Genomic DNA, 230686 nt, shown 5'->3' with positions numbered 1-230686 from the left:
AACGAATATCCATCTGATTCGCGATTGGCGCGATAATCCCGCCTAGATTGCGGATGCGCTGGACTTGCTCCGGTGTTTTATTCTGTTCGCCGGAGCATTTATGGATACTCTGGGTTTCATTCTGCCACTTCCAGGTCAGCTCTTGAAAGGATGAATGGCCGGAGACCACGGGATAGTTATATTGCTCTGCCAGCGTCAGGGTGTCTTCGGCTGCTTTGTAAGACATATGATCGATCTCGATGAGCATGCCCAGGTGCATCATACTGCGGATAAAGAAGCTGCCCAGGCTGTTCAGACCGACTGTATTCATATGGCCCTGGCTGAACTGCTGATATTCAGCGTCCGGTGGGTTATAGCCCATCGTTACCCGCGTGATGGCAATTGCCGGTCCCGGATCAACTTCGAGGCGGAACTGGAAACCCAGCGTGCTCCCGTCTTGCACCTGGAAATAGTCGTTGTGCAAGTAAAAGTTATCCACATTGAACAAGTCGTTGTAGATAGCGGCACCTCCAAACACATTGTTTGTCAGGTGAATGGGGAAAAGGTGCCGAACGCCCAGATCATTATAGAGGTGGTTGAGATAGGTCGTGATCGCGCTTGGCGTCAGCGTGCTCGGATCTTTCCAATTCCCGATAGAATCGACTTCCACGCCCAGCACAATGGCCAGCTTGTTCTGCTGGATAATGCTGCGGGCCTCGCTGGAGGAATAAGCGATTTGCATCCAGTCCGAGTGATTGGCTATCAGGGTCTTCATAGCCGCAATCTGCGTTTCCACCGCGCTCACGTCATCATATGGCACATTGCCATTATATTGGCTGGCCAGCAGTTCGTTATTGACGGCGTGAGCCACCAGGAGGCGCAGCCCGCCATCGAACGCACGGCGTATCCAGTCAATGTACATTTGCTGGTGAACTGTGGTCGTGAACTTAGGCCATCCATCGAACTGGGGGTAGCCTCCAACGAGGTGTCCTAAACCCGAACCATAGCCGGCTTGCTCAAATAAAGTCATGAGCACGTTGCCGTTTTGACCGCCGATGCCAGTACCCCCAGCGCCGTGTGCCGGCGTGCACCAGGGCAGGGCCGTATCGATGGGTCCATCTGGCTGGCCCCAGAAGATCACACCGCCATAGGCCAGATGCGCCATAGGGGGTGAGTGCAGATCGGCAAAGCCCCAGACCGGCGCATTAGCATCTACCGCGACCGCGCTGGCCTCAAGTGGAAGTGTTTGCGGAGGCGCATCGGAAAATTGGAAATCGTCAACATTGATATGGCCTGATGTAGCGTTGTCGGTGACACGGATACGCCCGTACTCTCCCACAAACTGGCTGGCATTGAACGAAACTCGGCGCATGATTTCATTCCCATGACCAGTTGCCTGAAAGATCTGATAGAAGTCTCCTACGTCGGCCAGACGCACGCGCGGATAGGCTCCAGCGAACTTTCTGGCGTTGGTGCGCGTGGCTTTGATAAGCAATGAGACGCTGTGTACACGCATGTCCTCGTTGCCACTCATGAGAAAGTTGAACCAGGGGGTATCTTGCTCAAGCAGAAATTCATCGGAAGTCAATGTACCTGTCAGGTGATTCTCGGTGCTGATCCAGTAGTCGCCCTTGTGACCTACGGGATGAGGGCCATCCCAATAATCACCGCCTACCGTAATCAGGCCGGGCCTGACCTGGCTGGTGGTAAATTTATGCCCGCGTATTGGTTGATTCAAAAAGGCCGCCCCTTCAGCATTCCAGAAAGATAAATCGCCTGACTCGAAGTCCAGGCGCAACGGAGCAGAGGGAGCGCTTAAAGCTGGCACGGCATTCGTATAAAAAAACGGAAGCGTCAGAACTGAGAACAGGAAGACCTGTGCTCAATTGAACAGGATCGTTCTCAGCGTTTAAGCAGCCAACATCCCTTGTAAGGCTACCCAACGCTGACAAAACATCATACGTTGGTGGGCAAGAGACACTGATTGGTTCATAGTGGTGCGAAAGCGAAAGAACTGACGGACCTCCTCAAAGGCACGACAAAAACGAGATGCCGACTCAACGTTTCCAAAGCCTCGCATTGGGTAGTAACGCTGTTTGATCCCGCGATGGTCTTGTTCCAGTCGATTGTTCAGATACGGATTGCAGCGATGGAGAACGTCGCTACCGAGTGTTTCGCGAATCGCTCGTGGATAGGAGCCATGCCCATCCGTCGTCACTTGCTCTGGTGCATGGCCAACTGTCTGGAGTGCTTGCTGAAAAAAGTGCTGAGCAGCCTCCATATCTCGTTTCTCGCTCAAGCGCGAATCCACCAAGTTGCCATCCGAATCAATGGCTCGATACAGATAACACCACTTCCCATGCACTTTGACGTAGGTTTCATCGACATACCAGGATCGACCTGCTTGTCCGTGTCGCTTGGTGCGCAGTCTCTCCGCTAGTAAAGGGGCAAAACGAGTTTCCCATTCTCGAACGGTCTCATGTGTGAACACAAAACCGCGTTCCAAAAATATTTCAGCGAGATCACGCAGGCTCAACTTGTAGCGAAGCCGCCACAGGACGACGAGGAGCACGATATCGGTCGGATATTCGAGATAATTGAAGGGAGTACCAGTTCGCTCGTTGAAGGTGCGGTGACATCTCATGCAGGAGAACGTGGAATAGCCGAGTGTCGTTTTCTTGCGCTGTTCTTTCGTGGTTGGGGATGCGCAGTGCGGGCAGTTCATGATGCTCTCCTTATAATGATGTCCTCTAGGACTATCAGTGTATCACAAGACTGATTTCCACTATCCTTGTTCTCAGTCCTGACGTATCCACCCAGGGTGAAAATGCCCCATCTGTCCCCTGAGCTCAGTGACTGTATTGCCAGAGCATTAGCCCAAAATTACTGGCAACGATTTGCTGATATTCAGTCGCTCGCCTCTGCGATCAAAACTGCAGTAGGGGGAAATCTCCTTTCTTCTCAGTCCAAGAACCTCAGCGTCTCTGGGCACTACGATTCTTCCGCCAGGAAGGATCGTAGTGCCAGGAAGAATCGTGTGTGGTAAAACATTGCGGGACAGCATGGTCGCAAGCAGAAGATGTGGCTTTTGTTCATGGAGGAGGATGTCATACCAGGCACCCGAAAAGATGTTTAGGTTGGTGTATGCCAGGCAAGCCATTCAATCCTGGCTTGCCTGGTGAATTCTGGCGCGTGGTGATGAATATTGTGGCCGACAACACCAGGAAATGTAATGAGCGTCCAATCACGGGCAATCCACTTCCAGGTATCGTTCAGTCCTGAGGCCAACAGGTATTTGTCCTCTAGCCCATGAAACTGAAGAACAGGTGCTTCAATGTGAGAGGGCGATTGTGGTTCCTGATAGGTATATGGTGGATAAGGGTAATTTTGCTGATAGTAGGCGAGCATTGACTTGAGGCTGGATCGACAGAGCGCTTCATGATACACCATTCGTGTTTGGGTATCCTCTCTCCAGGATACCGGCATTTCTGAGGCAATCAGGGCTTCTAGCATCTCAGCTTACTTCTTGCAGCACAACCCTATCTTATTATCTCCTCTCCTCCTTTTGGCTTCAATGGATGGGTTTGCAAAAATGAACCATACCCCCGTGAGAAGTGGCTTGACAATGCTGGGAAAGGATTTTATACTTTACACCCTAAGTTGAAAATATCAATTAAAGAGCGAGAAGAGACATGAACGCAAAACTCCGCAACCGGAGCTATGGAGGAACCAGTCTCAAAGGCTTACGCCGTAATAACCGTGGCTTAGTATATCGCGCCATCTGGGATCTCAAGAGCATTTCGCGGGCAGAGCTCGCAACAGTTACTGGCTTGCATCCCGCAACTATCACCCATATTGTTGATGATCTGCTGGATGATCAGATGATCCTTGAGATCGGTGCCACCGAAGCGCCTGTTGGCCGCCCTCGATCACAGCTCAAGATTAATGCCAAGGCCGCTTATATAGTAAGTGTCTCCCTGGCTCGCACGGCCGTTTCGGCAGCCCTGGTCGATCTGGGTGGCAATGTGGGGGAAAATATCCATTTTGGCGGACTGAATCTGCTCGACGAGCAAGAGTATACGATTGCCCGCCTGCAGCAGGCTGTTGAACTGCTTTTAGAACGAGCTCAGGTCATGAATCGGGAGGTGATCGGAATAGGCGTTGGCTTCCCTGGCCCGGTTGATCCCTCAACAGGTCAGACGTATTTACCCGAAGCACACGGTTTGCGGGAGCCTTTTTCCCCTTCCCTCAGGAGCGTTTTAACAGAACGCTTCAAACAACCGATCTTCATTGATAATGATGCGAATGCTATGGCCCTGGCTGAGAAATATTTTGGCGAGGGACAACATGCCAACGACTTTGTCTGTATTGATTGTTCCCTGGGGATTGGTGCGAGCATCGTGATCAATGGCGAAGTCTACTATGGGATGCGAGGAATGGCCGGCGAACTTTCCCATAATAGCGTTGACATTAAGGGCAAGTTATGCGAATGTGGCAGGCGTGGATGCCTGACCTGCTACGCATCTATCCCGGAAATTATTCAACAGGTGGCTGAGGCCGCCTCGCTCGCCCCAGAAACGGTGTCGGTGAATCAGATCGCAACGCTCTATACAGCTGGCCATAAAGAGATCATCGAGGTCATCCAACAAATCGCAACCTATCTGGGGCACGAGGTGATCGATATCGTCAACTTGATTGCACCAGAAATGGTCATTCTTACTGGCGACCTCGATCAGCTCGCACATATTATGGCAGCTCGTATCCAGCAGCAGGTACGTGATTTCCTGGCTGCTCCTCTATACAACTCCGTTCAAGTGGTAAGTTCGCACCTAAAGCAGGCTCCATTGCAAGGTGCAGCGATGCTGGTTATCCGCAAAATCTATGAGACAGGGACACTCTCGGGGTTCTCTCTGGGCTGAACTGGTCGAAGAAAGCATCTGCACGCAGGGGAAAATCCCAAATAACCAGACTTTTTCCGAACGTGAATAACTTGACATAGCCAGGTAAAGATTTTATACTATACTAAATTGAAAGTATCAATTAAATGGCTAGGAGGGAAAGAACACAAAATTCAACAAGTGAGGTCACGGAGACGCTCATCTTAGAGGCACATGCTGCAATAGCCACGGCCTGGCGTATCGCGCCAGTGGGAATCCCTGAAACACTTTGCGAGCAGAGCTTATGTATTGGGGCGGCAGGGGCGCCGATGCCGGGGCAGGTTCTTTGATAGGTTTTGGCACTATTCATCTCTCTCCTTTCGGACGACAGGAAAAACTGGCCGAATAAAAGGAAGGATGTGGACCTTTTTCAGGATGAAATCGACACGATGTCGTAATTATGTTATATCTTTTCGCGGGTAAATTCTATTTAAGATACTGATTCAGATTTTCTATAGTCAAATGGCTGATATGCGTCATATAAGACTTTTCTTTTTATCATTGCTCGTTGTACTGGCCGCAAACCGTCTGACCGAGCCGCTCTACACGGTATTCAATTTCTGTGTACATTCGTGAGAAAAAGGGATGTGATCATGGATAAGCGTTCCAGTGCCCGCGATAAGTGGGAGAAACAAGTCAGTCAGCGTATTGACGCGGGGACACTCAAAGAGTGGGAACCAATTGTAACCGAACTCCATCCTCCGAGCGATCTGCGAGCCGAAGCTGGATCAGGACAGGTTACGCTGCATTGGAGTAAGGTTGAAGGCGCGATTGGCTATTTGATTTATCGCAGCGAATCACCTGATGGTCCCTTTACCATTGTCGATCATAGAGGTGGTGATGTACTGGCTGTGCCTGATGCTCCGTACGCTGATACCACTGGCAAGCCTGGCGTTGTTTATTGGTACACTGTGGCTTCCCTTGCCGATACCAGTTCTTCTCCTAGCCAACTCTCCGCTGCCGTACAAGCATGCTCACATGCCAAGGTCGCTGAGACGATGCTGGCGACTGTTAAAACGCAAACGCCTGGTGGACATATTCAGCGTATCTGGCACACACTAGGATCAGAACATCTTTCGCTGCTCTTTCATACGGAAGGGCCTGGTGGTTCTCAAATCGGCTCAGAGTTTGCGGAAGCTCTTCGCCTAGCACGAACTGAATTAGGCACGCAATATATCCGGGCACACGCTATTTTGAACGATGACCTGGACGTTTACAAACAAACGAATGGCGAGATTATTTACAATTTCAAGATAATAGATGATGTTTATGATTGCCTGTTAAACCTGGGGCTACGCCCGATTATTGAACTCTCGTTTATGCCACGCGACCTGGCCTCTTCTACGACAGAAACCGTCTTTACCTATGGCTCACTTATCTCGCCGCCGCGTGACTGGCAGACCTGGGAAGAACTCATCTATCAATTTGCTTCGCACCTGGTTGCGCGCTACGGCATCGAGGAAGTGGCCAGTTGGGGCTTTGAGGTGTGGAACGAAGCCAATCTCAAGGTTTTCTGGACGGCCTCTCAGCAGGATTACTTTAAGCTCTATCATCTGGCTGCACGTGCCATCAAAGCCGTTGACCGCCGCCTGCTGGTTGGCGGCCCTGCTACGGCAGCGGCGGAGTGGTTAGGGGACTTCTTGCAGTTCGTTCGCCAGGTCCAGGCCCCCCTGGACTTTCTCTCAACCCATACCTACGGCAATCTGCCGCTCGATGTACGCCGCCTGCTCTATGCAGCTGGTTTCGAACATGTGCATGTCTGGTGGACCGAATGGGGAGTCAGCCCAACGCATTTCGCACCTGTGAACGACTCGGTCTTTGCCGCCACGTTTTTGCTCCACGGGATAAAACGAGCACAGGGCAAAGCCGATATGCTGGCTTACTGGGTAGTCAGCGACCACTTCGAGGAACTAGGACGGGCTCCGCGCCTCCTGCACGGCGGCTTTGGCTTGCTGACCATTGGCAATTTGCGCAAACCCAGGTACCTGGCTTTGGCTCTCGCGCAGGATCTAGGCACACAGCTTGTACAACTTGATCTCCAAGGAGACGGAGCCGGCTCGCTAGTAGACGCCTGGGCGAGCCGCAAACCTGATGGCTCGATCGACCTCCTGCTCTGGAATGGAACGCTGAACCAGGCCATGGTAACCGGCAATGACTTGCTGGATCGCCGCCTGCTGGTCCGCATCGAGCAGCTTGCAGCACCTCTCTACCGTGGCTCTCTTGCTCGCATCGATGCCACGCATTCGAACATTGCCGCCCACTGGTCGCCTGAACGAGACTGGCCCACGCCAGAAGAATGGGAGATGCTGCACAGGGCCGACACACTCGATGAGACGCCGCTGCCCACCCTCAGCCCCCTCGCGGGATGTGTGTCTTTGGCACTCGATCTACCCATGCCCGGGATTCTCAGGGTCCGGCTGGTTCCCGACCAGAGACCCATCGGGGATGACCGGTGACACACAAGGAAGAGCATAGTAATCGTTTGAAACAACAGTGAAAGGCACTGATCACCAATGATCACGATCAAAGACAAGCAAATTCTGATAGATGGCCAGGCTCGTGTCATTCTCGCAGGCGAGATCCACTACTTCCGTCTCAAACGTGCAGAGTGGCAGGATCGTATCACCAAGCTGAAGGAGGCGGGCTGCAATGCCGTGGCCTCCTACATACCCTGGCTGTGCCACGAACAGTACGAGGGACGGGTTGACCTGGAAGGCCGGACTCTCCCGGAACTCGATCTCGGCGCATTTATTGACTTATGCAAAGATAACGGTCTCTATTTCTTTGTTCGTCCTGGTCCTTTCATCATGGCCGAGATGAAAAACGAGGGCCTGCCTTTCTGGCTTTACACCAAGCATCCAGAGATCGTGCCGCTCAGCTGGGATGGCCAACCGGTGCCGACCCATACCGTTGACTACCTGGCGCCCACCTTTCTACAGGAGGTACGCCGCTGGTACAGTCATGTCATGGGAATCATAGCTCCTCGCTTATACACGAGAGGCGGCAACATCATTGCGGTTCAGCTCGACAACGAAGTGGGCATGCTCTCCTGGGTCAGCAATCGTCCCGACCTCACCACAAATGTGCTGGCTGACTTCACCGGTTGGTTGAAACACCACTACACGTCTGCCGCGCTCAAAACACGCTATCCGTTCGCGCTAGACAACACCCAGATTCGCGATGCCGAACTGCGCTCGCCCAAAGAGAATTTCGCGACCGCGCTGCGCCACGATCTCGGCTACTATATGAGGGACCGCTTCGCCCGCTATGTGTCCACCCTGCGCAGTTACGCCGAGGAGTTCGGGGTCACTGGTGTGCCGTTCATTATCAATGTCCACGGTACCGACGCGGGCCGAGGTCTCTCCTTCCCAATCGGTATCAGCCAGCTCTACGAAGCATACACCCGAGTACCGGGCTATATAGCTGGCTCAGATCACTATCTGGGCGAATTACAAATCAGCAACTTCCAGGACCTCTACCTGATGAACGCATTCATGGATGCCGTCAACCTGCCCGATCAGCCCTTGACTTCCGTAGAGTTCGAGAGTGGCGACGGTGACTACGGTGGGAGTAACAGTAGTCGCCATGATCCCTCGACAACCGATTTTAAAATTCGCATGTGCATGGCTCAGGGCAACAAGCTGCTCAGCTATTATCTCTTTAGCGGGGGGATTAACTATCTTCTCCCAGAGCTTGTCCATGACGGCAATGATCGCATCGCCTTTACTGGTGAGCGCCATGGCTTCGCGGCCCCGGTGAATCCCGAAGGAAAGATCAACTACTCATATTGGCCGCTGGCAAGGGCCAACAAAGCCATCTCCGCCGTCGCAGACAAACTCGCGACCATGTACGAGGAACACGATTCCCTGGCATTTGCGTTCATTCCCGACTACTACATGACTGAATACCGCTACCCATCGAGTACTGGGATGAATGAGATTGTAAGGAGCCTGGAAGCCAGCCGAGGCAGAGACGCCTGGGAAGCGGTCGCCAGGGCCATGCTGCTTGCCTGCTATCGCTTCGGCGCGCTGGACGTACAGAACGGGCGACTCGATCCGCAGAGCACTCCGGTGCTGGTGCTGCCTTCGGCACGATATATGGATCGTGCTTTGCAGGATAAGCTGGTGAACTACCTGCAGGCAGGGGGGAAGTTGCTACTCTATGGAGAAGTGCCGCTGTTCGATATGGAAGGCCAACCAGCAAACATGCTCGCCAGAACTCTGGGTTTGAAACCCGCCGGGGCGCGCGAAGCCACTCATCGCTACTTTCTCTCACTGCGGGCCGAGGGGTGGGCTGCTCCGCGTCCCGAGGTGCGTACCGATCGTGCTTGCTTTTACGAGCCAGCCAGGGGCGAGGTGCTTCTGAGGGCGTCGGGCACCGGGGAAGCCTGCGGTTTTGATATCCAGGTGGGCCAGGGACGCGCCGTGATCATCTCGGCAGCCTATCCATGCGACGTCTCCCTGTTTCGCACGATCCTGGAACGACTCGGCGCACAAGCCGCCCTGGACCATCACTGCGAGGACAACGGCATTTTCATGACTACCTCTGCTACGGCAACTGGAGAAAGGCTCCTGCACATCCTGAACCTTGATGGCTTCGACAAAGAAATTTACATCACCGAATATGGGCAGCCTCTCTTCGAAGGCCGCTCCCTACTACTACGACGTCGAGAGGGACTGATGCTGCCATTGAATCTGTCTATCGGCGATACGCGCATCGTCTACTCTACAGCCGAGATAGCAGGCAGGACAGAGGGAACCATCGAGTTCCGCCTGACTCAGGCCCAAGACACCATCGTCATAGTTAGTCCACAGGCGCTAGCTCCTGGTCAGGATTACGATGTGGAAAGACACGGAGATCGACAGTTTATCACTCCCCGCAAATCCGCGGCACTTGATGACCGGCTCATCCTCCGTTTGGAAGCATGAGCAAACAGTGGCACGCTCCTGGCTCCGGGGGGGGGCACCCGTCCGGGCCGGAATCAGAAAGGAGGGATACCCAAAAACGCATGGAGGCCAATCATGGGATAGCCGGCAAAACGAGAACAGCACAGCCGCTGCCTTGTTCTCCAGTTAATCCCAACTACTCGAAGGAGAAGCCATTGAGCACAACGGGAAGCTTTTATTCCGTGAAGGACATGATGTTCTTTGCAGACGAGCAAATCATACCCAGTATTTTGCGTGTTTTCTTAACTGATCCGGACGATGTTACATACGGCCCTTTGTCGAGAGGGCTACGAATTAGTTTCAGGTAAAAGGTAAAGTGATGGCTAAACAACGTCGTTTCATTCCTTTCACGTCTCTTCTCCTCCTGCTGATATTGATCCTCTCCGCATGCGGAGGTCAGCAGCCTAGCGGAACGCAACCCACCGGTGGGAATGGCATGATCGCGAACCTCGATGCCGCGGGATTCGGCGGCGGGGATAACCCACAGGTCAACTACAATCCCTTCTCGCCTAATGCCCTGATAAACGGACCCAGCTATCTTTACGAGCCGCTGATGGTTGAGAATACCTATTCCTGCCAGGTACAGCCCTGGCTGGCTACCAATTATAAGTGGCAAGACCCGGAAACACTTATCTTTACTCTACGCGATGGTGTGAAATGGAGTGACGGACAACCCTTTGGATCAGATGATGTGGTTTTCACCATGAATATGATGCAGAAGTATCCTGCCCTTGATACCAACGGCATCATGTCAAGCCTGAGCACCATCACGAAGTTGGGTACGAACCAGGTTGTCCTCAAGTTCAAGGTGCCGTCGGTACCAATATTCGAGCGCATTCTGAACCAGGCTATCGTTTCCAAGCATACCTGGGAGAAGGTTTCCAACCCGGTTACGTTCACCGATCCAACGCCCGTTGTAACCGGTCCATTTACAGTCCAGAGTTTCAACCAGGAAGAATTGGTACTCCAGCGCAACCCAAATTACTGGCAAGCCGATAATGTCAAGGTTGAGCACATCACCTTCCACAAGACCCCCCCCAACCAGGTCGAAGAACTCAAGCTGGCCCAAGGCGCGTATGATTGGAATGCCATGTTCGTGCCCAGCGTCCAGCAGACCTATGTTGACAGGGACCCGAAGCACAATCACTATTGGTTCCCAGCAGGTGGTGAAATCTCATTGGGCATGAACCTGACCAAAGCACCGTTCAACGATGTCGCTTTCCGTCATGCCATGGCCTATGCGATTAATCGACAGGAGATCTCTCAGAAAGCCGAGTTCAGCTACGTCCAGCCGGCCAGCCAGACCGGCCTGTCGGTACCCGGCCAGGCGAACTTCATTCCCTCCGATATACCGAACATGGGAATTTTTCCTTTCGATCAGCAAAAGGCACTTGACATTCTCACCCAGGCCGGTTACACAAAGAACGCCAGCGGTAAGATCCAGGGCAAAGACGGCAAGCCGATCAAAATCACCTTCCTGGTGCAGAATGGTTGGACCGACTGGATTCAAGCATCCCAGGTTATTCAGTCAAACCTCAATGCACTGGGCTTCACGGTGGATGTGCAAACGCCGGCGCCCGATATCATTGAGTCCCGCCGCAAAGCAGCTGACTATGATATGTTGTTCAGCGTACATGGAGGCTCCTGCAACATGTACGAGAACTACAACTACCTCAACAGCCGGGTAGACCCAAGCGTGAACTATATCCACTTCAAGAATCCGGCGGTCGATAAACTGCTTGACGATCTCCAACAGGCATTAACCAGCGATCAACAAAAAACAGCCGTGGCTCAACTGGCCGAGTACAGCTACCAGAATTTCCCGGATGTACCGCTCTGGTACGGCGCGAACTGGTTCGAGTTCAGTACCAAGAGGGCGGTGGGCTGGCCAGATGCCACCAATCCGTATGCCAAACCCGGCGATAGCCTACTCATCATTACTCATTTGAGGCAAAGCCCAGGCTAATAATCTGGCGGCCAGGAGCCTGGAGGGTGCGCGCTTCATCCCGCGCGCATCCTCCACTATTCCATTTGTCTATGACTAGATTGTAGATTATCTTGCCGGATAACAGTTCACCCAAACAATGACAAGCATTGCTCAGTTTGTGGGAGCACCCACTGGCCGGACTGCCACGGCCTCTATCCCATGCCCGCAAGCGGGAGTTTGGGATTACTTGAAAGCATTCGATACAGTCATCGTGTATCGCAAACACGGTACTGTTTTTACCCAAGGAACCGATTTACCTTGGAACCTGCAAGCAGTATTGAGTTGAAAAGGTGCTTTCACAGACCTATTCTAACAGAACGAACGAAAAGCGGAAAGAGGAGAGATATCATCTCTTGACAACATTTGGTAGCATTTTCTAAAAACGTTTATCACACGTAATTCCCGCATTGCTCTCCGAGGGGGAACCTGCTATGCTCTATTTCATTCGACGCATCCTGTTTTTTCTGCTGACGCTGTGGGCGGCAGTGACGCTGAATTTTATCATCCCACGACTGGAACCAGGTGATCCTGCCGAGGATATTGTGCGGAAACTGGTTGGCCAGAACAAAGCAATTGATCCGGCCCAGGTACACGCCATCCGCTTGATGCTGGGTATACCAGGTGGCAATATTTTTCAACAGTATATCGACTACCTGGGAACACTGGTCCACGGGCAATTCGGTATCTCCTATACCTACTTCCCTTACTCAGTGACCTCTTTGATCGGCCAGTCGATCTTGTGGACCCTGGGCCTCGTGCTGACTACCAATATCATTGGTTTCATCATCGGCAACATTCTGGGAGCCTTTGCGGCCTGGAAACGCAACGGCACCTTTGACTCGTTTGTCAGCGTTGGCCTGAACTTTGTCGGCACACTCCCCTATATGTGGATCGCCCTGATCCTGCTGTTCGTTTTCGCCTTCCAACTCCAGTGGCTGCCCATAAGCGGCGGCTTCAGTGAGACCTCGACGCGCCAGCTTAGCTGGGATTACGCGTGGGATATTGTCGTCCATGCTACGCTGCCAGCTCTCTCGCTGCTCATCACTGGGCCGATCGGTTGGATCATGGGTATGCGCAATAATATGGTTCAGACGCTGCGCGAGGACTATACCCGGCTGGCCATCGCCAAAGGGCTGAAACCCTGGAAGGTGGCCCTGCTCTATAGTGCCCGTAACGCCATCCTGCCCAATGTCACTGGCCTGGCTATGTCGCTTGGCGGCATCCTGGGCGGCGTTGTTCTGGTAGAGTCGGTATTCGACTACCCCGGCATGGGTCGCCTTTTCTTCGACGCAGTCGGCAATCGTGATTACCCGCTGATGCAGACCATCTTTCTTTTCTCTGTCGTAGCGGTGCTGCTGGCTAATTTGCTAGCGGACTTCGTGGTCGGCTTGCTCGATCCACGAGTGCGCAAAGGGGAACATTAAATGAGCACACAAGATCGCAAACTTCCAGAGCCCCCAGGGCAAGAAGGGGTCACATCCACACGGGGATCGAATGCTGCTGCGCCAGATGGAGTCGAGGAGCCGATACAAGACGAGGTTAAGCGGCAAACGACCGCGGCCCATCGCCGTATGCCAGAGTGGTTCGAGGTTCTCTGGAGCAATCGCAAAGCACGGGTGGGGCTGTTTATGCTCGCCTTCTTTATCCTGGTAGCGATCTTTGCCAACCAGATCGCGCCGTATAACCCCAGTGATATCAGCTTCAGGCCTTCTGAACTGCCGAGCTGGCAGCACTGGTTGGGCACGACGCAGGCAGGCCAGGATGTCCTTTCGCAGTTAATCCACGGTACTCGCACGTCGCTGATTGTGGGCGCACTTGGCGGGGGACTATCGACACTGATCGCCCTGGTCATTGGCATGGTGGCGGGCTATATGGGCGGCATCGTAGACGAAATCCTGTCCTTCTTCATCAATCTCGGTCTGGTCGTGCCAGTCCTCCCCCTGATGGTCACAATAGCCGCTTATTCTCCAGTAAAAGGTCCGACAATCATTATCCTGGTGATTGGCTTCACTAGTTGGGCCTGGGGAGCCCGCTTCAAACGTTCGCAGGTACTGACACTGCGTGTCCGTGACTATATCACCTCGGCTCAGTTCGCAGGTGACGGCCCTTTACGTATTATCTTCCGCGAAATCATGCCGAACATGCTGTCTCTGGTAGTACTCAGCTATATTGGTGCCGCGATGGGTGCAATCGGCGCAGAAGCAGGTCTGGAGTTTCTAGGCATCGGAGACCCAAGCACCATTAGTTGGGGCATGATGCTGTACTGGGCCGACAACGGCGGCGCGCTTTTCACCGGTCAGTGGGCCTGGTTGATTGCTCCCGGCCTGGCCCTGGCCGCCATTACCAGCTGCTTGATGCTGATTAATTTCGGTGTAGACGCGCTGAGCAATCCCCTACTGCGAGAGGAGTAGAATCATGGCTTTGCTTGAAGTCGAGAATCTCGACGTAACGTATGCTACCACAAAACGCCCGCCTCTGTTCGCCGTGCGCAATGTCAGTTTTGCCATCAAAGCCGGGGAGTTTACCGGGCTGGTTGGAGAATCAGGTAGCGGCAAATCTACACTGGGTAACGCTATCCTGCGACTCTTGCTGCCACCAGGCCGTATCACAGCAGGCAGCGTGCGCTTTGAGGACAGAGAGCTGACTACCATGCCAGACGAGAAGCTGCGTCAGATGCGCTGGCGCGACTTCTCCACGGTCTTTCAGAGTAGCATGAACGCGCTGAATCCCGTGACCAGAATCGAAGCGCAGTTCCGTGATGTCATGAAGGAAAAATCGAACCTCAGCAAAAAGCAAATCCATAATCGGATAGCCGAACTGCTGCAGATGGTCAAGATAGACCCTTCCTTCATGCGCTTTTACCCGCACGAATTGTCGGGCGGCATGAAGCAGCGGGTGGCCTTGGCCCTGGCCCTGGCCCTTGAACCCAAGTTCGTGCTCCTCGACGAGCCAACCACTGGCCTGGACGTGCTGGTCCAGAAGGAAATCATGCAAAACCTGCGTGTCTTGCAACGCCAGCTTGGCTTCGCCGTGCTACTCATCAGCCACGACCTGGGTACCGTGCTGGAAGTGTCTGACCGCGTACTGGTAATGTACGCGGGAGAAGTGGTCGAGGACGCGCCGAAGTCCAGCATGCTCAAGCATCCCATTCATCCATACACTCGCGGCTTGCTTGGCTCCTACGCCGACCCGGCGGCCGAGGAGGTAGAAATCAGTTCCATTCCCGGCAGACCCCCTGACTTGACCAGAATACCAAAAGCCTGTCCCTACGCGCCTCGCTGCCGCGAAGCGATCGATATCTGCCGGCAAGTGAAGCCTTCGCTGATACCAATGTGGGACGGCAAGACTGCTTGCCATGTCGCCCAGGATCAATGGGAGGCCAGATATAGTGTGCGCACCAGGAGCCCGCAAGAGGGACCGGTGCTGCTCGATGCCGCTTTCTCCGAGGCAACCTCGCACAAAGCCATGAAGCTAGAAGGCGAGGAGGTACTGCGCATCGAACGCGTATGCAAAACGTACCAGCGCCGCATAGGTCTGAAAAGGACCTCCGTAGTCGCGGTCAACGATGTGTCGTTCAACCTGCGAGCAGGCCGGGTGGTTGGCCTGGTGGGCCAGAGTGGCAGCGGCAAAACGACTATCGCACGCCTGATTACTGGCACCGAATCCCTTACCAACGGGTCTATCCTGTTCGGCCAGACGCGGGTGGAACGGCTGCATGGTCGGGAACTGCACCGCTACCGCAAGCATGTGCAGTACGTTTTCCAGGATCCCTTTTCAGCCCTGAACCCCGTACACTCTGTCCAGTATCTGCTCATGCGCCCCCTGATAAACTATGAACGGCTCAACGCGTCGCAGGCACGCCAACGGGTGAGCGAATTGTTGGAAACGGTCGGCCTTTCTCCCGCGGAGCAGTTCGAGCATAAGCTGCCGCATCAGCTATCGGGCGGACAACGCCAGCGTGTGGTAGTCGCTCGCGCCCTGGCCCCTGATCCTGACATTATCATAGCCGATGAGCCGATCTCAATGCTGGATGTGTCAATACGTGCCGAAATCTTACAACTGCTCGATAAACTGGTGCGGGAACGCCGTATCGCTATGCTCTATATCACACACGACTTACTGAGCGCCCGCCTCCTCTCTGACGAGATCCTGGTACTCAACCACGGCCAGGTGGTGGAACAAGGACCGGCCACGAAAGTCATACGCCAACCGTCTGACGAATACACGCGCATGCTCCTGGAAGCGATACCCAGGTTCAATATGGCCTCAGAAGATACTGCTGCTGGCGAATCCTCGAAAGAGAGGTGACAAAGCGAGGCGCAAGTTGGAACACCGATGTGATCGCTGGAAAGATCAATTTTCTTGCTCAAACGTTCTGGTGCAGGCGCGCTGTGGAGCGTGAGTTGTAGAGGGAAAAAGAAGCGTTGTCTTGCTTCCATAACGACAGTCTCCCCCTGCTCGTTGCCCATCCCTTGAGCAGGCTGCTTAGAGGGGTTCGCCAGCAGTATCTTCTGAGGTCGCGTATGCCTCATCGGGAGTGGTGCGTCCACGACGCATGACGTTTCAAAGTGGTCTGCACTAGTGAGCAAAAGTTGTTTTAACAGGTCGTCACGTGAAGAGATCTGTTATCATCCAGCGTCAACGGTGTGAGAGGAAACATGATGGAGCTGGTCAATGGCTTGCCTCAATTGAGAGAGGAGCTGTTCGACCTGTTCCACCCTGCCCCAATCTTCTGCCTCAAAGGTGTCGAGCATCAGGGAGGAAGGCATGTTTGAGAGCAGGATCCCTCCCCTCTGTACAAATTCCGTGGTGACCTCTCGCCAACGTGTACGGGCCTGCTGCTCGTGGCTCAAGGTATTGCGTTCCAGCATCTGTTGGCGCGCTTGCTCGCTCACGCTGGCAAGGTGTCGTGAGAGGGTCTCGCGCTGTGTGGTCAGCTCGCTCACGCGCTGCTCTAACGTCTGGATATGCTGCTCTACCTGTGCTGGAAGAACGGGATCCTCTTGTTCCTTGTGTTGGTAGTCGGCCACTTCCTGGAGCAAGCGTTGGCGTTCTTGTTCCAGGCGTGTGACCTGTCTGCGAAGCTGGAAGAGTTCGATCTCGTCTGGCCTCTGTTCCTCTGCCACTGGTGTGCTCTGTTCTACTGCTTCCTGGCGAGTCTGCTCTTTGGCCGCGCGTATCGCGGGGAGCGTTGGCGCAATCTGTTGCTCTTCAACCTGTTTGAGCACGTCTTCGGGAGCGTTGAGCAGTTCGTAGAGCACCGAGACGGGGAGAGTGCGGAAGTGCTGGATGTTTTCGCCAAAACGTTCAGCTACCCGCATAAAGTTCTGACAGCTTTGCCGCGTCAGTCCCAGTTCTGCTTTGACCCAGATCATTAATTGGCCATACGGCAGGCGCTCTTTGACGGCTTGCAGGTTGCGTCCAATCTGCACCACATCTTCAGCCGTTCGTTTCAGGTACCCCTGAGTTTCAACCGTCTTCTGGGAGACAAAGCGACGTGTATCCTCATCAAGGAGGGTATAGTCAAACGTCGATTGCTGAACGGGTTCACGCTGGTCTTGTTGGGGCGATTGCGTCATGTTTAAACCTCCTTTGTTGGCATTGGAGAGGGCATCTCTTTCATTTCTTTCAGCTCTCCGAGAAGAGGAAGAAGCGCCTGTGGCAGAGCAACTCCTGTGGGGAGTGGCGGCAGGGGCGGGAGCAGGTGGCGCAGATGCACGGGTTGCTCCAGCAGGCGTGTGGCCTGGATGTCAAAGAGATGCTCTATCATGTCTTTCGCTTGCTCAGGTTGCCGGACGATGTGATGGATGGCCTTGGCGATTTCCGTTGTCATCGCATTGAGTGACATGAGATGCCTCATCTCTAGCGCGCACCAGGTGTCTGCAAAGGCGCCCTCGTTGTGCTGGTAGGTCCAGGCATGGTGTTTGGCCTCCATCAGCTTGCGGAGAATTACCAGGGCGGTGACCTGTTCAAACCAGTGAATCTGCCCTGGAGTGTTGAGCCAGCGGTAACGTTGCGTATGTTTGGTGAGCAACCAGGTTCGATACAGTTTGGCGAGCGGTTCCGCACTCTGGGTCAGCGAAAGCAGGTTCATTGGATGCTGGAGGGAGGCAAGGAACTTCTTCCAGGTGCGCTCATCAGAGAGATCCTTGCCATGCATGAGATGCGGTCGCCCACCTGGATCGACCAGTTCAAGATCTGCCGCCAGATGATGGAGGGTCAGGCACTGGGTAAAGTTGGCGCCACGTACCGCTGAGAGCGCATGGCGTTCGGCGTATTGTTCGAGAATCTGTGCCTCTTCATGCTCTTGAGATGAGTAAGTGTGCAGGGAATTCATCGCTTCGATTTCCTTTCTATTCGGAGTGCTCTGGCACAGTCTGAAGTGGAGCCTGAAGAGGCGTGTCTTGTGACGACGCAGGCACTTCTATAAGCGGCTCCTTCTCAGCAGGTGCTTGTGTCACTGATGCCTTCGGGCGGCGGATACGGACGCGTTTTTCGCCCGAGGATGCATGAGGCTCGGCTGGTGGTGTCGTCGTCGTGTGTGCTTCCGGCGGTGTGTCCTCTGTCTCTTCCCCCCGAGCCATGGGGGGCATGACTGAGGGGGAAGGGATAGGGGCTGGTGCCAGATCGGGGGTGACTGCTTCCTGGGGAGGTAGTATGATGGACGCGGGTGACGTTGCTGTTTGTGTCTGTTCATGGCTCAAAAAACTCTCCTTTTTGCGTGGGCGCGCTCCATGACGTGCGTTCAGTTGATCGAGCAGGACATCAACCTCTCTGACCGGGCGACCATAACGCAGCGCATATTGCTCTCGCAGGTGCTCTGCCGCCTGAACATTCCCAGCCGGGGGAAGATCGAGGGTGAGGGAAAAGAAGGGAAGTCGTTGCCCGTTGAGCGACCAGCGCGCGTAGCAGGTGTAGTCGGGGAGGTTGGTGACATCTTCGGGACTTAGAAGATGTCCCAGTTCATGCCGTAGCAAGTAGGCATCTTCTCCTGCGAGCGTAAACACAAAGAGATGGTCTGCGTTGGCAAACACTGTTGGACGCAATGCCCGGTCGACCACATCGAGTTGGGCCAGTGATTGGGTGGCCAGGACCAGGAAGGCGCCTGCTTTTCGCAGTTCGCTCAAGATAGTGCCATAATTCACAGGGTAATTCTTGAATTCGTCGACGAGGAGCAAAAAGACGTTGCGCTCCGCCGGTGGGAGGGAGAGTTGCCGGGAGAGCGCCGCTGAGAAAAGCCCCAGGATGGAAGCCCCAATAAGGGAAGAGACATCCTGTCCTATCTGTCCACTTGCCGTATTGACGAGCAGGATCTGGTGCTGGTCCACGACGCGACGAAAATCAATGGTTGAAGTGGGTTGGCCAAGTAGACGCCGCGAGATGGGTGCGCTGGCATAGGCGGAGATCTTGGTCAGCACGGGTGTCGTGATCTCTTCCTGCATTCTGACATCGAGACGGTCATAATACTGGTACCACCAGTCAAGCACGTGGACGTCTTCCACCAGATCGAGCACGCGAGCGCGAAAACTCTGTTTGTTGAGTAAGACAGTCACATCAAGCAGCGTATATTGTTGCTCCGGACCCTGGTGGGGGTCCGTATGTACGAGTGTCCGGTTGGCCTCTAACAACGTCTTCAACGAAAAGCGCATCACATTCTCGACGCGTGGTCCCCAGGCTGTGCTCCAGATGCCTTTGAAGGTCGTCAAAAGATGGCTGACGATGAGGTCTGCTTCTTCCAGGGAGGTCACCTGGGTGGCATCAAGGGGATTGATCCCGGGCGGAAATCCTTGTTGATGCAGGTCAATAAGCACGACCTCCTCTTCTCGTTCTGATGGCAGCAAGCCCAGAAGATCCTCGATTAAGTCTCCGTGCGGCTCGATGACACAGAGGCCGGGGTGTGGCTGGAGACAGGTAGCCAGATGCGCTAGCGCCAGGTGATGAAAGAGCGTGCTCTTGCCTTTTCCGGTGCGCCCAATCACGAATTTGTGCTTGAGGAGTTCAGGGGGAGGAAAGCGTACCGGCACGCTTTTGCCAGCATGAGTGGATGTGCCAAGCTGCCATCCGTTTCCGGTCGTGAGCACATGGGGGGCGAGCAGGGGGCGTTCCTGCCGTTGTTCGACATTGGTCCCTTCACTCAGATGATCCCCAGGTGGCAGGTGCCAGAGCGTGGCGACTTCTTCCCCAGTGAGAAAGAGCGTGCCCCGTTGCAGATGTTTCCACCAGGTGTTTTCCTGCGTGAGGCGCTGGGCGTAATGTGCAGAGAGTCTATGGGAGGTAAAGTAGGCCGTTGAAGTGTGAGCATGCCTGTAGGCGGCAAGAAGTGTTTCATGGATCTGTTCATGGCGTCGTTGTTGTGCTCGCTTCTGCTGAAACTGCTGCCAGGAGGATGTGAGCCGTGCGCTGATAGTGAGGTGCTGCTGTTGCGTCTGTACGAGCGATTGCATCTGGGGAGCCTCTTCGATGAGATAGACACGCAGGCGCGCCCGATAGGCACTCTTGCCGATTTTCTCGGCCACCCGTTTCATGTCATAGTACCGTGTGCCGCCAAAGAGACGCTCTCCTAGCCAGCGTATGCTTCTTATTGTTCCCGCGATGAGTATGATTCCTCCCACCAGGCCTATTCCGAGGATGGCCTCTTGGGAAGAGGAGAGGTGGGGGAGTGAGCCATGCAGGAGACTGAGCACATCCTGCTGGAGCCACGCAGGGAAGAGATGATGCGCCTGACCATAATTCCATAATATCAGGAGTCCTACCACGATGCCCAGGAGCACAAGCTGTTCCCAACCTGGAGCGCCTCGGCGCAGGCGTGCTTGCGTCTCTCGACGTTGCTCTCGCTCTTCTTCCAAAGGGTGCTCGACGGAGAGGCGTTGATACTTGCGCGCCCAGGTCGGTGGTAGTGGAGTGAGTGCCAGTTGGGTCACTGCGCGCATCCCGGTAGGAAGGTGTTCAAGCGTGGTCAAAAGCCCGAGTAAGGGATCGATCCCTTGCTCATGGGCCTTTCCGGGGGACCAGGAACGCAGCGTCTCGTAGGCTTCGCCCCCGGCTCGTAATTCCATTGCACTGACCAGTTCATATTCTTGTACCTGTAATGGGTCTTCTTCAGGGGAAGCATAGCGCACGATGGCCTGGGGATAGCGCATCTGGATCTGCCGTGTCGTGGCCCGTAAGGCCTCTTCAGACGGTGAGCGCAGGAGAAACTGCACGCTTCGTGCCTGATGCGTGTCTGTTGGGGTGCTTGCGATTTCCAGGGCGAGCACGCTTCCTTGCAGCACCAGTGACTGCATGGTACCCTCCAGCGCATCGCGTTCAACCAGCGTCATCCCCCGCGCGGGGATGATGCGGGCGAGAGAGGACCTGTGTGGTGTAGGTGAGAAGGGCCAGATGCTCGTCATGCGTTGCCTTCTTTCTTGTGTGTGTGCTGGCGTCGTTGAACTGTCAGTTCTTGTGGGTCGGTCGTGATCAGAGTATGCTCTTCCGGTGAGGCGTTCATTTCGACCAGCATGCGTTTGGAGCCAACGGAGAGCAAGGCCCGGTTTTGCTGTATGGAGAGGAGCAACTGCTCTTCTTCTTGGGTCAACCCGAAGGCCTCACGAGCAGCCTGAGCACCAACGCTATCCAGGCGTTTTAAGACTTTGATGAGCGCGTTCTGCGCAATGATGTTGCCATAGGGATTGAGGATGAATTGTTCCGGGTTCTGGGTGATGGTGATCAGGCTCAGGTAGTGCTTGCGTGCCTCACGCGCCAACCGTTCCAGAAAGCGCCCCCCTTCCTCGTGCGCGATGAGGGACCAGGCCTCATCGATGTAGCAGCGCCTGGGACGTGGATGAAAGAGGGCCTGGGACCAGATGAGTTCCGCGATCAAGAACATGCCAATGGGACGCAGTTCTCGACTGCCGCGCAGTTCGCTGACATCAAAGCTGATGAGCGCGGTCTCAAGGGTGACACTGGTCTGGCGATTGAAGAGGCCAGACAGGCTTCCATGGACGTAACGCTCCAGCCGGTCAGCGAGGCCATAGTCATCCTGACCAACGACCCCGCTTTTGAGCACATCGTAGAGGTCTCGTAGTAGGGGCGCCTGCCGATCATGGGTGCGCGGGTCTATGGTAATGCCCACCCGCCGATAACACTCGTAGAAGGCCCGATCCAGGAAGGCCTTCTCCCGTGCTGAGAGCGTGGTGGGATGAGGGATGTATTCCGCGAGCAGCAGATCCAGGAAGGCGTGCAGCTGCGTCATCTTTTCCGCGAGTCGGTCCCCTCGTCTCTGGGTGGTCACATACCAGTCCATGTCCACCCCACGCGGGAGGACATCAAAGGGGTTAATAGCGTGCTCTGAGCCTGGGGAGAGGCGAAGGATCGTTCCACCAAACACGTCGACCAGGCGCTCATATTCACGGGAAGGATCGAGAATGAGCACCTGGGTATCGGGATGGCGGAAGCGTTGATGCAACAGCCACAGCTTGGCGGTATAGGACTTCCCACTGCCGGTGACCCCGCCCCAAAATTCGTGTGGGCTCTCCAGTGCCCAGGGATTGAGAAGCACTGGTTCGCCACTCGTGGTCACGCCCACAAAGGTACCGTCCTGCATGGCGAACGACTCGCTCATGAAAGGGAAGGTGCAGGCTGCAATTGTACTGGTAGTCGTGAAGGTGCGCCCCAGGGTATCGGTACAGGTGGGCTGACATGTACGGAAGGTCTCAGCATGTTCCAGGGTCGTTGGATGAGCCACGAAGAGGTGCTGGTGCAGGATCTGGCGCAGGCGGTCGGTGCGCGCGTTGAGCGTGGCGAGGTCGGGTGCGCGGACCAGGAGATAGAACCCCATCTCCAGCATGCTCTCTTCTCCGGCTGCCAGCGGCCCAATGAGTGCCGTCACATCGGCTTCAGCGACCTGGAGGGTCGGGTCCTGCTGCCTGCCTCGATGCAGGTTCATCCGCTGGGTGGAGGCGTACTGCTCTTTGCGGAAGAGCAGTCGCTTGACGAATTCCGCCGTGTTTTGTGGCGAGAAATGGAAACACAGATCAAAAATCTCATCACAGGCGAGGAGCGGCGAGAGACACCCCTCCACAATCTCGCGTGGGAAGCCAACGACCGCGAGCCCACGTACGTATTCCTCACCGATCTGTACATAGCGTGAGGTCACGCGAACACTTTCCGGGGCCAGCAGGTCTTTGAGAGCCATGAGGTCGGCTGGTGCCAGCAAACGGTCACGGGCCGAGGGTAAGAGTAAGGCCTCCTCCATTTGCATAGTGTACGGATCGAACGATGCCTCTTCCTCCTGGGAGGAGGGCGTGAACACGTCAATGGCTGGACGCGCAAAGGGTTTGTCGGAGAGCGCAAAGATGCTCTCAGGCAGCGGAAAGCGTGCTGCCTGCTCTCCCTGAAGCGCACCGTGGGCCAGATCAGCCAGTTCTTTGCCTGCCAAGCGGTGGCTGAGTAACCCCATGGCGGCCAGTTGATGTTGTATCGTCTGAACACGTGTGGCGAGGATCTGTTGGGCTTCATCCAGACGTGCCTTCTGCGCACGCGTTCTGGCACGACGGCTGAGCAGGCGCCAGAGGGAGCTGTTCCAGGTGCTCTGGACCCTCTCTTGATCAGCGGTGAGCAGGAGGTAAAAACGGCGATCAATGAGTGTGCGTTGTGCTCCAAGCAGACGCATCGCGCGTTAGTGCGCGATGGCAATATCGAAGGCTTCTCCTTGCCAGCGGTCCTCATGGGTCTGAAGCTGTTCCACATAGGAGGAGAGATCCATCCTCTGGGAACGAATGAGTATCTGGAGTGGAAAACGGAGCGAACGCAGAAGGGCGCGAAAGGCCAGCATTATCGTCGCGCGCTCCTGGGGAGATTTGAGGGTATAGTTGGTGGCCCGAATTTCAAGAGCTGCCAGATACTCACGTTCCTGCGGTCTCTCTGCCAGAGGCGCACGATTGACCTGCACATCCTGAACAATGTGATCGAGCAAGACAAAGTGGCGCTGCACGCTCCCATGTTTTCGGCTCCGTCGATGCTGGCGACGAGCACGAGGTGGACGCTGGCGTTCTGAACGCATCGTTCCCGTCTGGGAACGCTCCTGATGTGCTGTGAGGAGCGATGGGTCGTTGGTAGGCTGATCCTCTTGCATGATCATGACCATCCCTCCTGTTCGTGCTCACTCTGGTCCTGTTCCTCCTGTCGTGTGTGGGCTCTTGTTCGTGCGTGAAGACGACGCTGCTTGGCCTCATCCCATTTGGCGCTGCGCCATACATAGGTGACTGGTGCGACATGCGCACGCATCCACACCACGACCCAGAGTTCGAGGGGGCGATCTGCTATCGTGAGAAAGGTGCCGGCCAGCGTCATCATCACCAGTGGAAGTATGGCCAGAAATGCGAGTCCCCGGCTCCAGAGAAGCCCGATTCCCCAGGCCATGGCCCAGGTCAGGGCCTGGAGCCAGGTCGCATAGGCCAGACTTGCGCCCGTGATGAGCAGAAGCAGTTGGCGTGCTGTCAGCCCAAAGAGCAGCTTATCAGGCTTGTTGATGTGCGTGGGCACGGTGTAGGTCTGGCGCCTTGTGGACGCATCGGTCGTGTTGGTCAGTGTCATCGCAAAAAACTCCTTTCGTTCGGGAAGAGAGACATGTCTGGACGTGTCTCTTCAGACCATCAGGGGGCCGCGTTATTGATAATGGAAGAGATGGCGGTTGCTAAGAGGACGAGTGCCAGCCCTCCCATTGCGCGGTAGAGCGCGGCCTTGGCCTGATCCTGGGAGCGCTCATGAGGAAACATCAGACCGATTGCTCCCCACGCAAAGAAGAAGAGGGCGACGGCGTAGGCTACCTGTTTGATACCGTTGTCGTAGAGATTTTTGAAAAACTGGGTGATCGTAGAGGCATCGCCTCCTCCAGTGGCTGCTACTACGAGCGGGAAGAGGGGATTGAGAATGGGAGCGTCAGCCAGCGAGACCAAAAGGTGATGCGCGGGCAGGTTTCCCAGGACCCGCATCACGGCGGAAACGAGCGCCGGGTGCCAGTAAAGCAGGGGAATCATCGTGTTCTCTCCTTTTTCGTTCTTTGTTAGGAAAGGATGAGGGGATGGAGATAGCCCACCACCTCAAACGCATTCCAGTAACCGTTCTGTGTATTGATTGATCCATCATGATTGAGAGGAAGGGTTTGAACTGGGAACTCGCCATTGGCCTGGGCAAAGGTGATGGCGGTATGGCGAGGGTCAACGCCAAGGACAATACTCACATGCCCATAGGCTCCTCCATTCCAGGCCATGATATCGCCGGGTTGAGGTACATTCCCATGCACAGGCAGGCGCTGCCAGCCGGGTTGGGAGACAAAGTGCTCCCAATACTGATTGGCATTCTGCCCCTGAACGGGGAGAGGCTGGACATACGCGTAGGCGGCAATGACAAACACGACGCACTGAAAGGTGTCTGCCTGCCAGGCCGCACACCCAGGGCAGCGCGTGTTTGCCCACTGAATGATCTCAGGCGGGAAGCCTGCGTCATAGTAGTGGTCAGCGCCACTGCCCTGGCAATCCGTAACGAGGCGCGCAGGTGTGCAATGCAAGTGGGCCGCCATCTTGAGCGCCCATTGCACCACTTCTGTCCGCCGTCCAGTGCCTGATGTATCAATGGTTTGTGTGCCAGGACTCATCATGAGAGGCGGCCCCTGGGCCTGCGCGTCCATGGTGACCGTCATGCTCGTGGCGAACATCATGAGCACCATGAAGAGGCTTCCACTAACCAGGAGTACCTTGAGCATCCGTTCTCTTCCTCCTTCTGCTAGAGCGTCGCAATGGCTCGGATCGCCATCTGTTCGACCTGTGTACTGATGTGAGATTGAACATGGTCTGCTTGTTGTTGCGCCTGCAAGATCGGGCGCAAGGCGTAGTCCTGGATCATGGAAGGCAGGCGTGGGACCAGAAAGAACACGGCTCCACTCAACAGTAGCGACACGATTTGCTGGATAATCGTTTCCAGTCCTGCAATCGGGCCGGTGGTCACCTGAATGCTTGTGCTATAGCTCACCAGGAGTCCGCCTAAACTCAGCGCCGTGATCTGGACAAACTGGATCATGACCGTTGAGACAAAGGCGGAGAACCAGATCTGTCCCCAGCGCTGGGTTTGTGGCAGCGCCAGGCAGAGAAACCCGAGCGGTGAGAGCGCGGTGAGCAGGGCGACGACTGCCAGGCGGACCAGCATCTGCCAGGCCAGCCAGAGCATGTTCCAGAAGAGAAAGATCACAAACCAGACCCGAAGCAAGAAACCAAGGGCCACCTGGTCGGGTGTCTGACCCACAAAGTTGATCATCAAGGAGAGGGTGTCCTTGAGAAAGGAGTGGAGAAATAACTCGTCGACGCCCAGACAGAGGGCATTATTAAAGTCAATGAGAAGCCGGCACACGTACAGGCTGATGTGGGCGGCAAGAAAAGCCACGCAGAGCCGCGGAAGGGCCTCATGCAAGGAGGGCATAGGGACCCCGATACTTCGCCCAATGAGCACGTTGTAAGCCAGGAAGCCGACCAGGACCACCACCCCGTATCCAGAAAGCCCAGCTCCCAGCTCACCATTTTTTGAATCTGGCTGTTGTCATAGGTGGCCAGCGCTGGCGTCTGGGACAGGAAATTAAAGGGGTTTTGCATAAAGAGCTCGATGATAGGGTGCACGATATTCCAGATCTGTTCGGTGATGTAGGCCAGGAACTCATTGCTATAGCAGGCCACGTCCCCAATTCCGCAGGCAAACGCTTGCTGATGAGAGGAAGGGCTGAGAAGCAAGCCTGTGTGGTCACCTCCACCTGCCAGCGTGACAGGCGTGGCGGACAACGAAGCGCGAGACGGAGAGGGCGCGGGAGTGGTAAGCAGCACACCCGAGAGCACAAGCAGGGCAATACCTCCCCAACGGAAGGACATGACATACGGTCGTTTGGTCATTATAGAAAGAAGAGTACCAGTAAGCAGGCGAGGCATCCAATCGCTCCTTCTTCTTTATCGATCTACATGTATCAGGGGTAAGTGTACTCAAAGAGGGCGTTGAAAGGGAAGAGGAAAACCACCCAATAGTGGGCGAAGTTCTTCCCAGTTTTGGGCGAAGTCGGAGAAGTGAGCGTGCCATTCATGCCTATGTTCTCATTGAAGAGGGGCATTCTTCAACAGCCAAGGGCCTCTGGAAGCGCCTTCGTGACTGTTGAGGAAAAATCTTTATATGTTTTTAATGTGTTGAAGCAGGTGAAGATGTTACAGTATTCCAAGAAAGCAAACATACAGATAAGGCAGGATGCTCACATGTCTTTCCTCAAGATATTTTCACGAAAGAAGTTATCACCGGACAGAAGGGGGAGGGTCCCCTCAATGGCTCAGAGGCAGTCAGGATCACAACCGTTCGGGGAGCAGGAGAATGCTCCCTATCTCTTACCCCGAAATGATGAAGAAATAAATCGATTGGATTTTCAACATTATATTTTGCGTGCCACGCTCAAAGGCAATGCCCTGGCTCCGTTGCAGAATCCGACCAGTATTTTAGATGTTGGATGTGGAACCGGACGCTGGTGTCAGGAAATAGCTGTCACGTATCCTCAAGCAACCATTGTAGGTTTTGATCTCGTTTCTCCCCTCTCCTTGCCACGAAGTCCGGAGTTCCCGGACACGTGTCGCTTTGTGCAAGGCAATGTTCTTGAGGGGCTTCCCTTTGCGCCACAGAGCTTTGATTATGTGCATCAACGGCTCCTGGTCTTTGCGCTTCCCACCCAGCGCTGGCCAGGCGAGGTCCAGGAACTGGTGAAGGTGACCCGCCCCGGTGGTTGGGTTGAACTCGTGGAAGTAGATATCGCCTTTGAGCAGATGGGGCCAGCCAGTACGCAACTTGCGACCTGGATCACGGAGGCGAGCCGCCGAAAAGGCATTGATCCTTCGATGACCCGTCGTACCCAGACGCTCCTCGAAGCCGCGGGCCTGACCAATATTATGCATCGACAGGTTCCCAATCCTGTTGGTAGTTGGGGAGGGCGTATCGGGACCATGGCGGCAACAGGGGTTCAGGCCGTCAATAAAGCCATGCGCCAGCAAGTGCTGTCTCAGTTAGGGGTATCGCCAGCACAATACGATCAGGCCCTGGCTACCTCTCTGGAAGAATATGATCGCTACAAAAGTTATTCCAACACCTTTATTTCTTGCGGGCAACGATCTCTCTAGTTTCTTACAAGGATCTCTTCTTCAGAAAGAAGAGATCCTCATGTATAAGAGTGGATGCTCAATGATGTTTTGAGTGCTGAGCATGAGATGACGAGAGAAAAGGTCTTGTGAAAGGAGGAGCAGTGGATGGCTATTCGTGCTGTTATCTTTGATCTAGGTGGTGTCCTTATCGATATTGATTGGGAGCGATTCAGAAAAGATAACCCGCTTCGTGGACAAGAAAATGATGTTTACCCGTATGATTATGAGCAGGTAAATACAGGCCTTGCTCAGTTTGTGCGTGACCTGCGTTCTCACTACAAAATAGCCACGATTTGCAATGGTGGGTCACGTGAGGCTGCGAACCGAAAATTTGGATTGGAGAAACTGGTGGATCTGATGATATTTGATGGTGAAGAGGGGGTATCCAAACCAGATGCGCGTATCTATCAGCTTGCTCTCGTGCGGTTAGGTATGCAGCCTCATGAGGTGGTATTTGTAGACGACAAGGAAAGAAATGTTGAGGCTGCTCAAAGGCTTGGGATATATGCCGTTCTCTTCAAGAATACGGTGCAGGCTATTTCGGAAGTTCAAAAGTATCTTGAGAGGGAACAAATTTTTTAGACAGCCACTATGAGATGAAACCGTTTGTTAAGTCGCAACTACATATGGTGGTAAGTATGGTCTGGTGTTCGTTGTAATACCTCCTGATACGCTACAGGTTTTAAGCATCTGGTAACTGTCTTGAAAGAACAGGAGGAAGATGATGAAACCAAAGAGGTCTACAAGATCACCAGACCATTTGGGTTTACAGCCTTCTAAAAGGGAATGATGGAGAAGTCATTTTCAACGCTTTTTCTGTGTTTCCCTCATCAGCATTCTTCATCATTCAACACCTGCAACGCGCGCGAGGTTGGTTGGCCAATATGTTGTGTGCAGTATGCCTCAAAAAAGCGGAGTTCCTGTTGCATAGGCTGGCAAATGCCTTCTCGAATCAAGGTGTCTAAGCGGGGAAGGGCTTCCTGGGCGCTGCTCACATGCGCAAACAAAGGCTGAACTGCATCAGTATCATCCGCACTTATAGCCCAACACCCTAACCCAAGCAATGCAGAACGACACTGCTCTACATCCTCAAGGAGATCGTCAACATGCTTCACCACTTCGCCAATATCTTCGAGGAGGTTGTGGAGTGGAATCCCTGGCAAAGAAGGAGGAAAGGGGCCAGGAACGGGAGTCGTACGCGTGTCTATCGTGTTTTCTTTCTTTTCTTTCTCATGGACCAGAATAAATTGGTGCTGTGTCACCTTATACCCTTCCACAGTTTATGACTTCTGAAATCCTCTGTCAGTATGACTTCTAGAGAATGTGTTCATTATTGATGCTCTCCCTCAACTCGCGGGAGAGTGTCTTGTGTGCTTACCATCTTCTCATCAGGAGGTATGTCTTCTTGTCGAAAGCGATAACCAATCCCCACAATCGTTTCAAGATACGAGGGATGAGACGGATCGTCTTCGAGCTTGTGGCGTAGATGGAGTACATGGACGCGGAGAAGTTCCATCTCCCCCTGATACGTCTCGCCCCACACGATGCGCAAGAGCGTTGTATGATCCAACACTTTTCCAGCGTGTGACAGAAAGAGCCAGAGCAACGCATACTCGATGGGCGTCAGCGATACCTCATTTTCACGTACGATGGCTCTTCGCTGCTGCCTATCAAGGCGGATCTGATGATCCAGGCTTTCAAGCGCGTGTCCTGTTCCTGAGTAAGAGGGTGCCTGCCTGGCTCTTCTCATATGAGCACGCAGACGAGCACACAACTCCTCTTGCCCACAAGAGGCCAGAATGTAGTCATCTGCTCCCTGGTCGAGCGCTTGCGCAATAGATTGCTGGTCAGCGTCGTCTGACCAGATAACCAGGGGAAGCGAAGGGAAGAGGTCCCGCAACCGTGTGACCTTCTCTCGCAGTTCTCCAGCAAGCAGAAGAAGATCGGGTTGTGAGAGCAAGAGCGCAACGAGCGTTGGGTCGCGAACATGGAGCGCGTGAAACATCCCCTTTGGCAGGTAGCATTTGAGCACGCGATACTGTTCCCGAGCACAGACACAGGCCACACGCAGGGTCACATCCCAGATGAAGGCCCATTTATATTTATTGATGCGTACACGGTCGGTCAGCCAATCTTTATAGCGACGGAGCCAGGGGAGCATGGTCGCCAGGTCGGAGTTGCCACGCTTGGCGTTGGAGACCTTGTTGATGGCGAACTGCTGCATCTGGCTGTCGGCCTCAAACCACTCGCCCTCCGTCTCACGCTCGCCCAGCCGGAAGACCAGCTTTAAGCCGCCAGTCGTCGAGGATGGAGCGCTGGCGCTCTCGCCCACCGGGCGGCGATGGAAGCGGAGTGGTGTCTCGATATCCTCGGGATCGGTCTCGATCTGGTCGATAAGCGAGGGGTCGGTCAGGCGCACCTTGACGCTGCCATCGAAGCGATTGACGAAGTAGCGCACAAAGATCTCACCATACAAGGCTAGCTCATTGCAGATGGTGTAGACACGCTCATCCATACTATTGGCCTGCCAGAACTCGTCGAGGACCTTCTTGACACGCTTATTGCTGGCATCCAGCTTGACGCCGCGCCCCAGGACAAAGCTGGTCGTCATCTCAATGATGGCGAAGGCCAGAGGATTGGCGTGATAGGCCTCATAGACCTGGTTGTGCATCTCCAGGTAGGCCGAGGGCACAAGATCCTTCAGGTAGAAGTTGTCCGAGAGGCGTCGCCAGTAGTAGTCCTCCTCCGTGCCGCTGGCATAGCCCCAGCGCCGCTCCTCCTCCACGCCCGCCGTCGAGGAGAAAAAAACGGGATTCATCTGCTCACTGATACGCGCATCCCGCGCGCCGCCACTCACTGCCTGGCGTATACGTCCAAACCACGATCCCTGCTGCTTCTGTTCCACACGTCACCCATCCCTTCCAACACGCGCACGTACAGAGAACACCTTACGAGGATATACCAGGGGATTCTTTTGAGGAAAAACTATGGGGATGTAATTATAACATAAACAGGTAAAAAAGCAAATAAGTGGTAGTCGATATTGATGAGGTATGCGTGAGAAGGACCGTTGACGCCGATGGTGATAATGCTCGCGGCATCTTGTTTTTCTCAAATGCAGGAAAGTTTTCCTTGTTGGGGTCATTGTCTGCTTGCAAATTTTGGTGATTACGCTGTTTTTTTCGTTTTTGCTGGGAAACACGCTTGACTTTATGGTGCAGATTAGGTATTCTTCGATTCGAGGGGTTATATATTTCCATTTATGAGTGAAAAGTTTCCTCATAGTATGTATGCAGTTCAAGGAAAATAGCTAGATGGTGTCTGAACCGGACAAACAATTCTTTGATCTATCACCACAGCCAAGGCAGAACGTTACCTTGCGTGATGTTGCAGATGCCGCAGGCGTGACATTAGGGACAGCCTCTAAAGCAATAAATGGGAGGGGGAGATTAAGCCCGGAAACGCGAGAACGTGTGCGTTCTGAAGCCAGGCGTCTGGGTTTTCGTTTTTTTAGCCTCCAAGAGGATGTTCCAGCAAGTCAGGGTGTCATGGTTGGCGTATTAACAACCGACAACTATGGACGTTTTAGTCTTCCCCTCTTGATGGGGATTGAAGACGCCTTTGGGACACGTCCGGTTTCAGCGATGCTCTGTAATTCACGCGATCAGAGTCGCGAGCAACAGCATTTGCAGCATTTACTGGCGCGCAAAGTTGATGGGATCGTGGTATCTGCCCGGCGTGAAGACTCGCGCCCGCCAATAAACATAGGGAGGACAGTAATACCTGTTGTCTATGCCTTTACCTATGTCGAAGATCCCAACGCTCTGTGCGTCTTACCCGATGATGCTCAAGGTGCGAGACTAGCAACTGAACATCTTGTAAGCCTGGGACGGCGTCAGTTTGCCCATATTACCGGCCCCAGTTATTTTGAAGCGGTCCGTTTACGCGAAGGAGCCATGCGCCAGGTGCTTGCTGAGCATGATATTGCGCTGCCTCACAATCGTGTCCTATCGGGTCCCTGGCAGGAAAGCTGGGGATATACCGCAACGAATTTTCTCTTTGATCAAGATCCTTCGATTGATGCGCTTTTTTGTGGTAGTGACCAGTTGGCAAGAGGCGCTATGGAGGCATTACAAGCGCGCGGTCTACGTGTTCCAACCGATGTTTCCGTCGTAGGTTTTGACAATTGGGAACCCATGGCATGTGCAACTCGACCGCCGTTGACAACTGTAGATATGAACCTCGCACAGGTGGGACGTTATGTGGGTGAAAGCTTGCTAGCGTTGTTTGCTGGTGAGCAACGCTCTGGTATTGTGCGTCTTCCCTGTAGCTTGATTTTACGCGGTTCAAGTGACCCCTCACAATCGGGGTAGTGAGCAAGAATGGAGGTAATCAGCACAGGAAGGAGTTCATGGAGGCATCTTTCGTTGTATGATCGGTTGATTGGCAACGAATTTCGTATGGAAGTGGTCAGACGTTCTCTCGTTATGGTTGGTTTGTCTGAATGATGACAATGTTCCTCAATGGAAGAGGATGATGTATCTCTGAGAGAGTTTCAGTATTTTCATCATTTATAAGGAGGTCATAGATGACCCACAAACAACAAGAACCCTGGAAAGACATGATGACCGAAGTTCGTACCGGACGAATGAGCCGTCGAGCTTTTATTGCAAAAACGGCGGCCCTGGGTATCAGCACTGGCGCCGCAATTACGCTTCTTGAGGCATGTGGTGGCGCTGGTGGTAGTGCCGGTTCCGGACCCGTGACGTTGACCATCTGGGATTATTCAAACCCTCCCGGTGCTGGATATCTAAAGCTCCTGGCCGATTACCCCAAAGTCAAGTTAAATGTGAAGATTCAGCGCACGGCCATCCCTTTCGCTGACCTCAAACAGAAAATTATCCAGGGTGCAGCCGCCCGCCAGCTTCCTGACATCTTGATTATTGATAATCCGGATCACCAGGCATTTTCTTCCATGGGTATTCTGGCGGATTTAACCTCACAAATCTCCTCGTGGGGGCAGGGAAAAGAATATATTACCGGTCCCTGGACATCAACAACCTGGAAAAATAAAAACTACGGCATTCCTAATAATAGTAATTGCCTGGCGCTCTATTATAACGTGGATATGCTGAAGAAGGCCGGTGTCAACCCGCCTAAAAATTGGGATGAATTGCATGATGCGGCGAAGAAGTTGACCACCAAGGGTGTCTATGGGCTATCGATGTCTCTAGTCCAAAGTGAAGAGGGGGCATTCCAGTTCTTGCCGTTCCTGTGGGAAGCAGGTGCGGACCTGAACTCGCTGGATAGTCCTGAGGCCACGACCGCCTTGCAATACCTGGTCGATCTGACCAAAGAGAGACTGCTCTCGATGGATTCTTTGAACTGGACACAGCAGGATGCGATGACGCAGTGGACCGCTGGCAAATCTGCACTGTGTATTAATGGTCCCTGGAACCTTCCTGCTGCTCGCTCGAATGCCAAGTTTAACTGGGACGTTGTTCCTCTGCCACAAGGCAAGCAAGCAGCATCTATTCTGGGTGGTGAGAACTGGGCTATCACTGCAACCAGCCAGCACCAGGCCGAAGCATGGGAGTTTATCAAGTGGACACAGGAACAGTCTGTTCTCAAGAATTACCTGCTGGGCAACGGAACACTACCGAGTCGTATAGATCTGGGCAAGGACTCCGCATTCATCCAGGACCCCAAACAAGCTGTATTTGTCAATGCGCTTACGACAGCCAGGCCTCGTGCGTATGGTCCGAACTATCCAAAGATCTCGAATTACGTGCAGCAAGCGTTTCAGGCAGCGATTAGTGGGCAGCAGTCCCCCTCAGCAGCTCTTCAAGCGGCCAGTCAATCTGTAAAGCCTTTACTACCGTCCTAGTGATCACGCGTTGTAGAAGGAAGAGTAGACGTATTTCTCTTCGCACGAGAGTACGTTTACTCGTTCTCCTGGGCCTTGCAGGTCACAGTAAGGAGGAAGTTTCCCGTGTCTACACTTGTCAATACCTCTCCGCAAGAGGCGAAGACAGTGACTCAGCGTTCAGTGAGGTGGCGGAGAATAAGCAAAACGCTGGGCCCTTATCTCTTCTTATTGCCAGCGACCCTGTTCCTACTTCTCTTTCTGGTGTATCCGGTTATCACCATGATTGTCTATAGCTTTGAGCAGGTGAACGTTGGTAGCCTATTGACTGGTATTACGCCATTTGTTGGCCTGGATAATTATCATACAGTGATCTCTGACCCAAATTTTCGCTCTTCTCTGGTCGTCTCACTGATCTTTACCATTGCCTCACTGGTTTTTCAATATATTATCGGCTTCGCGATGGCGTTGTTATTTAATCGGCGTATCCCCCTGGTTGGCGTGATGCGTGGTTCAGTGATGATTGCCTGGATGTTGCCGGTGATTGTAAGTGCCACGATCTTCAAATGGATGTTTCAGAGTGATTCGGGCATTGTGAACTACGTCTTGCAAAGTTTGCATGTGGTCTCCTCACCTATTGACTGGCTTACGAACCCAAACCTGGCCCTATGGGCCGTGATCATTGCGAATATCTGGATTGGTATTCCCTTTAACATGTCGTTGCTTTTAGCTGGTTTGCAGGGAATTTCGGCGACCCTGTATGAGGCGGCGGTTGTTGATGGCGCAAATGGATTGGGGCGTTTCTTGCATATTACGATGCCATTAATGCGTTCAACCAGCCTGACAGTTTTGATGCTCGGGTTCATCTATACATTGAATGTGTTTGACCTGATTTATGTCATTACTGGCGGCGGCCCGGTCAATACGACTGAAGCAATGCCATTGTATGCCTATCGTATTGCCTTCGGCCAGTTTGATCTTGGTTCAGGAGCGGCTGTTGCTACGTTGATGTTCCTGCTCTTACTGGGCGTAAGCGCTATCTATCTGTTCCTGCTGAGACGAGAGGAGACTGCTTGATGACGACTACACAAAAAGCTTATCGTGCTGCGAATAAATCTCCTCTCAATCGCAAATCCTGGAATACAATTATGCTGACAGTGTTAGGGATTTTCTTTACGGTCGTAATGATCTTCCCTTTATACTGGGTAATTGTCAGTTCACTCAAAAATACGACAGAGCTGTTCAGCACGCCACCGACGTTTTTTCCCCACCAGGTTGATTGGAGCCCTTATATCTCCAACTTTATCCAGAACACGGATATATGGCGTTATATGGGCAATAGTCTTCAGATTGCGCTTGGCACAATGCTATTGAGTTTGGTGCTAGGAGCACCAATGGCCTATGGATTGGCCCGGCTCCCAGTAAAGGGAAAACAGGGGATGTTACTGGCCTTTCTGGTTGTACAGATGTTTCCCAGTATCATGCTGGCTCTACCGTTGTTTGTGATCTTTTCGCAAATCGGCCTGGTGAACTCTATTCCGGCGGTAATCCTGGCAGTCACGACGCGTACCTTACCGTTTGCAACGCTCGTGATGCGTCCCTATTTTTTAAGCTTGCCGCGTGATCTAGAAGATGCAGCCTTTATTGATGGGTGTAGTTTATGGGGGGCGTTCTACCGAATAATTATGCCGCTCTCGCGACCTGGCATATTGACGGTTGGTGCTCTCACCTTTTTGATGGGCTGGAGCGACTTTCTTTTCCCGCTGACATTGATCTCTGATGATAACAAGCGCCCTTTAACATTGGGCATTTATAAGTTCATCGGAGAATATGGGGTACGTTGGAATGATCTGATGGCGGTTTCGGTCGTTGCGGCATTGCCAATTATCCTGGTTTTTATCTTCGGACAGCGTTATATTACCTCTGGCCTGGTAGCTGGCGCAGTGAAAGAATAATGGGATAGGGCAAGGCTGACCTGTATACTACACAAACCCCCTGTGGCTGGTACGATACGTATTGTGAAAGGAATAGGCAATGACATCATCTTCTCCAACATCAACTCAGCAAGCAGATGCAAGGCGGGGTTCCAATGCTGTCGCGCATACAACGGTAACGATTGAGGATACATTCTGGGCACCACGTTTGCAGAGAGTGCGTGAAAACACCTTGCCAATGATGTATGAGCAAATGAAGCTGAATAACTATTTTGATTCAGAGAAGCGGGGTTGGAAGAGGGGAATGCATCCCATCCCCTATGTTTTCTGGGAGACAGATATTACAAAGTGGGTTGAGGCAGCGAGTTTAAGTCTGGCGGCCCATCCAGATGCTCAACTGGATGCGTTGCTTGATACGACTATTGAGTTTATACGCTCGATCCAACAGCCAGATGGCTACCTCAACATCTGGTTTACAGAAGTCGAGCCGGAGAAGCGCTGGTCAAATATGCGGGACCTGCATGAGCTCTATTGTGCGGGACACCTGATAGAGGCTGGTGTAGCTCATTTCCAGGGAACGGGTAAGCGCTCATTACTGGATATTGTGAGTCGTTACGCTGATTACCTTGATAGGACCTTCGGGCTTGAAGAAGGCAAGAAGCGGGGATACAGCGGGCATCCAGAGATCGAGCTGGCATTAGTCAAACTCTATCGTGTTACCGGAGAGAAGCGGTATCTGAATTTGAGCCAGTACTTTGTTGATGAGCGTGGCAAACAGCCGCATTATTTTGATGAAGAAGCACATTTGCGCGGGGATGATCCGCGCGATTTCTGGGCGCAGACATATGAATACAACCAATCCCATGTGCCGATACGAGAGCAGAGAGAGGTTGTTGGACATGCTGTGCGTGCAATGTATCTCTATAGTGCTGTTGCTGACCTGGTCAAGGAGAGGTACGATGAGTCGTTATTTCAGACAGGTGAGCGTCTCTGGCATCACCTTGTGAGCAAGCGGCTCTATATCACTGGAGGTATAGGTTCGACAGCGAAGAACGAGGGTTTCACGGAAGATTACGACCTGCCGAATCTGACTGCGTATGCCGAATCTTGCGCCTCAATTGGTCTGGTCATGTGGAACCACCGCTTGCTCCAACTAGATGCGGATAGCCGCTATGCTGATCTGCTTGAACGAGCATTATATAACGGGATGTTAAGTGGTATCTCGCTTGATGGGAGCAAATATTTTTATGTTAATCCCCTGGAGAGCAAAGGTGATCATCACCGTGTAGGATGGTTCAAGTGTGCCTGTTGTCCACCAAATATAGCACGTACATTGATGTCGTTGGGTCAGTATGTCTACACGGTGAGCGATACAGACATTTTTACGCATTTATATATTCAAGGAACAGGTGAGCTTTCTGTTGGTGGGCATAACGTGAAAGTGGAGCAGGAAACGAAGTATCCCTGGGATGGTGCGATCAGCCTGAAGATGGAGCTTGATGAGCCTGCCGATTTTGGCCTGAACTTGCGTATTCCTGGTTGGTGTCAGGCTGCACAACTTTCTCTAAATGGTGAAGCTATTGCGCTTGATGACCATTTGCAAAAGGGGTATGTACGAATTGAACGCCGCTGGCAGAGTGGTGACCAGATAGTACTTAATCTGGCGATGCCGGTGATGCGAGTCTATGCACATCCAGATATACGTGAGAATAGTGATCGAGTCGCCTTGCAACGTGGTCCCCTGGTATATTGTCTGGAAGGTGCGGATAATGCGGTGCCGCTACATCATATCCGTCTACCTGAAACGGCTACACTGGAGAGCCACTTTGAGCCTGAGCTTTTAGGTGGGGTCACCGTTATTGAGGGTCCGGCGACCGTTGTAGAGAGCGAGGATTGGTCAGATACATTGTATAAAACGACCCCTCCACAATCTCATGCGCATACGCTCACTGCTATACCCTATTACGCCTGGGATCATCGCCAGGCTGGTGAGATGAGCGTCTGGATCTCCACAAAGTGACGACTCCCCACGGCTAAAGCCGGGGGCTTCTCAGCAAGCCGAAGCTTCCTGAAGGCTCCGTCCGAGCCTATACGTGTTTGCTCTCTTGTATGGCAAGGTGGCTTGTAGGCTCTTAGAAAACCCTTGCCGAGAGGTACAGAGACACATGTACGCAAGCATTTTTACGCAAGGACACGAATTTACCTTGCAACGCCCAAAACACTTTTTTGTTGTGTATGTACAAAAACACCTGTTCTAGTATAGCGGAGAGGTGTAAATATGTCAATGCTGGTATATCCTACACCACCCTATCCATCATAAAAGGACTCGCTTGTATCCCCATGCCTGAAGGCTGGAGTCTTACGCTCGCTTATGATAATTCTATTCAATCCTGTAACAGCAGAGAAGAATCTCTAGCTAGAGATTCTTCTCTGCCGTCTAAAGGTACAGTTGAAGGCTATAATTTGTTGAAGCACGTCTTCCTCCTGGGAAGATGACGACGTGCATTCTTTCTCTGCCTGGAACTGGCTTGTTGGTCTGTGAAGGTGTCATCCCTTGAGCGCGCCCTGGAGGAAGGCGAGCAAGGTGTCGATTTCGCTCACGTAACTCGTGGACGTGCTGTCTTTACTTTCCATTACCAGGAGTGATACGTAGAGGGTTCCCACATAACGACCAAGTTTGTCGTCTGAGATATCAGTACGGATCTCGCCCCGTTGCTGCCCTTGTTGAACAATCGTGACAAGTGTCTTGAAAAAGCCATGACCGTGGCTGAGCTTCATCATCGCGGGCTGTGGCTGAAAGAGTTCGGCTCGCAGACCTCGCTCCATCTCAGGGAGTGTGAGTACTTGCTCGTAGATGCTCATGAACAGAAACCGTAACACATCACGTGTGGCTGGTTGCTCCTTCAGATAGGAAAGTATCTGTGGCTGAATGTTCTTCTCGTAGAGGTCATTTGCGAAAGGAAGCAGCAGGGCTCGCTTGGTGGAGAAATAATTAAATAATGTGGCCCGGCTGACCTCTGCCTTGTCTGCGATGTTGTCCATCGTCGTCTGGTCGTAGCCAGCGGTGGAGAATAATTCGATCGCTGCCTCAATAATACGCCGCATCGTACGTTGTCGATTTCGTTCACGCAGGGGTAAACGGTCAATCTCTTGCTTCACGCATGTCCACTCCCTTTCAAGAAAATTGGCGCGTTTGCTTTCCATAGCGGAGAGGACTGATTGATTGTAGTACACCCGCACTGCAATCAATCAGTATCTGACGCTTTCGGCTAAAATGCGACGGGAAGGCTGGTCAGACCACGCAGATTTAAGGAGCCTCGCCAGGTAACCGATTCGCGTGGTACATTGAGTCTCAGGTCGGGCATACGCCGTAGCAGCGTCGTGAAGGCAATATCTCCTTCCAGACGAGCGAGAGGGGCACCCAGGCAGATATGAATGCCCTGCCCAAAGGCGATATGCCGATTCAAGTCACGTGCGATATCCAGTTCATCGGACTGTGAGAACTGTGTTTCATCACGATTCGCAGACGCCAGTGCCGTAATAATGATATCACCTTTGCCAATGTGCTGGCCGCCTAGCTCTGTGTCTTCTGTGACAAAGCGTGGCGCGGGCATGAGCACCGGTCCGTTAATGCGCAAAAGCTCTTCGACTGCTGATGGAATAAGGCTCATGTCGGCCTTCAACTTTGCCAACTGTTCTGGATTATCAAGCAGGACGAGCGTCCCGATGCCAATCAGGTTAGATGTCGTCTCATGTCCCGCGAAAATGAGCAGGCCCACCATCGAGAGCAGTTCTGGTTCACTGAGATAGTCGCCTTCGGTTTCGGCCTGGATAAGCTGGCTGATCAAATCATCCTGTGGGTTCTTGCGCTTCTCGGCGACCAGTTCCACAATGTAGTTGGAGAAGGCTTGAATGCGTTTGCGACGTTGCTCATCGCCGGGCCCTCCAGTGGTCAGAGCCTCTGACCACTGGCGAATTTGCTCCCGGTTCTTCTTTGGGACTCCGAGCATATCGGAGATGACATTGATGGGGAGCGGATAGCCATAGTCATGCACAAGGTCCATATGCCCCTGGTCCTGTACACGGTCAAGCAATTCATCGGCAATATGTTGAATGGAAGGTCGCAAGCTCTGGATATATTTGGGCGTAAAGGCTTTGGAAACCAGGCCTCGAAGACGACGATGGTCTGGCTCGTCAACCGAAATCATGGATTGTCCGAGTAGACCAGGAGCGTCAGCGAACTCACGTTCCCGTTGACGAAAGAAACCTTTCGAGTCGGCTGCCCTTCTATCAACAGTGAAGCGTTTGCTGTCCTTGAGGACCTGTACTGCTTCCTCCATCCGTGTAATCATCCAGGCTTTTTGTCCTTCACTGTATGGAAGAGGAACCGGGACAACAGCTCCCATTGAGCGTGCCATGGCAAGCAGTGGAAACGGATTCTCAGAAGATTGGTTGCTGAAGAAGTTGAAAGCGGCTCCTCCGCTGGTCATATCAGGTTGCTTATTCACATCGCTTCTCCTCTCATGAGTTCGCTATATTGAATATAAGCATACATCGGGGGCAAACTTATACTCAGTATAAGTTTTTGGAGGAGCAGGTGTCAATGATATAAGCCATAAATATCGCTAAAACATTGCACTCTCACGTGACTATTCCAACCATTTTACCTGTCGCTTCCGCGAGATGCAGCTTCTTGCAGCATGTGAGCGGCTTCTTCGACAACGGCTTCCCACAATCTCTTTCCCAGCTCAGCACTCGCGTACGTCGGATCGCCGATCACACCGGTAGAGGAATAGCGAGCAAAATCCAGGTTGGGATCATTCCAGTCAACCTCTGTGGAATGGGGATTGGTGATCCACTCTTGTCGAACCGTTTCCGGTCGGAGATAGAGCGAAATAGATGTGGTAAAGCTATCCGCGTGCCCGACAGGAATCACGGGGTCAGCTAATCGGCACCAGATCTCATGAAAGGGATGAGGTGGTAAGAATGCTTGCGCCTTGCCCTGGTACCTCTGATTGAAGCGCTCAACGACCCCGTTTAGAGCATGACCGCCACAGCCTCGCCAGATGACCATTCTCTTAAACCCCTGTGTCACCAACGAGGTCAAGGTCGCTTCGACCAATGCATCATGCAAGCTGACGGGAACATCAATAAATCCGCTGCCAAAGTTGCGATGTTCCGGCGTTGGCCCAAAGGGCATCGCCGGTAACACGACAGCCTGGACTGCAGAATCTTGCGCCGCTTTTTCAGCAGCTGCAACCATGAGCGCTTCAGCAAACCAGGTATCAAAGTCGACCGGAAGGTGAGGGCCTTGCTGCTCGGTACAACCAGTCGGAATGATCGCTAACCAGCCCTGTTGAGCACGTTTGCCAATCTCTTGGTAGGTCAAATCACCGAAGCGCTTGCTCTTTTCTTCTATTGAGGACATATTTTCTTTCTCCCAGATTTTCCATTGCTTCTGAAGAGAGAATATCCCTTCAGTTTATTTCCGTCAAGCACAGAAAGCTGGCAAAGATTTTTCTCCGTCGAATGGTCAAAAAGCAAGGGTAGGGAGCAGCATTGCCCCTCGACCTTCTCGTCGAGATTGAAGTAGACGTTACAATCAAAAGGAGCGGCATGAGCCACAACGTTGAGGGGATAACACGTCCGGTGAAACCTCCCAGCACCAGACGAACGTGCACCCCGGCGGCTGCTGGCGATTCGTCCAGCCCAATGCCAGCAGCAACGGGAACGTGTTCGCGAGCCTGGCCCTCAACGGGGGCCAGGGAGAAACAGAAGAAAGGCAGAGAGATGATGGGTGAACGAGATCCCAACACGCGCATGCGAGCGCGCGAGGCGGGAATTATCCTGGGGACACTGCCTCCGGGAACAACCAATAGCATCGCCGATGTAGCAGGCGTACGTGTTGGCCATACGACGCTCATACGCGGGAATGGCGCACTGGTCCGCGGAGTGGGGCCGGTACGCACCGGTGTCACTGCAATCCTGCCGCACGACGACGATCTTTTCCGCTTGAAAGTGCCGGCTGCAGCTTCGGTGTTCAATGGTTTCGGCAAAACCATCGGCCTGGTGCAGCTTGCAGAGCTTGGGCAACTCGAAACGCCTATTCTGTTGACAAACACGCTCAACGTGGGTCGGGTCGCTGATGCGCTCGTGGCCTTTATGGTTGAGCGCAACCCGGCGATCGGCGTCACGACGGGCACGGTCAATCCCGTCGTGTGTGAATGCAACGATGGCTTTCTTAACGATATCGGGGGCCGGCATGTCGGGGAGCAAGAGGTACGCGCGGCGCTCACTGTTGCTCCTGGCACGCCGGTCCTGGAGGGCACCGTTGGAGCAGGAACGGGGATGACAACTTATTGCTTTGCTGGCGGGATTGGAACAGCTTCGCGGTGTCTCTCGCCCGCTCAGGGCGGATACACGCTCGGTGCGCTCGTACAGTCGAATTTTGGGCGCTGCGGCGATTTGATTATCGGTGGGGTTCCGGTCGGTCGCGAACTGGAGGAGCAGCGCCAGAAGCGTGTGGCGCTGCACGTGGGACAGGAGCCGAGACGGGAGCAGGGGTCAATTATTGTGATATTAGCAACCGATGCGCCCCTTGATGCGCGCCAGCTTGGTCGCCTTGCCCGGCGGGTGCCGCTTGGTCTCGCACGCACCGGGACCTCTGGCGGACATGGCAGTGGCGATCTGGCTATCGCCTTTTCGACGGCTGATCGCATTCCACATGATGCAGGTCCTCTCGTCCGCAGCGCGCAGGTGCTCAACGAACAGAACCCCGCCATAGATGGGCTCTTTGCAGCGGTGGTCGAGGCAACTGAAGAAGCTGTGATCAATGCGTTGTGTACCGCGCACTCCATGGATGGGCGAGATAACCATTGGGCACAAGCTCTTTCACTCGTCGAGACCCTGGCCATTTTGAAGCGGTATGGGCGTATCCAGTGAGGATTATTGGTCGTTGGGAATAGGATGCGGCAGGCTTTCACCACGCGCTGTGCCTCCCGCAATTCCTCATCCAGATCCGCCGTCAACTGGAGGTGATGGTGATTATGTTGGCGTAGCTGGTGATTTCGATGTCGTAGTATGGAGCAGTCGCATCAAAACCAGGACTTTGTAATTGCGAGATGTTGCCCGCAACGCTGAAGGTTTGATTGTCGAAGGCCAACTCGGCGGCCCTGCCCTTGAAGTTGATGCGGGTGGCGACGCCTGCGGGGCGGCGCACTATAATCTCTGACGCTCCTCCGGCGAGCCGTATAGGAACCATGCTAGAGGGCGTGGGGAGATCCAGACGGATCGTGTTAAATCCCCCTTTGACTTCCAGCCCGGCGAGATTGAGCCCGCCCAGTTCGGCGACAGCCTCTGCTACTCCGCCCTGGATCGCGATCCGCCACGGGATGTCGACGCTGAGCGCGACCACAGCTTGGCCCTGCTTCTCGCCCAGGTCCAGCAGGCGCCGTGGATAGCGGATGGTAACCACCCCATCTTTCGCTTTCACACCCGGTATCGGTCCCTCGAAGTGGGCCTGATAAAGTCTCCCCATTTCCTCGTCCGCGCGCACAGTCAGCTGGGAGATTCCGCAGGAGACGACAAGCCGTCCACTCTCCTGGCCTTCCAGCGGCGCGGAGAAGCTCTCCCCTTCGCCCGCTGGCGCCTCCTGTTGCAACTGAGCAAGTTCTTTCCTGGATCGCGTGTTGCTATATTTGAGAAACTCCAGGAGGAAAGCGATCTGCTCATCGTCATAGCGCGACGCCACCTCATCCCACGTCTTCTCAACGGAATCCAGGATCGAGCGAACCTTGCTCATTTCATCCTTGCCCCTTTCGAGGCGGACGATGACCTTACGGCCATCGTTGGGATCGCGCTCCCGGCGCACAAGCCCGGCTTTCTCCAAGCGGTCGAGTATTCTGGTGATCGCTCCGGTCGTCAGTCCCGTGAGATCGGCGAGCTGCCCAGCAGCAGCCGGGCCGATGAGATCAAGGATATCGAGCACCTGCATATCCGTAACAGCTATCCCGATTCGAGTTGCCGCCACCCGAAAGAAGGAGGCGTTGATTCCAGTGAATTGCCGGATCTCCCGCGAAAACTCCTCACGGGTGTTCGCGCGTTCATCCTGAGAAAAGCTTGACAAGGCTCGTCCCTCCATCCTACAATATATTTACCTTACATTATCAGGTAAATTCATCATATTTACCTGATAATGTAAGAATAGATCCTAAACATTCGCTGATATGAGCAGCGAATATAGTATAGCATGGCGAGGGTCAGGTGTCACGATGAGGAGAAGCTGGGCGAGCGTGCCTGCTCCTTCAGCGACATGTCGTGTCCGGCGACATCAGACTATTCCACTTTTTATTAGAGGAGGACAAAGGATGCATGTAATGGCTGTTTCCACGATCTCTGACAACGACAAGTTCTGGAGTTCCCTGAAGAAGGCGTACGGCCAACTGCCCAAGGGGGCCAGGTGGACCCTGGCAGTGGGGAGCACCGACGGGACTAAGGCGGTGAACGTCATTGTTCATGACTCGATCGATAGCGTCAAGAGCTTCTTCGAGGAGTACGCCGCCGCCTTTGGCACGACGGAGTACTTCGAGGCCGACGCCGCTAACGCAGTCGGCCTCCCGAAGAAGTAGCCGCCGACACTAGCACAAGTCAGAGGAAGCAGAACTGAGATAAGGAGAGGCCCTCAATGACAAAAGAGATAGATCCAACGCAGATTCAAGCTCGGGTTTCCGAGCTCCTTTCGGAATACTGGATCCCGAGCGCTGCGATCGGTATTCTTCATGACGGAGAGATCACCAACTTCGCCGTTGGTGTCAAAAACCTGTCAACGGAGGAACCCGTGACGACCAACACCATCTACCAGTGCGGCTCCATGACCAAGACATGGACTGCCCTCGCCTTCATGCAACTCGTCGACGAAGGGAAAGTCGACCTGGACGAGCCGGTGCGGACCTACCTTCCCGGTTTCAAGGTCGCCGACCCCGAGGTCAGCGCCAAAGTCACGCCCCGTCATCTCCTGAACCACACGAACGGTATCGAGGAGGACTACGGTAATCCCGGCGAAGACGACGATGTCTATGAGCGTATGGTCAACAACATCGCCAGTGCACCGCAAGTTCAGCCTTTGGGCTACACTCATGGTTACAGCGCAGCCCTGGGCTACGCGATCCTCGCACTCATCATGGAAGTGATTGACGGCAAGCGATGGGACGACATTATGAAGGATCGTCTCTTCGACCCCCTGGGATTGACCGACACGAGCAGCTGGCGTGAGCAAGTGGACCCGGACCGGGCTGCGACGGGGCATTTGATCCGATCCCTTGAAGAGGGACCCATTGTTTCGCCACTGGCTTACCTACCACGCGCTTTTGGCCCTGGAGGCAACGTCAATTCGACAGCTCGGGAAGTGCTCACGCTGGCGCACGTCTTCCTCAACGGGGGCAAAGCGCCAAACGGGACGCGAATTGTCTCGGCCAGGATCATGCGCGGGATGATGGAGTCGCGGGTTCCCATACCCGATCCATACATGTTTGGGCCGGAGTGGGCCCTCGGTCTCATCGTGTGCAATTGGCATGGCGAGATAGTCTACGCGACCGACGGCAGCACTATCGGTCAGAACGCTCGCCTGCGGATTCTGCCAGATTCGAACATCGCTATCTCGATGTTGACCAACGGAGGACCACGAGAGAGCTTCTACAAGAAAGTATTCAATGAAATCCTGGGGGACCTTGGAGCAGTCACGATCCCAGACTTGCCGAAACCCGATCCGACGCTTTCGCTCGACTTGTCCAGGTATGAAGGTGCTTACGAGCGGCCCGGTGCCCGTTACGAAGTAGAAGCCGAAGGCAAGAAGCTCTACCTGACATTCATCCTCAATTCTCTGCAGGCACAAATTCTCGGTAAACCAGAACGCATCAAATACGAGCTGCTTCCGATAAGCGAGACGCACTTCTTAATGCCTTCGGACGATCCGCTCGAGGACACACAGACTGTCGCGATCTGCGACTTCAAGAACGGAGTCGCGCAGTACCTTCACACCAATTGTCGTCTAAATCCAAGAGTCCTGAGATACTAAGAGCTTCGCTAAGAGCTTCAAACAGTGGACCTGACCCTCGATCTGGCCTTGACTCCGTACCAATGTGAGGCCAGATTTCCCCGCATCCAGCTCCTCAATGATCGGGTCTTTGACAGAGATACTATTAACACATATCGAACGTTTTTGAAGCAATGAGATCTTGAAGGGAAGGAATGTCCCGTGAAAGCAAGTCTGGAAAGTAAATTGTTGTTGACCTGTTTTGGTAGTTCCTCTTGAGCATGGAAGTATTGTCTATGCACCTCTAATATGAGCTACTATACTTGAGCAACAAGTGTCATAAAAAGTTCGTAAATTGAATTACCTCTTGTTGAAGCGATAGCCGCTCAGTGTCGCGTCCCATTTGCCTTTTTTGGGCATAGCATGGGCGCCTTTCTGGGCTTTGAGGTTGCGAATTATTTACGTCTGCACTATCAATGTGAACCAGTTCATTTATTTGTATCGGCGCAACGTGCTCTCCATCTCCCACCGAAGATTTCCTATCCCTCCTCCACACTGTCGGATGCCGATCTCATTGATGTGTTGCGGCAAGTGGGTGGAATACCAGCGTCTCTCTTCTCAAATGCATTGCTTATGCGTTTTGTGCTTCCTTCTATACGCGCTGATCTTGCTGTCTGCTCTGATTACCAATATAAGGAATGTTTGCCATTGAACTGCCTTATTTCAGTATTTGGTGGGGGAGATGATCCTCAGGCAAACTTCTCAGACCTGGAGGCGTGGAAGAGATATACCCTGGGTCCGTTTAGTATGCAGATGTGGAAGGGAGGACATTTCTTTTTGCAGCAAGAGCAGGAAAGGCTCGTCGTGACCATACGGAAGGCTATCTTGCATAGCCTTCCACGCACAACGTGATGATACCAGTAATGCCTAAAGCAGGACAAAATCCACTAATAGCGCCTGAGATTTTGAAGTATGAACGCTTTGTTTGCATGTGCTTTTGTATTGTGAGGATTGAGCTGTAGTGCCTGCTCGCAGGCATGAAGGGCTTCCTGGTATCTACCCATCTTCATGAGAGCCACACTTGCATTGTTGTGTGCCCATGCATCCTGAGCATCATGTTGAAGTGCCTGATTACAAGCAACCAGGGCTTCCTGATATCGTCCCAATTCAATGAGAGCCCAACCTTTGGTAACATAGGGCAAGCCTGAAGAGGGATCAAGCCGGATGGCTTGCTCACAAGCTTCAAGAGCTTGCTGGTATCTGCCCAAATTTGCGAGAGCCACACCTGCATTGTTGTGTAGCAAGGCGTTATGAGCATCATACACAAGCCCTTGATTACAGGTATCAAGGGCTTGTTGGTATCTGCCCAATTCAATGAGAACTCGACTTTTATTGATATAGGTTTTGGGGAAGGAAGGGTCAAACTGAAGTGCCCGTTCGCAGGCTTCAAGGGCTTGCTGGTGTCTGCCTAACTGCATGAGGGCTTCGCTTGCATTATAGTGAGCCAGGGAAATACGAGAATTGCGCTGAAGCGCTTGATCGCAGGCTTCAAGGGCCTCCTGATATCTTTTCAATCCACAGAGAGCACTGGCTCGGTTCACATAAAGCAAAGCAGAGGAGGGGTCAAATCGCAACGCCTGCTCACACATAGCCAATGCTTCCTGATATTGCTTCACTTCAATGAGAGCCTTGCTTTTGTTAAGATAATAATCCGTGGTTTGCTGAAGTGGCTGTGATACCATTGGTGGTATGGGATCGCTGCTTTTCACAGAAGTGTAAGCTCTTCCAGGAAGTGTGTTTGAAATTTCTTGATTCGCAAGCTGCGTTCCTAGCTGTTTCACATTTTTTATCGCTTTTTCGCACATATATGCGAATTCCTGGATCTGTCCGTAGCGGTCTTTGGGGTCTTTCGCTAGCGCTTTCAAGATAACCTGTTCCAGTTCGACTGGCAGGTCAGATACTTTGTTGCGCAGGGGAGGCGCTGGTATTGCCAGGTGTTGCGCGATCATTTCCATGGAAGAGCCCTGGAAGGGGAGTTCTCCCGTTAGCCACTGATAGATTGTTACAGCTAAGGCATACTGATCGCTCTCTATGCGTGGCTTCCCTTTGATCTGCTCTGGTGGCATGTAGGCCAGGGTGCCCATTAATGTTTGCGCACTCATGGAGGAGGTGGAGTGGGCAATCGTGGCAATGCCAAAATCACTGAGCAGAATATCTCCCCAACTCCCAATGAGCATATTCTCTGGCTTGATGTCGCGATGGATGATCTTACGATCATGGGCAAATTGCAGTGCGCTGGCGATCTGAGTTATATAATCAACAGCCAGCGATGGAGCCAATCGGGTACCTCTGGGATGCTTGTGTCTCAGTGTACCGTTGGGGGCGTAATCCAGCACGAGAAATGGGATACCTGCTTGTACCTCAAAATCCAATACCCGGATGATATGTGGATGCGAGAGAGTAGCAATGGTCTGTGCCTCCTGCTGGAAGGCGCGAGTCTCATCTTCCGAAAGGCTGGTATGTAAGATCTTTACAGCCGCTTTCATTCCTAACCGCACATGCTCTCCCAAATACACTTCGGCAAAGCCTCCTTTTCCAAGCAACTGCGTTAATCGATAATTGCCTAATTGCTGTCCAATGTAGTCCGCCATCCGTCAATGTCCTACTTTCTCTTTTATTGCGGTCGGAGTGAAAACCACGAAGCTAAAGACTTCATGAATAAAACAGTGCCTTTACTCTTAGCTCCCAATATACTGTCGTATCGTTTCATGACTTGCGTTACCAAGAATACGCATGGCCCTGTAGGAGAAATCGCTGTCAGGTATCTGCCAAAAATATGCCGATTTGAAGATTTTGAGGGAGCGGTTAAGGAGCAATAAGGGTTAGTATTCAAATATTGCAAGACAAACTATCCCTTTCTGGTTTGCTTCTTTCGCTGTCTATTTTACCAGGTACGGGATAGCCCCCTTGCGGGAATACAGAGGTTAAGAAGGCGCACTTTTGCTTAGTGTGTTTTTGTATGATTAATAGCTTATGAGCGAGTTCTAAATAGTCGGAAGAAGACAATGGCTATTCCTCTGGGGCGAAGGGAAGGTGAGAGAAACGCGGGAAGCAAAGGGGCGTTACCATACGGTAACGCCCCCCCGACAAGGCTCCCAAGGTAGTGGAAGTACCTATTTATGCTGCGTTGCCTGCTCCATTTGTACGCGCAAGCTAAGAGGACGCATATCTACCCAGACATCTTGAATATAGCGTCAAATGGGCTGACAGGTATCATTGCTGAGCGGGCTCTTGAAGAATGTGGCATTGTGGTAAATAAGAATCGCATTCCGGGCGATACGCGATCTGCACTGATAACAAGCGGTTTGCGGTTGGGAACGAACAGTGTTGCGATGCGAGGAATGGAGTGATAAACGTTTCCAAGGAATCATGCCAGATATTGACAACTGGAGACGTCTCTGGTAGAGTTTTGTTAGAAAGAATGTTCTTGCATAAAACGCCAAGAGAGAGGTTCACCGACACGAAGGACGTGTTGTTGGAAAGGGAGAAGGCACCAGATGCAGTTGGTCGAACGACATCTCATTCGTCATCAGGATGCACGCTTTGCCATCATTGATCGGGCAGCTTTTGCCTCCAAAAACCTCTATAATCAGGCCAATTACCACGTCCGGCAAGCCTTCATTCACGAGGGAACCTACCTGCCCTACGCTGCCATCTTCCATCGCTTGAAACAGCATGAGGCCTATTGTGCCCTGCCTCGCAAAGTCAGTAATGCCATCCTCATTCAGCTCCACCACAACTGGGTCAGCTTTTTTGCGCGTGATGGAGACCTATCGCGAAGATCCCTCCGCCTTCACGGGACGCCCCAAGGTCCCTGGCTATCAAGACAAGACCAAGGGCCGTTTCCTGCTCATCTACGAGAAAAAAGCCCTGGGCAAGAGGGTATTCAAGCGCACGGGCAAGCTGGTCCCATCAGGGCTTCCCATTGAGATAGCAACTCAGATCACCTGGGAAGCCATCCGGCAGGTTCGCATCGTTCCACGCGCTGATGGCTACATGCTGGAGGTCGTCTATGAGCAGGAGATTCAACCGGCTGCGGTCAACCCACAGCTTCGGGCAGCCGTGGATGTGGGCGTCAACGTGCTCGCAGCCATCACCAGCGACAAATCTGGTTTTGTGCCTCGTCTGGTGAGTGGCAAACCCCTCAAAAGCCTCAATCAGTCCTACAACAAAGAGCGCGCCAAGCAGCAGCAACGCCTCGCGCATGAGAACCGATACACTTCACGCCAGCTGGATCGTGTGACGACGAAGCGCAATCGCCGTGTGGATGCGTATGTGCACACGGCCAGCCGTCGGATTATTGATCTGCTGGTGGGCGAAGGCATCGGAACGCTGGTGATTGGCAAGAATCCCTTGTGGAAACAAGAGGTGAGTATGGGACGCAGGAACAACCAGCAGTTTGTGCAGCTTCCCCATGCTCGTTTCATTGAGCAGTTGACCTACAAAGCGCACCTGGTTGGGATCAGGGTCATCCTTCAAGAAGAAAGCTACACCAGCAAGGCCAGTTTTCTGGACGGTGACCCCATCCCAACCTATGAAGCCAACACGGCTGAGAAGCCAGTGTTTTCAGGCAAGCGTGTGGCTCGCAGTTAGTATCGCGCCAGGGATGGACGCCTCATTCATGCCGATATCAACGGATCCTACAACATCTTACGCAAAAGTAGCTCCGACCCTTTGCAAGTGGGGCGAGGAGTAGCGGGAGCCGCAGTTCTCCCCAGACGGCTGGCCGTCTGAACGGATGACTTCTAGGCATAGTGGTCATCATTTTAAGATACTGTAAAAGAAATGAGGATGTGTGCCGAACTAGTTGATCGTGTCCTTTTATCGATCTCTGTGCATAAAGAAAGGCAATATATATTATCTGAAGATGTAAAATTGGAAGTCAGAGAAAAGGTGGAAGAGCTATGTTCGTCATTTGCTATACCAGGATATGAAGAATGAATATCAGCCTCTAGTATTTTGACGGCTCGCTTCCAGTGAGTGTTTTTGTCATGATGTTCTCCTCATACATCTTCATTGGTGGGCAATCACCACGTTGTCTCCTGACCGCGCAAAGCGCGAGTGAACTTCCTCACGCGGTGTTGCCCGTCGTAATGGGGTACCTATCAGTTTCGGAAGGCAGAAGCGTGCTCGGCTGCCCATTGGGCGAAGGTGAGCGAGGGACGGCCCAGAATCTGCTCCACGGCGTCCGAAGACGGTCCCGGCTGCTGAACGCGGTCGGCCCAGTAGCCAATCACCCTGTCGGGGACATCCTCAGGCAGGCCCTGGGCAAGCATGGCCTGGCGGAACTGCTCGGGGACGACTTCCACCCAGGGCACCTCTTTGCCAATTGCCGCGCTGACCAGGCGGAGTTTGGCCCGTTGGGTGAGCGACTGCGGGCCGGTGAGCACATAGGAGCGCCCCGCGTACGCGGCATCCACCAGCACACGAGCGCTGACGGCAGCAATATCTCGTTCGTGGATGGTCGCCGTTGCTCCATCGCCGTAGACGCCCCGCACGACACCGGCCTGGCGGATCTGTGGCGCCCAGGCCAGGGCGTTCGAGGCGAAGTCAGCGCAGCGCAGGATGGTCCACTGCAAGCCAGAAGCTCTGGCCGCATCCTCAACAGCCCTGAAGGCGTCAGAGAAGCGCTGATACCCGCCGCCATACTCCACGGTGACAGCCGACAGCACGACCACTCGTCGTGCGCCCTGCTCGCTTGCCTGCTTGAGTAGTTCAACGGTCGCGGCCCCGGCTGTGGCATCTCCCAGAGCACGTGGACTGATGAAGACTGTTTCAATGCCGCGCAGTGCCGCTGCCAGGGTATGTGGGTGGGAGGGATCGCCGCCGACCACGTGCGCCCCATCGGGCAAGGCGGCAGTGGCGGGGTTGCGAGTGACTGCCACCACGTTATTTCCGCCAGAGAGCAGCAGGTTCACGACCTCGCGTCCGACGTTTCCCGTTGCTCCAGTAACCAGAATCATAGCTAGTTCCTTTCTTCTATTGTTGGGCTAGGGGTTCTCATAGTGAAAGACCTCGCAGGAGAGGGAGTTTGGATGCCCGCCGCCACCAGCGCTCGTGCCTGGAACGCGATCGTCAGGGCAAGGGCAAAGAGCACGAGCGCCAGGACAGGGTGCAAGGCACCCAGCAGCGGAACAGTCGAGCTAAGCAGTGTCAAGAGGTCTGCCTGGATAAAGTAGACGCCTAACAAGGTCCAGGCGAGACGTTTCGCTGGAGGCTGGAGCCGTCCCAGGTACGTCAGTAAGACCAGGAGCAGAGGGAGAAAACCGATGATATGACCGAAGGGGTCATGCACGCCCCAGTAGCTCTGCCGAGTGAAGAGACTGAGGCCAGCGAAGAAGACCTGAACAAGAATGGCCGCTGGGAACAGCCAGGCGTCGATCATATACAATACCCGTATCCCCTTATACATGTAATTCCTTCCTTTTATCGGGAGAAGTAACTCTCCGATGGGTGAATATCAACCTGTTTCATGCCCCTTCCTCGAAGAGAGGCATGGTTGAAATGACCATCGCATGGTCGTCACCCATAAAGAAGGTTGAGGTATCCTTTTTGGGACAGCTTTCCGGTCTGATTTTGCCCATACCAGACCTATTGAGCTTGAACCACTTTTGTAGAGAGTACAAATAGGGGGGCCAGGTCATCGCTTCTTCATACCCAGTCGTTTTTGAACAACAGATGGAGTAATCCTTACCTTTTAGGTCTTCACCAAAGCGGGTCAAAGTCAATCTTCACCAGACGTTGCTTGCTGTAATGACTCGCCCGTGGTTCCGTATTACCTGGGAGCAATGGGTGCAGCAAAAATATTCTGTTTGGAACAAGTGTGCTCATAAGCATAGTTGGAAAGTATAGAAGAAAGTGACTCGGATAACATCGCCACTATGCAGCCAGGAGTATGGAAACTTCACACCTGGATGTGAAGTTTCCACCGCGACTTCTTATTCCGCCCACACGCGAAATTCAGCAATCGCCATATCAAAATAGGGATTGGCCTCTGTCGTCAGCTTGACAACGCGAATGTATTGCGCAGAGACAGGGGTATCAAACGCGAGGGTCAGGGTCCCTGCTATAGGGAGGCTGTGGACGCTATCAACCCTTCCAAGTACGCGATAATGACTCATATTCTGCTTATCTTCAGAAGCCTGGATTTCGAAGTTGTAGCGGCTCAGCGGATAGTCACGATCACTGAGAGTAGTGAGGTCGAGTTCCCAGATCCGATGGAGGCGACCAAGGTCCACCTGCCACCACGTCAGTTCATCTACAGGTAACACATTGCGATTTTTGGGAGCCCAGGCATGTCTATCCCCTCCCTCTCGGTGTCCGTCAAGAGCGAACTCCGCTTTCCATGCATCGTTCCATTCGGAGGAGGCGGTTGCGGTCTTCTTGAAAGCAACATTGGTGAGTTGCGTGCGTACGGGTCGCTGTAACGTAGTAGTCATGCGTTTTCCCTTTCTTGCTCGGCGGTCACGATGGATAGCTAACGTACCACCGGTAAACTTTGATAGAAAAACAAAACAGTGTTGCTGATACACCACTGCTTTTTTAGTATAAATACAACCACAACTTTCCTCTCAACTTGATGTGGACCTAGAAAAGGTCGAACACCTGCCTGGTTGGGTGGAATCAGAGACCTTAGAGGAAGGTTAAGGGGAGAATTAAATAGCCCTGGCTCTATTCTACGAAGCGGTAGCCAACGCTCCAGACGGTGACAATCTTTTCTCCTACGCCGCCGAGTTTCTTGCGCAGGCGTGTGACGTGTGTATCGACGGTGCGATCAAAGCCATCGTAGTCGTATCCCCAGAGCTGTTGCAGTAGGAACTCGCGGCTAAAGGCGCGCCCAGGATGTGAAGCCAGTAAAATCAGCAGTTCGTATTCCCTGGGCGTAAGTAAGATGCTTTCACCATGAAGTTTGGCAATGCGAGCATTGGGATCGATTTCCAGTGGTCCGCGTATGATAGGGGGCTGGACTGGTGTGGGTGTTATCGTGGGTGATATTTGCGCCACTGGGGGTTCTGTTCGGGCCTGCTGGAGGGTCTGGGCCAGGCGCTGGTCCAGGTCGACGCGGCGTAGTATGGCGCGCACCCGGGCCATAAGCTCACGCATACTGAAAGGCTTGCTAATATAATCGTCGGCCCCCACCTCCAGACCTAGAATCCTATCGATCTCTTCATTGCGCGCGGTGAGCATAAGAATAGGCATGAGGTAGTTCAGGCGCACACGGCGGCAAACGGAGAGGCCATCCAGGCCGGGCAACATCCAGTCGAGGATGATAAGCTGCGGCTGGTGCTGCTCAACCAGGGTCAGCGCTTGCAGGCCGTCATTGGCTTGGTAGACAGTATGCCCCTCGGCGCTCAGTTCAGCGCAAATCAGGTTACAAATAGCGACTTCATCCTCAACAACAAGCACGCGAGCCATGTGCCAACTTCTCCTTCGCAACAACATGTGAATGTACATGGGAATTGGTCCCAAGCCCATGCTTAGTGTACACGCTGCTTGAGCTGGCGTCCAGGCCTTATTGATGCGGCATTGTTTGTTTTCTTTAGTCTTGTTATTGCCAGGTTGTTATTGCTAGTTTGTTATCGCCTGGGCGAGCCGCAAATGAATATGGAAGCAGCTTCCCTCGCCCTCCTGGCTCTCAACCGTTATTTTTCCTCCCATGGCGTCTACCAGGTCTTTGACAATCGAGAGGCCCAGGCCAAAGCCGCCGGAGGAGCGTGAGCGTGATGCATCCGTACGGTAGAAACGCTCGAAAATCTGCGCCAGTTGATCGGCAGGAATGCCCATCCCCGTATCCGCGACCGAGATAACCAGGTAGTCACTGTGCTCCTGTCGCGTCGAGATCGAGATAATGCCCCCATTGGGTGTATAGGTGATGGCATTGCGTACCAGGTTCATCAGGACCTGAGTGAGACGCTGGTGATCGGCCTGTACGCGTGGCAATCTCTCAGGCAGAGAGTGGACTAGCGTAATCATACGCTCCTTGCGCGCCAGGGGGAGCAGCGCCTGGTAGACTTCTTCAATTACTTCGCCGGGTGGAACCGAAGCCATATTCAGGCGCAACTTATCGGCTTCTGTGCGCGAGAGCGAGAGCAGGTCCTCAACCAGAGAGCTGAGGCGTACAGTTTCTCGATGCGCGATGCCCAGGTAATTACTCAACTCCTGGGGCTGAAGCACGAGGCCGTCATCGTGCGCGCAGGCTTTGAGCAGTACCTCCAGATGGGCGCGTATGCTGGCGACCGGAGTCCGTAGCTCATGCGAGACATTGACGATAAGTTGTTGGCGGCTCAGCTCGGCGCGCTCGGCTTTGGCCTGTTCACGTCTCACCTGTTCCTCTGCCTGGGCGACACGGAGGTCCTGGTTGTTCATGCCCAGCAAGGCGCGCCCCAATTGCTGCCAGATCCAGGCCATCCCCAGGAGAATGTACCTGGGCAGGAGCACCAGGCCAAAGCCTGTAAACACGTAACGTATGAGATCCTTCATGCCGTTAAGGTAGATCGGTCTCCGTCCAGGCCAGCGTATCACAAGCGGCGCGTTGCGGGCCACGAGTATCAGATAGAGTATGGGCGTGCAGACGAAGCCCAGGATGAACGTGATCAAGGCCAGTACCAGCATCAAGATCGGAACCTGGATAGCGAAGACAAAGCTGAGTATCCCCAGGGGAAATTTGAGCAAGAGAAACGCCAGCGTCTTCCAGGTCATCTTATTGGTGAGATGCGCGCGGAGATACTGGAGCCAGTTCTGTCTGGGTTGCCGGGAGAGCGCAAGCGGCGAGATGTAGCAATTGAGCCAGTGCATAGCGAGGTAGCGCTCGAAGATGGCGAATTGCCAGCTTAGATACAGCCCCAGAATGAGCATGGGAATACCAATCCAGACAATGAGTAAGCCCACACTCAGGCCCAGGAAGATGACCAGGACCACAAAATACAGTATTCCTGACGGAAATGAGAGTAAAAGATAGGCAGCAGTGGACCATATTTTTGCCTGGCCTCTATTGCTGCTTGAAAGGGTTTCCTGCGCTTGCATTGGACGACCTCGCTATACAGTGTGAAATTACGAGAATGTGTATAGCATAAGGCAAAGATGTTACAGAAGTATGTCTACTGCCCCTTCTTACCCCATACATAATTGACACACCTTGGCCACAAATTTACTCCAGTTTGGCGATAACCCGTTCACATTTAACCTCTATTATTCCTCTCAACGCACACATCTCCAAAGTGGGGAGTGAAGAGGGGCGTCAGCCCCTCTGCGACCCTTTCCCCTGCCGCCGCAGGTGGCATGAATACCTTTCAACCTAATACCTGCGAAGTGGGGAGTGAAGAGGGGCGTCAGCCCCTCTGCGACCCTTTCCCCTGCCGCCGCAGGTGGCATGAATACCTTTCAACCTGATACCTGCGAAGTGGGGAGTGAAGAGGGGCGTCAGCCCCTCTGCGACCCTTTCCCCTGCCGCCGCAGGCGGCATGAATACCTTTCAATGAAACTGAACAGAGCAGTAGTTGCAAAGGAAGATGCAATATCATGAATACTGTATATAAAGAAGCACAGAAAACGCAAAGACTATACTATTTTGACTGGCTTAGAACGCTTGCATTCATGTTCGTCGTCTTGATCCACTGTGTAGAGATGTTTCATGATCTCTACCAGGCCCGTAACGCTCCAGGATTACAGAGCGACGCGCTCGCGGCCTTCCTGCCCGCACTCGCGCAATGGTGTATGGCCCTCTACTTTCTCCTGGCAGGGGCCAGTACCTGGTTCGCGTTAAAACGTAAATCGCCAGCCGAGTTCGTCAGGGAGCGCTTCTCTCGCCTCTTCATGCCACTTGCACTTGGTTTCGTCCTGCTCTTCCCACTTCAGGCCTATGTGACGATGGTAAGCAATAATAGTTATCAAGGTTCTCTCTTTGCCTTCTATCCCTACTTCTTAAGCGAGATCCTGCTCAGAGGGAAACTGTACCTGATTATTCTCTATATTCACCATCTCTGGTTCCTGGCGTACCTCTTCGGCTTCTCGCTACTGACGCTTCCCTTGTGCCTCCTGCTGCGGAGTGCTAGAGGGTGGGCGTGGACCGCGCGCCTGGGCAACTTTCCCGGCGGGCTGTTAACTCTGGCCTTCCCTCTCCTGCTCACGCGTCTCACCCTGCTTCCGGCCTTCCCTGAGTATTGTAGCCTCGCGGACGCCTCCTGCTGGCTGCTCATCTATATGTATGGTTACGTGCTCTTCGCCAATTCCACTATCCAGCAGATGCTGCGCCAGCAGGGACGTCAGGCGCTCGCACTGAGCGTGCTCTGCTCCGGAACCCTCCTGACCCTCTGGTGTATGGGACTCCTACGCGGCGAACTGCTGATACCTCGCTATACCCTGAACTCTACGCTCTACCAGGCGACCCAATGCATCGCCCTCTGGTCCAGCCTCATCGCCCTGTTGATGCTGGGAAGCACACATATGAACCGGACATGCCCTCTGCTCAAATACAGCAGCAGCGCCTCATTCCACTGGTACCTGCTCCATTTCCCCATCGTCGTGATCAGCGCCTACTACATCCTACGTCTCCCCCTGCCAGCCTGGTGTGCCTTCAGCTTGATAGGAGCCAGCTCGTTCCTCGCCACCTTCCTCCTGACGGACCTCATGGCTCTCCACCGGCAGGGCCTACGGCAGGTATACAGCTCTTTGAGCTCGTTTCAGCTTGCAATCTCGCCCTCTGAGTAGAAGAGAAAAGGGATGCGCGCCATGACCGAACCAGTCCAACCACATCTACCAGAGACCTGAGGCGAAGAATGAGAAGAGAAGGGCAAAAAAAAAGGGCCACAGAGATGTGGCCCTTCGCAAATTCTATATACAAGTATACCTGAAAATGTGTGGAAAGTCAAGGTCAATCGCAGCCCAAAAATTATACTGATCAAAGCAGCGAGTTTTTGAACTGGTGCCAGAGCCGATTTGTGAGTTCGGTGGAGTCCCTTTGCAAGCCATAGCGTGTCATATACTTGCAAATGTTGCCGATATCACGCAGTAGCAGGTTGTAGGCGTGTGAGTTGAAGCGGGGGTCGACCGCCTGGGGAAAGTCGATGATGGTCGCCTTGCCCTGCCAGTACAAGATGTTATAGCCCGAGAGGTCGCCATGTACAACGTTATGCTTGAGCAAGAGCTGGATGTTGTCCATCAGGTTGGCGAAGATGGGATATACCTCGTCAGGCGCCAGTTGTACACCCTGGAGGGCGGGCGCAGGCCGCTGGGGCTCGCCCAGGTATTCCATCAGGATAGCGTTGCTGTTATGGGCGATGGGCCTGGGAATGGTGGCACCTGCCTTATAAAGCCCGTTGAGCATTGTGAACTCGTGTGCGATCCACATGCTGAATTGGGCCTCGCGGCCCACGCCCGACTTATTCTTCATGGCGCGCTTGATGCGCTGGTCGCCGACGTAGCGCCCCTCCTGGTAGACAGAGTCGTTCTTGAAGCCGCGATTATTGCGCGGGCGGTAGACCTTGGCTGCGATATAGGGAACATCCTGCGAGGGATGAGCGCGACAGCAATAGACGGTCGCCTCCTTGCCACTTTTCACAACATGTAGGATCTCGCTAATCAGGCCGTCTGCGAAGAAAGAATCTAGCGATGTCTGAATGGGGTCCGCCGCCTCCTGGGCCTGCTCTTGTAAGGCTTCTAGTTCTTCCTGCTCTTCGAGTGCGCGTAACAATTTTCGCTTAGACAATGCTTGCTCCTTATGCTTATATATGTAGACAAAGGCTGTTTGTTGTGGTTGTTGTGGTTGTTTAGAAAGTTGTGCATGTGTCACCTCTTATTTCAGAGTGCCTATGCTGGTCCACCCAATCAGGTGTAGGGTCCAAGCTTGCTTGGACTCTGTTCCCCAGACAAAGCGCTCACAACGAAAAGAGGCCATGAGCATCACGCTCATGGCCTCTTTTCACACAATAAAAAAGACCAACCTTCACGAGGTGGCCTGTCAGTTTATGGTCTTATCTCGACGCTGGCTTATAGACGCCAGCTAGCAGCAATGGCCCTCTCGGAGACGCGATGCAGTTGATACGACATGATTTCTTTGCGCATCATGGCACGCTCCTTTCAATCTTTGAGCCATCTGGGCTCAAGGGCCTTTTTCTTATCTACTAGAGCCTAGAATACCAGATACTCAGCCTTCTTGTCAAGCGAAATTTCGCGCCAGGGCGTGATTCACATTTTTGCGCTCCATCCCATCGTGCTCTATCAAGCTTCATTTGATGCAAAACTCTGGCTCAATTTGGCTTTTCGCCTCTCGCCAAAATCCGTCAATCGAAGTTTGATGGAGCACTATGATACGTGGGGCGATGCAGCGCAGTCGGATTTTTTGTTGCCTGAGCCATATTTGTGCTATGCTAAAAGCCAGAAGGCCGTTAGAAGGAAAGTGAGGAACAACCTATGAGCGAGGAGCACGGACGCGTAGGCTTTGCCACGCTGAATGGCACACGTTTCTCCTATGAGATCGCAGGCACGGGCCAGCCAGTCGTCTTCCTGCACGACGGCATCACCGATAAAAGCATGTGGAGCGAGCAGTTTGCTAGCTTTGCCGCCACCTACCAGGCCGTGCGCTATGACCTGCGCGGCTTTGGCGAGACCCCACTGGTGGAAGGCACGTATGCACACTACCAGGACCTCCATGCTTTGTTGGACTACCTGCATATTGAGTCCGCGCACCTGGTAGGCTGCTCCATGGGAGGGTGCGCCATCCTGGATTTTGCCCTGGCCTATCCCCAGCGTGTGCGCTCCCTGACCGTGGTAGCCAGTACCCCCAATGGCTATGAATATCATATAGAGGATGCCTCCGCGCAAACCCTATTGGAGGAGCACGTGGCCGCAGTACGCGCCGGAAATATCAAGCGCGCCGCCGATCTTGAGACGCGCTACTGGCTCATTGGTGTGCAGCGCCGGATCGATCACTTCCCACCTGCCCTTATCCAGCGCGTCGAAGCCATGAACCGTGTCGCCATGGCTAATAAAGTCGCCTTCTTCAACCGCGTATCCGAGCAGGAGCTACAACCGCCCGCCGTGGAACGCCTGGAAGAGATCCATGTCCCAACCCTGATTATTGTAGGAGATCTCGATGACCGCAACATTCTCGCCGGCTCCCACTATATGACGACCCATATCAAGCGTGCGCGCAAAGCCACGATCAGCGGCACCGCCCACTTCCCCAACCTGGAACAACCTGCCGAGTTCAACCGTCTCGTCCTGGCCTTCCTCCGCGCCCAGGTCTGACAACATATACATCATTTTGCCTCCCAAAAAGAGGACATGGTGGCATCTTAAGTAGTGGGATCGTTGGGGGAATTTCATGGATCTGACGCGCATGATGCTCCAAATCTGTGCCAGGCCCATGAAATTCCCAAATGGACAAAAGCGTGACTTCCAAAGCTCCCTTGTTATTTCAACGCTGGAGAGCTTTCCCTGGCGGCTGTTTTGCCTGATCCTGTTTCAACTGATGTGAAAGTCACAGCGGCTGACCTTTGAAGCAGTTTCACGGTTGATAAAGCTGCCACGAAGATCATCGTAAAGATGCTGACAGTAGCTTCCGCCTCAGCAATGCTTCTGGTATGCCAGACCACCCCCATCGCGTCAGTGACCAGCGTATCGCCGCTGCCTGACAGATAGACCACAACATATGCCAACCCAACCACAGCAAACATGATGATCGCCTGAGCGTAGTACGACTTGGGAAAGGCCGACGCCTCCTCTTTGCTGTCAGTCCTACGAAAACGCAGGAAGAGGGCAAACAATTGGAAGAGCACATACGCCGTGAAGAGCCACCCCACGTAGTTGGTGAATGGCACCCCGAAGTAGCCACCGCCTTGCTCCCAGATGAAGACATGATTGATCGTCGAGACTGTTGATCCAAGCCCAGATCATTGGCGACCATGCCGAAGGCAGCAATAAACGGAACAGCGATCGTGGTGAACGCACTGGACTTGCGGTTAATATCACCAATCAGCACCGTGGCAAGCACCCAGGCGAGGTAGCCGGGGAAGTAGGCAAAGCCGACCAACAGAGGCACCTGAAAGAGCTTGGGGCCATACGCATCGGTGTAATAATAGTGACCAAACGGAAAGCCAGTCAGAATACTGGTGTTTTCCATAAGATTACTGACGACCAGACAAAGGACAAGAAAGGTGAGAATGCTGCTCCATTTGTAGCGCAAGGCTCCATGAAGCAGCCCAAAAATGATCGGGAACAAAATCCCGATCGCCGTGGGAATATGGAGTGGAAACACTGGATTCACCCAAAACGCCGCAGGATGCCCCTGCCCTTTCAGGCATGGGGAGGAATGCGGCGTTCCTTTGTCGGTGGCTTGGGTGGAATACGCCGTAGACATGCTCTCATCTGCTCATGTATTGTTGACAGTCAGATGAAAACTATGGTATAATTTAGCGTATGCAAACGGTAGTAACAGCGAAACTCAAATTAAATACAACGCCCGAGCAATTCAAGGCATTACGTACAACGCAACTGGCGTATCGGGATTCTCTCAACTATGTGAGCCAGTACGCCTTTGCGCATGGCAAGATGAGCAATGCTGTTCGTTTGCAAGATGCCACCTACGAAGAGATCCGCCTCCGTTTTCATCTGCCTTCGCAAATGGCCTGTTCTGTTCCTCGCCAAGTTGGTGCCTCGTATAAAACCCTCTGGACAAAGGTCAAGAACAATGCTGTTCATCGTAAGGAAGGGAAGACCAAGAAACGCTACAAAGGGCTTGATAAGGCTCCCAAGTTCATCTCCCCCACGTTGACCTATCAGTACAAGAAAGACTACACCTTCAAGAAAGAGCAGCAGGTGAGCATCCTGACCCTTGAGGGACGTGTTATCGTGCCCTATACTGGCTACAATAAGCATGTGGCATTGATCCAGCGTGGAGCGGAGATTGGTGCATCGAAACTCTGGTATGACAAGCCCAAGAAACAATTTTACCTCCTTGTCTCTCTTGAAATTGAGACGGCTGATCCTACACCTGAAACACACAAGCAGGTCGCCGGAGTGGATGTGGGGATGCGATACCTTGCCGTCACGGCGACGATGCAAGGGGATTGCACCTTCCATTCAGGCAAACAGATTGTCCCCAAGGCAAACCACTCCGCACGACTGAGAAAACGTCTGCAAAAGAAAGGCACTCGTTCAGCGACAAGAAGGCTCGTTGCCATCAGTGGACGAGAGAGACGGTTGAAGCAGAATACCAATCATGTCGTGAGTAAGCGGATTGTCCTACAGCACCCTCAAAGCTTGATTGGACTGGAGCATCTGACAGACATTCGAGAGCGTACCAAACGACGCAAAGGCAAAAATGCAAAACAGCGAAAAGCCAATCGTACCTTCTCCAAATGGTCCTTCGCTGAGTTGCATAGCATGATTGCCTATAAAGCGCTCTTGCATCGAAGTATGGCGATCAAGGTCGATGCCAACTCTACCTCGCAAGCGTGCCCCAAATGTGGGCACACCTGCAAAGAGAATAGACCCAACAAGGGCCTGCTCTTCGTCTGTCAGAATTGTCAGTACACGCTCCATGCCGATCTGGTTGGTGCAAGAAACATTGCGATGCGAACGCTTCTTATCCGGCAAGACTGGATAGGAACGGGCCTCTTGTCAGTACGCGCCTTCTGTGTCGGACGATGAAGCCAAAGCCGCACGCCTGAAACGGTATGCTGAATTGCGGTGGAGTTCAGACACAACTCCAAGCCCTCGGCTTTAGCCGTAGGGTACTGACTAGTTTAACCACTGCATAAACCACAACCAGAATCCAAAGAACGTAGGTCGATACGTTTCTCACGATAGAGCGATTGTTGACAGTCAAGGGAGGGTATCCTTTCTGTTTGACGTACACAACTGAACGATAGGTCCTGGAACGAATAGGGGGGAACCACATCTTTTTCGTCCCCTGTGCTCTCCGCTTCGCCGAAAGAAGGGCTTTCTTCTTGGAGAGACCCTTGCCTCGGATGCATGATCCATTTAATCCAACTCCATTTGAAGCAAATATATTTAATAGAACTATAGCACGTCTCCTCAAAAAAAGGCAAGGTCAGAGAACAGCTGGTGACTGTCCCGTGTGTTGTGGGAGGGCTGCGTATGAGTTCTCACGAGATCTGATCCCTTCCCGAACGCGCGGCCGCGAGATCATCAGTGGTTACAAGCATGGGCGGCTGGCTCACGCGAGACCCCACCATGAGGCCGTCTCCTCCAGAGCCACAGACCTTCTCTCTTGACTTTTCAATCCCACTGGGGTATATTTACCTTAAATTGGATTGCTTCAAATGAGATTGGAGGAAAATGATGCAGACGATGGAACAGCCAGCGCCGTCGGTGCTGAAACTGCTGGCGCATGATCTGCGGTGGACGTTACTCCAACAGCTCACACAGAGTGATTACCGTGTGGCCGAACTCGTTGCGCAGGTAAAGCAGCCACTCAATTTGGTGTCCTACCACTTACGCCAGCTTCGCCAGGCGGGTCTGGTTCATGAGCGACGCAGCACTGCTGATGAACGCTCGTTTTACTACAGCCTGGATCTGCAACGCCTACACACGCTCTACCTGCAAGCGTCCTCAAGCCTCCATCCGAGCCTTGGGGAAGAGATCCCCCCCGCGCAGCGCACACAATGGCACTTTGACGGTTCTCCACCGCGTCTCCTGTTTCTCTGTACAAGCAACAGCGCCCGCTCTCAGATGGCCGAGGCGCTGGTGGGTCACCTGAGCCAGGGACAGGTCCAGGCGTTGAGTGCCGGTAGTCATCCTGCCCAAGCAGTTAATCCGTTGGCGATCCGCACGCTTGCCCGATGGGGCGTCCAGATGAGCCAGTCCGTGCCCAAATCCTTAGAGATGTTTGTGGGCCAGCCGTTTGATCGCGTGATCACGCTCTGTGATCGGGTTCGCGAGCGGTGTCCCACCTGGCTAGACTCGTCGCCGATTCATTGGAGTTTGCCCGACCCTACGAAAGCAGAAGGATCGGAAGCGGAGCGACAACAGGTCTTCGATCAGTTGGCTAGCCAGCTAGACGTGCGCATTCGACTGTTGCTCACCTTGCTGGAGCGAGAGCGCCAGGAGACGGTTCCGGGACAGAAGACCGCAAGCTGAGCGCCTCTCAACTCGGCTCGGGGCTGGAAACGAGAAGGACCTTTGCGACACCAAGTCGAGGAAAGGGTCCCTGTAAAGGACTCATCGAAGGAACATGGTTCTTGAAGAAAAGGAGAAAGATATGGCACGCATTCGCTATATGATTGAGGATGTAGATCAAGCGATCACCTTCTACACGCGCCATTTGGGATTTACATTGGAACACAACGCCAGTCCGGCGATGGCCTTAGTGACGCGAGGAGATCTCCATCTCCTGCTCAGCGGCCCGCAAAGCTCTGGGGCCCGCTCTCTGCCTGACGGGCAGCGCCCCTCCCCAGGCGGCTGGAACCGCCTGGTCATCGAGGTGGAGCATCTGCCAGCCGTGATGGAGACGCTCAAACAGGCAGGGGTATCCTTCCGTCGAGATGACATTGTCAAGGGGCCAGGAGGGCAGCAAATCTGGATTGAAGATCCTTCAGGCAACCTCATCGAAGTGTTTGAGCCAGCGGGATTCCCACCTCGCCCCTAACGATTTGGTGACCATGAAAGATCCGGTAGCCTTGCTCAACCCACAGGGGGCGCCATGAGATTCATGTGCCCCCGAAAAGGGTTTTGACGAGGCATCAAAGGAGTCGAATGTCGCATGAAATATTTTGTGACGGGCGCCACCGGCTTTATCGGCGGGCGCGTGGTACGGCAACTGCTTGCGGCAGGGCATGAGGTCATCACGTTGGCGCGCACGCCAGCGGCACGACATATTGCTGGACACATGTGGATGATACGGCGCACGAGCATCTGCTGGCCATGGAACGAGGGAAAGTTGGCGAGAGCTATATCATTGCCGGGCCGAAGTACAGCGTGATTGAAGCATTCGCCCTGGAAGAACAGATCAGCGACGTGCGAGCCCCGCGTCTGCATCCAGCACCCCGGATGATGAAGGCACTAGCCTCGATGATCGGACTCCTTGATGCCATGTTCCCGCTGCCAGAACCCTACAGCGCGGAGAGCATCCGCAGCAGCGCGGGTGTCAGCTACCTGGGCAGCAACGAGAAGGCCCAGCGAGAACTGGGCTATGCGCCGCGCACGTTGGAGCAGGGTCTGCCAGAGACACTGGAATATGAGATGCAACAATTGGGAATGAAGGTGCAAAAGAGGTAGCATTGCTATTTACAAGTTTTTGGTGAAAGAAGCCAGATGAAGAGCGGTTTTCCCAGGAAACGTGTGTCTCGGTGCTCAACATTCGGGGCAATGTTCCACGTTTGATGGCCAGACCTGCTCACTTGGTAAGGCATTTACTACTTGCTCTCCAAATATTGAGCGGCTGCTTCTCAGGAGGCTATACAGGCATTGTTGTATACTATTGCTATGTATAAATATATCTAGAATAAAGCCTCAAGTGTGAAGGAGTTGTACATGTACCACCTGGCCCAGGTCAATGTTGCGCGTATGCGCGCCCCCCTGAGCGATCCCCTGATGGCGGAATTTGTTGCCCAGCTTGATCCAATTAATGCCCTGGCAGATCATAGCCCTGGTTTTATCTGGCGTTTGCAGTCTGAGGAGGACGACGCCACCGCCATTCGCCCCTTTGATGATAATGCAATCCTGGTCAATCTCTCGGTCTGGGCGTCGCTTCCGGCGCTTGCGGATTATGTCTATACCAGCGCGCATCGCCAGGTCTTGCAGCAGCGCCGGCAGTGGTTTGAGCGCTTCGAAGGCGTATACACCACGCTCTGGTGGGTGCTAGAAGGGCATATACCGTCAGTCACAGAGGCGAAGGCGCGCCTGGAGCATCTGCAAGCTCACGGCCCCTCAGCCTTTGCCTTTACCTTCAAACAGCCCTTTCCCGCCCCCGAAGGAACGCAGGTTACTCCAGATCCCGTCCTCGATGAGTGTCCTGCTTAGACGTTTGCTTTTTTAATCAGTAAGAGCACGGATGATGCTTTCTGTATCACCCGCGCTCTGCCAGTGAAAGTGAGAAGCGATTTTGAGCGAAACCATCAGGAATGCTAGCGCTGACGATGTGTCACGTATGCTTGATCTCGCGGAGCAGAGGCGCCAGGAGTATGCAGACTATCAGCCTGTCTTTTGGAAACCTGCTACGGATGCGCGCGAGAAGCAGAGCGCCTGGTTCGCGCAGCTAGTTCAGCGTGAAAATATCGTTACACTGGTTTATGAGCGAGACGGAGAGGTCATTGGCTTCGGAATCGCGAATTTTGTACCCTCGCCGCCTGTCTATGACGTACCCGGCCTGACGTGTAGTGTCGATGATTTTTGTGTCGCAGCGCACGAGGACTGGCTGCATTACGGGCGAAAATTATTGGAGGCCGTTATGGAGGAGGCAAAACAGCGAGGCGCGGCCCAGATCGTCGTTGTCTGCGCCCACCTTGACCACGACAAACGCTCCATGCTAAGCGACGCAGGCCTGACTATCGCCTCCGAGTGGTATACCATCCCTCTATAGGGTCTATGCTGGCATGGGCTCAATCGCCTTGCTGAATTATGGGCAGCGTGAACCAGAAGGTCGAGCCTGTGCCACGCTGGCTTGTGACTCCAACCTTCCCATTATGCTTGCTGATGATGGTCTGGCAGATGTAGAGGCCCAGGCCCAGGCCGGGGCGTTGCCCATGCTGGATCTTCTTGTCTGGAGTCTGATAGAAGCGCTCCCAGATACGCTGCTGCTCATAGGGCGTCAGGCCTGGCCCCTCGTCCTGAACCGAGATACGCACAAACTCACGCTCTATCTCCAGGCGCACCTCGATAGGTTTATTATCATCTGAGTATTTGTGTGCGTTAGTGAGATAGTTATTGAGTACCTGCCCTATCCGGTCTGCGTCGGCAATGACTGGCAGCGTGTCGGCCTCGGGTAGCTTAAGATTAAAGGGTCGGTTGATGTTGACAGCTTGTTGATCGGTGACTACCTCTCGTACGACCTTGACCAGGTCGCAGACATCAAAATGCAACTCTAAATTATTGGCAGTGATGCGCGAGACATCGAGCAGGTCGCTTATCAGGCGCGTCTGAACCTGCACCTGGTGCTCTATCCGCTCAAGCAGGTCATCGATTCGGGTTATGTTCTCCGTCTCGCTAAAGTTTGGATCGGCCAGGCGTTGCAAGCCGCGTCGCGCAAGCTGTACATATGCTTTGACTGAGGTAAGAGGCGTCAGTAACTCATGACCCGCCATGCCAATGAAATCATCTTTCTGCTGCTCAGCCTCTTTACGCTGGGTGATATCCTGGACTGCGCCGTAGACGCGCACGACCTCACCCGTTTCCGGATCGAGTATAGGGCGGCAGTAGTCGCGTAGCCAGAGTATCTCACCCTGCTTGGTTGTGGTGCGCCACTCGCGCACATCGGATAAGCCCGCAAGCACGGTTCGCAGGCGCTCCTCAACCTGTTCTTTATCATCTGGATGGATGAACTGCTCCCAGCCGCGTTCGTCGAACTCCTCGGGTTCAAAACCCGTCAAAGCCATAAAGGCGCTGGTAGTCCACTCTCGCTTAATCGTCCCATCGGGGCGGAAGTGGTAGGCATAGGCGTAGTCTGAAGTCAGTTCGGCAGTTGTACGAGCCTGTGCCTCGCGCTCGCGCAACATATCCTGCTCGATAACCAGTTTTTGTACAAAATCTTGTAATTGCAGGCGTGCCTCTTCTGTCTGTATCTGCTGTATTTGTGCTAGTACATACCCCCTTTCTTGTAGCCTGGTTTCTCGCTCTAGCTCAGCCTGTTTTTGCTCAGTAATATCGCGCAATGTAGCAACAATGGCTGCCAGGTCCGGTACATTGAGCCTGTTGACGTAGGTTTCTTCTAGCCAGCGCGTGGTTCCATCGGCCTGAGTGATGCTATACTGCGCCTTTGCCGATAGGCCTGGAGCAGTAGTAGCCCGTTCAAAAGCCTTAGCTACTGCTTGCTTATCAATGTGAGAGAGGACATCATAGAGGCTAATAGATAGCGTGTTGGAGGAGGACTGGTTGAGTAGTTGTGCGGCGGTGGTATTCGTGTAAAGGACCTGCCCATGGAGATCGAGAAGCCTGATGCCCTCTGAACTAAATTCGACAAGCGTACGAAAGCGTTGTTCTACGCTACGCATTTTTTCAGAGTGCGCTTCCCTGCTTTTCCCCGTAAATGTGCGGCGAATGAACATCTGACTTTTCCTTTCTCCTTTCTGAATGATATGCCCGACGTATCCCTTTAAAAGCACAGCCTTTTATCTATAATACTGTATTTTGCTCTGCTGTGGCTAGCACGATATCCATATTTCCCGGATTTTTCAGTTCTAGATAGCATTGGTATTGTCAACTTGCTTGTAGGAATGCAGTGTATTATTGAGCTATAAAGGAGAAAAAGACGGCAAGGCAGTGAAATACTGGGGAAGATAGATCGTTATGCAATCTGCTTGACTCCAGCCACCTCATTCCATTGCTGGAAGCGGTCCTGGAAAATGGTACGGTATTCTCCGGCACGCAAACGGTGCCGTCGCGGTTGAAAATGCCCAGCAATGGGGCGCGATCAGCGGAGAGAAAGCGTTGGGCCTGTCTGGTTGATTTGAAGCGCCTCATCTTCCTTTCGCGCAGTCGGGTGGGTTGGTGTGAGTTTTCTGCTCGATTGTTCAAGCGTTTGTGCTGACGATGCTCCACACCAGGCAGGATCTCGCGTTTCGCCGCCCCGTAACTTCTGAGCTTATCAGTGATGATGACACAAGGGACGTATTGGAGTCCTTTCAGCAGTTTACGAAAGAAGCGTTTCGCCGCTTTTTTGTTGCGTCGGCTTTGGACAAGAATATCGAGCACATTGCCGTCCTGATCCACTGCTCGCCAGAGGGAGTGCTTCTTGCCACGAATGGTGAGAAGCATCTCATCCATATACCACTTGTCGCCACAACGGGGGCGACGACGACGCAACTCGTTAGCATACGTTTGACCAAATGTGAGGCACCATTGTCGCACGGTTTCATAGGTGACGACAATCCCACGTTGCATCAGAAGCTCTTCCACATCACGAAAACTGAGCGAAAAGCAAAATAGAGCCAGACGCCATGACTGATAATTTCAGGTGGAAAGCGAAAACCTTTGTAAAGGGAAGCAGATGGAGCAGGTGTTGATGTATTCATGAAATTCAGTATGCCAGCTTTTCAGCAAGTTGACAATACCCTTATTCGAGAAAGCGCATTCCCTCGCCTTTAAAGAGCGCAACCGCCAAAGTTGTGTTGCAAAAAGGCTTACTCTTCCTGGGAAAGGAGACCAAGAGCCCGCGCTCGTGCAGCCGCCTGGGTGCGATTGGTGACTTCGAGTTTGCTGAGGATATTACTGACATAATGCTTAATGGTGTCGATGGCAAGCACCAATGTTTCCGCGATCTCCTGGTTCGAGGCACCGCGTGCGAGCAGGTGTAACACGTCCTGTTCGCGCTCGCTCAACGGGTCCAGCAACGTCGGGGATGGCTCGCTTTTCAGGCGGGGTGGTTGGGCTACCGGTTGCTGGCTGAACGCACGCAACAGCGTCTCCAGATACGGGAAATCTTTCTCCTGGGACTCCTGTTCTCTGAGTTGGGAGAGTAATGCAGCTATACGTGTTCCTTCGTCCACAAAGCGACGGATGTAGCCTTCGGATGCGCCTAAATGCACCGCTTGCGAAAGCCGTGCCAATGCCTCTCGCTGCCGATGGAGCATCTGATACGCCTGCGCCTGCAAAAGCCACATTTCCAGCACCTGGTACCACCGCTGCGTGGCTGTGGCCCGTTCTACCAGGGGGGTAAGCAGGCCCAAGGCCTGCTCCGGTTGAGATTCGGCAAGCAGCAGGCGGACGAACGCAACGCTTTGCCGCTCCAGAGCCAGAGGAGAAACCAGCGGCGCTTCCCGCTGGAGATCTCTTACCCAGCGTCGTGCCCGTTCCAGGTCGCCACATGCCAGCCAGAAACGCATCTGATCGACGTAGCCCCAGACAACTACGCGATACGGCGATGCCATGATTCTCCCGACGTATTCGAGTTGTTGCGAGACCTTTCTGGCTTCCTCCCATCTCCCTTGCGAGAGAGCAAGTCGCAACAATATGGTATATCCGACAGGTAAAAACGCCAGCGTTTCGGTCTGTTCGCCCAGCTGGATCGCCTGTTCAGCCAGGGTCCTCTAAGCGGTTCCAGTCATGCAAGATCCTGGCTTGATAGGTATAGGGCCAACATACCTGAGCTGGGAGATACCCCTCAAGGGTTTGGAGCGCGTGGATCGCCTGCTGGCTCCATTGCCATGCCAGGTGCAATTTCCCCGCCAGCATTTTTTCCCAGACTGCCTCGCACAAGTAGATACTCTCGAGTACTCGATCCCCCTCCGCTTTGATCCGGCTCAATCCGGCTTGCAGTTGCTGCGTCGCACGCTCGATATCTCCCTGAGCTATGTTCGCCCGAGCCTGGGCAAACGTCATCTGGAGCCGTGTTCTCCACTGCTGCTCCTCAAGATGGGTGAGCGCCTCCTGGCAGAAAGCTCGCGTTGCTCCTGCATCCCCATGATGGAAGCTGGCAATTGTGGCCTGCAAGGCGGCGATTTCTCCCAGCAGAGATGTGGGTGCCTCTGGTTCGTATCTGCCTCGCACACTACCGGTCTGTTCTTCCCGCTGATGGACTCGTGTCCAGGCGCTTCTGGCATCGCGCACCCAGCTTTCGATGACCTCAGGAGGCGCGATCCAGAACAGGCTCTGGGCAGAGGCCAGGCATAAACGAGGTCGCTCGCGCACGACCTCGCGGGGAAGTTGCTCAATCCAGGAACGGAGCAACGCGTCCTTGAACCGACCCCAGATGTCCTGACTAGGGATCTGTTCCAGAAGCCACGCTGCCCAGGACCACTCGTGCGCCTGCAGCGCGTGCTGGATCGCTTCGCTGCGTATCTGATGTGCGGCATACCACTGACTGGCCCGCAGATGCAGTAGCAGCGCCTCGGTGGGAGCAGTTTGCTCCAACTGAGCACGTAGGACCGAGGCCCAGAGGGGGTGGTAGGCATACCACTGGCGCTGGTCATCCAAGGGACTCAAAAAGAGATTGGCCCGTTCTATTTCCTCCAGGAAAAGCTGGCTGTCCTGCTGCTCCAGGACCGCATTACACAGGGAGTTGCACAGGCGAGGGAGGATGGACGTTCGCAGGAGGAAAGTCTGCACCTGCTCGGGCTGGCGGTTCAGCACCTCCTGCACCAGATACTCGAAAAGATCGGGCTGGTTTCCCTGGCACACTTGCAGCAGATCGTGAGGGGGCGCCTTCCCCTTAACGGCGAGCGCCGCCATTTGCATGCCCGCCCACCAGCCCTGCAGGCGTGCGTCCACGTCCTGGATGTTCTGCTCGGGAAGCCGAAGATCCATTACATCGTGCAGAAAGGCAGTCATCTCCTCGCTGGTTGCACGCAACTGCTCGTTGCGTAATTCCAGGATCTGTGCCCGAGCACGCAGCCGAGCAAGGGAAAAAGGGGGATCCGTCCGTGTTGCCAGCACCACACAGAGAGTAGGTGGCAGGTGCGTGAGCAGCGAGGAAAGCAGGGCGTGGATCGCTGGCTCTGTAATCTCCTCATAATTGTCCAGCACCAGCACCAGGGATTCGCGCAGCTTCGCAAGGCCATTGATTAGTTCCGTGATCATCGTTTGCCAGGAGGGTTGCGGGGTATCGTGCAGGGCCGCAAAAGGCAGCAGCGAGAGCCCGGGCTGACAGTGTTCCAGCGCCGTCAGCACATAGGTCCAAAACCGAAAGGGGGCGTTGTCGCCTGCGTCAAGCGACACCCAGGCCACTGGCGGGTGACCGGGGGGAAGCGAACGAATCCAGCTAGCAAGCAGTGTGGTCTTCCCAAAGCCAGCGGCGGCGGCGATGAGAATGAGGCGTTGACGAAGGCCAGCATTGAGCAGGGCCAGGAGATGGGGGCGAGCAATGATCTTATGAGAGGAGGTCGGGGGAAGGAACTTGGTTGCAAGCAGCGGATCAAGAAACGAGTGTGGGATGGGCTCAGGCGTGTTGCTGTGGGACCCATTGTTCTTGCGGTCCATGAGAGTTCTTCCTTTCTTGCATCTCCTTTGCTTTTTGGAGCAAGCAGGTTCATCTTTGCGCAAACGCTTTGACCCAACACCGGGAGGAGGCCTCTGCGCCTTGTCGCGCGGGCATCGTTCTCCTGATGAGCTGTACCCCTGCGCATGCGCTTCAGTGGACAACACTTTCGTGCCTGTCACTGCTTCCTGATCATGCCTCTTTCTAGCCCTGATTTTCTCCTCTTTTTTCCAGTATACTTCGATGGTCAGAGGTCATTCTCCTGCAGAAACGCTGGCGAGACGTGATGGATGATGCCCTTGCCCAATCGGGGCAGGAGAGATTCTTCGTCAGGGATGAGGTACGTGAAAGGGAAAATGACAGTATGGTGTCCACAATCAAAGAAACAAAGTATAAGGTAATGGAAGAGTGGCATGCGGCGATTGATGCTCTTCCCCAATGTGTCTGGCTCATCCGACCTGATGGTTCGGTTGCTTACACGAACAAACGCTGGCGCGACTATACCGGCACGAGCACCGAACAGGAGCAGGGAGATGGGTGGTTGCAGTATACACATCCCGATGACCGGCAACGCGTCCTGTTGGTGTGGCAGAACGCCGTCCAAACTGGCGAGCCGTATGAAGCGGAACTGCGCCTGCGCCAGGGCACGACGGGAGCCTATCGCTGGTTCCTTCTGCAAGCAACATCGCACAAAGACAGTCAGGGCACCATCCTCAACTATGTTGGCACCTGTGCCGACATCGAGGGCCAGAAACGGGCGGAGCAGCAGCTCAAAGAAAGCCGGGAGAACTGGCGCGTGTTGGCCGAAACGGTGCCACAACTCGTGTGGACGACGTCGTCAGATGGCCTGGTTGAGTACTGGAATCGCCAGTGGTATGACTATACTGGCTCCTCCCCAGAACAGGCATTGGGCGATGGATGGAGTCAGTTTTTGCATCCTGACGAGTATCAGCACACCCTGATGGTCTGGCATCAGGCGCTCGAAACAGGTGAGCCCTATGAGCGTCTCAAGGAGGGCCAAACGGGGGGATATCGCTGGTTCTTAGTCCGCGCCATGCCGGTGCGCGATGACACCCGCCAGATCGTCAAGTGGTTTGGCACCTGCACGGATATCGATGACCAGAAACGGACGGAAGAGGCCTTGCGCCTGAGCCAGGAACGCGTGAACCTCCTGATGAACTCTAGCATCATCGGGATCTTTCTCGCCGAAGACGATGCGATTGTGGATGCGAATGCCACGTTTCTCCAGATGACCGGCTATCGTCGAGAAGACCTGCAGCAGCGGAATGTGCGCTGGGCAACCATGACTCGCCCACCCGCTGCCTCCTTTTCCCACCAGGTCTACCAGGATGTGGTCGCGCAACACTGCACGACCCCTTTTGAAACCGAACTGGTGTGTAAAGACGGCAGTCACCTTCCCGTCTTACTGGGAGGCGTCGCCTTTCATGATCAGGTGCTGCAAGGGGTTGGCTTTGTGCTGGATAATTCTGCTCGCCAGGAGTTGGATCAGCGCAAAGATGCCTTCTTGGGCATGGCCAGCCATGAACTGAAGACCCCCCTTGCCTCCTTGAAGCTGCAAACCCAGCTTTTGTGCAAGAAGCTCGGGAAACAAGATCTGTCCAATGTGGAGGTGGTGTGTGCTCGCATGGAAGGACAACTCAATGCCATCACCCGCCTGGTCGACGAGTTACTCGACCTCTCGCGCATCCAGGCCGGGAAGCTGGAATATGCTCACGAGATGGTCGATCTGGATGCGATGCTAAAGGAAGTCATGGACGTTCTTCAGCACATACAAACGACCCATACCATTGTGGTCCAGCATGCCGCACCACCCGTTTTTGTGGTCGGAGATCGAGATCGGCTCGCACAAGTGTTTCTGAATGTGCTCAGCAATGCGATCAAATATGCTCCAGACGCTCCGCAGATCGAAGTGACACTCACCACCTCGGCTGAGGCGGTCACGATCAGTATACGCGATCAGGGGATTGGGATCCCACGAGAGCTGCAAGGGAGGATTTTTGAACGATTCTACCGGGCGGTACCTCTCCAGCAGCGTGCCTTTCCAGGACTCGGAATGGGTTTGTATATTGTTTCGGAGATTGTCAAGCACCATGGGGGAACGATTCGGGTCGAAAGCGAGAGGGGAAAAGGATCCACCTTTCACATCACGTTCCCCCTTGCCGCTTCGCGGGAAAAGCGTCTCAGAAACACGAAGGAGGAAAGAAATGTGTAAGAGCCCGCAGGCAGGTCGTGAACGGACTCGCCGCAAGCGTATTCTCATTGTCGAAGATGATCCCATCCTGGGCGATCTCCTGCTGGAAGCACTCCAGGAGGAGGAGGAGGAAGCCTATGAGGCGTCCCATGTCCTCAGTGGAGAGATGGCGCAAAGTATCCTGCAAACGGATGCCCCCGCGTTAGTGCTCCTGGATTACCATCTCCCCGGAATGAACGGTCTGGAACTGGCGGACTGGCTGAGGAGCCGAGAAAAGCTTGAGCACATCCCTATTCTTCTGATGAGTGCGGATACGCCACAGGAAGTCAGCGGCAAAAAGCACCTCAGAACGCTGCAGAAACCTTTTGAACTGGAAACGCTGCTGCAAGTGGTCGCTGAACTGCTCGTCTCAGGGGCAAAGGATGATCCCGGCTCTGAAAAAGCGTTCTCCTACGGCGATGGTGCTCGATAGAACCATCGTTTTGTCTGCCTGTGCTCCTATTGACCTGGAAGATCACGAAGGATGGGCAGGCCCGGCATGGATGTCTGGCTGCCCCTGTGACAATTCCGATCTCGTATAAAATGGCGCGTATCTCTTAGAGAACGCTTCTGGAGCAACACGACTTTATGCAAGCATAATTTGGCGCTAAGCGGATTTTGAGGTCGGGCTAAGATCCTGACCAAAGTGTGCATTCATGACACTTTGACGCTTAGACATAGCAAACTACCCCACTTGTAGGACAAGCGGGGTGGTGGAATGATCACCCCATAGGCATTAAGTTAAGAGCCAATCGAGACCATCGAGAAGCAACTGAGCCAAGCAGGGTTCAGTCGAGCGAGGATTGACCCGACAGCCCGACTGCATCATTCGAGAGAGTTGGTCGACCAGCAGGCGCAAACGGCAGAAGCCACCGAGCACTTCCAATCCCTGTAAGGCCAGAGATCGCACCACCGCGGAGGCTTTCACCAAACTGCGCCAAGGATCCTGCCAACACCCAAACAAGAGGAGCCAATGTTGGACCACAACTGCCATCAGTTTGGCATACAGCTCACACAACGCTCGCCAGGGATGTTGCGATCGCCACTCATCAATGTGCCCCTGACTTTTCCAAAGCTTGAAGAGCAGCTCGATCACCCAGCGTTCACGCATGATCACCAAGGCTTGTGCTGGTCCCACATGTTTGGCTGCAGCGTTGGTTACAATGAGTGTCCACGCAGCCAATTCCCATTGCTTAGGACTCACTGCCTGGCCTTTATCAGTCGCCTCTTGCGCCAAGCGCTCGCGTCGTTGTGCTACCACCTCTTCTGGAACGCGTACCATCAGCAGGCGAACGGGCAAGGGGTTCTGTGCTCCTAAGTAGACATGCTTCACCTTGATCTGCCCAATCATGCGAGGCAAGATGCTCTCCAGTTCAATCCGCTTGCCCTCTCGATCCCAAAAGACCGTGTTGGCCTTTGGATGCTGGCAGAAGCGCACCTTCTGCTCGTGAAGTTGACGCAAGTGAGCCAGGCTCCAGTAGCCACGGTCTGCCACGTACAAACTGCCAGGGCGAACCGGCTCTTGACTCAAAGGACCATGTAATTCATGTACTCGTCCTGCCGACAAGCGTGGTCCCATGAGTTGCCCGTGTTTGATATCCCAACGCACATGTAGTTTGAGCGCTGCCTGAGTGCGTTCACTGCTTTCTTGACCCCCTCCACCACATCCAGGCCACAGCTCTTTGAGAGCGGCTGGCAGAATGATGGTTGAACTGTCCTCAACGATCACCTGCTTGAACGACTTGAAGAGCGCAATGGGAGCCGCTTGCACGCTCACGACCTGTTCCACCAATTCCGAAAGCACCGCTTGCAAAAATCTTGCCGCCTCTTGTGTGCAACGCTGATGCAGACCCGAACTGCTGATCTGCACCTGACGAAGCTGAGCTGCCTGGGTCAACTGATCCAGGCTTGCTTGTGGGGTGTGCAAGTGCCCAAAGAGCAAAATTTGGGCAAAATCGGCCCCTGTGAGCTTGCGCTCTCGTTTCACGAAGCCAGTTTCTTTTGCCAATGCATTGGCTCGCTCTTCCAAGACGTGTTTCAATATGCGCTCAAGTTGTGATACACTGGTCATCTGATAGCTCCTTGCTTGATGTATGATGTTTTGATCAATCTTCATCATCTTTCAAGGAGCTTTTTGTTGTCATCTTTTCTTAACTTAATGCCTATGGGGTGGTGGAATGATCACCCTCTATCAGCTTCCTGCCGAGGCCCGCGACCATGAATCCTCTTATGGGACGACTGGCAAGGTAAACCAGAAGGTGGAGCCTTCCCCTAATGTACTTTCCACACCGACTTGTCCCTGGTGTTCGGCGATGAGCATCTGGCAGATATATAAGCCCAGACCCAACCCTTTCCCCGAACCATTCTGGACGGGTACGCCTTTCACCTGGTGAAAACGCTGCCAGATTTCTTTCTGTGCTTCCGCCGAGAGGCCCGGCCCCCGATCGCGCACCCAGACACGAGCAACACCCTTCTCGGCGGTGAGACCAATATGCACCGGCTGGTCGGGGGGTGAATAGCGCAGCGCATTGGTCACATAATTGGTCACCACCTGACTGATGCGATCCCGATCAGCGAGCACGTGGACCAGCGTATCCTCTGGCACTTCAAGTAGGAGCGAGCGTTCGGGCTCGGTGACCCGCAAATCCTCGACCGTTTCACGCACCAGGCTGCCAAGTTCACAGCGCTGCGGCGAGAGCTTCAGGGTATTGGATGTGATGCGCGAGATGTCCAGCAGGTCATTGATCAAGCGCGTTTGTGCATCGACCTGTCGTGCACAATCCTCCAGATTTTTCGTGAGTCCCTGGACGAAGGTGCTCCATTCTGGGGAGAAGTTATCCGCCGTCGTGGCTACCCGTTTCAAGCGCCGTTGGACTAATTGAAGCGTCCCTCTGAGGGCAGTTAACGGTGTTTTTAATTCGTGGCTGGTTATGCCAAGGAAGAGGTCTTTTTGCCGTTCCACTTCTTTGCGGGCCGTCAAATCTAAGACAAACGTGATGGCCAGCGGAGAAGAGCCTCTCCGGCGCAGAAGCGTCGCCCCGTTCAAGACCGGCACGCGCGTGCCGTCTTTGGCCACATACTCTTTTTCAAACGGCTGAGCCACTCCGGTTGTCTGCAGTTCTTCGATCACCCGAGCGTCTTGGGCCCGATATTCCGGGGGAGTCATCGCCGTCCACTGCATCCGTCCCGCTGTCAGGTCTTCCCGGGTATAACCCACAAGCTTGAGCAAGGCATCGTTGGCCTCATGAACGGTTCCCTCCAGGTCAACGAGCGCCATTGCGATGATATTGGAATCCATGAAATGACGAAACCGGGCCTCGCTCTCCCGCAGGGCCTCCTCCGCCTGTTTCAGCTCCGTCACATCCAAGGCAACTCCTATCAGATGGATCGGCTGGCCGCGGAGATCATAGATGCCTCGTCCTCTGGCTATCAGCCAATGCAGGCTCCCATCAGGCCAGATCGTGCGGTGCTCGATACCAAATTCCGCCTTCTCAGCCAGGGCACGCCGATGCGCGCGCTCTATTTGGTCGCGGTCATCCGGATGCACGCACGCCAGGAACTGTTCCTCACTCCCTGAAGTAACAGGAGAGATGCCAAGATGGACCGCCATCTGATCCGTGCAGACAAATTGCCAGGTCGGGAGATTCCAATCCCACAGGCCCACACCGGACGCTTTCACGGCGAGCTGCATCTCTGCTTCACTCATCTGTTTCGCCAGTTCCTGCTCGGTGACATCGATGCCATAGGCCACCAGCTCAGAAACAACCCCCGAAGGCTTGCGCACGGGGATCAGACGCCAGTGTATCAGGCGGTAGCTTCCATCATATCGGCGCACCCGGCGTGTGTGTTCACTGCTCCGCCCGGAGATGACCGTTTGGATCAGCGCTTCTTCGACTTGCGGCTGATCAGCCGGATGGAACGCCTCCAGCCAGCCCTTCCCTCGATACTCGTTCTCCTCTTGCCCGGTAAAGTTGTGCCAACTGGGGGAAATTTCTTGCACCTCGCCTCTGAGCGTGAGAATGCAAAAAATATCCGTGCTTCCCTCTATCATCGCGCGAAAACGATCGACAAACTCGGCCTCTTCAGGGGGACGTTGGGTGGTGTTTTCTTGCTGAGGGTTGTCGTTAAAGAAAGCCATAGAATAAGAGCCTCTCCTCTCTTGGACCAGGACACAGACAAACGCACCTTCGATCTTCGGGGCAACAGATCCTTGGTCCTCGGTTTTTCATTTGAAGGTGTGAGCAAAGGCTAGCCTCCGATCCTCCTCGCATGAGGCAATCATGACGGGAATAATTGCCTCTTCATCTTAGAATTCCATCGCTACACATGCAAGCACAAGAAGCGGTGTCAGAGGCGTAGGTCGGAGAAACTGGTGCCGACCCGGTCTCTATGGTAAAGGTCAAAATGAGCCAGAAAAGCGACCGTTTTCAGGCATTTCCTGGCGCATTTCCCATATATCTTGGCGAATGAGTTGCGAGATCAGACAGAGGAGCGAGACAGAAAATGGGAAAAGGAGTTCTTAGAAGGTGTGCAGAAAGCCGAAAACTAGCCGATAGAAAAGAGAAAGGAGAGAAAAAAGCCGAGCAAAGCTATCGAAAGGAGCGGGATGATGGGAAAGTACTCACTCTCTGCGGATGCCGTATCCATCAGATGTAACAGACGAAGAATGGGAGATTCTGGAGCCGTTGATTCCAGGAGAGAAGCCAGGCGGACGTCCGCAGGAAATTGCGCGGCGGGAAATCCTCAATGGCATCTTGTATGTGCTGCGGAGTGCGTGTGCCTGGCGCATGATGCCCCATGATTTGCCGCATTGGAGCACGGTGTATCTCTCTTTCCGCCTGTGGAAACAGGCAGGCGTCTGGGAACACGTGAATGCAGCCCTGCGACGTGATCTGCGCGTAAGCCTTGGGCGCGATCCTGAACCGAGTGCCGCCATTCTCGATAGTCAATCGATCAAAACGAGTTCGGTGCGCGGTGATGAGCGCGGGTTTGATGGCGGGAAAAAAAATCCACGGCAGAAAACGGTTTGTGCTGGTTGACACCCAGGGGCTGGTGATCGCGGTGAAAGTGCTGAACGCTCACATCGATGAGCGGGAAGGAGGCAAGGTTCTGCTTCTGCCTCTGAAAGGAGCGCTGCCTCGTCTCCAGCTGATCTGGGTCGATAGCGGGTATGCAGGCCACCACGCGAGAGCAGTGGGTCAAAGAGCACCTGGGGGTACGTGTGGAGGTGGTGAATCATCCCTGGACCGGCATTCGCGCCGTCTGGGTGAAAGAAGGGGAGGAAGTCGACTGGAATGCGATCATTCCCCCAGGTTTCCACCTCCTTCCCCACCGATGGGTAGTGGAACGCACCAATGCCTGGATCACCCAGAACCGTCGGCTCTCCCGCGATTATGAGGGCACCTATTCGAGTAGCGAGGCATTGATCTCTCTCGCGATGAGTAAACTGATGGTGGCCAGGCTGGCTCGCGCCGCTCCCTAACTGGTGTCATTCTGCACACCTTCTTACAGCAGTAATCAAAAGGCTTGAGCCTCAAACTGTTGTGCTTCCGTAAAGAGAACTTCTCTCTCGCGGGCGAGATACCCACAGTGAGCAAACCAGCCCGTACCACTCGTTCTCGTAAGTCGGTTGAATAGGCTTTCATCTCTCTAGCCTACTCTTTGGTTCAAAGCTTATGCGTACCGCTCTAAATAAAATTTTTGTCTTGAAACTTCAAACGCTATTGCCAAGATGACCCTTGATAGAGTTCTGGTCTATGGGATGGATTGAAAACTTCCCTCGGACCTTCGAGAGGACCGCATGGCTGGCACCATCAGCCATTTCTACAGAACCCGGCGGTAAGAAACTCAATCGATGAAAGTAGTCGGAGAGGTGTGGATTAGCTACAAGCATTTCACCTAAGGTGAATGCTACTCATTCGCTTCTTGCATGCATTTTTCCTTGATAATGTTGCCAGCAACCCTCTCAGAGATGCTCTTTTCATGCTCTCATTCTAGCAGCCATTCCTCTCTTTACACAAGAGATTTTTTGAACCTGCACTAGCCAGTGATGACGAACTCTGTGTACTCTGGAGCCTTTGTCTTACATTGCTATTTGACAGGATACTCAGCAATCGTGTACAAATAAAAAGCGTGATAAACGTAATTGTGCTATTGTTCTTTGAACGCCCGTACATGCAATGAAGCAAGTGAGTAGGTAACTTATGAATGTAAGAGATTTCATTCGTCGTGGAGCAAACGCTTATCCTCATCGTATCGCAGTGATATATGGTGAGCAGCGCCTTACCTTTGCCGAAGTCTATCACCATGCGAACGCTCTGTCCAATGGACTGATAGCATTAGGGCTGCGCAAAGGGGATCGTGTGGCTTTCCTGCTCGCGAACTCGGTACAGAGTATCGAGATCGACTTTGCTATTTTACAAGCCGGATTGGTGCGTGTCCCTCTGAACACGCGTCTCTCCGAAACTGAACATCGCCACATGCTCCAAGAAACGGAGACGAAGGCTCTCCTGTTCAGTGAGGAGTTTGCCGAGCGGGTGGAAGCGCTCCGCCCACAAGTAACGACCGTCCAATATTTTTGTCAGATGAATGGACACCCGCATTCTTCCTGGATCCAGTCCGTAGCAGATGTTGTTACTGGTGCCAGCATTGATGAGCCACCAGTGTTGTTGCGCGAAGAGGACTATGCCACCATTCAATACACCTCGGGCACGACAGGAACGTTGAAGGCTGCCATTCATAGCCAGGGGACCTGGGTTGCCATCGCAACCAATATCTTGACATCGTTACCCATTGAGCAGGATGACATAATGCTGCATGCAGCTCCCCTGACGCATGCTTCGGGGACGCTAGTGTTGCCACACTGGCTCAGAGGTGCTGCCAATGCGATCCTTCCTGGTTTTCAGCCAGAAGAATATCTGGCGACAGTTGAGCGCTTGCGTGCAACCACATTGAACCTTGTACCAACAATGATCGTGATGTTGCTCTCCCATGCGCGCGTCGTGCAATACAGCTTGAACTCCGTGAAGCGTATTATTTATGGTGCATCTCCCATGCCACGTGAAGTCTTGCGCCGTGGTCTGGAGCTTTGGGGTCCCAAGTTTATCCAATACTACGGCCAGACAGAAGCTCCGCTTATCCTGACACTCCTCGAAGCTCAGGACCACCTGGGCGATGATCCTCTGAGACAGGAACGCCTGTTTTCCTGTGGGCGTCCGGTACCAGGTGTCGCATTGCGCATTGTCGATGAAGATGGGCAAGAGGTGCCTCAGGGAACGATCGGAGAAATCACTGTCTCCACGAATCAAGCGATGGTGGGTTACTGGAAATCACCCGAACTTACGAACGCGACGCTACGCAATGGCTGGGTACATACCAGGGATATGGGTTATATTGATGAGCAAGGCTATGTCTTCCTTGTTGATCGTAAAGCGGACATGATTATTAGTGGTGGTTTCAATATTTATCCGCGTGAGGTCGAGGAGGTTCTCTATCAACATCCTGCGGTCCAGGAGGCCGCAGTGATTGGTATTCCCGATGAGATTTGGGGTGAGTCGGTCAAGGCGTTTGTTGTGTGCAAGCCTGATTACCCCTCTTCTGAGGAGGAACTCATCGACTTTTGTAAAGAGCGCCTAGCCTCATATAAGAAGCCGCGTACTATAGAATTTATGGAAACGCTACCGAAAAATGCTACTGGCAAGGTTGTGAGGCGCGTGTTGCGCGAACCATACTGGAGAGATCGCAAGCGCTCAATTTAAATATGGTCAGGGGTTCTGTCAGAACTGAGAGCACAGAAGCTCATCAAGGACCAGTACATATGGAGATTGCTGTATTGTGTTAGGAAATGACCCGCATGGCTTCTTTCAAAGCGATAAGCCGATCAAGGAAAGCTCGCCGCTGCTCGGAGAGTGTGGCTGGTTCTCCCATGATGGAGTGAGGGAGAAGGATAGTTCCGCAATTCATCAAAAGCAGAACAGAAACGGGCAGCCGAATCGAAGTTTCCGAAGCCATGCATGGGGTAATACCGTTGCTTGACTCCCCGATGGTCTTGCTCCAGGCGATTATTGAGATATTTATTGTTTCGATCAACCGATGAGCCTGAGGTAGTTCTGGCCCCCGCCAACTAAAACCACTGCTTGTTGGCATACGTTTTCGCGCCTGTGGCTTTCGGTATAAGAGGTGTGGGTGGAAAACGGCTCTGCCGTTTTCCACCCACACCTCTTTACCCCAGAGATGAATGTAGCGAGTCAGGGGACATGAAGCTACATGACCAAAAGTTGACGACTATCCCCCAGCGTTCTCTCACCTCCACGCTTTTTTCCAATAACGCTCCCCGCATCATCATAGCCGTTATTTCATAATTTTCTTGTAACTATCCAGGTCCGCTCCTTCCCTTGGCTCCTCAGCGCCTGCGGCGCTTCGCGAGATTTGGATACTGAAGAGTTACAAAAAACTTGCACACTGGTCCAGTTACTTTTGGTACTTCTACTTCTATTTGAGAATATCATTTTTGATTCTGAGTAAATTAGAAACAAAAGGAGGTACATTACGAATATCTTCATTAATAAGGGCAATTGATGTGGATATTAGCAAAATCACCATCGACGGCAATTCGAAAAAAGAGGAAAAATGAGCAAAACATACATTAATAGCAAAGTGCCAACAGCCACCATTGGCTTCTGGCTGATCAAAATCTTGGCTACTACATTTGGTGAGGTTGGCGGCAATCTGGTCAGTATGGATATGGGGTTGGGTTATCTCAAGGCAACAACAATCCTAGCTGGTTTATTTGTCCTGCTGGCTTTCGTGCAGATTATGACGAAGCGATTTCATCCTTTCCTGTACTGGGGAACGATAGTCGCATCCACGACTGCTGGAACAACGCTTGCGGATTATGTGACCCGCTCTCTTGGGATTGGCTACACTGGCGGTTCGCTGCTCCTATTAAGCCTTGTTATCGTATCTCTGATTACGTGGCGCAAAGTTTTAGGGCGAATTTCCGCTGATGATATTTTAGACCGACGTGCTGAATGCTTCTATTGGCTCACCATAACATTTTCGCAAACGCTAGGAACTGCATTGGGTGATTGGTTTGCCGATACTGCTGGGCTTGGTTACGTCGGTTCCTCATTCGTATTTGGCTTGGCGCTGCTAAGTATCGTTTTCCTTCACCATCGCCGCGTAATAAATGGAGCGATTCTGTTCTGGGTAGCCTTCATCCTTACCAGACCATTTGGCGCTGTAGTCGGCAATTTCTTTGACAAGCCAATCGACCACGGCGGACTTGCTGTTAGCAGAGCGATGCTTACCTGTACTTTGTTTGCCCTTATGGCGCTTGGTGTGTTGCTCTTTCCTCAGCGTGCTAAGAAGATTAACAACAAGAATTGTGCTTTGTCAAAAACCTCTGCCACGATTGACGCATAGGTTCGCCGCACATTGAGCTGGAATGGTGTAAATAGGGAAATTCCATGAGGTACTTTTTTGAGAATTATCTAAGGAACCAAGCGCGTTATTTCTTCTCGCGATTACCTCGGATAATTGCCAAAATTACCTCATGGAATTTCCCTATTTACACCTCACAAGATCATTCGCCGGGAAGAGCGTTTCTCTACTTTCATTGTTGGGCTTACCACTAACTTTGCGTCAGAACCGTATTCCGGTCTGTTCATACTCAAGGGCCATAGGGTAAAAGTCCCTTTGACTCCTTGGCGCTTGCGCTAGCATGACTGCTTCACGTATAGTTCAGGCAACATATGCTCATTATGCAAGGGGGGGATTGGCATCGATGAAACGATCCTGGGATATCGAAGAACTCATTGAGCATTTTATCCTGCTTCCTGCCGAGTTGGAAGTGCTTGGAAATAAAACGGGTGCGACCCGTCTTGGTTTTGCTCTGTTGCTGAAATGTTTTCAACTTGAAGGGCGTTTTCCTGCTGCCAAACACGACATACCCAAAGCCGTTGTTGACTATATGGCTCATCAGCTTTCGCTTGCTCCAGCGTTGTATGCTCAGTTGACGAAGATGCCTTGTTCCACGTTCTTCAACAGTACAAGCGACAGGAAGAATGAGCTCGCTGGAACATAATTAAGGACATGATCTCTCAGAGACGCTCTGCCTCTTTTCCTAGCAAGCAGACACACTTAAAATGTCCAAGAGCCGATATTCGCTAGTCAAACCGAATTTTTATTTGTCAATTAACAACATTTGACAGAGGAACTCACCAGGGCCAAAGAACGGCTCCAACACCACAACGCTCTCCTTTGCCAATGTACTGCGCACGCTGGATTGCGTCTTTCGTTCTTACTCGCGAGATCAATAGCCGTTTACTTTGTGCTGTTCAAGGAAGTTTTGAAGCGCGTGAAAGAAGATCTCAGGACACTCTAGCCAGCCGAAGTGCCCGCAATCCGGGATCATCTGAAAATCGATCATCGCGCTGGAAAAAGCTGCCCGTGTCTCATCTGCCCACGCTCTTCCAAATGGGTCATCCTCCCCATAGAAGATGTGTAGTGGGAGCTTCAAGGTTGCCGTTTGCGCACTCAGGTCAAAGTCGCCCATGGCTTTCCAGGTTTGGTCTCCTACTGTTGGGGTATGATCAAAGGTATCAGCAAAACTGGGAAGATCGAACGGAGGGTTGGTCTTGGATAAATAGACGGGAAGAATCTGTTTGAGACGTTCTAAATGATCTGCAGACAACTCTGTTGGTATGATGCCTTTCTGTTGGAAATCTTTGAGACGTGCCTCAAAGCGTTCAAACCCTGCATAGAGTCCAGCCACTGTTGGAGGAACACTATTGAGCAGCAGTAATGAACGAACATGCTCTGGATACTGAATAGCATAGTGCATTGCTACCAATCCTCCCCACGAATGGCCGAGGATATGGACCTTTTTCTCCTGGGCGATCGCCGAACGGACTGCTTCCAGGTCCTGTGCATAGGTTATCGACGTAAAGTTCTCAGCCTGTGCTTCTTCTCCCTGCACTCCCAGAATGGGAGAACGACCGGTTCCTCTCTGATCGTAGTTTACAACGGTGAGTTGAGGACTGACCAATTGCTCTAAGCCAAGCAGGTAACGATAGGATAAACCAGGGCCACCATGGATCATAATAAGCACTTCGTCTACATCTAATCTGCCTGCTGTCCGTATAAAGATTCTTGTGGACTCAACAGGGTGCTCGATTTCACGAATGCCGAAACTGTTGTCTCTATTTAAATCAATAGACATTGATATGTATACCTCTCTTATTTTGATATACCCTTGTGGGTATATACAGTAAAAGGCTGTTTGTCGGCCTGTGTCAACTCGATAGTCTCGTAACTTCTTCTGGTGATTTACTCGCTTTTATGCTTTTACTGCATTCGCCCAATTTTTAACGTCAAAAAGCATTCTGGACATAATTGTGTCATGGCTTTTCGAAGAAAGGTAACAAACTGCGAGACGCAGCAGGACAAGAACGCAAAGCCTGGAAGACAGCTCGGAGCAAGCGAGCACGAGAAAAAGCCAAAGACGTGTGGGATACCTATAGTCGTGTCTATCGCAGCCACGGGTCCTGGCTTTTCCTGTGATCCATCCCGAGTATCGTGGTCGTCTCTGGCTCGTCGTGGTGCGACAGGGTCAGGAGCGCGAACCCTGGTCCTTGTTTGACCAATGAATGTGTCGAATCGGCAGAAACAAGGGAAGAATAGAAACGTCACGGCCATTGGACTTGACTTGCTGGCTGTGCTCACGAATCCAGACCTTACTGGAGTGCTAGGGGCAGGGATAAAATCTCCCCCTGGCTCCCAGATCACGAAGGCATCACCAGATTCGAAGAACTGCCAGGGCCTCGTTTACCCCCTTGCGGTCAAATTGAACGCCGGTCACTTGCTCCAGGCCAATTACCCGTCAAACTACAAGATTTCTTCGCAGATACAGATGCTTTGGCCTGGTCAGATTACCCGTTGTTTACCGTTGCCAGAAGTGAATGCGACATACTTCATGAAAACCAAGACGACTATAGATTCTTTCACCCTTTTCTGTTGCTTGCAAAATGGCAACACGATATCCCATGTCGCGTGCATCAAGCAAAGGCAGGTGGGATATGGCTCGACCAATGCCTCGGCCTCGTGCGCTGGGAACCGTGGCCACACAGTAAAGACCGGCGACTCCGCTGGCGAGATACAAAATTGATGTCGCCACTGGTTGACCATTGAGCCGAGCAAGGTAGTAGCGCACGCTTGGATGAGCGACAAACCCATGTTTACGAACCACATCCATGATATAATCGCGACCAGCATCAGGCCACGGCATGCCAGCAGCAATGGTCTGGACCCCAAGTTGTAAGGATTCCGTGGCGTCTATCCGCTCAAGAGTCACTCCTGTAGGCAGGTCAATGTGCTCATCGAGGTCCTGGAGATCCCTGGCCATGCCAGCGGTGGGAAAGATGGACCATCCACGAGCTTTGACACGATCTTCTATTGTTGGATGTTGGAGAGAGGGTCCAACAGGCCAGGAGAGAGGTACGTTATGAGCTTCGATCTTTGATAACATTTCGTCGATCTTTTCTCTGGGCGTATCCGGTGTCAGGCAAGCCTGTATCCCCATGTTTAAACGCAGAAATTGCCCACCAGTGATAAACCATGAAGCACCTGCTTCATGATAAAACGTGGCTCCCAGCGCGCGCCCCCAGAGCGAAACAAATGCTTCTGTGTTCGTTTCCATTGCTTCGATAAGAGCTGGATGGGAGAGGCTCTCAATCATCTGTTGCATATATGTTGGACTTTCTATGGAAAATAGTTATACTGTACAGGTTATGAGAATCCTTCTCAGAGGAAGAACAGTCAATAATCCTGCTGTGTGTTTGTATGAAAGGAAAGCTTACAAAGAGAGGACATGTATTGGAGAAGCACATAGCCGGTTTATTGTGTGTCTCAGAATTGTGATCACTGCCCACGATCAATGCACGGCAACTCTCGACCTATCTGGTTCACTTCTCTATCACGACAGAGCCGTGTTACTCCTTTGATGGTTCTGACAAGAGATAAAAGTTGAGGTTTTCGTACTCTTTGAAGCCAAGGGCACGATAGACTGGTGCTCCCATCTCAGAGGCCTGCAACGTGGCAATATGGTAGCCCATGGCACGAGTATCAAGCAGACACTGCAGAACTACGGAGGTAGCTACTTTCCGCCGGCGCGCGTGTGGAAGCGTAGCGGTACAATAAATGCCCGAGACACCTCCACCAAGAAATAGTAAGGTGGTGCTCACTGGCTCGCCATTGAGTCGGCCAAGGTAGTAATACACCCCAGGAGTCGCCACAAAGCCGTGTTGCTGGACTAACTCAGCACTACGATCATACACGGGCATCGGTATACCTCCATAGCCAGTCACAAAGGTATGTGCCCATTCCTGAAGACCGTTGGCCGTGGTCACTCGTTCCACAGTGACGCCCTCTGGAAAGGTATAGTGATCGGCCAGTGTGTGTACATCCAGGGCCCAGACGGTCGTTTTTCCTCCTTGCCATCCATGCTGTTTGATGCGCTCAAGAAAGCTATCCGAACTGGAGGCATCCACGACCCAGAATGTCTCGTGCTGCTGAGTCGTCCGCAAGCGTTCGAGCACAGCATCCATTCTCTCTGGTGAGGTCTCAGCTGTAAAATGAGTTCTGGTTACCCAGTTGCCGCTCCAATGGGGTATATTGGTGGTGAACCAACTGGCCTCGGCTTCGTGATAAAATTTGGCTCCCAGGGCGTGACCCCAGAGAGTAACGAGTTCCTGTATGTTGAATTCCACCGCGTCGGTCAACGCGGGTTCTGAAATGGTTCTCAGTTTTTTTTGCACGTATGACGTCCTCTTTTACTAATAAGATGGTTTCTTTAAGAATCTATTGAAAATGCATATGGTGCTGCTCTTGCACGGTGAAAACCACTGTGTTTCCTTTTCTCGGCCATTATCCCACCCCTGGCAGCAGACCTAGCTGTTGCATGATACTAAGGTTATCGGTCTGAGACCAGTCTTCGACAATGTTGCCTTCCACTACGCGAAAGATCACCACACCTGGCACAGTGATTGGTTTTCCTGTTGCAGGTATTGGCGTGAGCAAGCCGAAAGGGCCTGAAGGAGCTTTTGCTGGAAGAGTGTATGGTACCCCTTGCACCCACCACGGAGGTAGGAGCAGAACTTGAAAGAAGTCTATAACACTCCAGTCGTGCTGACATCGCAAAAAACTACTACACTCTTTCGAAAGAGGAAACAGGAGGAGACAGAACAGGAAGTAGTAAGAAACTACTAGCAAGGCTGGTACACTCTCGTTATTCAACCAGCTTGTGACGAATGGCGAATGCTGTGGCACCAGCACGGTTACTGACCCCCGTTTTGTTGAAGATGCTGGCAATATGATTGATGACGGTTCTCTCGCTAATGACTAGTATTTCGCCAATCTGGCGGTTACTTTTACCGGTGGCAACCAGACGCAGTACTTCAACTTCGCGCTCGCTGAGATCTAAGGGCAAACGTGACCTGGCGGGCTTTCGTGCACGACGGCGCACCTGGTTACGCAGGCGTTGCGCCTGGATCTGATCTCCCAGTTGCGTGAATAGCTTCAGAGCTGCTTCCAACTGGCTACGCCCAGCTTCACTGTTCTTGAATCCACCCCTGGCTAAAGCAAGATTGCCGCTGGCTTCTAAAGTCCAGGCCAGTTCAACGTTGAAAGCAAAGCGACGAGCCACCACTTCGGCGGCTTTCAGATAATCCTGCGCAGCCGTGAAATCCTTCAGGAGAATTGCCAGGCTTCCCAGCAAACGATCGATTAATATAGCGTGATACTGGCCGTGATACGGCAGGAGAAGCGTATAGAGGCGTTCAGCCCGTTCCTTATCACCAAGATAGACAACGATCATGGCCATATGGGAGAGCGCATGGACCACCGCCATCGACCCGGCTGGCAGAGGAAGAATCAGCGTTTCTAGCTCCTCAAGCACAGCCAGGGCTTCCTTTCGTTTGCCCTGTAGTGCCTGGACTATTCCCAGCCAGCCAAGCCACCAGACCAGCGATTGAGGTTCCAGCACACGAAAGCGAGCAATGGACTCTTGTATCAATTCGAAAGCTGTGTCAAGTTTTCCCTGAAAAGCATATATAACGCCACGTGTCCACTGAAACATCGCTAATGGCTCTGGAAGCCCCTGCTGCTCTGTCAGCATCTGCCCCTGCAAGAGATATTCTTCAGTCAGGGTCCAATCGCCGCGCTGGGCGTGAAAAGTCGCCAGATGCGAGTAGATATGCCTCAACTGATAGGGATCGTGACAGAGCTGCGCATATTGGAGCCAGCGGAAGAGTAAGTCCTCCCACCCATCGAGCTGACCAGCCCAGCACCTTGCCAGAAAGAGACATCCGCAGCACTCCGCGGCTTCCATCACATCCATCGCCTCGTCAGGGAGTGCAAGAGCCTCTTCTAGCAAACGAATGCCCTCCTCCATCTTGCCGGCCCGCATAAGTGAGTTACCAAATGCCCGGCTGGCAGACGCCTTCAAACGCGTCTCACCAAACTGGCGCGCAAGATCAAGCGCACGTTCCAGGTGGCGTTGTGCCTCCGGGTAGTTATGCTGACTGACAAGCAACAGCGAACCCAGTTCCACCAGGGCCCATACCGTATCCACTGTAGGAGTGCTAGAGAGGAGAGATACAGCCTGTTCAAAGGTAGCTCGCGCTCGATTAATCTCTTCCAGGCGCCAGTAGGCTCGCCCCAGGGCAAGACCTACCTTTCCCATCGCGATCCTGTCGCCCGAGCTTTTCCACCAGGCCAGAGCAGTCTGAAATGCTTCAACAGCTTCCTGAACGGCTCCAATCTGCAATGACGCTTCGCCCAAGCGCAGAAGACTTTCTGCTCTCCGAGGATCGTGGTCGGAAAGATTCTGAAGCGCCGTCCGATAATGGCCTATCGCAGCCTCAGATGCATAGGTACGCATTGCCTCTTCCGCAGCCAGCAAGGAATAGACAGCGCTCTGCTCTTGATCACCACTGCGGGTACAATGGAAAGCCAGTTCCGCGAGTTGGTGAGTTGCGAGTTGATCAGAGCGAAGCCGGAGAGCAAGCCTGTGTGCGATCAATGTATGCAGGCGAGTTCGCTGAAATAAGGGCAATCCATCATACAGGCCCGCGCGAATGAGATCGTGGCAAAAAGTAAAGACGCCTGGATTACTCCTCCGAATCAGATGCGCTTCAAGTGCTTTCTGCAGGCACTCTTCCACGACTTCCACATTCCGACCAGCTACGCCAGCAAGGAGATCTACCGCGAAGGTACGACCAATAACTTAGGCGACCTGGAGCAAAGAAACAATCTGGGTATCTAATCTGCCAACCCGGCTTCGTACCGCTCCCACGATGCTAGAAGGAAGGCGCCTCTCGAGAACGCCCTCCGGCAGGCTTCCCTGGGCATCCTTTGCAAGGAAGCCTGTCTCTAACCAATCTCTCAAAAGCTCCTCAGCAAAGAAAGGATTTCCCTCGCTCTGGAGCACAAGCCGATGAAGCAAGAGCGGGTCCACAGAAAAGTGTAAGAGATTGAGCGCGAGCAGACCCATGTCCGCTTCGGAGAGTGCCCTAAGGGTGATCGGAGTGAGCAGTCGGAGGCGATGAAGCTCAGTCAGCGTACGTTCAAAGGCTGGATGATGCGTAATCTCGCTATCGCGGTAAGCCCCCAATATCAGCAAACGCGCTCTCGGCTGAGTCCGGGCAACATAACAGAGCAGGTCCAACGTATAGGTATCGGTCCATTGCAGATCATCGAGCACCAATACCAGACCAGATTTCCTGGCAATCGCTGCGAGAAACAGGCCTACTGCCTCATAGAGACGCAAACGGGCTTGCTCGGGAGGCAGGCTATAGCTGTCTGGAAGCTCTCGCAGGCGAAATGAGAGCTCAGGAAGAATCGTCACCAGCACAGGAGCCATGGCTCCTGTCTGCTCTTGTAGCTCCTCAACTGGAGCAGAGCGAATATACTGGCCAAGCGCCTCCAGCAAAGGTAGATAGGGTGGCATGCCTTCAGCTTCTGAGGCGCTGCCAGATAATACAACGGTGCCCGCCTGTTCTGCATACTGGGCAGCTTCCCGTAGAAAGCGTGTCTTGCCGATGCCAGGCTCACCGGCCACAAGCGTTACTAGTAATTGACCTGCAATACCTGCCTCAAACTGCTGCTGAAATAGACGTAACTCACTCTGTCTTCCTACCAGTACTGGCTCAAATAGAGACCATCCCCCCCTCATGGTTTTGCTCCTTACCATCTGCTCACTGGTCATTATTGAAATAAGCTTCTTCTCGTATTCAAGTACTCGCACCCCTTTATTAAGAGGCGCCAGTACTTCTCCTTGCTGTTTCTTTCTTTATTATAGAAGATATGGTGGTACTGTTTGTCTAAGGTTCATAACAACCTGGCTCTTCCCCTGCTGAAAATTGCTGAGAATTTCCAGCCAGGTTGTTATGAACCTTGCACAACAGCTTGATTCAGATTTGCAGCCTGTATAGCTTGCATCTCCTGAGACGCCCCCCTCCACCCCCGCCTCAAGCTTTTCTGGAAGCTTGAGGCTTCCCTACCCCCTTTCCCTCGTGGCTGGAGGAAGCAAACGAGGAGGCTCCTCTTGAGAGGGCACTACGACTTGCTTGGAAGTTGAAGAATCTTTCTGGGCAGCGTATTGGGCTTGAGCGAGCGATAGGAGCCTTCTTGATGTTTGCGATGGACCTCTTCTGGGTCATAGGTCATAGAGCAGCGGAGGAGGAGGGGGGTCTCCTGGAGGCACCTGGCTCAGTGTTTCCTGATCCGTTTTGAGCAAGGCATAAATCATTGAAGCCATCTGCCCTGCTATTCTTCCGAGCACCTTTTTCTTTCCTCGATACTCCCTCGTCTTCTCGTCGTAGGTGCACAAACAAGGGAGCAAGCGCTGATAGATCCTGGCCCATTTACAATCAAGGGCGTTGCCCGCGGAGCCATCAGAAAGAGCATTTGTTTCATGGGACGGACCCCTCGCGTTGAGAGATTGGTTCGATCCATGGTGACCCCAGTCTTTTTTTTCTCGGAGCCCAGCCAAAGTAGGATTTGAGTTCACATGCCTTCGCAAAATTGGCAATGTTACCGACAGTGGCAATGATGGTTGCAGCTTGTACCGGCCCGATCGGAGGGATGGAAAGTAAGATCTGACCTTCTCGACAGTTTTGGACAATATCCATGATAGTCGTCTGGAGGTCCTCCGGGTGCTGCTGAATAAGCTGAAGTTCTTTGATCAGCAATCCTTGTTCAAGCACAAGACCCCGTTGTCGATCAAGATCAGTGACTCCAATGGTTTTGTCGGCCAACCGCTGAAGCTCGAGCAGTTGGGCATCGGAAGAAAAAGTTCTCTGACGAGCCGCACGTAAGTCGTCCAGAGAAGCCACGGCAATAGCATGTGGGGTCGGGAACGCAGAGCGAAAGGCGAGGGCTGTTGGGAGATTCGGATCGTGGAAGACTTGGACCAGCTCCGGGAAGAGTTGATCGCAAATCGCTGTTAACTTATTGCGATATTGGGTACTCATATGGCTCAGTTCATACCGATGGCGCATCACACCTTGGAGTTGAGCAGCAGCACTGGTTGGAGGCACAATCCGGCGCACTAATTGCATTTTGTCCTGAACCTGGGCCCCTAGTTCAAGCTGGGTGTAAAGCGCATTGGCGAGGCTCAGTGCATCCCGTTTATCCGTTTTGAGCATGCCCTCCGCTCGCTTTTGGACATGCACGCGGTACACGGTAATATCCAGAACGAGCAGGTATTGTTCTAAAAGCCGGTGGTAATGACCAGTGTGTTCCAACAAAACAGTGACCTGTTCGAGCGGCACATACTCCTGAAGGTGATCGACAAAAGAGCGGAAGCCTTCACGTGAATGTTCAAAGACACAGGTGGGGCAGCCTTCAAAGCGTTCATGGCGCACAAGCAACGTTCGTGAGAGGAACCGGCAACATGTCGAAATTTCCCGATATCTACCCCAACATAGAGATTTTCTTGCGGAAGCAGAGGCAGCGCCCCATTCGTCAGCATAGGTCGCAGGGGTAGCCCGATGGCCCTTTCGGCTAGACCCATCCGGTACATTGTCAGCGGGCTTCCCACCACCAACAGTGCCACTGCTGGACGCAGGCCGCTTACCCCTCGTACCACTACTTAAGTACGACTCTTTGAGCAACTCCTCGATAAGCAAACAGGCGCACTCCTAGCCCTACCCCCTCCCCAGCCCCTATCGGTAACAGCGCAAGAATCTGGTGCTCTCGCGCAAGAATTTGGGCACCTCTCTCCTTGCGCGCGTGCTAGAGTAAGCAGAGAACCATTCGTTCCTGCTCCTCTTTCAGCGAACTTTTGAGGAGAGGGCGGCAATCGCAGGCTCACGAAAGTAAACCAGACACACAAGTCTCTTTCGCTGCCGTTCCAGGCGCGTCTGCCCAGGAACCGATATGGCGGGTGAGGAACGCTGATTGTGGCATCAGATGGTGCTTCACGCGTCACCTTCTGGCCACTTTCCCGAGGAGTGGAACGAAAAACAATGCGAAGGAAGCGAAGCTCTGAAAAGGAGAATTCTATGAACACCCCTGTATCATCTCACACCGTGCAGGCTGGCGCAGAACAGCGGTTGCATGACCACAACATGCAGCTTCCCCCAGTTCCCACACCGTTGGGCGCGTATGTGGAGGTCGTGCAAACCGGCAACCTGCTCTTTCTCAGCGGGATGTTGCCGGTAGCGGGCGGCAAGCCCGCCTATCTTGGGCGGCTTGGCGCGGAACTGACCGTAGAGGACGGTCGTAAAGCCGCCGCCATCGCCTGCCTGAATGTGCTATCGGCGGCGCGCGGCCACTTAGGCTCACTCGACAAGGTGAGCCGTGTGGTCAGGCTTGGCGTGTCGATTGCCACGGATGGCGATTTCCGGGAGCATCCGAAAGTTGCCGATGCGGCCTCGGAAATGCTGGTACAAGTTTTCGGAGAAGCGAAAATATCGACCCGGATCGTGCTAGGAGTTGCAAGTCTGCCACTCGGGATGCCGATAGAATTAGAAGTGATTTTTGAAGTCACTCCTTAAATGCGAAGGATCATTCACACGCATGGCAATCTGGAAAGAGCCATCCTCTCGTCGCCGCAGCGCAAGGAAGGAAAAGCACTGCTGGCCTCGGGTCGGGTTCTGACTCACGAACATCAAAAGGAGCATCCGATGAAATACCCTGTGTCTTATCGCACTGTGCAGGTCGATGGCCTGTCCATTTTCTACCGGGAGGCCGGGCCCAATGACGCCCCTGCCTTGCTTTTGCTTCACGGCATACCATCCTCTTCGCGGATGTTTGAACCGCTGTTGCAACGCCTGTCCGACCGCTATCACCTGATCGCTCCGGATTATCCGGGTTTCGGCCATAGCGATTGGCCTGATCATACACAATTTGCCTACACATTCGACCACATTACGACGGTGATGGAGCATTTCACCGAGGCGCTCGGCCTGACGCAGTACAGCCTCTATATGCAAGACTACGGAGGTCCTGTTGGCTTTCGCATGGTGCTTGCTCACCCGGAGCGCGTGCAAGCGCTGATCGTTCAGGATGCCGTGGCACATGATAGCGGTCTTGGGGAAAACTGGAACCCCCGCCGCGCTTTTTGGGCCGACCGCGCCAGATATGAGGAAACGTTGCGCTCGAATCTGCTCTCACTAGCCACCACGCGTACGCGGCATGTGGGCAACGACCCCCAGGTCGAGCGCTACGATCCTGATCTGTGGATCGATGAATTCCGTTTCCTTTCCCAGCAGGGTCAGGCGGACATCCAGAGCGATTTGTTTTACGATTACCAATCCAACGTCGCTTCCTACCCCAAATGGCAGGAATGGATGCGCAAAACTCAGCCGCGCCTGCTCGTGATCTGGGGAACGTACGAACTCTCGTTTGATGATTCCGAACCGGAAGCGTTCCGCCGCGATGTGCCTAATGCAGAAGTCCATATCGTCGATGGTGGCCACTTCGCGTTGGATACGGCCGCCGATGAAATTGCCGATCTGGTTGACGGCTTCCTGACTGGTTCGAGGTAAATCCCAATTTGAAACTGGCCCAGTGTCACGCAAGCTGTTATGTTAGGAACACACGTTGTAGCCAGTGCTCCTGACTACAAGAGAATGGAGAGATTCCCTATGCTCGATTTTAGCTCGGTGAAGAACGGCTCCAAAACATTCGCGGAGCTGGCGGCAGGCCTGACCAAAGCTGATCTCTATCGGCAGACCGACGAAATGGTTGATACCATGCAAGAGAGTATCGCCGGCGCGGTGGACGCGGATGTGGTATTTGTGCCCGATGACCCGCAGGCCAATGATGCCTTTGGCAAGCCTGAAGAGGTTCATCTGCCATGGACGCTCGGCCACGTCATCGTACACGCCGCGGCTTCCTCAGAGGAAGCCGCGGCGCTGGCCCTGGTGCTAGCTCGCGGTCTGCCGGTCGAAGGTCGCTCGCGCTACGAGGTCTATTGGGAGACCGTCAAGAGCGTCGAGCAGATTCGCCAGCGCCTGGAAGAAAGTCGGCGCATGTGCAAAGCCATGCTCGACGCCTGGCCCGACGAGCCGCACCTTGATGTCACCTTCACGCATTTCCGCGTTGGCGAACTCAACGCCATCGGGCGCTTCCTCTTCGGACTCTCCCACAATGCCGATCACCTCGGCCAGCTCCGTGAAATCATGCGCCAGAGTCGTGAACTCCATCCCCGCGCCTGAAGCTTTTTCAGAGAAGACATGAGTCGTCCCAGACTTTTGGGATGGGCTTGTGAAGGAAGCGGGCATTTCTGTGCAAGAAATGGAAGAATGCCCGCTTCGGTGATGTGTGGGAAAAGCAAGCAAAGCGGTGAAGCGATCACAGGTTGCGAGGAGAACGTTTTCCGGGGAAAGAGAGAACAGAAGGAAGACAGAAGCCAAGCACCTTGAGATTTGAATCGATTTGTGGCAACGTCGAAATCGATATGGGCTCCCGACATTTTCTTCCCTCGATTTCCTCTCTTGCTGAGGTAGGGCTAGGATCTCTGCAAAAATCTATCACAAGGCTGCCTTGTGATAGATTTTTGCAGAGATCCTAGCCCTACCTCTAAACTGAGGCTCGTTGCAGACGAGCATCAGCTAGATTCTGGGTTCCAACCGCTTGATGTCTTGAGCAAGCAGAGGCAACCCTTCTGTGAAAGAATGTTCCTTCCCATCGAGCACTCGAACTGTTGCCTGGGGCAGTTTTTCTTGATAGCGTCTAAGAGAAGAAAACGGGACTTCTTCATCAGAACGACTGTGATACAGGAAGAGTTGTTGGATCGGGAGGAGGCGTGAAGCAAAATCATCTGGCACAGCGTACTCAAGCTCCCAATCCTGCTTGCCCCAGTAGGGCACAGCCACCAGAAACAGCCCGGCAATCGGTTTCTGGTAGGTTCCTTCTGCCAGGTATTTGAGCAACATTGAACCCCCTAAAGAGTGTCCAATGAGCAAGGCATCAGCATCGAGCCTGCCTAGCTCTTGCTCAATCTGATCCCTCCAGGCAAGGTATCTAGGATGGTCAGGATCAGGCATATCTGGAGCCAGGACTTGGTAATCGCTGCCAAGCTGTTGCCGCAGGGATGCAACCAATTTCCCGCTGCCTAAAGGTTTGTGCTGATTGCCTGCACCCTGAATGAGAAGTATGTGTTTTCTCACTCGTTTCCTCCTTTTCACATGATTTCTTTCGTCTTCATGTACTGCTTCTCGACAAGGGTGCATCTTCCACGCATGACTGCTCTCGCAAAACGGGCCGCTTCTCCTCAACGAGATGCTTGCAAAATGCAAGAAGACACAGTTGCTTCTTCCAAAACAAGAAGGTAAAATCGGAAACACGAGAAGAATCGGATGACCAAATCTTTTATGGTTCTTAGACACATTCAGTGTGTCTGCTTGCTATGATAAGCAACTAACGATATACTCCTCCTCCTTGCTTTTCCTGATCGGGAAGTGAAAGAGTTATGGAGGAATACCATATGACCTCTACCTCCAACAGAAGTGTAGGCAACATGTCATGAGGATCGCAGTGGCCTCGACCGCTGCGATCTCTGTTTGAGAGTCAGGTGCTCACATCTGTGCTTCCCACTCCTCAATGGTTTGCATGAGGGCATGGATTGTTGTCTGAATGGTTGTCGTATCAAAAGCAAAGGTCGCTCCAGCAGCCGCAAAGAGCTCTGGAAGGTTTTTGTGGCTCCAAGCGCGAGCGCGGAGCGATACTGCTGCAGCGCTGTACGTGGATCCTGCCGATAGTTGTTCCAGATTTGCAGCGCCCCAAGGGCCGCAATAGCATACTCGATATAGTAAAAGGGAAAGCAGTAGATATGCTGAACCTGCTGCCATCCCGTCCTGAGCGCCTCATCCAGGCCGCTCCAATCGACCCAGGGAAGAAAGCGCCTCGATAACTCGGCCCAGGTGTGATCACAGGCACGTGGGTCCATCGCCTGTTGGGGGTGGTCGTAGACCCAGTGTTGAAACGCATCAATCCGAGCACTGACCGGAAGCCAGTGCATAGCGGTTCTCTCCAATCGTCGCATGCAGAGTTGCACTTGTTGCCTCTGGCTACACAATCCTGCCTGGTGCAGGTGCATAGGTCCAATGAGTTCCATACTGGTTGAGGCCACCTCGGCAAATTCGAGTGGAAGGAAGCCCTCTTTGCGTTGGTGAAGATAGGGAAGCTGACCCATCTCGAACTCGTGAAAAGCATGCTCTGCCTCGTGCAAGAGTACAAACACATCGCGCACCGATCCCTGTAGATTCGCGAAGAGGAAAGGTCGTTGGCGCGCTGGGAGGGAAAAAGTACAGTTCATGGTCGCTTTGCCAGGGCGCGCGTCCAGATCCAGGAGATGTTCTTGGATCATCGTCTCAACATAGGACGCCAGCTGCGGATCAATACAGCCAAAGAGGGTGGTCAACTGCTGCTCTCGCGTCCTGCCATCGGAGGAGAGCAGTGGTGAGGTATTGCCCCGCGGATCTACCTCAGTATCCCAGGGACGCAGGGTGTCCACCCCCAGCAGTGTGCAGCGCTTTTCCCACAGTGGGTGCGTTTCTGGCACAAGGAGGTGCGAAACCGCGGTGTGAAAGGCCTAGCAATCCGCCGGCGTGTAGTCAAAGCGAAACAATTGCTGCCAGCGATAGTCTCGATAGGTGTCGTATCCGGCATTGTGTGCGATCTGCAGACGCACCTGGAGTGCCTTTACCCACAGTGCGTCCAGCGCTTCGCGATCCGCGCGTTGGCGTTCGCTGATCAGGTACCAGGCGCGCTCACGAAGTTTTCGATCCGCTTGCTCAAGGAGGGCAGACAGGGAGGATAGAGAGACCGTTTGCCCTTCCCATACCACAGTTTGGGCCGCACGTAGCTGCTCGTAGGCTGTGCAGAGGCGCTGCTCCTCCTCAGCAGTGGCAGGTTTGCTTCACGGAACAGAGCGGCCTGGGCACGCAGATTGCGCAAGGGAATGGCAAATCCCTCAGGCTCTAAGCCACTCGCCAGGAACTTTTGTGTGATCTGCTGATCAAAGGACTGCACCTGTGGCGCGATGGTCTCCTGGAAGCGCTGGTGGCCCCGGGCTGCGGCTCGATCCGCAGTATTCTGGGACCAGGCAATCTCCAACCGCATCATCGTCTCATCCATCAGTTCGCTTAGGTGCGACCAGTGGGTCAGCCAGGCAAGGAGGGTTGCCTCAGAGAGAGGAGTAACGGTGAGTTCGCGATACCATGGCTCAATAGCTAACCAACTGAATTGTTCAAACGCTTCGCTAGACGGCGGCAGAGGAGTGTACATTGACAATACCTTCCTTCAACTTTTCTAAGCCAAACGGAGACCTGTGAGCAGGATGAAGCAGGACACGGCGTTGGAGCAACGGAAAGCCAGCCTGTCCATAGGAACTGTGCTTGATCCATTTCACTTTATTGATGAATCCTTCCACCATGCCATTGCTCCAGGTTAGGCTACATCCATTAACCACAGCCTCCGCATCATCGGCCAGCCCATCAACAAACTCAATCAGTTCAGCAATCCCACTGGCCCGCGCCCGCACAGCGGATTGCCATTGCTCCAAACGAAGCTTCCCTTCACGCTGGCGCACCAACTGCCCAAAATCCTGCGCCAGCGCGATGGCCTTGGCGACCGTGGAGTCGCTCTGGATGAGTTGCGCAAGATAGGCCGTTTGCTCTTTGGTGCGGTTTTGTGCAGGCCGAACGATCATCAGAGCAGTGCCTCGGGCGGAAGGGGCTTTCCCTAAGGTGATAACGTGTTTTGTGACCACGTGCGTTCCATGAGGGCGAAACGCGTGAAGCTGCCTCTCAAGCGTTCGCCTCGAACCGGGATATCCCTGAGCACGGATTTCCTCATACAGCTGACCCCCAGAGTGGCATCCCTGGTTCCATCGCTCCGTGAGGTAAGAAAGATACGGATCAACGACGGAATGGGAACGAGACCGTCGGCGTGGGGGCGGCGCGTCTTGCTGTTGCAGGATACGATAGACGCTGCGACCACTAATCCCAGCCAACTGCGCTAATCCGCTCTTTGTGGTATCCCTCTCGAAACAGCTTCCAGACGCGCTTGTGGACAGCGACACGTTGGCGATGACGCCTGCGACGCTCCTGTTCCGCTTTTTGGGGAACCCTAGTCCTGGGAGAGAGGTGGGCTGTTCCTGCCAAGCTTCGCGCCGCCGTTTTGAGCACACGCGTTTTGTGACGAAAGAACTGCTCCAAAGCTTCTGCAAAGTTCTTCTGTAAATGAAAACGATCGACGACCTGTTGGGCTTGAGGAGCACCACCCGTCGCTGCTTCGCGGAAGAGCTTTCCACGATCGCGTGAGATGATCTCGATCTCGGGGTGCATGCGTAGCCAGGCTTTGATTGTTTCTACCGAGCGATCCGACAGCAACTGCACCACGCGTCGTTGTTCGAGGTCCACCAAGATGGTTGCGTAACGGTGACCTTTCTTCCACGCCCATTCGTCTATCCCAATCTTGCGGACGGAACCTTCACTGGGCAGGGAAAGTTGCAGAATGCGACGAATGATGGTCTTGGCGGTCGTAGGCATACCAAGCCTCGACAAGATCCGTGCAGCGTCGGCGCCATTGGTCGTCACTCCGACCGATTGGAGTGCCTCATTCAGCCGCTCCGTCATGCGTGCGTAACGCTGGACCAATCCGGGGAAGCGCTCAGCAAAGATATGTTGGGGACACGAAGATACCCGACATACCCATTTGCGCACGAGGAGCTTGAGCATCAGGTGCCTTCCACCAAAGGCGACATCAGCAACGGTGCGCTGATAGCGGCTGTGGACACGAGAGCCAGACATTCCGCAACGCGGGCAAGGAGACGTTGGCGAGGTGGCATGAAGATGGACAATCACTGTCTGCTCATGTAGTTCGATGGTATCAATGCCTAGCGTTGACGGAAAGGCAAAAACAGAGGAAAAGGATGGATCTATGGAAATGCCTCCAGATGGCTCAAAAGTATTTTACAACTGTTATTCTATCACAAAGCGTTCTTCTATCAAGCAAGTAGACACACTTAATGTGTCCAAGAGCCAAAAGGTTCTGTCATACCTTGGGCATTCGCCCAAGGTTCGCGGCGAGCGGAGGGAGCAGTGTGGGAGGACTCGTTTGCCGTATGGAGGAGCAGTAGGAGTCGGAGGCATTGGTGGGGAAGGAAGAGCTGGTGCTCTTGATAGGTGGCAATCTCGTCTTCCTGAAGTTCAGACGCACAGGCCCAGGCAAGATACAAGTGGGCTTGATGGAGCGAGCGAGCATGAGTGATCTGCGTGAGCAAGTGCGGCAGAAGAGAGGGGCGCCTCTTAGAGAAGCGTGTTTCCTCTTCACTGAACTGCTCGACAAGGGTCGTTTCAATGGCTGTCTTCTCAAGATGCAGGAGACAGGACTTGCAGGAGATATGTTGCGGCTTGCCATGAAGGGAGAGACGCCAGCCACGGGAGGAGATGATTCCTTGTGGATCTGCATCCGGTTTCCCATTGCGACAAAGGGTGCGACCATGCCTGGCGATATGGGTGGTGAAGTGCGTGGGTGACCAGGTCTTGTGCGTGGTGTCCCAGTGATGTTTGATGAGGAGATGCATATGCGTGTATGCCTTTGTTTTATTGTGTAGCTCTGAATGTGAAACAGGTATATTTCTCAATAGTATACCATACACATTTCAAGAGCGAATGGAGAGAATGACGTTTTAGCAGGGGTTCAAGAAGGGAGCGGATGATCCTCGATGTTCAGGAACGTCCACCTCCTTCCAACTCGAATGCTCTCCCGCGTTTTTGTTAGAACCTATCTCAACGTGGTTTAAATTAGGAACGATTCTTTCAACTATTGAGATATTTATTGTTTCGATGAAGCACACAGTCGCCTAGCGTTTCACGTACTGCTCGTGGATAGGAGGTATGCCCATCTGTTGTGACCTGCTCGGGAACATGGCCAACAACGGCAAGAGCTTGCTTGAAAAACTGTTTGGCTGCGTCCATGTCTCGCTTCTCACTCAACCGCGAATCCACGAGATTGCCATCGGCATCGATAGCGCGATACAGATAACACCATTTCCCCTTGACCCTAACGTAGGTTTCATCTATGTACCACGACTGCCCTGCTTGTCCGCGTCGCCTGATGCGGAGTTGCTCTGCAAGAAGTGGAGCAAACCGCGTTTCCCACTCCCGAACAGTCTCATGGGTGAACTCCCATCCTCGCTCAAGAAACATCTCGGCGAGGTCTCGCAGACTCAATTTGTACCGGAGCCGTCACAAGACGACCAGGAGAACCATATCGGTGGGGTATTCCAGAAAGTTGAACGGTGTTCCTGTCCGCTCATTGAAGGTTTGCTTGCAAGCTGAGCAGCGAAACGTCCGATAGCCAAGCGATGTCTTCTTGGTCTGTTCTTTGGTGGTAGCTGATGCACAGTGTGGACCGTTCATGAAGCACTCCTCGTCAGATGGTCGTTGCTCTTAGCATACCTCATCAACGATTTCCGGGCCAAACCTTCTTCTAAATTCTGACAGAACCCTTCGAGACTGCATGGTGTTATTGACCTGGTTTAGTGGGACAATTACACTCTGGTGAGGGAGGGGAGTGCTGCCAAGAGCGCGAACTGCTTGTCGTGCGGCTGCATTTTCTGTGGTCATAGAAGAGGATGGGAGAGGAGAGGGGGAGGGAATGGAGTAATATATGAGGAAACCAGGCGTACATCGCTCGTATTGATGGTGTGGAGGGAGTCGCGATTGGATGTGCGTTTTGTCGCACCGGAAAGTAAACCTACAGCAAAGAACGGAAAGAACAGGAGAAAAATATGAACCGATCTCTTGAAGAGGACCTGGAGCGCTATCCCCGGATTTCTCTGACGCGTTTGCCCACGCCACTGCAAGCATTACCATCGCTAAGTGCAAAGCTTGGTCCGCGTCTCTTCATCAAACGGGATGATTTGACCGATCTCACGTTTGGGGGAGACAAGCCACGCAAATTGGAATATGAAGTGGCACGTGCACTAGCGCAAGGCGCTGACACCCTTGTGACCTGTGGCAGCTCACAAAGCAACCATGCGCGGTTAACGACCGCGGCAGCACGCAAGGTCGGAATGGACTGTGTAGTGATTTTGAGCCGTGATCAGTACCAACAGTTGCAGGGCAATCTCCTGACAGTCTACTTGATGGGAGCCCAGGTCCATCTCGTTGAGACATCCAGTCACTGGGATCTGAAGCCACATGTTCAGAACGTCTACCAGTCATTGCTTGCCCAGGGGAGAAAGCCATATGTAATCCCTGTCAGTGGGACAACCCCACAAAGCAGTCTGGGCTATGTCCGTTGTGGACTAGAGATCGCTCGCCAGATGAGAGAACAAGATCTCCAGGTAGATGCAATCTATACGCCATTTGGAACGGGTGGAATCTTTACTGCCTTACTTCTGTCTCTGCGGGAACAAGGAATCACCTGTCCTCTCATTGGCATCAGCGTCAATCAAAAGCGGGCATCCTGTTATGAACAGCTAGAAACGTGGTGGAAGGCTCTTTGCTCTTTGCTTGATCGTGATCCAGGGGGCCCACGTGGTGTGTTCGAGATTCACGATGAATTCATCGGTCGCGAATATGGCGATCCTACGGAAGACTGCTTAGATGCTATTATGCTGATGGGGCGAACAGAGGGCATTCTCCTTGATCCAGTCTACTCAGGTAAAATGATGACAGGTTTTCTGGCTCATCAAGCCGCTGGACGCTGGTCAGCTGAGCATACCATTCTTTTGCTCCATTCGGGTGGAGGTCCCGCTCTCTTTGCCTATGCCGAGGAACTAGGTATGCATCTCAAGAAACGTGGAGTGGATATTCTCTCCTGATGGAGCTGAGGAAGTGACAAGGCTGCCTGGAGAGCATCCAAACGTTCTTCGATGAGAGCGTCGTCTTCGCAATTGGAGCCAGGAGGATTTGGCTAAGCAGGTTGGGGCAGCGCGAGGAAGTATCAGTCGTTGGGAGCAGGGGCATGTTTTGCCCAGGTGTAGAGGGGATAGCTCTGGTAGAAGACCATTTTGCGCCCCAGGTAGTCGGTGACCACCCTCAGTTTCCCGGGAAGTTTGGTGGTAGAGGTCGGTGTGCCTGTCCCTGTATAGAGCAGGGGATGGCGCATGCGCCATCACAGCTAAAGCCACTCGTCCACCACCACGTGCTCCTGAACAGGGGGCGCTGAAATGATGCGCGGACGGAGCCTTGCGCAGCTTCTTCATCTGCCAGCCATCGCCTCGCTCTCGACGATGGCCGTCAATCAACACATCCTTCACCAAATACTCGTATCCACTCGCGAGAACGTCAGCCAAACGCCAATGCAGGAATATGAGTATCTTCGACGATGTTTGTTATTGCTTGCCATCCTGTACAAGCGCTATCACGTCAAACCGCCTCAAAACCTCTTGACGGTATTTCACAACTACGGAGATCTGACACTTGTCTATACGTCCAGGGAATTTCAACTTGACGCCGACTCCTTCGACGAACGTCATTTTAAATTTGTTGGCCCTCTCATCGCATCACGTTCTCAGGCTCCTGCATTTCCTTTCACCAGTGCCTTGATGCCCAAATCAATGCCGATCACGGGACCCGCGGCCTTGATGAGATCGGCAACTTCTTCTTCCACCTGGAGACTGACGAACCAGCGGCCCGCCTGCTCGCAGGCCGTCGCCGACAAGACTTTTGGCTGTCTTGGGAAGGTAGCCATGCTCATGCATACGAGCTCAAGAAAGAGCTACTTAGAGGATGACTTTATTTTTCTTCCACAACAATTTAGTTTTCGAGAGCCCCATAATGATACTGACACCTTCCTTCCTTCCCAAATGTGTTATAAGCGTAAAGATATTTCCGAGAAAAGATCACAACGAGTACAGTGAGGGACCACAAGAAAAGGAGTTCCATGAAGCTGGTGAGAGAAGCCATCCAGTATTTTTGGTCTGGTAGAAGTGCTCTTTCAACTCCTGTCTCCCGATGGCAACACCCTGTCGTCGGGTATATAGCGGCTTGCTTGTGTATCGCCGCTGGTGTCGGGGCGATACTACTGAGCCATTGGCTTGTTCCGTCTTTCTATTTTCCTGTTTCCTCTTTACTGCTCGCCATCCTTCTGGCGTCCCTTTTCTGGGGAATTGGCCCCGGTTTGTTGGCCTGGCTGCTGGGCTGTGTGGCTTTCAGCTACTTTGTATCCAGGTCACCCCATGAGCCGAGCGTTCCACCGCTCAGTTGGACGATTCTCTTCAGACTGCTTCCTTTTGCTCTTGCTGGCCTCCTTATAGCTGTCATCACGGGACAGCACCAAAGCGCACATCGGCTCGTACAAAAGCGTGCTGATGAACTGAGCATCATGAACCAGGAACTTGAGCGAGCCAACCAGCTCAAGGACTATTTTATGATCCGCGCAGCGCACGAATTGCGAACGCCTCTGACGACTATTCTTGGGGAGACACAACTCGCCTTACGTCGCCTGCATAAGGCGGGAAGTACTACGACCGATTGCCAGAGAAGTTTCGAAAAGGTGGAAGCGCGAGCGATGTATCTGCGCGCCTTCGTTGAGGATTTGCTTGAACTCAGTCGTTTGCGTTCTGGCGAGATTCCCCTGCGGCCTACCTCGTGTGATTTCGAGAAGCTCTGCCGTGAAGTGGTCGAGGATCAGCAGGCGTTGTCGGGACGGCAGATAGAGTATCAGTTTTCTGAGCAGCCGCTCATCCTTCAGGCGGATTGCGAACGGCTTTCCCAGGCCATTATCAATCTCGTGGAGAACGCCGTTCACTATTCTCTAGAGCATACGGTCATTCGCGTCCGTGTCAGTGCAGATCAGACAAGCGTATTGTTTCAGGTTCACAATGAAGGGCCTGAACTTTCTCATGAGCAACAGGAGAGGATTTTTGAGCCATTTTATCGTACGTCTTTCGCGGAAAATGCCTTTCGAACAGGACGGGGGATTGGCCTTACTATGAGCCAAGAAATTGTTGAGAAGCATCATGGACACATCTGGGTAGAGTCTGTGGAAGGGAAGGGCACAACTTTTTTTGTGCGTATTCCTTTTCATGCAGAGGAATCTGTAGGTATGCCGTAAAGCTTTTATTTTTTGACACTGTTCTCCCCAAATAGAACCATTTCTCGCGAAATTCCTGCGGGTATGCTCTATTTCATTGGTTAAAGTTGTCAAGGTACACAAAAAGGAGATACATACTAGGGAGACACTACAATACCGCCTGGCGGGGCACGCATAGTTTATCGGGCAGATCAACGCACTCACTTTTTTTCCTATACGGCCCAGAGCGAAAGCACGTTGCGAGGAGGAAAACACCCAGAGTGAGTATCCATTACAACTGTTCAGCGAGGATATTCTCTCTGCCGATCAAGAAACGCTGGCGATCGTGGTAGAGCAACGGCCACCATGCTCGATACCCTGCGTCAAGGCGTGCTAGCATTCCTCCCTCGCTCGCTTGTACAGCCCAAAGGAGAAACGGAGTAGCGTTCATTTCTCCGCTGCCGAGTTCGGCAACCAAAGAGACCGTAAACAGAGTTCAAGCTAACGAGTGCATCACGCCTCGCCACCACAGGAAGGCACAAGAATGGACGCACAAAAAGAAAAGACCATTTCCTATGACAACCTGACAGACAGCGCTCAAAACCAGATTGATGCCTATTCGGGGTAGCGCTACATAAGCTGTCACCAAATGGTATGATAGCAAATGACAAATTCTGTATGAGCCGTCATACTCAGCTTCATCTTTCTCATTGGCGCTTGGCACATCACCCATGATAGAACGTTCTTTGTTCCCTCCTCGTATCTTCTCAACAGAGAAAGAAATCATTGGTTAGCGTCGTGGAGGGGACTGATGAAGCAACGCCACTGGAAGTGCCGTCGGCAAGGAGTTGAGCATATTCATGCCCTCTCCCGCTGGGATCAGGCCTACCAATGCCTTCTGCGATGGACGAATGCCCCGCAACAGGGGCCAGTCAGTCAGGAGGAAATCGATGAACATCGCAGCATATGTTCGTGTCTCGGGTCAGCGTCAAGTTCAGACACAGACCATCGAGCAGCAATTGGAACGATTACAGATATACTGCCAGTGTAAGAACTGGTTCTGGGAAGACGTCCAGATTTTTCGGGATGATGGCTACAGTGGAGCCAGTCTCAAACGACCAGGGTTAGATCGGTTACGAGATCAGGTGGGAAGAGCAATTTTTGATCGGGTTCTCATCACAGCGCCCGATCGTCTCGCCCGCAAATATGTGCATCAAGTCCTCCTCGTTGAGGAATTGGAGCGAGGAGGCTGTCAGGTGGAATTTGTGGAGCATCCCATGAGTCAGGATCCTCATGATCAGTTATTGTTGCAAATCCGAGGAGCGGTAGCCGAATATGAACGTACCCTCATTGCTGAACGGATGCGTCGAGGTCGTCTGCAAAAATTTCGAGCAGGGACGATGCTTCCCTGGAGTCGCCCCCCTTATGGGTATCGCTTAGATCCTGATCATCCACGGGATCCATCAGGAGTCCGCCTTCAAGAACCTGAAGCGATCCATGTGGCAGAAATCTTCGCGTATTATCTGGAAGAAGGGCATGGCTTGGAGCAACTCGCCAAGCACTTACATCAGCTAGGGATTCCAACCCCCAATGGAAAGTCGTATTGGAGCCTGACGACCTTACGTGACATGTTGAGGAATCCGGTCTACGCCGGAACCGTGTATGCTGGTCGAGAACGTGTTGTCGCGAAACATCGTCGTTTTTCCCCTTTGCAACCTATTGGGCGTCGATCCAGTACACAAGAGACGCCCTCTCAGGAGTGGATTGTGGTGGGACAAGTGCCAGCTATCGTTTCACAGGAGCAATTTGATTGGGTCCAGGCAAAACTGGCAGACAATTTGCACTTTGCCCGTCGGAACAATACCTCTCATCAGTACCTGTTGCGTGCCTTGGTCAGTTGTGGTCTGTGTCACCTTTCCTGTTTGGCTCGGACGAGTTCTGGACATGCCTACTATGTCTGCCGAGGAAAGCAGGGGCCCATCCGTTCTCGACGAGAGGAATGCTGTCATGCACGTTTCATTCCAGTTGAGCAGTTGGATACACTTGTCTGGCAGGACCTCTGTGAGGTGCTGCAACATCCAGTAGTTATTGAGCAGGCGTTGCAGCGAGCACAAGCGGGCGCTTGGCTTCCGCAAGAACTTCAAGCTCGCCGGACACAGGTCCGCAAAGCACGTAACACGCTGTGCGGGCAATTGGAACGACTGACTGAGGCCTATCTTGCCGATGCATTTCCTCTAGGAGAATACAAACGGCGGCGGCAGGACGTAGAACAGCGACTGGTGGCAGTGGAGATGCAGGCGAGCCAGATTGAAGCGAGTGTCCAGCAGCACATGGAATTAGCCAGCATCACTGGTTCGATCAACGAATTTTGTCAACGTATGAATCGCGGCCTCTCTCAGGCCACCTTTGAGCAGAAACGGCAGTTGGTAGAATTGCTCGTCGACCGTGTGGTCGTCACAATGGATGAGGTGGAGATCCGCTATGTGATCCCCACCTCACCGCGCAATGAACAGGTTCGTTTTTGTCATTTGCTTACGGACTATTCAGGGGCAGAGTAGCGGGCAAGGCAAGCATCTATCCCTCTTTCTGCTCAAAAATGAGCTGCTGTTTCTCTCTCCAAGATGGGTCATGCTTCATGATCAGCGATGATGAGCCAGAGCGTCCCAGCGTCATGGGAACCAAGGCTCCCGTGACGGAGGTCTTGCCAGAACCGGAAGCCGCAAAGTGGCGCTCGTTTTCCCAACCGGTCTTTGGCCTTGTCCTCTCCCATACGAATCCAGGGAGGTCAAATACAGAACAGAGAGCTTATTTATCAAGCAAAGTATCATCATTGGGATAGTACCTTGACAAACATTGTACTATGATGTATATTCCCAATACGAGGTGATGAGATGAGTGAAAGCAAACTGACCTCCGATCTGCTGCGCGGACATACCGATACGATGATGTTACGGCTCGTATCGGAAGCTGACCGCTACGGCTACGAGATTGTCAAGCTGCTTGCTGAGCGCTCGGGTGGTGACTATGAATTAAAGGAAGCCACCATGTACTCCAGCGTCCGGCGGCTTGAAGTGGACGGGGATATCGAATGGTATTGGGGCGATGAATCGCAAGGCGGCAGGCGGAAATACTTTAGGATGACTGAAAAAGGGAAAGCTACGTACGATCGCAACAAACGCAACTGGGAGTACGCGAAGCGCGTACTGGATAACCTCTTGTAAAGGAAAGGTGATGTTATGACTGAGAAATTGACCAACTATGTCAACGGCGTTTTTGCTCCCTACGATGGTGGAAAAAGCGCGACCGAATTAAAGGCTGATCTGCTCTCCGATGTGCAGGAGCGGTTCCGTGAACTCAAAGCCGAGGGCAAGGATGATGAAACCGCCTTGACCATGACCATTGAGAGTATCGGCGACATTGAGCAAACCGTCCAGGAGGTTGCCAACCTCTCTCACTCGCTGGAGCGGCAGGTGTCAATAAACCTGAGTGCGAGCAACCTGCCACAGAGCGACTTTGCGGGCGTGATCGCGCAGAAAGGGAATTTTAAAGGGAGTGTGTTGCGCGGCTCTGACTTTACGGGCGCAGACGTAACCGGGAGCTCGTTTCGGGGCAGTGATGTCCGTGAAGCCAATTTTGCTGGCGCCAATCTGACCGATTGTGACTTCTCCACTCTTGACCTTGTGGACGCGAACTTCCGTGAATCCATCCTTGTGCGCACCAACTTCAGCAAGTCGGGGCTGGTTGGAGCACAATTTATCGGCGTCACGCTGACTGATGTCAACTTAACGAAGACCGACCTGCGAAAAACGACCTTTGAACGCTGTACCTTTCTCGGCGTGGACTTCCACTATTCCGACCTGAGCGGACAGCGATTTGATGGGCAGACCTTTCTCGGTGTCACGTTTGACCAGGCGGCACCCAATGACGTTTCGTTTCAGGGCGCGACACTCAAAAATGTGTCTTTCCGTTCGGGGTCTCTCTGGTCTAACCCCATTAAATCCATTCACTTTGATGGCGCGATGATGGATAAGTTAACGTATGCTGCGCTCAAAGGCATGGAAGCTGATTTGTCGAAGGTTACTGTTCTATCATAAGGAGGAGATTGTACAAACCATTTCAATTCAGGTAGCAGATCTCCAAAAAGCATACAAGAAGCTCACTGTCTTGGCAAATGAACTGAAGGCTAGATCGATTTTGCACCGAGGAGTGGAAATTCGCACTGAAGGGTGGAATTAGACACTGCGATGTCTGGAAAAATCGCTTCCTATCGGGTGGGACTGCTCTTGGAAGTTGTAAATAACTGGATTTGAGCTGGTTGCGCTATCCGGGTGCTGAGAAGACAATGCTGCCTCATATCCCTTTGAAAGGTAACTTAACGAGTAAAGGAAGGATAAGGATAAAAAGAGGTATGTAGTGAATCCAAAAAGGCTTGACATAAAAAATCTTTCAGTGTTAGACTGCATGAGCAAAATGCCGGCCAAAAATGATCGCTTTTTGTAATCGGCAGAGATGTTGACACAAGATATTCCGCATGCGTGCGGAATATCTTGTGTCTGGTCGCCGTGAGTTGGTGCCGTGGCGTTGTGGAGGGCAGATTAGCAAGTGTTCGCTGCCGTTACCACTTTGCGGAAAGAGTAGCGGGGCTAGTTGGGGGTGTGATAACGATGAAAGTTACCACGGAAACTGTAACCGTCGGGTTGGTATTAATGGGCAAAAAGCTGACTCGAAGAAAATCGGCGTGGTGTTCGAGCTTCGCCACGAGATGCTATACTGAGAGAAAAGGTTCGAGGTCGGAATGGAAGGAGTCGCGAACGGCATGAAGCGTTCTTTTCGTATGAGCCAGGTTGTGTCTCATCCCTCGACGCTGGCTGTTTTCTCTGGTTTGTTTGCTGCCGTCATAGCCTTCCTCATCAATCTGATAAGCGGGGGGAATACATCTAGTCAAATTATCATCGCGCTGGTCTTCGCCATTTTGTTCAGTCTGGGTCTGGCTTCCTGGCAAATGTACACGCAGGATCAGAGCGGGAAGCAATGGATGGCGATGATGCAGGAGCTGGTCTTCCAGACCTACTTCCTCACGCTACTCACCGACAATCCAGAGATCTCGCAGATCGCACAGCAACGGCTGGGCCAGGTGCTGAAGACCTTAAATGGCGATCAGCAGCTGAGCATGTTGAAGTTTTTCGTCCACAACGGCCTCCCCGCTACCCTGATTGGCGATGCTCTGCAAGGAAGCAAGGCCCTGGTCGGGGCTGATCTCCAGAAGATAGTGCTGCCGCAGATCAATTTAGCCCAGATGGATCTGAGGCGTGTGAACTTCAGGGAGGCGAATTTGCAAGGGGCCGACCTCAGCGGCGTGAACCTCTATCGCGCCGACCTCTCCGGGGCTAACCTCTCGCACGCGACGCTGAAGGGCGCCGACCTGAGGGGGGCCGATTTGCGCGGTACCGATCTCACGGGTGCTGATCTAAGTGATTCGAGCTTCGGGGAGGCGAAGGGAGGCCATGACGCTCTTGGCTCTCAAGGCGAGAGAGGGAGCGCCCGCCATCCCGATCTGCAAGCACATCTCTCACATGCGCAACTCGCTGGCGCAAAGATGCGAGGATCCTATCTCAGCGGCGTTGACCTCAGCCAAGCAAATCTGCGCGGCGCGGACCTCTCGAAGGCGTATTTCTATGGAGCGAATTTGCAAGGGGCCGACCTCAGCGGCGCGAACCTCACGGAGACGACTCTCACGGAGGCGAATATAGAGGGAGCCAACCTGACAGAGGCAAATCTTAGCAAGGCGACCCTCATTGGCGCGAACTTGCGCCAGGCTGACCTCAGCGGGGCGAGGCTCACCTTGGCAATCTTCGAGATGGCCGATCTGCGCGAGGCAAAGGTAACAGACGAACAATTGTGCACAATAGGCTCTGGTGAGGCGCTCAAACGCGAGCCTTGAGCGGAGCAGGACGCCTGCGAGCCTGGAGTTCCGCCCAGAGCGCCCGCAGCGTTGCTTGCCACTGGCGTCGGGACGGGATGAGCAGGGTGTAGATCCCAAAATTCAGCAGGAAAAATTGGATAATGAAGAGGGCGGCTCGGCAGTTTCAAAATCGCTCGTTTGCTGAGACGACCTCATCATATGAAATAACTATCTGCCTAAGCCCTTTTCGGACAACATATGAGTCAATTTCATGAGTGGTACAGAATGACAGGATAGGGCTTTAGCCCGCCGCAAGCCACGGTTCTTTAGACCGTGGTGAGGCGTGTTATTGGGCTTGAGCCCTTATCAAACCTAGTACTCATAGAACACATGTTTGACAATTTCACATCAGCAGAGTATTCTCTACGAGAGATACCATCTATTTTGTGAGAGGAGGTCCTGAAAATGGCAAAAGCCACGAAAACCATCAGGCAGGCGTTGCACTATCCGCCGCAGTATGCTGCCTACTTCGCGGCAAATCAGGCCCTCTTCAATCGCGTCGTGGCCTTTTATTTCGACTGTATTCAGGCGCACGAGGGTCTCCTTTCCCTCAAAAACAAGCAGGCCCTCACGGCCCTGGAGAAACTTACGCATGCAACGGAGTCTAGCCCCCATCCGATCATGCCGCTCACCGATCTCGCGCCAGATATCCCGGCGATGTTCAGACGCGCCGCCATCAATGCGGCCCTTGGTTCGGCCCGCGCATTTTTCTCCTCCCTCAAAACATGGCGAGCACGGAAGCAGAAACACGAAGCCAAACACACGAAAAAGCGCAAGAAGAGGCCGTTTCGGGAGCGGCCACCAGTCCCACCCCGATCATGGAACAAGTCGGTTCCCTTCTACGCAAGCCTTTGGCATGAGCGTCATAGGCATGGTATCGTGCTCAAGGTCTGGACCGGCTCGTGCTGGTCCTGGCTCAAAGTCCACATCCTCGGTCGCGAGCTCCCCGATGGGTACGCGATGGGCAGTCCACAGCTTGTTCGCAAGGGGGATCGCTGGTGGCTGCATACTCCCATTGAGAAGACCTTCGAGACTCCCGCAAAGAGCGGAGAGCAACTCACCATCGCCCAGACACGTCTCTGTGCGGTGGATCTCAATCTCGACAAGCATCTCGCTGTGTGCAGTGTCCAGACAGTTGACGGCACCATCCTGGCTACGTCCTTCATCGGAAATGGCACAGCGGTATCGGGCTGTAGGAAACAACTGCTTGGACGCATTGCACGCAACCGATCACAGACTGGTCTCATCGCCGAGAACGAACAGGACAATGCCGACCTCTGGGCGAAGATCAGGCACGTGGACGAGCAGATCGCGCATCTGGTGAGCGCTCGCATTGTCCAGTTCGCCAGCGAGCACAAGGCGAGCATCCTGGTTTTTGAACATCTGGGCAACCTGCAACCGGAGAAGGGCACGTATTCGCGCCGGAGCAATAGCAAACGCGCCTACTGGATGAAGGGGCGCATGTTCCGCTATGCAACGTACAAAGCCTGGCATGCAGGCGGCATCATCACCTGCCGTGTGAATCCGCGCAATACGAGCAGAGAATGCCATCGCTGTCACGCTGCTGTCATTCGCTATAACCAGGGACACCCTGTGGAAGGCTACACCTCCGGTGCCGCACTCTGTCTGTGCCCACAATGCCAGATGCGCGATCATGCCGACCGCAATGCCAGTATCCGTGTCGGACAGCGCTTGATCGAGCGGACGCAAGAACCGTTGAAGGAAAAGCCTCATGCTCGTTCGCAACGTGCGAAGAGGGAGTCGAAAGACTCAGGTGTTGGGATCTCCCAGGATGCCAAACGCCAGATGGGACCATCCATCCCTGCGGCCAGGCGTGGAGATCATGCCAACGGGCATGGCACCGCCCAGGGGAGAAGGCGCCGGATGGGCGCGTCTTTCCCAGATATTGCGTCCCAACTACGGGTTCACTTTGAGTAGTGGCTACGCCACCTGTCTCACGAACCCGACTACGGCACAGTGTCAGAAGCTGCTCGGCTTTAGCCGATGCGGAGTGTCACAGAACTGAATGCTGGGATTTACGGTTTATCGAGTCAAAGGACATGCGTGTACGCGGGCAAATCATTGCTTCTCTCGTCGCTGGGATAATTGTCATTTCTCAGGTAAATTGGATCTTCCGCGAATATGGTGAAAGCTCTTCACTAGGACAAGAGCAAGGTTTCTGTTCTCTGCTCAAAGAGCACATAGTTTTTGTTCAATAAGCTCATCATTCACCAAAGGAGCGGAAGACCCATGAAATGGAGGAATCTACATAATTCTGTGGGTTCTGATGACCTCAAAAAGCCAGAGAGCGGCCCACGTAGAGGGAGGCCCAGGATACGTGAAAAATCTCTCACTTTGAGTGGTTTTCACACGCATTCTGAGCTTCCCTTAGGTAGCGACCACTCCAAAACGGAGGCTCTCCGCTTCTTTGTTTGCCTGATAACTCAGCGTCCGCGCATCACAAAGGCGAGAACGTTAGTGCTCAGAACATGCGCTCTAGCCTTCGAGATATGGCCACCCCCCCGGGGCGTATGCCGTCGTATCCAGGACAGCGAACCAATCGAAATCGGCGAAGCTTTGGGCGCCTAGTAGTTCCATATAACTCCTGTTCTTCTTACTGCCAGAGCGAATCGGAAGGGCCGCAATTTCCTCTACAGGAAGCCCTTGCCCTTGATGGGTGGGAATAAACCGCACCGGTCCGGGAGCGGATGTAAACCGCGCCTCAAGCGTCCCGGCTTCTGGCTGGCCGACCCCGTTGGCTGGCGAGGAGCCTATGGCTGAGCCGATGACGGCATAGCGGCGACCGAACAGTTCATGAAGATGAGATCCAACGGGCCACCAACTCACCGTCTCATTCCCCCATTGCCATTGCACCTTTTCACGCTTGAGATGGTTATTGTGGGCAAAAACCAGGACGTTGCCTCGCCCCTGTTCACGGGAGACGATGTACGCTAGATTCTCTGCCATCATGGCGTCACGTATGTTGAGCAGTCTCTCCTGGCGTTTCTCGGACGTTTGCGCTAACACTGCATGATAGTGTAAGAGCTGCCGAGCCACCACAGCATAATGGACGGCTTCTCGATAGCGGCGCTCATCGCTCCTTGCGACCAGTTCGGGACGACGCACGCGCAGCTCTGAAATCAGCTCCTCTGTCTCGATCCGCAGTGCAGTTGCCTCCGGTGATCGACCTATCGCTTGCGTCGGGTCGAGCGCGGCAGCCGGATCTTCCCAGGCAGAGTCCTGTCCTAGCAGCGGGTCGATGCGATTTCGATACTCCTGGGAACTTCCACTATCAACTAAGCTGAGGTAATCAAGCGCAACGTGGAGTGTCTGGCGAGGACTATCTGCGGCCATATCGGTCGGGCTATCGAAACCATAGAACTGGAGTTTCGTCTGGTGTGCTGGATCAGCATTGTAGTGCCTCATCCACTCGACAAGCTCTCGATTGGCTTCGAATTTTCCGAAACCGTGGCTAAATCCAGTATCCTGCAATGCCTCATAGGATACCGGACCTCGGCCAAGCACGTATTCGTTGATGATGGGTCCCCGAGGAAAACTGCTCTCAATGGCAATGGCACTGTAGCCATGGGCTTCGACAAGACGTTGGAAGAGTTGGTTGCGAAGAACAAGCAGCTCTTCTCCTCCATGGAGTGCTTCTCCAAAGCCAAGCAATGCTACCGAATCACAAAGTGAGTCGATCACCGTATCAACGGCGGCATTGAAGTTCAGGCGAGAATCGAGCGAGAATGGGATCGCCTCGTGTGCAATCCAGTCATCGAGTGTTGCATATACTGCTGTTGTGTGCGTCATTGGTCTACCCTCCGTTGTTTTCACTGTACCATTCATCTATTGAGAAATCTTCTCCTTCTGCTGCTTCTCTCTCTCCTGCTCTCGCGAGCAGGGAGCCTGGACAAGTGAGAATACTCTCCAGGCTTCGGCAGATCTCGCATCCGGTCGCATGCATGCATCTTCGATCCAAGCTGGCCAGGCTTGTTCTGGATCACGCCTCTACGATACAACACAGATGCAAGAATAGAGGGTAGAAAGAGAGCCAGGAGAGTGTGTATAGGCAGAAATGGATCAGAGCAGGCTCAGTATGCTTGGATTTCTGTGAGAGAACGAGGAGCGTATCGCAAAAAGCCTCAACCTCGAGATTGAGAGTTTTACATGAAGCTTGGCAACACGTTACGCACTCTCGCGTCTTCCCAAGGCTGCTGGAATGAGCGTCGAGCCAGGTGCGAGAGCGTTGAAGCCTTTCGGTGTCAGAGGAGAACAATGCGGATGAACAGAGAGTCTGCTCCACCATATTCTCCTTTCTCCCCACCGTGAGATGCATGGACGTGGCATCGTCGATTCGCTCGCGGAGGCGTTGCGTCATGGGAGCAAGCAAGACATGTGGCGCTTTATCCAGGAGCACATCAAGCGTGTCACGTGCGAGTCGAATGCTGACCCAGATGACAATGCCGGAGACGGCAAGCGCTGCAACCGCATCAGCCTGGGTGAGCCAGGATGGCAAATGCAAGAGATTCGTCAAAAGGACGATCAAAAGGCCCACAATCACCACCGCCGAACTCCAGATATCAGTACTAAAGTGTAATGCATCTGCTTCGAGTGCCTGACTGCCCACCTTGCGCGCGACGCGCAAGAGCACGCGCGAACGCGTCACATCGACGACAATGGAGATGCCCATGACTACAAATGCCCAGATACTGATCTCGACATGCCCTTCATGATACAGCAGACGCCGCACTGCCTCATAGATCACCCAGGCTGCTGTCAACAACAGCAGTAACGCCTCCAGGAACGCGGAGAGATTTTCAATCTTTTCATGCCCATAATGATGGGTCTGATCAGCAGGGCGCGATGCAAGGCGGACGGCAAAAAAAGTCATGAGGGCAGCAATCAGATCAAAGCCAGAATGGGCGGCCTCCGCCAGAATGCCCAGGCTTCCGGTCAATAATCCAACGATGAGTTTGAGCGTCGTGAGGCCAATAGCGGCCCCAACAGAGGAGAGAGCCACCAGCATTTTCTCACGCTGCATGTCTTGCCGATGGTGATAGTGATCGTCGTGTGTTGGCACAGCAGTTCCTCGTCATATATTCATATCGCAAGCAGGTGTCACGTAGAGGGTAATTCATACAAAAGATGAAAAGGCGTGCTATCCAGCGCTCCAGCAACGCAGGCTGCTGGAAAAGAAAAACGGCACTTCCCACAGTCATCATTGTACCTGATTAGAGGATTGCATGTCTATAGAAAGTGTAAAAATATATATTTAAAGCATATAAAAATTAACTTTATGATGTATGAAAATTAAAAGAACATGAAAAATCGCGAGAAATTGCGTGTTTATGCCGCTTTTACCCTCGCCAAACCGAGCCATACGCTGTATCCTTTATGGAACGAGCCTTTGTCTTGAGCATCGCTCTCTCGCAGGCCATAAAGCGCTCCGGATAAATAAGAGGAGTGCTTTATGGCTCGATGAACCGTTCTAGACCTCTTGCATCTGTTTGGCTTCAGAAAGGATATGCATGGATAGCGTATTAGTCGATATCTTGAAATTTACGGCCTTCCCTGTTGCCGCCATGATTCTTGGTGGCTGCATCGCGCTCTTTCGGATGCCTGGTCCGCGTAGGAAGTAGCATCCAACATTTTGCCGCAGGCATGGTCTTCGCAGCAGCGGCTGTTGAACTGCTCCCTGAACTGGTCAATAAGCATGATCCTGTCGCAACCGTTGTGGGTTTTGCGATCGGTATCGTGCTCATGCTCCTGATTCGAACGGTGACGGAACGTGTGGAAAAGCACAGTACCAACCCTACCAGTCGGTCTCTTGGCCTGATTGCTATTATTGGTGTGGATGGATATCCTCATCGATGGCCTGCTCATGGGTATCAGCTTCCTTGCGGGCGCAAAACAGGGCATCCTACTGACTATTGCCCTCACCCTCGAACTGCTCTCCCTTGGTCTGGCAACGCTTGTCGCGCTCCGCTCCAATGGGAGTACCTCGGGAAAGAGTATCATGATGATTCTCGGCCTGGCGTGTTTGTCGTTCCTGGGGGCGACTGTGGGTGGAACGGTGCTTGCCGGACTGACCGGTGGTGTCAAGGCTCCCGACGGCCCGTGGATTACCTCTCTGTTCTTTAAGGATATCACGCCGGAAGCCATCCCTTTCTTTCTCGTTGGGTTTGCAAGCGCCTTCTTGTGCTCACTGGTCGTCATTCACTTTTTCCTGAAACTCATTCAGAAAGTAAAGTTGATCCCTTTTGCTCTCTACAGGATAGTTCTCTCAATACTTATTTACTTTATCGTCTTTGGCTAAGAGCACCAACATTTTGCGCTCGAATATCTCAGTTCGCGGGCCTATGAACAGCAGAGCAGGAAGGAGCCATGAAAAACGCAGGGCTTTCCAATTCTAAAAAAAGAGGTGAAAAAGAAGAGTTTTTCTTGTAGAATACAAAAACCAAACGAGCTACGAAGGGAAACGCTGCATGGTATCCCCAAAGGAACGATAAGTGCTGGTACAGTACAGGCCCTGGAACAGCTTTTTGATCAAGTTTGCAACCTTAGGGAGGGAAGCGTTCTCTGATGAGAGTCTACCCCTGGTGTCTACTCGTCAAGCATCTCACTCTGTTTCATCCGTGCTGGTGCTTGCCAGGGCATCATGCGTCTTGGGAAGATGAAAATAGAGCGGATGTGCCGGCCGGCACATCCGCTCTATTTTCATCATTACTCTAAACTCTACTTTACCTGTACAAAAATGGGATTGCAGTAGAACCACAGATCATCCCAGGGGGATTCGCCTGCACCGGTTTGGCCACGCATATCGGGGTCCATTTTGGGGGTTGGGCGACGGTCATCGGTATTGGTTCCACGTAGGCGAATATAGAAATCATGATCGACGCGACGGAAGACATGCTCCATCGTCAGCACCAGTCCACCCTGCTCCCACTTCTCGTGCCAATCATGTTTGCCAAACGTGCGCACGACATGGGTACTAGGGTTGTTCTGATTATCCAGCCCCGCCTGTTTACTCAGGTAATTAATGTCGCCAGCGATCAGGTCGACATGGTCCACGTTCGGACGCGCTTTGTTCCAGTTGGGGGCAGAAGGCACACGCACCTTAATCGTCACGGTGACATCATCGCCCTTCTTTGCGTTCAACGTATCACCCAGGCTGACTTCAACCCCCTGGTGGCTGCGCCCTGCTGCGGCAGTAAATTTAAGGCGGTCAATCAAGTCACCCTGCACGACGAAGCTCTTTCCACCACGCAGAGCGCCCATGATCGCGCCGTAGCTCTGCTCTTTGACGATTGCATAGGTGCGGCTATACTCGCCGGGGCGGAAGTCGCCATAGGTGGGACGCTGGAAGTAGCGGTCAGCCTCGGAAACGTAGCCGACGGTATTATAATTGGTGTTATCGACATCCTGCAGGTCATTATAGTATTTATGCGAGTCGCTATTGGCAGTAATCCACCAGCGCAGGCCATCTCCCAGCAGGGAATCCCACAGGCCACCCAGCTTCGCCGTCATCCAGTCAAAACCGCCATAGGTGAAGTAGCTCTCCGGGGGATAGCCAGGGAATGCACCTGCCTCCGCCGTATTCCCATAAAAACCACGGTAGGCAATGAACTTGCCGTCCTTGTCGCGGATCAGGCCCGCCGCCTGGTGACCGGGCGCGCCCTCGAAGCCATAAGCTACGTCGGGGGCCGCTGACTTCCAGTTGCGGATCTCATGGGGCGAGTCGAGGCCGCGACGCGCGGGATGGTTGGCGAAGAATAGCGGCTTGGGCGAGAGGCCATCCAGGTAGCGCAGACCTGCCAGGGCCGTCTCTTCGCTATTGAGGACAATCGCGCCATCATACATAAGCTCAAACTGCTTGATCTGGTCCCGCTCCTGAGTGGTTGGCTCAACCATCACCGTGCCATGCTCGCCACCGGGGATATTCATCTCCAGGCCGGTGAAGACCAGCATATTCGGGAAGGCTTCGCGAGCCCGCACGACGTCGGGATAGGTCAGATCGACGCTGAGCTTGTTATGGGCCGCGCCACCATGATCGGTAATCACCATCCAGCCAAGGCCGTGATAGTTCGCCTCGGCCACCTGGCGCTGCACGGCGTATTTCGCATCTGGACTATAGCGCGTATGAATATGGTGGTCGCCAGAAATATAGAAGAAGCCATCAAAATCGTCGCTGCCCTGCGGCTGATAGTTCTGAAAGGTCTGTGTGGTAGCGGCAAAGGCCGGGCCCGCTGATATAGCGCCACCCGCGATAAGCAATCCAGAAGCTCCAAGAGCTGTTAGCGCCTGGCGGCGTGTCAAGCCTTGCTTGCGCTGCTCCTCAATATTGAGCTCATAATCTTCGCCAAGGCTACAACAGTGCGAGTGATCTAAGTCGTGGTGGTGGTGCGAGTGATCTGAGTCGTGGTGGTGACTGCTCATGTTACCTTCTCCTAATACAACAAAATTACTCGTTATGGCAAAGGGAATATCGACGCGGTATCAAACGCCCTTTACCTTTACTACATTTGATTGACTACAATCTATGCCATACCAATATATGTTACATAGCAAATATTATGAAAGTATTAAACTCGCTTTAACAAATCAAGCAAGTAAAGCCGCTATAACTCTTTGCATAGGTGTGAGGAGGGATCGTCCTACAAGAGGAAGAGATAAGTCCCCCCAAATTTTTGGGAAAGAATGAGGAACGTTTTTGCCATGCCACTCAGGACTGGAAAGCGCTGCCTAAGTACACTCAAGTAACTTTTTTGGGAAATAAGGTTGTTCACCAGGAGAGCACAATACCAAGAAAGTAATGTGAGTGTGCTTTTAGGTAAGTAAGCAGAGCAGGTGGAGCGGGCAGAGCGCTCTGTCGCCTGATTGGCTATGCTGATGCCCCAAATATTCTTCAGGGTGGAGCCTATATGGCTTTCTTGTTGATTTTTGGTGGCATCTTCCTGAGGATAACGCGGAAAGAGACAACAAAACCGACCGTGATGCGCAACGCTCCTTCTGTACGCTAACTCATCGTCTGACGACTTGATAAGAAGCTGAGAAGAGATTTATCCTCTCAGCTTCAGCTTACACAACTCATAGGACCTTCTCAGAGAAGGAGGATATACTTTGAATGCTGAATAAATGGAGCGTCTCTCGTGAAGAGAAAGGACCCGAACATGTATCCGTTCGATCAGAATAGACAACAAATGTATGGACAACATGCATAGCTACAGGTACAGAGGTGATTACTGGGATAACCCTGACAGGGGTTATCATAATCGTCGTCACCACGATGACGATGATTATTACAGAGGCCACCGAAAACATCGCCGTCATGACGATGACGATGATGACTAATCCACGAGCAAAACTAAGCATGGGTAACATCGACTTTTGACATGCACCCCATACGTGAACTTATCTGAAGCTCATGGTAAAAAGCACGAAGATCCTTGCAGGTTTTAAGGTGTAGAGTGAGCAATCGGCACGAATGTTGAGCAACTCAACCATTGACAACAAGAGAAACCGCGCCAGAGGCGGATGATTGCGTGCAGAAGTTGTAAATTCGGATGCGAAGTCGGCTGCTTTTCCTTGTTGTGCTCCTTCTGCCAACCTAGAAACATGGTTGAAGTAGTAAATAGGCTGAAGATTCGGATAGATCAGACTCAATGATAACAAATTGGGCTGAAAGTTCGGACGCAAATGCTGGATGGAGTGCCCCTTGTCCGAACTTTCAGCCTCTTTCCTCTCTGGAGAGGGATGAATGGCTCTTTTGGCCCTCCCTGTCTGCATTTTCCGCTTTCAAAAGCGTCATTTGGAAGAGGATACTAACATCGATTGCAAATTGCAAGGACCATGAAGATACGAAATGATGAAGGAGTAAGATCATGAGAAAACTGAAAATGACGATGTGGGTCACCCTCGATGGCTATATTGCCGGGCCAAAGGGCGAAATGGACTGGATCGGAGCCATCTACGATGCCGCAATGGGCAAATACGAAGACGATTTTGTTAGCGCAGCCGACACCCTTCTCCTGGGCCACACCACCTACGACAGCTTCGCCGGTTCCTGGCCTTACGTCCCTGACCGACCAGGAGCCGATCCCAACGAGGTCGCCTACGCAAAGAAACTGAACGCCATGCGCAAAATTGTCTTTTCAAAGACGCTGGAGAAGGCCGACTGGAACAACTCGACGGTTGAGAGAGAGATCTCGCCAGCAGAGATCGAGAAGCTGAAGCAGGAGCCGGGCAAGGACATCATCATCTACGGCAGCGCCAGTATCGTCCAGGCGCTCACCAATCTGGGCCTGATCGACGAATACCATCTCCTCGTTCATCCGTTTGTGCTTGGCGCCGGCAAGCCCCTCTTCGCCAACATCGAGCAGCGTGTCAACCTGAAGTTGGTGGACAGCAAGACGCACCCCTCCGGTGTCGTTGTGTTGTATTACCAACCTGCCTAGGGGTCAGGCGCCTTTGCCTTGAAGGCGATGGCGTGTATCTTTTTGTTCATCTCAAACAGAGAGGCATCAGCTAGTTCATCTGAGTTGTGGTTAGGGGTCGGTCGCCCGTTACCGGATCGCCCGTACCCTCCTCTCCGAACCAGTACTTGCCGTTTGTAGCGGCATACGGCTCTCCACTTCACCTGGATACTTGCTGACGAGTTATCGGGACAGCATCTCGTCCCTCTTCCCTCGTAGAGAGGGTCTGCCAGAAGAGTTGGATAGAGGGGTAGAGATGCAATACCACCCTATCTTCTGGTCCAGCGTTTCAGCCATCTTTCGCTGGCGTCCGCAAGTAGGCCAGAGGGGCTGGAATTTAACCAGTAGAGGCTTAACCATACACGCTTTGCACTGACAACTCAGAGGATCGATGACTTCTTCAAGTGAAGTTGAGGGCTGCGAAAATGGGTTTCGATGTGTCGAGGATTGTTCACTGCCTCGATGGATCGGTGGAGAAAACGGGAATGATGTTCACGCATCATGGTGGTCTCGTGGAGGCGTCACAGAGATCTCCACACCCGCCAGGAGAAATCCTCCGGCACACAGCCAGAAGGCGAGGTCATTGCACCCGAGAAGGTCATAGCGCCAGGCGTCCTCTTCTCTAACGGTCGCAGATACGTATCCAATGCTCCATCATCGGATCAGGGCTGATTCTCCAAAGGAGAGAATGATGCCACTGGCATTCTCAGCCCTTCTCTGACTGGTGCACACTATGACGATGAACGTGTGGTGCTAGCACTTCCTCACATGGGAGATCTCAGGCACGCTCACGATCTCACCTGCACATAGGTTAGAGTAGGTGAGGTTCTCGATCAAGCTCGATATCTTCAAACGACACCGGATCTTCCTTGGGTTCTAAATGGGTAAAGACTGTACTCTCTGGTAAGGCTTCGCGTATGGCCCGCTCAATCTCTTCACAAACTTTATGCCCCTTGAGCACCGTCCATTGTCCTGGCACGATCACGTGGAAGGAGACAAAGCGGCGCCTTCCTGCCATTCGACTGCGTAGAGCATGAAACTTGATGCCTTGTTGTTGATAGGTGGCTAAAATCTCTTTGATCTGTTCCTGATCTTCTGGTGGAAGGGCCGTGTCAAGTAATCCTAAACCAGTTTGTCGTAAAAGTTTGATTCCCGTCCATATGATATTGGCAGCGACCACAAGCGCAACGATGGGGTCAAGAATGTACCACTTCGTCAATGCAACCAGAAGCACACCCACCAGGACCCCTGCGGTCGTGAAGACATCAGCGAACAAGTGATGGGCATCAGCTTGAAGGGTGACCGAACGTTGCGCCTTGCCTTCTCGCAACATAAACCAGCCTAACACGCCGTTAATGAGCGCTCCGAGCACGGAGAAACTGAGTCCCAGGTAGGCCTGTTCGATAGGTTCGGGGTGAAGCAGGCGTGGTATGGCTTCATAGGCAATGACCAGCGCTGCAATGAGAATTAGTGCGCCCTCAGCACCGCTGGAAAAATATTCCGACTTGCTATGACCATAGGTATGCTCTTCATCGGCAGGCCGTGCTGCCAGAGTGACTGCCCACAATCCCACCAGGGCTGCCACGAGATTGACCACGGACTCAGCAGCATCAGAAAACAGTCCAACTGAACCAGTAAGAAGATACCCAGTAAATTTGACGGCCATCGTTACCAGCGCGGCGGCAATCGATAAAAACATATACAGACGCAATGAGTGCTGTTTCATGTCATCCTTTCGTCATACAGGCTTGAACCAAGCCTCCATTTCCATCCTTGAAAGACGAAGCGTCGCCAGGAGAGCAGCAAGACCACAAGACGTAGGCTCAGAATACATTTTCCGTTGGAGCGACCCGAATATGATGTGTCACAAGGGGGCGCCATGTCTTGCCGTTGCTCATTGCATAAATAATACAACCTTTTCCCTGGCTTGGCGAGGGTAAAAGGAGCAGAAAAGCGCACTTTTTCCGAGTTTTTCATCTTGTTTTAATTTTTAAGCACTGCAAAAAAAAGTTTTATCGACTAGAAATATAATTTTCCCGCCTCCTCTAAACAAGAAGGCAGCACATCGGGTACAATGCACTCCCGGGAGTGCCTATGCATCTCGTTCCACAGAAATAGTCTTTGTGGTCAGGAAGAGGCAACCTCCTGGTAGCGTGTCGAAATACATCTCTCTTCACCCTACGTTGCCCAGACCACACGATCCACAAAGGACGTATCATGACGACACAACAGAGACTTCATACCCATCAAGAGCACGATCCTCATCGAGAGAAACAGCTGGTCGCGCTCTCCTCTGTGGGAGCGGCCCTTGGGCTGACCTCTATAAAATTGCTGGCTGGAATCTTGACTGGCAGCCTGGGCATTCTGGCTGAAGCGGCCCATTCAGGTCTCAACTTGATCGCTGCCTTGATGACTCTTTTTGCGGTTCGGGTTTCCTCCCGTCCAGCCGATGAAACGCACCACAATAGGCATGAAAAATTTGAGAACCTGTCTGCATTTCTAGAGGCCCTGCTCCTGCTCGCGACGGCGGGTTGGGTCATTGGTGAAGCCATACGACGCTTGCTCACGCATAAAGGACATGTTGAGATCAGTCTCTGGGCCTTCCTCGTAATGGGAGTCTCCATTCTCGTGGATATTGATTCCGTATCTGATTGCTACAAAGGAAATTGCTCAAGAAAAATAACCGGAGAGAGGATATGAGGACAGATCCCATTGTGCTGTTCGTTGCTCACTGGTCGTGTCGTTCCAAAAACGATTCCCGTTTTGCGTGAGCACTACTGACGCTCTTCGCTGTGGATTTGGGAGTGCCCGTTCATGAGACGCTCACGTAGGCCGATAGAAATAAGCAAGAAGCCTTTAAACAGGAGTTGCCAGAGCAGGTGAAACAGATCCAGCAGGCGTATCCGCAACCACAAATCGAACCCTGGTGCATGGATGAACACCGCATCGGACTCAACCTCCGGCGTATCAGGGCTAGGCGCGGGCAACGGCCCTCTTGTACGTGTTCAACACCGCTCCAAAAGGTTCTACGTGTAAATCGGCTCGGCCTGTTTCGATGAAGAGGGGCGGCTTGTCCTGCGCATTGGGACGCAGACCCTGCATACCAGGCGTAAGTGGCAGCGGCTCTCGCGCTCCCGCCTGAACAGGTGCGGATCATCTGTCCATTATCGCAGTTCGCAGGTCTATCTCCATGCTCTCATATCGGCCACTGGGCCGTCCTTTGTACCCAATGCCACGCTTGATACGCAAGCGATACACGCCACAACATGTATCTTACTCATGTGTATTCCAGTAGCTAGCAGGCTTGTCGGGCGCAGCTCCTTGCCTGACAAGAGACACGCCCGATAGATAGAGCCGGGCCAAACGATAAATTTCAGGGAGGTCAGGGGATGAAAAGGAAAGTCGCGTGGAAAGCACTCAGTATATGTGTTGTCTTATCCTGTATTAATATGCTTCTATTGTATAGTCTCTGGAGCTATCTGAGCACATCGGCGGCGTTTCAGTCATTCTCTAGGGAGCTCATCTTGCAGCACCAGACCCAGCCACCATCCTCTGGCGTGTCAGCAACCTCGTACCTGGGATATACGGCGCATGTCTTTACCTCGCAAGGAGACGCTCTTGTGTATTATCTTTACATCCCTGCACACTATAACCCTGAACACAAATATCCACTAGTATTGCTTTTACATGGAGGAGGCGAGAGAAGCCAACTAGGGAATACGCTGGCACAGAATGAGAAACTCCTTGTAAATGATCCCTATGCGAGCGTCTGGAGCGCCATTTACAACGCACCAGGCAATCCGCATATCCAGCAGAACTGGCCCTGTTTCGTGGTCATTCCGCAGATGGAGTCATCTCAGCAGTGGGTCAATGTGGATGTGCATCAAGGCTCCTACGTTCAACCCTCACAACCTAGTACTCCTCTTCTCTTGACCAAAGAATTACTCGATGCCCTCCAGCATATGTACACCGGTGTAGACTCCAATCGTCTCTACATTACCGGGCTTTCCAACGGGGGCCTGGGCACCTGGGATGCCATTGAACGTTGGCCCACGTACTTTGCTGCCGCCGCTCCCATCGCGGGCGCGGGTGATCCATCGAAGGCGGCGGTTCTGAAAAACTCGCCCATCTGGGCCTTCCACGGCTCTATGGATCCCACTATACCCGTTTCAGGATCACGCGAGATGATCGCGGCCATTCAAGCAGCGGGAGGCCATCCTCACTATACCGAATTTGCCGGGCAGGGACATGGAGTCTGGCCTTACGTATATTCGCTTGACACCAGCCCTTTGCGCGTGACGGGCTTTTTCTCATGGCTTTTTTCACAACACAAATGACTCTCCTGAAGCTCCCCGCGCGAAAGCAGCGGGGTTCCAGGTGAATCGACACCAGAGCCAGCCTTCCGTTGGAGAAAATCTACCTTTCTTTGGATCCCCTACATGCGCGAGCGCATGGATGCGCTGGGGATCTCCATGCGCCCCTGGAAGGCCGATCGATTGGTCGTGTTGTGGACTCCCAGGACTCTCTTCTGGCGGTCGGAGACCTGGTTTTCCACCGCAATGGTTGGCGTATGCATGCCCTCGTTCGCCCCGAGGTGTTCGAGTCCTGCTACAGGTGCTGGGGATCAAGAAATTTTTAGGTGTAATTCAGGGAACGGATGTATTTCTTTGGAGTGAAGTGAATTACTTCTCTGTATCGACAGTCCCTGTATTCAACGCTTAAAGATCTGTGCTTCTGGAGGATACATTTTATGAGCTTACGAAAGTATACTCTTCTCTATAGTATGGCGTTTGTGTTGTTGCTCTTCCTGGCAGCATGTGGTGGTACAGCCAGCGGCGATAATAGTTCCAGCTCATCTACAACAACTCCTCAATCGAACGCTGTGACACCCACATCTACAAGTGGGGGATATGGCAACGGCAGTGGAGGGAATAGTGGCGGAACAAGCGGCGCAGTGATCAAGACGGCTTCGGCTACGGTTGAGAGTAAGACCGTAACGATCCTGACAGACGCGAAAGGGATGCGCTGTATTATTTCACCTCTTCTTGCTCTTCAACGCCTTTCTTCTTTCTACCTCATCAATATAAGTTATTCCTACGAACAAGTTGACAATACCTCTACCAGGCCGCCCGAGGCTAAGGTAATATCGATGGACATGGCAAACGTTCAGTTCAGTAATCGTACACAAAATAGCCCATGAAAGTAACTATAGCTCCTACGACCACGTGCAGGATATGGTCTGCCGCATTGGCATGGATGGCCCCCAAGAATAAGTCATGAACATAGAGTCCTGGATATATAATCCCTGCGAGTCCCATCAGAAGGTATATGAAGCCGAAGATTCGATTGAAGAGGCGTGGCCAGCCAGTAAAAAAAACAGCCAGAGCGACAATTCCCGTTAACAAGTGAACACAATTATGCACAAAATCAATATCGAAGCCCATCATATTGCCCATTGCCCTATCCGGAGTATAAAAAAAGCCAATGGCACCGATGAGGATAAACGCGATTCCAATGATCAATGTAACGAAGCGATTGCTTGTCCAATATAGGCGTTGGATAGTTTGGTGTCTCATATATGCCCCCTTCTCTCCAAAGAGAATTGCCTTGTTGGTTCTGTTGCCAAAAAATAGGAGTGGAAACGCATGTCGAAAAGGAACCCATCTTCTGCATCTTTTATCCGTAGCATTGCTTGAAGTGTTTCCCTTGGGACGAGCGCAACAATGTTCGCAACAGAACCTGAAATGACAGCTTTTTAAAGCGAGAAAGCAATGATCATTTTTTGCTTCAATGGCACATCAATCCTCTGAGCACGCTTTTCACGCGGCGTCAAGGGAAAGCGGAGCGGCCTTGACGCCGCGTGAAAAGCGTGCTAAACGCGCACAGCCATTGAAGCAACTCTCCCTTCACTCGGCTCGGAATTTCATCGGCGCTGACAGCTCTTCCTTGCTGGAAAGAGGCACAAGCTGTGTAGCGGTATGGATCACGTCTAAATAGCTATGCGACAAGCTTATGGTAACTGGCCGTATAGGACCACCAGGAAGTTCCTCTATATCCCATATCTTGCAAGCCTACGTTGATAGCGAGCTTTCGAGGAGTTTTCGGAAGGCGGAAGTCAGGATCACAGAGTTGTTCAGTCACCGCCAACGTTCCGCCTGGTTTGAGCACTCGTGCACATTCACTGAAAAGGGCTGGCATATCCGGTACTTCACCAATGACCGTCGCAAGAAAGACCATATCGAAGCTTGCTGATAGCAATGGGAGCTGCTGAGCATCGCCTTGCACGATCTCTACATTGTTCACCTGCTCCCTATGCAATTGCTGACGAAGCCTAGCAATCATCTCGGGCTGAAGCTCAACGCAGGTGACACTGCCTTGCTTGCCTTGCTCAGCAACACGCCGTGCCAGGAGCGTTGTGAAGTGACCGGGTCCAGGCCCAATTTCCAGCACGCGCATGCCAGGGGTTACGCCCGCACGTTCTACAATCTGTTCTAAAGAGCCAAAAAGCCTGCGACGGAACGCCGAGTTCAGGTAGAATGCAAAGCGGGGAGGCATAGGTTTAGGGTCAAGCCTGCCTCTGATCCGTAGAATGATCTGGCCAATCATAAAAAGACTCACTAACCCAGTAATAGTAAAACCAAGCCAGCGCAATAACCTGACCAGAAATATGTGCATTGCTTCTATTCCTCCTGGAAACCTTCCGCTGTGATGCTGTTCAAGCTGGGTGTTATGCATTGCTTCTATTCCTCCTGGAAATCTTCCGCTGTGATGCTGTTCAAGCTGGGTGTGAGGTTTCCCTCCCTTCTGAAATTTCGCTCTAAAACATCTACCCATCTCCAGTTCCTTCAAAACAATTGTATGCCTCATCTGTATAGGCATATATCATCACTTATTTTTTGTATATACATGCCTATGCGCCTATCATGGTTCTCAACGTCAATTTCTTCATTGGCTTTTCGCGCCTACAGCGCTCAGAGGGGAGTGTATGGTGTGGTGGGTTCTGAGCTTTGCCCAGAACCCACCACACCATACACTCCCCGAAAGGCCGTTTATGATCCGTCAGAAATGAAAGGGCGATTTTGAGAAGCCCTGGTGGGCCTATTTGCAGACGAAGAAGCAAGGGGCATCAGCTCATCCACAATAGCAAGGATGGCACACTGGCAGAGCGAGGGCACTGGTCTGGCAAACGATGCATTCAGATATTTCCTTCAAAGATACTGAAGAGAGAAAAAGACTGTCTAGGAGACAATTCTGTATCTAGAAAGGGAATGCATGGAAACAAGCAGGAGAAAAGCCTTAATTATTGGTTGCGGCATCGCTGGCCCTGTTGTAGCGATGTTTTTGCAGCGCGCAGGCTTTGAAGCAGAAATTTATGAGGCACGGAGCAGGCCCGATGATTACGCGGGTCTCTTTCTCAACATGGCGTCCAATGGTCTCGATGTACTTCAGTCTCTAGGGCTGGATGGCCCCGTTAAAGCGGAGGGGTCTCCTGTTCCTCGTATGCTTATGCGGAGTGGGAAAGGCAAGCACCTTGGGGAGATACACAATGGTGCCCCAAAGAGTCAGGGAGGCGAGAGTGTTATCATCACACGAGGAACCTTGAACAGGATCCTACGTGAGGAAGCGATGTGCCGAGGAATCACGATACACTTCAGCAAAAGGCTGAGTTCTATCAAGATCGTCAATGAGCAGCAGGTAAGCGCCTCTTTCGAGGATGGCACGATAGCCAGCGGTAATTTGCTTGTAGGCTGTGATGGAATACATTCCCGAGCGCGTCAATTCATGGTACCTCACATTTCCCAACCACTGTACACTGGGGTAATGGGTTACGGCGGATTCGCGTATAATTCGACCATTCCACCGACTCCTGGCGTACAGCACTTTATCTTTGGTGAGCGTGCAGCCTTCGGATATCACGTGAAGGCATCGGGCGAGATCTACTGGTTTATCAATTCTCCATCACCACAAGAGCCAGGGAAAACCGAGTTAAGCACGATAACAAACGACGAGTGGAAAAAGAGGTTTCTTGCCTGGTTCAGCGAGGATGATCCTCTTATTCAGGAGATCATTCATGCGACTGAGAGCGATATCGGCGTGTACCCGGTTTACGATATTCCCTCCCTGCCAGCATGGCACAAGGGACCCGTTGTCTGCGTTGGTGATGCCGCACACGCGACGGCCCCAAGTTCTGGGCAGGGGGCATCGATGGCGCTGGAGGATGCGATTGTACTGGCCAAATGCGTTCGTGATATGACGAGTCTGGAGAAGGCATTTGCCATGTATGAACGGCTACGCCGGAAAAGGGCTGAGAAAATCGTTCGGTCCGCGCGGAACAGGGGCCGGAATCAAATGGCGTCCAACCCGGTCCAACTGTGGTTCCGGGATCTGATGATGTCATTCTTCCTCAAACACTTCGCCAGCTCGAACTCGCTCGCCTGGATCTACTCTTATCGAGTGGATTGGGACCAGAAGGTGGTATAAGTGAGTTTGTTTCAATGATGTGGCCCCTACGAGGGAGCCGCATCATTGATAGGTGCGAGTGTTCACATTGCCTCACGGATCATGGCCTGCATCGTAGCTGGAAGTGGAATCCCCCCTTGTGTCACAGGTCGTGCGTGGAGTTCGTTCCCTGGTCAAGCATCCCTCCTCTTGGGAAGGGTCACCGTAAAGGTCGATCCTTTTCCGATTTCGCTGTCCACCGTGATGTTTCCCTCATGGCCCTTGACGATCTCGGCAACAATGTAGAGCCCCATACCCAGGCCGGGGATCGCTCGCTGGCTCAGATCCGGTGCCCGATAGAAGCGTTCAAAAATCTTGTCGCGCTGTTCTTGTAGGATGCCCAGGCCATGATCGCGGACACGGACGGTGACCGCATCTTCGGAGGCGCTGAGGTCGATCTCGACCGTCTCGGCGTCAGGAGAATACGTGATGGCATTGCTGAGCAGGTTGGTGAAGGCCTGTCCGAGTCGGTCCCGATCCCCGATCAGGCTGGTCTGCACGGTCTCACGTACCACAATGGTATGGCTTGGATGGAAGTGGTGCATAGTGTCGGTGACATCCCGCAGCAGCGAGCCGAGGTCCACCCTCTCCCGGACGTACTCCAGTCTGCCCGCCTGGATCCTGGAGACATCCAGTAGCTCTCCAATCAGGCGCTCCAGTAGCTTGATGGGCCCCTCTACCCTGGAAAGCGCGGTGGCAGCCTCGTGATGGGATTGCTTTTCGAGTCGTTTTCGCACCAGTTGGGTCTGCATCTTTACCGCGGTGAGCGGGGTCCCGAGTTCATGACTGGCCATATTGATAAGGTCATCCTTGCGTTGTTCGAGTTCCTTGCGTGCGGAGTTATCCAGCACAAAGGTGATCGCTTGGAGTGGGTGATGCTGGAAGACGCCCCCGCCCACGAGCACTGGAAGGCGACTGCCATCTTGACACACGTACTCTTTCTCATAGGGCGTCATCGACTGCTGGGTGGCCAGCTCCTGATGGGCCTGCTGGGTCCGAGCCAGATATTCTGGAGGGGTCATGTGCCTCCAGTTGATGCGCCCGGCACGCAAGTCTTCTCGGGTATAGCCGGTCATGCGCAGAAAGGTGTCGTTGGCGTCCACAATCTGCTCACCCTCGATGACGTTGATCCCGATAATGTTAGAGTTCATCAGGGCGCTCGCGCGCTCCTGACTCTGGTGCAACGCTTCCTCGATCCGCTTCTGGTCCTCAATGTCGGTGCAGGTGCCAAACCAGTGCAGGATCGTGCCCTGGGCATTGCGCTGCGGCACGCCTCGAGCCAGAAACCAGCGATACGCTCCGCTGATGCCGTCTCGCAGGCGATGCTCCACTTCATAAGGTCCCCTTGTCTGGATGGCGGCTTGCCACGCCTCCTGGACCTGAGGCCGATCATCAGGATGCACCCCCACCATCCAGCCATCCCCTTGGATCTGGTCGAGGGGCATCACCAGATAGTCGATCAAGCGTTGATTGTGGTAGGTGACAGACCCATCGGATCTGGCGATCCAGACCCGATGGGGGAGAGCATCCATCAGGGCATAGGTGGCTCCCTCGGCTCGCTTGCGCTCGGTGATGTCGGTCCCGACATAGACGAGGTACTCGACGTGGTGGTCCACCTCTTCGTGGGGAGTGATCGTTGCCTCAAGGTGAAGGTCCATCCCTTCCCTGGGGTGAACCAGAGTCTCGAAACGCACGGTTTCTCCCCTGCTGGCACGTGTGATGGCGGCGCGTAATTGCTGTTGACTCGCAGGATAAAAGGACCACCAGGGGGTTTGGGCAAACGGTTGGCCAATCACCTCCTCGCGGCGGATCTGCGCATCTGCTAACGGGACCTCATTGATTTCCAACAAGATCCCCTCGGGCGTGAGACATCCGACCCCGACATACAGGTTCTTCAGGACATCATCGGCGAGGTGTTCGTCTGGGACAAACGTCTCCCAGCGAGGCAACGGTTCTCTCTGCTCGTGGACATGCAACAGGAGTCCGCCAACGGCCGGAGAGAGTTGCACGTGCAGCCAGGTCCGGGTCACGGGAGAAACATACTCTACTTCGATTGGTGCTCGGGTCTGTTTGGTCTTCTGGACGGCCTGGTAGAGCGAGGTGCTCACCAGGTGGGGAGCGCCGCGCCACAATGGCTTGCCACATAAGTCCTCTCGTGTGGCTCCGGTGATAGTCTGGGCGCTCGCATTGGCATACACAGTCGTCGCGGCGTCATCGATGAAAAAGATGGCATCAGGAAGCGTCTCGAGAAGAGTGAGGAGCGTTCCACTCGACGCAGGAGTGACACACCTGGTCTGCTTTGTCTTCAACATAGTTCAGTAAACCTCCCTTTCACGTGTCCCAATCCCTGGTGGCGAAAATGCGTACCTGCTCTGACCTCAAGCGCTCTACAAGCGCTCTATTGGAATGATCTGCTAGATTCGAGAAACAAGCGAGTAGGAGCAATCCTCTCGCCGACCATACTCAATTATTGCACCAAGGGAAGGGGAAACCAGAAAGTCAAACCCTCTTCATTGGAAGGGTCACCTGAAAAGTGGAGCCTTTCCCGACTTCGCTCTCCACTGTGATGCTTCCTCCGTGATGCCTGACGATCTCTGCCACAATATACAAGCCCATCCCCAGGCCGGGAATGGCTTTCTGGTTGGGACCAGAGACGCGATAGAAGCGTTCAAAAATCTTGTCGCGCTGCTCTCGTGGGATGCCCAGGCCGTGATCGCAGACACAGACCGTGACCGCATCTTCGGAGGCGGAAAGGTCCATCTCGACCGTCTCGGCGTTGGGAGAATACTTGATGGCATTGCTGATCAGGTTGGTGAAGACCTGTCCGAGTCGGTCCCGATCCCCGATCAGGCCGGTTCCCCCAGTACCACGCACCACGAGGGTATGGCTCGGACTGCTCTGTTGCAAGGTCTCGGTGATTTCCCGGAGCAACGCATCGAGATCCACTGTCTCCTGAACGTACTCCAGTCTGCCTGCCTGAATCTTGGAGACATCCAGCAACTCTTCCACCAGCCGGGTGACTTTGTTGATCTGGGTCTCCATGCTAGAAAGGGCAGGCGCTGACGCCTGGGTGCCCTGCTTTGCCAGTTGCCTGCGCAGCAAGGTGGTCTGCAATTTCAAGGCTGTGAGCGGGCCCCTCAGTTCATGGCTGGCCATGCTGATAAAGTCATCCTTGCGTTGTTCGAGTTCCTTGCGTGCGGAGTTATCCAGCACAAAGGTGATCGCTTGGAGTGGGTGATGCTGGAAGACAATCCCGCCCACGAGCACTGGAAGGCGACTGCCATCTTGACACACGTACTCTTTCTCATAGGGCGTCATCGACTGCTGGGTGGCCAGCTCCTGATGGGCCTGCTGGGTCCGAGCCAGATATTCTGGAGGGGTCATGTGCCTCCAGTTGATGCGCCCGGCACGCAAGTCTTCTCGGGTATAGCCGGTCATGCGCAGAAAGGTGTCGTTGGCGTCCACAATCTGCTCACCTTCTTCGACGAAGATCCCGATAATGTTAGAGTTCATCAGGACGCTTGCGCGCTCCTGGCTCTCTCGTAAGGCTTCCTGCATCCGTTTCTGGTCATCGATGTCGGTGCAGGTGCCAAACCACTTAACGATCTGGCCTGCTTCATCACGTATCGACATGGCGCGGACTAAGAACCAGCGATACGCACCGGTCTGGCCATTGCTGAGACGCTCTTCGTGCTCATACATGGCTCCCGTGTCCAGGGCATGCTGCCAGAGCGCTCGGGTGCCTTCACGATCGTCGGGATGGATGAGTTGGAGATGAGCCCACCTGTTGTTTTGTACCTGCTCAGGTGTGAGCCCAGTGTAGTCACGCCAGCGTTGGTTCGTGTATTCGTGAACTCCGTCCGGTCCTGTGCTCCACACCAGCTGCGGCATCGTTTCGGCCAGCACGCGCCAGTTCTCCTCGCTTTCTTTGAGCTGCTGCTCGGCCCGTTTCTGCTCATCGATGTCGGTGGCGGTGCCAAACCACTTGACGATCTCGCCGGTTTCATTACGCACGGGCATGGCGCGGGCTAAGAACCAGCGATACGTCCCTGTGTGACCATTTCTGAGACGATGTTCGCTCTCAAAAGGTTCACCTGTTTGGAGGGCATGCTGCCAGAACGCTCGGTTGCCTTCGCGATCATCGGGATGGATGAACTGAAAATGAGCCCATCGATCGCTTTGCATGCGCTCACGCGTGGACCCGGTGTAGTCACACCAGCGCTGATTCACGTAATCGCGACGGCCATTGGGGAACATGGTCCACACGAGCTGCGGCACGGTTTCGCTCAGCACGCGAAAGTTCTGCTCGCTCTCCTGCAATCGTTCCGTCACTTGCTGGTGCTCTGCTATTTCGATCCGAAGCGCGATCTCGGTGGTCACAAAACTGGCCAGTTCCCGCACGATGCCGATTTCCCGCTCTGACCACGCGTGTGGCTTGGTATCAATCACACAAAAGCTTCCCAACGCCTGATTCTCCACCACTAACGGAAACCCCAGATACGCGATGGTTCCCACATCGGGAATCGCCAGATTATGCTCCAAGAACGCCTTTTCTCGCGCGTCTGTCACAATCAATGGCTGATTGGAAGAGACGACATACTGACAGAAGGAATGCGATAACGGCATTTGCTGTTGTGACGCCCACGGTTCTGGCAGGCCATAATAACTCTTAAAATACTGCCGATCCTTATCCACCAAGGAAACGAGAGACACCGGACTATTCAAAAGCATAGCAGCCAATTTCGTAAACCGATCATAGACCTCTTCGCTGGCGCTATCCAGCAGCTTACTTTTCGCCAGTACTCGCAACCTCTCAGCATCAGTCAGATTCGAAGAATCTTTTCCTTCCTCTCCCTTCGATTGCAGTGACTTTTTACTAGACATTACCAAGGTCTCAACCTCCTCGCATTTTGCACATCAAAAACAGGGCGGGCTCTCATGCTCGCTCGCAAGTCGAGAGAGCCCTCTTCTGAGATTGGCTTCCTCCGCCAGTGAGCCAGAAAGCGAGCGAGCTATTCCTCTGCGCTTCGCCTCGCTGTGGTGGGAGATGATGAACCTTCTCCCCGGCATATGGTCACAAGCGCCAGAAGCGTTTCCAGGTCAAATGGCTTGGTCAGAGCATGTCGAATGCCCATCCCAAGGACCTTCTAAACAGCATCGCCATCCGCACTGAGAATAATGATGGGGAGCAGCCCCCATCTGCTCGCTGCTGTAACATCTGAATGAGCGGGATCCCGCCCATCCGTGGCATCGTCAAATCCAACGAGACCGTCTCATAGCGTTCGCACTGGTGGGAAAAAATTTCCCAGGCGATCAGGCCATCGTTCGCGATCTCTCCCTCATATGCCTCACCCTCCAGCAACTCTTGCAAAATCGCTCGTATCTCCTGATCATCGTCAATGATGAAGAGGTGTTTGGCCATATGTTTCTCTTTCCCATTGGCAGGCTACGTGTCGTGGGGAACTGGCGCTGTATTTGGGCCACAGGTCATTGACCTGGGAAACCCAGAGCCGCTGGGGGACTGTTTTCCGTCAAATGGATTTCACGGAAGGAACCCATCATCTGCTCCACAGCCGAAAGGCGTGTCTTGTTCTGTTGAACAGAGGTGCCTCCTCTCATCATCAGTCTACGAGAAAGTCGAATAATATGCTCTTCATTCGTCAGGAAAGCTTCGATTCGTCGGCCAGGCACCCATCGGTTTTCGACGAAAGGTGTTTTTACTTTAGACAATGTCTAATATAGCAAGTAATTTAGACATTGTCAAGATAACAAGGGAAAACTTTTCTCGAGAGCAGTCTGGCTGGCATACTGGGCTGCATTCCATCAGGGCGCTCCCGCCTGGAAAGAACAGGGTCACGCTCTTGCGTAGAATGAAGCCTCGCAAGCGATGAGAATGGTTTGTCGACAGACCAATTTGCGTGAAAGATGCACAGAAAATGTGAAGGGAGAAAAATGCAATGTACGGGTTGTGGGATATTTGAGCGGTGACACTGAGGAGAATATTTCTCTGGTGAAAAGAGATGCAAATCTGTGAGAAAGCGAGGTGGCGTGAGTACATACACCAAACAAGCAGAAGCGGGAATATGGTGCATGGGAGGCCATTTATCCGGACAACTGTCTTTCCTTCAGGAGACGTCCCATCACATCTCCTGAAGGAAAGAGCGGCTTTAATCTGGCTGATGCGTAGCCATCGAGCAGCAGTTCATTGTGTGCTCTTTTCGCCCTGGCTATTCTCCTCTGCTTTTGAGAGGCAGGTTTGGCAGTAGCCGCGAAAAATGATCTGCGCCTCCTCGACTCTTCCCGGGACGCGCTCAGGGAGTAAGCACGGTTTTTCTCCTTTGAGGCAAGGGACATCGATTACCGCCCCACAACTCATACAGACGAAATGATGATGCCAGGTGCCGCCCTTCTCATAGAGGACACGCCCCGGACCAGCATCAGCCCGTAGCACCAGCCCTCGGCTCACGAGGGCATCAAGGGCATTGTAGATAGATGCGCGAGGCAAAGGCGTTTGACGTGCTCGCAGCTCATTGACGATCTCGTCGGCAGAGTAGTGTTCTTTCAATTCGTGGAGCAGACTCAAGACGAGCAGGCGTGGACGTGTCATCTTGAGGTGGGCTTCTTGTAAACGTTGGCCTGGGCTTTTCTCTTCTTCTCGTAATGCATTCATATTTTTATCTCTTCTCCGCCTACGCCTCGTTCACTGGAGCCCTCTGGTGCGAGCCTCTTCTCCTGAGGTTTGCCTTGAAGGGAGCCTTTTTCGAGCGGGGCCGCATGGGAGACGACCAAAGTGGCTCTGGTCTTTCTTGTCGATAATTTGGACATTGTCTAATCTTCCTTGATACTATAGTCTTTTCTTTAGACAATGTCAAGAATAATCTTCACCCAAACTTAAGTCCAAAGAGGTACTATGCTCTTCAGATCACGCCATACCATGAATGATGAAACAACAGGGAGCTGCCTTCCTCCCATCACACTGATCCTGGACAGAGGTTCCAATGACCTCTGAAAGCATTGTGCTCAGAAGGTGGCACACTTCTGGATGCCCCGGCACAACTGCTGCCAATGGGCAGCGATAGCCACGGATGATGTATATGTTCTCGCCTTGTTCCAACTCTGCCAGCCCACCCAGAGCATCAAGGAGCGCAAGTGCTCGCTCCAGACGAGGTGCTGGCTCTTCTGGCGAGGAAGGCCACAAGGCTGCAAGGCGACGACCCGTTGTTCGCATCAACAGGTCAATCTCCTCAGTGGTCAGGTGGTCAGTGAGTGTCTCTAGAAGCTGATGTAACACCAGACCATAGGCTTTGGGGAAGCGCCCCTCAGCGGCTGGGGTAAGAGCATAGAGCGTTGCAGGCTTACTACGGCTCCGACGCTGTCCCTGTTGCTGGACTAACCCATCTCGTTCCAATACCGTGAGTTGCGCACGGATCGCGTTGTCTGTGAGACCAAGCCGCTCGGCTAACTCTTCTACTGTATGACTGGATCGACGCAAGAGTCTGACCAGTTTCCCGCGAGTACTGCTCAAAAAGGAAGTGTCCTCTGGTGTCTGCTGCATATCTTCTTTCCCTTCTCTCTCACTCTATCACGCTACCAACAAGAAAGTCAAGAAAGTCAAGGAATTATTTGACTTTCTTCTCGATCTATGGTATAGAGATAGACAAGGACCCATTCGGGTTGTTGACTGACTTCTTGGTTATGACGTTATGAGGCACACGAGAGGAGTAAGATATCATGGACGAAACCCCTCCTGCATCATCACCATTTGTAGAACGGTTGAGTGAGAAATTGCAGCACCTCATCCAGATTCTGGTGGGAGCGCAGCGCACACCGCCTCGGCACCTCAAAAGCTTCCTCACTGGGACCTGGTTGGGGCATCCCCTGCATCCGGCGCTCACTGATGTTCCTATCACTGCCTGGCTGCTCACGGCTATCTTTGATGTGCTTTGGATCATCGGACCTAATGCTTTTGCCTGGGCTGCTCGTAGTGCGGAGGTCACCGTTCTGCTCGGCCTTCTTGCGGCGTTTGGTGCAATCGTGACTGGATTGACCGATTGGAGTGATACCTATGGAGCAGAACGACGGGTGGGGCTGTATCACGCCGTCTTCAATGCGACTGCGACCCTTCTCTATCTTGCTTCCTTGGTACTGCGTTTCTTGCAATCTTCGGGTGAAAGCCTTCCTGCAGCGGTACTCGGCTTGGTTGGGTTAGCCGCTGTCATGTATGCGGCCTATCTGGGAGGCGATCTTGTCTTTGTCAAAGGGACTGGTGTCAATCACACTGCCTGGGAAGCGGGAAGTGAACAGTATGAAGCGGTGCTCTCAGCAGAAGAGGTCGAAGAAAATAAGCTCTATCGGGTGACCGCGGCTGGTGTCCCAGTCCTCGTTCTTCGGCTGGGAGAACAGTGGTATGCGATCTCTGCAACCTGTCCCCATGCAGGGGCTCCCCTCGACGAGGGGACACTACAAGGAGCGATTGTGGAGTGTCCCTGGCATGGGTCTCGTTTCTGTCTACGTGATGGGCGAGTGCTCACTGGGCCAGCCACCGTCAATGCCCCTCGTTATGATGTGCGAGTTCGTGATGGTCAGGTAGAAGTCAGGCGCAAGGAGTGAAAGCGCACGAGGCGCTCACGCGGAATACGTTGATCCTAGAATAGCCTGCTTTCAAGCATGGCACGAACAACCTGCCAGAGATCTCTCCGAGTAGTTGCTGGCCAGGCAAAGCCAGCAATGGAATGCTGTTCATGCACGTGAGAACCAGGAGAAGATTTCATCTTGGATGGGGATCTTCCCTGGTTCGATCATGACAAGCAGCATAGGGAAGCGAACTCTTGTACTTAGCCACTATACTGATTCTTGTTCTCTCAAAGTTTGCCCAAATTGGTGGGCAAAAGGCTCTGGTTGCGCTCCGGGGCCTTTTGCTTGCTCAGTATACTCTAGGTAGAAGGAATGTGAGTGAAATTGCACGTATTGTACCCCTGTGCGAAGAGAACACGGCACTACCCGATGACACTCAAAGTAGCACGTAGCCCTGGATATCCAGGGCTATTTTCTATTTGGCCTTTGAGGAGCAACGGAACGGATTTGCACGGTAAGGGATTTTCTTTTTTCTTTTAACAAAGGAGGCAATATCCATCAACGATGGGTATTGCCTCCGATGGATATTACCTCCTTTGTTGCTTGTGATAATCAGTTCTGGTTCAATGACAGAGAACATGATCAGCAATTGTCGACACCGGCCCCGGCGAAGAGGGATTCTGACTGGTGTGTCAGGTGTTTTAAGCATCCTGGTCATTGTGGATAGCTCTTTCCAGGAGAGTGTGTGTCAATTGGTTTCCCGTTTTTTGCCCACTGATGAGCAGTGTGCCCACTATGAGGGCGATACCACTTATCACAAGCATGTTTTGAGGTGAAAATCGCTCCATCAGCGTCCCCAGGAGCCACCCTCCCAACATGGGCATGCCCGCAGCAAGCCAGGTATAGAGACTCATGACGCGACCACGTATCTCATTGGGGACTGTTTTCTGGATGTTCGCATTGAGCAGCGTCATCGTTGCTGTGGCAAGCCCACCTGTTACCAGCAACGCACCACCCGCGAAAACGAGAGACCTTGCCATCCCAACACAGGTCAGTGCGATGCCTAGCAATACGCCTCCAATCCAGGGTGAATGCGCCCGCTGACGCTGTCCAAGGAGCCACACGACTATGATGGCTGCCAACGCTGCCCCTACACCAGGAAGGGCTGCGAGCAGACCATACGTCTGTGCACCACCGCTCCAGGTTCTGCTAACCACAATGGACAACACTGTGGGGTAGGAACGTCCGAGCAGACTCACCACTGCGACCAGCATCAGTGCAGAACAGGTCGATGCCAGATTATGGCGAGCGCCTCTTTTCTGCGATCCCTGTTCCTGCTGTATGTGGACAGAACGAGGAGAGGCCACCGGTCCTGTAAGAAGCCAGGCAATGACCGCAAGGTAGGAGAGCGCATTGAGCAGAAAACACCAGCCTACGCCAACGAGGGGGAGAAATAGCCCTGCTAGAGCCGGGCCCACAATCGCCCCGACATTGTAGGTGAGTGCATTGAGTCCTACCACGCGTTTTCGCTGGTCTATCCCGACCACACCGGGCAGATAGACCTGGCGAACAGGATTGTCCAGGGCGCTCACGGACGCCAGAACGCCTGCACACACGAGCGTCAGTGAAAGCGAGAGTAAGCCAGCGAGCGCCAGGCTTCCCATGAGAGTGGCAAGTAGCGCTAAGCAGCCCTGTGTCACGAACAGGAGACGTTGCCGTGGAAAGCGATCTGCCAGCAAGCCTCCCAGCAAGGGAACACCGAGCAATGGTGTTGCCTGAACCAGTCCTAGAAGCCCTACCATGGCAGGGCGGTGAGAGATGCTCCACACAAACCATGCCTGAGCAGCCAGTTGTAAGGCCGTTCCGCTATTAGAAAGAAAGAGCGCGCCCAGTATCCCGTACAGCCAACCTTTGGATGGAGGCGTCTGCTGAGAGCAAGGGGCATCTACTGCAAGAGAGGGCGCTTCCTGTTTCTTCATCAGCATGCCTCAGTCCAGCTCAAGCCGCGTAAAGGCTTCCGCGAGTTCGAGGTTGGCACACTTGCCTATGGCAGCCGAACGTGCCCGCCACCCCATAGCCAGAGCAACAGGATCAGGCGTTTGACTCACATGTGCCAGGCGCGCGGCCAGCTTGCGCTCAAATCCAGCCGTAATATCTACATAGCTCTCGGCTGTATTGCTCGCAAAGAGCCAGACCTCGCTGACCCTATGTGGGCTGAGCCCACTCTGTATCTGTTCCACAAAAGCCAGGTGATCACGAGCCAATGGATAGACGGCATCCAGGGCCGCGCGACCAACAATGCGATGATCCCGGTGACAGAGATAGGCAGGATACGGATGCTCTGGATCGTGGGTGAATAGCGCCGATGGCTGCCAGCGGCGAACCCATTCCACCAGACTGGCACGTAGCGTATGCGTATCCTCGACGTCTCCATCCGGGTAGTGCAAAAAGACAACATCAGCCAGACCAAGGATAGTGGCCGCCTTTTGTGCCTCTTTCTCGCGCTGAGCCGCTACCTTATGTGCCTGCATGGCTCTATCAGAAGAGCCATGCTCACCAGATGTCACGAGCAGGAGGCGCACTGTTGCACCCTGGTCAATCGCCTGTGCCAGTGTCCCCGCGCACCAACTTTCAATATCATCGGGATGGGCGGCAATAGCCATGATGGAACCTGCTTTGGGGGCCTGAAGAACCTGCATAACATTGCACTCCCTTGGTTTCTCTCTATCAGTTTTTTATTGACTATGTGCTCACTTGTTCAGGTAGAGCCGCAAAAAAGAGGCGAGAGCCGCCTGAGGTATGGGTGGGAAGAGCTATGGCTCTCATGGATAGGGATGATCAGGAATCCCACGCCTGACATGATCGATATGATAGTCGGCTTCTTTGAAAAGGGCGGCTACATGGTGGTCATCTACCTGGTAGTAGATGGTATTGCCGTCGCGCTGTGATTTGACCAGGCGGCGATCTCGTAAAAAACGTAGTTGATGCGAAACCCCAGATGGGGAGACACCAACAAGAATGGCAAGATCACGGACACACATAGGGCGCTGGATCAGGGCATAGAGAATGCGAGCGCGCGTAGGATCGGAGAGTGCTTGAAAGGTCTCGACGATCATTTGAAGGTGGGCTTCGGGAAGCGCCTCGACGCGAGATGCTTCAACTGCTTCCGCATCGATAGCTTGAAGTGTATCTCTCTTCGTCATGCCAGCTTCTTCTTTCTATGTGAATATGTGCTCATATACTAGCAAGGATGTAGAGAACCGTCAAGAGCGAGCGTTCCTCTGAATGAAAGAAATATGCCTTTCTGTCGTCTTCCTCGCCTGAAAACGTTCCTCTACCCCCCATAGAGGGGTTGACAGCGCCATCACTCATGAGGTAGTATCATAGGGAGGAATACCCATACCCACCGGGTATGGGTAAAGGGAGAGGAGAAAGAGCAGAAGCGTAGAGGAAAGCTGATGCGAGCTACTCTCGTGCATTCTCTATCGCATCTGATTATATCCGTCGTTTCTTCTTTTCGTGAAGCATAAGATAACAGAGATGATATCATTTTTTGAAAATTGAAGGAGTTTCTTGTGAAGCGTTCTCTTGCTTGCGTTCTGTTGCTCATTCTTGCTCTTGTTATAGTTGGATGTGGAAGTTCCACGAGTACCTCGGGCTCGCACAAGATTGATGTGACCCTTTCTGAGTTTAAGATTGAGACATCTGTTTCCACGTTTCAACCAGGCACAGCCTATCAGTTTTCAGTCACAAATACGGGCAAGACGGATCATGAGTTTATGATCATGCCATCCTCCGAAGGGGCGATGAACGGGATGCCAATGGGCGATATGGACAAAATGGCGCTCGCGACCATTGACACGATTCATCCTGGGGAGACCAAAACACTCTCCGTGACGTTCCCATCATTTTCTGCTGGAACTCAGCCTGAATTCGTATGCTATCTTCCAGGGCATTATGAAGCTGGAATGAAGCAAGATGTTCATATCAGTAAGTAATCCTCATTTTTTCTTTCCTGCAAAAAGGAAGGTATATTCAGACCTTGTTGGCTATGCAAGGACGGAAACTGGTCATCGTCAACACCGCTGATACCGCCGACGATGATCTCATGGGCGATTTTATCAGCATCATTCCCTCGTTTTGCGCTCGTCTTTATGGTCGCAGACGAGCCAAACGCAAGACGGAACAAGTGCTAGCGGCTTTGCAGCAGAATGGACCCGCCCGTGAGCAAGAAGCCCCAAAAAGCCTCGCTTGATGAGAAAAAAAAGCGCAAGCGCAAAAAGAAGACGAGCAGACCATCACTCGAGCGGTGACCCATATCCGTCTCATTGAGGCCAATCCTGGCAAACTTGAGGCGCTCGATCAGCTTGTGGCGGTTTACTTGCCGCTGTGCCAACAGTACACCACCCTGTTTTGCGAGGCCGAGACAAGCCCGGACAAGTACCAAGAAACCGTCTTCAAAACCGATCTTTCCGACCGCTTGCATCGAGTGGCAATACAGCAAGCCGCAGGCATTGCCAAAAGCGTTCGCACGAATCGAGCGAACGCCTATCAGGCGTACCTGGAAGATGTGGCTGATTACGCTCAGGCCAAGGCTCAGGCGGAAGGCCGGATGTCCGCCTTCAAACGCCGCGAACCGACCTGGACCGAATGGGATCTCCCTGTGCTGCGTGTGCCAGTCATCCAAGCCAATGTCAACGTGGTGGTGGTCGAGAAGTCGGAGGACTCCACGTTCGACTACTGGCTGCGCGTGTCCACCTTAGATGTCGGGAATCCGCTTCGAGTCCCAGTCAAACTCGCCTCCTATCACAAACGAGTACTCGAAGGCCGCACGCTCAATACATCCACAACACTTCACAAGCGCAATGGAGTCTGGTGGCTGACGCTCTCCTTTGACGAGGACGTTCCTCTTCAAACCAAGCCTGACGCCCCTACAGTAGGCGTCGATGTGGGCATTGCCCATTTCCTCACGACCTCCACCAATAAAGCGTATGGCAGTTTTCATGGCAAGATGGCCCGACAGCACAAGCACGATCGGGAAAAGCGTCGCCGCAAGGCGAAACTGCGAGCCTGTCTGGAAAAGAAAGGCGTCCCAAAGGGCAAGCTTCCTTCGACAAGTTCTGAAACGTCGCAACGCTTGAGCCGTCACGTCAAGCAAGAGATCAACCGGGCGGTCAATGCGTTGGTCAAAGATCATCGAGATGCCAGACTCATTTATGAGGACCTCAATGTGGCCTCGATGCGCTTCAAAGCAAGGGTGATGAACAGTTATCTGTATGCTTCTCACCTGGGGCATATCCCAGAGCAGCTGGCCTGGGCCGCCGCCAAACAGGGCATGGCAGCCCACACGGTCCGAGCCGCCTATTCCTCTCAGGAATGCCCCCCGCTGCCATTATGTCGATCGCGCTAATCGGCCGAACCAGAAAACCTTCAAGTGCCTGGTCTGTGGTTACGCAGACCAGGCCGACCGCAAAGCCGCACAGACGCTCGCGGGACGCTGGGGGGATCGGAAACTGGCGGCATGTCGCTCGACTTCGGAGGTCAAGGCGCTCCTCATGACGCGGCATGAAGCGTGGAAACAGCAGAATCAGCAGAGGATCCAGGATGCCGGGCCTCCCGTCCAGTTGAGCTTCTGGGATCCCCCAGAGATGTTCCTGGAATCATCTCACGAGTGAGCATCTCTCAGTAGAGAGAGGTGCATAGGATGCTCGTAGTGCATCCTCCCGCCTAGTCCGCTGTTTGGTAAACAGGCGTAGGTTAAAGTGAGAAGGATAATCATTGCAATAGATGGTTATGCTTTGATCAACTATTGAAGTCTCTCAGTCACAACATAAGATACATGGATACCACCAGCATGGAACAGACATGGCCCATGCTGGTGGTATCCATGTATCTCTTCTCATTGTGAGTGATCCCTGCTCATGCTATACTCAAAGCTCAGAACAGACATATATTCAAGGGGGTTGGGCATGCATACACACACAGATGATACCTTGAATCGGTTGAATGAGATTGAACAGCGTGTGAGTGTGATCCGCAAGATGGTGGAAGAAGATGTCTACTGCGTCGACATCTTGCGCCAGGCCTATGAGATACGCAAAGCCATTGAAGATCTGGAAGATAACATTCTTCAGGGGCATCTCAAGGGATGTGTTCCCGAGGGGATCAAAGAGGGAAAGCTTGAAGCGGTCCAGCAGGAATTGTTACAACTCTACAGTATGGTGGGGAACCGTTAAGTGGAAGAGGCAACAGCTCTGGAGCGATTGTTGCGCTTGAGGTCATCAGCCACTCTGTCGTGCAGGTCCGTAAGATAAGCCCTTGCATGACTCTGCCATTACAAGCGTCAAAGCGCTTCTATCAATCATCTACATCTGTAGGATTAGGAGGCATGCCCATGCTCGTGCTCATGCATGGCGTGATGATCTTCGCCATGCGAAGGCATTTCATGTCCTGAGCTATTCATCATCTTGAGCATCGCGGGGCCACCCGTGCGCAGGAAGCGGATGATCAGGATCGCCGCCAGCACCAGGAAGATGATGTTGAGGATACTGGTATAGTTCCACTGAAAGCCTTCAGTGATCGCGGCCACGTTACGGTTCTGGGGAATAATCCCAAGAGCGGCAAAGAGGAATTCAACTACATAGCCCGCGACAGCCATCGTGACATAGAAGGTCACCAGAATATAGCCCATCATCTTCCAGCCGTAGTATTTGCGGTAAATGTCGAGGATGGGTAGAATAATCAGATCCGCGAAGATGAAGCTGACCACGCCCCCAAAGCTAATGCCCCCTCTCCATAAGACGGCTGCAAGCGGGACATTGCCCACGGAACAGACGAAGCTAAAGATGGCGACGAGTGGTCCGACGAGTGGCCCTTCAATCTTCGCCAGCGTTGGATTGTTGGAGAGGAAAAATGCTTGCCAGAAGGATTCGGGAACCCAGGCTGCCAGCGCTCCAGCAATGAGGAGGCCAAGCGCAATGTCGATCCAAACAGAGGCCCAGTCCATCACAAAGTAGTGACTGACCGCAGTAAAGCCTTTGCCACTGAAGAGCTTTTGCCAGAACGATCCACCCTCCACACTCATATCCATCGCGGCATGCCCCTCCATTCTACCTTCCATGCCCTTGGCAGCCTGCTCTTTCGCTCGCTGTACCAGGCGCGGTGTCAGTGTCAAGCGAAAGATCACGGCCAGTAAGATGACCATGAGCAGGCCACCGAGATACTCAGCAGCGGCAAATTGCCAGCCCATAAGCACAATCAGAATGATTCCCAATTCAATAACGAGATTGGTCGAAGCCAACTGAAAGACCATGGCAGAGGTAAAGCTTGCCCCTTTCTGGAAAATCGAGCGCGCCAGGGCCACGGCTGCATAGGAGCAAGAACTGGAGGCAATGCCAAAGAGCGTTGCCAGAGAGAGATTTTTAGGGGAATCTCCTCCAAGTGCCCGGGCCATCGTTTTATGTGAGACAACTGCCTGCACAATCCCCGAAAGGGCAAAGCCAAGCACAAGCGGCCAGAGAATCTCCCAGAACATACTCAAGGCCATCGCGAGCGCCTGTATCACTGCTGTTACAATGAACATGATTGCGTTCCTTTCACCGGGTTTATCCCTACAACACAAAAAATACTATCGCTGCTAGTAGATACACGCTTGGCGATGAGCAGCGGTGACGGAAACAGGATGCCCGAGCAAGTTCGCTCGGGCATACCTCGTCATATGCAGCCTCCTATTTGCTAAAGTGGCGTAAGCGCAGTGAATTGCTGATGACAGTCACAGATGAGAGGGCCATCGCTGCTGCGGCAAAGATGGGAGCATTCGCCTGGAGGAAGGGAATCAATGGCGAGAGAATCGCGGTCGGTATCAGAATCACATTGTAGGTAAAGGCCCAGAAGAGATTCTGCTTGATGGTGCGCAGAGTCGCTCGTGAGAGCGAGAGCGCTGTTGCGACGCTCGTCAGATTGCCCTTGACCAGGGTAATATCGGCGGCCTCCATCGCGATATCGGTTCCTGTTCCCATGGCGATGCCTGCATCGGCCTGGACGAGGGCTGGTGCATCATTGATGCCATCTCCCACGAAGGCGACGACCAATCCCTGATCCTGTAAGCGTTTGACCTGGTTGGCTTTCTCTTCGGGAAGCACTTCAGCCAGGACATGCTCTGGTGCAATTCCAACCTGTTGCGCAATAGCCTGGGCTGCATACTGGTTGTCGCCAGTAATCATCCAGGCCGAAATCCCCTGCACCTGAAGGTGACGCACCGCCTGGGCGGAATCCTCTTTGATGGTATCTGCAACCGCGACCAGGCCAGCTCGGCTGCCACCAGCTCCTTGGCGCGCTTCCAGCACCGCATTGGCCTCCGCCAGCCGAGCAGGCGGTCCTGCCGCCGTGCAATCTCCTCGCGCACCACCAGTTCATCGGGCACCGCTGGCTGCTCACCTTGTTCACTGAGAGCAAACAACTCCTCAAACTCGGCTTGTAGCTGGATCTCCAGTTCCAACAGCGGTTGTAACTCACCGCTTTGCGCTTCGAGGCATCGGCATGCACTTTGGTCCCATCGAGACTGATCGTGCCAAGTTTCAGCACGCCTGCTTCTTGGGCGAGTAAGAGCACCTGCACGAACAGGTTCTTCAGTTCGGGGAGAAACGTGCGCCGAAACGAGGCGAGCGTATCGTGATCGGGATGGAGATTGCCTGCGATGAAGCGAAATGGCATCGCCTCATATGTGGCGCGCTCAATCTTGCGCGAACTGAATACCCCAGTGGCATACCCATAGAGCAGCAAGCACAACAACACTCCTGGAGCATAGGGTTCCCCACCGTGTGTCCCATACTGGGCATACAGTGCCGAGAGGTCAAGTTGGGCCACACTGTCTACCACGAAGCGGGCCAGGTGGTCTGGGGGCAGACAGTCACCCAGCCGCACCGTCAAATCGAGCGCCTGATCGTAGTCCACCGTTTTGAATGTTCTACTCGTATGCACCAGTATACCACCACAAGTGGGAAGGGCTACACCAAGCAGCAAGGCGTTTGATGGAGGCGGAGAGTCGCAGTGCACAAACAAATCAAACGAGATCAACGCTTTAGATAGGTGCATGGTCCAATGTTAGGTTTATCTCTTAGAACGTTATTTTCACTATTCTCTGCTCACTTATAAAACCTGCTTTCTCTATGGCTCTCTTTGAAGCACGATTGGAAGCTTCACAGGAACAGATAGGCTTCCAGCCCGCTTCATAACAGTGGTTTTTTAATTGAGTGAGCAGAAAGCTACCCACGCCTCTTCCACGATACAATCGAGCCACCACCATGCCCAAATCGGCATATGGTGGCTGTTTCTGACTGGGAAGACATTCCCCTGCTGCTACCAAGGTTTGCTGATCATACAAGACAAATAATTCTTCACGATGAAGGTGAGTGTTCAGAAACGTTTCAATCCACTCTCCCGGCCCTTCTGTATTTGCTTGATAAAAGCGCACGATGTTATCTAGCTCTCTCTTTTCCGCTTTCCTGAAGAGACTCTTGCTGAGACCGGACGACAGCTCTCTGGGTTGGTTGTCTCGAAAAAGATAACTATGAAGTGTGATGTTTCTCTGAACGTCAAGGCATAAAGAGAAATACAGGGGTTCTATCGTACTCGCCATGGCATGCTGGATACCGTAGGTCGAGATAATCCAATGAAAGATCTCCTGTGCTCGATCCAGATGGTTTTCCCAAATGTGGAAGCGCAGCAAATCCTGGTTGGAGCCAATACAGAAATATCCTACGTGCTGCTCTCGGTCTTGTATTTCCCAAAAAGTCGCATGAGCAATAACCGTACTTTCCCACATCCCATCCATAGGAGCGACCAGGGTGCGTAGGTAGTCATCCCTAAGTTGCTGGATGGCATCGGAATGCTTGAGTTGAATGCATGTAATCATTGAAAGAATGAAACGCCTTTCTGTTCTTTGTCCGGCCTCTGCTATTTTCTCTACTCTCTTGGCAAATATGAGTATACCATCATGTATGGGGCTACGCCGAGCTCTCGGTGATGATTCTTAGACAACACCAATGCCTTGGACAAGGTGGGAAATCTCTACAGAATATCTGTCCCATTATTGATGATTGATATTGAATACCATGCCTTCACCGCGAGCAGGCCTTCATCATCCTTGAACACTCTCCTGCTCAAATGAAAAGGAGAGCTGGAGGATCATCCCTCGTTTCCGCTTTTGCCGTCTGGGAGAGGTTTCACACTTGAGAATCACAAACCATTCAACCTCACCAGGCGGCCAGAGCGATTGCTATTCTCCATCCACAGGGAAAAGCGGAAACACTCCTGCTCCACAAACATTCTATCAGACAAAAAGGGAGGGTATGAGTTGCGGGTGTACATCCGCAACTCATACCCTCCCTTAATCCAGGACCGTCAGACGATGGTTGTATGAGCGATCAGGGCCAGATGGAGGAGGCCTTGATGAAGTCGCTGACGGGCGCGAGCTGGCCGTTCTTGATCTGCAAGAACATAAAGTCACTGACGCCACTGTGGTGATCGGCGCTCCAGGTCAGCGAGGGACCAAAGCCGGTGTCATAGCCGCTGAACTGGCCATCGAGCGCCTTGCGCAGGCTATCGCGGGTCAGGTCTTTGCCTGCCTTTTGTAGCGCGTCGACAAAGATCTTGGCATTGATGTAGCCATAGAACTTGTAGGCGCTGAAGACACTATCCCCGCTGGTGGCTTGCAAGTATTCCTGCCCAATCGGGGTGTTTGTGCTGGTATAGCCGCTGACGTAGATGCCTTCGCCCGCCTTGCCCAGCACCTTCGCCCAGGAGTTATCGGCCATGGGATAGTTGGCGAGATAGCCCAGGGAGGGACGGTAGCCCTGCTGCGCGGCGGCGGCAACAAACTTGGCGGTAGGTCCCGGCAGGCCGTTCAGTACGATGATATCAGGGTTGGCGGACTTCAGGGTCTGGATCGCCGCTGAGAAATCTGTGTCGGTTGCCTTGTAGCCGGTGGAGGCCACGAGCTGTCCGCCATATTTCTGCAAGGATTCGCCCAGGGTCGTCTTTTGTTGTAGACCCAGTACATCATCTTCGTAGAGCAGGGCCACCTTCTGGGCCTTAAGCGTCTTGGTGAGGTAGTAGCCCAGGACATGACCCTCGTCGCCGTAGTTGGGCTGCGTCATCCACATCCAGGGCAGCGTCTTGCCCTGAGCATCGGTAAACTTGGAGCCGCCGCCAACCGGGTCCACCATGGGAATGCCCTTGGGTCCAAGATAGGCCGAGGCGACATTGGCGGCACCCGAGCCGCAGACCTGGAAGATGCCAAAGACATTGTCTTGCTCAACCAGCTGGCGTACCGCGTCACGTGTTTTCGTCGTGTCGCCGTTATCGCTGACCTGCACGAACTTGATTTTGCGCCCATTGATGCCACCAGCCTTATTGATCTTGTCGAAATAGAGCTGGTCGCCCTGCAAAATAGGCTGACAGATGACCTTAATAGCGCCCGTGGTGTCGAGTACTCCGCCAATCGTAATCGTGTCGTTCGTCACTCCGGGAACGTTGCTGCTATCACCTGCCGCCGCGCTACTACCGCCGCACGCGGACAAAATCAGCAGAAGCATGCTTGCCAGCCCCAGAGCGGCGTACCATCTGCGCCTGCCCAGGTATGATGCTCTTTTTAAAAATAATTTGCCCATGTCGCCTGGTTCCTCCTCTTTGATCTCCCCACACTCTTTGTGGGATGCGCCTCAATACACTTGACGTCAGCCAGAGAAAAAGATACATTACTATAAACATGACACTTGAGTCATGTATCATATAACAGATAAATGATAATTGTGTCAAGGGATGAAGTGAGTATAAAGGGATTGATTTGAGATTACCGTAAAAGGAGAACACCATCCATGCTTGCATTGGTCCAGGTTCTCATCTCCGGGCTGGTCACGGGCTGTCTGTATGGTCTGCTGGCCCTGGGCATCGTGCTTATTTATCGCACAACGGGCGTGCTCAACTTCGCCTATGGAGCCATCGCCTCGTTCTGCACCTGTTTTATGTATGCGCTTATGTCACTGGCGCACCTGAACTTCTGGCTGGCGGCCTTGCTGACCCTATTCGGCTCGCTGCTCTTTGGCGCTCTCCTGGAGCAAGGCTTTGCTCGTCCTGTGTTGCGCGCTCCCATTTTTACCAAGGCCATCGCGACGCTGGCCCTGGCCCTGGTGCTGGAGACCGTGGCGCAGCTTATCTGGCCTCAGCTTACCTCTCCGGTGCGCTTCTCGACGCCTTTCGAGGGCCTGGCGCTCCATCCGGGTGGCCTTTACCTCTCGCTCATCGATCTGCTTGTGGTGGGGGTAATTGTTGTGCTCGTGCTCGCGCTAAACCTCTTTCTTACCCGCACCAGCCTGGGCATCGCTATGCGTGCGACCTCAGATAATCTCCCTACGGCGCGCCTGATGGGCATCCCCGTGGGCCTGATCTTCTTGTTGGTCTGGTCGCTCGCGGCCCTTATCGCGGCCCTGGCTGGCATATTACTGGCCAGCCGCCAGCAGTTGATCGAGGTGCGTTTTATGGATCCCATCCTGTTGCTGGCCTTTGTGGGCGCGGTCCTGGGAGGCCTGGAAAGCCTGCCGGGCGCCCTGCTGGGTGGTATCCTGGTGGGCGTCGTCGATAACCTGCTAACGCTTCTGCTCGCGGGCCATACGCTGGGTGCACTGAATATTGGCGACCGGAGTATCGTTGAGATGCTCATTTTCGTGGCTTTTGTGCTGGTTCTCTTGCTACGGCCTCAAGGGCTACTTGGGCGCGCATTGTTGCGCAGGGTGTAGCCGTTCCAATCAAGGAAGATTTTGCTATGGCAATGAAAAAGCGTGCTGAGGGCCGGTCTCCCGCGCTCTCGCCTGTCCTGACAGAGACAGCCGGGCGCTTCTCGGGGCGCATGCGTGGCTGGATAGCCAGCGCCTGTCTCTTGCTATTTCTCCTGCTGCTCCCCACGCTCTATGATGGGCTCTTCGGCGGCAGTGCCAACTTTGAGCTGCATCGCGTGAGTCTGATTGGCATCTTCGTCATTGCGGCCCTGGCCCAGAATGTGCTGACGGGCTATGCCGCTCAGCCCTCGCTGGGTAACGCGGCCTTCTTTGGCGTTGGCGCCTACATGCTGGCCTGGACGACGAACGATCTCAACTGGCCCTTCTGGCTGGGCATCCTTGTGGCTATGCTCGCATCCGCTGTCCTGGGGGTGATCATTGGGGGGCCCGCACTGCGTATCTCGGGTGCGCATCTCGCCGTGGCGACCCTGGGACTGGTGCTGATCACAGGCTCACTCCTAGATCTATGGGACAAGGCCGCGGGTCGCCAGAACTATGATCTCAACACAATCCCTCTCTGGCTAAGCGACGACCGCGCGCTCTATTTCCTGATTATTGTCGTGGTCGCGCTACTGCTTTTCCTGAGTTTCTACCTGCTGCGCTCGCGGGTGGGGCGGGCCTGGATCGCCATTCGCGATGACGAGACCGCCGCCGAGGCCTTTGGCGTTAATATCACGCGCTATAAACTCCTGGCCTTTGTCGTGAGCGCTGTGCTGACCGGGCTGGCGGGCGCGCTCTATGCCACCTGGGCCACGACCGCCAGTTCTTCGATGTCCAGTTCGGACCAGACGATTGCCTTCCTGGCGATGATTGTAGTAGGCGGTCTGGGCTCGATTGTTGGTTCGGTGCTGGGCGCGCTCTTCGTGGGCTTCCTCCCCCTGCTCCTGGGCCAGTTGCCCAATCCCCTGGTCATGGGCAGTATGCAGATCCAGGTTGCGACACTGACGACGGGCATTTACGGCCTGCTCCTGCTGCTGGCCCTGATCTTCTTTCCCCACGGCTTGAGTGGCCTGGTAGAACGTTTCCGGGGGAGACGTGATTCGAGAGGAGGGCAGGCATGACGACTGCACAGAACACGCCTCTACTGGAGATTCGCGATCTAAGCGTGCGCTTTGGCGGCCTGCTCGCCCTCTCCGAGTTTTCGCTGGCGGTCGAGCATGGAGAGATCTATGCTCTGGTCGGACCCAATGGCGCGGGCAAGACGACCGTGCTGAACTGTATCAGCGGCTTTGTCCGCCCGGTGGCTGGCTCGATCACCTTCGCGGGCACCTCGCTCTTGCCACTGGGACGGGACCGCCGTATCCGCCTGGGTATCGGGCGCACCTTTCAGCAACTACAACTCTTCGCCAGCATGACGGTTCTGGAGAACTTGCTGGTCGCGCAGCACTCCGCCATGCGCTCGGGTCTCTTTGAGGGAATACTGCCCTTTGGTCGCGCTCCGCGTGAGGATCACAAGGCCCGTACGCGTGCTCGTGATACCCTGATTCTGCTCGGGCTGGAGGAATACGCCGACACCAGGGTAAGCGTCCTCCCGCATGGCATTCAGAAGCTCGTAGGGGTAGCGCGGGCGTTGGTGCTCCGCCCACGCCTGGTCTTGCTCGATGAGCCAGCCGCAGGCATCACACATCAAGATGTCGAGGCCATGGCGCAAAATCTGCGTACCTGGCGCAAAGAGCTTGGTACGACCCTGCTCCTGATCGAGCATAACATGAGCCTGGTGCAGGCCGTGGCTGATCGCGTCTGCGTGCTTGACTATGGGCGCAAGCTGGCTGAGGGCGAGGCGCGCACCGTCCTCTCCGACCCTGCCGTGCTGGAGGCCTACCTGGGCCGCGAGGCGCTTGAGGAGCCAGAAGTTGTGCGCAGCGCCGTGCATGAAGCGACCAGTATCTCCGAGGAGCAAGAGGCGCGAAGGGAGGATTCAACGTGTTAAAAGTAGAGCATGTAAGCGCTGGCTATGGCGCGGTGGACGTCCTGCATGACGTCTCTTTCGTGGTTCCCGAGCGCGAGATTGTGACCATCCTCGGCGCCAATGGCGCGGGCAAGACCACGCTCATGCGCGCGCTCACCGGACTGATCAAGACGCGCCAGGGGACAATCACATTGCAGGGGCAGCAGCTCGAAAGCTGGAGTCCTGAGCGACGTGTGAGAAAAGGCCTGGCCCTTGTTCCCGAGGGACGCGAACTCTTCCCCTCGCTTACCGTGTACGAGAATCTCTTGATGGGAGCCTTCACGCGTGCATCGCGCCAGGAGCGCGAGGAGACCCTGGAGCGCGTGCTCAAGTACTTTCCGCGCCTGAAAGAGCGCCTGCATGCCTATGCCGCCAGCCTCAGCGGCGGCGAGGGCCAGATGGTCGCCATCGGACGTGCTCTCATGGCCCATCCGCGTGTGCTCCTGCTCGACGAGCCTTCGCTTGGCCTGGCCCCAGTCGTCGTGGATACCGTCTTCGACGTCATCGCCCGCTTGAATGTCGACGAAGGATTGACTATCATACTAGTAGAGCAGAACGCTCGCCGCGCCCTGCGTATCGCACGCAAGGCCTACGTCCTTCGCGGAGGGACCATCGCCATGGAAGGCACAACGCCAGAACTAGCCTCCAGTGCCGCCATCCAGCAACTCTACCTCGGAGGCTAAGCTATTTTTCAAAGGAGTCTATGCTATGACAGGCTTAGAAGGAAAGGTTGCCCTGGTTACCGGTGCCGCATCAGGGATCGGCCTGGCAATTGCCCGTGCGTTCGCCGAACAGGGCGCGCGCGTTACATTGACGGATATTGATATTGAGCGTGGCGAGGCCGCAGCCACGGAAATCCCCGGCGCGCGTTTCCTGGCAGCAGATATGTCGAAGAGCATCGAGATTGAGCGCCTCGTCGACGAGATTTTGAAGACCGAGGAACACATCGATATCCTGGTCAATAACGCGGGCATTCAGCATGTCTCGCCCATCACCGAGTTCTCGGAGGAGAAGTGGCGCCTGATCATCGACATCATGCTCACCTCACCCTTCCTCCTCACCAAGGCTGTGCTGCCCTCCATGTATGAGCGCAAATGGGGCCGTATCCTCAATATTGGCTCCGTGCATTCGCTCAGGGCTTCTGCATACAAGTCTGCCTATGTAAGCGCCAAGCACGGCCTCCTCGGCCTGACGCGCGTCACCGCCCTGGAGGCGGCTGAGCATGGTGTGACTTGCAACGCCATCTGCCCCTCCTATGTGCGCACGCCCCTCGTCGAGAAGCAGATCGCCGACCAGGCCCGCATCCACAACATCCCCGAAGAGGAGGTCGTCGAGAAGATCATGGCCGCCGAGGGCGCGATCAAACGCCTGCTCGAACCCAGCGAGGTCGCCCACCTCGCCCTCTTCCTCTGTAGCGACGCCGCCAGCGGCATCACCGGCAGTGCCCAGACCATCGACTGCGGCTGGACCGCCCACTAGATTGGGTAATAGGGTAAGCAGCTATTACGCGGAATGGCCTCCCAGACCGGTAGGGACCCGCTTCAGCGCGTCCAAAGGCGATTAATCGCCTGTGGACGCAGCCCCAAACGTTCCTACTTTAGCAGAGTGGGACTATAGAGGGTGCATACAGTATCTTAAAATGATGACACCTATGCCTAGAGGTCATCCGTTCAGACGGCCAGCCGTCTGGGGAGAACTGCGGCTCCCGCTACTCCTCGCCCCACTTGCAAAGGGTCGGAGTTACTTTTGCGTAAGATGTTGTAGGGTAGACGGCTGGCGAGGTGTCGTTTCTGACCCTTTTCCATCCGTCCCCCTCCGAACCCGTGCTTGCATTTTTCAATGCACACGGCTCTCCGGTCACATCTTGTTCATGTCTGAGGCTTTTTCATAGGTTGTCCAGCGTGGATATTCCTGTGACACGACCAACATACAACGAGGGTTTTTCGTTTGCGGGCTGACATCACCTTTGCCCACAAAGGTTTTTCTCGTCTCCCTTTCTGGTCAAGGTCTTTCAGTGCTCGGATGTGATGGATCTCTACCCGATCTTTGGAGCCACATAACTCACAGGTATCGGCTAAGAGGCGTTTTTCCAGCTCTGATCGTCCTGCCCAAAACGCTGGTGGCTGATCGTTCAGGATTGCTTGAATTTTTCTTCTGAGCGGGATGCCGCCCCATTTGGCTATCAGTGGCTTTTTCCCTTCTCGCGGGACGGTGACTTGAATGCCCTTGTAGGGTTTTCCGTTAACCGTCCAGGTGGTATTGTACCTCTTCCGCACCTTTTGTCCTGAGATTTTTAGCTTTGTTGCTAGTGTTTTAATAAGGGATTGTTGCATAATCCGTTTCAGGTGATTAAGCCTGTGCAGATCATTGGCGAACTGATAGTATTCTACGAGTCCCCGAAATTCCGCTTGATACTGTGCAACAATGGAGTACTCCGTGTTGTTGGTAAGTTCCTTGCGATGGATCGGCTTTCCGTGTTGTTGGTATTTTCGGCATTTTTCGCTCATGACACCCGAGGGAATGCGCATCCTGATATGTCTGTTGATGCTCCGCTTCTTCCTTGTTTGAAACGTATCATCTTGAGACACTGTGATGTGGTAGCTAAGAAATCGTGCTGCTTCCGTTCTTGCATGGGTAATGAGCGTTTTCTCTTCGGAGAGGATCAATTGTAGCTCGTCATGCAGGTAGGTTTTGATCGCTTGCTTGATTTGCTCCGCTTCTTCTCTCGGTCCGGTGAAACCGAGGAGCCAATCATCCGCATATCGTACATACTTGAGCCGCCTGTATTCCGGGTCGATGACCTGAATCGAAGGCATTTTCTGGGCTTGTTTGCGCAAGGCAATTGCCTCCTGGATCTTTCCTCCTTTCCGTAGTCTTGCGGCACGCTCAAGGAGTGTATGGTATTGCGAGTTCTGTTTGCGTCTGGCTCCCTTTGTGTACATTGGAATGAGTATTTCTTCGATATATCGGTCCAGTTTGCTGAGATAGATGTTGGAAAGAATGGGGCTGACTATCCCGCCCTGGGGGGCACCACTTAAGGTGGTATTGTATTTCCATTCCTCTAAATATCCTGCTTGAAGGAGTTCTCGGATGAGCCGAATAAATCGCCCATCATGGATATGCTCTGCCAGCGTTTGCATGAGAATTTCATGCGAGAGGTGGAGTCAAGGTGGAGCGCCTGGCCCACTTTCATGAGTAGGTTTCCCCACCGTGCTCCCTCAAACTGAGCGGACCCCTTTCGGAGTACTCAGCTTTCCCTGTTGACTCTTGTTGTTTAGCAAGATGTGTTTGTTCCTGTTTGACGTTGTTTAAGGGTCTAGTTCCCTCGTCTTTCGGTACTAAAACACGGTCAACACTACCGCCCTTCCCCATGTTCGCGGCTCTCCCGCGCTCAGAGTACTACGGCGGTTCCGCCCCATATGCCCTCTTCGGTGTCCTCACCACCTCTCCTTCAAAAAAACTTTGGAGGAGCGAGGAGCACATGGTTCTCCGGTAGCGCCAGATCACTTTGCCCGCTGACCCTAGGTAGGACAACCACATGCGTAGCCTCTGCTACGCTGAGATCATTCCTGCTTTGGTGATGAAGCCTCTACAGCACTCGCAGAGCGAGGGAACGGCTACGACAAACAAGTAGCCTATTCGTCAGATCTCATCGGCCCTTCAGTCGTCCTGAGCCGAGTATGCTATTTTAGTGGCTCTATCCTTCGCGGATTCGACCCGCTTACCTTAGTCAGCTCTCCTCGCAGCACATGCCTCTTGGTACGACGACTTCCCGCACATGCGCCGCATGTCCCTCTCCGGGCTAACCGATACGCACAGCGCTTATCTGCTTCGTCATCTGCGCCCCCTATCGAGTGAGACCGACAGGGCGGGAGAGGTTAGGAACGGACAGCTTCATCCTGTCCGTAGGCTGTTCACAGCCTGGTCATCTGGCACCCGAACGGACGCCCGCTGTCAAAACAGGCTTTAATGTCTCCCTCCACGAACCAATTTATTCCATGCCAGTTATCGTCGATCTGCCTGAGTGCTGTGTGGCATCCTCTACCGGGTCGGAAACCGTGAGAGCTGTTGCTGAAGGTCGGTTCAAAGTAGCTTTCCAGGATCAGTCGAATAACTTCCTGAAGCAGCTTGTCCGACCAGGTGGGCATCGAGAGCGGGCGCTTTTTCGTCGAGTGCTTTTTCTCGATGTAGACGCGCCGGGTCGGTGCCCATCGGTATCGTTCGGAGCGTAGCGCTTCGATGATAGTGTCGATTTTTCGCAAGGACATCTCGTCCACCGTTTCAGGGGTACTTCCTGGCGTGGTGGCTCCAGTATTTCGGTAGATTTTGCCATAGGCCATCAGATACAGTTCGCGGTTAAACAGGAGTCGGTACACTCGTTCCAATGGCAATCCCTGTTTGCCTCGTTCTTGAATGATCCCTAAGATAGTTTCGGCTGAGCGCATCTCGCGCACCTCCCTAAGTTAGTTCTCGATGTTCCCTGTTTCCCTTCCCCGTGTCTCAGATATTACTCTAAGCGTTTGAGATGAAGTAGACCGCCAGCGAGGTACTGATGCTGTCCCGACCTGCCTGATATTTCAGGTGGTTTCCTGGACTCAGCCCTTTTCCAACGGTCTCTTCCCGAACCCAGCGGGCCACTTTCATGGCACTGTAGCTCTCCAGAACCCTTTGCCTCGTTGCGCAAAGATCGTGTGGCCCATCCAGGCCAACCTCTGCCGCTGAGACGAGTTCCTGGGACCCTTCGCCCTGTCTGTGTCTTTCTCACAGGCCCCGGCGGAGCGTGACTTCCGCGACTACTTCGGTCCCTCTGTACCCATACACCTCGCGGTGGTTAGGGCAACCCCAAGTTGCCTCCAAGAATCTCAGTTCGTGCTCCAGGTGTCCTTTACGTCTTTTCCCGTTCCGTACGGGTAGGCTTCGACGGAAGCTTTGCAGGGAAGTAGTACCGTTCCCGGCAACGTCGAACACAGGCGCTAGTACCGTGTCCTGTGGGCTGCCCCAATTCCGCCTTGACTGGGCTTCAGACAATCAGTCTTCACCATACACGACTTACCTGATCGGCCTCTGGCCCCTGGTACTGGGACTTCACCGACCTTCCTGACAACATGCTACGGTCCCCTCATATCTTTCGACTGAAGGTAAGTTGCTGGTTTATCCACTTCGCTTCAGTGGACTCACCCCGACGGGTGAGAGAGGTTCTTGTGCCACATGGGCGCACTACTATGGAAACTCCGTCGCCATGAGGCTCGCACCTTTTAGGCGATCCCGCATTTGCGCTTATCAAACGTTGAGTACGTTTAGGTGCCCAGTTCGTTTCCTTAAACCAGTTCATTACTGGTCGTCCGTCGGAGAGAGCGTTACACGCCCAGCTACAAATGACGTGTATTCCGATGTCATCGCGTCAGGTATGCTGCGATGGGCCAACGCTTAGACCACTGGAAACTTGGGTTCAGCCAATGCAGGCTTCACCATGCGTACAGGACTTGCGGTGCGTCACGCTACATACCTTCGCGTTTAACCTCGTTCCCAACATGCTACTTTCCCCTTTGAGTTTCCTCTCCAGGTGGGTTGGGTGTCCTTGAGGTCGATTGCCCTCAACCTCATCTCCTTTTGGAGAGATTTGATAAGCGCCGAAGCGGCGCACGTAGCTGCCGTTGATGTCGGCATGAATGAGGCGTCCATCCCTGGCGCGATACCAACTGCGAGCCACACGCTTGCCCGAGAACACCGGCTTTTCAGCAGCGTTCGCCTCATAGGGTGGGATGGGGTCGTCGTCCAGAAAACTGGCCTTGCTGGTGTAGCTTTCTTCTTGAAGGATGACCCTGATCCCAACCAGGTGCGCTTTGTAGGTCAACTGCTCAATAAAGCGAGCATGGGGAAGCTGCACAAACTGCTGATTGTTCTTGCGCCCCATGCTCACCTCCTGGTGCCTCCTTCCATTCCGACAACACATCCTTCGTGTCAGTGAACCTCTCTCTTGGCGTTTCACACAAGAACATTCTTTCTAACGAAACTCTACCAGAGACGTCTCTAGTTGTCAATATCTGGCATGATTCCTTGGAAACGTTTCTCACACCCGTAGCACCCTCTATTCATATAGTCTTTGAATCCGCTCGTGTTCTATGCCTTCCATATCTGTGCTATCGCTCCACTGATTCAGGCTTCCTATCAAGCGTCGCCCGGCGATACGCTGCATATCGGGATCGGTAATCTCTTCCCGCAGCGCCTGGGCGAATAGCTCGCCGTGGATAACCCGGAAGGGGCGATCATAGAAGTTGGAGGCAACCTCGGGCAGGACCTTGCTTACACCGAGCGCGTTCTGCATGCGTGCCAGGACCTCGTAGGCGTTCGCAAGAGCATTCATGCGTTCCTGCCAACTCGCAGCCTGTTGTGCCCGCCAGAGCAGAGGGTAGATCTCTCCGGCACAGCGCAGCCGTTGAAAGCCCGTGCCAAACCACTTGGCATAGGGGGCATACTGCCTCTCCATCAAGAAGCATAGATTCATCACATCGCGGACGAGGCGCGAGGCGATGAGTGCCGAACCTAGCTCATCACCCATAAATCCAGCGCGGGGCATCAGGTGCTCCTCCTGCCCAATACGCTGCCAGCCACAGGCCAGAAGGTAGAGCCACACATCGTGAGGATACCAGACGAAGCGCTGGCGCAGCGCTGTAAGCTCGCCAATGTCATCGTGATACACCGCTCCCGCGACGATCTCTCCCAGGGAGTGCGCTGGAAAGGTTAGCCAGTCCGCGGTCTGCAAGGGTTGCACCAGGTCATAGCCAAGCTGAATGCGTCCAAAATCACGTATCGTTATCGTGAGGACGCGATGCTGAATTGGGCCAGCCAGGGGGCGCTTCAGGTCGCGCAGGGACGATCCGCTGGCATCCAACGGCAACGCGACCGGGAAACCCGCAAAGGCGGCTGGCAGCCGCTGGCTCAGCATATCGCTAATGGTCTCGCTCAGCCCGGTATCCTTCTCGCGTACAAAGAGAAAGAGGCGTGGACCCCAATCGTGATCCATAGACATCTCGCTGTCAAAACCCAGCACCTCGCTCCCCGGACCAACCAGGGCGGCGGCATACGCCAGCTCGGGAAAAGTCTCTACGAGTAAGGGCCGCACGATCTCCTCATAGAAGCGGCGGCTCAACTCAACTCCCGGGATAAATATGGGCATGCAAACTCCTTCACAAAAGATCTAAGCGCCAGTCATTACAGCGCATAAAGTGGCCCTTTGGATACTCAAACTCGCATTCCTCGACTAGGGTAAAGCCCAGCTTGCGGCAGAGTGCGTTCGATGGCGGATTTTCCACGGAGGGAAAGGCGTGCAGAAAGCGGTGCTTGCCATCCGACCTCGCCATGGCAATGGCCAGAGTAGTTGCCATGCTCGCAATGCCCTGGCCCTGGAAGGCAGGGAGCACTGACCACCCTATCTCATAGATCTCTTCGCCATTATGGCTGCTGTCCCAGTAGCCGACCGATCCGGCAGCCTCGCCCGTCTCCTGAAGCACAACCTTAAACATCCGCCCTTTGCCAGACTCCACTAGCTTCTCATAGCGGGCCTGGCGCCTGACCAACTGCTCATCGCTCTCAGGTCCACCGAGGTGCTCAGTCATTGCCGGATCACCCAGTAATTTCTTCAACAGCGGCAGGTCGCCCTCACCCCACGGCTCAATCCGCACACTGCTCTTATTGCTCATATCACTCCCTGACTTGCTATTCATAGACATTCTATTATCCCTTTTTGTATGAGTTTGCAACTAGAAAACTGTAGGGTCCAAGCTCACTTGGATTTTTCCTTGCTTGCTGCGTTATCTAATATAGCACTAAAACCTGTCAATACCTGTCAGGAATAGGCTGGTTTAAGCCTACTGCTCTTTTTTCTTTTAAACTCTGCTATAATAGCGTTCAGATGCAGGAGCAAATATTTGTACATTTCTCTGCATCGCTATTTCTGATTTGAGGAGTGCATATGCCAATTTATAGGTTTCACAAACGTTGGTGGCTTATCTTTCTCTGTTGTCTTGTCTGCGTGTTGTCAGCTTGTGGATCTACCCAGTCGCTTAATTCTACCTCATCCCAGGTAGTAAGAACGCATACAGTTGGCCCGAATCACACAACCACGCCCACGACTAAACCAGTACTACAGACGAGTTGCCCTGCAACCGGCACGGCACGCGCAATGGTGACCGAGCCACTTACATTGGGAGACCACCCTACCATTGTCTATTCAACCAATCAGGATACTTCTAGTAGCGGAAATGCTGAACCTCTCATGGGGGCGCTGAAGCGCTATGATGTGACCACTGGCAGCAAGGCTGTGATTGTGAATGTCCCAGGCGCAAGGATTGATAATGCCCAGGTTTCAAACGATGGTCAATGGATACTCTTCACCTCAGCTTCGAAGAGCGCAACTACGGATCAGCGCGGCTCAATGCGGGATGTCAAAGTGCAGGTTGTCCGTGTAGATGGGCAAGACCTGCAAACACTCTACTGCACTACGAGAAGCGTTACAGATCTACCATACATTAAATGGTCTCCTGACCAGCAATCCATTGCCATGTTGAAGGATGAATCCGATAATGCGACCCCCAATCCGCATGAGACCAGGCTTGTCCAGGTGTTGAGCACCTCTACAGGTCAGATCCAGAATGTCTTTACCTCTACCATGGCCGGACAGGTAATAATTGGATATAGCTCCTGGGCTGATAATACGCATATATACATGTATGACGCAGGCGAGAATGCGAGACTGAACATTTACCTGCTGGATATTACTGGGGGCGCCAATCAACATGTGGGCGATCTCACCACTATTCTAAAGGGTCAGTTCAAAGGCATGGCGAGCGATGGCTCTAAACTGTATGTTGACTACAATGGCTGCGATCAGTATAGTTGCTCGCCTCCCAGTTCAGTGCTTTCGATGTCAGCTACAGGCGGTACTTCACAGACGATCTGGCATAGTACGCAGTACAATGTGGTCGAAGCCTGCCCCATCAACGACCATCAGTTGTTAATCAATATCTCAAACGTTCAGCAACATCCAGGTCCACCCGATACTTCTCACAATGGGATCTGGATTCTGAATGATGATGGGAGCTTAGGCCAACGGCTCACCACTGCTGACCAGCAGAGCACAAATCCGATCAGTAACTGCACTTCCGCGAAATCACATGGCTCGCGCGCTGGCGATATGTATGCGCTCGCGATCCGCACCCAGCCCGGAACTAGCGGCCAGCTCATCTTCGGTAAGACCAACGGCGGCACGCCAACGCCATTTGCCACTTATGGAGATGGACTTTTTGCGGATGTGGTCGGCTGGACCACCATGTAACTACCAATACCCTCAATTCGTCTTCATGAGTGAGCATGGGAAGCTTTTTCAAAGGCTTCCCACAACTCTGGTAGCCTAATGCATGAGCTATACCTCCAGAAGCTTTTGGTTTAGCAGAAAGGAAAAACCGTGGATAACCAGCCCACAAACATTCGCTTCATTCAACCCTCAACGCTCCCGCCAACGCCAGGTTACACCCAGATTGTCGAGGTCACGCGAGGGCGGACCATCTTTATCTCCGGCCAGATCGCCCTCAGTCCATCTGGCGAGATCGTCGGCCTGAATGATTTCCATGCCCAGGCCCAGCAGGTCTTTGAAAACCTCAAGGCCGCGCTTGCTGCCGTTGGAGCCGACTTTACCAGCGTGGTCAAACTGAATATGTACGTTGTGGACATGTCTCAAATTCTCACTCTCCGCGAAGTACGCGACCGCTACATCAATACCCAGAGCCCGCCCGCCATGACCCTGGTCGAGGTTCGCAGGCTGGCCCGTGAAGAATTCCTGCTCGAAATCGAAGCCATCGCCCACCTGCCGGAGTAGCACAAACATATCCCTTACCTCTCGATGAGGAAATGTGCGACGGAGCCGCAAGCAAAGAACCCTCTTAAGGAGCGTCTTCGTCGTATATCTCTGGAAACTTTGCCTATTTTTGTTCAATCTGGAGGGATTTCATGAACTTTTCCGCGCTTATCTCTTTCCCCGCTAGTTATGTCTGGTTGTGTGGAGGAGGTGCCATACTTCTTATCGCGATGGGTTGGATAATGCATTGGCGAGCCACAGCAAAAAAGCCCTTGAAGGATGCCATCCTCAAAGGTTTGCGCCCCGAAGCGGAACGCTGGCACGTCCCAGAAGCCGCGTTGACCGACTATATGTATAGCCTAAACACTTTTATGTCTATGGCCTCAATTGGCGCCGGCATGGCTCTCCTACTTTATGGCCTCCTTTATGCTATCTTGCTGGTAAGCCCTGCATGGAGCCTTATTTGCCCTTTTATTATGACGAATTTCTTAAATAATGCCTGCTTCCTGGTTTGCATTGCTGGAGCAAGCATTGGTGGTTCGCTCGTGCTCCATCATCTACAACACACGGCCCGCGCCACACGTGAACTTGGACCCCGTCGCACGCTACGCGATTATCGTTCCCCTCTCTTCTTCTGGCTACTCTTTACAGTTCTGGCCTTGACTTGCGTCATCGCCCTGGTTTTTCATGTAATTTATATGCCTGGGAATGCCTGTCTCAGCGACGATTTCTTTCCCAAGCCCTGGCAGCCTGAGATCATCTATCCATGGATTGGATTAATGTTTATAGATCTTCTGTATGTGGAGTTGCTGCTAACGCGTATTGCCTCTGTTCCCTCCCCCATTGTCTCCTCCAGCGTTCCGGGGGCAGATGGTATAGATGATATGTTTCGTAGTAGAGCGATCAATTCACTCCAGTGTTTAGTCTTGGTCCTATTATTTTTCTCTCTTTTACCAATATCTAGCATCGCGACAATTCCCTATTCTTGGATCATTATGCTTCTCTACTTTCTTGGTTTTATCGCTCTCATGTTCCTATTTACTGATATTTTGGTTGGTAAGAGAGGGCTTGGTGATAGACTCCCCGGCGCCGCCTGGTTGCCCAAACGCTCCTCCCTGACTGATAAATGTCGTGAATAGTGAGTCTGGCAAATATTTGGTGTGGCCTCCTCATGCTCCCTTTGGAGAGGTTACAGCGTACTCTTTTCCACATGCGCAATAATTGTCAGCGCTGCCTGGATTGGCGAGAGATTGGTGATGTCTAACTCGAGGCAGTTGGGATGGTCAACGCGTAATAGCCTGTATGTGCGTATTTTCTCTCGCGTATTGTCAGCGCTTCTTTCCTTGAAACGCACTGCTCGCTCTGGGGAGGTAACGCGACGACATATTTCTTCTGGCTCACAGCGCAGGATCACTGGCAAAAGCTTCGCCTGGCGTTTTGTTGCCAGAATTTCTACGTCTTCATACCAGCGACGATCCATCAGCTTTCCCTCATAGAGCTCGTTGGTGAAAATAAAGCTGGCCTCCGGCTGCGCCAATTCCGCAACTGTGTCCAAGACGATACGGCGTATGCTCTCGATTTTTGGCCATACCGCTGCTGGTAAAGGAGTTTTTCCATCAGCAGCGACCACACTGAAGACAGGAGTATTGATTAGCTGGTTATCCACTATCACCGCACCTGTAAGCGCGGCGATTTCTTTGGCAATGGTATATTTGCCTGTTCCAGCATATCCGATGAGATAAACAATCGTATTCTTCATAATGCATGATCCTGAGGTGTTTTAGGGCTTTAGGGAGAGTATCACTCGTTGAACGTCGCCTTCACTAAAGCGACTGCTTTTCCCAATATTCACGATATTTACTACTGACTAACTATCCATCAAGCGAGAGCATAACCCGGCGCCGCAGTAGCCGCGTACGCCAGTAGCGGGCCGCTACTGGCGTACGCGGCTACTTAGCATCAATGCGCGTTCATAAACTCAGTACAGAGCTTGAGTACCTCATCTTGCTTCTCGATGTGGGGCGAGTGGCCGCATTCGGGTAGTACGTGTTCCTGGTAACTGCCACCGTTGGCCTGGTAGCTCTCTAGCAGCGTGCGGATCTGCGTCTTCATCGGCTGAGGGGGATAGACCTGCGCGCCGGGCCAGCCAGGGATCACACCCAGTTGCCCCAGGAAGCCAATATCAAACATTGAGGTGTCGGAGACGATCTGGTCGTCCGCGCCATGAAACCAGAGGATAGGCGGCTTGCTGGCGATATCGACCAGGGTGCCCTGGTTGAGGTATTTGGGCGCGAGGGCGTTATTGACGCCTAGCTTGCCGGGGGCGATGCCGGGCCAGTTCTCAGAGGGGAGTATGTCGCCGGGATAGTTGCCGGGCGTGACCTTCGTCGAGAGGATCGCGCTTACATAGATCTCCTCGCGCTCGGGCGACACCTGGAAAGGTGGCTTAAAATAGAAGGCGTTCATCGTGGCGCGCGGCGAAGTGGGGCCGCTACTACGATCGCCACTTTGCAAGCTCTTGACGAAATCGGCGTTGACGGTGCCTCCGCCGCTGCCCGAGCTATCCAGCCAGGTTGGCGTGCCTGCGGCGTCTTTAGTGCCTCCAAAGCCATATGGCGAGCCACTGGCCTCCAGCAGGAGCGTGCGCACCGTGCCTGGATAATCGATGGCGTACTGCATGATGATATTCCCGCCCAGCGACCAGCCCAGGAGATGGAAGGGCGGCAGGTTGAGCGCCTGGACAAAGGTGGCGAGATCGTCGGAATAGTCGCGTACCCCGCGCGTGGCGTCGACGGGTAGCGTCTCGCTCTCGCCATAGCCGCGCATATCTGGTGCGTAGATCGTGTAGCTTCCGGTGGCCGCCAGGGCCAGCATGAAGTCCTGAAAGAAGAGTGAGGACGAACAGTTACCATGCACCAGGACCACGGGTGTTGGCCCCTGTCCCGTGGCCAAGTATGCCATTGTGAGCCGCCTGGTTTGCGTCGTATGCTGGCTAATTCCGTCCAGCAAAAGCGATGTCGTCATCTGGTTATCCCTCCGTTACAAATTGTGTACGTAACTGTGCCTTCATGACCTTGCCCATGGCGTTGCGTGGCAAGGCATCAGTAAACATAAATGTACGCGGTATCTTATAGCGTGCCAGTTTGTCGGCGCAGTAGGCTATGATCTCTTCTGGCGTAAGCTCCGCCTGCTCGCTGGGTACGATCACGGCCAGGCCAACCTCGCCCCATTTTGGATCTGGTCGGGGAATGACCGCGACCTCGTAGATAGCGGGATGCCTCGCCAGGACCTGCTCGACCTCGGCTAAATATACGTTTTCGCCGCCCGAGATAAGCATATCCTTCTTGCGTCCCACGATGTAGTAGTAGCCATCCTCGTCCTGGCGTACGAGGTCTCCGGTGCGCCACCATTCATCTAAGCGTGCCTCCGCCGTGGCCTCGGAACGCCGCCAATAGCCTGAGCAGACATGGGGACCTGCTAGTAGCAGCTCGCCCTCGCGCCCCGTGGGAACGTCGTGCCCCTCTTCATCCACGACGCGCGCCCGTGAGTGAAAAACAGGCCGCCCTACCGAGCCCGCCTTGCGCAGAGCATCCTCGGGTGCCAGGCTAAAGCAGTTGACCCCAACCTCTGTCAGGCCATAGCCCTGGCGAAAAACCAGGTCCCGTGCTGCATAGCCCTCAATTACTGGGAGTGGACACGAGGAGCCACCTGTGACACAGAAGCGGAGCGAGGTGAGATCGCTTGTGGCGAAGGTCTTGTGATGTTGCATCAACTGGAAGACGGTCGGCACGGCAAAGACAATCGTGCAGCGCTCCCGCTCAATGGTTTCTAGAATGGCTTCAGGCGTTGAGTTGCGCAGGAGAACGACCGTGCCGCCGCAGTGGTAAAGTGGCGTGGTTAGCACGTTCAGGCCGCCCGCGTGAAAGAAGGGTGCGAAGGTTGGCGTAATGTCGTTCTCGCGCACGCCCCAGCTAATCTGCGTGTTGATCGCGTTCCAGGTCAGCATGCGGTGCGAGAGCATTGCCCCCTTGGGCGTACCCGTTGTCCCCGAGGTATAGAGAATCAGGGCTATTTCCTCGCCATCCTGGCTCTGGAAGGGCCTGGCACGCTCTGCGAGCTGGGGATCAGCACCGGGAAAGCTTGTAAGGGCGCGTAGTTGTGGCGCGTGTGAATTTTGCTGCTCCAGGACCGTCGCGATAGTCTGGGACTGCTGCTGGAAGGTCGCATCATGTAGCAGCAAGCGCGGCTCGCAGTCTATGAGAATCGTTGTTAGTTCGTTAATTGTCAGGCGTACGTTCAGGGGGACGAGGATCGCACCGATGAGGGTACACGCGAAAAAGGCATCCAGGTATTCTGGCGCGTTCTGCGCCAGGATCGCCACGCGTTCGCCCTGCTGTACAGCGTATTCTTCCTGAAACACAGCCGCCAGGGCGCGTGCGCGCTGGTTGAGTATACGATATGTCAGTCGCCTATGTTTGGAGGTCGTCTCGCCATCTACCAGACCGACTTTGTCCGGCGTCAGTTGTTCACGGCGCTCAAGCCATTCGCCAACATTGATGAATGTCATGTTGCACATCGCCTCTCTGCGTTCTCTGCTAACAAGTATGCATGAAAATCGATTGAAACACAACCAGAATAAATTGCTGCTTTACAACTCACTTTCTGTGCTCAGGCTAGCCCCAGCGCAACGCCGTCGCGCCCCAGGTAAAGCCCAGGCCCGCGCTTGCCAGGACGACCAGTTGCCCTGGGCGAAGCATATCGCGTTGTTGCGCCAGTTCCAGGGCCAAAACCTGGTCGGGCGCGCCAATATGGCCATAATCTGAGAGATAGATTGACTGCTCCTCACTGAGATGAAGCATGGAGAGAATGCGGCGATGCATCGAGGGCTTCATATGATTGATCGCGAGCAGATCAACATCCTCCACCCGGTACCCACTGCGCTCTACAGCATCACTTACCACCTGCACAAAACGCTGCTCTGAAATAAGGTCCAGCCCCTGGCGCAAGTGCTCGGTATCTGGAATATGAAAGGTATGCAGTCCCTGCTCCAATGTCTCGCGCGAGGTCGGGCGCCGCGTCCCGCCTGCGGGAATAATCACATCCTCTGCCAGCGAGCCATCCGTGATAAAGGCCGAGTCCAGCACCTGGTTCAGCGCGTAATCGCGCCTCAGCAGCATAGCGCTCCCTCCATCTGAGAGATTGAAGAGGAAGCGACTGGAGGCCTCGCGAAAATCGATCAGGTCCGCCGTCCGATGCCCACCACAGATCAAGACCGTGTGCAGCCGCGTATCCGAACGCATCAAGTCGCGTGCAACCTTGAGCGCCAGGACATTTGTTGTGCAGAGGGCCGCTAGCTCAAAGGCATAAGCGTTTTTGGCCCCCAGCAGATGCTGAATGCGGTTCGCCGCCGACCAGACATAGAAATCCTTGTGCATGCTTCCCGAATAAAGCACCAGGTCAATCTCTCCCGGCTCAAGCGCTGCCAGTTCCAGCACCCTCTGCGCCGCCCTTACCGCCATGACCGAGGTCTGATCTTCATAGCTCGCGCGCCGCTTCTGCTCAATCCCCAGCTTCTTGCGCACAACCTCCTCGGGAATCCCACTCTGTTCGGCAATATAGGCCGCATCCTGTACCTGCTCCGGTAAATAGGTCGCGAACGCCACCAGCCCAATTGTCGTTGCCTGCCCTCCATTCTCGCCCTCTATCGCTCTGAAGCCGCTCTGCTCCTGTGACGCATTCTGTTCCAGGCTCACGCCATTACCCCCTTGTGTTATAATATGACAGTTGAGTCACCTTTCATATATGGTACTCAACCATCTCCTAGAAAGTCAAGCTGGAAAACAGAGTTTTCTATTCCAGGCGACATGAGAGGCCTTCCTCAGAGAAGCTTTCGCGCCTGCGGCGCTCAAGGGTAAGGTGTGGGTGGAAAACGGCAAAGCCGTTTTCCACCCACACCTTACCCCGAAGGCTCGCGCAGCGGGCCGAGGTAGGCGCCAGAGGAGAATGGGAAAGTTCTGAGCGGGAAAATAGAGAATAGACAGCTGAGAATGAATATGCGATTATTGACAGTAACGAGTTCTAGATCATAAAGGGGAGTTGGATAGATGCAAGAACACACCTCAGCGACCTCGCAACCAGAGGAAGGCGCGGAGAAGCAGGCCAAAGGGAACGCCCCACTCACTGCCAGGGGCGAGGCCACGCGCCGCCGTATCCTGGATGTCGCCGAAGAAGTCTTTGGCGAGATAGGTTACTACGAGGCCAGTGTCTCAGAGATCACGCGGCGTGCGAAGGTGGCGCAGGGCACGTTCTATATTTATTTCCCAACCAAACGTGACATCTTCGCCGAACTGGTGCGCGACCTTAGCCAGCAACTGCGCGGAGCGCTGCGCCAGGCCACGGCTGGCTCCGCAGACCGCCTGGAGACGGAGAGGCGTGGTTTTAAGTCCTTCTTTAGCTTTGTCGCCTCGCACCGGGGTCTCTATCGCATCGTCCAGGAGGCGGAGCGTGTAGCTCCCGAGGCCGCGCAGGAGTATTACCAGGGCATCAGCCAGGGTTACATTCGCGGCCTGCGCTCGGCTATGTCTGAGGGAACGGTAAGAGACATGGAACCCGAACCCCTGGCATATGCCCTGATGGGAATAGGTCATTTCGTCGCCTTGCGCTATCTCATCTGGCCTGCGGATAGCCAGGAGGAGTCTGCCCAGATCCACGACCTGCCCCCCGAAGTATTCGAAACTCTCATGAGCTTTATCGAGCAAGGCCTGTCCCAGCCAGCTCACAAAGACACTCCGAAATAAAAGGCGCAACCGAACCGTACTAGCTTATTTTCATAAGGAGACCTGTACATGACCGCAGAGCTTGAACCCAATCTGCCACCCGTCGGAGCCAGGGTCACCCGCACCCGCACCATTACTGACCAGGACATTGTGCGCTTCGCCGAGGTGAGCGGCGACACGAATCCCGTTCACTTAGACGAGGCCTATGCCGCCCAATCGCGCTTTGGTCGCCGCATCGCGCACGGCTTCCTTACTGGCTCCATGATCTCCGCGCTTATCGGCACCGAACTGCCGGGACCAGGCAGCATCTACCTGGGGCAAACCCTGAAGTTCTCCGCCCCCGTCTACATCGGCGATACTATAACCGTGAGCGTCGAGGTCACTAAAGTCCGGGTCGACAAAGGCCTGGTCTTCCTCCAAACCGATTGCATCAACCAGGATGGAGCCAGGGTCCTGACCGGCGAGGCCACGGTCAAATACGAACCCGACCCCTCAGTCGCTCCTTAACTCACTGTTTCTTCAATTTCAAGTGCCAGGCGCGTAAAAGCTGTTGCTCATGTTCAGGTGCGAGGCCGGCATGCAATACATTGTTCGCTGGGCGTGTAGCGTCCCAATCGAGAGTATCCTGGATTGTCTCGGTAAGCGGACGAAAGTGCAGACCCGCAGCAATTGCCTTACTACAATCAACCCGTGCAAAGCCGACCATCTCACTGGGTACCCAGAGGGGTAATTGAAGATAGGGCATGACCTCTTGCTCCAGGAGAAACCGCTCATCTACCCACTCAAACTGTGCGTTGCCGCCACTCACCTGGCGGCAACATTCCAAGAGTTGACGCATCGTTAATGGACTACCAGGTCCTTTTGCATTATAAACACCAGTTCGGCGCGCTTCGGCCATAGCAATGCACCACGCCGCCAGGTCACGCACATCGATAAACTGAACTGGCTGCTCTGGATTACCGGGTGCTAAAACCTGGCCACCTTGAGCGATACGATGAGGCCAGTAGGTAAAGCGATCAGTGGGGTCATGTGGCCCAACGATGAGGCCTGGGCGAATAACCAGCACGCGGTTGGGTAGCGCCTGCTCTGCGTGGTGCTCACAGAGTGCTTTACGTGCTCCATAAGTCTCCCGTGTTTGGGTCTCAATGGCGGTGTCTTCGAGTTTTGAGAGTGGTGAGAGCTCATCGATTGGTGCGACAGTAAAGTCTGCGTAGACCGAAGTAGTAGAGATAAAGGTATAGTGGCTAGTGCTCTCTGCTAGTAAGCTAGCACTTTCGTGTACTTGGCGCGGAATTTGTCCATTGGAATCAATCACTGCATCCCAGATGCGCCCATGGAGCAACTGGAGATCTCTCTCTCGGTCGCCATGGATCTGCTCCACCTGCGGAAACAGTTCGGGATGCGAGAGTCCACGATTAAAGAGTGTTACTGTATGCTGGCGCTCTAACGCTGCCTGGACAAGATGACGACCCAGAAAACCAGTCCCGCCCAAAATAAGAATTCTCATGTTTTTCTTTTTCCTTCTCCAGAATGCACTGAACAAAATGATACACGAGATTCTTTCTGAGTGAAAAGAGCAAATGCATGCTGATAGCATATGTTTGCAAGGTTACAATGCTATTAGCATATGTACTTCATCTAACCTCACCGTTCGCTTAAATTTCGGGCGGATTGTAAGAATCATCTACTGGAGCCGAAGGTGGGCAGAAAGGTATCTTCTGTCCATACCTTCTATCGAGAAAGGCAGAGAAGAGCACTACGAAGAAATAGAGACAGGAAACAATGAACGGAGGAGGGAGGCGCCAGACATCATTGAGCCTCCTCTTTGTCATTCTCTCTCCGCCCATTCTTTCTCACTGTTGGCTTCAAGTTAAGCAAACTTTCGCGAATCATCTGCGAGTTGGAGATAGAGAGCAGGAGAAAAGCCCAGGAGGGTCAAAATCTGCTGCTGAAGAGATGAAAGAGACGTCACATGCCGTTGAGCAAAATGAAGAGTACGAACGATGGTCAAGGTGACTTCGCGGAAGGCTTCCAGCAAGCGTTCTGCCGTTGGCTGACAGGTGTTGCGTTTCGGATTGCCAGCAAACAGACCAGCAAGCTTCTCCTGCTGCTCACGCAGACGTTGCCGGACCACTCCTTCCAACAAGGTCAGGATGCGCAAGGCAAGAGTGAGCAAGCGCACCAATCCTACCCGGTGATCATCGCGTTGCACATCCAGAGGAGCGAGAGACAGCGGATGGCCTTTGAGACGGGAAAAGTTCCGCTCTACCAGATATTCATCACGGTAGGCTTCGACCGCCTGCTCCAACGTGAGATGTTCGGTTGGATGATTCGTGGCATATGCACGCCACCCCAATTGGCCCATGGCTTGAGCAATGGCCTCCTCTTCGCGTGAACACGCGACTGTAAAGGTCACCGTTCGGCGCACGCCCGTCAATCGTCCGGGATACGCCCGCACTGGATGCTCTTGCGTGTACTCTTGGATCTGTACCCGCAACAAACCCTCGCAGCGAAAGCGCGTGAGGATCTCGTTGATGGCTTCTTCCACGGCGGAGCGCGTCTGCAGGCGCGGTTTGCCCTGTCGCCGGACCATTAACTCGTCTATTACCTGCTGTGCTTGCTGCACACGGCTCTGCAAGCTGGCTTGAGCAGCCTGTGTAGCTGCGACCGATTGGATCAACAAACGGCGTTCTGTCCAGGTTTGGGTTTGCCCATCGAGCTGGACTCGAAACCGCTCTTCGCTCTCATAGCCTTGAGCAATGCAGGTGGTCTTTCCTTCCTCATCAGTGCGCTTAACTTGCACCAAACGTGCGCCTTGCTCGCGCTGGGCGGCGACTTCCTGCTGCAGTTGGGCAGGGGGCATTTGCACAGCCGAAAGGGGGCACAGATAGTAATCTCCTTGCGCCTGGATGGTAGCGCGCGTCTGCTGCGCTGCCATTTTTCAATCCCCTACATAGAGCAAACCACTCTGTTGAAGTCCTTTGCGCACGCGTGCAATGATGGGCAGATACACCGGATCTTCGGCATGCTCGCCAGAAAGCACTTCCGTGGCGAGAGGCATCCCCAACGGGTCCAGACTCGCTAGCACCACTTTGAGTTGGGGCAGATCTGGGCGATGATCCTTGCTATGACCCAACTGCAACAGCCCTTGCTCGTCCACTTCTGCATAACTACTAGCAGTTGTCGTATCGATGCGCACGCGTTGGGCTTGTAGATCATAGATCCGCACCAACTGTCCCATCAGCTCTTGCTCAAATGCCTGCCAATGCACACCACAACTCAAAGTGCGTAGCACATCGGCCAGCCGATCATCAGTCAAATCTTTTGGGTCCAGCGCTCCCACTCCACAGCCATGCAATGTGTCCAGCCGCCGCGTGGCCCATGCCTGTACTCGATTCATCCGATGGTCGGCTTGCGAGAGCAAATGGCTCAGCCAGACCATACTTACTTCTCCCAGGCTCAGCCCTTTTCGATTGCCGTGGACAGGAAAGTGTTTGTCCAGCAGCCCTGCCAGATCCATTTGCTGCATGTGAGCGATCAGCAACGGAATATCGTCGATCCGTTCTGTCTCAATACTCAAGGGTTCTTTCATGTCCTTCAGCTTATCAGAATCTTGAGATTGCGTCTAGATTTAAGCGAACGGAGAGTAATATAGCGTAGAACGAGAGTGGCGAGGCCCTTTACTGGGCCTCGCCGCTTGCTGTCCTTGTGAACAGGGACACTTACAGCTTTTGGTCAGTGTCAATGGCAGGATCGGTGTGGTATTCTCTGGTGGAGGTATATTTGTCGTATATGTTGAAGTTGTAGGTGATAAACAACCATGTTTCAAAATTTGCGAAAATCAGGAGTGGGGAGATTACCACGCCCCTTCTGGATGCTGTGGGTGGGAACGCTTATTAATCGTTTAGGACAATTTGTCGTACCTTTTTTTGCTTTGTATCTGACCTCAGTGCGTGGACTCTCTGTAAGCCAGGCTGCGCTGGTAGTCTCGCTCTATGGAATGGGAGCCTTTGCTTCAAGCTTGAGTGGCGGTCTCCTTGCAGACAGTATTGGACGCCGGGCAACGATGGTCTTGAGTATGACTCTAGCGGCTGTAATGACTTTTATTTTTAGCTGGTTGACTTCTCTCTGGCTTATTGCCTTCCTGGCCGTGCCGCTTGGCTATTGTATTGAACTTTATCGACCTGCGGCCTCAGCTGCCATAGCTGATATTGTTCCTGTGGAAGAGCGGGTGCGTGCCTTTGGCCTGATCTACTGGGCAATCAATGTAGGAGCGTCTGTTGCCCCCATTCTGGCAGGCCTGGTGCTCAATATTAGCTTTCAAATCTTATTTGTGGTCGATGCTTTGACCTCGCTTGTCTTTGCGGGGCTTATTGCCTGGGGCGTTCCTGAGACGCGTGTCTCTCCTGAGGAGCAACACGACTATGTGAGTGGCGTTCGGGAAAAAGCCGGGTTATGGAGCGCTCTGCGCGATATTCGCTTGCTTGCTTATGCGGCGCTGGCTTGTCTCTTTGCCTGTGTGTATTTTCAATATAGCGTCACTTTGCCGCTCGACATGCGCCTGCATGGTCTGGGGAGTGAGCAATATGGCCTTGTGATCGCGATCAATGGCATCATTATTGTACTGGTCAGTGTACCAGTGAGTCATATAGTCACGCGTTTCCCACGAGCTCTCGTTTTGACATGTTCATCGTTTCTCATGGGTATTGGCTTTGGCCTGGTTGCCTTCTGGCACATCTTACCCTGGTATGCCTTTACTGTGATTATCTGGACGTTTGGTGAATTACTTGGATCGCCTGTAACCTCTGCTTTAGTTGCTGATCTCGCCCCTCAACGTTTACGCGGGACATATCAAGGAGTTTATGGTATGGCCTGGGGACTGGCTTCTTTTGTCGCGCCGGTGCTAGGTGGTGCTATTTTTGAACATCTGGGAACGCAAGTTTTGTGGGGAGGTTGTTTTGTTATTGGTGTATTGATTGCTTGTGGTTATCTGTTGCTGTCCAGGGTAAGTGCCAGGCGCGAGCAGGCGCGTATTCCCCGGCCTATGGAAGGAAATGTACCCGAACAGGCGACATCTTAAAATTCCCTTTCCGCTTTTGGATTTTGCCAGTGTATAGACAGATCCAGGACACGTCCAGGAGCGTCCAGTACGTGCCTATCGCGGGCGTTTGTCGGGCGTACGTCGCGATTGCACCTTCACACTGACGTGTATGCGAGACGAGATGGCCATTGCCAAGGCCATGAGCGAGCTTGGCTGGCGGGTCTATGCCACCAATCATCTGGCAGAAGACCTGACGCTGGAACAGGCCGTCGAAGCCTATCGCGATGAATATCTGGTAGAACGCAACTTCGCTCGTCTCAAGGGCCGTCCGTTGTCCCTGGCTCCTCTGGATGTGCAACGCGATGATCACCGCGTCGGACTGGTCCGCTTGCTTACCCTGGCCTTGCACGTTCTGACCTTGCTGGAAGGTGTGGTGCGCCAACGCCTGGGTAAGCAGAAAGAGGAACTGGCTGGCCTCTTTGCTGGCAACCCTAAACGGAGGACGGCTCAACCCACCGCTGAACGCTTGCTGGAAGCTTTTCGCGAAGTGACCTTGACGGTCGTTTCTGCTCCTGGTTTCGCACAGCGGCATGTCACACCTCTTTCTCCTCTTCAGCAACGAATTTTGGCTCTTTTTGGCTTCTCTCCTGCTGTCTACCTTGGGTTAGCTGATGATTCGTAATATCGACCTAAAATTTAAGCGAACGGTAAGTCTAACGTTGTCGTATTTTTGAAATTATGGTATGTATGCTTTAAATATCCATGGAAGGATGCTTTATGGAAAATACAGAAACTGCACTTATCATTGTTGATGTCCAGGTCAACATGTTCTCGCCTGAGAACCCGGTGTATCAGGGTGAACAATTGCTGGCAACAATTGCTCGCCTCCGCGAAAAGGCGCGCTCAGCCCAGATACCCATTATCTACATCCAGCATGGTAGTCAGCGCCAGGGACACCCTATGGAAGTGGGGAGCGCAGGCTGGCAGATTTATCCCGCTCTTGCACCGGACCCACAAGACGCCATTATCCAGAAGCATATGTCCTCCTCTTTTTATCAAACCTCACTTGATGAGTATCTAGCCAGCCACCAGATCCAAAAGCTCGTTATCGCTGGCATTCAAACGGAACTGTGTGTTGACACAATCTGCCGGGAGGCTTGTAGCCGGGATTATGATGTCACGCTGGTCAAAGACGGCCATAGCACCTGGCAAAGAGGTGAACTTACAGCCCCTCAAATTATTGCTCACCATAACTCACTGCTCAATGACTGGTTTGCCACCGTGAAAGAGGAACAAGCTATCTCTTTTTGAAAACAGTGGTATGCACTGATGGCACGCGTACAAACCCCATGTAGGGTCTATGCTTGCATGGACTAACGCCCCCCAATCCAGTAGCCCGCTACTTGCGTACGCAGCTACTGGGTTGGGGCATTACCCATATGGGTGGGTATATTTGCACAGCTTGACAGTGTCGAGTGGCTGTGGGATAATGCACTTCGCTCCAATACACGGTAAACAGCGACAATCACCAACCTGATCGGTGCTCCTGTCCGATTTACCCGGCGTCTGTACCTCGCTTTTGAAGCGCAGGTGAACAGATGCCCAGGTGCCACGCTAAGGTGGCTCGCCACGGGTACTTTTCCCCGCTGCATCACACGTTCCTTCACATGATGAATGGACGTGGTTTTGTGCTGTCTCCATCTGGGGACGAGCTGGGGGAGCCGACTGGGTTTTGCGCGACTGTAAACGAGTTTTCAGGGGCCTCAAAAAGAGGTCAGAAAAGTACTTGACAAAGCGCAAAGCATATGCGATACTGACACAGTCAACGGCGAGCACGAACACCGCGAACGCCGGAGCGACACCAAGAACACAAGCGCAAGCCCACGGGTTTGCCGGGTTGCGGTTCAACAAGCAAAAGAAGAACGAACCAGAGCACCCTGAACAACTGAAGAGTGGAATGCAGAAGTACAACGGAACTTCGTTGAGTAAGCTTGTCTTGCTTACGGAGAACACCGTTCCTGTCAATTCTGCGAACAAGCAATTTGAAGTAACGACAACGTGCTTCTAGCCTGGACGCAAACTTACAATGCTTACTACATCGCTGTGTAGCAGTGGTGTGGAAGATACATTCACAACTTGAATGGCGAGTTTGATCCTGGCTCAGGATAAACGCTGGCGGCGTGCCTAACACATGCAAGTCGAACGCCCTCTCGCAAGAGAGGGAGTGGCGGACGGGTGAGTAACACATGGGTACCTGCCCCGAGGTGAGGAATACCGGCGAGAAATCGCCGACAATACCGCATATGTTCCTCTGGGAACAAAGCTCGCAAGGGCGCCTTGGGATGGGCCTGTGGCCGATTAGCTTGTTGGTGAGGTAAGAGCTCACCAAGGCCACGATCGGTAGCTGGTCTGAGAGGATGGTCAGCCACACTGGGATTGAGAACGGCCCAGACTCCTACGGGGGGCAGCAGTGAGGAATTTTCGTCAATGGGGGCAACCCTGAACGAGCAACGCCGCGTGCAGGAGGACGCTTTTCGGAGTGTAAACTGCTTTTCTTGGGGACGAGTAAGGACGGTACCCAAGGAATAAGCCCCGGCTAACTACGTGCCAGCAGCCGCGGTAATACGTAGGGGGCAAGCGTTGTCCGGAGTTATTGGGCGTAAAGCGCACGCAGGCGGTTTCGTACGTCCGGAGTGACAGTTCCCGGCTCAACTGGGAAAGGTCTTCGGAAACGGCGAGACTTGAGGGCTTCAGAGGGACACGGAATTCCGGGTGGAGTGGTGAAATGCGTAGAGATCCGGAGGAACACCAATGGCGAAGGCAGTGTCCTGGGAAGCATCTGACGCTCAGGTGCGAAAGCTAGGGGAGCGAACAGGATTAGATACCCTGGTAGTCCTAGCCGTAAACGATGACCACTAGGTGTGGGAGGTATCGACCCCTTCCGTGCCGTCGCAAACGCAGTAAGTGGTCCGCCTGGGGAGTACGGTCGCAAGATTAAAACTCAAAGGAATTGACGGGGACCCGCACAAGCAGCGGAGCGTGTGGTTTAATTCGATGCAACGCGAAGAACCTTACCAAGTCTTGACATGCAGATGCACCAGCGGTAATGCGCTGTCCCTTCGGGGCGTTTGCACAGGTGCTGCATGGCTGTCGTCAGCTCGTGTCGTGAGATGTTGGGTTAAGTCCCGCAACGAGCGCAACCCCTACTGCCTATTACAACTTCTAGGCGGAACTGCCCTCACGGGAGGAAGGCGGGGATGACGTCAAGTCAGCACGGCCCTTACGACTTGGGCGACACACACGCTACAATGGCCAGCAACAAAGGGATGCCAACCCGCGAGGGGGAGCCAAGCTCAAAAACCTGGTCTCAGTTCAGATTGCAGGCTGAAACTCGCCTGCATGAAGGTGGAGTTGCTAGTAACCGTAGGTCAGCACACTACGGTGAATACGTTCCCGGGTCTTGTACACACCGCCCGTCACACCACGAAAGTCGGCAACACCTGAAGCCGCCAGGCTAACTCTTCGGAGAGGCAGGCGTCGAGGGTGGGGTTGGTGATTGGGGTGAAGTCGTAACAAGGTAGCTGTACCGGAAGGTGCGGCTGGATCACCTCCTTTCTAGGGAGTCATCAGTGCTCACTGTAGCACTGCACTCTCAGGTCGAACAGGAACGACCTGTCCGTTGTCCCCTGCTTCCACTCTTCAGCGGTTCGGCCGCTGGTTTTGACCAGTACCGAGACCCGCATAGTACCTGAACAACCAAAGAAGTATTCCTTCAATTTTGCTGAGCGAGCACGTTGGCATGCAAGTGTTCAACCGTGACGGAAGTCATGTTCAGCTCGTGACAGTGAAGAAAGAAGACCGAGATCCCATACAACAAGGGTAACAGACCAACAAGAAGAAGCAGACAAGGCAGAACAAGCGAAACAGAGTACGAGGTGGATGCCTTGGCGCTGAAGACCGATGAAGGACGCGGAGACCGGCGAAACGTTCAGGGGGAGCTGCATCCAAGCGATGAGCCCTGAGATTCCGAATGGGGCAACCCCTCCAGAGTGATGTCTGGAGACCTATCGCTGAACACATAGGCGATATGGAGGATCGTGGGTGAACTGAAACATCTCAGTAGCCTGCGTAAGAGAAATCAACCGAGATTCCCGTAGTAGTGGCGAGCGAACCGGGAAGAGCCCAAACCATCTATTCCTCGTGAATAGGCGGGGTTGTAGGACTTCTATCAGCAGACGTTTTCTTACTCGAAGGCATTGGAACGTGCCACCAGAGGGGGTGAGAGTCCCGTAGAGGACGAGAGAACGACTGTGAGAAGTATCCTGAGTACCACGAGACACGTGCAATCTTGTGGGAAGCTGGGGGGACCACCCTCCAAGGCTAAAGAACTTCAGCGACCGATAGCGAACAAGTACCGTGAGGGAAAGGTGAAAAGTACCCCGAGAGGGGGATGAAAGAGTCCCTGAAACCACGTACTCACAAGCAGTCAGAGGCCACTGTGCCGTTGCGGCACCAAGGGCTGATGGCGTGCCTTTTGTAGAATGATCCGGCGAGTGCATCGCACGTTGCAGGTTAACCAGCGCTAAAGCTGGGGAGCCAGAGGGCAACCGAGTCTCAAACAGGCGTACTGTGTAGCGGCGATGCGACCCGAAACCGTGTGAGCTACCCATGAGCAGAGTGAAGCGGATGTAACAGTCCGTCGAGGCTCGAACCCACCAGTGTTGCAAAACTGGGGGATGACTTGTGGGTAGGGGTGAAATGCTAATCGAACACGGAGATAGCTGGTTCTCCCCGAAATGTATTGAGGTACAGCCACCTGAAACGACTATCCTGGAGGTAGAGCACTAGATAGGCTAGGGGCCCTGTGCGGGTTACCAACCCTACTTAAACTCCGAATGCCAGGACAGGATCCAGGTGAGTGAGACGGCGGGGGCTAAGCTTCGTCGTCAAAAGGGAAACAGCCCAGACCATCGGCTAAGGTCTCCAAATCGATGCTCAGTGTCAAAGGGGGTCAATGCGCCCAAACAGCCAGGATGTTGGCTTAGAAGCAGCCATCATTTAAAGAGTGCGTAATAGCTCACTGGTCGAGTGCAATGGCACCGACAACGTATCGAGGCTTAAGCATCGTACCGAAGCCGTGGAATGCAGTGCATAACTGTATTGGTAGGGGAGCGTTCTCGACGCCTGAGAAGCCAGACCGCAAGGACTGGTGGAGGTAAGAGAAGTGAGAATGCCGGAATGAGTAGCGCAATGTCTGCGAGAACCAGACACACCGAATGCCTGAGGGTTCCTGGGCAACGTCAATCGTCCCAGGGTGAGTCGGGCCCTAAGCCGAGGGCGTCATGCCGTAGGCGATGGAAAGCAGGTCAGAGAATCCTGCACCGGAACGTTTCGTTATGAGCAATGGGGGGACGCGGTAGGGAAGGTGAGCCGATCGAATGGACAGGATCGGTGCCTCTGTTGAAGCGCGTGACCGAGGAAAATCCCGGACACAGTATGCGTAACACTGAGGCCGAGCGCCCGCGAGGGTGCGGAAGTCATTGGTCCCCAGGCCGTCAAGAAAAGCCTCTCGCCAGAAATTGTTCCGCCCGTACCGCAAACCGACACTGGTAGGCAGGGGGAAATCTCCCCAGGTGATCGAGCGACCCTCTGTTAAGGAACTCGGCAAATTAACCCCGTACCTTTGGAAGAAGGGGTGCCTGCGTAGCTGTGTGTGCTTGCACACATGGTGAGAAGGTTGCAAGAAATCGGCTCAAGCGACTGTTTACCAAAAACACAGGTCTCTGCGAACGCGAAAGCGGAAGTATAGGGGCTGACTCCTGCCCAGTGCCGGAAGGTTACGAGGAGTGGTGTGCGTAGCCACGAATCTAAGCCCCGGTGAACGGCGGCCGTAACTATAACGGTCCTAAGGTAGCGAAATTCCTTGTCGGGTAAGTTCCGACCCGCACGAAAGGAGTAACGACTTGAGCGCTGTCTCGACAGAGGACTCGGCGAAATTGAAGTACCCGTGAAGATACGGGTTACCCACGACAGGACAAAAAGACCCCGTGGAGCTTTACTACAGTTTGGCCTGGAAACGAAGTATGGTGTGCGTAGCATAGGTGGGAGCCGGAGAACTCATCCTTGTGGGGGTGAGGGAGGCACTAGTGAAATACCACTCTCACCATGGTTTGTGTCTCACACGTCACCGTGAACCGGGACGTGAACAGGGCCAGATGGGTAGTTTGACTGGGGCGGTCGCCTCCCAAAGAGTAACGGAGGCGCCCAAAGGTTCCCTCAGGGTGGATGGACATCACCCTCTGTAGAGTGTAAAGGCACAAGGGAGCTTGACTGTGAGGCTGACACGCCGAGCAGGGACGAAAGTCGGGCTTAGTGATCCCACATTCCCGTGTGGAAGGAGTGTGGCTCAACGGATAAAAGCTACCCCGGGGATAACAGGCTTATCTTGCCCAAGAGTTCACATCGACGGCAAGGTTTGGCACCTCGATGTCGGCTCGTCGCATCCTGGGGCTGGAGTAGGTCCCAAGGGTTGGGCTGTTCGCCCATGAAAGCGGCACGCGAGCTGGGTTCAGAACGTCGCGAGACAGTTCGGTCTCTATCCGTCGTGGGCGTCGGAAAAGTGAGGGGAGTCATCTTCAGTACGAGAGGACCGAGATGGCTTGACCGCTAGTGCGCCAGTTGGGGGGCCTCCTCCAGAGCTGGGTAGCTACGTCAAGAAGGGATAAGCGCTGAAAGCATCTAAGCGCGAAGCCGACCCGAAGATAACTTTTCCCACTCTCTTTTGAAGAGTCAAGATCCCAGGAAGAAGACCTGGTGGATAGGCTGCGCGTGGACGCCTGGTAACAGGTGGAGCGGAGCAGTACTAATGATCGTACGGCTTGTTTCCCATGTTGTTTCTTCATGAGTGGTGTGCGTCTCCTGTTGTGTGAGAGCGGTCTTTGATCGGACCTGAGCACGAGCGAGAGGGCTTGGCGGCACGGGGGGCATGAGCGGGCCAGCGTGGCTCAGCAAAATTGAGGGAATACTTCTTTGGCAGGTAACATCAGAACGAAAAGGGTTCGCAGTGGAAGAATGATGCTACGAACCTTTTTTTGTTGCCATTCTATGCTATACTTGCAGTCATTTTCCTTCTTGGCTGAGAAGAGTATGCTGTCAGAGAGACCAACTCAAGCGTACAGTTTATTTGTGTAAGCTGGTTAATCTATTATTGGCAGCATAAGCATTTTCAGCGTGGCCCATAGCGAGAGAAGGGCCTTGAGGAGTGGCGCCTTATGAGCAGCACAGAGTTTATACCCTATCGTATAGATGTGCATCATCACGTTATTCCGCCCTTTTATGTCGAGGTCCTGCGTCAGGAGGGTATTACTGAAGCGGTTCCGGGTGTGTCCTTCCCCAACTGGAATATCGATGACATGATCACCATGCTGGACCAGCAGGGCATTGCGGCCGCCATTGCCTCAATCTCGGAGCCAGGCATCTATTTTGGGGAGAAGGTCAAAGCTCAGGCCCTTGCTCATCGCGTCAATACCTTCCTGGCAGAGCTGGTGCAGAACCATCACACGCGCCTGGGAGCCTTCGCCATTCTCCCCTTGCCCGATATCGATGCCGCGCTCAAAGAGATGGAGTACGCGCTGGATACGCTCAAACTAGATGGCATTGGCCTGCTTACCAACTATCGCGGAACCTATCTTGGCTCTTCTACCTTTGACCCACTCTTTGCCGAGCTGAACCGCAGACAGATCCCGGTCTTTATTCATCCCTCCACTCCTCCATCCAAGGATCAGCCGCACTTCGGGCTTCCCGCGCCACTCTACGAATTCCCCTTCGACACCACGCGCGCGGTCGCGAATCTGTTATACAGCGGTACCATGGAGCGCTATCCCATGCTGCGCCTGATTCTCTCCCACGCAGGCGGTACAGTCCCATTTCTGGCCAAGCGTCTGACTACTGGCGCAATGCTTGCCAAGCTCAGTGATCGTACTCCCGAGCACCTGCTAACTCTGCTCAAGCGCTTCTATTATGATGTTGCCATGTCAATCTCGCCCTACTCGCTCCCCTCGCTCCAGGCTCTGGCCGATCCCTCTCACATCCTCTATGGCAGTGATTATCCCTTCGTGCCAGTCGACGCCATCGCCCGCGACATCAAAGAACTGCGCAACTACGATGGCTTCGACCGCCAGGAGATCCACCTGGTCGAGCGCGAGAATGCCCTGCTCCTCTTTCCCCGCTTACGCTCGTGAGTAGCAATAAGAGCAGATTATTGGGGTATGGAATTGCGCGAAGCTCGGTTCTTGCGCTTACGAGCGCGGCAATATGAGGCACTCGACGTTAAGCACAGTAACTACCTGCCCTGTTGCATCCGCAATCTCAACAGGGACGTTCAGGCGCGCCCGCTTTTTCGTGTTCCAGGCATCCCGAAGACTTTCACGTTCTTCGTGCACAACCCGGGCATGGGCGGTTAGATCACCCAGGGCCATCTTTTGATAGTTAATCGTCGCACCCCTTGTGAGTACCGCGACTTGATCCAACTGCATCCCCAATGAGAATACCGCAGCAGTCAGGGCCGTAGATTCTCCCAAGGTGAATTGAGCACCACCGTGTAGTCCTCCCAGGTGATTAGCAACCTCCTGGCGTACAATAAGACGTAGCAAGACGTCATCAGGCCCGAGCACTTCCGCTTTGATGTCAAGTAGACGTAAAAAAGGCTCGAAGTCAAGAATTTGTTGCCAGATATCCATAAATGCTCCTCTCGCTCTTCTTAGTCCTCTTTTAGCATACAACAAGCAAGAGGTAGAATGAAAGAATTGTTCTGTATTAAGAATGTGGATAAACCCGATGGCAAGTTATTTCGGTTTTGTGGTGTGGAGCGTGCTGGCAGCCTATGGCTGCCAGCACGCTCCACACCACAAAACCAGCGAACGCCGTAGGCGTGAGGCGTGTCGCCAAAAGTATGCACATGAAGTTAGATAGGTCATAAAAGCCAAATTTTTAGCGTAATGTTTGCTATAAAGATACCTGACAAAGATCTTTGAGGAGAAATAAAGATATATGACACATGAGCACCTTGATCCATATGCTATTCTTGAAACGCTTGGTTTGCTTGATGTTACTACCGTAACACCTGTGCAGGGTGGAACAGATACTGCTATCTGGCGCGTTGAAAAAGCCGGAAAGATCTATGCCTTGCGTGTCTTCCAGAAGGGGGAGGATGACGACTGCCAGCGCGAGCAAGTGGTAATGCAGGCAGCACTGGCGGCAGGTTTGCCTGTGCCGCAGATTCATGCAATGGGGAAATGGCATGATTATCCTGCACTTCTTTTATCCTGGCTCCCAGGAAGGCCTATTGCTGAGGAACTGCTTGCGCATCCCTGGCGGGCCTGGTCTCTGGGGCTGCTATTTGGCCAGATGCAGGCCATTATTCATACCCTTGCTGCACCTGATGTGCTCTGCCAGCAACCCGAGGCGTGGATCAACTGGTCTGGCCCAGACGAGAAGCCACTGCAAGAGTGCCTGCACCGAGCGAAGCAGCAAGCTCTTACGCTGCTTCACCTGGATTATCACCCTCTCAACGTGCTGACTGACGGAAACAAGATAACTGCAGTGCTTGATTGGAGGAATGCTCTCTCTGGCGACCCTCGCGCTGATGCGGCCCGCACAGTCTCTATCCTTCGTTATGCTAGTCTTGGAAGACGATCTATTTTAGAATTGCTCGTGCTGAGGATCTTTGAAGCTGGCTGGCGTAGGGGCTATGAACAGAAGAGAGGAGCCCTGGGGAATATGAACCTCTTCTACGCCTGGGCCAGTGCTGTAATGGAGAGAGACTTGGCAACAAAGCTTACACAGAAGGATCTCTCTCTCATTCACCGGTGGACACTAAAATGGAAGAAACGTGTAGGATGCTTCTAGTCCACCAACTATATTCCTGTGTAGTGATTCGTATGGTAACGTGTAAGGAGCACCATCTATTTCAACTCTGTGCAGGAGGGCATGTATGAAGATCAAACGGTTGGGGAATACTGGTTTGCAGGTGAGCGAGGTCGCGCTAGGGACGATGACCTTTGGCCACCAGGCGAACCAGGAGGTGGCCTTTCAGATGATGGATATTGCGGAGAGGGCGGGCGTCAATTTCTTTGATACAGCTAATATTTATCCCGATACCGAGGCCGGCTTGCAGGGACGCACCGAGGAGATTGTGGGAAACTGGCTGCGCGTACGTAAGGCGCGCGAGCGCGTTGTGTTGGCGACGAAGTGTGGTGGACCGATGGGCGAGGGACCAAATCAGTCGGGCCTGAGTCGTAAGCATATCCTGGCAGCCTGTGAGGCCAGCCTGCGTCGTCTGCAAACTGACTATCTCGATCTCTACCAGGTGCATTGGCCCGATCCCCAGACGCCCATAGAGGAGACGCTGAGCGCCCTGGATCAGCTTGTACGTGAGGGTAAGGTACGCTATATCGGCTGTTCAAATTTCCCTGCCTGGCAATTGGCAGATGCGCTCTGGACCAGCAAAATGCATGGTTTGTCCAACTTTGTGAGCGATCAGCCGCGTTATAACATGCTGTTTCGCATGATTGAAGACGAGATTCTGCCTCTCTGTCGCGCGCATGGCCTGGGCGTCATCGTTTACAATCCCCTCGCCGCTGGTGTCTTGACGGGTCGTTACCGGCAAACCCCAGAGGTGCAACAAGGGACACGCTTCAGCTTTAGAGGTAGTGGTCAGCTCTATCAGCGTCGCTATTGGAAGGAGGCTATGTTCGAGGCTGTCGAACAACTCCATGATTTCTTCACGCCACGTAATAAGAGCCTTACCCATGTTGCCCTGGCCTGGGTGCTTCAGCAGCCTGGAATTACCAGTGCCATTCTGGGGGCAAGCAGGCCTGAGCAACTCACCGATAGCCTGAAAGGCGTCGAGCTGACACTAGATGAAGAGGAACTCAATGTGTGCAACGAGACCTGGTTCCAGTTGCCACGCGAACAGGACCAGAGTGTTGCGCGCAGATAAGTTTGCATTCAGGAGGTGTTAGTATGAGCGAGGTCGTACGGCGAGAGGACCTGCTGCGCCACCTGCGCGACCTCAGTACCGGAACCTATGAAGGCCAGGTAAGTCGTGCGGAGAAAGAAGAGATCTATCGTAAGGCGGTCGAGCTATTAACTCCAGTGGTACAGTCGGTCCTGGAGGAGGCCAACGGTCTATTTCTAGATGGTACAGGCCAGGTGCGTGTTATTGGACCAAAGAATGATGGTCAGGGTGGTCTGGAGACACGCTTTGAGCTGACCTGGCCGAAACAGCGGACGGCCCAGGTCATGCGTGGCCCTCGCGCCCCACTGCGACCTATAATCATCAAGGCGCACTATGGGCGTGGCTTTCTGCATCCACACCTCTCTGGCTCTAGTGGCGGCAACTGGCCCTTACAGATTCTCAACGCTTCGGACGCTGAGCGCCAACGCACTATCCTGGCTGCCATCGTCGAGATGGAACTGCATGAGCGTATCTTCGAGACCGACTGGCACATCCTGCCTATCAGTCGACAATGGCAGCAGGATAAAAACTAGAGAACCGGTCGAGAAATCACGCAGCCTCTTGAAGCTCAGCAGAGAGTTGCTGGGAACGAGCCAGAACATGTAAATTTGTGGACGACGGCGCAGCGTCGCAGATCTAAGAGATTCTTGCGGAGTCCGCGATAGCGTGTGCGTCGTCCTTGCCATTGACCAACACGGGCGAGCGTATGTTCAACTACTACCCGTTCACGCAGTTTTGCTTGTCCTTTGCTGAACGGTGCCTGATCGGTGTCCAGACAATCCATCACCAACTGCCAGCGTCGATCCATGAGCGTCGCCTCAATGACCTCGTCATCTGAAACTCCTGTGTAGGCTTGCAGAATGGTTGCCAATGCCAGTTGCGCTGGAGCGATGGGTGGCTGGCCTCGTTTACTGATTTGGTACAAGCCCGCCAATTCCTGATGGAATGCCTCATCCAACAGCTCGTGCCGATAGTGGCGCAGAAACACAAATAATTTGGCTCTCCGTATCCGTTTCACAACGTGTTCCTCATCCGTTTCACAATGTGTTCCTCAAGTTCAGAGAGTTCCACCGGGGGTTGCCATGGTAATGGTTGCATCTGTTTTCGGCCTTTCTCGTCACGTCCAGGGTATCTTGTTGTCTCCGATGCTTAGCGTCCGAGTTCCACGGGGGATGTGCAACGAATGCATTTTCGATGAAAACGAGCTTCACAGGCTCATTCACTACTCATGCATCCTGAAGGCAGAGGTCAGAAAGACCTCTGCCTTCACGTCAGGAAAGATTCTTTCAAGGCAGATTGACTTACGAATGAAAGCTCACTGCGCATCCTGTGGGATCACGTGGAAAATGCATGCTCAAAAAGGAAACGATCGTCTTCCTGTTATCCTTGACCACCGAACACATGTGCCGCCTGACGAGCAATTTCCTCTGAGGAAACATCACGGACATGTTGAGCAAGCCCCCAACGGTATCCAAATGGATCAATGATTTGCCCATAACGGTCGCCCCAGAACTGGTCCTGCAATGGTTGCAAGATGGTGGCACCTGCATCTACGGCACGTTTCCAAAGAGCCTCGACGTTTTCAGTGGAGAAGTGCAGGACGACAGGAGTGCCACCAATCGCCAACGGTGAGAGAATTCCTGCCTCAGGAAATTCATCAGCCAGCATCACTGCCGAGTCGTCGAACCACAGTTCTATCTGCATGTATTTTCCGCCAGGCACAGGAATGCGACCTCGCTCTTTCGCTCCTAATGCTGCTTTGTACCACTCGGCGGCCCGCCCTGCATCCCGCACCACAAGATGGGGAGTGAGCGTATGAATCCCATCAGGGATTGCTTTCATCTCGGGTTGTGTCATGATTGTTCTCCTCTTTTCTCAAAGATATACAACAGATTACCCTCCTACACACGCTGATCAACCAAGGGTCCCGTCTCCCCATAGACGAACGGTGTTGTCCAATTGATGAAATTGGCTGGGAACCCAATTTCAAAGTCGGTTGCAGTATCCAGGCGAGCAACCAATTCAGAGGGGAGCGAAACCGTGAGCGCACCGAGGTTCTCAACCAGTTGATCGAGCCGACGGGCACCGATAATCGGGTGGATGGCGCGTGAGCGGCTTCGTATCCAGGCAATCGCCACCTGAGCGGGGGTGATGCCAAGCTGATCCGCCACTTCCTGGACAACGCGAACAACGGCATGATCGCGTTCGCTGATCGTGGCAGGCGAAAGACGCGTTCTTGCCTCGACACGGGAGGCGCGAGTGAACTTCCCTGAAAGCAAACCGTCCGCAAGTGGTCCCCAGGTGGCAACACTCATCCCGTACGCCTCGGCCATGGGGAGCAGTTCACGCTCGATGTCGCGTTTGAGGAGATGGTAGGGAACCTGAAGACCGATAAAGGGACTCCAACCACGCCATTCGGCCAAGGTGTTGGCGCGCGAGACAATCCATGCGGGGGCATCCGAAATCCCAACATAGAGGATCTTGCCGGACCGAACAGCATCGTCAAGCGCGCGCATCGTTTCCTCGATAGGTGTGTTCCGATCCCAGATGTGGACCCAATACAGGTCGATGTAGTCTGTGCGTAAACGCTGCAAACTGGTCTCAAGCGAGAGCCTGAGATTCTTGCGGTGATTGCCAGAGGCATTGGGGTCTGCACGGTTGCGGGACAACGTGTACTTGGTTGCCACCACAAAACGATCCCTACGCCCCTCAAGCAACTCACCGACAATACTCTCGCTTTCTCCATTGCGGTAGTTGATCGCCGTATCGATGACGTTACCGCCAGCCTCAGTGTAAGCGTCAAGCATGCGACGGCATTCTTCCAACGAGGCTCCGGGGCCAGATTCCTCGCCAAAGGTCATCGCGCCGAGAAAGACTTCCGAGACACGCAATCCACTGGTTCCTAAAAGCCGGTATCTCATAGGTAAAGCTCCATGTAGTTATGTGCACTCCCTGCCGTTTTGGAGAGTGACAAGAATCATACACTGTATCCATACATTATGTTCGGACATAGTGTATGCTATCTTTGGTGCATGCGTCAAGGTGAGATCCGAAGACGGTTTTCACTCTCCTTCTTGCTTTGTGGCAGGGCGCTGCTGTACAGTATGTGAAATAGGATCTGAGGTGTTTCTTTTATGCCGCGACACAAAGCTCGCCGTAACGATCAAAAGACTTTCCGAGAAGAATCGGAACAACGGGATGTGCGGAAAGCTATCCTGGACGCCACTGAACAGTTACTCGCGCACCAGCGTTTCGACGAACTGAGCGTCGCCGATATTTTGAGTTCCGCCCAGGTTTCGCGCGCGAGTTTCTATTTCTATTTTGAGAGCAAATACGTGGTCCTGGGAGAACTGGTTCGACGCGTTGTCAACCAGGCCCAGGTAGCAGCAGGGCCCTGGGTTGAGGAGGATATCGAGTCCCCCGAGCAGACATTACGACAAGGAACGAGCCAGGGATTACAGCTCTGGATACAACACGCACCAGTGCTGCGAGCGATCGTCGAGAATTGGCGTTCTGACGAAAGGCTAGCAGCGCTTTGGATGGAAATGATGGAAGGCTTCACCCAGGCCGCCACGCATCGCATCGAGCGCGACCGTGCGACGGGGCGCGCTCCTCGAACTTCTGTGGATGCGTCTACCTTAGCCAGCACCCTCACATGGATGAGCGAGCGTATTTACTATCTTGCAGCAATTGGACATCCGGCGTTTCACGACGAGCAGCAGGTCATTGATGTCCTCACGGAGGTGTGGCTGTCCGTCATCTATAACGGACCTCCTTCAAAAAAGAGGTCAGAATAACGCACGCGTTCCGCGCAAGCAGACTAGCAACTTTACAAGGCATTCTCTCTGGCATGATAATGTAAGGGAAAAGAATGAAGGAGTAACAAAAATAATTATGGCTAAATTGCGCTTCACCACATTCATTCAACGCCCGCCGGAGACAGTGTACAAGGTGCTTGCCGACCTGCGTGGTTATAAATCCTGGTTACCGGCGTCGAACCTGTTTAGGGAGACTACTATTACGACTGATGGCCCGATACAAGTAGGCACAGCCTATGTGGATAAGGGCCCCTCTTCGGAGATGCAGGGCGAGGTCATAGCGCTTGAGCCACATTCACATATCGCTTTTCACCAGGCGGCGCGCAAGGGCGTGCTCGATATTCATGTGCGTTATACGCTTCAACCAAAGGAGGGCGGTACGCAGGTTGTCAGGGAACTGAAGTTGCGTACGAAGGGCCTGGTAACCCTTTTGCAGCCGGTTCTTGTACGCGCCATTCGTAAGGAGAACGAACGTATTGTGCAACGCTTGAAGTGGTATCTGGAGGCGCGGTAGCCTGAAAACACTTCCTTCTCTGAGAGAAGGCCACATGCCATAACGGTAGTAACAGTGCATGTGGCCTCTTTTTATTTTTGGCGTAACACTTTTTATTGCTCATGCGACGGAACAAATGAGATCTCAAAACTAGAAAAATTGCTGAGGACATGGATGCAATTGTTTAAGCAGCAAATAAACCTGGACCATAAGGCCCTGGTGGCCGAATTATATACACGTTATGCGCCGGCCATAATGATGTATATACGTCGGCAAGTACTTTCTCAGGAGGATGCGGAAGATATCTTATTGGAGGTGTTTACAGTCGCGCTAGAGAGCAAATTGCTTGGTAAGCTGAATGAATATAAGCGAAAAGGCTGGCTCTGGAGTGTGGCGCACAACAAGGTGATGGATCATCACCGGCGCGCCAAACATCGCACTCACACGAATCTGGAGGATGTAGTAGAGGATCTGCTGGGGGACGAGATGGATGCGCCAGAATTTGTCGCTTTACGCAATGAGGCGCATGCCCAGGTGCGTGAGCGTTTGCTCTCGCTTTCAGAGGTGCAGCAGGAGGTGGTGCGCTTACGCTTCGCCCACGGCCTGCGTAGCCCTGAAATCGCAACATTGGTCAACAAGAGCGAGGCGGCGGTGCGTGTCATGCTCTCCCGCGCGCTCAACAGTTTGCGGGGAATCTACAACATGGATGGTGAGGAGACACATGATGGACGATAAAGAGTACTTTAACCCGAGGATTGTAGATGAGCAGATCGAGGCGTTACTGCAAACTGGGAGCCATCCCAATGAAGAGACGCGCACTGTACACGATCTACAAGGCCTCTACAGGAGTGATCTGCGCTCACTGGAGCGAGTATGGGAGCGCCTGGATCTGGGTACAGACACAGGCTTTGGGAAAAATCCCTGGACAAAGAGAATTTCTCAAAACAACAAACCATTAGAATTTGAAAGGTTTCGATATATGCAAGGACAGCATACTCAACAAGATAAAGCCAAGTCACCTTCGACGTTTATGCGCCGCTTTGGCATGATTGCGGCGGTACTCTTTATGGCCCTCCTGGTGGGAAGCCTGATCGCCGTCCTAAACGTCGCACGCGGGCAACACAACGGTCCCGCCTCTTCAGGGAATACACATGTTACCAATGCACCCAATCTCCAGGTGAAGACGCCCTCTGGCGTATATATTGGCGGGGACAGTGGCGTGACCAAGATCGATCCACAGACGGGAAAGGTGATCTGGAACTATACCGTAAAGCTTGATCAATCTCCAGTTGTGAAAACGCCCAATCTAGGCATCACCCGCATCATCTTGAGCGGCAATACTCTCTTTGCTTTGGTTGGTGGTGGGAGTAGTTCATCGGCACAGCAGGGCATTATAGCTCTTAACGCGCAGGATGGTACTGTCTTCTGGAATAAGAGTCTACACACCGGGGGATTAACAGATATGGCGCTCGGCGATGGCCTGGTCTATGTCAATGCGGGTACCTATTCTGATAAAGGCTCTTCCAAATCGGATATCCACATCTTTAGCGCGAGCACAGGCGTTGAGAAGCGGAGCTACTCTTTCCAGATGGCTATTACTTCTATGACGTGGAACGCGGGTAAGCTGTACCTGGGCACCGATCACGGCCTGTATGTTACCAAAGCAACGGATGGTACCGTCATCTGGAAGCAGCCAGTATCACATGAGCAGTTCTACGTGACGCGCCCGTATATCGTGAATGGCGTGGTGTATGCCTCCTTTGATTACACGAGTGAGGTGGGTGGCAGCCATTCAGACATCGAGGCATACGATACGCTGAGCGGCAAGCGGCTATGGAAAACAGGAGACATCCCTGGTCAGGTCTTTGATATCGCTCTGGATAAGAATGCTGTGTACCTGGGTATCCAGCAGTCCAGCCCAAGCGATGGGAATGTATTCGTGGGTACGGTCTATTCCTACAATATCCAGAATGGGCAGAAAAACTGGTCAAAAGCCGTGGATGGCTCGGTACAGAGCGCTCCTGTAGTTGTCGATGGTGTCGTCTATGCGCCAACTTATGGAGGTCCAGATGGCAATGGTCATACGACGACCGCGCTGGACGCCAGCACTGGCAACCAAAAATGGCAGAAGCCCGTTACCCTGGGTGTCATGCTCAATCCAGTTGCGGCTAATGGCATGATTTATGTCGCCGACTGCAATTCTTTCGATTCCAAGTTTTCATTGGGAACCAAGGTCTATGCCTATAAGGCGGACGGCACCCTGGCATGGCAGTTTAGCATTGCTCACAGCGTGTCAGCTCTGGAGGTGGCCGAATAAGCAGGTTTTCACGGATCTGATGAGAAATAAAGAAGGTATTCGAGGACATTTGCCCCCGAATACCTTCTTTGTGTTTTTCTTGACGGGTTGCTATCCTTCGTGCCTGCGGCGCTCAGGGTAAGCCCCTTTTCCTCTTTCAAGCTAGCGATCACTTCTTATCTGGCTGAGCAGATTTCTGGCCTGTTCGGCGTGTTTGTTGGCAGCTTGCTGCTCATCATTAAAGAATTGAGCAATCTCTTGCTGCCCCTGGCTCTGGGCGTCTTGCTTGTAGCACTCACAGGTCTGTGCTTCCCGTAATGAGTGGTATAGTACGCTAACTACATTATATACATCGTTTTGTGTAGAGGTGCTTTGCGGCTCTTGCATCGCGTTCTATCCTTTCTGTGTTGCTGTCCTGGCTTTCTATCGTTGAGTAGCAGCCAGGTGAGAGTTACTCACGCAGGCTGCACGATAAACGAGCGCCAAACGTTTCGGCATGAGTTTGCGCGCTGATACCTTGCCTCCACGTATATGCCATTCAGGAATTATTTTTGGGCAATATTGGTTGTCAGTAGACCAATTTATCCTCTTATGCTCAAAAATGTACCAGCTTCGACCTCTCGTCTCTCGTACGACACCTGAGCTGCTCGCCCGATGGGCGCTACGCTATCGTGCGCGCTTTCAGCGGGCAAGAGCCATGCCCTGGTGCTGCTGGATATCCGGAGGTAATACGGTAAGCACGTTTGTTTGCCGCGCTTAATTACATCTTGCTCAAATAGTCGCGCATGCGGTACCAGATGCTGGGGGGGTATCCAGGCGCGGGAGCTGGCGCGTTGGCGTAGTGAAGGTACATCTCATGTAGCAGTTGGGATTCATGGGAGGGATGGCCCTCGATGATCCATTGCAAGGCCTCCAGGTCTTGCAAGAGTTGCTCAACTGAGATGGTAAGCTCTGCCGGCACCACCGGAGGTGTCTCGCAGGCCTCCTCGACCGCCTCTGCGATGAAAGTGGCAACCTGGTCATCTAGTAACAGGCTTGTTGTGAGAGCGCCTCTCGGTTCAGAAGGAGTGTTACTATTGTTATTTCCCAATTGGAGATCAATGATGGGATATACTTCGTTGAGAGGATCAACAAAAATCTCAAAGAGGGCGTTGTGGATGGCCTCAGAGAAGGCGACAGGATCGTCGAGGGCGTCCGCTAGCGCCAGTCCCTGAATGGTCTCATAACGCTGGAGTGGTAGGGGAAGACGCGTGCGGACGAGCTGTTGGAGTTCACAGGTAATCTCGCCGCGCAACTCGCTGATCAAGGCTCCGGGCCGCCAGGGACCAGTACCCAGGCAGTAAAAGGACCAGCATTTGATGGTTCGCCACTCAGCGGGCCAGGAACATTGGCGGTTGACGAGATAGATGCATTGGCGCTCGCTGGCACTAATGTTTTCTGGAAGCACGGGTGCAGACTGGTCGAGGAGTGTTATCGCGAGTAGATCAAAAGGCTGGACGTTCGAGGCATCCGCGACGCAGCATTGCCCACCGCACTGACGGCAGTAGTTGAAGCCGTTCCAGAGGACGTGGTTATACTCTTGAAATAAGGCTGAGAGTTCGCGCACAAACTCCCGTGCTGACTCATAGGTCCAGGTAAGCCCATATGCTGGCACCGAGATCGGCTCGTTGCGCGCTCGCCACAGGATGATGGCCTGTTCACAGAGGTGAAAAGCCTCCTCATTGGCTATATAGACCCGCTGATACTCGGGATGCTGCGTTAATTTCATCTCGCCCTCCCTGAAGAGATGCACCATCGCGTTATGCAATAGTGGTTTGTCGGAGCACACTAATGCTCTGTCTTCATCGAACTTACAATGTATTATGGCATATATCTATGCTGTGTTCTATTCAAGATGGGACGGCTGGTGAGTGCAATAAGCATACTCCGGCTATGTGGTGCGAAATAAAAGTGGGGGTCTGGGATGCTCTACATCTCGCCTTGAACGATGGTCGCGATATTAAAGGCGTGGGATAGAACGCGGCTCATGGCGTTGAGTAGGTCGAGGTGAATGGCGCTTGAAGAGAGGCTGGGCGCGACCCTCTGTTGCAGGCGGCGTACATGACGCAGATGGAGCGCGCGCTTGGTTTGGGTGAGAACCGCTTTGTGGGTGAGGCATTCCGTGGCAAGGGTTGGATCTTGCGACGCCAGCGCTGCCAGCACCTGCTGTACCGCGAGCTGCACTTCCTGATAAAAGGTAATAAGATCCTGCCAGCCCTCCTCTGAGAAGACGACCTGTTCACGCTGTTTGCGCTGTGCGAGCCGGACGATCTGTTTATCAATAATATCGCCAATCGCCTCTAGATCTGTTACAATGTATAGTAGAGCTAGCTCACGCCGCGACTGTTGCTCTGTCATCTGTTCTTCATCAAGCCGGGTCAGGTAGCTTTTCACAGCTTCTTCTAAATCATCGAGCTGGTCGTCAAGCTGGTCAATATGCCTGGGAACATTATCACTTTCTTCATCAAAGGCCAGAATACCACGTTTAAGCATAACCGTGACCAGGTCAGTCATGCGCACAATCTCGCGCATAGCCTGGCCGAGGGCAACGGCCGGTGTTGCCAGGGCTTCTGGATCAAGATGGCGTGGTCCGTCTACGCTTTGACTCTCCTGATCGGGTACCAGGGCCGTTACCAGGCGTACCAGTGGTGTTGCCAGGGGAGCGAAGACCAGTGCCAGGGCGATATTCAGCCCCATATGCGCGATAGCGACCTGCGTCCCACCATTCCCCAGATGGGAGAGTAACTGAGCCAGCGGCTGAAGCAGGAGGAACGCCACAGTCACGCCTATGAGTTTAGTTCCGGTATGCAGGTAGGCCAGGCGACGCCCGACGCGGGACGAACCACTCAAGGCGGATAAAAGGGCTGTGAAGGTATTGCCAACGTTTGTACCCAGCATGATTGCGAGGGCTGCGATAGGCAGTAGCGCTCCATTGCCTGCCAGGACGATGACCAGGCCGATAGAGGCTGCGCTTGAGGTAAAGGCGATTGAGAGGATGGCGCCAATAAGAGCCAGAACAATAGGAGCGTTGACCATGGCTTGTAGTACGTCTGCTGTAAGAGGACTGGCAGCGACGGGACGGCTCCCAGCTTCTAGTGCCGCCAATCCAACCGTAATCAAGCCAAAGGCAAAAAAAGCCTTCCCAAGCGGGCGTAGCTTAGAACGGCGGGTGAAGAATGCTATGGCGGTGCCCAGTCCCAGGATCTCCAGGGCGTGATCCGTAATATGTAAGGCTAGCAACTGGACAACCAGGGTAGAGCCAATGTTGGCTCCCAGCAACATAAAAAAAGCCGTCGTCAGGGTAATAAATTGCGTATTGACGAGACCAACAAGCAGGCTGGATGTGGCGCTAGAACTCTGTGTAATCGCAGTGGTGATCAGTCCGAGCAGTAGCGCCATCCAGGGGCGACGTGACAGCGTCGCCAGGGCGCTACGCAAACGGACGCTCATTGTCTTCTGAAAGATATCAGAAATTTGCTGTACTCCATAGAGGAGCAGCAGGACGCCTGCAATTAAAAAACTCACCACTGTGGTGGGCGATGTTGGCAAATGCATAAAGGGGCCTCCTCTCATCCTTGTCGGGAAATGCCTCTACCTCTTCTGCTAGTGGGTTTCCTTTCTGGCTGGTAGCTCTCAATCGAGAGATTCCGACTTTGTGTATAACCCGGCAACCGGCAGTTTGGACGTGAAAATCATACATTTAATATTAAGGGAATGTTAACCAATTGTTAAGGGAATGTTAAATACTATAACAGCTTTCTCTTGAAGGCGCAAGCAGAAAAGAGGGATAATTTTAGGTGTGTAGCGGTTTTAAGGCGGAATAGTACAGTGCTTGCCAAATTCTGCAATTGTAGAACCTGGCAAGCACTGTACTGCTAAAGCTGGAACAGTAACTAAATGGAAGCGCTTATTGTTGTTCCGTGTTCAAGTAAGGTAGCGAGACCCGCTACACTATCTACCAGGTGCGTGGGCTGCTGGCTCTGGAGCTCCTCGTAGGAGCCATAGCCATAGGTGACGGCGATAGAGGGAAGGCCATTTTGCTGCGCGCCGATGATGTCGTGTTTGCGGTCACCAATCATGATTGCGTTCTGGTAAGCTGGAGTTGGAAGCGATGCTAGAGCGTAAGCAATGACCTCGGCCTTGTCGATGCGTGTCCCATCCAGTTCGCTGCCTGCGATAAGCTCAAAATAGTGTGCTAGATCGAAATGGGCCAGAATGCGCTCGGCGAAAATTGTAGGCTTGGAGGTCGCGACCAGCAGGCGCTTGTTGCTGGCACGCAGGTCAGCAAGCAGCGCGGGAATACCTGGGAAGACCGCGTTTTCGTATAGTCCAGTTTCAGCGAAATACTCGCGATAGTAAGCTATGGCCTGTTGGGCCTGCTCGGGTGTAAAGCCATAGTAATTGTGGAAAGACTCGGCCAGGGGCGGGCCGATAAAGGGGGCGAGTATATCAAGATCAGGAACATCTATGTTAAAGCGTGCCAGGGCGTACTGCACGGACTTCGTAATGCCTGGCTTGGGATCGGTCAGCGTGCCATCGAGATCGAAGAGCAAAGTATCATAGGTTAGCATAAGTCTTTTTGTAGTTCGCTTTCTTGCATATTGATTAGCTTTATAATAACACAAGATATATCTTACAGGTCTCAGGCAATTCCATAGATCAGAGCTGTTTGATATCCCCATTCCTGTATATTGGCGATATGACTAGTGTTAACGTTTTTGATGAGACAAAGAACAGAAGGAGCTTACCTTGCAGAAGAACTTGATGCTAGCTGATTCCTCATCGCTCTTTCTCTATCATGTAGGGTAAGAGGCCGGGTCCTGATGATTCAGGAGCACCAACCCCTCCCCTCCGAACGCAGCATGCACCTTTCGATGCACTACGCTCTCCAGAGGCCAGTGTCTTTTCAACACGACTCCCACAGCGGTCTTTTGACACATCCATGTCAACCGCCACTTTTGAGTCTGGCCTCCTGCGACCCTTTGTCAGATAAAATCCGACTCGTATGGTCGCTCCGTCACCTTGCGCTTTACAGCGTTTAGGCGATCCCTCAGTTCCTCCAAATGTCTCAGTCTGTACGTAGGTGCCCATTTCGTCACTTCCTGCTCCTTGCAGGCTGGCTCCAACGAGAGCTTGCAGGGGAAGTAGTACCGTTCCCCTGCACGTTGAACACAGGCGATAGTCCCTTCTCCTGTGGGCTGGCGTTTTTCCGCCATGACTTGGATTCAGCCAATCAAGACTTCACCTTATACAGCTTCGCTTGACTTCCCTCTGGCTCCTGGGACTGGAGCTTCACCAGCATTTTACACGACATGCTACTTTCCCTTCAGTCCTTTCGGTTGAAGGTATCTCCGTCCACTTACGTGGGCGAATAAGTCGCTGTGTTACTCACCTTGCTCTAGTGAGCTTACCCCGACGGGTAAGAGAGACATTTGTGGCACAAAGGCGCACTACTACGAAGCCTCTGTTGGACCATTTCATACTCTTTCTGACCTCAAGGGAGAGAAAGCAGAGGACATCCTGATGCGCCTTCGCCAAGAGAGTAAAACTTTTGCTGCCCAACGCAGGGCTGATTACCTAGCAACTCGGCGTGAGCTTGAGCAGCAACTTAGGAGGCTCTTTCTCCAAAAAGGAGCGTAAGAACAGCAATCGAAAATGTGCGCGACTATGCTAAAAGGTGTGCTTGTTGTACACCTTTTACACATTTGGAGGCGTTGACAAAGAGACGATATCATGATATCCTACACGCGCCAAATAAGAAAAAGTGTTCTAAGTCATAGTATTTGACGTTTCTAGCGAAAGATGCGAAATCCATCTTTCAGTGTGGTGTTGAAAGGGAAGGGGTCTTCATGCTCCTCTGCAAAAAGATCAAACTTGCCGTCAGCGAGCAAGACGCGGCCACCCTTGAGTTCATGCAAGGCAAATGCAGAGGGCTCTACAATTGGTGGGTGATGAAACTGCGAGATGGAGAGAAGTGGCGCTTCAACGCCTGCAAGAAAACGTTGGCCGAAAGTCGTGTCTATGATCCTGAACTCAATCAGGTGTATGGGAAGTTGCTTGCGGAAGTGTACTATCGCCTGGATGGGGCCATGCGAGCCTTCTTTCGTCGCGTCGCCAATGGGGAAACCCCAGGCTTTCCCCGCGTGCGCCCTCGCCATGGCTTCTTTACCCTCTGTTATCCGGCGATGTATCTCACGCGTGAGGGAAACACGCTCATGTTGCCCACAGGAGGCAAGGGCAAGCACAAACGCTTTCCTGCCATCCGTGCTCACCTCACCGAACTGCCTCCCGAAGGCTTTCGAGAGGTGGCTATTAGTCGCGATGGCAGAGGTAACTACTACGCCTCTTTCAGCTACCGAGAGCCCGAGGAAGCCAAACGCGATGGCAACACTGTGGCCTTCGATCTGGGCATCAAGACGCTGGCAACTGGCGTCACGGAAGAGGGCAGAATCTATCACATCGGTGGGTTCAAAGGCTCGCGTTGGTACAACAACCAGTTGGATCGGCTTCGCTCGAAACGCAGCAAGTGCAAGAAGAAGTCGCGTCGTTACCTTCATCTGAGCAAGGTCTATAAGCGCGTGTCGCAGAAGAAGCGCAACAAACAACGCGATAGCCTGCACAAGGCATCGCATCTCATCGCACGGCGATTGGTTGAGAGAACTGTCGTCGTGGGCGATCTTTCTCAACGGCACATGGTCATGAAAGAGCATCAGGAGCGCAACAGGGCGCTCAATCGGGCCGTCTACAATGACTGGGGCTTGTATGCCTTTGTTCAGATGCTCACCTACAAATGCCAGTTGTATGGGAAAGAGCTTCATTTCATAGATGAGCGCAACACGTCCAAGCAGTGTAGTGGCTGTGGGAATCTGCAAGCCATGCCACTGTGGAAGAGGACGTATCGGTGCGCGGAATGTGGACTCGTCATGGATCGAGATGAGAACAGTGCTCACAACATCTTGACGAGGTTCTTTGCCCGGCGAGGGCCATACACTCAGGCTTGTCCTGAGTGCGATGTGCTGCAGGCGACCCAAAGCGGCGTAGATGCCATGGAGACATCCTGTGAGGGGTAAGTGCAGCAATTGAATCTATTCGCGTGTGTATAAGCACATTTGAGTAGATTTAGAAAGGCAGGAGAACCGAAGCGTATGGTCCCTCATTATATGATCATTGGAGAATGCCCCTGGTTGCGAGAATGGTACCAGGATGGCAGAACAGTCAAAATAGCAATGGATGCATTTCATCCTCTTACCCTGAGTTTTACCTATGGTGATTCTTTTCCAGCAATGCGTGTTCAAGATGGAAAGCCGTATCGTGGAAAGGTATATACCTTGAGTGAAATCATGGAGGTGATCAGAGAGTATGGTTTGCCCCAGATCTGGAACGCTGATGGGCAAAATGGGCCAGAACGCTATATTGAAGCCCAGATATGGGACGATATTTCTCTACCCGAAGAGCAAGATTAGAGAAGTTATCTCTGTGCACTTGTAGTAGACTGATGTAACTTGCAATTTGCAAGTGTACAGATGCGTGCCCAAGTAGTTAATGAGTGTAACAAGGCTCATTGTTCATACTAGAAGAGGTAGAGAGAATGCGTAAGCTGATATTGCAAATGCAGATGTCTGTTGATGGGTATGTGGCTGATGAAAACGGACAGACAGATTGGATGGTATGGAACTGGGGAGAAGAATGGAATTGGGATGCTGAGTTGAGAAGATATCATAACGATGTAGCCGCCTCTATGGATTGTGTTTTGCTCAGCAGAAAGATGGCGCAGGAAGGCTTCATTCATTACTGGGCAACGGTGGCCGAGAAGCATGATAACCCGCAGTCTGGATTTGCGCGTAAGATTACTGAGGCTCAGAAAGTTGTGTTTACAAAAACGCTCAATATGTCTGAATGGCATAACACTGTTCTGGCAAAGGGCGATCTCGCCGAAGAAGTAAACAAGTTGAAAAATATTAGTGGGAGAAATATTATTACGTATGGAGGCGCAACGTTTGCGTCCTCTCTACTTCAAGCTGGACTCGTTGATGAGTTGCATCTTATCATTAATCCGTCCATCCTTGGCAGTGGCCTACCTATCTTCGACAAAATAAGAGGTGCACAGAGGCTTTCTCTTATACATTCAGCTTCTTATAAAGGCGGAATCATCGTTTCGCAATACAAGAGCAGGCCATAAAAATTCGTGAACTAGACGGTAGTAATGGAAGAGCAGATGCTCCGTGAGGAGTTGCACGACTACGATCGCTATATGGCGGATGTAAGATACCGCCTGATTCCCCTGATCTGGTAAATGAAGTACCAGTTTGTATTAAATATTGATGTCGTATAGATAAGCTAGTCTTGTTGAAATGTGAACATAACGACCATGTGCTGATTGTAAGGTTGACGCTTCACATTTGAGTAGAAGGAGTGCATCACCAATACGGAGGGTGGCGATACCATCCTCGTTGAGATGTTCTAGTATTACAACGAGACTTGTTGGAGTATACTGAAAGGAGGTCTGTACCTGGAGGTGAAACCCAATGTCTCTCATGATCGATATAACTGCCAGCCAGCCGCCTCTTCCAGGCCGACTGGCGGTGCAGGACTTGACCTCGGAAGAGGTGGCTTCCCTGGCCGAAGAACTGCTGGCTTACCATCAGCACTTCGCCCCGTTGTTTTCTCGGCGTGAACAGCGGGAGTGGGCGGAAGTCTATGTGCGTGGACTGCTTACGGCGAATGTGCCGACGCCGCGAATGTGGAAGCGATGGCCCTGCGCCTGTTGGGAGTGGGACCGCATGCGCAACGGCAGGTGCGCGCTCTCCAGCAATTCATTGGGGAGGGCAAGTGGGATGATGACGCCCTGCTGGCCGAACATCAGCGCCTGGTGAACGAGACGCTCGGTGAAGAGGATGGGGTCCTGATCGTCGATGGTTCGGACTTTCCCAAACACGGCTCTCATTCAGTAGGAGTCGCTCCCCAGTGGTGCGGAAATACCGGGAAAAAGGATAACTGCCAGGCAGGCGTCTTTCTGGGCTATGCGAGCCGCAAAGGTGCGACGCTCCTTGATCGGTGTCTCTACCTGCCTGAGTCCTGGTTTGGTGAGGATCACCGAACGCTGTGGCAGGACTGCCAGATTCCCGACAAGGTTCCCTTTCAAACCAAGCACGAACTGGCAGCGCAGTTGGTAGAAGGCATTATGGCTTCTGGACGCCTCCAAGCGCAGTGGGTCGTTTGTGACGAGGGATATGGCGACTCCCCTGCCTTCCTGCAACGGCTGGACGCGACGGGGTTGTGGTATTTGGCCGAGGTGCCGCGAGATACCAAGGTGTGGCCACTGCTGGAAATCGATGGGCAAACTCCACGGGATCGTCCGAGCAGTTGGGTTCCACCACAGACTCGTTCGCGCAAAGGACCAGTCCCACAGCGAGAGCGACTGCATCCCAGCAGTCCAGCCAAAGTGCCCTTAGAGGACCTGGCCAAGCAGTGGCCTGCTTCTCGTTGGCAGCGCTACCGTCTGTTGGAGGGGCACAAAGGCCCGCTGGTCGCTGATTTTCTCGTGCTGCGCGCTCTCCTGCCGCTTGATCGGCTGCCAGGCCCGGAGGTCTGGGTGGTGATCCGACGCAAAGTCAGCGGTTCTGCAGAAGAGCCGGAATGGAAATTTTACTTGAGCAACGCTCCGCTGGAGATACCGCTTGCCACGTTTGTGCGGGTGAGCGGGATGCGCTGGCCCATCGAGACCTGTTTTGCCGAATGCAAGGGGGAATTGGGCATGGACCACTACGAGCTGCGGTTCTGGCGCGGGTGGCACCATCACATGACGATGGTCATTCTCGCTCATCATTTCCTGGTTCGTTGGCAACAACGCCTGAACCAGAGAGAGGGGGATCTTGCGCCCAACAACGACACGCCCCTTGCCCACGCCAGGTGAGGTGCCCAGCTTGGACGCGCATGCCTCTCTGCCACTGAGCATCGCCCAGGTGCGCTTGCTCTTGCAGGTTGCCTTGCCCCAACCCGTGCTGGATCTGCCTGCAGCCCTGGCGTTGATCGCGTATCAGCAACGCCACAACTACGCCGCCTATTGCTCTCATCGCAAGCGGCTTCTTGCCCACTTGCAGGGGCTGCGTTGGTAAAGTCTCGTTGTAATACTAGAAGGCCTGTGAGGTGAAGCATATCATCCTTATATGAGATTTCTGTCTGATTCTCTTGTGCAAAGGTGATTGTTTCTCCCCAGGCAAGTGTTTCTGGGATGTCGAACTCCACAAAATATGTTTCATATAGTTTTGGTACTGAACTCGCCCAGACTGCGCGGCCAGTGCCGTAAACAGTGGTGAAATCAATGAGCGGACTGGACGTGGTTGAGTGTATGTGTGTAATGTCAATGCGCATATCAGAGGCTGATCCACATATACATGTTTTTTGTCTCGGCGTGGGCGCGGACGGCGAGTTGGCAGAGCTGTTGGAGAAATTGCGTGGCAGCCTCGGTAGGGGGCAGGCCTTTCTTGCTTTGCCATTCCTTGGTCGCTCCCCACTGCGCGCCATAGCGGCTGATTTCTGCATCCTGGAGCGCAGCGAGTCTGGTTGTCAGAGGCGTGGGGAACTGATAGACCCATCGCTCCGTGGATTCGGCTTCACCGAGCATACGTTCGTCGAGGCTAGCTAGTATGTCATGGAGGCTGCCCTTCTCTACATCCGTTACGATAAGTTCCAACTGAGCCAGCATGAGAGGGTCGACATTCTTCCCCTGCATCGTCGGAAAGAATTGGCCTGGATTGCCCTGGCTCATGAATTGTGTCTCTTCCAGCTCGATCTCAGTCGCAATAAAGGCGTCACTTGTGAGGTCCATAGTGTTATCTCCATTATTTTAGTGCTTCCCGTCACAAATAGAAGCTTGTTTTTGTATTACATGCATTAATCTATATCTGGGGTTTAAGGTTGGCCGTGTAACAAAAGCATCTTCAGTATATCATTAACAGGCTGTGTCTGCCGGATGTAAAATCCATGATGTTTTCATATCTGTTTCTTTGTGGAAGGGAGCCAGGGTGGGCGTCTCCCTTCGCCAAGAATGATACGTGATATAGCTGAAGGATGCGTGGTTGCGTGCTACGGCGCAACCATATTTTCTGCCTGAATTAGTATTAGCGAAGGGGGACAAGAGATGACAAAGCGCTTAGAGGGTAAGGTTGCGTTGATTACGGGCGCATCGTCTGGAATTGGAGAGGCGACGGCGCTGGCCCTGGCGGCTGAGGGGGCGCAGGTGGCGGTGGTGGCGCGTCGGGCCGACCGTTTGCAGGAACTGGTCAAGCGCATTCATGAGCAGGATGGCACGGCGGTGCCTGTGGTGGCGGATGTGGCCGACGAGAAACAGGTGCAGAACGTGGTCAACCATGTGAAGGGGAAACTGGGGCGCATCGATATCCTGGTCAATAACGCTGGCCTGATGCTGCTGGGTATGATCGATGGCGCGAATACCGAGGACTGGCGGCGCATGGTGGATGTCAATATTATGGGTTTGCTCTACACGACGCATAGTGTGCTACCAATCATGAAGGAGCAGAAGAACGGGCATATCATCAATATCTCCTCGGTGGCGGGCCGCACGGCGCGTGCGGGGAGCGGCGTCTATAATGTCACCAAGTGGGGTGTTGTGGCGCTCTCAGAGGCGCTGCGACAGGAGGTCTATAAAGACCATATTCGCGTCTCCGTCATCGAGCCTGGCGCGGTCGCGACCGAGTTGACCGAGCATATTACCGATGAAGAGGCTAAGAAAAAGCAGGCCGAGTGGTTGCAAGGCATCACCCCGTTGGAGAGTGAAGACATTGCCAATGCCATAGTCTACGCCGTGACCCAGCCGGAGCGCGTCAACGTCAATGAGATCCTGATCCGCCCAACCGAGCAGGAACGCTAATCTGCGTGTGCCGGCCGACGCGTGCTTCAGCAGCGTCGGCCGGCACACGCAATTAAGCCTAGCGGCTAGCGGCTAGTTGCTCAAAGAATTCGGCGGCCTCGGTGGCTGTGGGTATTTTGAGAATGTTCTCGTTGGCGAAGTCCTGGGCCTGGGGATAGCCGCTCTCGCGTACTTGTTGGGCGGCGGCCTCCAGGTCATACTCCGTCTGGCGGAACTCGTGGCCCTCGGGGGTGAGAAGCAGCCAGTATGCCCCCGGACTCTCCGCGTAGGGCATGCCCACGCTGCCCGCGTTGATGATGCGTGTGTTGCCTGTCTGACGCTCAAATTGCATGTGGGTATGGCCGCAAATGACGATGGGATGGGCAGTATTGGCGAAGAGCGTGTCGAGGCGCTCCTGGGATGTCAGGGGAGTAAAGATATCCTCATCGTTGTGGGGCGTGGCATGGCAGAAGAAAATTTCGCCCTGTTCTTCGAGAGGGAGGGTCAGACTCTCGGGTAGGCTGGCCAGGTAATCGCGCTGAATCTGCTCCAGCTGCCGCCCGACCCAGTTGGTTGCCGCCTGTCCCTCTTCTGACATGTGTGAAGGCAGGGGAAGGCCGTCGAAGGCCAGGACGGCCTCGCGGTCCCCATTACCACGAATGGCGCGCACTCGCAGGTCGAGCTGTTGCAGGCGTTCCAGCGTCTGACGTGGGAAGGGACCCGAAACAATATCGCCGCCCAGCACCACCAGGTCGGGCTCTATCTCCTCAAGCTCATTTAGCACCGCTTCTAGAGCGGGCAGATTTCCATGAATATCATAGAGGGCTGCAATCTTCATCTGTTAACTCCTCTTTTGTTTCTATGTATCTATGCAAAGCATAGCAAAGACAGGCCGTATGGGGAAGAAGATGTATATGCTTGTAGCATAGATACCCGGTCTATAGGCGCAATATTCATAAAGAAGCCAGGCACCTGGGAAAGAGTTGCTTTGTGTTGCTATTGTGTCTTACACTGAAGTTATGATTGAGCACGCACGAAAATCCTTGAGGTAAAATAAGGAGGCGCGAGCTTTGAGCCATTTCACTGAAACTGAGATCGCATATATGCAGGAGCAGAAGCTGGGGCGGCTGGCGACGGTAGATGCCAAGGGCAATCCGCACGTGGTGCCGGTGGGCTTTCGCTATAACAGTGAACTGGATACCATCGACGTCGGTGGCTATAATATGGGTAAGAGCAAAAAGTTCCGCGACGCGGGCCGTCATGGGCGCGCAGCCTTTGTTATCGATGATGTCTTGCTGCCCTCACAGCCACGTGGCATAGAGATTCGTGGGCGTTCTGAAGCCATCCAGCAGGGCGGAAAAGAGATCTTGCAGAATGAGAATGTGGATGCTGAGTTTATTCGTATCACACCCACACATATTATCTCGTGGGGCATCGATACTCATCCCTATCATCCCAGCAGCCGGAAGATCTCTTCCTAGCCTCGTTGAAACAGGTGCGCCGGGTGTCTGCGCGCAGTAAACAAAAGATTTGGAAAAGGGTGAGCAAGGATATATGGCTAAGTTTCTTTTTTGTAACGTACCACGCTATGGACAGGTCAATCCCACGCTGGCGGTGGTGCAGGAGTTGGCTGTGCGGGGAGAGCAGGTGGTGTACTGCTTGACCGAGGATTTCCGGCGCGCGGTCGAGGCTACTGGCGCGCGCTTACAGCCCTATCGATCGACGATGTTTGGCTTCAGCTCGCCGAGCGCGCCGAGGGGCCCCTATTCCTCAAGTACGCCCGCGCGTTTAGTGGAGGAGAGTCGCTACGTCCTTTCGCAACTACGCGATGTAGTGCGTATGGAGAAGCCGGACTGCGTGATTTATGACCCGGCCAGCCTCTGGGGCTATGTGCTGGCTCAAATGCTGGGCGTGCCAGCGATCCAGTTCCGTCCTGGCTATGTCTTCAACGAGCACTTTCAATTTGCGAGCGAACTGTGGGAGGGGGCCGCGGAATCGATCCATCCCCACCCCTTTGAGCAGGTGAACAATGATTTCGAGGCGCTCTGCCGCGTCTATGGCGTGAATGCGTTTCCCTTACAGGAGATGTATGCTCGGGTGGAAGCGCTGAACGTTATCTCTATTCCCAAGGCCTTCCAGCCCGCGGGCGAGACCTTTGATGAGCGCTTTCGCTTTGTCGGACCCTCCATTGTCTCGCGGCTCACGACCTCGGAGTTTCCCTTGGAGCGCATCAATAGCCAACCCGCGCTCTATATTTCCCTGGGAACGGTCTTTAATAACCGCGTTGACTTTTTCAACACCTGCTTTGAAGCCTTTGGTGGGAGCGCATGGCAGGTCGTGCAGGCCATTGGCCAGCGCATCAACCGCTCACAGTTGAACGAGATTCCCGGCAACTTTATGGTCTATCCCTTTGTGCCGCAGTTGGAGGTCTTGCAATATACCGACATCTTCATTACGCATGGCGAGCTGGGTAGTATCATGGAGTCGCTGTATTATGGTGTGCCGCTTATCGTAGTACCTCAGACCTCCGAGGAGGCGATCACCGCGCGGCGCGTCGAGGGTCTGGGCCTGGGCCTCTCGCTGGACACGGGCGAGCTACATGCCGATGTCCTGAAGCAAACAGTGAATCGCATCGCCAGCGACTCTAGCTTCCGTGTCAACACCAAGCGCATGCAGCGTGCCCTGCGCGAGGGCGGTGGTTACCACGCAGCCGCAGATGCCATAGTTGATTTTAACCAGCGCAGATAGCCCACTACTGGCGTACGCGGCTACTGCTCGGACGAGAGTAGCCGCGTACGCCAGTAGCGGGTTAAAAGCGGCTTTAACAATCTGATGATATTTGTTTAATACACATGTTTTCTATTTGGGGGTCCCGACATAAGTATAATCCCATGAAACGTTTGCCCACATCCACCAAAAGAAGGACACGCGCGATGGATTGTGTTGCCAGCGGTTTTACCAAACATCCTAAACGGAGGTACCCCCAGGATAGGGGGTACCTCTATCACCCCTCCATTATCCTGGATAAGCTCGACGCAAAAAAACTTGCCGCATCCCATCGCAGATAGTTCTGATGAATGAACTGGAGAGCGTATGCTGGAGTCTCAAAATCGTTCGCAGCCTGTTGAAAAAGGCTTCCAAATACCTCATCAGGAGAAGAGAAAGCCCTCTTGACTTGCCCCGTGCCTTGCCCTATACCATGCATAGTTTGAAGCAATGAGCAAAAGCTGACGTTGAATGGCCTATTGGAAGGGAGTAGCAACGGCTAGGCGCTTTGGCCTACGAGGTGAGCGGTATGATGGGAACGAAAGAGCGCGCATTTGCACGGCTGGTCAATGTATCTCGTGAGAAACTGGTGCCAGCAGACCATTTTTATCGGCAGGTGGAGCGAACCCTCGACCTGTCCTTTGTCCGCGAATGTGTGCAGCCAATGTATGCAAGTGGAGGGCGGCCCTCAATTGACCCTGTTGTGTTCTTCAAGTTACAACTGGTCATGTTCTTTGAGGGTATTCGATCCGAACGCCAACTCATTCGTCAGGCTGCTGATCGTCTCAGCGTTCGCTGGTACCTGGGCTACGATTTGGATGAGCCTTTACCTGATCATTCCAGCTTGAGTAAGATCCGTACTCGCTATGGCCTTGATGTTTTTCGCTGGTTTTTCGACGCGATCGTGCAACAGTGTCAACAGGCAAAGTTGGTGTGGGGGAAGGAACTTTATCTTGATTCCACCCAGGTCAATGCGAATGCGGATCTGGATTCCCTTACACCTCGCTTTGCTGTTGAGGCGCGAGAAGCCATCCAGCGCCATTTGACCGCTCTTTTTGCGCAGGAAAATCAAGGGGACGAGGAAGAGGGAGGAGAGAGCATGGACGCTCCCATGTCAGAAGGTTCTTCAAACACGGGGACCTGCCTTCAGCCTACGTCCCTGCCAGTCGTCCTCTCTCAACAAGAGCAAGAAGAGCTTGAGACCGAGCGCTCAATGCGGCACGACTGGATCGTTGAAGAGGGTCGGCAGCAGAGGGAAATCCATGGGCTCTACCAGCGTTCTGCCGACTTCCAGATCAGTACGACTGATCCCGATGCCACTCCAATGCGCCTCAAGAACGGCGGTCTTCATTTGGGCTATCATACCCATTATGTCGTCGATGGAGGCAAACGTCGCATTATCCTAGAAGCCCTGGTGACCCCTGCGGAGGTGATGGATAACCAGCCGATGCTTGACTTGCTCTGGCACGTCCGCTTTCGTTGGCATGTGAGGCCTCGACAGATAACCGGCGATACCAAGTATGGGACCATCGAAAATATCAAGGCCATTGAAGATGCGGGAATGCGGGCCTACATCCCCTTACCAGACTGGGATCAGCAGAGGCCTCCTTACTTCGGCCCCTCCAAGTTCACCTATGATGCCGTGCATGATCGCTATGTCTGCCCCAACGGTCAACTGCTGCACCTCTCTCGGATGGAGTATAAAGCGGAGAAGGTGGAGTACCGCGCCGAGGCAGCCACTTGTAATGCTTGTCCACTCAAAGCTCAATGTACCCCCAGTAATCACGGTCGGCAGGTCCACCGCTCTTTCCATGCGAACTACCTCGAACGAGTCAGGGGCTACCAGCAGACCCTGGCCTATCAGAAAGCCCTGAAGAAGCGGAAGGTATGGGTCGAACCCTTATTTGCCGAAGCCAAGGATTGGCATGGCATGCGACGCTTCCGCTTGCGACGCCTCTGGCGAGTCAACTGTGAGGCTCAGGTCATCGCAGCAGGACACAATCTCCAACAGTTGCTCAAAAAGCGAGGTTGGGGCCGACGTCCGTTCCCAACGGACGCCATCTGTGCCTCTTTTGGGCTCTTTTGGATGCTGTGCTCGCTCACTTTTGCAAGGAAAATCTCTTCTTTTGCCGATTGCCTCAGCTTTTTCAAGGATGAGGAAGTAAGATTTCCTCTTTGCTGATGAGCTTATCAAAGGCTTTTTCAACAGGCTGGTTCGTTTCTTGCGACTTCTTTCGGGTGGACATGCACAGCCTGTCCTGGCAGGTACAACTCAAGCCGGACCATGACAAAGCCAGCGATCAGCGTCGGCCCGATGAGGGCGACCCAGGGCCAGGCAGGGCCGAGAGCGTAGAGCAGCGTAAACAAGGTGGGAGCGAGGGCCGAGGCGATCCCCCAGGAGAACTGATAGATGGCTAGATAGCGCCCTTGCAGATGCGCAGGACTGCTCGCTGCCGCCAGCGCGATCACCGTCGGAGCAGTGATCAGAGAAGCCAGCGTGTTGAGCGCCACCACGCCAAACAAATAGGGAACAAGGAGAACGTGAGGAAGAAGCAGAGCTAATGCTAACAAGGCATATCCCAGAGCGCGAAGCAGGCTGGCAAGTGCCAGAGAGCGTGTACGGCGATACGGTTCGAGAAGTCGCATCACCAGGGTCTGGGTTCCGATCAACAGCCCAGCACCAAAGGCAGACAAGATCCCCAGCGTCACCGTCGAGAGGTTCAAGGTCTCCGTTATGTAGAGAGGCAAGCCAGTAGACAGCAGAGACAGAGTCAGGGTAAACAGAACGTTGCATGCCACGAGCACAAGAAAGGGACGGTTGGCGAGAACTGCACGGGAACCCTGAGAGGAGTCTGCCGAACGCGCAGGGCGAACTGGTGAGGGCGCTGTGCGCCACAACAGCAGAAGCGCCGCTAGCCCGAAGCTCAGGACATTGGCCACAATGAGTGTTTGATAGCCGATGGTCCCACCCCATGCCACGATGAAGCCAGCCACCAGGCCGCCCATCCCAATGCCGAGATTCTGTGTCGCCCCGCTCAAGCCATACCAGCGGTCACGCTCGTCTGGACTGGCGATTTGAGCGATCAGGACACCGAAGGACACGTAGAAGAGGCGTGCCCCGGCCATCACGAGCAAGGCCGAAACACCCAGCACGACAAGAGAGTGGACGAAGAGATAGCCCAGGAACCCTAGTGCCTGGAGTACCTGAGCAACCACCACCATAGGCTTGGCCCCAAAGCGATCAACAAGAACGCCCATGAACGGGATTATCGGCAAGATCAGAGCCGTCGCAAGGGAGAGGCCTCCCCCAATGACCGGGAGAGCCAAACCAGCCACCCGCTGAAAGTACAGCAGCGAGAAGGGCAGGTACAGCCCGGTCCCGAGCGCGTCGATCAAGGTGGCTACTACAAGCGCTCCCTGCCCGCGCATGCTTGGCAGGCCAAGCCGCTGTGTCAGTGTGAGAGACATATTCATTACTCCTTCTCGTGACTATCTAAAGGTCTGCGGGAGCGCTGCTTGCTGTGGAGCAAGTCGTGCGAGGGAACGGCCTTTTCCACCGGGAATTGCAGTTCCATCACGGAGGAAGCCTCGTCGTGAGGGATAGGAAGGGTGGTATGCAAGAAGACTTCTCGTGCTGGCCCGACGATCTGGTAGCCATTGGTCTCGACCCAGGTGAGGATGGCCTACTGGGCTTCGAGGTGCGTTGCCTTATTCCCCTGGTGAACCGTGGTTGCCATCAGAGTAGCAGATACCTCGTGGACGCACACCCGCCCGCTCTCTGGAATCCGCTGGTGCAACGTCACCGCAGCAGCCCCATCAATGTCCTGGTCTTTGTACTCTTCGTCGTAGCAGATGACGAAAGGGGACCCGACACAGGTCTCGCGCCCCTCAAGCGCGGCGTACACTTCTCCATACAGCGAACGGATTGCGTCGTGGGTGGGAAGTGTTGCTCGAACGGAGGCGACGAGTTGCGGTTCGACATGCTTGAGGATGACATCATAGGGAGATACTGTTTCCTCCTGTTCGATCTGTTGCAAACGTCCCTCCACCTCGACAAGACGGCTTTGCAGCCCATCGAGCTGTTGTCTGAGTTGGGCGTGTCGTAAACGCAGCATGCCACGTATCTGCTCTGCCGTGACTCCTTCCATCAACATCACCCCTATTTGCACAAGCTCGAAGCCAAGGCTCTTGAGCGCCAGGATGCGATTCAAGTGAGTAACTTGACTGGCAGAGTAATAGCGATAGCCAGTCACTTCATCGACCTCAACTGGTTTGAGCAGACCGACTTGATCATAATAGCGCAAGGTGGGAACGGGAACCTGCACGAATTTGGAGAATCCCCCGATTTTGAGCATGCTTGCCTCCTTTGCTCCACACAGCATCCACTTTCCCCAGATACGATTTGGGGAAAGCCTGTACACGATGCCCCTTGTTGGGGCGAGATCGAGAGAACGAAACTGACGAACCGTTTCTCTCGTTCGCCAACAGGCCGTTTTCTAGCCTTGAGGGCTCCCAGCAGGGGGCTTCATGATCGCCACCTTTCCTCTCTTCATACGGCAAGGGAATTTGCTGCCGTCCAGCCCTTTGATCAAAGGATACACTCTCAAGCGGCTTGAGAGTCAAGACGCCCCTTGCTTGAATGAGAAAGGTGTGAATGGTTCTTGCGTATTGAGATGAGTAAGTGACACTAAAGGTTGAGGTTCTATGAAGATTGGGTATATTGTAACACTTGCTCAAGTAGTAACACCGCCCAAATCAGTAACAACTTAATACGGTGGTAACACTTGCCCAAGCAGTAGCCCCGTGTACGCCAGTAGCGGGCCACACAAAGGTGTTTGTTGAATGTGACTGATCATGTGCATAATAGACAGTAACACTGAATAATAGCGATGACGCTGAGTAACTGGCGATAACAATTACTGGATAGAGAGGGGATAAGTGCCAGAACTTACATCTCTGCAGACGCTGGTGTGTTGTGATGAGCATTCTTTTCCATCTGTCACTGAGAAGGTGGCGCAGACGCTGGGGAGAATGGGCGTTTTGAATGATGCTGTGGAGAAGTGGTTATTGAGGGCCCAGTGGCCCTCTTCGTTTGATCCGGACTTCCCTTACGCGTTCCTTGAACCAGATTCTCCCGTTACTATAAAGTCGGGAGATGAAGTGTACCAGGCGCGGGTCTTTTTCTTCTTTGATCCCGCTCCGGAAAAACCGGGGGAGTATGATCACCTGGTAGAGCTGTCTTTGCTTTTTCCAACTGAGCCAATGCAGCGAAAGGGTGATATCGTCTTTTCCCAGAACGCGGGACGACTGTGTTGGCAAATCTTGCGCGAGTTTACCACCACCTTTCCTGAGTTTGGCATGTATGTCACTAATGAAGCCAGGATGTGGAGCAGGCAGAGGCGCTTAAAAAACGTGGTCCGAGCAGCGAGTTCTGGTCTTTTGAGATGGCGCTCATTCCCCAAACTGTGCTTGAAGAGTTTCTGCCCTTTCCCCAAGATCGTGAGCGTTTTGTTGGTGTCGAATGGAGCGGGTTTGCCTATAAGGATTGCTGGGAGACGTTACCCTGGAGCGAGGAGCGTTGAGCATGAATGATCGGACGTATCCACCGAGTAACACTTTGCCGTTTGTGTGTGCTTTGATGCGGCAGTTGGAGGAGGCGGGCTTGCGGACCTGGCTCTTTGGCGGCTGGGCTGAGGAGGTCTGGCAGTTGTGTTTGCCACGGGCGCATTATGATATCGACTTGTTGTATGTCGCACCAGATTTCCAGCAGCTGGACGTGTGGATGGCACACCAGGGAGCGCTTGAGCCTGTTGTGGGCAAGCGCTTTCATCACAAGCGAGCCTTTATTTACCAGGGGGTGCTGGTTGAGATTTTCTTGCTTGAGCACAGCGATAATAGTTATATCACAAAGTATTTTGGCGATAAGCATATACTGGCGTGGCCGAAAGGGACGCTCTCAGAGGTGCAACTGGCCGATGAGACAAGAATAACACTTGCCAGCCCGAAAGCGCTGCTTTATTATCGCGAACAGCATGAGCGAGTAAGTGGGGCGTATGAAGTGTATATACATGCGCTCCTTGACACTCCTCGGCTGATACACCGTCGTCTCTCAACGGAAGATGCGAATTTTATCCTTGAGCTTTTAAATGACCCATCGTGGTTGCAATTCATCGGTGATTTTGGGGTAAAAACGCTCGAAGAGGCACGTAACTATATATTGAAAGGGCCAGTTGAAATGTATGGCCGCCTGGGCTTTGGTCTATACCTGACGGTGTTAAAGGAGGGGAATGTTCCGATCGGGATCTGTGGCCTGATAAAAAGAGATGCATTAGAGGACGTGGATATTGGCTTTGCCTTTCTTCCAGGATTTGGGGGTAGGGGATATGCCTATGAATCGGCCTCGGCTGTCATGCAATATGGGAAACAAGTTTTTGGCCTTAAACGGATTGTGGCTATAACTTCTCCTGACAATCTGCGTTCAGCCAAACTTCTTGAAAAGCTGGGTCTGCGCTTTGAGCGTATGATCAAGTTCTCTCCTGAGGCTCAAGAGTTGAGGTTGTTCGGGGCTGACCTCTAATTTAAGTGTTCTCACGCCAAGCGCTCTCACGCCGTTTCGTCGACATCATCCTTTCAGGAATTGTAGAGGTCTTCGGGGTATGGTACAATCTTGCCTAAGATCCACCACTGAAGGAGACATTTATGGAGTCTGCTCAACCTCTTGTCATGCTTAATCCTGCCGCTCGACATGGCAAAGTAGACCTCTATCGTACACTTGTACGCAGCCGCGCGGAACAGGAAAAGGCCGAATATATCGAGACAAGCGCACCAGGAGAGGCGCGGGAGCGTGCCCGGCAGGCTGCTATGCAGAAGCGTCCCGTGATTATTGTTGGCGGGGATGGCTCGGTGAATGAAGTTGTCAACGGCCTGTTGAGCGTGAGCCAGCGTGTTCCGTTGGGCATCGTGCCAGCAGGTTCAGGCTGTGATTTCGCCTGGAATACCCTCCACTTGCCTCGTGATCCCCAAGCCGCGGTCGAGCGAGCCTTTAGTGGCAGATTGATTGATGTGGATGCTGGCCGGGTAAATGAACACTATTTCGCCAATTCGTTCAGTGTGGGGCTTGATGCTGATATCGCTGTGGCAGCGGGGAGCCTGAAAAAATATTTGCGCCTGGCTGGTATGCCTCTCTATTACACCTCAACTCTGCGCCAGTTGCTGTTCGGCTACCACCGTTGCCCCTGGCTAAAGTTCAGCCTGGATGATAATGGAGAGAGGCGCGAGCAGGAACAGCGTTTTATCCTTATGGCGGTTACCACGGGGCCAACCTATGGTGCTGGCTTTCGCATCAATCCTCAAGCCGATCATACAGATGGCCGCTTCGATATCTGTACCATTCGTTATACACCCTTGTTGCGTGCCCTGCGCCTATTACCAATCGTCCAGAAAGGTGAACACAGCGATTTGCCAGAAGTAACCTTCTATCGTGCTAGAACCGTACAGATTGAGAGTCGCGAGCCTGTGCATATGCAGATGGATGGCGAAACTATGTCCGCGAGCAGTTTCAATGTCACCATTTTGCCGAAGGCCCTGTGGGTACGTGTATGAAAAAGGCCGCAACATATGGTAGTGGCTGGCTAGGCCGCATCATTTACACTCTGTTGCGTCCAGTGGCTCGGTTGTTGATATTGCTGGTCTGCCGTGTCTCGGTACGTGGTTCGGAGCATGTACCCTTGACCGGCCCCCTTTTGCTCGTCTCTAATCATCTGAGCTGGTTCGATCCCATCCTGGTAGCGGGTCTTCTCCCTCGCCGTACCTGGTTCTTTGCCAAGAAAGAGATTTTTTCCTGGCCCATTGTGGGCTGGCTGGTGCGTTGTACCGGGCAAATTCCTGTATACCGTGGCGAGAGCGATCGTGCGGCTCTGGGACAGGCGCTTGCCTACTTACAGGAGCAACGACCCTTGCTCATCTTTCCTGAGGGGACTGTCGCCCGCCAGGAGCAGATGCTTCAGGCCCACACGGGGGTTGCGATGCTTGCCCTGCGTACCGGAGCGACAGTTCTCCCCGTGGCGTTGAATGGCTCACGACGTATTCTGCGCCCTGGAGGTGGGTGGCGCCCTCATGTCTCTGTTCAGTTTGGTGAGCCCTTTGTTCCCGTTCTGCCCGCAGGACTGACTCGTAAAGAGGGGTTACGCAGTATCACACAGGAAATGATGCTGCATATCGCTACCCTGTTGCCGCCAGAGCAGCGGGGAGCCTATCGCGACTTGCCGCTGGAGAAGACGTAGAAGGTGTGTCGATCAGTAACTCTGCTGGTAAATCAGGAAATGCGCCACAAGTGGGAGCCCTGTTGTACCTGAACGCTTTTGTGGCGCTTTTGTCACCAAATTTATAGCTTATCCCTGAGGGGTTAGATGCAGACTCTGGCGAAAATTGGCCACTTCTGCCTTCTTCGGATGCCGGGCCCGATGCCCGCGCCCAGTAACTATATACACCACCCCTGTATAGTTCACAAGATAGGCATAACTGCAAGCAAACCCAATCAGCGCGATCAGGGAGATGAGGCGTGTCCATCCTATCCAATCGGGAATAGGAGAGGGCTGAAAGGCGTCACCGAGTAGAATTTCCAAGCCCAGGAAGAAGATGAAGCCAATACTCGATATAAGGGTGGCGCGCAGCCGTCTCTTCTTGCGCTCTTCCAGGCTGTCTACCCTAAATTTGACCTCCTGTTGACATTCCGCGCACTTTACCAGCACCACTCGGTTCCCACTGAGAGGCGGGCTGAACAAGACGGGCTGACTCGCGTAATTGGTGGTTGTTTCGCGTGCTCCCAGCAATGCGCGTTCGCGTGTCTCGACGCTCAGAATATGATCTAATTGCAGCAAGACCTGATTGTTCGGGAGCGGATCCATCAGCCCCTGCTGCCGCCACACTACATACTTAAATGCCGCGCCAATTACTACCAACAGCGCATAGCCATAAAAGATGATCGAGAGAGGATTGAGAAAGCCGGATGGTCCCAAGCCGACAACACCACAACTCGTGCCCAGCGCGAATGCTACAATACAGTGTAACAGTAGCCTTTGCGGTGTACCATTAATTAAGTTGATGAGTCCTCGAATGAGCGTATAAAACATGGATAGCGGTGATCCTCCTTCCTGGAGATAATCTAAATTATAAAAACATGGATTATTTGGCAGACGCGTTTTTTCCCCTATAAAGTGACACGACCCCTTTCAGAAAGAGTGAGATCGCAAGGAGCGCCAGGAGAAGCCAGATGCTAGTACTGATCTCTGGAAAGCCTTCAGTGGGAATCTGCGGGTCTCCTTCAATGGTTCCAAAGATAACCAGGCCGGCGACTAAGACAGGAATAACTACCATGGCGACTAAGAGGTTTCTATTCCCCTTGTCCGATTTTTCTCCTGCCTGTTCGCTCTTCCTTCGCCGGGAATGCCGCCAATCCCAGATATTAGTGACAAGCCATCCAATCAGCAGCAAATAGGTGAGTGCGGTAAACCCGTACCAGAGCGCGCGTCCACCAGACCAGAAATAGCTTTCCTGTGGCAGCAGGTGGATCTGGACAGGAATAGTGAGATCCTCCGAACTATTTCCAACGGGGCCATTTGTGAGGATAGTCCCCGTAATCCGCCCGGAAAGCTGACGGTCCATGGGGCCACTTAGCGATGTGGGAAGAGTCACAACGCCCTGCACTTCGACCTTTTTAGGTTTATTACTGATGGTATATGTATCGCCCCAATTGGGCTGGCTTGGTCCAACAATCTGCAAGGGGGTGCTTAATCCAACCAGTATCAACCGCACGCCTGTGGGACTTGCCCATGCTCCATCGCCTGAACCTGAAAACCCGAGATCGATAACAATGGAGGCGGCTTCCCCACGCATTGTGGTGATGTGTAGGTCCTGTTGATTCTGTGTGATAGCAGTATGCTTCTCTACAAATTGACGCGCCGACAAAATATATCCCGGGACAGCCACAACGATGAGAAGAACCAGAAGCAACCACAAGGACTTGTTCAGAGAGCGCTTGCTACTTTTAGTTGCCTGAATTGGCATTTTTGCCATCAATACACCTCCTTTCTTCCTTCGCTTTCTTGCGACGGCAGCTTTGCGCCTTCCAACGGTATCAGAAGAAACGGAACTTGACCATGCCATTGACCTGCCATTACCCTGACACTTTGCTCCAAATGCTTTACACAGCCGATTTATTTCCTTTATACTGTTCTTACTATGACGTGTCGAGAGAACCCCCTCTCTGAGAAAAGGCAGGAAGATAGCATGCAATTTGGTACACGTTTGCGTCAGGAACGGATACAGCGTCATCTCTCTCAGGAGGCTTTGGCGGAAGCGCTGGGCGTCTCTCCCCGCAGTATCGCTCGCTGGGAGCAAGATCAGGCCCTTCCCCAGGCGTCTGTCCGGCTACAACTCAGTCGTTTCTTTAATCTCCATCCCAAAGAGTTTTTTGGGGAACATGAGGCACTGATACCTCTCAAACCCCTCTGGGGTGTGCCATATCCGCGCAACCCCTTCTTTACTGGTCGGGAGGAGATCCTGCATCACTTGCACGAGCGGCTTAATCGAGAACATACCACGGCCCTCACGCAGTCCTGGGCCATCAGTGGACTCGGAGGCATCGGTAAGACCCAGATTGCGCTCGAATATGCCTATCAGTATCGTCAGGACTATCGCTACATCTTCTGGGTAAGCGCGGCGACACGGGAGAGCCTGTTCGCTGACATTGTGACCATTGTGGACCAATTGCAGTTACCTGAGCGAAACGAACAGGATCAGAAGAAAGTGGTTGCAGCCATCAAACAGTGGTTTGCCTCTCATCAGGAATGGCTGCTGATTCTGGATAATGCCGATGACATTACGATTGTGTCTGACTTTATACCGACGAAACGTTCTGGACACATGTTGCTCACCACTCGTGCACAAGCATTGGGGGCACTGGCACAACGGATCGACGTTGCAACTATGGGGATGGCAGAAGGTACACTATTTTTGTTACGCCGTGCCAAAGTTGTGCCTCCCGATATGTTACTCGATCAGGTTGAGGAAGAAACACTCGCTGCGGCAGAAACTATTGTCACGGAAATGGATTTCCTCCCGCTCGCACTGGATCAGGCAGGAGCATACATTGAAGAAGTAGGATGTAATCTTTCGGCCTATCTGGAACTCTACCGAACACATCGCAAAGAACTTCTGCAACGCCGGGGACACATCTCGACTGACCATCCTGAACCAGTGGCAACAACATGGTCTCTCAACTTTCAGAAAGTTGAACAGGCTAATCCCGGGGCTGCAGACCTTCTGCGTCTCTGTGCCTTTCTGGAACCAGATACGATCTCGGAAGAATTGTTCAGCGGGGGAGGGGCGCAATTTGGCTCGACATTACAGGGGGTCGCGACCAATGCTTTTCGGTTAAACGAGGCCATCGAGGAGCTACGCAAATTCTCCCTCATTCAACGCAATCCTGAGACACAAATGTTGCGTATCCATCGTTTGGTACAAGTTGTCCTCAAGGATGCCATGGCGGTGGAAGCTCAGCGCCAATGGGGAGAGCAAGTGGTACGAGCGACTAATACTGTGTTTCCAGAACGCATTGAGATTGATACCTGGCCCCTTTGTCGACGTTATCTGTCTCAAGCGCAGGTATGCAGCGGGTTGATCCAGGACTACGCGTTCATCTTCGAGGAGGCAGCAGCGCTTCTCTATCGTACAGCAATCTACTTACAGATGTATGCGCTCTATGAGCAGGCTGAGCCATTGTATCAGCAGGCATTGAGTATCTACAAACAGATATTAGAACCAGATAGTCTCGAAATAGCCGCCACACTCAATAGCCTGGCCGACCTCTATCATGTACAGGGGAAGTATAAGCAGGCCGAGCCGTTGTACCAACAAGCCTTACGTATCCGAGAGCAAGCGTTGGGGCCGGAGCATCCTGATGTAGCTAACTCGCTCAACGGATTGGCCCTACTCTATCGCGAGTGGGGGGACTATGAGCAAGCGGAATTGCTGAATCAGCGAGCCTTAGGCATCCAAGAGCAAGCGCTGGGGCCGGAGCATCCCGATATAGCTCGCTCACTCAACAATCTGGCCATGCTCTTTTATGATCAGGGGAAGTATGAGCAGGCGATGCCGTTGTATCAACGAGCCTTACATATTCGAGAGCAAGCGCTGGGGTCAGAGCACCCCGACACCGCTCGCTCCATTAGCAATCTGGCTCTTATCTATCACGAACAGGGAGAGTATGAGCAAGCCGAAACGCTCTACCAGCGAGCGCTGCGCATCCGGGAACAAGTATTGGGAATGGAGCATCCGGATATCGCTCGTGCCCTCAACAATCTGGCTGTTCTCTATTTTGAGCAGAAGAAGTACGAGCAGGCGGAACTGTTGTATCAACGAGCCTTACACATCCGAGAGCAAGCGCTGGGAGCAAACCATCCGGATACTACTGGCCCACTCAATAACCTGGCCAGTCTTTATGTAGTGCAAGGGAAATATAAAGAAGCAGAAGTGATGTACCAGCAAACTCTGCATATCTTTGAACAAACGCAGGGGCCAAACTCTGCTGGCATTGCTCACCCACTCAACGGACTAGCCAACATCTGCCGTGAGCAGAAGAAGTATGAGCAGGCGGAATTGTTGTATCAACGAGCCTTACACATCCAAGAACAAACGCTGGGGTTAGATCATCCTGATACAGCAGAAACGTTGCGCGACCTGGCAGCCCTTAGGGAAACTCAGGGGAACAACGTCGAGGCTGTGTCTTTATACCAACGTGTGCTGACCATCCAAAAGCAGGTTCTGGGACAACAGCATCCGAAAACGGTGGAAACTCAGGAGCGCCTACGTGTTCTACTGCAAGGAATGAATGGGTGAAATGCTGTATTTATATCCCCCTGAGTAAAATACAGGCTTGCGGCGGTCTTAATCGGGCTGAGATGGGACCGCCGGCGAGCAGGTGCTGACTGATTGACGGGTGATAAGTTGACTCGTTATTTCAACACGGATGGGAGCGGCCTCGGGTTGAAGGGCGCGGTAGATCATGCGCTGTACGGCCAGTCTCCCCATCTCCTCGCTGTTGGCGTGTAGAGTGGTAAGCGAGGGGATCAGAAGTGAGGCCGCGGGAACATCATCATAGCCGATCACAGAGATATCTTCAGGTATACGCTTCCCGGCCTCTTGCAAGGCGCGCATGACGCCAATCGCGCTCGCGTCATTGGCACAGAAGACTGCGCTGAAGGGAGGATGCAGCCTGGAGAGCCAGGTTTGCATCATGTGATGCGCATCATCTACCTTGAGCTGGCTTTCAAGCAGGAAGGCGGGATCATAGGGGATATGGGCCTCCTCCAGAGCTGCACGATAGCCAGCCAGGCGGTGTTGCAAGGTGCTCCTCCGCTTACTCTCAGGCTCGGTCATGTGTAGGATGCGTCGATGTCCATGCTGGAGCAGGTGGCGTGTGGCCTGGAGACCTCCGATGAAATTGTTGGGGAGAAAGGTATCAACCGCCAGGTCGCGCTGCTCGGCATTAATTAGAACCACTGATGTTTGAAGGTTAAGGAGCTCTTCAATGAGTTCACGATCATCAATACTCACCAGTAAGATGCCAACCTCTGGACGCCCTCGGGCCTGGGCAAGTATACTGGCTCTATCGGCTGCGCTCTGCTCAACCACGGAATAGTTCAGTAAGATGTCATGCTGACGGCACTCCGCCGCGACACCGTCCAGGATATTGACGTGGAATGTGTGAGGGGCTTTCATCGTAGCGTAGGACGGCGTAAAAAGATGTAGTTGCTGCAACTTGCCGGGCGTTGCCGTGTCCTGGTGTCCAAGCTCCGCCGCACTTTTTAAGACATGATCCCGAAGCTCCTCACTAATACCTTCCACGTTATTGAGCACCCGAGAGACGGTACTGGGGGAGACACCCGCGTGTTTGGCAATAGCCCGTTGTGAGACGCGACGCATTGCCAGTAGGTGAGGGGAAGCGTTGTTCTTCATATGTCCTCTCTTTAGAGTTGGAGGAAATTCCAAATCAGATTTATTTATGTGTATATAGCTTACGCTATTGTGAAATTATGTGCAATAGTGTTTCTGGATTTTACGCTAAATCCGCCTGAAATGCGTACTGAGGAAATGAATTGTGGTTTGATCGAGGGAAGAAACAGAAAATATCGCAACGTTTTCGCAACGTAATGGCTTGAAAAGGTGCGAAGTTCCTCGGTATACTTGAAGTCATAGATTGCTTTGTGTTGCGAAGTTGCAGCGCACTAGATCAAAGGAGAAGTTATCCCGTTACTCTACAGTATCTCGTACTTACTTTTATCAGTTTGCCTCCTGTGATGTATTTCAGCGAAAGGATTCTTCTCTATGCCGCGTCTCAAAGGCATATTTATCTTGCATTCTAGCGCATACGAAGAGATATATGGGCCTGAGGTGCGAGAAGCGATTGACGAATTGATCGATGTGGTTGCGCCGCCTCAGACGGCTGAGGAGATACTCGCCCATCCCGAGCTCTTGCGCGAGGTGGAGGTGATTCTCTCTGGCTGGGGAGCGCCCCTCATAGACGAAGCCTTTCTGGCACATGCCCCTTGTCTGCGGGCCATTTTCTATGGCGCGGGCTCCATTCGCGGCTTTGTCACGGATGCCCTGTGGAAGCGCGGCATCCTTGTAACGAGCGCCCAGGAGGTAAATGCTATCCCAGTGGCGGAATACACACTTAGCGCGATTCTCTTCTCACTCAAGCATGGGTGGCGGCTAGCCGGGCAGGCACGCCAGCAGCAGCGTTTCCCTACACGCGATGGGGTACCTGGCGTGTATGGAGCCACAGTGGGGATTATCTCTCTGGGCATGGTTGGTCGACATGTCCGCGAGTTTCTGCGCCCATTTCATCTGCATGTGCTCGTGTATGACCCCTATGTCTCTCATACTGAGGCAACTGAGCTAGACGTCTCCCTCTGTTCTCTGGAGGAACTCTTCCATGAGGCTCAGGTTGTGTCTCTGCACACGCCACTGTTGCCCGAAACCACAGGCCTGATACGTGGTACTCACCTCTCCTCTATGCGGAAAGGATCCACGTTTATCAATACATCGCGTGGAGGATTGGTGCGGCATGAAGAGTTGATCGCGGTGCTGGAGCAGAGAAGTGACCTGCACGCGGTTCTGGATGTGACCGATCCAGAGCCGCCGCAGCCGGACTCTCAGCTCTACACACTACCCAACGTTACGCTCACGCCACATATTTCTGGCTCGCTTGGCTCAGAGCGTCGCCGCCTGGGCCAGGTGATGTTGGAGGAATTGCAACACTTTGTTGCGGGAGAACCACTGCGCTATGCGATCACGCGGGAACGGCTCTCGCTGATGGCAACTCCATAGCTCTGCCCACCGCAACGTAGCCCATGTACAATGTCGTTTTATTTTGTTCAACAAGCTGATCGTGCTTGGTAACTCATACACAAGTATCCATTTACAACGTCGTTTGGTTCAGTTCAACAGGAAGGGTTCTTCATATGCGTCAATGGCGCCGTCTGGCATTTGTTGCCCTGATGTTGCTGAGTATGCTACTTACCGCCTGTGGCGGGGGCAGCGCTCAAGCAACTACTGTCTTAAAGATCGCCGACTACTCCCCTGAACAGAAAGCGTTTCATGAAGCGGTTGCTGCCGAGTATCATCGACTGCATCCCGATGTGACCATTCAGTGGCAATCGACGGCGCAGGCCCAGTACCTGCAATCGTTGCCGCTCTCGTTCCAGAGCCACCAGGCTCCAGATATTTTCTTCTACAAGTCGCAGATTTCTCCCGAGCTCTCCATGTCTTTCCTGCTCAAGCAGGGATGGATTCGCCAGCTCGATCCCACGGGTAATCCAGATCAGAGCTTCTTGAGCCGCTGGTCCTCTGGCATGTTCCAGGAAGGGATCAACGAGCACAACGGCCAGGTGTATGGCTTTCCCTTCACTGACAACGTGATCTGGGGTCCGGGCTTTATGTTCTACAATAAGTCGCTCTTTCAGCAGGCTGGCCTCGATCCCGCCAATCCGCCCACAACCTGGAGTCAGTTTACCTCCGCCTGTCAGGCAATTAAAGCCAAGACCGGGAAATATTGCCTGGGTGTATCGCTCAAGGGGACCGATTTCCAGCGCATGTGGTATCCCATCGCTGGTTCAATCATGACCGACCAGTTCTTTGACTACAAAACCGGGACCTTTGATCTCAACAATCCACAGTTGCTGCAGGCCTTCAGCTTTATTCAGAGCCTCTACCAGAAGGGGCTAGTGGCTCCTGGTGTGAACGACAAGACCTTCTCGCGCCAGCAGCTAGCCAGTGGACAGGTGGCCATTTACTTTGACGGTACCTGGCTGCCCAGCACCTTAACGCAGCTTGGTTTCCCCGAGAGCCAGTATGGCATCGCGGCGCCTCCTTCCCCTGACAGTGGTCCTCGTGGTGCCGAGGCGATCTTGAATACGCAGAATGTCTACTGGGTCAGCAGTCAGACGCAGTATGCCAACCAGGCCTGGCAGTTTCTCCAGTGGATGACTGACCCGACTGGCTTTTTCGCCAAGAACTATCTGAAGGATGGCTTTGGCACCCTGGCCTTCGCGGATAATAAATCGCTGATCACCGATCCAGCCATGAAGACCATGGAGCAGATTGTGGCTAGCGGCCTGCGTGTGAACTATCCTGAGCCGCTGCTCAAATGCCCCGACTTGGCGAAGTCACAGGCCTATTCCAAGGCCGCAGGGACCAAGCCCAACGGCGAATGGCAGACCATGGTTGACGCCATTGTCAAGAATACGCCGCTGAAGCCAGGCGCTGATCAACTGGTGGTGCAGCGCCAGAAGACCTTCCTCGATACGTTGCAGCAGGAGGCGGCCTCGGGCCTGAAAGTCTCGCAGTCCTGCTTCGCGTTCTCCAATTGGAACTATAACGAGAATTATACAGGCGGGTATTAGCCTGTAGTAGGGTCTTGCCTGCGGCTACTCGGGCTATTGCCCGAGTAGCCGCAGGCAAGACCAAATCACCGCGACGTTGTTAGCATCGCCTACTCGCGATCTGAAGAGAAGGTACACAATGGGTAAAGTTATAGAATCCTCTCGCTCACTTGCTGCATCCGCCTCGGCAGGTGGAGGAAAACGGGTTCAGACGCGTGTTCGTGGCAAGGGTACAACGGGCTTCTGGATCTTCCTTTTTCTACTGCCATTTCTCCTGTTCTTTGGCGCCTTTACGCTCTGGCCGCTGCTGGCTACCGTGGTCTACTCGTTCTTTGATTGGAATGGCATTGATGCTCTCTCCGCGCAAAACTTTGTCGGCTTGAGCAATTACCTGGAACTCTGGCATGATCCCTTGTTCTGGCAGTCTTTCTGGAATACCCTGCTCTTTGCTCTGGCCAATACCGCCATCAAGCTCCCACTTTCGCTCTTTCTTGCCATTATCCTGACACGCAAGTGGCTCCGGTTTAAACGCTTTTTCCGCACGGTCTTCTTTGTGCCGATCATTCTGCCTGTTGCGCTTGCCGGACAGATCTTTACTTTCCTGCTTAATCCCTCCAATGGGGCGTTGGATAGCTTTCTGTTAGGGACCGGGCTGATCAAGCAACCTATCGACCTGCTGGGAAATGGGAACACGGCCTTGTGGACCGTTATTCTGATCTCCGTCTGGCAGATCTTCGGGCAATATATGCTCTACTGGATGGCCGCGTTACAAAATGTGCCAGAGGAGCTCTATGAGTCCGCACAGATCGACAGGGCTAACGCGTGGCAGCAATTTGTACATATTACGCTGCCCACGATCGCGCCTATGGCGATTGTGATTACACTGCTCGGCCTCGTTAATTCGCTGCATGTCTTTGGCATTGTCGTGACCATGACCAGCGGCGGCCCTGGTACCAGCAGCTACGTACTCTCCTATTATATCTACGAGGCGGCCTTCCAGAACCTGCCCTTCCGCTATGGCTATGCCTCGGCGACAGCCGTCCTGTTTATCCTGCTGGCGGCGATCTTTGTTATTATTCAGTGGTGGCTGGGGCGTGATAACGCGCAGACCACGCGCCAGCTTGGTGGAGGCCGCGCATGAAATCGCTCTCACAACGGAGTGGAGGCCGCTTCCTCCGCTACAACCTGATTACGATTACTCTTCTGCTGCTGGTTGGCTTTTTCTGGGTCTACCCCTTTCTCTGGGCGATCGCGGGCGCGTTCAAGACGCAGAGCGGCCTGTTTGCTTCAGGTGTCAGTCTGCTGCCCAACCAGTGGGATTTCTCTAATTTCCAGCGCGCCTGGGTGACTGCTGGCTTTGGTCAGTATTTCTTCAATACATTGCTCTACTCTACTGCCTCTACGGTGATTGAGCTGTTCAAATCGGCGCTCTGTGGCTATGTCCTGGCGCGCTATCGCTTCCCTGGACGCAACCTGCTCTATGTGCTAATTGTCGCCACGCTCTTTGTGCCGCTGGCCTCGATTGTCCTGCCGCAATTCCTGGTGGTGGAGTCGCTGGGCCTGCTCAATACCCAGGCCGGGGTCATCCTGGCCTTCTCCGGGGCCACGGGCGCCCTCTATGTGCTGCTCTTCGTCAACTTCTTCAAGGCCATTCCTGAAGAGTTGTTTGACGCGGCAAAGGTCGATGGCGCGGGCTTTGTGCGGCTCTTCCGCCTTGTCTTCCCGCTGGCGCGCCCGGTGATCGCAACGGTGGTAATTTTCAACTTTATCGCCACATGGAATGATTTCAATATTCCGCTGATCTATACTTTGAGTGCGCCGGATCTGCGCAACCTGGCCGTAGGCATGTTCGCCTTCCAGGGCGAGAACTCTTTTGACTGGACCGGCTTTGCCGCGGGTACCGTCATCTCATTTGTGCCTGTGCTGCTGGTCTTCCTGGCCTTCCAGGGATACTTTGTACGCGGTCTCTCAGGCGCGGTGAAAGAGTGATTTAAAGAGTATTTGCTAGAAAGAAAGATAGGCGTATGCGCCATCAAGCTGCTAAATGTATAAATGAAGCGTGGCGTTTTCACCTGGGGGACCTTCCGCCCTCGGACGTGATGCGGGCCGAGGGGCAGACCTGGAGCGGTGTCACGCTGCCTCATAGCTGGAACACTCTGGATGCGTTGGTGCTAGAGGAAGAGCACCACTACACCCGCGCGGTGAGCTGGTATGTGCGCGAGTTTGAGCCGCCTGCCGCTGGACAGCGCCTCTGGGTGGAGTTTGAGGCCGCCTCGCAACGCGCCAGTACCTGGTGCGATGGTGTGTGCCTGGGAGAGCATGCCGGGGGCTATACGGCTTTCACGGTGGAGCTTCCCAGGCAGCCGCAAGGGAGCATGCCGGGAGAGCCACTGACGCTGGCGCTGCGCGTGGATAACCTTCCCGATCCCGATCTCATTCCCTCTGACATGTCGGACTTCTTCCTCTATGGTGGCCTGACACGCAACGCCTGGTACTATACGACCGGCTTGCGCCGCCTGGCGAGCCTGCGCTGTGAGACGGAGGTGAGTGTGGAGTCAGCCACACTCGCCATTCGTGGCCATCTCGATGCACCGCCTCCGCGAACGCTGCGCCTGAGCGCCCGGCTCCTCTCGCCCCAGGGCGAACTGCTCAGTACCATCGAGGGGCCAGTTACAGCAGAAAGCTTCGAACTTCCCGCTTATATTATTAAGCAACCGCAACTCTGGTCTCCAGGCCAAGCGGTCCTCTATACCGTAGAGGTGACGCTGCTGGATGGCGAAGAGGCCTGGGACGTGGTCACGGAGCGGATTGGCCTGCGCTTCTTCGACTTTCCCGAGGGTGGCACCTTTCTCCTGAACGGGGAGCCGCTCAGGCTGCATGGTACGCACCGGCATGAGGATTGGGCAGGCTATGCCAGCGCCGTCCCTGATGACCTGTCGCGCCAGGAGTTGCGGCTGATCAAGGAGGCGGGCTTTAACTTCGTGCGCCTGGGACACTATCCGCAGGCGCGGACGGTACTGGAGGCCTGTGACGAACTGGGCCTGCTGGTCTGGGATGAGCTGCCCTGGTGCCGGGGTGGCATTGGCGGCGAACGCTTCCGCGCTCAGACTCAGGCGATGCTTGAGGAGATGATCGAGCAGCACTATAACCACCCCTCCATCGTCATGTGGGGCCTGGGCAACGAACTGGATTGGGAGAGCGAGCATCCAGATTCCAGCGATGAGAAGGTCTGCGCCTTTTTGCAGACCCTGCACGACTTCGCCCATGCCCGCGATCCTCAGCGCCTGACCGCCCTGCGGCGCTTTGAGTCGGGGGCGAGTATCGTGGATGTCTATTCGCCCTCGATCTGGTCAGGCTGGTATCGCGGGCGCTATGAAGACTATGAGGCGGCGCTCAACGAGGCCCTGGCGCGCCATCCCCGCATGCTGCATATCGAGTGGGGTGGCGATAGTCACTGCGGCCGCTATAGTGCTGGCGAACATATCGGCGCGGAAATCAGGCAGGAGAGCGACCACGCGGAGCGGCCAGGCATCGCGACCGGTGTAAGTGGTCCAGCGCGTGGTAGCCGGGATAGCGACTGGAGCGAGAGCTATATTCTCGATCTGATGGAGTGGCACCTGCAAGTCCAGCTCCGAACCCCGCGCCTTGTAGGCAACGCGCAGTGGGCGTTTAAGGACTTTGGCACGCCGCTGCGGCCCGAGAATCCGATCCCCTACGTCAACCAGAAGGGACTGCTGGACCGGGCGGGTCAACCCAAAGCGCTCTACTACCTCTTCCAGAGCTACCTGGCGACCACGCCCATGTGCTTTATTGAATCGCCAACCTGGAGCATACGTACAGGCCAGCCCGACGCGTTACAGCGTGTGCGCGTCTATTCCAACTGCCCCCAGGTCACGCTCTTTGTGAATGGTCGGGATTGTGGCAAGCGGCGGCGCGACGGCACGGCCTTTCCCGCCGCGGGCCTGGTCTGGCATGTCCCTCTGCGCCTGGGGGCAAACGAGCTGCGTGCCGCGGGCCTTGCCGCCGATGGACAGTGCGTAGAGCATACGATTAGCATGGAGTATCACGAGGCCGCAACGGGTCCCGGCGCCGCCTTTCAGTGGCAGGTTCAGCCAGCAAAGGCGGTTGGTGGCGAGGAGGGGCGACAGGTCACCATCCAGCTTGTAGACGCAGATGAGCATCCCCTTATCGAGGATTGCCGGCGCGTCTCCTTCGAACTTCGTGGTGCTGGAAGGTTGCTCGCATGCCTGGGGATCGCCGGTGGAAGCAGCGTGATTGAGCTCGCCAATGGGCGCGCCAGTATTACCGTACTGGCTAAGGAAGCGACTACGCTGCTGGTCAGGGCCGACAAGCTTCCAGAGACACTTATTCCCATCGAACCAGGAGATAGATAAATATGAAACTCGCGTATTCTTCCCTTGCCTGTCCAGGTTGGACGATTGAGGAGGCCGCCGAGGCGGCTGCACGCTATGGCTACCAGGCCATTGAATGGCGCCTGGCGGATGGCGAGACGCTTGAACCTGACGCCTCGCCCGTGATGCGGCGTCGCCTGCGCGAGGCTTCCAGAGCCTATGGGATTGAGATTGCCTGCCTGGATAGCTCGTGTCGGGTGACGCAAGGCGTACCTGAGGAGCGTGCGGCGGTGATCGAGGCCGGCCAGCGTATGCTCGATATGGCCGCGGAACTAGGCGTGCCCTTTCTGCGCGTCTTTGGCGGCGCTCTCCCTATAGGTACGACGCGTGCCGACATGCTCGCGCCCACCGCTCAGGTGCTACACACGCTTGGTATCTATGGTGCCGAGCGCGGCGTTACCGTCCTGCTAGAAACCCACGATGCCTGGACCAGGAGCGAAGATGTTCTAAACCTCATCCGGGCCGTGGCTCTGCCCACGGTCAAGGTTTTATGGGATGCCCATCACACCTATCGTGCTGGCGAGACTTCCGCGCAGAGCCTGGCGCTACTCGGAGACGAGATCGGCTATGTCCATCTCAAGGATAGCCGTTTGCTTAATGGCAAGCCGGGAGCCTGGACTTATTGCCTGCTCAACGAGGGTGATATGCCGCTACGCACGATATGTACTCTCCTCAAGCAAGGGGGCTATGATGGCTATCTCTCGCTGGAATGGGAGAAGAAGTGGCATCCCGAGATTGAAGAGCCAGAGGTAGCCCTGCCCCAGGCGTTGCCCTATCTGCGCGACCTCTGGCGGCAGGCCTGAAAGGAGGTGAGGCTTATCCACTAACAGCTGTTTGAATGTTTCTTTTCAGTTGTGTGTTTGTGCTAACAAAAGAAGGGATTCTATGAAACGCATCTCTCGTTATCTTGGATTGGGAGCGGTCTGTCTCCTGGTCATCATGATGGGCATTTTGTCACAGTTGCCAAAGACCAGTCATGCCGCATCTTCTCCGCTGAAGGTGCAGTACATACCAGATAACACCAGCACGACGACGAATAAGCTTCAGGCGGATCTGCAAGTTGTCAATACTGGAAGCAGCAGCTTCGCGCTCAGTGGGCTTACCATGCGCTACTGGTTTACACGCGATACCAATCAAGCCATCTCGGTGTTCTGTGATTATGCAGCCATTGGTTGTAGCAGCGTGACGGGGACGACGGTAGCGGTAGCCCAACCCGTAGCGACGGCTGATTACTACATCCAGGTCGGCTTTACATCCGGTACACTGA

At 53.5% G+C, this 230686-nt stretch carries 186 protein-coding genes, 2 rRNA genes and 16 pseudogenes (2 of these 204 running past the window's edge); 103 read left to right on the top strand and 101 right to left on the bottom strand.

The window, feature by feature from the left end; translation table 11 throughout:
* From KRAC_RS31780 to KRAC_RS31770, 3 genes are all read right to left on the bottom strand, one after another.
* A protein-coding gene (locus KRAC_RS31780) for a membrane dipeptidase (protein ID WP_040445433.1) crosses the window boundary here: on the bottom strand, positions 1-1717 show its 5' portion. The gene continues 836 nt to the left of window position 1, outside the view; only the first 1717 of its 2553 coding nucleotides appear in the window; its start codon is at positions 1715-1717; its stop codon lies off the left edge, out of view.
* Between the two features lie 171 nt (positions 1718-1888).
* On the bottom strand, positions 1889-2704 hold the full coding sequence (locus KRAC_RS31775) for an IS6 family transposase (RefSeq protein ID WP_007914410.1): 816 nt from the start codon (positions 2702-2704) through the stop codon (positions 1889-1891).
* Positions 2705-3111: 407 nt separating this feature from the next.
* Positions 3112-3492 carry an alpha/beta fold hydrolase gene (locus KRAC_RS31770; protein WP_007914406.1) on the bottom strand — a complete coding sequence of 127 codons (381 nt, stop codon included), beginning with the start codon at positions 3490-3492 and terminating at the stop codon, positions 3112-3114.
* Between the two features lie 179 nt (positions 3493-3671).
* Between KRAC_RS31770 and KRAC_RS31765 the strand changes: the two genes are divergently transcribed.
* The 7 genes from KRAC_RS31765 (at position 3672) to KRAC_RS31725 (ending at position 16157) form a co-directional block, all read left to right on the top strand.
* The gene (locus tag KRAC_RS31765) at positions 3672-4898 is read left to right on the top strand and encodes an ROK family transcriptional regulator (RefSeq protein WP_007914404.1); all 1227 of its coding nucleotides are present in this window, start codon (positions 3672-3674) and stop codon (positions 4896-4898) included.
* A gap of 611 nt (positions 4899-5509) precedes the next feature.
* Positions 5510-7372 carry a GH39 family glycosyl hydrolase gene (locus KRAC_RS31755; protein WP_007914400.1) on the top strand — a complete coding sequence of 621 codons (1863 nt, stop codon included), beginning with the start codon at positions 5510-5512 and terminating at the stop codon, positions 7370-7372.
* Positions 7373-7429: 57 nt separating this feature from the next.
* Positions 7430-9844 (top strand): beta-galactosidase, encoded by a 2415-nt coding sequence (locus KRAC_RS31750; RefSeq protein ID WP_007914399.1) that lies wholly within the window; start codon positions 7430-7432, stop codon positions 9842-9844.
* A 337-nt stretch (positions 9845-10181) separates the two neighbouring features.
* Positions 10182-11828 carry an ABC transporter substrate-binding protein gene (locus KRAC_RS31740; protein WP_007914396.1) on the top strand — a complete coding sequence of 549 codons (1647 nt, stop codon included), beginning with the start codon at positions 10182-10184 and terminating at the stop codon, positions 11826-11828.
* A 452-nt stretch (positions 11829-12280) separates the two neighbouring features.
* Entirely contained in the window at positions 12281-13273 is a 993-nt protein-coding gene (locus KRAC_RS31735; protein WP_007914394.1) for an ABC transporter permease, read from the top strand.
* Positions 13274-14260 carry an ABC transporter permease gene (locus KRAC_RS31730; RefSeq protein ID WP_007914392.1) on the top strand — a complete coding sequence of 329 codons (987 nt, stop codon included), beginning with the start codon at positions 13274-13276 and terminating at the stop codon, positions 14258-14260.
* Positions 14261-14264: 4 nt separating this feature from the next.
* Positions 14265-16157, top strand: a complete 1893-nt coding sequence (locus KRAC_RS31725) for an ABC transporter ATP-binding protein (protein WP_007914390.1) — start codon at positions 14265-14267, stop codon at positions 16155-16157.
* 320 nt (positions 16158-16477) lie between these two features.
* Here the strand turns inward: KRAC_RS31725 and KRAC_RS31720 are convergent, their stop codons facing one another.
* Genes KRAC_RS31720 through KRAC_RS31680 form a run of 9 tightly spaced genes read right to left on the bottom strand, consistent with a single transcriptional unit; the run spans position 16478 to position 26363 of the window.
* Entirely contained in the window at positions 16478-17428 is a 951-nt protein-coding gene (locus KRAC_RS31720; RefSeq protein ID WP_007914389.1) for a DUF3102 domain-containing protein, read from the bottom strand.
* A gap of 2 nt (positions 17429-17430) precedes the next feature.
* Positions 17431-18186 (bottom strand): hypothetical protein, encoded by a 756-nt coding sequence (locus KRAC_RS31715; protein WP_007914386.1) that lies wholly within the window; start codon positions 18184-18186, stop codon positions 17431-17433.
* Between the two features lie 16 nt (positions 18187-18202).
* Positions 18203-21241 (bottom strand): type IV secretory system conjugative DNA transfer family protein, encoded by a 3039-nt coding sequence (locus KRAC_RS31710; protein ID WP_007914384.1) that lies wholly within the window; start codon positions 21239-21241, stop codon positions 18203-18205.
* Positions 21238-23502 carry a VirB4 family type IV secretion system protein gene (locus KRAC_RS31705; RefSeq protein WP_007914382.1) on the bottom strand — a complete coding sequence of 755 codons (2265 nt, stop codon included), beginning with the start codon at positions 23500-23502 and terminating at the stop codon, positions 21238-21240. The genes KRAC_RS31710 and KRAC_RS31705 overlap by 4 nt, the downstream gene beginning before the upstream one ends.
* Positions 23503-23508: 6 nt before the next feature.
* Positions 23509-23970 (bottom strand): hypothetical protein, encoded by a 462-nt coding sequence (locus KRAC_RS76465; protein WP_007914380.1) that lies wholly within the window; start codon positions 23968-23970, stop codon positions 23509-23511.
* Entirely contained in the window at positions 23967-24425 is a 459-nt protein-coding gene (locus tag KRAC_RS31695) for a PrgI family protein (RefSeq protein ID WP_007914377.1), read from the bottom strand. Before KRAC_RS31695 ends, KRAC_RS76465 begins: the two co-directional genes overlap by 4 nt.
* A 59-nt stretch (positions 24426-24484) precedes the next feature.
* Complete coding sequence (locus KRAC_RS31690; protein WP_007914375.1) at positions 24485-24868, bottom strand: hypothetical protein; 384 nt, start codon at positions 24866-24868, stop codon at positions 24485-24487.
* A 26-nt stretch (positions 24869-24894) separates the two neighbouring features.
* Positions 24895-25593 carry a CHAP domain-containing protein gene (locus KRAC_RS31685; RefSeq protein WP_007914373.1) on the bottom strand — a complete coding sequence of 233 codons (699 nt, stop codon included), beginning with the start codon at positions 25591-25593 and terminating at the stop codon, positions 24895-24897.
* 20 nt (positions 25594-25613) lie between these two features.
* Positions 25614-26363, bottom strand: coding sequence for a TrbL/VirB6 family protein (locus KRAC_RS31680; protein ID WP_157507374.1), 750 nt, complete (start codon positions 26361-26363; stop codon positions 25614-25616).
* 818 nt (positions 26364-27181) lie between these two features.
* On the opposite strand from KRAC_RS31680, the gene KRAC_RS62900 reads away from it, so the two are divergent.
* Together KRAC_RS62900 and KRAC_RS31665 are read left to right on the top strand one after the other, a co-directional pair.
* A complete protein-coding gene (locus KRAC_RS62900; RefSeq protein ID WP_007914369.1) occupies positions 27182-28021 on the top strand; it encodes a class I SAM-dependent methyltransferase in 840 nt (279 codons plus the stop codon).
* 126 nt (positions 28022-28147) lie between these two features.
* Entirely contained in the window at positions 28148-28624 is a 477-nt protein-coding gene (locus tag KRAC_RS31665) for an HAD-IA family hydrolase (protein WP_007914367.1), read from the top strand.
* Positions 28625-28872: 248 nt separating this feature from the next.
* On the opposite strand, the gene KRAC_RS31660 is transcribed toward KRAC_RS31665, so the two are convergent.
* Both KRAC_RS31660 and KRAC_RS62895 read right to left on the bottom strand, forming a co-directional pair.
* Positions 28873-29304, bottom strand: coding sequence for a hypothetical protein (locus tag KRAC_RS31660; protein ID WP_007914365.1), 432 nt, complete (start codon positions 29302-29304; stop codon positions 28873-28875).
* 68 nt (positions 29305-29372) lie between these two features.
* Positions 29373-30947, bottom strand: a complete 1575-nt coding sequence (locus KRAC_RS62895) for a winged helix-turn-helix domain-containing protein (protein WP_007914363.1) — start codon at positions 30945-30947, stop codon at positions 29373-29375.
* A 409-nt stretch (positions 30948-31356) separates the two neighbouring features.
* Between KRAC_RS62895 and KRAC_RS31650 the strand changes: the two genes are divergently transcribed.
* The 5 genes from KRAC_RS31650 (at position 31357) to KRAC_RS31630 (ending at position 37862) form a co-directional block, all read left to right on the top strand.
* Positions 31357-32415 carry a LacI family DNA-binding transcriptional regulator gene (locus tag KRAC_RS31650; RefSeq protein WP_007914360.1) on the top strand — a complete coding sequence of 353 codons (1059 nt, stop codon included), beginning with the start codon at positions 31357-31359 and terminating at the stop codon, positions 32413-32415.
* Positions 32416-32630: 215 nt separating this feature from the next.
* Positions 32631-33929, top strand: coding sequence for an ABC transporter substrate-binding protein (locus KRAC_RS31645; protein ID WP_007914359.1), 1299 nt, complete (start codon positions 32631-32633; stop codon positions 33927-33929).
* 105 nt (positions 33930-34034) lie between these two features.
* A complete protein-coding gene (locus tag KRAC_RS31640) occupies positions 34035-34985 on the top strand; it encodes a carbohydrate ABC transporter permease (RefSeq protein ID WP_007914358.1) in 951 nt (316 codons plus the stop codon).
* The gene (locus tag KRAC_RS31635; protein ID WP_007914356.1) at positions 34985-35863 is read left to right on the top strand and encodes a carbohydrate ABC transporter permease; all 879 of its coding nucleotides are present in this window, start codon (positions 34985-34987) and stop codon (positions 35861-35863) included. The genes KRAC_RS31640 and KRAC_RS31635 overlap by 1 nt, the downstream gene beginning before the upstream one ends.
* Before the next feature lie 79 nt (positions 35864-35942).
* On the top strand, positions 35943-37862 hold the full coding sequence (locus KRAC_RS31630; protein ID WP_007914354.1) for a glycoside hydrolase family 127 protein: 1920 nt from the start codon (positions 35943-35945) through the stop codon (positions 37860-37862).
* Positions 37863-38389: 527 nt separating this feature from the next.
* On the opposite strand, the gene KRAC_RS62890 is transcribed toward KRAC_RS31630, so the two are convergent.
* The 3 genes from KRAC_RS62890 to KRAC_RS31615 form a co-directional block, all read right to left on the bottom strand.
* Positions 38390-39001 (bottom strand): TetR/AcrR family transcriptional regulator, encoded by a 612-nt coding sequence (locus KRAC_RS62890; protein ID WP_007914352.1) that lies wholly within the window; start codon positions 38999-39001, stop codon positions 38390-38392.
* Between the two features lie 110 nt (positions 39002-39111).
* Positions 39112-40350, bottom strand: coding sequence for a cytochrome P450 family protein (locus KRAC_RS31620; protein WP_007914350.1), 1239 nt, complete (start codon positions 40348-40350; stop codon positions 39112-39114).
* A 155-nt stretch (positions 40351-40505) separates the two neighbouring features.
* Positions 40506-41270 (bottom strand): creatininase family protein, encoded by a 765-nt coding sequence (locus KRAC_RS31615; RefSeq protein WP_007914349.1) that lies wholly within the window; start codon positions 41268-41270, stop codon positions 40506-40508.
* Positions 41271-41662: 392 nt separating this feature from the next.
* On the opposite strand from KRAC_RS31615, the gene KRAC_RS31610 reads away from it, so the two are divergent.
* Positions 41663-42784 (top strand): DmpA family aminopeptidase, encoded by a 1122-nt coding sequence (locus KRAC_RS31610; RefSeq protein ID WP_007914348.1) that lies wholly within the window; start codon positions 41663-41665, stop codon positions 42782-42784.
* Between the two features lie 82 nt (positions 42785-42866).
* Here KRAC_RS31610 and KRAC_RS62885 read toward each other — a convergent pair whose 3' ends face one another.
* Positions 42867-43967, bottom strand: a complete 1101-nt coding sequence (locus KRAC_RS62885) for a MarR family winged helix-turn-helix transcriptional regulator (RefSeq protein ID WP_007914347.1) — start codon at positions 43965-43967, stop codon at positions 42867-42869.
* Positions 43968-44208: 241 nt separating this feature from the next.
* Between KRAC_RS62885 and KRAC_RS31600 the strand changes: the two genes are divergently transcribed.
* The 3 genes from KRAC_RS31600 to KRAC_RS31590 all read left to right on the top strand — a co-directional run bounded on the left by KRAC_RS31600 (position 44209) and on the right by KRAC_RS31590 (position 46784).
* On the top strand, positions 44209-44469 hold the full coding sequence (locus tag KRAC_RS31600) for a hypothetical protein (RefSeq protein ID WP_007914346.1): 261 nt from the start codon (positions 44209-44211) through the stop codon (positions 44467-44469).
* 56 nt (positions 44470-44525) lie between these two features.
* On the top strand, positions 44526-45914 hold the full coding sequence (locus KRAC_RS31595) for a serine hydrolase (protein ID WP_007914345.1): 1389 nt from the start codon (positions 44526-44528) through the stop codon (positions 45912-45914).
* Positions 45915-46226: 312 nt separating this feature from the next.
* Complete coding sequence (locus KRAC_RS31590; protein WP_338010140.1) at positions 46227-46784, top strand: thioesterase II family protein; 558 nt, start codon at positions 46227-46229, stop codon at positions 46782-46784.
* A gap of 35 nt (positions 46785-46819) precedes the next feature.
* Here the strand turns inward: KRAC_RS31590 and KRAC_RS31585 are convergent, their stop codons facing one another.
* Positions 46820-48523, bottom strand: coding sequence for a serine/threonine-protein kinase (locus KRAC_RS31585; RefSeq protein WP_007914344.1), 1704 nt, complete (start codon positions 48521-48523; stop codon positions 46820-46822).
* Between the two features lie 528 nt (positions 48524-49051).
* Here KRAC_RS31585 and KRAC_RS79830 point away from each other — a divergent pair.
* Positions 49052-49276: pseudogene (locus KRAC_RS79830) on the top strand (hypothetical protein); the annotation flags it as partial.
* Positions 49277-49429: 153 nt separating this feature from the next.
* Positions 49430-50666 (top strand): annotated as a pseudogene (locus tag KRAC_RS31575) (RNA-guided endonuclease InsQ/TnpB family protein).
* A gap of 371 nt (positions 50667-51037) precedes the next feature.
* Here KRAC_RS31575 and KRAC_RS31570 read toward each other — a convergent pair.
* The 5 genes from KRAC_RS31570 to KRAC_RS62880 form a co-directional block, all read right to left on the bottom strand.
* On the bottom strand, positions 51038-51895 hold the full coding sequence (locus KRAC_RS31570; RefSeq protein WP_007914343.1) for an NAD(P)H-binding protein: 858 nt from the start codon (positions 51893-51895) through the stop codon (positions 51038-51040).
* A gap of 2 nt (positions 51896-51897) precedes the next feature.
* Positions 51898-52344 (bottom strand): DUF6220 domain-containing protein, encoded by a 447-nt coding sequence (locus KRAC_RS31565; protein WP_007914342.1) that lies wholly within the window; start codon positions 52342-52344, stop codon positions 51898-51900.
* A gap of 526 nt (positions 52345-52870) precedes the next feature.
* Positions 52871-53371: a discoidin domain-containing protein gene (locus KRAC_RS31560; protein WP_007914341.1), complete on the bottom strand. Its 501-nt coding sequence runs from the start codon at positions 53369-53371 to the stop codon at positions 52871-52873.
* A gap of 232 nt (positions 53372-53603) precedes the next feature.
* Positions 53604-54347 (bottom strand): response regulator transcription factor, encoded by a 744-nt coding sequence (locus KRAC_RS31555; protein WP_007914340.1) that lies wholly within the window; start codon positions 54345-54347, stop codon positions 53604-53606.
* Positions 54348-54500: 153 nt separating this feature from the next.
* Positions 54501-55955 carry a sensor histidine kinase gene (locus KRAC_RS62880; RefSeq protein WP_007914339.1) on the bottom strand — a complete coding sequence of 485 codons (1455 nt, stop codon included), beginning with the start codon at positions 55953-55955 and terminating at the stop codon, positions 54501-54503.
* Between the two features lie 495 nt (positions 55956-56450).
* Here KRAC_RS62880 and KRAC_RS62875 point away from each other — a divergent pair, with 495 nt between their 5' ends.
* Complete coding sequence (locus tag KRAC_RS62875) at positions 56451-57638, top strand: acyltransferase family protein (RefSeq protein ID WP_007914337.1); 1188 nt, start codon at positions 56451-56453, stop codon at positions 57636-57638.
* Positions 57639-57828: 190 nt separating this feature from the next.
* Here KRAC_RS62875 and KRAC_RS31540 read toward each other — a convergent pair whose 3' ends face one another.
* Positions 57829-58635, bottom strand: coding sequence for an RIO1 family regulatory kinase/ATPase domain-containing protein (locus tag KRAC_RS31540; RefSeq protein ID WP_007914335.1), 807 nt, complete (start codon positions 58633-58635; stop codon positions 57829-57831).
* A 704-nt stretch (positions 58636-59339) separates the two neighbouring features.
* Between KRAC_RS31540 and KRAC_RS31530 the strand changes: the two genes are divergently transcribed.
* A complete protein-coding gene (locus KRAC_RS31530; protein WP_007914333.1) occupies positions 59340-60176 on the top strand; it encodes an alpha/beta fold hydrolase in 837 nt (278 codons plus the stop codon).
* A 164-nt stretch (positions 60177-60340) separates the two neighbouring features.
* Here the strand turns inward: KRAC_RS31530 and KRAC_RS78505 are convergent, their stop codons facing one another.
* Positions 60341-60778, bottom strand: a complete 438-nt coding sequence (locus KRAC_RS78505) for a carotenoid biosynthesis protein (RefSeq protein ID WP_274532160.1) — start codon at positions 60776-60778, stop codon at positions 60341-60343.
* 89 nt (positions 60779-60867) lie between these two features.
* Positions 60868-61287, bottom strand: a pseudogene (locus KRAC_RS79825) (carotenoid biosynthesis protein); the annotation flags it as partial.
* A gap of 59 nt (positions 61288-61346) precedes the next feature.
* On the opposite strand from KRAC_RS79825, the gene KRAC_RS31515 reads away from it, so the two are divergent.
* From KRAC_RS31515 to KRAC_RS31490, 7 genes are all read left to right on the top strand, one after another.
* On the top strand, positions 61347-62579 hold the full coding sequence (locus tag KRAC_RS31515; RefSeq protein ID WP_007914331.1) for an RNA-guided endonuclease InsQ/TnpB family protein: 1233 nt from the start codon (positions 61347-61349) through the stop codon (positions 62577-62579).
* 651 nt (positions 62580-63230) lie between these two features.
* On the top strand, positions 63231-64031 hold the full coding sequence (locus KRAC_RS31510; RefSeq protein ID WP_244422373.1) for an arsenate reductase/protein-tyrosine-phosphatase family protein: 801 nt from the start codon (positions 63231-63233) through the stop codon (positions 64029-64031).
* A gap of 121 nt (positions 64032-64152) precedes the next feature.
* The gene (locus tag KRAC_RS31505; protein ID WP_007914325.1) at positions 64153-64539 is read left to right on the top strand and encodes a VOC family protein; all 387 of its coding nucleotides are present in this window, start codon (positions 64153-64155) and stop codon (positions 64537-64539) included.
* A 114-nt stretch (positions 64540-64653) separates the two neighbouring features.
* The gene (locus KRAC_RS71890; protein ID WP_157507372.1) at positions 64654-64872 is read left to right on the top strand and encodes an NAD-dependent epimerase/dehydratase family protein; all 219 of its coding nucleotides are present in this window, start codon (positions 64654-64656) and stop codon (positions 64870-64872) included.
* Entirely contained in the window at positions 64815-65168 is a 354-nt protein-coding gene (locus KRAC_RS31500) for a Rossmann-fold NAD(P)-binding domain-containing protein (RefSeq protein WP_169460970.1), read from the top strand. Before KRAC_RS71890 ends, KRAC_RS31500 begins: the two co-directional genes overlap by 58 nt.
* Before the next feature lie 255 nt (positions 65169-65423).
* Positions 65424-65912, top strand: coding sequence for a DUF3291 domain-containing protein (locus tag KRAC_RS31495; protein ID WP_007914324.1), 489 nt, complete (start codon positions 65424-65426; stop codon positions 65910-65912).
* 82 nt (positions 65913-65994) lie between these two features.
* The gene (locus tag KRAC_RS31490) at positions 65995-66471 is read left to right on the top strand and encodes a GNAT family N-acetyltransferase (protein ID WP_007914323.1); all 477 of its coding nucleotides are present in this window, start codon (positions 65995-65997) and stop codon (positions 66469-66471) included.
* 19 nt (positions 66472-66490) lie between these two features.
* Here the strand turns inward: KRAC_RS31490 and KRAC_RS31485 are convergent, their stop codons facing one another.
* From KRAC_RS31485 to KRAC_RS31470, 4 genes and pseudogenes are all read right to left on the bottom strand, one after another.
* Positions 66491-68098: a PAS domain-containing sensor histidine kinase gene (locus KRAC_RS31485; protein ID WP_169460969.1), complete on the bottom strand. Its 1608-nt coding sequence runs from the start codon at positions 68096-68098 to the stop codon at positions 66491-66493.
* A 293-nt stretch (positions 68099-68391) separates the two neighbouring features.
* Positions 68392-69118 (bottom strand): annotated as a pseudogene (locus KRAC_RS31480) (IS6 family transposase).
* 108 nt (positions 69119-69226) lie between these two features.
* Complete coding sequence (locus tag KRAC_RS78495; RefSeq protein WP_274532159.1) at positions 69227-70084, bottom strand: LuxR C-terminal-related transcriptional regulator; 858 nt, start codon at positions 70082-70084, stop codon at positions 69227-69229.
* A 34-nt stretch (positions 70085-70118) separates the two neighbouring features.
* Positions 70119-72020 carry a winged helix-turn-helix domain-containing protein gene (locus KRAC_RS31470; protein ID WP_040445415.1) on the bottom strand — a complete coding sequence of 634 codons (1902 nt, stop codon included), beginning with the start codon at positions 72018-72020 and terminating at the stop codon, positions 70119-70121.
* Between the two features lie 284 nt (positions 72021-72304).
* Here KRAC_RS31470 and KRAC_RS31465 point away from each other — a divergent pair, with 284 nt between their 5' ends.
* Entirely contained in the window at positions 72305-74251 is a 1947-nt protein-coding gene (locus tag KRAC_RS31465) for a PAS domain S-box protein (protein WP_007914320.1), read from the top strand.
* On the top strand, positions 74244-74702 hold the full coding sequence (locus tag KRAC_RS31460; RefSeq protein WP_007914318.1) for a response regulator: 459 nt from the start codon (positions 74244-74246) through the stop codon (positions 74700-74702). The genes KRAC_RS31465 and KRAC_RS31460 overlap by 8 nt, the downstream gene beginning before the upstream one ends.
* A gap of 303 nt (positions 74703-75005) precedes the next feature.
* On the opposite strand, the gene KRAC_RS31455 is transcribed toward KRAC_RS31460, so the two are convergent.
* Positions 75006-76340, bottom strand: coding sequence for an IS4 family transposase (locus KRAC_RS31455; RefSeq protein ID WP_007905872.1), 1335 nt, complete (start codon positions 76338-76340; stop codon positions 75006-75008).
* A gap of 156 nt (positions 76341-76496) precedes the next feature.
* Entirely contained in the window at positions 76497-78407 is a 1911-nt protein-coding gene (locus KRAC_RS31450) for a PAS domain-containing sensor histidine kinase (protein WP_007914316.1), read from the bottom strand.
* A 496-nt stretch (positions 78408-78903) separates the two neighbouring features.
* Here KRAC_RS31450 and KRAC_RS69405 point away from each other — a divergent pair.
* Positions 78904-79751: pseudogene (locus tag KRAC_RS69405) on the top strand (IS5 family transposase).
* 721 nt (positions 79752-80472) lie between these two features.
* Positions 80473-82026, top strand: a complete 1554-nt coding sequence (locus KRAC_RS31435; protein WP_007914313.1) for a class I adenylate-forming enzyme family protein — start codon at positions 80473-80475, stop codon at positions 82024-82026.
* Positions 82027-82105: 79 nt separating this feature from the next.
* Here KRAC_RS31435 and KRAC_RS79820 read toward each other — a convergent pair.
* A pseudogene (locus tag KRAC_RS79820) lies at positions 82106-82379 on the bottom strand (DDE-type integrase/transposase/recombinase); the annotation flags it as partial.
* Positions 82380-82897: 518 nt separating this feature from the next.
* Here KRAC_RS79820 and KRAC_RS31425 point away from each other — a divergent pair.
* Both KRAC_RS31425 and KRAC_RS31420 read left to right on the top strand, forming a co-directional pair.
* Complete coding sequence (locus tag KRAC_RS31425) at positions 82898-83692, top strand: COG4705 family protein (RefSeq protein ID WP_007914307.1); 795 nt, start codon at positions 82898-82900, stop codon at positions 83690-83692.
* A 361-nt stretch (positions 83693-84053) separates the two neighbouring features.
* A pseudogene (locus tag KRAC_RS31420) lies at positions 84054-84281 on the top strand (DUF4158 domain-containing protein); the annotation flags it as partial.
* Between the two features lie 300 nt (positions 84282-84581).
* Here KRAC_RS31420 and KRAC_RS31415 read toward each other — a convergent pair.
* The 7 genes from KRAC_RS31415 to KRAC_RS31390 form a co-directional block, all read right to left on the bottom strand.
* Positions 84582-85490 (bottom strand): alpha/beta fold hydrolase, encoded by a 909-nt coding sequence (locus tag KRAC_RS31415; RefSeq protein WP_007914296.1) that lies wholly within the window; start codon positions 85488-85490, stop codon positions 84582-84584.
* A gap of 720 nt (positions 85491-86210) precedes the next feature.
* Positions 86211-87014 carry a GNAT family N-acetyltransferase gene (locus KRAC_RS31410; RefSeq protein WP_007914294.1) on the bottom strand — a complete coding sequence of 268 codons (804 nt, stop codon included), beginning with the start codon at positions 87012-87014 and terminating at the stop codon, positions 86211-86213.
* A gap of 244 nt (positions 87015-87258) precedes the next feature.
* Positions 87259-88083, bottom strand: coding sequence for a hypothetical protein (locus tag KRAC_RS62870; RefSeq protein WP_007914292.1), 825 nt, complete (start codon positions 88081-88083; stop codon positions 87259-87261).
* A 109-nt stretch (positions 88084-88192) separates the two neighbouring features.
* Positions 88193-88399: an ester cyclase gene (locus KRAC_RS78490; protein WP_274532158.1), complete on the bottom strand. Its 207-nt coding sequence runs from the start codon at positions 88397-88399 to the stop codon at positions 88193-88195.
* 154 nt (positions 88400-88553) lie between these two features.
* Positions 88554-90488: a helix-turn-helix transcriptional regulator gene (locus KRAC_RS31400; RefSeq protein WP_007914290.1), complete on the bottom strand. Its 1935-nt coding sequence runs from the start codon at positions 90486-90488 to the stop codon at positions 88554-88556.
* 63 nt (positions 90489-90551) lie between these two features.
* Entirely contained in the window at positions 90552-91532 is a 981-nt protein-coding gene (locus tag KRAC_RS31395; RefSeq protein WP_083814917.1) for an ATP-binding protein, read from the bottom strand.
* Between the two features lie 706 nt (positions 91533-92238).
* Positions 92239-93456, bottom strand: coding sequence for an IS110 family transposase (locus KRAC_RS31390; RefSeq protein WP_007914288.1), 1218 nt, complete (start codon positions 93454-93456; stop codon positions 92239-92241).
* Between the two features lie 375 nt (positions 93457-93831).
* Between KRAC_RS31390 and KRAC_RS31385 the strand changes: the two genes are divergently transcribed.
* From KRAC_RS31385 to KRAC_RS31375, 3 genes are all read left to right on the top strand, one after another.
* The gene (locus KRAC_RS31385) at positions 93832-94326 is read left to right on the top strand and encodes a RidA family protein (protein ID WP_007914287.1); all 495 of its coding nucleotides are present in this window, start codon (positions 93832-93834) and stop codon (positions 94324-94326) included.
* A gap of 129 nt (positions 94327-94455) precedes the next feature.
* Positions 94456-95319, top strand: a complete 864-nt coding sequence (locus KRAC_RS31380) for an alpha/beta fold hydrolase (RefSeq protein ID WP_007914286.1) — start codon at positions 94456-94458, stop codon at positions 95317-95319.
* A gap of 39 nt (positions 95320-95358) precedes the next feature.
* Entirely contained in the window at positions 95359-95991 is a 633-nt protein-coding gene (locus KRAC_RS31375; RefSeq protein WP_244422369.1) for a DinB family protein, read from the top strand.
* A gap of 396 nt (positions 95992-96387) precedes the next feature.
* Here KRAC_RS31375 and KRAC_RS31370 read toward each other — a convergent pair whose 3' ends face one another.
* From KRAC_RS31370 to KRAC_RS66715, 7 genes and pseudogenes are all read right to left on the bottom strand, one after another.
* Positions 96388-96945, bottom strand: coding sequence for an RBBP9/YdeN family alpha/beta hydrolase (locus tag KRAC_RS31370; protein ID WP_007914283.1), 558 nt, complete (start codon positions 96943-96945; stop codon positions 96388-96390).
* Positions 96946-97298: 353 nt separating this feature from the next.
* Positions 97299-98339 (bottom strand): M3 family metallopeptidase, encoded by a 1041-nt coding sequence (locus KRAC_RS76445; protein ID WP_244422367.1) that lies wholly within the window; start codon positions 98337-98339, stop codon positions 97299-97301.
* A gap of 191 nt (positions 98340-98530) precedes the next feature.
* On the bottom strand, positions 98531-99064 hold the full coding sequence (locus tag KRAC_RS76440) for a gluzincin family metallopeptidase (RefSeq protein WP_040445402.1): 534 nt from the start codon (positions 99062-99064) through the stop codon (positions 98531-98533).
* On the bottom strand, positions 99039-99791 hold the full coding sequence (locus KRAC_RS71880; protein WP_040445400.1) for a transposase: 753 nt from the start codon (positions 99789-99791) through the stop codon (positions 99039-99041). The genes KRAC_RS76440 and KRAC_RS71880 overlap by 26 nt, the downstream gene beginning before the upstream one ends.
* Positions 99778-100644 carry an ISL3 family transposase gene (locus KRAC_RS71875; protein ID WP_157507366.1) on the bottom strand — a complete coding sequence of 289 codons (867 nt, stop codon included), beginning with the start codon at positions 100642-100644 and terminating at the stop codon, positions 99778-99780. The genes KRAC_RS71880 and KRAC_RS71875 overlap by 14 nt, the downstream gene beginning before the upstream one ends.
* Before the next feature lie 161 nt (positions 100645-100805).
* Complete coding sequence (locus KRAC_RS31345; RefSeq protein WP_007914281.1) at positions 100806-101366, bottom strand: hypothetical protein; 561 nt, start codon at positions 101364-101366, stop codon at positions 100806-100808.
* Between the two features lie 238 nt (positions 101367-101604).
* A pseudogene (locus tag KRAC_RS66715) lies at positions 101605-102204 on the bottom strand (IS6 family transposase); the annotation flags it as partial.
* 371 nt (positions 102205-102575) lie between these two features.
* On the opposite strand from KRAC_RS66715, the gene KRAC_RS31335 reads away from it, so the two are divergent.
* Positions 102576-103613: a 1-aminocyclopropane-1-carboxylate deaminase/D-cysteine desulfhydrase gene (locus KRAC_RS31335; protein ID WP_007914280.1), complete on the top strand. Its 1038-nt coding sequence runs from the start codon at positions 102576-102578 to the stop codon at positions 103611-103613.
* 122 nt (positions 103614-103735) lie between these two features.
* Here the strand turns inward: KRAC_RS31335 and KRAC_RS76435 are convergent, their stop codons facing one another.
* The gene (locus KRAC_RS76435) at positions 103736-103900 is read right to left on the bottom strand and encodes a COG4315 family predicted lipoprotein (protein WP_244422364.1); all 165 of its coding nucleotides are present in this window, start codon (positions 103898-103900) and stop codon (positions 103736-103738) included.
* 405 nt (positions 103901-104305) lie between these two features.
* On the bottom strand, positions 104306-104491 hold the full coding sequence (locus KRAC_RS71870; protein ID WP_157507364.1) for a hypothetical protein: 186 nt from the start codon (positions 104489-104491) through the stop codon (positions 104306-104308).
* A 186-nt stretch (positions 104492-104677) separates the two neighbouring features.
* Between KRAC_RS71870 and KRAC_RS31325 the strand changes: the two genes are divergently transcribed.
* Positions 104678-105850 (top strand): sensor histidine kinase, encoded by a 1173-nt coding sequence (locus tag KRAC_RS31325; RefSeq protein WP_007914279.1) that lies wholly within the window; start codon positions 104678-104680, stop codon positions 105848-105850.
* Positions 105851-106598: 748 nt separating this feature from the next.
* Here the strand turns inward: KRAC_RS31325 and KRAC_RS71865 are convergent.
* Positions 106599-106766: a hypothetical protein gene (locus KRAC_RS71865; protein ID WP_157506249.1), complete on the bottom strand. Its 168-nt coding sequence runs from the start codon at positions 106764-106766 to the stop codon at positions 106599-106601.
* Here KRAC_RS71865 and KRAC_RS31320 point away from each other — a divergent pair.
* From KRAC_RS31320 to KRAC_RS31300, 5 genes are all read left to right on the top strand, one after another.
* The gene (locus KRAC_RS31320) at positions 106759-108366 is read left to right on the top strand and encodes a recombinase family protein (protein WP_007914277.1); all 1608 of its coding nucleotides are present in this window, start codon (positions 106759-106761) and stop codon (positions 108364-108366) included. The two genes, KRAC_RS71865 and KRAC_RS31320, sit on opposite strands and share 8 nt — an antisense overlap.
* Before the next feature lie 333 nt (positions 108367-108699).
* Positions 108700-109029 carry a PadR family transcriptional regulator gene (locus KRAC_RS31315; protein ID WP_007914275.1) on the top strand — a complete coding sequence of 110 codons (330 nt, stop codon included), beginning with the start codon at positions 108700-108702 and terminating at the stop codon, positions 109027-109029.
* A 15-nt stretch (positions 109030-109044) separates the two neighbouring features.
* Positions 109045-109902: a pentapeptide repeat-containing protein gene (locus KRAC_RS31310; RefSeq protein ID WP_007914274.1), complete on the top strand. Its 858-nt coding sequence runs from the start codon at positions 109045-109047 to the stop codon at positions 109900-109902.
* A 722-nt stretch (positions 109903-110624) separates the two neighbouring features.
* Positions 110625-111749, top strand: coding sequence for a pentapeptide repeat-containing protein (locus KRAC_RS62860; RefSeq protein ID WP_052568734.1), 1125 nt, complete (start codon positions 110625-110627; stop codon positions 111747-111749).
* Between the two features lie 426 nt (positions 111750-112175).
* Positions 112176-113708, top strand: coding sequence for a zinc ribbon domain-containing protein (locus KRAC_RS31300; protein WP_007914270.1), 1533 nt, complete (start codon positions 112176-112178; stop codon positions 113706-113708).
* A 558-nt stretch (positions 113709-114266) separates the two neighbouring features.
* Here KRAC_RS31300 and KRAC_RS31295 read toward each other — a convergent pair.
* On the bottom strand, positions 114267-115580 hold the full coding sequence (locus KRAC_RS31295; protein WP_007914268.1) for an erythromycin esterase family protein: 1314 nt from the start codon (positions 115578-115580) through the stop codon (positions 114267-114269).
* 190 nt (positions 115581-115770) lie between these two features.
* Complete coding sequence (locus tag KRAC_RS76430) at positions 115771-116850, bottom strand: cation diffusion facilitator family transporter (protein WP_007914267.1); 1080 nt, start codon at positions 116848-116850, stop codon at positions 115771-115773.
* Between the two features lie 774 nt (positions 116851-117624).
* On the opposite strand from KRAC_RS76430, the gene KRAC_RS31280 reads away from it, so the two are divergent.
* Positions 117625-118086, top strand: coding sequence for a hypothetical protein (locus KRAC_RS31280; RefSeq protein ID WP_007914265.1), 462 nt, complete (start codon positions 117625-117627; stop codon positions 118084-118086).
* 419 nt (positions 118087-118505) lie between these two features.
* Here the strand turns inward: KRAC_RS31280 and KRAC_RS31275 are convergent, their stop codons facing one another.
* Entirely contained in the window at positions 118506-120206 is a 1701-nt protein-coding gene (locus KRAC_RS31275; protein WP_007914263.1) for a PHP domain-containing protein, read from the bottom strand.
* A gap of 975 nt (positions 120207-121181) precedes the next feature.
* Complete coding sequence (locus KRAC_RS73920) at positions 121182-121556, bottom strand: hypothetical protein (RefSeq protein WP_007914260.1); 375 nt, start codon at positions 121554-121556, stop codon at positions 121182-121184.
* Between the two features lie 95 nt (positions 121557-121651).
* Between KRAC_RS73920 and KRAC_RS31270 the strand changes: the two genes are divergently transcribed.
* Positions 121652-122224, top strand: coding sequence for a dihydrofolate reductase family protein (locus KRAC_RS31270; RefSeq protein WP_007914259.1), 573 nt, complete (start codon positions 121652-121654; stop codon positions 122222-122224).
* Between the two features lie 829 nt (positions 122225-123053).
* Here the strand turns inward: KRAC_RS31270 and KRAC_RS31265 are convergent.
* A complete protein-coding gene (locus KRAC_RS31265; protein WP_007914258.1) occupies positions 123054-123968 on the bottom strand; it encodes a cation diffusion facilitator family transporter in 915 nt (304 codons plus the stop codon).
* Positions 123969-124459: 491 nt separating this feature from the next.
* Between KRAC_RS31265 and KRAC_RS31260 the strand changes: the two genes are divergently transcribed.
* On the top strand, positions 124460-124942 hold the full coding sequence (locus KRAC_RS31260; RefSeq protein ID WP_052568730.1) for a cation diffusion facilitator family transporter: 483 nt from the start codon (positions 124460-124462) through the stop codon (positions 124940-124942).
* Positions 124943-125016: 74 nt separating this feature from the next.
* On the opposite strand, the gene KRAC_RS31255 is transcribed toward KRAC_RS31260, so the two are convergent.
* Positions 125017-125229 (bottom strand): hypothetical protein, encoded by a 213-nt coding sequence (locus KRAC_RS31255; protein WP_040445392.1) that lies wholly within the window; start codon positions 125227-125229, stop codon positions 125017-125019.
* A 537-nt stretch (positions 125230-125766) separates the two neighbouring features.
* Here KRAC_RS31255 and KRAC_RS62850 point away from each other — a divergent pair.
* The 3 genes from KRAC_RS62850 (at position 125767) to KRAC_RS71855 (ending at position 127442) form a co-directional block, all read left to right on the top strand.
* Positions 125767-126579 carry a carboxylesterase family protein gene (locus tag KRAC_RS62850; protein WP_244422362.1) on the top strand — a complete coding sequence of 271 codons (813 nt, stop codon included), beginning with the start codon at positions 125767-125769 and terminating at the stop codon, positions 126577-126579.
* A 68-nt stretch (positions 126580-126647) separates the two neighbouring features.
* A complete protein-coding gene (locus tag KRAC_RS79815) occupies positions 126648-126881 on the top strand; it encodes a hypothetical protein (protein WP_075164419.1) in 234 nt (77 codons plus the stop codon).
* A 111-nt stretch (positions 126882-126992) separates the two neighbouring features.
* A complete protein-coding gene (locus KRAC_RS71855) occupies positions 126993-127442 on the top strand; it encodes a hypothetical protein (RefSeq protein WP_007914255.1) in 450 nt (149 codons plus the stop codon).
* Here KRAC_RS71855 and KRAC_RS31245 read toward each other — a convergent pair.
* Together KRAC_RS31245 and KRAC_RS62845 are read right to left on the bottom strand one after the other, a co-directional pair.
* Positions 127414-127818, bottom strand: a complete 405-nt coding sequence (locus KRAC_RS31245) for a DUF4383 domain-containing protein (protein WP_007914253.1) — start codon at positions 127816-127818, stop codon at positions 127414-127416. The genes KRAC_RS71855 and KRAC_RS31245 overlap by 29 nt on opposite strands.
* Before the next feature lie 421 nt (positions 127819-128239).
* Positions 128240-128917: a class I SAM-dependent methyltransferase gene (locus tag KRAC_RS62845; protein WP_052568728.1), complete on the bottom strand. Its 678-nt coding sequence runs from the start codon at positions 128915-128917 to the stop codon at positions 128240-128242.
* Between the two features lie 597 nt (positions 128918-129514).
* Here KRAC_RS62845 and KRAC_RS31235 point away from each other — a divergent pair.
* Positions 129515-130723 (top strand): FAD-dependent oxidoreductase, encoded by a 1209-nt coding sequence (locus KRAC_RS31235; RefSeq protein WP_007914249.1) that lies wholly within the window; start codon positions 129515-129517, stop codon positions 130721-130723.
* Between the two features lie 152 nt (positions 130724-130875).
* On the opposite strand, the gene KRAC_RS31230 is transcribed toward KRAC_RS31235, so the two are convergent.
* The 5 genes from KRAC_RS31230 to KRAC_RS31210 form a co-directional block, all read right to left on the bottom strand.
* Complete coding sequence (locus tag KRAC_RS31230) at positions 130876-133053, bottom strand: PAS domain S-box protein (RefSeq protein WP_007914246.1); 2178 nt, start codon at positions 133051-133053, stop codon at positions 130876-130878.
* Between the two features lie 187 nt (positions 133054-133240).
* Positions 133241-135625, bottom strand: a complete 2385-nt coding sequence (locus tag KRAC_RS31225; protein WP_040445390.1) for a PAS domain S-box protein — start codon at positions 135623-135625, stop codon at positions 133241-133243.
* A gap of 229 nt (positions 135626-135854) precedes the next feature.
* On the bottom strand, positions 135855-136163 hold the full coding sequence (locus tag KRAC_RS31220; RefSeq protein WP_007914243.1) for a response regulator: 309 nt from the start codon (positions 136161-136163) through the stop codon (positions 135855-135857).
* 780 nt (positions 136164-136943) lie between these two features.
* The gene (locus KRAC_RS31215; RefSeq protein WP_007914241.1) at positions 136944-137411 is read right to left on the bottom strand and encodes a Fur family transcriptional regulator; all 468 of its coding nucleotides are present in this window, start codon (positions 137409-137411) and stop codon (positions 136944-136946) included.
* 252 nt (positions 137412-137663) lie between these two features.
* Positions 137664-138296, bottom strand: a complete 633-nt coding sequence (locus KRAC_RS31210) for a helix-turn-helix transcriptional regulator (protein WP_007914237.1) — start codon at positions 138294-138296, stop codon at positions 137664-137666.
* A gap of 176 nt (positions 138297-138472) precedes the next feature.
* Here KRAC_RS31210 and KRAC_RS31205 point away from each other — a divergent pair, with 176 nt between their 5' ends.
* The gene (locus KRAC_RS31205; protein WP_007914235.1) at positions 138473-139351 is read left to right on the top strand and encodes a Rieske (2Fe-2S) protein; all 879 of its coding nucleotides are present in this window, start codon (positions 138473-138475) and stop codon (positions 139349-139351) included.
* A 665-nt stretch (positions 139352-140016) separates the two neighbouring features.
* Here the strand turns inward: KRAC_RS31205 and KRAC_RS31200 are convergent.
* The 3 genes from KRAC_RS31200 to KRAC_RS31190 all read right to left on the bottom strand — a co-directional run bounded on the left by KRAC_RS31200 (position 140017) and on the right by KRAC_RS31190 (position 142518).
* Entirely contained in the window at positions 140017-141294 is a 1278-nt protein-coding gene (locus tag KRAC_RS31200; RefSeq protein WP_007914234.1) for an MFS transporter, read from the bottom strand.
* A 9-nt stretch (positions 141295-141303) separates the two neighbouring features.
* Positions 141304-142014: a PIG-L deacetylase family protein gene (locus KRAC_RS31195; protein ID WP_007914233.1), complete on the bottom strand. Its 711-nt coding sequence runs from the start codon at positions 142012-142014 to the stop codon at positions 141304-141306.
* 123 nt (positions 142015-142137) lie between these two features.
* Positions 142138-142518 (bottom strand): ArsR/SmtB family transcription factor, encoded by a 381-nt coding sequence (locus KRAC_RS31190; protein WP_007914232.1) that lies wholly within the window; start codon positions 142516-142518, stop codon positions 142138-142140.
* Between the two features lie 372 nt (positions 142519-142890).
* On the opposite strand from KRAC_RS31190, the gene KRAC_RS31185 reads away from it, so the two are divergent.
* From KRAC_RS31185 to KRAC_RS31170, 4 genes and pseudogenes are all read left to right on the top strand, one after another.
* Positions 142891-143313: a cupredoxin domain-containing protein gene (locus KRAC_RS31185; RefSeq protein WP_007914230.1), complete on the top strand. Its 423-nt coding sequence runs from the start codon at positions 142891-142893 to the stop codon at positions 143311-143313.
* Between the two features lie 44 nt (positions 143314-143357).
* Positions 143358-143570: a hypothetical protein gene (locus KRAC_RS31180; RefSeq protein WP_244422358.1), complete on the top strand. Its 213-nt coding sequence runs from the start codon at positions 143358-143360 to the stop codon at positions 143568-143570.
* Positions 143527-144990: pseudogene (locus tag KRAC_RS31175) on the top strand (RNA-guided endonuclease InsQ/TnpB family protein). The gene KRAC_RS31180 and the pseudogene KRAC_RS31175 overlap by 44 nt, the downstream one beginning before the upstream one ends.
* Before the next feature lie 294 nt (positions 144991-145284).
* On the top strand, positions 145285-145551 hold the full coding sequence (locus KRAC_RS31170; protein ID WP_007914228.1) for a metal-sensitive transcriptional regulator: 267 nt from the start codon (positions 145285-145287) through the stop codon (positions 145549-145551).
* A gap of 143 nt (positions 145552-145694) precedes the next feature.
* Here KRAC_RS31170 and KRAC_RS31165 read toward each other — a convergent pair whose 3' ends face one another.
* The 5 genes and pseudogenes from KRAC_RS31165 to KRAC_RS31145 form a co-directional block, all read right to left on the bottom strand.
* Complete coding sequence (locus KRAC_RS31165; protein ID WP_007914226.1) at positions 145695-146897, bottom strand: permease; 1203 nt, start codon at positions 146895-146897, stop codon at positions 145695-145697.
* A gap of 145 nt (positions 146898-147042) precedes the next feature.
* A pseudogene (locus KRAC_RS31160) lies at positions 147043-147636 on the bottom strand (HAD-IC family P-type ATPase); the annotation flags it as partial.
* 385 nt (positions 147637-148021) lie between these two features.
* A pseudogene (locus KRAC_RS79810) lies at positions 148022-148408 on the bottom strand (transposase); the annotation flags it as partial.
* A gap of 22 nt (positions 148409-148430) precedes the next feature.
* The gene (locus tag KRAC_RS31150; protein ID WP_007914224.1) at positions 148431-149228 is read right to left on the bottom strand and encodes a GNAT family N-acetyltransferase; all 798 of its coding nucleotides are present in this window, start codon (positions 149226-149228) and stop codon (positions 148431-148433) included.
* Positions 149229-149739: 511 nt separating this feature from the next.
* Positions 149740-150984 (bottom strand): ABC transporter substrate-binding protein, encoded by a 1245-nt coding sequence (locus KRAC_RS31145; protein ID WP_007914221.1) that lies wholly within the window; start codon positions 150982-150984, stop codon positions 149740-149742.
* Between the two features lie 207 nt (positions 150985-151191).
* Between KRAC_RS31145 and KRAC_RS31140 the strand changes: the two genes are divergently transcribed.
* From KRAC_RS31140 to KRAC_RS31120, 5 genes are read left to right on the top strand one after another with little or no spacing between them, the layout of a single operon-like run.
* Complete coding sequence (locus KRAC_RS31140) at positions 151192-152109, top strand: branched-chain amino acid ABC transporter permease (RefSeq protein ID WP_007914220.1); 918 nt, start codon at positions 151192-151194, stop codon at positions 152107-152109.
* A 26-nt stretch (positions 152110-152135) separates the two neighbouring features.
* Positions 152136-153209: a branched-chain amino acid ABC transporter permease gene (locus KRAC_RS31135; protein ID WP_007914219.1), complete on the top strand. Its 1074-nt coding sequence runs from the start codon at positions 152136-152138 to the stop codon at positions 153207-153209.
* Positions 153206-154078, top strand: coding sequence for an ABC transporter ATP-binding protein (locus KRAC_RS31130; protein ID WP_007914218.1), 873 nt, complete (start codon positions 153206-153208; stop codon positions 154076-154078). Before KRAC_RS31135 ends, KRAC_RS31130 begins: the two co-directional genes overlap by 4 nt.
* Positions 154072-154779 carry an ABC transporter ATP-binding protein gene (locus tag KRAC_RS31125; RefSeq protein WP_007914217.1) on the top strand — a complete coding sequence of 236 codons (708 nt, stop codon included), beginning with the start codon at positions 154072-154074 and terminating at the stop codon, positions 154777-154779. Before KRAC_RS31130 ends, KRAC_RS31125 begins: the two co-directional genes overlap by 7 nt.
* A gap of 25 nt (positions 154780-154804) precedes the next feature.
* On the top strand, positions 154805-155575 hold the full coding sequence (locus tag KRAC_RS31120; protein ID WP_007914216.1) for a 3-hydroxybutyrate dehydrogenase: 771 nt from the start codon (positions 154805-154807) through the stop codon (positions 155573-155575).
* Between the two features lie 191 nt (positions 155576-155766).
* On the opposite strand, the gene KRAC_RS78485 is transcribed toward KRAC_RS31120, so the two are convergent.
* From KRAC_RS78485 to KRAC_RS31095, 7 genes and pseudogenes are all read right to left on the bottom strand, one after another.
* Positions 155767-155901 (bottom strand): hypothetical protein, encoded by a 135-nt coding sequence (locus tag KRAC_RS78485; RefSeq protein WP_007914215.1) that lies wholly within the window; start codon positions 155899-155901, stop codon positions 155767-155769.
* A 63-nt stretch (positions 155902-155964) separates the two neighbouring features.
* Positions 155965-156933, bottom strand: coding sequence for an HNH endonuclease (locus tag KRAC_RS31115; RefSeq protein ID WP_338010130.1), 969 nt, complete (start codon positions 156931-156933; stop codon positions 155965-155967).
* Between the two features lie 1113 nt (positions 156934-158046).
* A pseudogene (locus tag KRAC_RS31110) lies at positions 158047-158541 on the bottom strand (reverse transcriptase/maturase family protein); the annotation flags it as partial.
* Positions 158542-158608: 67 nt separating this feature from the next.
* Positions 158609-158740, bottom strand: coding sequence for a hypothetical protein (locus KRAC_RS78480; protein WP_007914204.1), 132 nt, complete (start codon positions 158738-158740; stop codon positions 158609-158611).
* 1000 nt (positions 158741-159740) lie between these two features.
* Positions 159741-160022: pseudogene (locus KRAC_RS79805) on the bottom strand (zinc ribbon domain-containing protein); the annotation flags it as partial.
* A gap of 162 nt (positions 160023-160184) precedes the next feature.
* Positions 160185-161273 (bottom strand): DUF4037 domain-containing protein, encoded by a 1089-nt coding sequence (locus KRAC_RS31100; RefSeq protein ID WP_007914202.1) that lies wholly within the window; start codon positions 161271-161273, stop codon positions 160185-160187.
* A 10-nt stretch (positions 161274-161283) separates the two neighbouring features.
* The gene (locus KRAC_RS31095; RefSeq protein ID WP_007914200.1) at positions 161284-161826 is read right to left on the bottom strand and encodes a GNAT family N-acetyltransferase; all 543 of its coding nucleotides are present in this window, start codon (positions 161824-161826) and stop codon (positions 161284-161286) included.
* Between the two features lie 242 nt (positions 161827-162068).
* On the opposite strand from KRAC_RS31095, the gene KRAC_RS31090 reads away from it, so the two are divergent.
* From KRAC_RS31090 to KRAC_RS31080, 3 genes are all read left to right on the top strand, one after another.
* Entirely contained in the window at positions 162069-163430 is a 1362-nt protein-coding gene (locus tag KRAC_RS31090) for a TolB family protein (protein ID WP_007914198.1), read from the top strand.
* A gap of 129 nt (positions 163431-163559) precedes the next feature.
* The gene (locus tag KRAC_RS31085) at positions 163560-163970 is read left to right on the top strand and encodes a RidA family protein (RefSeq protein ID WP_007914196.1); all 411 of its coding nucleotides are present in this window, start codon (positions 163560-163562) and stop codon (positions 163968-163970) included.
* 131 nt (positions 163971-164101) lie between these two features.
* On the top strand, positions 164102-165088 hold the full coding sequence (locus tag KRAC_RS31080; RefSeq protein WP_007914194.1) for a hypothetical protein: 987 nt from the start codon (positions 164102-164104) through the stop codon (positions 165086-165088).
* Positions 165089-165138: 50 nt separating this feature from the next.
* On the opposite strand, the gene KRAC_RS31075 is transcribed toward KRAC_RS31080, so the two are convergent.
* From KRAC_RS31075 to KRAC_RS31060, 4 genes are all read right to left on the bottom strand, one after another.
* Positions 165139-165708 carry a P-loop nucleotide/nucleoside kinase family protein gene (locus tag KRAC_RS31075; protein WP_007914192.1) on the bottom strand — a complete coding sequence of 190 codons (570 nt, stop codon included), beginning with the start codon at positions 165706-165708 and terminating at the stop codon, positions 165139-165141.
* A gap of 200 nt (positions 165709-165908) precedes the next feature.
* The gene (locus tag KRAC_RS31070; protein ID WP_007914190.1) at positions 165909-166973 is read right to left on the bottom strand and encodes an alpha/beta hydrolase; all 1065 of its coding nucleotides are present in this window, start codon (positions 166971-166973) and stop codon (positions 165909-165911) included.
* A gap of 4 nt (positions 166974-166977) precedes the next feature.
* Positions 166978-168516 (bottom strand): acyl-CoA synthetase, encoded by a 1539-nt coding sequence (locus KRAC_RS31065; RefSeq protein WP_007914188.1) that lies wholly within the window; start codon positions 168514-168516, stop codon positions 166978-166980.
* A 106-nt stretch (positions 168517-168622) separates the two neighbouring features.
* Positions 168623-169702 (bottom strand): 3-oxoacyl-ACP synthase, encoded by a 1080-nt coding sequence (locus KRAC_RS31060; RefSeq protein ID WP_007914186.1) that lies wholly within the window; start codon positions 169700-169702, stop codon positions 168623-168625.
* A gap of 351 nt (positions 169703-170053) precedes the next feature.
* Here KRAC_RS31060 and KRAC_RS31055 point away from each other — a divergent pair, with 351 nt between their 5' ends.
* Together KRAC_RS31055 and KRAC_RS31050 are read left to right on the top strand one after the other, a co-directional pair.
* Entirely contained in the window at positions 170054-170746 is a 693-nt protein-coding gene (locus tag KRAC_RS31055) for a TetR/AcrR family transcriptional regulator (protein ID WP_007914184.1), read from the top strand.
* A 48-nt stretch (positions 170747-170794) separates the two neighbouring features.
* On the top strand, positions 170795-171232 hold the full coding sequence (locus tag KRAC_RS31050) for a MaoC family dehydratase (RefSeq protein WP_007914182.1): 438 nt from the start codon (positions 170795-170797) through the stop codon (positions 171230-171232).
* Between the two features lies 1 nt (position 171233).
* Here the strand turns inward: KRAC_RS31050 and KRAC_RS31045 are convergent, their stop codons facing one another.
* Entirely contained in the window at positions 171234-172232 is a 999-nt protein-coding gene (locus tag KRAC_RS31045; RefSeq protein WP_007914180.1) for an NAD-dependent epimerase/dehydratase family protein, read from the bottom strand.
* Positions 172233-172595: 363 nt separating this feature from the next.
* A pseudogene (locus KRAC_RS79800) lies at positions 172596-174317 on the bottom strand (IS1634 family transposase).
* A 228-nt stretch (positions 174318-174545) separates the two neighbouring features.
* Here KRAC_RS79800 and KRAC_RS31030 point away from each other — a divergent pair.
* The 7 genes and pseudogenes from KRAC_RS31030 to KRAC_RS31000 all read left to right on the top strand — a co-directional run bounded on the left by KRAC_RS31030 (position 174546) and on the right by KRAC_RS31000 (position 184006).
* Positions 174546-175805 carry an MDR family MFS transporter gene (locus KRAC_RS31030; RefSeq protein WP_007914172.1) on the top strand — a complete coding sequence of 420 codons (1260 nt, stop codon included), beginning with the start codon at positions 174546-174548 and terminating at the stop codon, positions 175803-175805.
* 49 nt (positions 175806-175854) lie between these two features.
* A pseudogene (locus KRAC_RS31025) lies at positions 175855-176448 on the top strand (IS1634 family transposase); the annotation flags it as partial.
* Between the two features lie 95 nt (positions 176449-176543).
* Positions 176544-177077: a cysteine hydrolase family protein gene (locus KRAC_RS31020; RefSeq protein ID WP_007914171.1), complete on the top strand. Its 534-nt coding sequence runs from the start codon at positions 176544-176546 to the stop codon at positions 177075-177077.
* Positions 177078-177552: 475 nt separating this feature from the next.
* Complete coding sequence (locus KRAC_RS73915; protein ID WP_040445374.1) at positions 177553-177834, top strand: hypothetical protein; 282 nt, start codon at positions 177553-177555, stop codon at positions 177832-177834.
* 69 nt (positions 177835-177903) lie between these two features.
* Positions 177904-179381, top strand: a 16S ribosomal RNA gene (locus KRAC_RS31010).
* 297 nt (positions 179382-179678) lie between these two features.
* A 23S ribosomal RNA gene (locus tag KRAC_RS31005) occupies positions 179679-182652 on the top strand.
* Together the 16S and 23S rRNA genes form the textbook arrangement of a ribosomal RNA operon.
* 385 nt (positions 182653-183037) lie before the next feature.
* Positions 183038-184006 (top strand): amidohydrolase family protein, encoded by a 969-nt coding sequence (locus KRAC_RS31000; protein ID WP_007914169.1) that lies wholly within the window; start codon positions 183038-183040, stop codon positions 184004-184006.
* Between the two features lie 57 nt (positions 184007-184063).
* Here KRAC_RS31000 and KRAC_RS62840 read toward each other — a convergent pair whose 3' ends face one another.
* Positions 184064-184504 carry a PaaI family thioesterase gene (locus KRAC_RS62840; protein ID WP_007914168.1) on the bottom strand — a complete coding sequence of 147 codons (441 nt, stop codon included), beginning with the start codon at positions 184502-184504 and terminating at the stop codon, positions 184064-184066.
* 310 nt (positions 184505-184814) lie between these two features.
* Here KRAC_RS62840 and KRAC_RS30990 point away from each other — a divergent pair, with 310 nt between their 5' ends.
* The 3 genes from KRAC_RS30990 (at position 184815) to KRAC_RS30980 (ending at position 187316) form a co-directional block, all read left to right on the top strand.
* Complete coding sequence (locus KRAC_RS30990; RefSeq protein WP_007914167.1) at positions 184815-185672, top strand: phosphotransferase family protein; 858 nt, start codon at positions 184815-184817, stop codon at positions 185670-185672.
* Between the two features lie 85 nt (positions 185673-185757).
* Complete coding sequence (locus KRAC_RS30985; protein WP_007914166.1) at positions 185758-186765, top strand: aldo/keto reductase; 1008 nt, start codon at positions 185758-185760, stop codon at positions 186763-186765.
* 23 nt (positions 186766-186788) lie between these two features.
* Positions 186789-187316 (top strand): hypothetical protein, encoded by a 528-nt coding sequence (locus tag KRAC_RS30980; RefSeq protein ID WP_007914164.1) that lies wholly within the window; start codon positions 186789-186791, stop codon positions 187314-187316.
* Between the two features lie 161 nt (positions 187317-187477).
* Here KRAC_RS30980 and KRAC_RS76405 read toward each other — a convergent pair.
* The 3 genes and pseudogenes from KRAC_RS76405 to KRAC_RS30965 form a co-directional block, all read right to left on the bottom strand.
* Positions 187478-187881: pseudogene (locus tag KRAC_RS76405) on the bottom strand (transposase); the annotation flags it as partial.
* Between the two features lie 282 nt (positions 187882-188163).
* A complete protein-coding gene (locus KRAC_RS30970; protein WP_007914162.1) occupies positions 188164-188640 on the bottom strand; it encodes a VOC family protein in 477 nt (158 codons plus the stop codon).
* 44 nt (positions 188641-188684) lie between these two features.
* Positions 188685-189704, bottom strand: a complete 1020-nt coding sequence (locus KRAC_RS30965) for an aldo/keto reductase (protein WP_007914160.1) — start codon at positions 189702-189704, stop codon at positions 188685-188687.
* 213 nt (positions 189705-189917) lie between these two features.
* Here KRAC_RS30965 and KRAC_RS30960 point away from each other — a divergent pair, with 213 nt between their 5' ends.
* The 4 genes from KRAC_RS30960 to KRAC_RS30945 all read left to right on the top strand — a co-directional run bounded on the left by KRAC_RS30960 (position 189918) and on the right by KRAC_RS30945 (position 193411).
* Entirely contained in the window at positions 189918-190580 is a 663-nt protein-coding gene (locus KRAC_RS30960) for a TetR/AcrR family transcriptional regulator (protein ID WP_007914158.1), read from the top strand.
* A gap of 97 nt (positions 190581-190677) precedes the next feature.
* Complete coding sequence (locus KRAC_RS30955; RefSeq protein WP_007914156.1) at positions 190678-191115, top strand: SRPBCC family protein; 438 nt, start codon at positions 190678-190680, stop codon at positions 191113-191115.
* A 153-nt stretch (positions 191116-191268) separates the two neighbouring features.
* On the top strand, positions 191269-191829 hold the full coding sequence (locus KRAC_RS30950) for an RNA polymerase sigma factor (protein ID WP_007914154.1): 561 nt from the start codon (positions 191269-191271) through the stop codon (positions 191827-191829).
* Positions 191816-193411, top strand: coding sequence for an outer membrane protein assembly factor BamB family protein (locus KRAC_RS30945; protein ID WP_169460968.1), 1596 nt, complete (start codon positions 191816-191818; stop codon positions 193409-193411). Before KRAC_RS30950 ends, KRAC_RS30945 begins: the two co-directional genes overlap by 14 nt.
* A gap of 141 nt (positions 193412-193552) precedes the next feature.
* On the opposite strand, the gene KRAC_RS30940 is transcribed toward KRAC_RS30945, so the two are convergent.
* From KRAC_RS30940 to KRAC_RS79795, 5 genes are all read right to left on the bottom strand, one after another.
* A complete protein-coding gene (locus KRAC_RS30940; RefSeq protein WP_007914152.1) occupies positions 193553-193777 on the bottom strand; it encodes a hypothetical protein in 225 nt (74 codons plus the stop codon).
* 373 nt (positions 193778-194150) lie between these two features.
* On the bottom strand, positions 194151-195158 hold the full coding sequence (locus KRAC_RS30935; protein WP_007914151.1) for a hypothetical protein: 1008 nt from the start codon (positions 195156-195158) through the stop codon (positions 194151-194153).
* Positions 195159-195358: 200 nt separating this feature from the next.
* The gene (locus tag KRAC_RS30930) at positions 195359-196984 is read right to left on the bottom strand and encodes a Na/Pi cotransporter family protein (RefSeq protein WP_007914149.1); all 1626 of its coding nucleotides are present in this window, start codon (positions 196982-196984) and stop codon (positions 195359-195361) included.
* A 338-nt stretch (positions 196985-197322) separates the two neighbouring features.
* On the bottom strand, positions 197323-198000 hold the full coding sequence (locus KRAC_RS30925) for an HAD family hydrolase (RefSeq protein WP_007914148.1): 678 nt from the start codon (positions 197998-198000) through the stop codon (positions 197323-197325).
* 208 nt (positions 198001-198208) lie between these two features.
* Positions 198209-198520: a hypothetical protein gene (locus tag KRAC_RS79795; RefSeq protein WP_007914147.1), complete on the bottom strand. Its 312-nt coding sequence runs from the start codon at positions 198518-198520 to the stop codon at positions 198209-198211.
* A 758-nt stretch (positions 198521-199278) separates the two neighbouring features.
* Here KRAC_RS79795 and KRAC_RS30915 point away from each other — a divergent pair.
* The 6 genes from KRAC_RS30915 (at position 199279) to KRAC_RS30895 (ending at position 203544) form a co-directional block, all read left to right on the top strand.
* Positions 199279-200499: an RNA-guided endonuclease InsQ/TnpB family protein gene (locus KRAC_RS30915; protein WP_007914146.1), complete on the top strand. Its 1221-nt coding sequence runs from the start codon at positions 199279-199281 to the stop codon at positions 200497-200499.
* A gap of 75 nt (positions 200500-200574) precedes the next feature.
* Complete coding sequence (locus tag KRAC_RS30910) at positions 200575-200892, top strand: hypothetical protein (protein WP_052568722.1); 318 nt, start codon at positions 200575-200577, stop codon at positions 200890-200892.
* A 125-nt stretch (positions 200893-201017) separates the two neighbouring features.
* A complete protein-coding gene (locus KRAC_RS30905; protein WP_007914145.1) occupies positions 201018-201608 on the top strand; it encodes a dihydrofolate reductase family protein in 591 nt (196 codons plus the stop codon).
* A gap of 346 nt (positions 201609-201954) precedes the next feature.
* A complete protein-coding gene (locus KRAC_RS76400; RefSeq protein ID WP_244422352.1) occupies positions 201955-202302 on the top strand; it encodes a transposase in 348 nt (115 codons plus the stop codon).
* Positions 202185-203342 carry an IS701 family transposase gene (locus KRAC_RS30900; protein WP_244422465.1) on the top strand — a complete coding sequence of 386 codons (1158 nt, stop codon included), beginning with the start codon at positions 202185-202187 and terminating at the stop codon, positions 203340-203342. Before KRAC_RS76400 ends, KRAC_RS30900 begins: the two co-directional genes overlap by 118 nt.
* Positions 203302-203544 (top strand): hypothetical protein, encoded by a 243-nt coding sequence (locus KRAC_RS30895; RefSeq protein WP_007914143.1) that lies wholly within the window; start codon positions 203302-203304, stop codon positions 203542-203544. The genes KRAC_RS30900 and KRAC_RS30895 overlap by 41 nt, the downstream gene beginning before the upstream one ends.
* Before the next feature lie 257 nt (positions 203545-203801).
* Here KRAC_RS30895 and KRAC_RS30890 read toward each other — a convergent pair whose 3' ends face one another.
* Entirely contained in the window at positions 203802-204257 is a 456-nt protein-coding gene (locus KRAC_RS30890; RefSeq protein WP_007914142.1) for a hypothetical protein, read from the bottom strand.
* Between the two features lie 312 nt (positions 204258-204569).
* Here KRAC_RS30890 and KRAC_RS30885 point away from each other — a divergent pair, with 312 nt between their 5' ends.
* The gene (locus KRAC_RS30885; protein WP_007914141.1) at positions 204570-205319 is read left to right on the top strand and encodes an SDR family NAD(P)-dependent oxidoreductase; all 750 of its coding nucleotides are present in this window, start codon (positions 204570-204572) and stop codon (positions 205317-205319) included.
* A gap of 58 nt (positions 205320-205377) precedes the next feature.
* Here the strand turns inward: KRAC_RS30885 and KRAC_RS30880 are convergent, their stop codons facing one another.
* The gene (locus tag KRAC_RS30880) at positions 205378-206136 is read right to left on the bottom strand and encodes a metallophosphoesterase family protein (RefSeq protein ID WP_007914140.1); all 759 of its coding nucleotides are present in this window, start codon (positions 206134-206136) and stop codon (positions 205378-205380) included.
* A gap of 232 nt (positions 206137-206368) precedes the next feature.
* Here KRAC_RS30880 and KRAC_RS30875 point away from each other — a divergent pair, with 232 nt between their 5' ends.
* The 3 genes from KRAC_RS30875 to KRAC_RS62835 all read left to right on the top strand — a co-directional run bounded on the left by KRAC_RS30875 (position 206369) and on the right by KRAC_RS62835 (position 210246).
* Positions 206369-206779, top strand: coding sequence for a PPOX class F420-dependent oxidoreductase (locus KRAC_RS30875; protein WP_007914138.1), 411 nt, complete (start codon positions 206369-206371; stop codon positions 206777-206779).
* A gap of 73 nt (positions 206780-206852) precedes the next feature.
* Positions 206853-208046: a macrolide family glycosyltransferase gene (locus tag KRAC_RS30870; protein WP_007914137.1), complete on the top strand. Its 1194-nt coding sequence runs from the start codon at positions 206853-206855 to the stop codon at positions 208044-208046.
* Positions 208047-208593: 547 nt separating this feature from the next.
* Positions 208594-210246, top strand: a complete 1653-nt coding sequence (locus KRAC_RS62835; protein WP_007914135.1) for an IS1182 family transposase — start codon at positions 208594-208596, stop codon at positions 210244-210246.
* 20 nt (positions 210247-210266) lie between these two features.
* Here KRAC_RS62835 and KRAC_RS30860 read toward each other — a convergent pair whose 3' ends face one another.
* Both KRAC_RS30860 and KRAC_RS30855 read right to left on the bottom strand, forming a co-directional pair.
* Positions 210267-211532, bottom strand: coding sequence for an MFS transporter (locus KRAC_RS30860; RefSeq protein WP_007914134.1), 1266 nt, complete (start codon positions 211530-211532; stop codon positions 210267-210269).
* A 215-nt stretch (positions 211533-211747) separates the two neighbouring features.
* Entirely contained in the window at positions 211748-212419 is a 672-nt protein-coding gene (locus tag KRAC_RS30855) for a MerR family transcriptional regulator (RefSeq protein WP_052568720.1), read from the bottom strand.
* Positions 212420-213448: 1029 nt separating this feature from the next.
* On the opposite strand from KRAC_RS30855, the gene KRAC_RS30850 reads away from it, so the two are divergent.
* The 4 genes from KRAC_RS30850 (at position 213449) to KRAC_RS30835 (ending at position 216346) form a co-directional block, all read left to right on the top strand.
* Positions 213449-213646, top strand: coding sequence for a hypothetical protein (locus KRAC_RS30850; protein ID WP_040445366.1), 198 nt, complete (start codon positions 213449-213451; stop codon positions 213644-213646).
* Positions 213647-214128: 482 nt separating this feature from the next.
* A complete protein-coding gene (locus KRAC_RS79790) occupies positions 214129-214641 on the top strand; it encodes a GNAT family N-acetyltransferase (RefSeq protein WP_040446027.1) in 513 nt (170 codons plus the stop codon).
* A 122-nt stretch (positions 214642-214763) separates the two neighbouring features.
* A complete protein-coding gene (locus KRAC_RS30840; RefSeq protein ID WP_007914131.1) occupies positions 214764-215666 on the top strand; it encodes a diacylglycerol/lipid kinase family protein in 903 nt (300 codons plus the stop codon).
* A complete protein-coding gene (locus KRAC_RS30835) occupies positions 215663-216346 on the top strand; it encodes a lysophospholipid acyltransferase family protein (RefSeq protein ID WP_007914129.1) in 684 nt (227 codons plus the stop codon). The genes KRAC_RS30840 and KRAC_RS30835 overlap by 4 nt, the downstream gene beginning before the upstream one ends.
* 108 nt (positions 216347-216454) lie before the next feature.
* Here the strand turns inward: KRAC_RS30835 and KRAC_RS30830 are convergent, their stop codons facing one another.
* Together KRAC_RS30830 and KRAC_RS30825 are read right to left on the bottom strand one after the other, a co-directional pair.
* Positions 216455-217195 carry a hypothetical protein gene (locus KRAC_RS30830; RefSeq protein ID WP_007914128.1) on the bottom strand — a complete coding sequence of 247 codons (741 nt, stop codon included), beginning with the start codon at positions 217193-217195 and terminating at the stop codon, positions 216455-216457.
* Between the two features lie 52 nt (positions 217196-217247).
* Positions 217248-218138 (bottom strand): hypothetical protein, encoded by an 891-nt coding sequence (locus KRAC_RS30825; protein WP_007914126.1) that lies wholly within the window; start codon positions 218136-218138, stop codon positions 217248-217250.
* Positions 218139-218351: 213 nt separating this feature from the next.
* Here KRAC_RS30825 and fxsT point away from each other — a divergent pair, with 213 nt between their 5' ends.
* A complete protein-coding gene (gene fxsT / locus KRAC_RS30820) occupies positions 218352-220961 on the top strand; it encodes an FxSxx-COOH system tetratricopeptide repeat protein (protein ID WP_007914124.1) in 2610 nt (869 codons plus the stop codon).
* A gap of 48 nt (positions 220962-221009) precedes the next feature.
* On the opposite strand, the gene KRAC_RS30815 is transcribed toward fxsT, so the two are convergent.
* Entirely contained in the window at positions 221010-222080 is a 1071-nt protein-coding gene (locus KRAC_RS30815; protein WP_007914121.1) for a LacI family DNA-binding transcriptional regulator, read from the bottom strand.
* A 435-nt stretch (positions 222081-222515) separates the two neighbouring features.
* Here KRAC_RS30815 and KRAC_RS30810 point away from each other — a divergent pair, with 435 nt between their 5' ends.
* From KRAC_RS30810 to KRAC_RS30780, 7 genes are all read left to right on the top strand, one after another.
* Entirely contained in the window at positions 222516-223454 is a 939-nt protein-coding gene (locus tag KRAC_RS30810; RefSeq protein ID WP_211221354.1) for a hydroxyacid dehydrogenase, read from the top strand.
* Between the two features lie 134 nt (positions 223455-223588).
* Entirely contained in the window at positions 223589-225028 is a 1440-nt protein-coding gene (locus tag KRAC_RS30805; protein ID WP_007914117.1) for an ABC transporter substrate-binding protein, read from the top strand.
* 118 nt (positions 225029-225146) lie between these two features.
* Complete coding sequence (locus KRAC_RS30800; RefSeq protein WP_007914115.1) at positions 225147-226148, top strand: carbohydrate ABC transporter permease; 1002 nt, start codon at positions 225147-225149, stop codon at positions 226146-226148.
* The gene (locus KRAC_RS30795) at positions 226145-226996 is read left to right on the top strand and encodes a carbohydrate ABC transporter permease (RefSeq protein WP_007914114.1); all 852 of its coding nucleotides are present in this window, start codon (positions 226145-226147) and stop codon (positions 226994-226996) included. The genes KRAC_RS30800 and KRAC_RS30795 overlap by 4 nt, the downstream gene beginning before the upstream one ends.
* Positions 226997-227031: 35 nt before the next feature.
* Positions 227032-229401 (top strand): glycoside hydrolase family 2 protein, encoded by a 2370-nt coding sequence (locus KRAC_RS30790; RefSeq protein WP_007914113.1) that lies wholly within the window; start codon positions 227032-227034, stop codon positions 229399-229401.
* Positions 229402-229403: 2 nt separating this feature from the next.
* The gene (locus KRAC_RS30785; protein WP_007914112.1) at positions 229404-230222 is read left to right on the top strand and encodes a sugar phosphate isomerase/epimerase family protein; all 819 of its coding nucleotides are present in this window, start codon (positions 229404-229406) and stop codon (positions 230220-230222) included.
* A gap of 82 nt (positions 230223-230304) precedes the next feature.
* On the top strand, positions 230305-230686 hold the beginning of the coding sequence (locus KRAC_RS30780; protein WP_007914111.1) for a cellulose binding domain-containing protein. The gene runs 1451 nt beyond the window's last position; only the first 382 of its 1833 coding nucleotides appear in the window; the start codon lies at positions 230305-230307; its stop codon lies off the right edge, out of view.

The organism is Ktedonobacter racemifer DSM 44963, assembly GCF_000178855.1.
In the GTDB taxonomy this organism is placed as follows: domain Bacteria; phylum Chloroflexota; class Ktedonobacteria; order Ktedonobacterales; family Ktedonobacteraceae; genus Ktedonobacter; species Ktedonobacter racemifer.
The sequence above is the reverse complement of the archived record's forward strand: the minus strand, read 5'-3'. Positions and strand labels throughout refer to the sequence as shown.

Bases quoted from the DNA above. Each gene is read 5' to 3' on its own strand.
- KRAC_RS31775 (WP_007914410.1), bottom strand. From the start codon at position 2,704: ATGAACTGCCCGCACTGCGCATCCCCAACCACGAAAGAACAGCGCAAG.
- KRAC_RS31770 (WP_007914406.1), bottom strand. From the start codon at position 3,492: ATGCTAGAAGCCCTGATTGCCTCAGAAATGCCGGTATCCTGGAGAGAG.
- KRAC_RS31765 (WP_007914404.1), top strand. From the start codon at position 3,672: ATGAACGCAAAACTCCGCAACCGGAGCTATGGAGGAACCAGTCTCAAA.
- KRAC_RS31755 (WP_007914400.1), top strand. From the start codon at position 5,510: ATGGATAAGCGTTCCAGTGCCCGCGATAAGTGGGAGAAACAAGTCAGT.
- KRAC_RS31750 (WP_007914399.1), top strand. From the start codon at position 7,430: ATGATCACGATCAAAGACAAGCAAATTCTGATAGATGGCCAGGCTCGT.
- KRAC_RS31740 (WP_007914396.1), top strand. From the start codon at position 10,182: ATGGCTAAACAACGTCGTTTCATTCCTTTCACGTCTCTTCTCCTCCTG.
- KRAC_RS31735 (WP_007914394.1), top strand. From the start codon at position 12,281: ATGCTCTATTTCATTCGACGCATCCTGTTTTTTCTGCTGACGCTGTGG.
- KRAC_RS31730 (WP_007914392.1), top strand. From the start codon at position 13,274: ATGAGCACACAAGATCGCAAACTTCCAGAGCCCCCAGGGCAAGAAGGG.
- KRAC_RS31725 (WP_007914390.1), top strand. From the start codon at position 14,265: ATGGCTTTGCTTGAAGTCGAGAATCTCGACGTAACGTATGCTACCACA.
- KRAC_RS31720 (WP_007914389.1), bottom strand. From the start codon at position 17,428: ATGACGCAATCGCCCCAACAAGACCAGCGTGAACCCGTTCAGCAATCG.
- KRAC_RS31715 (WP_007914386.1), bottom strand. From the start codon at position 18,186: ATGAATTCCCTGCACACTTACTCATCTCAAGAGCATGAAGAGGCACAG.
- KRAC_RS31710 (WP_007914384.1), bottom strand. From the start codon at position 21,241: ATGACGAGCATCTGGCCCTTCTCACCTACACCACACAGGTCCTCTCTC.
- KRAC_RS31705 (WP_007914382.1), bottom strand. From the start codon at position 23,502: ATGCGTCTGCTTGGAGCACAACGCACACTCATTGATCGCCGTTTTTAC.
- KRAC_RS76465 (WP_007914380.1), bottom strand. From the start codon at position 23,970: ATGATCATGCAAGAGGATCAGCCTACCAACGACCCATCGCTCCTCACA.
- KRAC_RS31695 (WP_007914377.1), bottom strand. From the start codon at position 24,425: ATGACACTGACCAACACGACCGATGCGTCCACAAGGCGCCAGACCTAC.
- KRAC_RS31690 (WP_007914375.1), bottom strand. From the start codon at position 24,868: ATGATTCCCCTGCTTTACTGGCACCCGGCGCTCGTTTCCGCCGTGATG.
- KRAC_RS31685 (WP_007914373.1), bottom strand. From the start codon at position 25,593: ATGCTCAAGGTACTCCTGGTTAGTGGAAGCCTCTTCATGGTGCTCATG.
- KRAC_RS62900 (WP_007914369.1), top strand. From the start codon at position 27,182: ATGGCTCAGAGGCAGTCAGGATCACAACCGTTCGGGGAGCAGGAGAAT.
- KRAC_RS31665 (WP_007914367.1), top strand. From the start codon at position 28,148: ATGGCTATTCGTGCTGTTATCTTTGATCTAGGTGGTGTCCTTATCGAT.
- KRAC_RS31650 (WP_007914360.1), top strand. From the start codon at position 31,357: ATGGTGTCTGAACCGGACAAACAATTCTTTGATCTATCACCACAGCCA.
- KRAC_RS31645 (WP_007914359.1), top strand. From the start codon at position 32,631: ATGACCCACAAACAACAAGAACCCTGGAAAGACATGATGACCGAAGTT.
- KRAC_RS31635 (WP_007914356.1), top strand. From the start codon at position 34,985: ATGACGACTACACAAAAAGCTTATCGTGCTGCGAATAAATCTCCTCTC.
- KRAC_RS31630 (WP_007914354.1), top strand. From the start codon at position 35,943: ATGACATCATCTTCTCCAACATCAACTCAGCAAGCAGATGCAAGGCGG.
- KRAC_RS31615 (WP_007914349.1), bottom strand. From the start codon at position 41,270: ATGTCCTCAATAGAAGAAAAGAGCAAGCGCTTCGGTGATTTGACCTAC.
- KRAC_RS31610 (WP_007914348.1), top strand. From the start codon at position 41,663: ATGCGAGCGCGCGAGGCGGGAATTATCCTGGGGACACTGCCTCCGGGA.
- KRAC_RS31600 (WP_007914346.1), top strand. From the start codon at position 44,209: ATGCATGTAATGGCTGTTTCCACGATCTCTGACAACGACAAGTTCTGG.
- KRAC_RS31595 (WP_007914345.1), top strand. From the start codon at position 44,526: ATGACAAAAGAGATAGATCCAACGCAGATTCAAGCTCGGGTTTCCGAG.
- KRAC_RS31585 (WP_007914344.1), bottom strand. From the start codon at position 48,523: ATGGCGGACTACATTGGACAGCAATTAGGCAATTATCGATTAACGCAG.
- KRAC_RS31570 (WP_007914343.1), bottom strand. From the start codon at position 51,895: ATGATTCTGGTTACTGGAGCAACGGGAAACGTCGGACGCGAGGTCGTG.
- KRAC_RS31565 (WP_007914342.1), bottom strand. From the start codon at position 52,344: ATGTATAAGGGGATACGGGTATTGTATATGATCGACGCCTGGCTGTTC.
- KRAC_RS31560 (WP_007914341.1), bottom strand. From the start codon at position 53,371: ATGACTACTACGTTACAGCGACCCGTACGCACGCAACTCACCAATGTT.
- KRAC_RS31555 (WP_007914340.1), bottom strand. From the start codon at position 54,347: ATGGCTCGCGTGCTTGTTGTTGAGGATGAAGTCGCTATTTGTAACCTG.
- KRAC_RS62880 (WP_007914339.1), bottom strand. From the start codon at position 55,955: ATGCAAGCGCAGGAAACCCTTTCAAGCAGCAATAGAGGCCAGGCAAAA.
- KRAC_RS62875 (WP_007914337.1), top strand. From the start codon at position 56,451: ATGAATACTGTATATAAAGAAGCACAGAAAACGCAAAGACTATACTAT.
- KRAC_RS31530 (WP_007914333.1), top strand. From the start codon at position 59,340: ATGAGCGAGGAGCACGGACGCGTAGGCTTTGCCACGCTGAATGGCACA.
- KRAC_RS31515 (WP_007914331.1), top strand. From the start codon at position 61,347: ATGCAAACGGTAGTAACAGCGAAACTCAAATTAAATACAACGCCCGAG.
- KRAC_RS31510 (WP_244422373.1), top strand. From the start codon at position 63,231: ATGATGCAGACGATGGAACAGCCAGCGCCGTCGGTGCTGAAACTGCTG.
- KRAC_RS31505 (WP_007914325.1), top strand. From the start codon at position 64,153: ATGGCACGCATTCGCTATATGATTGAGGATGTAGATCAAGCGATCACC.
- KRAC_RS71890 (WP_157507372.1), top strand. From the start codon at position 64,654: ATGAAATATTTTGTGACGGGCGCCACCGGCTTTATCGGCGGGCGCGTG.
- KRAC_RS31500 (WP_169460970.1), top strand. From the start codon at position 64,815: ATGGAACGAGGGAAAGTTGGCGAGAGCTATATCATTGCCGGGCCGAAG.
- KRAC_RS31495 (WP_007914324.1), top strand. From the start codon at position 65,424: ATGTACCACCTGGCCCAGGTCAATGTTGCGCGTATGCGCGCCCCCCTG.
- KRAC_RS31485 (WP_169460969.1), bottom strand. From the start codon at position 68,098: ATGCGTAGCGTAGAACAACGCTTTCGTACGCTTGTCGAATTTAGTTCA.
- KRAC_RS31470 (WP_040445415.1), bottom strand. From the start codon at position 72,020: ATGGACCGCAAGAACAATGGGTCCCACAGCAACACGCCTGAGCCCATC.
- KRAC_RS31465 (WP_007914320.1), top strand. From the start codon at position 72,305: ATGGATGATGCCCTTGCCCAATCGGGGCAGGAGAGATTCTTCGTCAGG.
- KRAC_RS31460 (WP_007914318.1), top strand. From the start codon at position 74,244: ATGTGTAAGAGCCCGCAGGCAGGTCGTGAACGGACTCGCCGCAAGCGT.
- KRAC_RS31455 (WP_007905872.1), bottom strand. From the start codon at position 76,340: ATGACCAGTGTATCACAACTTGAGCGCATATTGAAACACGTCTTGGAA.
- KRAC_RS31450 (WP_007914316.1), bottom strand. From the start codon at position 78,407: ATGGCTTTCTTTAACGACAACCCTCAGCAAGAAAACACCACCCAACGT.
- KRAC_RS31435 (WP_007914313.1), top strand. From the start codon at position 80,473: ATGAATGTAAGAGATTTCATTCGTCGTGGAGCAAACGCTTATCCTCAT.
- KRAC_RS31425 (WP_007914307.1), top strand. From the start codon at position 82,898: ATGAGCAAAACATACATTAATAGCAAAGTGCCAACAGCCACCATTGGC.
- KRAC_RS31415 (WP_007914296.1), bottom strand. From the start codon at position 85,490: ATGTCTATTGATTTAAATAGAGACAACAGTTTCGGCATTCGTGAAATC.
- KRAC_RS31410 (WP_007914294.1), bottom strand. From the start codon at position 87,014: ATGCAACAGATGATTGAGAGCCTCTCCCATCCAGCTCTTATCGAAGCA.
- KRAC_RS31395 (WP_083814917.1), bottom strand. From the start codon at position 91,532: ATGACCAGTGAGCAGATGGTAAGGAGCAAAACCATGAGGGGGGGATGG.
- KRAC_RS31385 (WP_007914287.1), top strand. From the start codon at position 93,832: ATGAACACCCCTGTATCATCTCACACCGTGCAGGCTGGCGCAGAACAG.
- KRAC_RS31380 (WP_007914286.1), top strand. From the start codon at position 94,456: ATGAAATACCCTGTGTCTTATCGCACTGTGCAGGTCGATGGCCTGTCC.
- KRAC_RS31375 (WP_244422369.1), top strand. From the start codon at position 95,359: ATGTTAGGAACACACGTTGTAGCCAGTGCTCCTGACTACAAGAGAATG.
- KRAC_RS76440 (WP_040445402.1), bottom strand. From the start codon at position 99,064: ATGTACACTCCTCTGCCGCCGTCTAGCGAAGCGTTTGAACAATTCAGT.
- KRAC_RS31345 (WP_007914281.1), bottom strand. From the start codon at position 101,366: ATGCATCTCCTCATCAAACATCACTGGGACACCACGCACAAGACCTGG.
- KRAC_RS31335 (WP_007914280.1), top strand. From the start codon at position 102,576: ATGAACCGATCTCTTGAAGAGGACCTGGAGCGCTATCCCCGGATTTCT.
- KRAC_RS76435 (WP_244422364.1), bottom strand. From the start codon at position 103,900: ATGCGCCATCCCCTGCTCTATACAGGGACAGGCACACCGACCTCTACC.
- KRAC_RS71870 (WP_157507364.1), bottom strand. From the start codon at position 104,491: ATGAGCATGGCTACCTTCCCAAGACAGCCAAAAGTCTTGTCGGCGACG.
- KRAC_RS31325 (WP_007914279.1), top strand. From the start codon at position 104,678: ATGAAGCTGGTGAGAGAAGCCATCCAGTATTTTTGGTCTGGTAGAAGT.
- KRAC_RS31320 (WP_007914277.1), top strand. From the start codon at position 106,759: ATGAACATCGCAGCATATGTTCGTGTCTCGGGTCAGCGTCAAGTTCAG.
- KRAC_RS71865 (WP_157506249.1), bottom strand. From the start codon at position 106,766: ATGTTCATCGATTTCCTCCTGACTGACTGGCCCCTGTTGCGGGGCATT.
- KRAC_RS31315 (WP_007914275.1), top strand. From the start codon at position 108,700: ATGAGTGAAAGCAAACTGACCTCCGATCTGCTGCGCGGACATACCGAT.
- KRAC_RS31310 (WP_007914274.1), top strand. From the start codon at position 109,045: ATGACTGAGAAATTGACCAACTATGTCAACGGCGTTTTTGCTCCCTAC.
- KRAC_RS62860 (WP_052568734.1), top strand. From the start codon at position 110,625: ATGAAGCGTTCTTTTCGTATGAGCCAGGTTGTGTCTCATCCCTCGACG.
- KRAC_RS31300 (WP_007914270.1), top strand. From the start codon at position 112,176: ATGGCAAAAGCCACGAAAACCATCAGGCAGGCGTTGCACTATCCGCCG.
- KRAC_RS31295 (WP_007914268.1), bottom strand. From the start codon at position 115,580: ATGACGCACACAACAGCAGTATATGCAACACTCGATGACTGGATTGCA.
- KRAC_RS31280 (WP_007914265.1), top strand. From the start codon at position 117,625: ATGGATATCCTCATCGATGGCCTGCTCATGGGTATCAGCTTCCTTGCG.
- KRAC_RS31275 (WP_007914263.1), bottom strand. From the start codon at position 120,206: ATGAGCAGTCACCACCACGACTCAGATCACTCGCACCACCACCACGAC.
- KRAC_RS73920 (WP_007914260.1), bottom strand. From the start codon at position 121,556: ATGCAGACAGGGAGGGCCAAAAGAGCCATTCATCCCTCTCCAGAGAGG.
- KRAC_RS31270 (WP_007914259.1), top strand. From the start codon at position 121,652: ATGAGAAAACTGAAAATGACGATGTGGGTCACCCTCGATGGCTATATT.
- KRAC_RS31265 (WP_007914258.1), bottom strand. From the start codon at position 123,968: ATGAAACAGCACTCATTGCGTCTGTATATGTTTTTATCGATTGCCGCC.
- KRAC_RS31260 (WP_052568730.1), top strand. From the start codon at position 124,460: ATGACGACACAACAGAGACTTCATACCCATCAAGAGCACGATCCTCAT.
- KRAC_RS71855 (WP_007914255.1), top strand. From the start codon at position 126,993: ATGAGCTTACGAAAGTATACTCTTCTCTATAGTATGGCGTTTGTGTTG.
- KRAC_RS31245 (WP_007914253.1), bottom strand. From the start codon at position 127,818: ATGAGACACCAAACTATCCAACGCCTATATTGGACAAGCAATCGCTTC.
- KRAC_RS62845 (WP_052568728.1), bottom strand. From the start codon at position 128,917: ATGCACATATTTCTGGTCAGGTTATTGCGCTGGCTTGGTTTTACTATT.
- KRAC_RS31235 (WP_007914249.1), top strand. From the start codon at position 129,515: ATGGAAACAAGCAGGAGAAAAGCCTTAATTATTGGTTGCGGCATCGCT.
- KRAC_RS31230 (WP_007914246.1), bottom strand. From the start codon at position 133,053: ATGTTGAAGACAAAGCAGACCAGGTGTGTCACTCCTGCGTCGAGTGGA.
- KRAC_RS31225 (WP_040445390.1), bottom strand. From the start codon at position 135,625: ATGTCTAGTAAAAAGTCACTGCAATCGAAGGGAGAGGAAGGAAAAGAT.
- KRAC_RS31220 (WP_007914243.1), bottom strand. From the start codon at position 136,163: ATGGCCAAACACCTCTTCATCATTGACGATGATCAGGAGATACGAGCG.
- KRAC_RS31215 (WP_007914241.1), bottom strand. From the start codon at position 137,411: ATGAATGCATTACGAGAAGAAGAGAAAAGCCCAGGCCAACGTTTACAA.
- KRAC_RS31210 (WP_007914237.1), bottom strand. From the start codon at position 138,296: ATGCAGCAGACACCAGAGGACACTTCCTTTTTGAGCAGTACTCGCGGG.
- KRAC_RS31205 (WP_007914235.1), top strand. From the start codon at position 138,473: ATGGACGAAACCCCTCCTGCATCATCACCATTTGTAGAACGGTTGAGT.
- KRAC_RS31200 (WP_007914234.1), bottom strand. From the start codon at position 141,294: ATGAAGAAACAGGAAGCGCCCTCTCTTGCAGTAGATGCCCCTTGCTCT.
- KRAC_RS31195 (WP_007914233.1), bottom strand. From the start codon at position 142,014: ATGCAGGTTCTTCAGGCCCCCAAAGCAGGTTCCATCATGGCTATTGCC.
- KRAC_RS31190 (WP_007914232.1), bottom strand. From the start codon at position 142,518: ATGACGAAGAGAGATACACTTCAAGCTATCGATGCGGAAGCAGTTGAA.
- KRAC_RS31170 (WP_007914228.1), top strand. From the start codon at position 145,285: ATGCATACACACACAGATGATACCTTGAATCGGTTGAATGAGATTGAA.
- KRAC_RS31165 (WP_007914226.1), bottom strand. From the start codon at position 146,897: ATGTTCATTGTAACAGCAGTGATACAGGCGCTCGCGATGGCCTTGAGT.
- KRAC_RS31150 (WP_007914224.1), bottom strand. From the start codon at position 149,228: ATGATTACATGCATTCAACTCAAGCATTCCGATGCCATCCAGCAACTT.
- KRAC_RS31145 (WP_007914221.1), bottom strand. From the start codon at position 150,984: ATGGGCAAATTATTTTTAAAAAGAGCATCATACCTGGGCAGGCGCAGA.
- KRAC_RS31140 (WP_007914220.1), top strand. From the start codon at position 151,192: ATGCTTGCATTGGTCCAGGTTCTCATCTCCGGGCTGGTCACGGGCTGT.
- KRAC_RS31135 (WP_007914219.1), top strand. From the start codon at position 152,136: ATGGCAATGAAAAAGCGTGCTGAGGGCCGGTCTCCCGCGCTCTCGCCT.
- KRAC_RS31130 (WP_007914218.1), top strand. From the start codon at position 153,206: ATGACGACTGCACAGAACACGCCTCTACTGGAGATTCGCGATCTAAGC.
- KRAC_RS31120 (WP_007914216.1), top strand. From the start codon at position 154,805: ATGACAGGCTTAGAAGGAAAGGTTGCCCTGGTTACCGGTGCCGCATCA.
- KRAC_RS78485 (WP_007914215.1), bottom strand. From the start codon at position 155,901: ATGGAAAAGGGTCAGAAACGACACCTCGCCAGCCGTCTACCCTACAAC.
- KRAC_RS78480 (WP_007914204.1), bottom strand. From the start codon at position 158,740: ATGAAAGTGGCCCGCTGGGTTCGGGAAGAGACCGTTGGAAAAGGGCTG.
- KRAC_RS31100 (WP_007914202.1), bottom strand. From the start codon at position 161,273: ATGCCCATATTTATCCCGGGAGTTGAGTTGAGCCGCCGCTTCTATGAG.
- KRAC_RS31095 (WP_007914200.1), bottom strand. From the start codon at position 161,826: ATGTCTATGAATAGCAAGTCAGGGAGTGATATGAGCAATAAGAGCAGT.
- KRAC_RS31090 (WP_007914198.1), top strand. From the start codon at position 162,069: ATGCCAATTTATAGGTTTCACAAACGTTGGTGGCTTATCTTTCTCTGT.
- KRAC_RS31080 (WP_007914194.1), top strand. From the start codon at position 164,102: ATGAACTTTTCCGCGCTTATCTCTTTCCCCGCTAGTTATGTCTGGTTG.
- KRAC_RS31075 (WP_007914192.1), bottom strand. From the start codon at position 165,708: ATGAAGAATACGATTGTTTATCTCATCGGATATGCTGGAACAGGCAAA.
- KRAC_RS31070 (WP_007914190.1), bottom strand. From the start codon at position 166,973: ATGACGACATCGCTTTTGCTGGACGGAATTAGCCAGCATACGACGCAA.
- KRAC_RS31065 (WP_007914188.1), bottom strand. From the start codon at position 168,516: ATGACATTCATCAATGTTGGCGAATGGCTTGAGCGCCGTGAACAACTG.
- KRAC_RS31055 (WP_007914184.1), top strand. From the start codon at position 170,054: ATGCAAGAACACACCTCAGCGACCTCGCAACCAGAGGAAGGCGCGGAG.
- KRAC_RS31050 (WP_007914182.1), top strand. From the start codon at position 170,795: ATGACCGCAGAGCTTGAACCCAATCTGCCACCCGTCGGAGCCAGGGTC.
- KRAC_RS31045 (WP_007914180.1), bottom strand. From the start codon at position 172,232: ATGAGAATTCTTATTTTGGGCGGGACTGGTTTTCTGGGTCGTCATCTT.
- KRAC_RS31030 (WP_007914172.1), top strand. From the start codon at position 174,546: ATGTTTCAAAATTTGCGAAAATCAGGAGTGGGGAGATTACCACGCCCC.
- KRAC_RS31020 (WP_007914171.1), top strand. From the start codon at position 176,544: ATGGAAAATACAGAAACTGCACTTATCATTGTTGATGTCCAGGTCAAC.
- KRAC_RS31000 (WP_007914169.1), top strand. From the start codon at position 183,038: ATGAGCAGCACAGAGTTTATACCCTATCGTATAGATGTGCATCATCAC.
- KRAC_RS62840 (WP_007914168.1), bottom strand. From the start codon at position 184,504: ATGGATATCTGGCAACAAATTCTTGACTTCGAGCCTTTTTTACGTCTA.
- KRAC_RS30990 (WP_007914167.1), top strand. From the start codon at position 184,815: ATGACACATGAGCACCTTGATCCATATGCTATTCTTGAAACGCTTGGT.
- KRAC_RS30985 (WP_007914166.1), top strand. From the start codon at position 185,758: ATGAAGATCAAACGGTTGGGGAATACTGGTTTGCAGGTGAGCGAGGTC.
- KRAC_RS30980 (WP_007914164.1), top strand. From the start codon at position 186,789: ATGAGCGAGGTCGTACGGCGAGAGGACCTGCTGCGCCACCTGCGCGAC.
- KRAC_RS30970 (WP_007914162.1), bottom strand. From the start codon at position 188,640: ATGACACAACCCGAGATGAAAGCAATCCCTGATGGGATTCATACGCTC.
- KRAC_RS30965 (WP_007914160.1), bottom strand. From the start codon at position 189,704: ATGAGATACCGGCTTTTAGGAACCAGTGGATTGCGTGTCTCGGAAGTC.
- KRAC_RS30960 (WP_007914158.1), top strand. From the start codon at position 189,918: ATGCCGCGACACAAAGCTCGCCGTAACGATCAAAAGACTTTCCGAGAA.
- KRAC_RS30955 (WP_007914156.1), top strand. From the start codon at position 190,678: ATGGCTAAATTGCGCTTCACCACATTCATTCAACGCCCGCCGGAGACA.
- KRAC_RS30950 (WP_007914154.1), top strand. From the start codon at position 191,269: ATGCAATTGTTTAAGCAGCAAATAAACCTGGACCATAAGGCCCTGGTG.
- KRAC_RS30945 (WP_169460968.1), top strand. From the start codon at position 191,816: ATGATGGACGATAAAGAGTACTTTAACCCGAGGATTGTAGATGAGCAG.
- KRAC_RS30940 (WP_007914152.1), bottom strand. From the start codon at position 193,777: ATGCAAGAGCCGCAAAGCACCTCTACACAAAACGATGTATATAATGTA.
- KRAC_RS30935 (WP_007914151.1), bottom strand. From the start codon at position 195,158: ATGAAATTAACGCAGCATCCCGAGTATCAGCGGGTCTATATAGCCAAT.
- KRAC_RS30930 (WP_007914149.1), bottom strand. From the start codon at position 196,984: ATGCATTTGCCAACATCGCCCACCACAGTGGTGAGTTTTTTAATTGCA.
- KRAC_RS30925 (WP_007914148.1), bottom strand. From the start codon at position 198,000: ATGCTAACCTATGATACTTTGCTCTTCGATCTCGATGGCACGCTGACC.
- KRAC_RS79795 (WP_007914147.1), bottom strand. From the start codon at position 198,520: ATGGGCACCTACGTACAGACTGAGACATTTGGAGGAACTGAGGGATCG.
- KRAC_RS30915 (WP_007914146.1), top strand. From the start codon at position 199,279: ATGCTCCTCTGCAAAAAGATCAAACTTGCCGTCAGCGAGCAAGACGCG.
- KRAC_RS30910 (WP_052568722.1), top strand. From the start codon at position 200,575: ATGGTCCCTCATTATATGATCATTGGAGAATGCCCCTGGTTGCGAGAA.
- KRAC_RS30905 (WP_007914145.1), top strand. From the start codon at position 201,018: ATGCGTAAGCTGATATTGCAAATGCAGATGTCTGTTGATGGGTATGTG.
- KRAC_RS76400 (WP_244422352.1), top strand. From the start codon at position 201,955: ATGTCTCTCATGATCGATATAACTGCCAGCCAGCCGCCTCTTCCAGGC.
- KRAC_RS30890 (WP_007914142.1), bottom strand. From the start codon at position 204,257: ATGGACCTCACAAGTGACGCCTTTATTGCGACTGAGATCGAGCTGGAA.
- KRAC_RS30885 (WP_007914141.1), top strand. From the start codon at position 204,570: ATGACAAAGCGCTTAGAGGGTAAGGTTGCGTTGATTACGGGCGCATCG.
- KRAC_RS30880 (WP_007914140.1), bottom strand. From the start codon at position 206,136: ATGAAGATTGCAGCCCTCTATGATATTCATGGAAATCTGCCCGCTCTA.
- KRAC_RS30870 (WP_007914137.1), top strand. From the start codon at position 206,853: ATGGCTAAGTTTCTTTTTTGTAACGTACCACGCTATGGACAGGTCAAT.
- KRAC_RS62835 (WP_007914135.1), top strand. From the start codon at position 208,594: ATGATGGGAACGAAAGAGCGCGCATTTGCACGGCTGGTCAATGTATCT.
- KRAC_RS30860 (WP_007914134.1), bottom strand. From the start codon at position 211,532: ATGTCTCTCACACTGACACAGCGGCTTGGCCTGCCAAGCATGCGCGGG.
- KRAC_RS30855 (WP_052568720.1), bottom strand. From the start codon at position 212,419: ATGCTCAAAATCGGGGGATTCTCCAAATTCGTGCAGGTTCCCGTTCCC.
- KRAC_RS30840 (WP_007914131.1), top strand. From the start codon at position 214,764: ATGGAGTCTGCTCAACCTCTTGTCATGCTTAATCCTGCCGCTCGACAT.
- KRAC_RS30835 (WP_007914129.1), top strand. From the start codon at position 215,663: ATGAAAAAGGCCGCAACATATGGTAGTGGCTGGCTAGGCCGCATCATT.
- KRAC_RS30830 (WP_007914128.1), bottom strand. From the start codon at position 217,195: ATGTTTTATACGCTCATTCGAGGACTCATCAACTTAATTAATGGTACA.
- KRAC_RS30825 (WP_007914126.1), bottom strand. From the start codon at position 218,138: ATGGCAAAAATGCCAATTCAGGCAACTAAAAGTAGCAAGCGCTCTCTG.
- fxsT (WP_007914124.1), top strand. From the start codon at position 218,352: ATGCAATTTGGTACACGTTTGCGTCAGGAACGGATACAGCGTCATCTC.
- KRAC_RS30815 (WP_007914121.1), bottom strand. From the start codon at position 222,080: ATGAAGAACAACGCTTCCCCTCACCTACTGGCAATGCGTCGCGTCTCA.
- KRAC_RS30805 (WP_007914117.1), top strand. From the start codon at position 223,589: ATGCGTCAATGGCGCCGTCTGGCATTTGTTGCCCTGATGTTGCTGAGT.
- KRAC_RS30800 (WP_007914115.1), top strand. From the start codon at position 225,147: ATGGGTAAAGTTATAGAATCCTCTCGCTCACTTGCTGCATCCGCCTCG.
- KRAC_RS30795 (WP_007914114.1), top strand. From the start codon at position 226,145: ATGAAATCGCTCTCACAACGGAGTGGAGGCCGCTTCCTCCGCTACAAC.
- KRAC_RS30790 (WP_007914113.1), top strand. From the start codon at position 227,032: ATGCGCCATCAAGCTGCTAAATGTATAAATGAAGCGTGGCGTTTTCAC.
- KRAC_RS30785 (WP_007914112.1), top strand. From the start codon at position 229,404: ATGAAACTCGCGTATTCTTCCCTTGCCTGTCCAGGTTGGACGATTGAG.